The sequence below is a fragment of the Micromonospora sp. WMMD734 genome, from assembly GCF_049178975.1.
GTDB classification, from domain to species: Bacteria; Actinomycetota; Actinomycetes; order Mycobacteriales; family Micromonosporaceae; genus Micromonospora; species Micromonospora wenchangensis.
Genome location: NZ_JBMHMK010000001.1, coordinates 1 through 228090 on the forward strand (window position 1 = coordinate 1; position 228090 = coordinate 228090).

Annotated in this window: 204 protein-coding genes, 3 tRNA genes, 3 pseudogenes and 2 riboswitches (1 of these 212 only partly in view); of the genes and pseudogenes, 127 read left to right on the plus strand and 83 right to left on the minus strand. The window is 73.2% G+C overall.

Features of this window, described 5'->3' with window-relative positions:
* From ACN267_RS00005 to ACN267_RS00050, 10 genes are all read left to right on the plus strand, one after another.
* A partial coding sequence (locus ACN267_RS00005) for a helix-turn-helix domain-containing protein (protein WP_421487612.1) occupies nucleotides 1-213 on the plus strand: 213 nt, incomplete at its 5' end.
* 16 nt (nucleotides 214-229) lie between these two features.
* A complete protein-coding gene (locus ACN267_RS00010; RefSeq protein WP_421487613.1) occupies nucleotides 230-502 on the plus strand; it encodes a hypothetical protein in 273 nt (90 codons plus the stop codon).
* A 19-nt stretch (nucleotides 503-521) separates the two neighbouring features.
* The gene (locus tag ACN267_RS00015) at nucleotides 522-1388 is read left to right on the plus strand and encodes a hypothetical protein (RefSeq protein WP_421487614.1); all 867 of its coding nucleotides are present in this window, start codon (nucleotides 522-524) and stop codon (nucleotides 1386-1388) included.
* Nucleotides 1388-1573, plus strand: coding sequence for a hypothetical protein (locus ACN267_RS00020; protein WP_421487615.1), 186 nt, complete (start codon nucleotides 1388-1390; stop codon nucleotides 1571-1573). The genes ACN267_RS00015 and ACN267_RS00020 overlap by 1 nt, the downstream gene beginning before the upstream one ends.
* Nucleotides 1570-1740, plus strand: a complete 171-nt coding sequence (locus ACN267_RS00025; RefSeq protein WP_421487616.1) for a hypothetical protein — start codon at nucleotides 1570-1572, stop codon at nucleotides 1738-1740. The genes ACN267_RS00020 and ACN267_RS00025 overlap by 4 nt, the downstream gene beginning before the upstream one ends.
* Before the next feature lie 146 nt (nucleotides 1741-1886).
* Nucleotides 1887-2273 (plus strand): hypothetical protein, encoded by a 387-nt coding sequence (locus ACN267_RS00030; RefSeq protein WP_421487617.1) that lies wholly within the window; start codon nucleotides 1887-1889, stop codon nucleotides 2271-2273.
* Between the two features lie 35 nt (nucleotides 2274-2308).
* On the plus strand, nucleotides 2309-2515 hold the full coding sequence (locus tag ACN267_RS00035) for a hypothetical protein (RefSeq protein WP_421487618.1): 207 nt from the start codon (nucleotides 2309-2311) through the stop codon (nucleotides 2513-2515).
* Complete coding sequence (locus ACN267_RS00040; RefSeq protein ID WP_421487619.1) at nucleotides 2512-2772, plus strand: hypothetical protein; 261 nt, start codon at nucleotides 2512-2514, stop codon at nucleotides 2770-2772. Before ACN267_RS00035 ends, ACN267_RS00040 begins: the two co-directional genes overlap by 4 nt.
* A 53-nt stretch (nucleotides 2773-2825) precedes the next feature.
* Complete coding sequence (locus tag ACN267_RS00045) at nucleotides 2826-3029, plus strand: hypothetical protein (RefSeq protein ID WP_421487620.1); 204 nt, start codon at nucleotides 2826-2828, stop codon at nucleotides 3027-3029.
* A 3-nt stretch (nucleotides 3030-3032) separates the two neighbouring features.
* A complete protein-coding gene (locus tag ACN267_RS00050; RefSeq protein ID WP_421487621.1) occupies nucleotides 3033-6257 on the plus strand; it encodes a phage tail tape measure protein in 3225 nt (1074 codons plus the stop codon).
* A gap of 63 nt (nucleotides 6258-6320) precedes the next feature.
* Here ACN267_RS00050 and ACN267_RS00055 read toward each other — a convergent pair whose 3' ends face one another.
* The 12 genes from ACN267_RS00055 to ACN267_RS00110 all read right to left on the minus strand — a co-directional run bounded on the left by ACN267_RS00055 (nucleotide 6321) and on the right by ACN267_RS00110 (nucleotide 12926).
* Entirely contained in the window at nucleotides 6321-6575 is a 255-nt protein-coding gene (locus ACN267_RS00055; protein ID WP_421487622.1) for a hypothetical protein, read from the minus strand.
* Nucleotides 6576-6684: 109 nt separating this feature from the next.
* On the minus strand, nucleotides 6685-8838 hold the full coding sequence (locus tag ACN267_RS00060; RefSeq protein WP_421487623.1) for an FtsK/SpoIIIE domain-containing protein: 2154 nt from the start codon (nucleotides 8836-8838) through the stop codon (nucleotides 6685-6687).
* 62 nt (nucleotides 8839-8900) lie between these two features.
* On the minus strand, nucleotides 8901-9065 hold the full coding sequence (locus ACN267_RS00065) for a hypothetical protein (protein WP_421487624.1): 165 nt from the start codon (nucleotides 9063-9065) through the stop codon (nucleotides 8901-8903).
* Nucleotides 9062-9304, minus strand: a complete 243-nt coding sequence (locus ACN267_RS00070; protein ID WP_421487625.1) for a hypothetical protein — start codon at nucleotides 9302-9304, stop codon at nucleotides 9062-9064. Before ACN267_RS00070 ends, ACN267_RS00065 begins: the two co-directional genes overlap by 4 nt.
* Nucleotides 9305-9392: 88 nt before the next feature.
* Nucleotides 9393-9803 (minus strand): transcriptional regulator, encoded by a 411-nt coding sequence (locus ACN267_RS00075; RefSeq protein WP_421487626.1) that lies wholly within the window; start codon nucleotides 9801-9803, stop codon nucleotides 9393-9395.
* Complete coding sequence (locus ACN267_RS00080; RefSeq protein WP_421487627.1) at nucleotides 9803-9958, minus strand: hypothetical protein; 156 nt, start codon at nucleotides 9956-9958, stop codon at nucleotides 9803-9805. Before ACN267_RS00080 ends, ACN267_RS00075 begins: the two co-directional genes overlap by 1 nt.
* Nucleotides 9955-10815 (minus strand): DUF2637 domain-containing protein, encoded by an 861-nt coding sequence (locus ACN267_RS00085; RefSeq protein WP_421487628.1) that lies wholly within the window; start codon nucleotides 10813-10815, stop codon nucleotides 9955-9957. The genes ACN267_RS00080 and ACN267_RS00085 overlap by 4 nt, the downstream gene beginning before the upstream one ends.
* Nucleotides 10812-11003, minus strand: a complete 192-nt coding sequence (locus ACN267_RS00090) for a hypothetical protein (protein ID WP_421487629.1) — start codon at nucleotides 11001-11003, stop codon at nucleotides 10812-10814. The genes ACN267_RS00085 and ACN267_RS00090 overlap by 4 nt, the downstream gene beginning before the upstream one ends.
* Nucleotides 11000-11350: a hypothetical protein gene (locus ACN267_RS00095; protein WP_421487630.1), complete on the minus strand. Its 351-nt coding sequence runs from the start codon at nucleotides 11348-11350 to the stop codon at nucleotides 11000-11002. The genes ACN267_RS00090 and ACN267_RS00095 overlap by 4 nt, the downstream gene beginning before the upstream one ends.
* Nucleotides 11347-11508 (minus strand): hypothetical protein, encoded by a 162-nt coding sequence (locus ACN267_RS00100; RefSeq protein WP_421487631.1) that lies wholly within the window; start codon nucleotides 11506-11508, stop codon nucleotides 11347-11349. The genes ACN267_RS00095 and ACN267_RS00100 overlap by 4 nt, the downstream gene beginning before the upstream one ends.
* Before the next feature lie 90 nt (nucleotides 11509-11598).
* Entirely contained in the window at nucleotides 11599-11865 is a 267-nt protein-coding gene (locus ACN267_RS00105; RefSeq protein WP_421487632.1) for a hypothetical protein, read from the minus strand.
* A gap of 53 nt (nucleotides 11866-11918) precedes the next feature.
* On the minus strand, nucleotides 11919-12926 hold the full coding sequence (locus tag ACN267_RS00110; RefSeq protein WP_421487633.1) for a hypothetical protein: 1008 nt from the start codon (nucleotides 12924-12926) through the stop codon (nucleotides 11919-11921).
* A gap of 81 nt (nucleotides 12927-13007) precedes the next feature.
* Here ACN267_RS00110 and ACN267_RS00115 point away from each other — a divergent pair.
* The 3 genes and pseudogenes from ACN267_RS00115 to ACN267_RS00125 all read left to right on the plus strand — a co-directional run.
* Nucleotides 13008-14588: pseudogene (locus tag ACN267_RS00115) on the plus strand (ComEC/Rec2 family competence protein); the annotation flags it as partial.
* A 191-nt stretch (nucleotides 14589-14779) separates the two neighbouring features.
* Nucleotides 14780-15760: a DNA polymerase III subunit delta gene (gene holA / locus ACN267_RS00120; protein WP_281894981.1), complete on the plus strand. Its 981-nt coding sequence runs from the start codon at nucleotides 14780-14782 to the stop codon at nucleotides 15758-15760.
* A 92-nt stretch (nucleotides 15761-15852) separates the two neighbouring features.
* On the plus strand, nucleotides 15853-16251 hold the full coding sequence (locus tag ACN267_RS00125; RefSeq protein WP_239485543.1) for a hypothetical protein: 399 nt from the start codon (nucleotides 15853-15855) through the stop codon (nucleotides 16249-16251).
* Nucleotides 16252-16413: 162 nt separating this feature from the next.
* Here ACN267_RS00125 and rpsT read toward each other — a convergent pair whose 3' ends face one another.
* Both rpsT and ACN267_RS00135 read right to left on the minus strand, forming a co-directional pair.
* Nucleotides 16414-16680, minus strand: a complete 267-nt coding sequence (gene rpsT / locus ACN267_RS00130) for a 30S ribosomal protein S20 (RefSeq protein WP_204959572.1) — start codon at nucleotides 16678-16680, stop codon at nucleotides 16414-16416.
* A gap of 177 nt (nucleotides 16681-16857) precedes the next feature.
* Nucleotides 16858-17886, minus strand: a complete 1029-nt coding sequence (locus tag ACN267_RS00135) for a phosphotransferase family protein (RefSeq protein ID WP_421487634.1) — start codon at nucleotides 17884-17886, stop codon at nucleotides 16858-16860.
* Between the two features lie 87 nt (nucleotides 17887-17973).
* On the opposite strand from ACN267_RS00135, the gene ACN267_RS00140 reads away from it, so the two are divergent.
* From ACN267_RS00140 to ACN267_RS00175, 8 genes are all read left to right on the plus strand, one after another.
* A complete protein-coding gene (locus ACN267_RS00140; protein WP_204959571.1) occupies nucleotides 17974-18510 on the plus strand; it encodes a DUF4240 domain-containing protein in 537 nt (178 codons plus the stop codon).
* Nucleotides 18511-18648: 138 nt separating this feature from the next.
* Nucleotides 18649-20526: a translation elongation factor 4 gene (gene lepA / locus ACN267_RS00145; RefSeq protein WP_204959570.1), complete on the plus strand. Its 1878-nt coding sequence runs from the start codon at nucleotides 18649-18651 to the stop codon at nucleotides 20524-20526.
* Nucleotides 20527-20880: 354 nt separating this feature from the next.
* Nucleotides 20881-21168, plus strand: coding sequence for a GlsB/YeaQ/YmgE family stress response membrane protein (locus ACN267_RS00150; protein WP_421487635.1), 288 nt, complete (start codon nucleotides 20881-20883; stop codon nucleotides 21166-21168).
* A gap of 211 nt (nucleotides 21169-21379) precedes the next feature.
* On the plus strand, nucleotides 21380-21667 hold the full coding sequence (locus tag ACN267_RS00155; RefSeq protein ID WP_281894993.1) for a GlsB/YeaQ/YmgE family stress response membrane protein: 288 nt from the start codon (nucleotides 21380-21382) through the stop codon (nucleotides 21665-21667).
* A 300-nt stretch (nucleotides 21668-21967) separates the two neighbouring features.
* The gene (locus ACN267_RS00160) at nucleotides 21968-23257 is read left to right on the plus strand and encodes a sugar ABC transporter substrate-binding protein (protein ID WP_204959567.1); all 1290 of its coding nucleotides are present in this window, start codon (nucleotides 21968-21970) and stop codon (nucleotides 23255-23257) included.
* Nucleotides 23254-24240: a carbohydrate ABC transporter permease gene (locus ACN267_RS00165; RefSeq protein ID WP_204959566.1), complete on the plus strand. Its 987-nt coding sequence runs from the start codon at nucleotides 23254-23256 to the stop codon at nucleotides 24238-24240. The genes ACN267_RS00160 and ACN267_RS00165 overlap by 4 nt, the downstream gene beginning before the upstream one ends.
* Entirely contained in the window at nucleotides 24237-25067 is an 831-nt protein-coding gene (locus ACN267_RS00170; protein WP_281895000.1) for a carbohydrate ABC transporter permease, read from the plus strand. The genes ACN267_RS00165 and ACN267_RS00170 overlap by 4 nt, the downstream gene beginning before the upstream one ends.
* Nucleotides 25068-25109: 42 nt before the next feature.
* Nucleotides 25110-25751, plus strand: coding sequence for an MOSC domain-containing protein (locus tag ACN267_RS00175; RefSeq protein WP_204959564.1), 642 nt, complete (start codon nucleotides 25110-25112; stop codon nucleotides 25749-25751).
* 44 nt (nucleotides 25752-25795) lie between these two features.
* Here the strand turns inward: ACN267_RS00175 and ACN267_RS00180 are convergent, their stop codons facing one another.
* Together ACN267_RS00180 and ACN267_RS00185 are read right to left on the minus strand one after the other, a co-directional pair.
* Nucleotides 25796-26659: a hypothetical protein gene (locus ACN267_RS00180; protein WP_204959680.1), complete on the minus strand. Its 864-nt coding sequence runs from the start codon at nucleotides 26657-26659 to the stop codon at nucleotides 25796-25798.
* A 96-nt stretch (nucleotides 26660-26755) separates the two neighbouring features.
* Nucleotides 26756-27538, minus strand: a complete 783-nt coding sequence (locus ACN267_RS00185) for an enoyl-CoA hydratase-related protein (protein ID WP_421487636.1) — start codon at nucleotides 27536-27538, stop codon at nucleotides 26756-26758.
* A 19-nt stretch (nucleotides 27539-27557) separates the two neighbouring features.
* Between ACN267_RS00185 and hemW the strand changes: the two genes are divergently transcribed.
* A complete protein-coding gene (gene hemW / locus ACN267_RS00190; protein WP_421487637.1) occupies nucleotides 27558-28781 on the plus strand; it encodes a radical SAM family heme chaperone HemW in 1224 nt (407 codons plus the stop codon).
* Between the two features lie 85 nt (nucleotides 28782-28866).
* Here the strand turns inward: hemW and ACN267_RS00195 are convergent, their stop codons facing one another.
* Nucleotides 28867-29493 carry a DUF4870 domain-containing protein gene (locus ACN267_RS00195; RefSeq protein ID WP_204959562.1) on the minus strand — a complete coding sequence of 209 codons (627 nt, stop codon included), beginning with the start codon at nucleotides 29491-29493 and terminating at the stop codon, nucleotides 28867-28869.
* Nucleotides 29494-29722: 229 nt separating this feature from the next.
* On the opposite strand from ACN267_RS00195, the gene hrcA reads away from it, so the two are divergent.
* The 11 genes from hrcA (at nucleotide 29723) to ACN267_RS00250 (ending at nucleotide 40707) form a co-directional block, all read left to right on the plus strand.
* On the plus strand, nucleotides 29723-30745 hold the full coding sequence (hrcA, locus tag ACN267_RS00200) for a heat-inducible transcriptional repressor HrcA (protein WP_204959561.1): 1023 nt from the start codon (nucleotides 29723-29725) through the stop codon (nucleotides 30743-30745).
* A 74-nt stretch (nucleotides 30746-30819) separates the two neighbouring features.
* Nucleotides 30820-31965 (plus strand): molecular chaperone DnaJ, encoded by a 1146-nt coding sequence (dnaJ, locus tag ACN267_RS00205; RefSeq protein WP_204959678.1) that lies wholly within the window; start codon nucleotides 30820-30822, stop codon nucleotides 31963-31965.
* Nucleotides 31966-32119: 154 nt separating this feature from the next.
* Nucleotides 32120-32854 (plus strand): 16S rRNA (uracil(1498)-N(3))-methyltransferase, encoded by a 735-nt coding sequence (locus tag ACN267_RS00210; protein ID WP_421487638.1) that lies wholly within the window; start codon nucleotides 32120-32122, stop codon nucleotides 32852-32854.
* 375 nt (nucleotides 32855-33229) lie between these two features.
* Nucleotides 33230-33589, plus strand: coding sequence for a histidine triad nucleotide-binding protein (locus ACN267_RS00215; RefSeq protein WP_088644388.1), 360 nt, complete (start codon nucleotides 33230-33232; stop codon nucleotides 33587-33589).
* Between the two features lie 86 nt (nucleotides 33590-33675).
* Complete coding sequence (locus ACN267_RS00220; RefSeq protein ID WP_421490361.1) at nucleotides 33676-35016, plus strand: serine hydrolase domain-containing protein; 1341 nt, start codon at nucleotides 33676-33678, stop codon at nucleotides 35014-35016.
* Between the two features lie 278 nt (nucleotides 35017-35294).
* Nucleotides 35295-36350 carry a PhoH family protein gene (locus ACN267_RS00225; RefSeq protein ID WP_204959559.1) on the plus strand — a complete coding sequence of 352 codons (1056 nt, stop codon included), beginning with the start codon at nucleotides 35295-35297 and terminating at the stop codon, nucleotides 36348-36350.
* A 43-nt stretch (nucleotides 36351-36393) separates the two neighbouring features.
* Nucleotides 36394-36867: an rRNA maturation RNase YbeY gene (gene ybeY, locus ACN267_RS00230; RefSeq protein WP_088644390.1), complete on the plus strand. Its 474-nt coding sequence runs from the start codon at nucleotides 36394-36396 to the stop codon at nucleotides 36865-36867.
* The gene (locus ACN267_RS00235; RefSeq protein ID WP_421490362.1) at nucleotides 36843-38222 is read left to right on the plus strand and encodes a hemolysin family protein; all 1380 of its coding nucleotides are present in this window, start codon (nucleotides 36843-36845) and stop codon (nucleotides 38220-38222) included. The genes ybeY and ACN267_RS00235 overlap by 25 nt, the downstream gene beginning before the upstream one ends.
* Nucleotides 38215-38601 carry a cytidine deaminase gene (locus ACN267_RS00240; protein ID WP_204959558.1) on the plus strand — a complete coding sequence of 129 codons (387 nt, stop codon included), beginning with the start codon at nucleotides 38215-38217 and terminating at the stop codon, nucleotides 38599-38601. Before ACN267_RS00235 ends, ACN267_RS00240 begins: the two co-directional genes overlap by 8 nt.
* Nucleotides 38598-39494 (plus strand): GTPase Era, encoded by an 897-nt coding sequence (era, locus tag ACN267_RS00245; RefSeq protein ID WP_145921275.1) that lies wholly within the window; start codon nucleotides 38598-38600, stop codon nucleotides 39492-39494. Before ACN267_RS00240 ends, era begins: the two co-directional genes overlap by 4 nt.
* 130 nt (nucleotides 39495-39624) lie before the next feature.
* A complete protein-coding gene (locus ACN267_RS00250) occupies nucleotides 39625-40707 on the plus strand; it encodes an acyltransferase family protein (RefSeq protein WP_421487639.1) in 1083 nt (360 codons plus the stop codon).
* 16 nt (nucleotides 40708-40723) lie between these two features.
* Here ACN267_RS00250 and ACN267_RS00255 read toward each other — a convergent pair whose 3' ends face one another.
* On the minus strand, nucleotides 40724-41500 hold the full coding sequence (locus ACN267_RS00255; protein ID WP_204959556.1) for a DUF4097 family beta strand repeat-containing protein: 777 nt from the start codon (nucleotides 41498-41500) through the stop codon (nucleotides 40724-40726).
* A gap of 102 nt (nucleotides 41501-41602) precedes the next feature.
* Between ACN267_RS00255 and recO the strand changes: the two genes are divergently transcribed.
* Together recO and ACN267_RS00265 are read left to right on the plus strand one after the other, a co-directional pair.
* A complete protein-coding gene (gene recO, locus ACN267_RS00260) occupies nucleotides 41603-42499 on the plus strand; it encodes a DNA repair protein RecO (RefSeq protein ID WP_204959555.1) in 897 nt (298 codons plus the stop codon).
* A 32-nt stretch (nucleotides 42500-42531) separates the two neighbouring features.
* Nucleotides 42532-43308 carry an isoprenyl transferase gene (locus tag ACN267_RS00265; RefSeq protein WP_204959675.1) on the plus strand — a complete coding sequence of 259 codons (777 nt, stop codon included), beginning with the start codon at nucleotides 42532-42534 and terminating at the stop codon, nucleotides 43306-43308.
* A 221-nt stretch (nucleotides 43309-43529) separates the two neighbouring features.
* Here ACN267_RS00265 and gndA read toward each other — a convergent pair whose 3' ends face one another.
* Entirely contained in the window at nucleotides 43530-44975 is a 1446-nt protein-coding gene (gene gndA, locus ACN267_RS00270; protein ID WP_208570099.1) for an NADP-dependent phosphogluconate dehydrogenase, read from the minus strand.
* 379 nt (nucleotides 44976-45354) lie between these two features.
* Here gndA and ACN267_RS00275 point away from each other — a divergent pair, with 379 nt between their 5' ends.
* The gene (locus tag ACN267_RS00275; RefSeq protein WP_204959553.1) at nucleotides 45355-45606 is read left to right on the plus strand and encodes a hypothetical protein; all 252 of its coding nucleotides are present in this window, start codon (nucleotides 45355-45357) and stop codon (nucleotides 45604-45606) included.
* Between the two features lie 154 nt (nucleotides 45607-45760).
* Here the strand turns inward: ACN267_RS00275 and ACN267_RS00280 are convergent, their stop codons facing one another.
* From ACN267_RS00280 to ACN267_RS00290, 3 genes are read right to left on the minus strand one after another with little or no spacing between them, the layout of a single operon-like run.
* Nucleotides 45761-46561: an energy-coupling factor transporter transmembrane component T family protein gene (locus ACN267_RS00280; RefSeq protein ID WP_204959552.1), complete on the minus strand. Its 801-nt coding sequence runs from the start codon at nucleotides 46559-46561 to the stop codon at nucleotides 45761-45763.
* A 52-nt stretch (nucleotides 46562-46613) separates the two neighbouring features.
* Nucleotides 46614-48041: an ABC transporter ATP-binding protein gene (locus ACN267_RS00285; RefSeq protein WP_421487640.1), complete on the minus strand. Its 1428-nt coding sequence runs from the start codon at nucleotides 48039-48041 to the stop codon at nucleotides 46614-46616.
* 33 nt (nucleotides 48042-48074) lie between these two features.
* On the minus strand, nucleotides 48075-48665 hold the full coding sequence (locus tag ACN267_RS00290) for an ECF transporter S component (RefSeq protein WP_421487641.1): 591 nt from the start codon (nucleotides 48663-48665) through the stop codon (nucleotides 48075-48077).
* 75 nt (nucleotides 48666-48740) lie between these two features.
* Nucleotides 48741-48846, minus strand: a riboswitch (TPP riboswitch).
* A 111-nt stretch (nucleotides 48847-48957) separates the two neighbouring features.
* On the opposite strand from ACN267_RS00290, the gene ACN267_RS00295 reads away from it, so the two are divergent.
* Nucleotides 48958-49788, plus strand: coding sequence for an alpha/beta fold hydrolase (locus ACN267_RS00295; RefSeq protein WP_421487642.1), 831 nt, complete (start codon nucleotides 48958-48960; stop codon nucleotides 49786-49788).
* 126 nt (nucleotides 49789-49914) lie between these two features.
* On the plus strand, nucleotides 49915-50418 hold the full coding sequence (locus tag ACN267_RS00300) for a DUF6328 family protein (RefSeq protein ID WP_145921266.1): 504 nt from the start codon (nucleotides 49915-49917) through the stop codon (nucleotides 50416-50418).
* 99 nt (nucleotides 50419-50517) lie between these two features.
* On the opposite strand, the gene ACN267_RS00305 is transcribed toward ACN267_RS00300, so the two are convergent.
* Complete coding sequence (locus ACN267_RS00305) at nucleotides 50518-50685, minus strand: hypothetical protein (RefSeq protein ID WP_204959548.1); 168 nt, start codon at nucleotides 50683-50685, stop codon at nucleotides 50518-50520.
* 240 nt (nucleotides 50686-50925) lie between these two features.
* Here ACN267_RS00305 and ACN267_RS00310 point away from each other — a divergent pair, with 240 nt between their 5' ends.
* The gene (locus ACN267_RS00310; protein ID WP_421487643.1) at nucleotides 50926-52176 is read left to right on the plus strand and encodes a cellulose binding domain-containing protein; all 1251 of its coding nucleotides are present in this window, start codon (nucleotides 50926-50928) and stop codon (nucleotides 52174-52176) included.
* Nucleotides 52177-52221: 45 nt separating this feature from the next.
* Here the strand turns inward: ACN267_RS00310 and ACN267_RS00315 are convergent, their stop codons facing one another.
* The 7 genes and pseudogenes from ACN267_RS00315 to ACN267_RS00345 all read right to left on the minus strand — a co-directional run bounded on the left by ACN267_RS00315 (nucleotide 52222) and on the right by ACN267_RS00345 (nucleotide 57697).
* Nucleotides 52222-53679 carry a cellulose binding domain-containing protein gene (locus ACN267_RS00315; protein WP_421487644.1) on the minus strand — a complete coding sequence of 486 codons (1458 nt, stop codon included), beginning with the start codon at nucleotides 53677-53679 and terminating at the stop codon, nucleotides 52222-52224.
* A 114-nt stretch (nucleotides 53680-53793) separates the two neighbouring features.
* Complete coding sequence (locus ACN267_RS00320) at nucleotides 53794-54399, minus strand: hypothetical protein (RefSeq protein WP_281895036.1); 606 nt, start codon at nucleotides 54397-54399, stop codon at nucleotides 53794-53796.
* Nucleotides 54400-54478: 79 nt separating this feature from the next.
* Nucleotides 54479-54769 (minus strand): annotated as a pseudogene (locus ACN267_RS00325) (ArsR/SmtB family transcription factor); the annotation flags it as partial.
* Nucleotides 54770-54812: 43 nt separating this feature from the next.
* Nucleotides 54813-55679, minus strand: a complete 867-nt coding sequence (locus ACN267_RS00330; protein WP_204959545.1) for a metal ABC transporter permease — start codon at nucleotides 55677-55679, stop codon at nucleotides 54813-54815.
* Nucleotides 55680-55682: 3 nt separating this feature from the next.
* The gene (locus ACN267_RS00335; protein ID WP_204959544.1) at nucleotides 55683-56444 is read right to left on the minus strand and encodes a metal ABC transporter ATP-binding protein; all 762 of its coding nucleotides are present in this window, start codon (nucleotides 56442-56444) and stop codon (nucleotides 55683-55685) included.
* Nucleotides 56441-57385 carry a metal ABC transporter substrate-binding protein gene (locus ACN267_RS00340; RefSeq protein WP_421487645.1) on the minus strand — a complete coding sequence of 315 codons (945 nt, stop codon included), beginning with the start codon at nucleotides 57383-57385 and terminating at the stop codon, nucleotides 56441-56443. The genes ACN267_RS00335 and ACN267_RS00340 overlap by 4 nt, the downstream gene beginning before the upstream one ends.
* Before the next feature lie 54 nt (nucleotides 57386-57439).
* Nucleotides 57440-57697, minus strand: coding sequence for a DUF6703 family protein (locus ACN267_RS00345; protein WP_204959542.1), 258 nt, complete (start codon nucleotides 57695-57697; stop codon nucleotides 57440-57442).
* Nucleotides 57698-57724: 27 nt separating this feature from the next.
* Here ACN267_RS00345 and ACN267_RS00350 point away from each other — a divergent pair, with 27 nt between their 5' ends.
* The 6 genes from ACN267_RS00350 (at nucleotide 57725) to dusB (ending at nucleotide 64089) form a co-directional block, all read left to right on the plus strand.
* Nucleotides 57725-58066, plus strand: coding sequence for an antibiotic biosynthesis monooxygenase family protein (locus ACN267_RS00350; protein WP_204959541.1), 342 nt, complete (start codon nucleotides 57725-57727; stop codon nucleotides 58064-58066).
* A 144-nt stretch (nucleotides 58067-58210) separates the two neighbouring features.
* Entirely contained in the window at nucleotides 58211-58711 is a 501-nt protein-coding gene (locus ACN267_RS00355) for a hypothetical protein (RefSeq protein WP_204959540.1), read from the plus strand.
* A gap of 116 nt (nucleotides 58712-58827) precedes the next feature.
* A complete protein-coding gene (locus tag ACN267_RS00360; protein ID WP_204926316.1) occupies nucleotides 58828-60207 on the plus strand; it encodes a glycine--tRNA ligase in 1380 nt (459 codons plus the stop codon).
* 152 nt (nucleotides 60208-60359) lie between these two features.
* Nucleotides 60360-62054 (plus strand): hypothetical protein, encoded by a 1695-nt coding sequence (locus ACN267_RS00365; protein WP_421487646.1) that lies wholly within the window; start codon nucleotides 60360-60362, stop codon nucleotides 62052-62054.
* Nucleotides 62055-62076: 22 nt separating this feature from the next.
* Nucleotides 62077-62865: a hypothetical protein gene (locus tag ACN267_RS00370; protein WP_204959538.1), complete on the plus strand. Its 789-nt coding sequence runs from the start codon at nucleotides 62077-62079 to the stop codon at nucleotides 62863-62865.
* Between the two features lie 54 nt (nucleotides 62866-62919).
* On the plus strand, nucleotides 62920-64089 hold the full coding sequence (gene dusB / locus ACN267_RS00375; protein ID WP_421487647.1) for a tRNA dihydrouridine synthase DusB: 1170 nt from the start codon (nucleotides 62920-62922) through the stop codon (nucleotides 64087-64089).
* Between the two features lie 415 nt (nucleotides 64090-64504).
* On the opposite strand, the gene ACN267_RS00380 is transcribed toward dusB, so the two are convergent.
* The gene (locus ACN267_RS00380) at nucleotides 64505-66217 is read right to left on the minus strand and encodes a beta-N-acetylhexosaminidase (protein ID WP_421487648.1); all 1713 of its coding nucleotides are present in this window, start codon (nucleotides 66215-66217) and stop codon (nucleotides 64505-64507) included.
* 314 nt (nucleotides 66218-66531) lie between these two features.
* Here ACN267_RS00380 and ppdK point away from each other — a divergent pair, with 314 nt between their 5' ends.
* From ppdK to ACN267_RS00410, 6 genes are all read left to right on the plus strand, one after another.
* Nucleotides 66532-69234, plus strand: a complete 2703-nt coding sequence (gene ppdK, locus ACN267_RS00385; protein ID WP_421487649.1) for a pyruvate, phosphate dikinase — start codon at nucleotides 66532-66534, stop codon at nucleotides 69232-69234.
* 154 nt (nucleotides 69235-69388) lie between these two features.
* Nucleotides 69389-70690 carry a deoxyguanosinetriphosphate triphosphohydrolase gene (locus tag ACN267_RS00390; RefSeq protein ID WP_421487650.1) on the plus strand — a complete coding sequence of 434 codons (1302 nt, stop codon included), beginning with the start codon at nucleotides 69389-69391 and terminating at the stop codon, nucleotides 70688-70690.
* A 362-nt stretch (nucleotides 70691-71052) separates the two neighbouring features.
* Complete coding sequence (locus tag ACN267_RS00395) at nucleotides 71053-71886, plus strand: siderophore-interacting protein (RefSeq protein WP_421487651.1); 834 nt, start codon at nucleotides 71053-71055, stop codon at nucleotides 71884-71886.
* Nucleotides 71887-72032: 146 nt separating this feature from the next.
* The gene (locus ACN267_RS00400) at nucleotides 72033-73676 is read left to right on the plus strand and encodes a BCCT family transporter (protein ID WP_421487652.1); all 1644 of its coding nucleotides are present in this window, start codon (nucleotides 72033-72035) and stop codon (nucleotides 73674-73676) included.
* Nucleotides 73677-73762: 86 nt separating this feature from the next.
* Nucleotides 73763-75637 (plus strand): DNA primase, encoded by a 1875-nt coding sequence (gene dnaG, locus ACN267_RS00405; protein WP_421487653.1) that lies wholly within the window; start codon nucleotides 73763-73765, stop codon nucleotides 75635-75637.
* Complete coding sequence (locus ACN267_RS00410; RefSeq protein WP_421487654.1) at nucleotides 75637-76275, plus strand: hypothetical protein; 639 nt, start codon at nucleotides 75637-75639, stop codon at nucleotides 76273-76275. Before dnaG ends, ACN267_RS00410 begins: the two co-directional genes overlap by 1 nt.
* Nucleotides 76276-76491: 216 nt before the next feature.
* On the opposite strand, the gene ACN267_RS00415 is transcribed toward ACN267_RS00410, so the two are convergent.
* The gene (locus ACN267_RS00415) at nucleotides 76492-76737 is read right to left on the minus strand and encodes a flavin reductase (protein ID WP_204926328.1); all 246 of its coding nucleotides are present in this window, start codon (nucleotides 76735-76737) and stop codon (nucleotides 76492-76494) included.
* 289 nt (nucleotides 76738-77026) lie between these two features.
* Between ACN267_RS00415 and ACN267_RS00420 the strand changes: the two genes are divergently transcribed.
* The 19 genes and pseudogenes from ACN267_RS00420 (at nucleotide 77027) to ACN267_RS00510 (ending at nucleotide 101095) form a co-directional block, all read left to right on the plus strand.
* On the plus strand, nucleotides 77027-77830 hold the full coding sequence (locus ACN267_RS00420) for a helix-turn-helix domain-containing protein (RefSeq protein WP_281895068.1): 804 nt from the start codon (nucleotides 77027-77029) through the stop codon (nucleotides 77828-77830).
* On the plus strand, nucleotides 77821-78012 hold the full coding sequence (locus ACN267_RS00425; RefSeq protein WP_204959529.1) for a DUF397 domain-containing protein: 192 nt from the start codon (nucleotides 77821-77823) through the stop codon (nucleotides 78010-78012). The genes ACN267_RS00420 and ACN267_RS00425 overlap by 10 nt, the downstream gene beginning before the upstream one ends.
* 148 nt (nucleotides 78013-78160) lie before the next feature.
* Nucleotides 78161-79300 carry a YihY/virulence factor BrkB family protein gene (locus tag ACN267_RS00430; protein WP_421487655.1) on the plus strand — a complete coding sequence of 380 codons (1140 nt, stop codon included), beginning with the start codon at nucleotides 78161-78163 and terminating at the stop codon, nucleotides 79298-79300.
* A gap of 339 nt (nucleotides 79301-79639) precedes the next feature.
* A complete protein-coding gene (locus ACN267_RS00435; protein ID WP_204959527.1) occupies nucleotides 79640-80818 on the plus strand; it encodes an ROK family transcriptional regulator in 1179 nt (392 codons plus the stop codon).
* Nucleotides 80815-82422 (plus strand): sugar ABC transporter ATP-binding protein, encoded by a 1608-nt coding sequence (locus tag ACN267_RS00440; protein ID WP_239485538.1) that lies wholly within the window; start codon nucleotides 80815-80817, stop codon nucleotides 82420-82422. Before ACN267_RS00435 ends, ACN267_RS00440 begins: the two co-directional genes overlap by 4 nt.
* Nucleotides 82423-82453: 31 nt before the next feature.
* On the plus strand, nucleotides 82454-83575 hold the full coding sequence (locus tag ACN267_RS00445; protein WP_204959526.1) for an ABC transporter permease: 1122 nt from the start codon (nucleotides 82454-82456) through the stop codon (nucleotides 83573-83575).
* A 128-nt stretch (nucleotides 83576-83703) separates the two neighbouring features.
* Complete coding sequence (locus ACN267_RS00450; protein WP_204959525.1) at nucleotides 83704-84759, plus strand: substrate-binding domain-containing protein; 1056 nt, start codon at nucleotides 83704-83706, stop codon at nucleotides 84757-84759.
* Nucleotides 84760-84779: 20 nt separating this feature from the next.
* On the plus strand, nucleotides 84780-85988 hold the full coding sequence (locus tag ACN267_RS00455; RefSeq protein ID WP_239485537.1) for a Gfo/Idh/MocA family protein: 1209 nt from the start codon (nucleotides 84780-84782) through the stop codon (nucleotides 85986-85988).
* A gap of 458 nt (nucleotides 85989-86446) precedes the next feature.
* Nucleotides 86447-87595 carry an inositol-3-phosphate synthase gene (locus tag ACN267_RS00460; RefSeq protein WP_204959524.1) on the plus strand — a complete coding sequence of 383 codons (1149 nt, stop codon included), beginning with the start codon at nucleotides 86447-86449 and terminating at the stop codon, nucleotides 87593-87595.
* Complete coding sequence (locus tag ACN267_RS00465) at nucleotides 87592-88506, plus strand: SCO3242 family prenyltransferase (protein WP_204959523.1); 915 nt, start codon at nucleotides 87592-87594, stop codon at nucleotides 88504-88506. Before ACN267_RS00460 ends, ACN267_RS00465 begins: the two co-directional genes overlap by 4 nt.
* Nucleotides 88503-89423, plus strand: a complete 921-nt coding sequence (locus ACN267_RS00470) for a sugar phosphate isomerase/epimerase family protein (protein WP_204959522.1) — start codon at nucleotides 88503-88505, stop codon at nucleotides 89421-89423. Before ACN267_RS00465 ends, ACN267_RS00470 begins: the two co-directional genes overlap by 4 nt.
* Before the next feature lie 37 nt (nucleotides 89424-89460).
* Nucleotides 89461-90063, plus strand: coding sequence for an EboA domain-containing protein (locus ACN267_RS00475; RefSeq protein ID WP_204959521.1), 603 nt, complete (start codon nucleotides 89461-89463; stop codon nucleotides 90061-90063).
* The gene (locus tag ACN267_RS00480) at nucleotides 90064-90918 is read left to right on the plus strand and encodes a TatD family hydrolase (protein WP_204959520.1); all 855 of its coding nucleotides are present in this window, start codon (nucleotides 90064-90066) and stop codon (nucleotides 90916-90918) included. It abuts the gene before it with no gap.
* Nucleotides 90918-92126: a metabolite traffic protein EboE gene (gene eboE, locus ACN267_RS00485; protein ID WP_204959519.1), complete on the plus strand. Its 1209-nt coding sequence runs from the start codon at nucleotides 90918-90920 to the stop codon at nucleotides 92124-92126. Before ACN267_RS00480 ends, eboE begins: the two co-directional genes overlap by 1 nt.
* A 64-nt stretch (nucleotides 92127-92190) precedes the next feature.
* Nucleotides 92191-93633 carry an alkaline phosphatase family protein gene (locus tag ACN267_RS00490; RefSeq protein WP_281895091.1) on the plus strand — a complete coding sequence of 481 codons (1443 nt, stop codon included), beginning with the start codon at nucleotides 92191-92193 and terminating at the stop codon, nucleotides 93631-93633.
* Complete coding sequence (locus ACN267_RS00495) at nucleotides 93630-94697, plus strand: polyprenyl synthetase family protein (RefSeq protein WP_204959517.1); 1068 nt, start codon at nucleotides 93630-93632, stop codon at nucleotides 94695-94697. Before ACN267_RS00490 ends, ACN267_RS00495 begins: the two co-directional genes overlap by 4 nt.
* A gap of 430 nt (nucleotides 94698-95127) precedes the next feature.
* A pseudogene (locus tag ACN267_RS00500) lies at nucleotides 95128-97853 on the plus strand (carbohydrate-binding protein).
* 65 nt (nucleotides 97854-97918) lie between these two features.
* Nucleotides 97919-99631, plus strand: a complete 1713-nt coding sequence (locus tag ACN267_RS00505) for a ThuA domain-containing protein (RefSeq protein ID WP_421487656.1) — start codon at nucleotides 97919-97921, stop codon at nucleotides 99629-99631.
* A 453-nt stretch (nucleotides 99632-100084) separates the two neighbouring features.
* The gene (locus tag ACN267_RS00510; RefSeq protein WP_204959514.1) at nucleotides 100085-101095 is read left to right on the plus strand and encodes a sugar phosphate isomerase/epimerase family protein; all 1011 of its coding nucleotides are present in this window, start codon (nucleotides 100085-100087) and stop codon (nucleotides 101093-101095) included.
* Between the two features lie 54 nt (nucleotides 101096-101149).
* Here the strand turns inward: ACN267_RS00510 and ACN267_RS00515 are convergent, their stop codons facing one another.
* Nucleotides 101150-101533, minus strand: a complete 384-nt coding sequence (locus ACN267_RS00515) for a hypothetical protein (RefSeq protein ID WP_204959513.1) — start codon at nucleotides 101531-101533, stop codon at nucleotides 101150-101152.
* 293 nt (nucleotides 101534-101826) lie between these two features.
* Between ACN267_RS00515 and ACN267_RS00520 the strand changes: the two genes are divergently transcribed.
* From ACN267_RS00520 to ACN267_RS00540, 5 genes are all read left to right on the plus strand, one after another.
* Nucleotides 101827-101899, plus strand: a tRNA-Asn gene (locus ACN267_RS00520).
* Nucleotides 101900-102097: 198 nt separating this feature from the next.
* A complete protein-coding gene (locus ACN267_RS00525; protein WP_421487657.1) occupies nucleotides 102098-104224 on the plus strand; it encodes an MMPL family transporter in 2127 nt (708 codons plus the stop codon).
* Nucleotides 104214-105455 carry an NAD(P)/FAD-dependent oxidoreductase gene (locus ACN267_RS00530; RefSeq protein ID WP_421487658.1) on the plus strand — a complete coding sequence of 414 codons (1242 nt, stop codon included), beginning with the start codon at nucleotides 104214-104216 and terminating at the stop codon, nucleotides 105453-105455. The genes ACN267_RS00525 and ACN267_RS00530 overlap by 11 nt, the downstream gene beginning before the upstream one ends.
* 131 nt (nucleotides 105456-105586) lie before the next feature.
* Nucleotides 105587-105663: transfer RNA gene (locus tag ACN267_RS00535), tRNA-Ile, on the plus strand.
* A gap of 115 nt (nucleotides 105664-105778) precedes the next feature.
* On the plus strand, nucleotides 105779-106633 hold the full coding sequence (locus ACN267_RS00540; protein WP_421487659.1) for a hypothetical protein: 855 nt from the start codon (nucleotides 105779-105781) through the stop codon (nucleotides 106631-106633).
* On the opposite strand, the gene ACN267_RS00545 is transcribed toward ACN267_RS00540, so the two are convergent.
* Nucleotides 106599-107078: a DUF488 family protein gene (locus ACN267_RS00545; RefSeq protein ID WP_239485535.1), complete on the minus strand. Its 480-nt coding sequence runs from the start codon at nucleotides 107076-107078 to the stop codon at nucleotides 106599-106601. The two genes, ACN267_RS00540 and ACN267_RS00545, sit on opposite strands and share 35 nt — an antisense overlap.
* Before the next feature lie 294 nt (nucleotides 107079-107372).
* On the opposite strand from ACN267_RS00545, the gene ACN267_RS00550 reads away from it, so the two are divergent.
* Nucleotides 107373-108998, plus strand: a complete 1626-nt coding sequence (locus ACN267_RS00550; RefSeq protein ID WP_421487660.1) for a LamG domain-containing protein — start codon at nucleotides 107373-107375, stop codon at nucleotides 108996-108998.
* A gap of 110 nt (nucleotides 108999-109108) precedes the next feature.
* Here the strand turns inward: ACN267_RS00550 and ACN267_RS00555 are convergent, their stop codons facing one another.
* Complete coding sequence (locus ACN267_RS00555; protein ID WP_421487661.1) at nucleotides 109109-110167, minus strand: IS110 family transposase; 1059 nt, start codon at nucleotides 110165-110167, stop codon at nucleotides 109109-109111.
* Nucleotides 110168-110419: 252 nt separating this feature from the next.
* Entirely contained in the window at nucleotides 110420-111733 is a 1314-nt protein-coding gene (locus ACN267_RS00560) for an FAD-dependent oxidoreductase (protein ID WP_421487662.1), read from the minus strand.
* A 74-nt stretch (nucleotides 111734-111807) separates the two neighbouring features.
* Here ACN267_RS00560 and ACN267_RS00565 point away from each other — a divergent pair, with 74 nt between their 5' ends.
* On the plus strand, nucleotides 111808-112254 hold the full coding sequence (locus ACN267_RS00565; protein WP_204959508.1) for a MarR family winged helix-turn-helix transcriptional regulator: 447 nt from the start codon (nucleotides 111808-111810) through the stop codon (nucleotides 112252-112254).
* 288 nt (nucleotides 112255-112542) lie between these two features.
* A complete protein-coding gene (gene rox, locus ACN267_RS00570) occupies nucleotides 112543-113976 on the plus strand; it encodes a rifampin monooxygenase (protein WP_421487663.1) in 1434 nt (477 codons plus the stop codon).
* 100 nt (nucleotides 113977-114076) lie between these two features.
* Here rox and ACN267_RS00575 read toward each other — a convergent pair whose 3' ends face one another.
* Entirely contained in the window at nucleotides 114077-115462 is a 1386-nt protein-coding gene (locus ACN267_RS00575; protein WP_421487664.1) for a PHB depolymerase family esterase, read from the minus strand.
* A 298-nt stretch (nucleotides 115463-115760) separates the two neighbouring features.
* Between ACN267_RS00575 and ACN267_RS00580 the strand changes: the two genes are divergently transcribed.
* Nucleotides 115761-116771, plus strand: coding sequence for a PaaX family transcriptional regulator C-terminal domain-containing protein (locus tag ACN267_RS00580; RefSeq protein WP_204959505.1), 1011 nt, complete (start codon nucleotides 115761-115763; stop codon nucleotides 116769-116771).
* 28 nt (nucleotides 116772-116799) lie between these two features.
* Here ACN267_RS00580 and ACN267_RS00585 read toward each other — a convergent pair whose 3' ends face one another.
* From ACN267_RS00585 to ACN267_RS00615, 7 genes are all read right to left on the minus strand, one after another.
* Nucleotides 116800-117399 carry a hypothetical protein gene (locus tag ACN267_RS00585; RefSeq protein ID WP_204959504.1) on the minus strand — a complete coding sequence of 200 codons (600 nt, stop codon included), beginning with the start codon at nucleotides 117397-117399 and terminating at the stop codon, nucleotides 116800-116802.
* Between the two features lie 83 nt (nucleotides 117400-117482).
* A complete protein-coding gene (locus ACN267_RS00590) occupies nucleotides 117483-120731 on the minus strand; it encodes a helicase HerA domain-containing protein (RefSeq protein WP_421487665.1) in 3249 nt (1082 codons plus the stop codon).
* A complete protein-coding gene (locus tag ACN267_RS00595) occupies nucleotides 120728-121378 on the minus strand; it encodes a hypothetical protein (RefSeq protein ID WP_204959502.1) in 651 nt (216 codons plus the stop codon). Before ACN267_RS00595 ends, ACN267_RS00590 begins: the two co-directional genes overlap by 4 nt.
* The gene (locus tag ACN267_RS00600) at nucleotides 121365-122435 is read right to left on the minus strand and encodes an endonuclease domain-containing protein (protein ID WP_421487666.1); all 1071 of its coding nucleotides are present in this window, start codon (nucleotides 122433-122435) and stop codon (nucleotides 121365-121367) included. Before ACN267_RS00600 ends, ACN267_RS00595 begins: the two co-directional genes overlap by 14 nt.
* Nucleotides 122436-122640: 205 nt before the next feature.
* Nucleotides 122641-123609 carry a hypothetical protein gene (locus ACN267_RS00605; RefSeq protein ID WP_421487667.1) on the minus strand — a complete coding sequence of 323 codons (969 nt, stop codon included), beginning with the start codon at nucleotides 123607-123609 and terminating at the stop codon, nucleotides 122641-122643.
* Nucleotides 123606-124964 carry a hypothetical protein gene (locus tag ACN267_RS00610; protein ID WP_421487668.1) on the minus strand — a complete coding sequence of 453 codons (1359 nt, stop codon included), beginning with the start codon at nucleotides 124962-124964 and terminating at the stop codon, nucleotides 123606-123608. Before ACN267_RS00610 ends, ACN267_RS00605 begins: the two co-directional genes overlap by 4 nt.
* Complete coding sequence (locus ACN267_RS00615) at nucleotides 124961-125266, minus strand: DUF6403 family protein (RefSeq protein ID WP_421487669.1); 306 nt, start codon at nucleotides 125264-125266, stop codon at nucleotides 124961-124963. The genes ACN267_RS00610 and ACN267_RS00615 overlap by 4 nt, the downstream gene beginning before the upstream one ends.
* 132 nt (nucleotides 125267-125398) lie before the next feature.
* On the opposite strand from ACN267_RS00615, the gene ACN267_RS00620 reads away from it, so the two are divergent.
* The 3 genes from ACN267_RS00620 to ACN267_RS00630 all read left to right on the plus strand — a co-directional run bounded on the left by ACN267_RS00620 (nucleotide 125399) and on the right by ACN267_RS00630 (nucleotide 127369).
* Nucleotides 125399-125848, plus strand: coding sequence for a hypothetical protein (locus tag ACN267_RS00620; RefSeq protein ID WP_421487670.1), 450 nt, complete (start codon nucleotides 125399-125401; stop codon nucleotides 125846-125848).
* Between the two features lie 214 nt (nucleotides 125849-126062).
* On the plus strand, nucleotides 126063-126332 hold the full coding sequence (locus tag ACN267_RS00625; RefSeq protein ID WP_204959496.1) for a hypothetical protein: 270 nt from the start codon (nucleotides 126063-126065) through the stop codon (nucleotides 126330-126332).
* Nucleotides 126332-127369, plus strand: a complete 1038-nt coding sequence (locus ACN267_RS00630; RefSeq protein WP_204959495.1) for a hypothetical protein — start codon at nucleotides 126332-126334, stop codon at nucleotides 127367-127369. The genes ACN267_RS00625 and ACN267_RS00630 overlap by 1 nt, the downstream gene beginning before the upstream one ends.
* Nucleotides 127370-127381: 12 nt before the next feature.
* On the opposite strand, the gene ACN267_RS00635 is transcribed toward ACN267_RS00630, so the two are convergent.
* Both ACN267_RS00635 and ACN267_RS00640 read right to left on the minus strand, forming a co-directional pair.
* Nucleotides 127382-127912 carry an SRPBCC family protein gene (locus tag ACN267_RS00635; protein ID WP_204959494.1) on the minus strand — a complete coding sequence of 177 codons (531 nt, stop codon included), beginning with the start codon at nucleotides 127910-127912 and terminating at the stop codon, nucleotides 127382-127384.
* A gap of 2 nt (nucleotides 127913-127914) precedes the next feature.
* On the minus strand, nucleotides 127915-128220 hold the full coding sequence (locus ACN267_RS00640) for an ArsR/SmtB family transcription factor (protein ID WP_204959493.1): 306 nt from the start codon (nucleotides 128218-128220) through the stop codon (nucleotides 127915-127917).
* Nucleotides 128221-128316: 96 nt separating this feature from the next.
* Here ACN267_RS00640 and ACN267_RS00645 point away from each other — a divergent pair, with 96 nt between their 5' ends.
* Nucleotides 128317-129246: an LLM class F420-dependent oxidoreductase gene (locus ACN267_RS00645; RefSeq protein WP_204959492.1), complete on the plus strand. Its 930-nt coding sequence runs from the start codon at nucleotides 128317-128319 to the stop codon at nucleotides 129244-129246.
* A 40-nt stretch (nucleotides 129247-129286) separates the two neighbouring features.
* Here the strand turns inward: ACN267_RS00645 and ACN267_RS00650 are convergent, their stop codons facing one another.
* Nucleotides 129287-129643, minus strand: a complete 357-nt coding sequence (locus ACN267_RS00650) for a hypothetical protein (protein ID WP_421487671.1) — start codon at nucleotides 129641-129643, stop codon at nucleotides 129287-129289.
* A 198-nt stretch (nucleotides 129644-129841) separates the two neighbouring features.
* On the opposite strand from ACN267_RS00650, the gene ACN267_RS00655 reads away from it, so the two are divergent.
* Nucleotides 129842-131080 carry an FAD-binding protein gene (locus ACN267_RS00655; protein ID WP_281902908.1) on the plus strand — a complete coding sequence of 413 codons (1239 nt, stop codon included), beginning with the start codon at nucleotides 129842-129844 and terminating at the stop codon, nucleotides 131078-131080.
* A gap of 84 nt (nucleotides 131081-131164) precedes the next feature.
* Nucleotides 131165-132034: an AraC family transcriptional regulator gene (locus tag ACN267_RS00660; RefSeq protein WP_281895143.1), complete on the plus strand. Its 870-nt coding sequence runs from the start codon at nucleotides 131165-131167 to the stop codon at nucleotides 132032-132034.
* A 70-nt stretch (nucleotides 132035-132104) separates the two neighbouring features.
* Here ACN267_RS00660 and ACN267_RS00665 read toward each other — a convergent pair whose 3' ends face one another.
* The gene (locus ACN267_RS00665; RefSeq protein WP_281895146.1) at nucleotides 132105-133238 is read right to left on the minus strand and encodes a site-2 protease family protein; all 1134 of its coding nucleotides are present in this window, start codon (nucleotides 133236-133238) and stop codon (nucleotides 132105-132107) included.
* A gap of 150 nt (nucleotides 133239-133388) precedes the next feature.
* On the opposite strand from ACN267_RS00665, the gene ACN267_RS00670 reads away from it, so the two are divergent.
* Nucleotides 133389-135422, plus strand: a complete 2034-nt coding sequence (locus ACN267_RS00670; RefSeq protein WP_421487672.1) for a prolyl oligopeptidase family serine peptidase — start codon at nucleotides 133389-133391, stop codon at nucleotides 135420-135422.
* A 160-nt stretch (nucleotides 135423-135582) separates the two neighbouring features.
* Nucleotides 135583-136980, plus strand: a complete 1398-nt coding sequence (locus tag ACN267_RS00675; protein ID WP_421487673.1) for a transposase — start codon at nucleotides 135583-135585, stop codon at nucleotides 136978-136980.
* Nucleotides 136981-137049: 69 nt separating this feature from the next.
* On the opposite strand, the gene ACN267_RS00680 is transcribed toward ACN267_RS00675, so the two are convergent.
* Nucleotides 137050-137895, minus strand: coding sequence for an alpha/beta hydrolase (locus ACN267_RS00680; RefSeq protein ID WP_421487674.1), 846 nt, complete (start codon nucleotides 137893-137895; stop codon nucleotides 137050-137052).
* 286 nt (nucleotides 137896-138181) lie between these two features.
* On the opposite strand from ACN267_RS00680, the gene ACN267_RS00685 reads away from it, so the two are divergent.
* Genes ACN267_RS00685 through ACN267_RS00700 form a run of 4 tightly spaced genes read left to right on the plus strand, consistent with a single transcriptional unit; the run spans nucleotide 138182 to nucleotide 141740 of the window.
* Nucleotides 138182-139129: an ABC transporter ATP-binding protein gene (locus tag ACN267_RS00685; RefSeq protein WP_421483644.1), complete on the plus strand. Its 948-nt coding sequence runs from the start codon at nucleotides 138182-138184 to the stop codon at nucleotides 139127-139129.
* A gap of 1 nt (nucleotide 139130) precedes the next feature.
* Nucleotides 139131-139922: an ABC transporter permease gene (locus ACN267_RS00690; RefSeq protein ID WP_421483643.1), complete on the plus strand. Its 792-nt coding sequence runs from the start codon at nucleotides 139131-139133 to the stop codon at nucleotides 139920-139922.
* 58 nt (nucleotides 139923-139980) lie between these two features.
* Nucleotides 139981-141120 (plus strand): sensor histidine kinase, encoded by a 1140-nt coding sequence (locus tag ACN267_RS00695; RefSeq protein ID WP_421487675.1) that lies wholly within the window; start codon nucleotides 139981-139983, stop codon nucleotides 141118-141120.
* Nucleotides 141117-141740 (plus strand): response regulator, encoded by a 624-nt coding sequence (locus ACN267_RS00700; RefSeq protein WP_421487676.1) that lies wholly within the window; start codon nucleotides 141117-141119, stop codon nucleotides 141738-141740. Before ACN267_RS00695 ends, ACN267_RS00700 begins: the two co-directional genes overlap by 4 nt.
* 21 nt (nucleotides 141741-141761) lie before the next feature.
* Here the strand turns inward: ACN267_RS00700 and ACN267_RS00705 are convergent, their stop codons facing one another.
* Nucleotides 141762-142646: a L,D-transpeptidase gene (locus tag ACN267_RS00705; protein WP_281895166.1), complete on the minus strand. Its 885-nt coding sequence runs from the start codon at nucleotides 142644-142646 to the stop codon at nucleotides 141762-141764.
* Nucleotides 142647-142890: 244 nt separating this feature from the next.
* Here ACN267_RS00705 and ACN267_RS00710 point away from each other — a divergent pair, with 244 nt between their 5' ends.
* From ACN267_RS00710 to ACN267_RS00725, 4 genes are read left to right on the plus strand one after another with little or no spacing between them, the layout of a single operon-like run.
* On the plus strand, nucleotides 142891-144750 hold the full coding sequence (locus ACN267_RS00710) for a hypothetical protein (protein WP_421487677.1): 1860 nt from the start codon (nucleotides 142891-142893) through the stop codon (nucleotides 144748-144750).
* Complete coding sequence (locus ACN267_RS00715) at nucleotides 144747-146213, plus strand: NADH-quinone oxidoreductase subunit NuoF family protein (RefSeq protein WP_204959480.1); 1467 nt, start codon at nucleotides 144747-144749, stop codon at nucleotides 146211-146213. Before ACN267_RS00710 ends, ACN267_RS00715 begins: the two co-directional genes overlap by 4 nt.
* Nucleotides 146214-146234: 21 nt before the next feature.
* Nucleotides 146235-146858, plus strand: a complete 624-nt coding sequence (locus tag ACN267_RS00720; RefSeq protein WP_421487678.1) for a TlpA family protein disulfide reductase — start codon at nucleotides 146235-146237, stop codon at nucleotides 146856-146858.
* Complete coding sequence (locus tag ACN267_RS00725; protein ID WP_421487679.1) at nucleotides 146858-147712, plus strand: cytochrome c biogenesis CcdA family protein; 855 nt, start codon at nucleotides 146858-146860, stop codon at nucleotides 147710-147712. Before ACN267_RS00720 ends, ACN267_RS00725 begins: the two co-directional genes overlap by 1 nt.
* Before the next feature lie 49 nt (nucleotides 147713-147761).
* Here the strand turns inward: ACN267_RS00725 and serS are convergent, their stop codons facing one another.
* The 5 genes from serS to ACN267_RS00750 form a co-directional block, all read right to left on the minus strand.
* The gene (gene serS, locus ACN267_RS00730; RefSeq protein ID WP_281895181.1) at nucleotides 147762-149048 is read right to left on the minus strand and encodes a serine--tRNA ligase; all 1287 of its coding nucleotides are present in this window, start codon (nucleotides 149046-149048) and stop codon (nucleotides 147762-147764) included.
* Nucleotides 149049-149647: 599 nt separating this feature from the next.
* On the minus strand, nucleotides 149648-150739 hold the full coding sequence (locus ACN267_RS00735; protein WP_421487680.1) for a MerR family transcriptional regulator: 1092 nt from the start codon (nucleotides 150737-150739) through the stop codon (nucleotides 149648-149650).
* Nucleotides 150740-150810: 71 nt separating this feature from the next.
* On the minus strand, nucleotides 150811-151983 hold the full coding sequence (locus tag ACN267_RS00740; RefSeq protein WP_204959476.1) for a saccharopine dehydrogenase family protein: 1173 nt from the start codon (nucleotides 151981-151983) through the stop codon (nucleotides 150811-150813).
* Nucleotides 151984-152040: 57 nt separating this feature from the next.
* Nucleotides 152041-153213: a zinc-dependent alcohol dehydrogenase gene (locus tag ACN267_RS00745; protein ID WP_421487681.1), complete on the minus strand. Its 1173-nt coding sequence runs from the start codon at nucleotides 153211-153213 to the stop codon at nucleotides 152041-152043.
* On the minus strand, nucleotides 153210-153608 hold the full coding sequence (locus ACN267_RS00750; RefSeq protein WP_421487682.1) for a hypothetical protein: 399 nt from the start codon (nucleotides 153606-153608) through the stop codon (nucleotides 153210-153212). Before ACN267_RS00750 ends, ACN267_RS00745 begins: the two co-directional genes overlap by 4 nt.
* Nucleotides 153609-153785: 177 nt before the next feature.
* Here ACN267_RS00750 and ACN267_RS00755 point away from each other — a divergent pair, with 177 nt between their 5' ends.
* Nucleotides 153786-157103: a LuxR C-terminal-related transcriptional regulator gene (locus ACN267_RS00755; protein WP_421487683.1), complete on the plus strand. Its 3318-nt coding sequence runs from the start codon at nucleotides 153786-153788 to the stop codon at nucleotides 157101-157103.
* A gap of 260 nt (nucleotides 157104-157363) precedes the next feature.
* Here the strand turns inward: ACN267_RS00755 and ACN267_RS00760 are convergent, their stop codons facing one another.
* Both ACN267_RS00760 and ACN267_RS00765 read right to left on the minus strand, forming a co-directional pair.
* The gene (locus ACN267_RS00760) at nucleotides 157364-157909 is read right to left on the minus strand and encodes a DsbA family protein (RefSeq protein ID WP_204959473.1); all 546 of its coding nucleotides are present in this window, start codon (nucleotides 157907-157909) and stop codon (nucleotides 157364-157366) included.
* A complete protein-coding gene (locus ACN267_RS00765) occupies nucleotides 157906-158403 on the minus strand; it encodes a redoxin domain-containing protein (protein WP_421487684.1) in 498 nt (165 codons plus the stop codon). The genes ACN267_RS00760 and ACN267_RS00765 overlap by 4 nt, the downstream gene beginning before the upstream one ends.
* 188 nt (nucleotides 158404-158591) lie before the next feature.
* Between ACN267_RS00765 and ACN267_RS00770 the strand changes: the two genes are divergently transcribed.
* Nucleotides 158592-160694, plus strand: a complete 2103-nt coding sequence (locus tag ACN267_RS00770) for a hypothetical protein (protein ID WP_421487685.1) — start codon at nucleotides 158592-158594, stop codon at nucleotides 160692-160694.
* Between the two features lie 176 nt (nucleotides 160695-160870).
* A complete protein-coding gene (locus tag ACN267_RS00775; protein WP_421487686.1) occupies nucleotides 160871-163606 on the plus strand; it encodes a cellulose binding domain-containing protein in 2736 nt (911 codons plus the stop codon).
* A 266-nt stretch (nucleotides 163607-163872) separates the two neighbouring features.
* Here ACN267_RS00775 and ACN267_RS00780 read toward each other — a convergent pair whose 3' ends face one another.
* Nucleotides 163873-164271 (minus strand): hypothetical protein, encoded by a 399-nt coding sequence (locus ACN267_RS00780; protein WP_421487687.1) that lies wholly within the window; start codon nucleotides 164269-164271, stop codon nucleotides 163873-163875.
* 157 nt (nucleotides 164272-164428) lie between these two features.
* Entirely contained in the window at nucleotides 164429-164572 is a 144-nt protein-coding gene (locus ACN267_RS00785) for a hypothetical protein (protein WP_204959468.1), read from the minus strand.
* 355 nt (nucleotides 164573-164927) lie between these two features.
* Between ACN267_RS00785 and ACN267_RS00790 the strand changes: the two genes are divergently transcribed.
* Nucleotides 164928-165290 carry an STAS domain-containing protein gene (locus ACN267_RS00790; RefSeq protein WP_067309377.1) on the plus strand — a complete coding sequence of 121 codons (363 nt, stop codon included), beginning with the start codon at nucleotides 164928-164930 and terminating at the stop codon, nucleotides 165288-165290.
* A gap of 98 nt (nucleotides 165291-165388) precedes the next feature.
* Nucleotides 165389-165856, plus strand: a complete 468-nt coding sequence (locus ACN267_RS00795; protein ID WP_421487688.1) for an SRPBCC family protein — start codon at nucleotides 165389-165391, stop codon at nucleotides 165854-165856.
* Nucleotides 165857-165976: 120 nt separating this feature from the next.
* Here ACN267_RS00795 and ACN267_RS00800 read toward each other — a convergent pair whose 3' ends face one another.
* The 4 genes from ACN267_RS00800 to ACN267_RS00815 all read right to left on the minus strand — a co-directional run bounded on the left by ACN267_RS00800 (nucleotide 165977) and on the right by ACN267_RS00815 (nucleotide 171642).
* Entirely contained in the window at nucleotides 165977-167035 is a 1059-nt protein-coding gene (locus ACN267_RS00800; protein WP_281895196.1) for a coiled-coil domain-containing protein, read from the minus strand.
* Between the two features lie 4 nt (nucleotides 167036-167039).
* Nucleotides 167040-167171, minus strand: a riboswitch (cyclic di-AMP (ydaO/yuaA leader).
* A 166-nt stretch (nucleotides 167172-167337) separates the two neighbouring features.
* A complete protein-coding gene (locus ACN267_RS00805; protein ID WP_421487689.1) occupies nucleotides 167338-168252 on the minus strand; it encodes a cation diffusion facilitator family transporter in 915 nt (304 codons plus the stop codon).
* Nucleotides 168253-168359: 107 nt separating this feature from the next.
* On the minus strand, nucleotides 168360-170477 hold the full coding sequence (locus ACN267_RS00810) for a HelD family protein (protein ID WP_421487690.1): 2118 nt from the start codon (nucleotides 170475-170477) through the stop codon (nucleotides 168360-168362).
* A gap of 184 nt (nucleotides 170478-170661) precedes the next feature.
* A complete protein-coding gene (locus ACN267_RS00815) occupies nucleotides 170662-171642 on the minus strand; it encodes an alpha/beta fold hydrolase (protein WP_421487691.1) in 981 nt (326 codons plus the stop codon).
* A 145-nt stretch (nucleotides 171643-171787) separates the two neighbouring features.
* On the opposite strand from ACN267_RS00815, the gene ACN267_RS00820 reads away from it, so the two are divergent.
* Entirely contained in the window at nucleotides 171788-172456 is a 669-nt protein-coding gene (locus tag ACN267_RS00820) for a carbonic anhydrase (RefSeq protein ID WP_421487692.1), read from the plus strand.
* A 75-nt stretch (nucleotides 172457-172531) separates the two neighbouring features.
* On the opposite strand, the gene ACN267_RS00825 is transcribed toward ACN267_RS00820, so the two are convergent.
* Entirely contained in the window at nucleotides 172532-172861 is a 330-nt protein-coding gene (locus ACN267_RS00825) for a hypothetical protein (RefSeq protein ID WP_088647745.1), read from the minus strand.
* 372 nt (nucleotides 172862-173233) lie between these two features.
* Between ACN267_RS00825 and ACN267_RS00830 the strand changes: the two genes are divergently transcribed.
* Together ACN267_RS00830 and ACN267_RS00835 are read left to right on the plus strand one after the other, a co-directional pair.
* Complete coding sequence (locus tag ACN267_RS00830) at nucleotides 173234-173722, plus strand: DUF3145 domain-containing protein (RefSeq protein WP_204959461.1); 489 nt, start codon at nucleotides 173234-173236, stop codon at nucleotides 173720-173722.
* Nucleotides 173723-174303: 581 nt separating this feature from the next.
* Complete coding sequence (locus ACN267_RS00835; protein ID WP_421490363.1) at nucleotides 174304-176025, plus strand: glycoside hydrolase family 3 protein; 1722 nt, start codon at nucleotides 174304-174306, stop codon at nucleotides 176023-176025.
* A 67-nt stretch (nucleotides 176026-176092) separates the two neighbouring features.
* On the opposite strand, the gene ACN267_RS00840 is transcribed toward ACN267_RS00835, so the two are convergent.
* Nucleotides 176093-178786, minus strand: coding sequence for a sugar-binding protein (locus tag ACN267_RS00840; protein ID WP_421487693.1), 2694 nt, complete (start codon nucleotides 178784-178786; stop codon nucleotides 176093-176095).
* A 417-nt stretch (nucleotides 178787-179203) separates the two neighbouring features.
* On the opposite strand from ACN267_RS00840, the gene ACN267_RS00845 reads away from it, so the two are divergent.
* From ACN267_RS00845 to ACN267_RS00880, 8 genes are all read left to right on the plus strand, one after another.
* On the plus strand, nucleotides 179204-180367 hold the full coding sequence (locus ACN267_RS00845; RefSeq protein WP_204959459.1) for an ROK family protein: 1164 nt from the start codon (nucleotides 179204-179206) through the stop codon (nucleotides 180365-180367).
* Between the two features lie 42 nt (nucleotides 180368-180409).
* Nucleotides 180410-181453, plus strand: coding sequence for an extracellular solute-binding protein (locus ACN267_RS00850; protein WP_421487694.1), 1044 nt, complete (start codon nucleotides 180410-180412; stop codon nucleotides 181451-181453).
* Nucleotides 181454-181547: 94 nt separating this feature from the next.
* The gene (locus ACN267_RS00855) at nucleotides 181548-182621 is read left to right on the plus strand and encodes an ABC transporter ATP-binding protein (protein ID WP_204959457.1); all 1074 of its coding nucleotides are present in this window, start codon (nucleotides 181548-181550) and stop codon (nucleotides 182619-182621) included.
* Entirely contained in the window at nucleotides 182618-184399 is a 1782-nt protein-coding gene (locus ACN267_RS00860) for an ABC transporter permease (RefSeq protein ID WP_421487695.1), read from the plus strand. The genes ACN267_RS00855 and ACN267_RS00860 overlap by 4 nt, the downstream gene beginning before the upstream one ends.
* Entirely contained in the window at nucleotides 184387-185391 is a 1005-nt protein-coding gene (locus ACN267_RS00865) for a creatininase family protein (RefSeq protein ID WP_421487696.1), read from the plus strand. Before ACN267_RS00860 ends, ACN267_RS00865 begins: the two co-directional genes overlap by 13 nt.
* The gene (locus tag ACN267_RS00870; RefSeq protein WP_421487697.1) at nucleotides 185388-186398 is read left to right on the plus strand and encodes an amidohydrolase family protein; all 1011 of its coding nucleotides are present in this window, start codon (nucleotides 185388-185390) and stop codon (nucleotides 186396-186398) included. The genes ACN267_RS00865 and ACN267_RS00870 overlap by 4 nt, the downstream gene beginning before the upstream one ends.
* 8 nt (nucleotides 186399-186406) lie before the next feature.
* A complete protein-coding gene (locus tag ACN267_RS00875; RefSeq protein ID WP_421487698.1) occupies nucleotides 186407-187858 on the plus strand; it encodes a lyase family protein in 1452 nt (483 codons plus the stop codon).
* 103 nt (nucleotides 187859-187961) lie between these two features.
* Nucleotides 187962-188882 (plus strand): ROK family protein, encoded by a 921-nt coding sequence (locus ACN267_RS00880; RefSeq protein ID WP_421487699.1) that lies wholly within the window; start codon nucleotides 187962-187964, stop codon nucleotides 188880-188882.
* A gap of 97 nt (nucleotides 188883-188979) precedes the next feature.
* Here the strand turns inward: ACN267_RS00880 and ACN267_RS00885 are convergent, their stop codons facing one another.
* The 9 genes from ACN267_RS00885 to ACN267_RS00925 form a co-directional block, all read right to left on the minus strand.
* A complete protein-coding gene (locus tag ACN267_RS00885; RefSeq protein WP_421487700.1) occupies nucleotides 188980-190548 on the minus strand; it encodes an amidohydrolase family protein in 1569 nt (522 codons plus the stop codon).
* A 222-nt stretch (nucleotides 190549-190770) separates the two neighbouring features.
* Nucleotides 190771-191997, minus strand: coding sequence for a beta-ketoacyl-ACP synthase II (gene fabF / locus ACN267_RS00890; protein ID WP_204959452.1), 1227 nt, complete (start codon nucleotides 191995-191997; stop codon nucleotides 190771-190773).
* 1 nt (nucleotide 191998) lies between these two features.
* Nucleotides 191999-192238 (minus strand): acyl carrier protein, encoded by a 240-nt coding sequence (locus ACN267_RS00895; protein ID WP_067313076.1) that lies wholly within the window; start codon nucleotides 192236-192238, stop codon nucleotides 191999-192001.
* A 77-nt stretch (nucleotides 192239-192315) separates the two neighbouring features.
* Nucleotides 192316-193260: a beta-ketoacyl-ACP synthase III gene (locus tag ACN267_RS00900; protein ID WP_145921163.1), complete on the minus strand. Its 945-nt coding sequence runs from the start codon at nucleotides 193258-193260 to the stop codon at nucleotides 192316-192318.
* A complete protein-coding gene (locus tag ACN267_RS00905; RefSeq protein WP_421487701.1) occupies nucleotides 193257-194426 on the minus strand; it encodes an acyltransferase domain-containing protein in 1170 nt (389 codons plus the stop codon). The genes ACN267_RS00900 and ACN267_RS00905 overlap by 4 nt, the downstream gene beginning before the upstream one ends.
* 135 nt (nucleotides 194427-194561) lie before the next feature.
* Nucleotides 194562-195752, minus strand: coding sequence for a PucR family transcriptional regulator (locus ACN267_RS00910; protein ID WP_204959660.1), 1191 nt, complete (start codon nucleotides 195750-195752; stop codon nucleotides 194562-194564).
* A gap of 123 nt (nucleotides 195753-195875) precedes the next feature.
* The gene (locus ACN267_RS00915; RefSeq protein ID WP_421487702.1) at nucleotides 195876-196955 is read right to left on the minus strand and encodes a cellulose binding domain-containing protein; all 1080 of its coding nucleotides are present in this window, start codon (nucleotides 196953-196955) and stop codon (nucleotides 195876-195878) included.
* A 132-nt stretch (nucleotides 196956-197087) separates the two neighbouring features.
* The gene (locus tag ACN267_RS00920) at nucleotides 197088-197753 is read right to left on the minus strand and encodes a response regulator (protein ID WP_421487703.1); all 666 of its coding nucleotides are present in this window, start codon (nucleotides 197751-197753) and stop codon (nucleotides 197088-197090) included.
* Entirely contained in the window at nucleotides 197750-198934 is a 1185-nt protein-coding gene (locus ACN267_RS00925) for a sensor histidine kinase (protein ID WP_421487704.1), read from the minus strand. The genes ACN267_RS00920 and ACN267_RS00925 overlap by 4 nt, the downstream gene beginning before the upstream one ends.
* Before the next feature lie 188 nt (nucleotides 198935-199122).
* Between ACN267_RS00925 and ACN267_RS00930 the strand changes: the two genes are divergently transcribed.
* The 3 genes from ACN267_RS00930 to ACN267_RS00940 all read left to right on the plus strand — a co-directional run bounded on the left by ACN267_RS00930 (nucleotide 199123) and on the right by ACN267_RS00940 (nucleotide 201118).
* On the plus strand, nucleotides 199123-199662 hold the full coding sequence (locus ACN267_RS00930) for a hypothetical protein (protein ID WP_204959447.1): 540 nt from the start codon (nucleotides 199123-199125) through the stop codon (nucleotides 199660-199662).
* Between the two features lie 104 nt (nucleotides 199663-199766).
* Nucleotides 199767-200120, plus strand: a complete 354-nt coding sequence (locus tag ACN267_RS00935; RefSeq protein ID WP_204959446.1) for a hypothetical protein — start codon at nucleotides 199767-199769, stop codon at nucleotides 200118-200120.
* Between the two features lie 35 nt (nucleotides 200121-200155).
* Nucleotides 200156-201118: an NADP-dependent oxidoreductase gene (locus tag ACN267_RS00940; RefSeq protein WP_204959445.1), complete on the plus strand. Its 963-nt coding sequence runs from the start codon at nucleotides 200156-200158 to the stop codon at nucleotides 201116-201118.
* 125 nt (nucleotides 201119-201243) lie between these two features.
* On the opposite strand, the gene ACN267_RS00945 is transcribed toward ACN267_RS00940, so the two are convergent.
* A complete protein-coding gene (locus tag ACN267_RS00945) occupies nucleotides 201244-201909 on the minus strand; it encodes a hypothetical protein (RefSeq protein ID WP_204959444.1) in 666 nt (221 codons plus the stop codon).
* A gap of 223 nt (nucleotides 201910-202132) precedes the next feature.
* Here ACN267_RS00945 and ACN267_RS00950 point away from each other — a divergent pair, with 223 nt between their 5' ends.
* Nucleotides 202133-202741, plus strand: coding sequence for a copper resistance CopC family protein (locus tag ACN267_RS00950; RefSeq protein WP_204959443.1), 609 nt, complete (start codon nucleotides 202133-202135; stop codon nucleotides 202739-202741).
* Between the two features lie 59 nt (nucleotides 202742-202800).
* Here the strand turns inward: ACN267_RS00950 and gltX are convergent, their stop codons facing one another.
* From gltX to ACN267_RS00965, 3 genes are all read right to left on the minus strand, one after another.
* A complete protein-coding gene (gene gltX, locus ACN267_RS00955; protein WP_421487705.1) occupies nucleotides 202801-204210 on the minus strand; it encodes a glutamate--tRNA ligase in 1410 nt (469 codons plus the stop codon).
* Between the two features lie 157 nt (nucleotides 204211-204367).
* On the minus strand, nucleotides 204368-205645 hold the full coding sequence (locus tag ACN267_RS00960) for an MFS transporter (protein ID WP_421487706.1): 1278 nt from the start codon (nucleotides 205643-205645) through the stop codon (nucleotides 204368-204370).
* Nucleotides 205642-206967 carry a GH1 family beta-glucosidase gene (locus tag ACN267_RS00965; RefSeq protein ID WP_204959441.1) on the minus strand — a complete coding sequence of 442 codons (1326 nt, stop codon included), beginning with the start codon at nucleotides 206965-206967 and terminating at the stop codon, nucleotides 205642-205644. Before ACN267_RS00965 ends, ACN267_RS00960 begins: the two co-directional genes overlap by 4 nt.
* A 183-nt stretch (nucleotides 206968-207150) precedes the next feature.
* On the opposite strand from ACN267_RS00965, the gene ACN267_RS00970 reads away from it, so the two are divergent.
* Nucleotides 207151-207597 (plus strand): SRPBCC family protein, encoded by a 447-nt coding sequence (locus ACN267_RS00970; protein ID WP_204959440.1) that lies wholly within the window; start codon nucleotides 207151-207153, stop codon nucleotides 207595-207597.
* A 63-nt stretch (nucleotides 207598-207660) separates the two neighbouring features.
* Here the strand turns inward: ACN267_RS00970 and aceE are convergent, their stop codons facing one another.
* Nucleotides 207661-210399 carry a pyruvate dehydrogenase (acetyl-transferring), homodimeric type gene (gene aceE, locus ACN267_RS00975; protein WP_204959439.1) on the minus strand — a complete coding sequence of 913 codons (2739 nt, stop codon included), beginning with the start codon at nucleotides 210397-210399 and terminating at the stop codon, nucleotides 207661-207663.
* 251 nt (nucleotides 210400-210650) lie between these two features.
* Between aceE and ACN267_RS00980 the strand changes: the two genes are divergently transcribed.
* Nucleotides 210651-211055 carry a YjbQ family protein gene (locus tag ACN267_RS00980; RefSeq protein WP_168222548.1) on the plus strand — a complete coding sequence of 135 codons (405 nt, stop codon included), beginning with the start codon at nucleotides 210651-210653 and terminating at the stop codon, nucleotides 211053-211055.
* 56 nt (nucleotides 211056-211111) lie between these two features.
* Here the strand turns inward: ACN267_RS00980 and ACN267_RS00985 are convergent, their stop codons facing one another.
* A complete protein-coding gene (locus ACN267_RS00985; protein ID WP_421487707.1) occupies nucleotides 211112-212773 on the minus strand; it encodes an alkaline phosphatase D family protein in 1662 nt (553 codons plus the stop codon).
* 295 nt (nucleotides 212774-213068) lie between these two features.
* On the opposite strand from ACN267_RS00985, the gene ACN267_RS00990 reads away from it, so the two are divergent.
* From ACN267_RS00990 to ACN267_RS01010, 5 genes are all read left to right on the plus strand, one after another.
* Nucleotides 213069-216110 carry a thiamine pyrophosphate-dependent enzyme gene (locus tag ACN267_RS00990; protein ID WP_421487708.1) on the plus strand — a complete coding sequence of 1014 codons (3042 nt, stop codon included), beginning with the start codon at nucleotides 213069-213071 and terminating at the stop codon, nucleotides 216108-216110.
* Between the two features lie 113 nt (nucleotides 216111-216223).
* Nucleotides 216224-216661 (plus strand): DUF3052 domain-containing protein, encoded by a 438-nt coding sequence (locus tag ACN267_RS00995; protein ID WP_067315614.1) that lies wholly within the window; start codon nucleotides 216224-216226, stop codon nucleotides 216659-216661.
* Between the two features lie 93 nt (nucleotides 216662-216754).
* The gene (locus ACN267_RS01000; protein ID WP_204959437.1) at nucleotides 216755-217222 is read left to right on the plus strand and encodes a peroxiredoxin; all 468 of its coding nucleotides are present in this window, start codon (nucleotides 216755-216757) and stop codon (nucleotides 217220-217222) included.
* An 83-nt stretch (nucleotides 217223-217305) separates the two neighbouring features.
* Nucleotides 217306-217377: transfer RNA gene (locus tag ACN267_RS01005), tRNA-Val, on the plus strand.
* A 149-nt stretch (nucleotides 217378-217526) separates the two neighbouring features.
* Complete coding sequence (locus ACN267_RS01010; protein WP_421487709.1) at nucleotides 217527-218315, plus strand: alpha/beta fold hydrolase; 789 nt, start codon at nucleotides 217527-217529, stop codon at nucleotides 218313-218315.
* A gap of 207 nt (nucleotides 218316-218522) precedes the next feature.
* Here ACN267_RS01010 and ACN267_RS01015 read toward each other — a convergent pair whose 3' ends face one another.
* Nucleotides 218523-219482, minus strand: a complete 960-nt coding sequence (locus ACN267_RS01015) for a phosphotransferase family protein (RefSeq protein ID WP_421487710.1) — start codon at nucleotides 219480-219482, stop codon at nucleotides 218523-218525.
* Nucleotides 219483-220020: 538 nt separating this feature from the next.
* Here ACN267_RS01015 and ACN267_RS01020 point away from each other — a divergent pair.
* Entirely contained in the window at nucleotides 220021-221169 is a 1149-nt protein-coding gene (locus ACN267_RS01020; protein ID WP_204959434.1) for a polysaccharide pyruvyl transferase family protein, read from the plus strand.
* A 246-nt stretch (nucleotides 221170-221415) separates the two neighbouring features.
* Here ACN267_RS01020 and ACN267_RS01025 read toward each other — a convergent pair whose 3' ends face one another.
* Entirely contained in the window at nucleotides 221416-221613 is a 198-nt protein-coding gene (locus ACN267_RS01025) for a hypothetical protein (RefSeq protein ID WP_088644837.1), read from the minus strand.
* Nucleotides 221614-221715: 102 nt separating this feature from the next.
* Here ACN267_RS01025 and ACN267_RS01030 point away from each other — a divergent pair, with 102 nt between their 5' ends.
* Genes ACN267_RS01030 through ACN267_RS01040 form a run of 3 tightly spaced genes read left to right on the plus strand, consistent with a single transcriptional unit; the run spans nucleotide 221716 to nucleotide 226602 of the window.
* Nucleotides 221716-222237 carry a DinB family protein gene (locus ACN267_RS01030; RefSeq protein WP_281895269.1) on the plus strand — a complete coding sequence of 174 codons (522 nt, stop codon included), beginning with the start codon at nucleotides 221716-221718 and terminating at the stop codon, nucleotides 222235-222237.
* Between the two features lie 58 nt (nucleotides 222238-222295).
* On the plus strand, nucleotides 222296-225652 hold the full coding sequence (locus ACN267_RS01035) for an SNF2-related protein (protein WP_421487711.1): 3357 nt from the start codon (nucleotides 222296-222298) through the stop codon (nucleotides 225650-225652).
* The gene (locus ACN267_RS01040) at nucleotides 225649-226602 is read left to right on the plus strand and encodes a hypothetical protein (protein ID WP_421487712.1); all 954 of its coding nucleotides are present in this window, start codon (nucleotides 225649-225651) and stop codon (nucleotides 226600-226602) included. Before ACN267_RS01035 ends, ACN267_RS01040 begins: the two co-directional genes overlap by 4 nt.
* Nucleotides 226603-226735: 133 nt before the next feature.
* On the opposite strand, the gene ACN267_RS01045 is transcribed toward ACN267_RS01040, so the two are convergent.
* The gene (locus ACN267_RS01045; RefSeq protein ID WP_421487713.1) at nucleotides 226736-226993 is read right to left on the minus strand and encodes a DUF3040 domain-containing protein; all 258 of its coding nucleotides are present in this window, start codon (nucleotides 226991-226993) and stop codon (nucleotides 226736-226738) included.
* A 508-nt stretch (nucleotides 226994-227501) separates the two neighbouring features.
* On the opposite strand from ACN267_RS01045, the gene ACN267_RS01050 reads away from it, so the two are divergent.
* A protein-coding gene (locus ACN267_RS01050) for a DUF1800 domain-containing protein (protein WP_421487714.1) crosses the window boundary here: on the plus strand, nucleotides 227502-228090 show its 5' end (the start). It continues 1388 nt past the right edge of the window; 589 of the gene's 1977 nt are visible here — the first part of the coding sequence; its start codon is at nucleotides 227502-227504; the stop codon falls past the right edge of the window.

Below are 228090 nucleotides of genomic sequence, written 5' to 3' on the forward strand. Positions count from 1 at the left end.
GGTTCCGATCACGGAACTGACCAGCGGAACCGGCCGGAACTCGGGGCATCGTGCGAGCTGTCCACGACGGAAGCGGCTGACCGGATCGGCATCACCGACCGGGGAGTACGCGCCGCCATCGCCGCCGGCAGGCTACCCGCCCACCGCGACGGCGACCGGTGGCGCATCGACCGGGAAGACCTGGAGCACTACCGGGCCGGCCGGGCAGCCTGACCAGCAGGGGAGCGTCATGCCACCCGAACCGCCCAGCCTGGAGCGGGCCCTGTTCGGCCTTCCCGACGGTGCCGGACCGGCCGAGGCGATCAGCTACCGCGACGCCGCCGACCGAGTCGCCGCCATCACCAGCCCCGGCCAGCTCGGGGCACTCATCACCCGGGCCACCGACAGCGGCGACGACATGCTGCGCCGCGCCGCCCTCGCCCACGCCTGCCGGCAGGGCTGGCACGGCCTGGTCGTCGACCACGCCGGCCCCGCCGCCCTCCCGCTGCTCGACGCAGCCTGACCACGAACGGAGAACCACAGTGACCATCGACACCATCACCACGGCCAGCCCGGCAGAAGCCGGTCAGCGGCTCGTCGACCAGCTGCGGCGCATCACCCGCGAGCACGTCGCCGACCGGGCCGCCGCCCAGGCCGCCATCGACGACTTCCTGACCGAGGTCGACGGCGTCGACACGACGGCAGTCGAAGCCGCAGCGTGGAACGTCATCGACCAGCACGAGCGTTCCCGGCAGCACTACGCCGACGCCGGGCCACGCGGGGCAAGTGCCGCCCTGGTCGCACTGATGATCGTCGTGGACACCATGGCGCAACCGCTGGCCCGTGAGGTGGCCGCCGCCGAGCAGACGCTCACCGAGCGGGAGCGGGCCGCCTCCGTCGCGCTCACCGCGTTGGAGCGGGCCATCGGTGGTGGCGACCCGGCCGAAGTGCGGCAGCTGCGCGACCAGGTGGAGGTCGAGCACCCCCGCCGGATCGCCGAAGCGCGTACCGCGCTGCTGGAGCTGCGTGCCACCCAGGCCGCCGCCCGGCTGGAGTGCACCAAGGGGCGGCCGGCGGAAACCGCGCAGCGGGTGGCCGACGCCGGGAAGCGACGTGACGAACTGGTGGCGGAACTCCGGCGGGCCGCCGAAGAGGCGACGCTCGCCGAGGTGGAACAGCAGTGGATGAAGGACGCACGCGCCAGGCAGGAGGCCGAAGCGAACACGGCCCGGCGGGAACTGGCCGACTTCCAGGCCAGCCGCGAGCGGGAGATGCGTGACCGCGTGCGCCGCATCGTCGGCCTGCCCGACCCGACCCCGGCGCCGCAACCGTCGGCCCTGCCGCGCCAGGTCGTCCAGGACTTCTCTCCCACCGAAACCACCTACTACAGCAGCAGCGTGGTCGCCTGATGGCCGTCGACCGCACGACGCTGCGCGACCGCGTCAACGCCCGCCTACGCCGCATGGGCCTGCCCGACACCCAGATGCCGACCACGCCCACCACCGCCGTCGAGCGTGCCGCCGCCCGGCTCCGCCGGCTCGGCCTCATACCCGTCGCCGACCAGCAGACCAACCAGCAGAGGAGTCAGCCGTGAGCAACTGCCCGGACTGCGGCAAGGACACCAGCACCGAACCCGCCGCCCCGGCCGGCACCATCGCCGCCGGCTCGCAGCTCTACCGCACCCGCCGCCAAGGCGTACGCATCGACCGCGGCAGCGACACCGGGACCGACGTCACCCCACGCGGGAGTGATGCAGCGTGACCGGAACGGGGGCGAGCGGACCGGCGGCTCGGAGGGGGTGGGGCTCATCCCCGTCCCCCACCCCCCTGAGCAGGGACCGCCGGGGAGGTGGATTCCTGGCCGGGCACCCTGAAACAAGTCGACCTTGGAACGAATAGGGATCAATCGTGACTAAGGGTGATGACGGGAAGCTGCGTGCGCCGTCCGGGTTGCGTGCTCCGGGCCGCCGGTTGTGGGAGTCGGTGACCGGTGACTACGACCTCGACGAGCACGAGTTGGCGCTTCTGGTGGAGGCGGTCCGCACGGTTGACCTGCTCGACGAGCTGGAGAGGCGCGTCCGGTCGGACGGGGCGGTGATCGACTCGCCGCAGGGGTTGAAGGCGCACCCGGCGGCGGTGGAGGCCAGGCAGCAGCGGATCGCGTTGGCCCGGTTGGTGGCGGCGCTGCGGATGCCGGCCGGCGACGAGGAAGGCGACCAGGTGCAGGGGCGTCGGCCGCAGCGGCGTACAGGCACCCGCGGGGTGTACTCGATCCGGGGCGGGCGGGCGTCGTGAGGCGTCGTGTGGAGCTGCCGGCGGGGGTGGATGGGGTGCCTGCCTGGCTGCGGACGTTCGAGCCGGCCCGGTGGTCGGCGGGGGTGGGTCCGCCGCCGCCCGGGTGGGCGTTCGGGTCGGCCCGCTGGCGGGAGATCCAGGCTCACCGGCGGTGGGCGGACGCCGGCCGGGCCTGGCTGGCCGAGCGGGGCCAGCGGGCCGCCTGGTGGTCGTTGACCCGGCATCGGGCGGTGGCCCGGTGAGGCGACGCGACCTGCTCGCGGCCCACCAGGCGGCACCCGCCGAGGTGCCGGAGCATCTTCGGTCGATGCGCGGGGTGTCGACGTTCCTGCCGCAGGTCGCCGCCGAGCCGGTCCCGGTGTGGGTGCCGCCGGCTGAGGTGTCGATGTGGCGGTCGGTGGGCGCGTTCCGCCTCTGGTTGCAGGCCCGTCGGGAGTGGTGCCGGGTGAACGGCCGGGACTACGCGGCGACGTTCCGCCCGGTGGGGGGTGGCCGGTGAAGCGCAGGAAGCCACCGGAGCCGGACCGCCCTACCCGTGAGGTGCCGTTGTGGGTGCGCAATCTCGGGGTCGGGCTGCGGCACGTGGCCGGCCGGGCTCCTGACGACCCGGTGACCACGGATGACCTGGGGCGCGACCTGGAGGCGTTGCGGGCGGCGCGGGCGGTGTGGTGCGCCGAGAACGGCTGTTACCGGATCGGGAAGACGTGCCGCGAGGCGTACGGCGTGATGCCGCAGCGGTGCCAGGGAGAGGGGTAGGGGATGGCGCTACGAACGGTCGGGGTGCGCCTTCAGGCTGAGGTGTCCGGCTACATGGCGGGGATGCGGCAGGCGAAGGGTGCGACCCGGGACCTGATCGGCGAGATGGACAAGGCCGGCAAGAACCGCCACGCCCTGGACTCGGTGGGTGATGGTGCGGTGGTCGCCGGGGCCGGTCTGCTGGGGCTGGCGGGGGCTGCGGCGAAGTTCACGATGGACTTCGAGAAGCAGATGTCTGAGGTGTCGGCGGTGTCCAACGCCACCGCCGGGGACATGGAACGGTTGCGGTCTGCCGCGTTGCAGGCGGGTGCGGATACGGCGTTCAGCGCGACGGAGGCGGCCAAGGCTGAGGCCGAGCTGGCGAAGGCCGGCCTGTCGACGTCGGCGATCCTGGGCGGCGCCCTAACGGGGTCGCTGTCGCTGGCCGCCGCCGGCACCCTCGACCTGGCCGAGGCCGCCGACATCTCGGCGAAGACCATGAACATGTTCGGGTTGAAGGGTGCCGACGTCGGCCACATCGCCGACGTGTTGGCGGCGGCGGCCAACAAGAGCGCCACCGACGTGCACGAGATGGGCGAGGCGTTGAAACAGGGCGGCCTGGCCGCCGACGCCGCGGATATCGGCCTTGAGGAAACCGTCGGCACGCTGGCCGCGTTCGCCGACCGGGCCCTTGTCGGCTCGGATGCCGGCACCAGCTTGAAGACGATGCTGATGATGTTGCAGGCCCCGACGGACAAGGCCGCCGGGTTGATGGAGGAACTGGGCATCAAGGCGTACGACACCAGCGGGAACTTCGTCGGCACGGTGAAGCTGGCCGGGCAGCTTCAGAAGGCCCTGGGTGGGCTCACCCAGGAGCAGCGCAACGCCGCGTTGGCGCAGATTTTCGGCGCGGACGCGATGCGCGCGGCGAACGTGCTCTACAGCGTGGGCGAGCAGGGCCTACGTGACTACGTGGCGGCGGTCGACGACCAGGGCGCCGCTGCCGACGTGGCGGCGAAGAAGATGGACAACCTGGCCGGGGACGTCGAGAAGCTACGCGGGTCACTGGAGACGATGGCCATCGAGGCGGGATCGGGGGCGAACGACGGGCTGCGGCTGCTGGCGCAGGGCACCGGGGCGTTCGTCGACGAGCTGGCCGAGTTGCCTCCGGCGGTGGGCTCGACGTTGACGGTGGTGGCGGGCTTGTCGGGGGCGGCTCTGCTGCTCGGCTCGGGTTGGGTGCGGGTGCGCCGGTCGACGGCGGACATGCTCGACGAGCTGCGGCAGGTCGGCCCGAACGGGCAGCGGGCCGCCCGGGGGTTGGAGGTGACGACGAAGTGGGCCGGCAGGGCGGCGGTCGCGTTCGTCGCCCTGGAGGCCGCGTCCGCGGTCGTCTCATCGGCCCAGAGTGACCTGAATCCGCAGATCGAAGCGCTGGGTGTTGGCTTGGCGAAGTGGGGCCAGTCGGGTGCTCTCGCGGGCGAGTCGGCGCGTCTGCTGGGCGACGACATGAAGGACCTGGCGGTGGGCTTCAAGTTCCTCGCCGACGCAGACAACGACCGGCGAGGCTCGGCGCGGTGGATTCAGGACCGGCTGGAGAGCATCCCGGTGCTGGGTGAAGCGCTGGAGGGAACGAACACGAGCATGGCGCGGACCCGGGAGCGGGTCGACGCCATGGATCAGGCGTTCGCGCAGCTCGTCCAGGGCGGCAAGGCGGATGAGGCGCGGGCCGCGTTCGACCGGCTGGCGGCGAGCGTGGCGGCCGACGGCGTGTCGGTCGACGAGGTGCGCAAGCAGTTCCCGGCGTACGCGGCGGCCCTGGAAACCACGGCGGCGGCGGCCTCGAAAACGGTGTCCCCGACCAGCTCCCTGACCGGTGCGACGAAGGAATACAAGACGGCCGCCGACGCAGCCGCTTCGGCGGCGACCGGGCAGCGTGAGGCCCTGGTTGCCCTGTCCGAGATGATGCGCGCCGAGGCTGATCCGGTTTTCGGGCTGCTCGATGCCCAGCAGAAGTTGACCGAGGCGCAGAAGGCTGCGGCGAAGGCGGTCAAGGAGCACGGCCGGAACAGCGACGAAGCCCAGGAGGCCACCCGGAAGCTGGCGCTCGCGGCCATCGGCCTCCAGGAACAGGCCGGCGTGCTCAGCGGCACGTTCGACGGGAAGATGACCCCGGCGCTGCGGCAGACCCTGAAGGCGGCCGGGCTGACCGAAAGCCAGATCAAGGATGTCGCCGGCCAGTTCCGCACGGCGAAGAGCGCCGCCGACAAGTACGAGGGCACCTACAAGGCCAACGTGTCGCTCACCGGCTACCCGACGACCATGGACCGCCTGAAGCGGCTGTCGACCTACCAGCAGGCCCTGAAGAAGGGCACCATCCCGGTGGGATTCCAGGGCCCGATCCAGGGCAAGGACTACCACGCGGGCGGCTGGACCGGGCCGGGCGAGAAGTACCAGCCGGCGGGTGTGGTGCACGCCGACGAGTTCGTCATCAAGAAGGAGTCCCGGGGCAAGATCGAGCGCCGGCATCCGGGTCTGCTCGACGAGATGAACGCCACCGGGCAGCTGCCCGGGTACGACGGCGGCGGGCAGGTGTGGCCGTACCGGACCACGACGACGAAGACCCGCATCCCGTCACGGGCGGAGGTCGCCGAGGTGGTGACGCCGGGCATCCCGACGAGCGGCGCGACCGGGCCGGCGATCGTCGCTGCGGTGAAGGCGGCGTTCCCGCACTTGCAGGCGATCAGCACGTACCGGCCGGGTGCCACGACCCTGTCGGGCACCCGGTCGTACCACGCGCTGAACCGGGCCGTCGACTTCCCGCCCAGCCGGGAGCTGGCGGTGTGGTGGAACCGGCACTACATGGCCCGCACCAAGGAGCTGATCAGCCCCTGGAATGACCTGAACATCCACAACGGGCGGCGGCACACCTACACCGGTGCGGTGTGGAACCAGCACAACTGGGCGGGCGGCAACGCTCACGACCACATCGCCATGGCCAATGGCGGGTTGATCGCTGAGCCGGTATTCGGTGTGGGCATCAACTCGGGTCGCACCTACAGCTTCGCCGAGCGGGCACCGGAGTGGGTCACCCCGTGGCAGCCGGGGCCAGCGCGGGCCGGTGGCGGTGCTCAGCAGGTGAGTGTGGTCAACCACTTCACGATCAACGGGGGCACCCGTTCCCCGAGGGAGATCGCCATGGAGGTGTCGCACATCATCGGGCGTCAGGCCGATCTCTACGCGCGGTGAGCCTGACGCGAACACGCCGCTGCCCCCGACCAGCACAGTCGGGGGCAGCGGCGTGTTCAGGGATCAGCGGGTCGCTTCGCGGTGTCGGGCGCGCATCCGGTTCCAGATCCGCCGGCCGATGCGCCACCGCTTGCCGGTGGCCTTGCACCAGCGGCAGGGTCGGGCGATGCGCCGGGGCCGGCCCTGGTCGTCGGTGGGTCGGTGCACGCCGGCGCCCTTGCAGCACCAGCAGTCGCGCAGCGGGTGGAACAGGCAGGACAGCGGATACCAGGCCAGGGCCGCCAGGGTGATAGCGGTAGCCGTCAGTACGCCTCTCACAACGCCTCCAGGGGCCGAAATCGTGGTGTGGTGCCCGGTGGGGGCTAGCGGCTAGTTCCCTGCTCAGTGGTGCTAGCAGGGGGGCTAGCGCTAGCCCCCGGTGGGGCTATCAGGAGTCGACTTCCGCGAGGTCTGTCCCGGCGACCGTCTCGGCGTTGCGGGCGGCGATCCGGGCCTCCAGGGCGGCCAGTCGGACCCCCGCCCGGGTGGCCCGTTTCGTCGAGGTGGCGTCGATGCGCCGGTTCAGCGACTCGGTCTGCACGCCGGCCTTCGCCATCCACGCCCCGAACACCTCGACGGTCAGATCGGCGTACGCCGCCGGGTCGAGGGCCTGGAGGCGGGGCACGATCAGTTCCGACCAGATCGCCTCTTCGCCCTCGAACCAGACCTGCCGGACGTCGGCGAGCAGGTTCCGCAGGGCGACGCGGGGCACCTCGACGGGCTTCTCACCGCGGCGCATCTCCAACGCCCGCGCGACGACCCGCTCGGCGGCCGGGTTGTCGACGTACGCCGACCGGCACGGCCGGGTCGGGCCGGCGCCGGCCCGGTACCCCCACCCGGAGTCCTTCGGGCCGGTGGAGTCGCCCGGCTCGAACTCGGTCGGCCGCGCGCCACGGGCGTAGCTGCCGGTGCCCAACACCAGGTCAGTCTCGGTGTGGGAGGTGACGGCCAGGCAGGTCCGCAACGCGATGTTGCTGCTGATGCCCCGGGGCACGCTTTCCTTGTCGATGCGCTGCGTGGCGAAGATGACGTGAATGCCCAACGCCCGGCCCCGCTTGATGATGGAGGTCAGGAGGAACTTCGCCCGCTTGCCGTGGTTCGGGTCGGTCAGCAGCTCTTGCAGCTCGTCGAGGAACACCACCAGGGGCCGCAACCGGGCGTCGTGTTCGGCCATGGCCCGGTTGACCTTGTTGACGGTGTTCATGCCCTGGGCGGCGTACTTGCGGACCAGCGGCGCGCGTTCGTCGCACTCGGTCAGTAGCCATTCCAGGGCGGCCAGGCCGGCGGCCTTCGTCACTTCGTCGGCACCCGACCCGAACAGCCCATCCGGGCACAGGGGCTGGAAGCAGTCGACGTCGCCGGACCCCTTGAAGTCGAAGACGGCGGTGACGACCAGGGGGTCGAGGATCGCGGCGAGCAGCACCACCCGGGCGGCGAGCGTCTTGCCCGAGCCGGGGATGCCGGCGAACAGGCTGTTCTTCTCCGCGAGGCTGTAGGTGACGGGTCGCATCCGCTCGTCGTGGCCGTAGACGAACGTGCCGGTGAAGTAGTCGAAGGTGCCGCCGTCGAGCAGCGGCCACGCCGGGGCGCGCATGCTGCTGACGGGCTTGTCGGCCACCCAGATCGACAGCACCCCCGGGTGTTCACCCTCGACGGTCGACGGCCACACCTGCGACTTCGGCAGCCGGAACCCCGACGCGAGGCGGTCGCGTTCGTCGATGACGTCGGTGGCGAGCACCCCGGCGGGCAGCAGCACCAGGGCCTCATGCCCGGGGCCGGCCCGGTAGATGTCCCGCATGAACTTGAGGTCACCCGGGTTCTTGATGCCCTTCACGTTGCAGGCCATGATCGCCGCCCGGGTCAGGCCGGCGGTCAACCGGATGAACCGTTCGGCGTTGAACACCCGGTCCAGGATCGGCGCGTCGATCGGCCGGCCGACCCGGGCCAGGATCGGCACCACGAGGGCGGCGGCGAGGGCCTGCGCCCACCAGGGGGCGACGAACACCAGCAGCCCGGCCACCACGACCAGCAACAGAACCACCGGCACGGCCAGCCACACCCGGCCGCCGACGCGCCGGTCACGCTGCCGGGACAGGGCCAGGTAGTCGCCGACGTCGTTACGGCTGGCGGCGTTCTGCCGGATACCGAACCCCTCCAGGTCCAGGCACCAGTGAATGCCCTTCCCGGTGATCCGGGCCAGGCCGATCGGCGCGTACCAGGCCATCTTGGCGGCGTACTTCGGGGAGCGGGTGGCGTGGATGGCCGCCGAGTACGTCACGAACGACACCGCCTCGACCATCAGCGCGTGACGGCCGGCGGCCGACCGCAGCGACGCGGGCACGATCGGCTTGCGGTCACGGGCGTGCCGGGCGGTGATGTCGGCGAACGTGGTCGACGTGCGCGGCGGGTCCACCGGCGGCCCGTCCTCACGGCCACCGATGACGGCGACCTGCTCGCCGCGCGGCTCGTAGGCGCCCTGCTCACCCGCCCGGGGCGCGGGGACAACCTGCTCCAGGTCGTCGGCGTGAATCTGGTCGGTCATGCTGGTGCTCTCCTCCGTGGGGATGCGGTGCCCGGCCGGGCGTGGCCGGGCACCGCGGTGGGTCAGTTCTGCGGGTCGGTGGCGGCGATGCGGTCCAGCTCGGCCGCGAGGTGCGGCAGGCCGGCGTCCCGGATCTGGTCGCGGACCTCCCGGTGCTTCTGCGGGTCGCCCTTCGCGGCGGTCAGGTCCCGCTCCAGGTCACGGATGGTGGGCTTGGGCATGGTCACTTCCCCTTCTTCTTGTCCTTGCGGTAGTCGCCGTCGACGTGGCCGATGACGGTGGCGCCGTTGCCGATCGCGGACTGGCCCTTCGTCTTGACCTTGCCGGTGCTGATCGGGGTGTCGCTCTTGCTGGTCGGGTCGAAGTTCATGTGGCCGTTCTTGCAGGTGGCGAGGGTGCCGGTGTGGTCAACGGCCGTGCTGCGCATCGTCGTGGTGCCGCAGGTGGAGCAGGCGCTGATCGCCATGACGGGCGTCCTTCCGGGGGTTGGGGCGGCCAGGGGTTCTGGCGGCCTCCACCGCCGCCGGGTGATGGGCCGGCGGCGACGGGGGCGGTCAGACCGCGCAGAGCAGGGCCGCGACGAACAGCCATCCGACGTGCCAGGACTGGTCGAGGGCGTACAGGCCACCCCCGCGCTCCAGCCAGTGCGGGTCCTTGCCGAGCAGGTCGGCCAGCCGGCGCAGCGGGGTGCGCCGGTCGGCGGCGTAGTGGCTGACCGCGCTCACCGTCAGGCCGGCGGCGACGGCCAGCAGGTTCGGCCGCCACCCGGTGGCCGCGGCGACGAGGGCCAGGGCCACGACGGCGGTCAGGGTGTAGCTGGCCACGTGCGCGACGCAGGCGATCCGGCCAGCCCAGCCCGGCAGGCCCTTGCGGTCGGCCTGAGGCTGGGTCTGCACCCAGTGGTCGGCGACCTGGTGAGCGGCGTACAGGGCAGCGAACGCGGCGGCGAAGTCGGCGGTGGTCATCAGCTCTGCTCCGCCTTTCGCTGCTGGGCCTGCGACGCCAGCCGCTGCCGGATCGCCTCGGGGGTGAACATCTGCGGGTTGGCCTTCTGCGCTCGCCGGGCCAGCTCGGCGTGCTGCCGGTCGGTGATCGTGTTCGGGACGGTCGGCTTGCTCATCGCTTCACCGCCGACGCGATCCGGCCGCCCAGCTCCACCAGGCAGATGGACGCCACCACCACCAGGCCGTCGACCGACAGCGGCAGCAGGTACTGCGAGCCGTTCGTCTCCCCGTAGCGGGCGGCCACCGCCGCCATGTGCCAGTAGGACACCCACGCGGCGATCCCGGCGATGAGCGCGGTCGCCGCCCACCGGCCGACCGCCAGCCGGCGGGAGTGCACGGGCACCCGGGAGATCAGTTCGATGGTCAGCAGCAGGGCCAGCGGCGACCACGCCGAGATGACCTGACTGATGATCTCGTCGCGGGCGTGGAGCACGTTCCCGGCGATGGAGGCGGCGACACCCAGGGCCAGCACCAGACGCACACCCCACCGGATGCGCACCAGCGACACCCGCTCAGCGGCCCCGGGCGGGGTCGACTTGACGGCCAGCGCGGGTACCTTGACGACCGGGGGCGTACCCGGGTGTCCGTCCACCCGGACCTGCGGCGACACCTCCGGCCGAGGACGGCGGCGGAACCACCTGCGGGAGCCGTCCGCCTCGGCCTGGTCCGGCTCGTCCGCCGGCACGGGCTCGGGTTCGACGGGTGCCGGCAGCGGGTCTGGGCCGATCGGCTCGGCGTACAGCCACGGGTCCGCCGGCTGCTCGTCGACCTCCACACGCTCCCACCTGAGCGGGTCGGCGGCGACCTGGGCGATCAGCCGCTCACGCAGCTCGGTCGCCTTCGGCACACCGATGCGGAACTCCTTCATCAGCCGGTTGCGCGACGGCACCTCGCCGAGCTGGTCGGTGAGGGCGAGGGCACCCGGGTACAGGTCGTCGATGGTGCGGGGGTGGATGCTGGCGGGTGCGGTCATCGGGTCAGCTCCTTCGGGCGGATGGTCGTGGTCGGGCGCTGCGCCGGGGCGGGTGCCGGCTCGGCGTGCTGGGCGCGGATCGCGGCGGCGGTCTGGTCGGCGTGCCGCTCGCACAGGGCGATAGCGACGGCCAGCGGGCCGCCGATGGCGACGGGGCCGCCGAGCAGGATCAGCAGCAGCGGGTTCACCTGGCCACCGCCTCGACGTCGGCCGGGGCCGGGACGGTGACGTACGTCTGCACCGTCACCCGCTGCCGGGTCACCTCGTGGTCGCGGGTCGTGGTCCGGTACGGCTTGAACCAGCGGTGCGCGGACTCGATCGGTCCGTGGCCGGCCAGCACCGGGCGGGGCATGTTCAGCCAGGCGGCCCACCGGTCGGCGTCGGCCTGCCGGTCGTCGCCGAAGTGCAGGGTCAGGTCACCGTGGTTGCAGGTGACGTCACCGACCTCGACGCGGGCGGGAACGGGAAGGCCGGTGGCGACACCGGCGGCGGCCAGGTCGAACGCGACGCGGCGCGGGTCAGGAAGGCTGCTCATCGGGTCATCTCCAGGGAGGTCGAGACGCACATCCCGGCGGCACCCACCGAGGTGGGTGGGCAAGGCTGCGTCGTGTGGTTGGTGTAGGCGGCCAGCCCGGCGAGAACGGCGCAGACCAACACGGTCCGCTTCACCAGGCGGTCAACGAATGCGCCCATGACGGGCACCTCCTCAGGTGAGGGGGAAGACGAGAGGTGAGAGAGGGGGCCCGGCGGGGCCGGGGCGAGGTCGGCCCCGCCGGGGAACGGCTACCGGGGCGGGCCGAGCTCCCGGCCGATCAGGGAGGCGATCGCACCGGCCAGCGACGCGGCCGACGCCAGGTCGAGCACCACCAGGTCGTCGGGTTCCGCGCCGGCCGGCTCGTCGGACGGGCCGAACCGGGCCTGCCAGTGCGACACCGACACGTACGTCTCCTGCCCGTCGGCCGCCTCCAACTGCACGACCGTCCGCGTCAACTCCGTCAGCAACTGCACCGGCTCGGACAGGTGCACGTGCGGCGTCGGCGTGTGGGGCACCCGCACGCACCACGGCGGGCACAGGTCCCGGTCGACGACCGGCCCGGCGGCCATCAGCGGGAGACGCGGGCGGTTGCGGCGGCGGCCAGCAGGGCGGCGGCCAACGCTTCGGCCTGGTCGGGGGTGCCCGCCCAACCCTGGACGCCCTCACCGCCCGCGTAGGCGCCCTCGCTGCCCTCGCACACCGACAGCAGGACCCGGGCCGGCATGGTGACCCGGCCCTGCTCGGTGCACGACTCGACCAGCACCGTCGCCGTGGCCGGGTCGTCCAGCGACACCCCGTCGGCGGCGGTCAGCTCGGCGAGACGCCGCTCGTGGCCGGCACCGATGGAGAACCCGTCGACCTCGGCCAGCTCGCCGGTGTGGTCGGTGGCGCACCACGGCGGGCAGTCCGCCGGCCGGCCCGCCCGGGGCGCGGACGGGGCCGTGCCGAGGTGCTCGGCGGCGACCAGGGCGCGACCGAGCCGGCCCGCCTGGTCGAGCATCAGCGACGCCGACGCGCCCATCTGCCCGTCCGAGCTGACCATCTCGAGGATGGCCAGCGCCGGGTCGACACCGCCGGGCAGTTCCGGGGCCTCGACCTGCTCCAGGTTCAGCCGGATGTTCACCCGCTCGTTGACGACCGCACCGTCACCGGAGAGCAGGTCGAGCAGGGTGCGGGAGTGCAACGGCTCGGCCCCGTCGTGGTGGTCCTGACCCCGGGCCGTGCACCAGGCCGGGCACAGCTCCGGGTCGGCCGGCAGCGACGCGGCGGCGACCCGCCGCTGCTCGGCCGTCCAGTCCGGCTGGCCGGCGATGAAGTTCAGGCAGAGCTGGTGCGCGTCGCCCGGGGTGACGCCCAGCAGAGCGGCGACGGCCGGGAGCGTCGCACCGGGGGCGGTCGCCAAGCCGAACGCCTGCGCCGCCCGGTCCAGGTTGCGGCGGCGGTACGCGGAGTTGATCGGGAACCGGTCCACCTGCTCGGCGGACGGCCGGGGGCGGGGAATCGCGGTCAGGTTGGTGGTGTCAGCGTCGATGATCCTGTCCGTCGAGCGGACAGGGCGGATGGCCGAAATGGTCATGTGACCAGCCCTTCTTGGAGGGTGCCTATGAGGGTTCGCGCTGGAATCGCTCGCCCTCACTTACCTGTTTGCAAGACAACCACAGGGTCCAACGTGGCGATCGTGGTCGGCGCGGTGCTGCTGGCGGCCCGGTGGGCCCGCGCCGGTCCGCGGCTGGCGGTGGTGCTCTGCGGCCTCGCCCTGATCGGCTTCGTCGTCCTGGTCCGTCCCTCGCCCAGCGTGGTGCGGGCGGCCACCATGGGGGCGATCGGGCTGGCCGCGTTGGCGGTCGGGCGGCCCCGGGCCACGCTGCCGGCGTTGGCCGCGGCGGTGACCGTGCTGGTGCTCGTCGATCCGGAGCTGGCCGGTGACGCCGGCTTCGCGCTGTCGGTCCTGGCCACCGGCGGGTTGCTGCTGCTCGCCCCGGGCTGGCGCGACGGGCTGCGGCGGCGGGGCGTGCCGGCCGGGTTGGCGGAGGCGCTCGCCGTCCCGGCGGCGGCCCAACTCGCCTGCGGCCCGGTGGTGGCCGGCATCTCCGGCACGGTGAGCCTGGTGGCGGTGCCGGCCAACCTGCTCGTGGTGCCGGCGATCGCCCCGGCCACGGTGCTGGGGGTGACGGCGGCGGTCGTCTCGCCGGGGTGGCCGGCCGGGGCGGAGTTCGCCGCCTGGCTGGCGAGCTGGCCGGCCTGGTGGCTGGTCACCGTGGCCCGGGTGGGGGCCCGGCTGCCCGCCGGTACCCTGCCCTGGCCGGGCGGGCTGCCGGGCGCGTTACTGCTGGCCGGGCTGACCCTGGGGCTGCTGTTGGCCGTCCGCCGGCCGCTGGTGCGTCGACTGGTGGCGGTCGGCGCGGCGGCGGTGGTGCTGGGCACCCTGCCGGTCCGGCTGGTGGCGAGTGGGTGGCCGCCTGACGGTTGGGTGGTGGTGGCATGCGCGGTCGGGCAGGGGGACGCGGTCGTGCTGCCGGTGGCGGCCGGCCGGGCGGTGGTGGTGGACGCCGGTCCGGAGCCGTCGGCCGTGGACGGTTGCCTGCGGCGGCTCGGGGTACGCGAGGTGCCGCTGCTGGTGGTGAGCCACTTCCACGCCGACCACGTCGGTGGCGTGGCCGGGGTGACCCGGGGCCGGCGGGTGGCCATGGTGCTCACCCCGACCCTGGCCGAGCCGGTGGCGGGGCGGGAACTGGTGACGGCCGCCGTCGGATCGGCGCGCCGGGTGGTGCCGGGGGTCGGCTGGTCGTACCGGTCGCCAGGGGTGGAGGTGGTCGCGCTCGGGCCGCCCTATCCGCTGCGGGGCACCCGGTCCGACCCGAACAACAACTCGCTGGTGCTGCGGGCCACGGTGGCCGGCGTCCGCATCGTGCTGCCCGGGGATGCGGAGACCGAGGAACAGCGGGCTCTGCTGGACCGGGTGCCGTCGCACGCGTTACGGGCCGAGGTGCTCAAGGTGGCCCACCACGGCAGCGCGTACCAGGACCCGGCCTTCCTCGACGCGGTCCGGCCGGCGGTGGCGCTGGTACCGGTGGGGGTCGACAACGACTACGGGCATCCGAGCCCGGTGATCCTCGACCGGCTCGCCCGCTCCGGTGTGCGGGTGCTGCGGACCGACACCGACGGGGACGTGGCGGTGGTGGTCCGTTCCGGCCGGCTCGCGGTGGTCGGCCGGGGCCTGCCGCCGGGCCGTCGGTGACCCGCCGGGCCGAAGGCGCGGTCCGCCGTCCCGGCGGCCGAGGAGGCAGAGACGAGAGATAATCCGGACTGGGAGGGATATTGCGTGCACTGGGTGGCAATCGAGGTAAATGTCTATATTTGCGATGACTGCGGGGTGGGCCGTCGCAGCCGTCGATGAGCAGGCGCGATCCTCCGCCGAGCCGTGCCAAGATGAGCGACGTGACCGGCGTCGACCTTGCTCCTATTCTGCTCGTCCTCGGCGACGAGGAGCTGCTCGCCACGCGCGCGGTGACCGAAGCCGTGGCGAAAGCCCGCAGCGTCGACCCGCAGGTCGACGTCCGGGAGTACCAGGCCGGGGCGTTGGCCGTCGGTGAGATCGCCGAGATGCTCAGCCCGTCGTTGTTCGGTGGGCGGCGGGTACTGGTGCTCCGCTCCGCCCAGGACGCCCGCAAGGACCTGGTCGGCGCGCTGCTCGACTATGCCCGCAATCCCGACCCGGACGTCCAGCTGGTGGTCCTGCACCTGGGTGGCGGCAAGGGCAAGGCGTTCGCTGACGGGCTGCGGGCCGCCGGTGCCACGGTCGTCCCGGCTGCGAAGCTCAAGGGGCACCGCGAGCGGGTCGCGTTCGTCCGCGAGGAGATCCGCCGGGGCGGTGGCAGGTGCACCGACGACGCGGCCGAGGCGTTGATCGCCGCCGTCGGGACCGACCTGCGGGAGCTGGCCGCCGCCTGCTCGCAACTGATCGCCGACACCGACGGGCGGATCGGCGCGGACACTGTCGCCCGCTACTACCGGGGGCGGGTCGAGGTGAGCGGCTTCACCGTCGCCGACGCCACCATGATCGGCGACGTGCCGGCCGCCCTGGAGGCGTTGCGCTGGGCCCTGCACGTCGGGGTCGATCCGGTCCCGATCGCCGACGCCCTCGCCGACGGGATCCGTACGGTGGCCCGGGTCGCCGCCGCCGGCCGGGGCGATCCCTACCAGCTGGCGAGCACCCTCGGCATGCCGGCCTGGAAGATCAAGAACGCCCAGCAGCGGGCCCGGGGCTGGACCCCGGAGGGCCTGGTCGAGGCGATGCGGGTGGCGGCCGAGTGCAACGCGGCGGTCAAGGGCGGTGCCGACGACCGGGGGTACGCCCTGGAGAAGGCGGTCTTCTCGGTTGCCGCAGCCCGGCGGGGCAGCGCCCGGTGACCGGCCCCTCCCGCCCGGTGGTGCGGCACGGTGGGCGGGTGACCGGCCCTCCCCGGCCGGTGGCGGGGCGCGGCCGGCCGGGATGGTCGGTCATGCCGGCCGACGAGCGCCGCTACCGGCCGCTCTACGCCCGGCTGCTCGGTCTGCGCATCGTCAACCCCGGCGGGGTGCTCTGCTTCCTCTTCTTCGAGGGGGCGGTGGCGCTCGCAGTGCTCCTCGCCCTCGCCGAGCTGGTGAGCTGGTGGGCGGTGGCGGTACTGCCGCTGGCGGTGGCGGTCATGGTCAAACTCAACGACGAGGTCGCCGGGCGGGTGGTCCACTCGGCGGCGCTGGTGCCGGAGCAGGAACGCGACAGGTTTCGGCGGGAACTCGAACCGATCGTCGGGCGGGCCCCGGTGTCGTACCCGCTGCCCGGCACGGTGGTCACCGACGTGCCCGCGCCGGGGAGGCCGGCCGGGCCGCCGCTGCGCTCCCGGCGCTACCACGGCTAGCCCGACCACGGTCGTGGTGCCACGACGCCGCCGGGACGAGGCGGGCGGCCGGCGCAGCGGCACCGCCGCCGGGGAGATGCAGCGCGCCGCCGCCAGGGAAACACACAGCCGAGAGCCCCGGGGTGGTGCCCCGGGGCTCTCGGTCAGGTGTGGGTTACTCGGTCAGGCCGAGAACGAGTCGACGCGCTTCGCGATGGCCGACTTCCGGTTGGCCGCCTGGTTGGCGTGGATGACGCCCTTGCTGACGGCCTTGTCGAGCTTGCGGGCGGCGTCACGCATCAGGGTGGTGGCCTTCTCGGTCTCACCAGCCTCCGCAGCCTCGTGGAACTTCCGGATGGCGGTCTTCAGCGACGACTTGACCGACTTGTTACGCAGCCGGCGCTTCTCGTTCTGCCGGTTGCGCTTGATCTGGGACTTGATGTTCGCCACGCGACAGCCTCGTCTTGATAGCTCGGTTTGGTCTGCTAATCCGCGTGTGACGAGCATGCGTCATCGCCACGCGAAAAGCCAGGCTACCAGGTCCGCCGGGACGAGCCAAAACGCCGTACCCCGACCGCACCCGCCCGGGCCACGCCGACGGCCCGGGTCACGGCGTCCCGGGTCGGGTCAGTGCCAGCCCTGCCGGGCGGCGAGCCAACGGAGCGCCTGTTCCCCGCTGAACCGCCGGTGTGCCCCGAGCAGCGCGGACGTGCCCGCCGGGTGTCCCCCGGCAGCAGCCGACCCCGCACCCGGCGTGGGGTTCGCCGTTGCCGGTGGGCCGGCGGCGGTGAGGTAGTAGCCGGCGAGCGCGGCCAGCGTCACGTCCAGGGCGTCGGGCGGGGCGTCGGCCGCTGCCGGATGCGCGGTGAAGACGGCGTCCAGCCCGGCCCCGTCGGCGTACCCGGTGATCAACAGACCGGCCAGGTCGAACCACGCCGGGCCGTGGCAGAGCCAGTTCCAGTCGCAGAACCAGGCCCGGCCGGCGGGGTCCAGCAGCACGTTGTCCACCCGCAGGTCGCCGTGGGCCAGGCCGGACGCGGTCGCCGCGTACCCGGGCAGGCGGGACTCCAGCGCGACGAGTTCGGGCAGCCGGTCGCGGACCGGCGGGATCAGCGGGGGCACCGGCTCCCGTCCGGCGGCCACCTCGTCCCACCACAGGATGTCGGCGCGGGCCAGGTCGGCCAGCCGGGGTAGGCCGAGCGCGGTCAGTCCGGCTGGCGGGTCGGCCAGCGCGGCGGCGACCCCGGCGTATCCGGTGAGCACGGCGGCCAGTTCGGCCGGGTCCCAGGGCAGGCGGGGGGTCCGGCCGTCGACGGCGTCCAGGCCGACCGCGTACCAGCCGGCCGCGTCGAGTGCCCAGTGCGGGCGGGGCACCGGCAGGCCGGCCGGCAGCCGGGCGAGGACGGCCAGTTCCCGGGCGTACCAGTCGGCCAGGTGGCGCTGCCGGAGCAGGTCGGCGGCCTTGACGAAGACCCGTGCGCCGGTGGCCGTGGTGAGCACGGCGGCGAAGCCGCCGGTGAAGCCCGCGGTTGCGGTCCGGGCCGCGACCACCGGTGCGCCGAGCCGGCCGCTGATCGCGTCCCGCAGGCCGTCGGGCAGGTCCCGCCAGTCGGGTCGCACGGCGGTCTCGTGGTACGGCGGCGGCGTCGCGGACACCCCACCATCGTGCCCGGTCCGGCCGGGCGTGGTGACCCCCGGCCGGGTGGGGTCGGGGGCCGGCGCGGGTCTGGGAGACTCCAGGCCATGAGGACCGACGACTTCTGGCAGTTGATCGACCAGGCGCGGGCCGGGGGCGGGGGAGAGGCCGAGGCGGTCGCGGCGCGGGCGGTCGCGCTGCTCGCCGAGCGCACCCCGCAGGACATCGTCGGGTACGCGCACCACCAGCAGCGGGTGCTGGCCGCCTCGTACCGGGTCGATCTGTGGGGTGCGGCGTACCTGATCAACGGGGGTGCCTCCGACGACGGGTTCGAGTACTTCCGGGGCTGGCTGATGACCCAGGGCCGGGCGGTCTTCGCCGCCGCGGTGGCCGACCCGGATTCGCTGGCCGGGCTGCCCCGGGTGCGGTCGGCGGCGCTCAGCGGCGAGGAGTTCGAGTGCGAGGACATGCTGGCGGCGCCGTGGGACGCGTACCGGAAGGCGACCGCGAGTGAGCTGCCGACGCCGCGGGACGCGGTGCCGGTGCCGGACCTGAACGACTTCTGGGACTTCGACGACGAGGCGGAGGCCCGCCGTCGGCTGCCGAAGCTCGCCGCCCTCTTCGTCGAGCCTCCCGAGGAGTGACCCCCGGGAGTGGGCCACCGGTGGTGCCGTCGCCGGGTACCCCAGGAGTGATCGGACCGGTTTCGGAGCGACGTGGGAGCATAGAGGGGGCCGGCGGCGCGTCGGCCCGCTCACGTCAGCCGACCAGAACGGACCGCTGTGCCACCGACGCTCGATCCCGGCGCGAACGCTCCTGGTGCCACCGACCCGGCGCGCATCCGGAACTTCTGCATCATCGCCCACATCGACCACGGGAAGTCGACCCTGGCCGACCGGATGTTGCAGCTCACCGGTGTGGTCGATCCCCGGCAGATGCGCGCGCAGTACCTCGACCGGATGGACATCGAGCGCGAGCGCGGCATCACCATCAAGAGCCAGGCCGTCCGGATGCCGTGGACCATCCGCGACGGCGAGCGGGCCGGTGAGCAGGCCGTCCTGAACATGATCGACACCCCGGGCCACGTGGACTTCACCTATGAGGTGTCCCGGTCGCTCGCCGCCTGCGAGGGTGCGCTGCTGCTGGTCGACGCCGCGCAGGGCATCGAGGCGCAGACGCTGGCGAACCTCTACCTGGCGCTGGAGAACGATCTCAAGATCATTCCGGTGCTCAACAAGATCGACCTGCCGGCCGCCCAGCCCGAGAAGTACGCCGAGGAACTGGCCCACCTGATCGGCGGCGACCCGGCCGACTGCATCCGGGTCTCCGGCAAGACCGGCGACGGGGTGCCGTACCTGCTCGACGAGATCGTCAGGCAGTTCGTCCCGCCGGTCGGTGACGCCGACGCCCCGGCCCGCGCGATGATCTTCGACTCGGTGTACGACGTCTACCGGGGCGTGGTCACCTACGTCCGGGTCATCGACGGCCGGATCAGCGCCCGGGACCGGATCAAGATGATGTCCACCGCCGCCGTGCACGAGCTGCTGGAGATCGGCGTCATCTCACCCGAGATGGTCAAGGCCGACGCGCTCGGCGTCGGCGAGGTGGGCTACCTGATCACCGGGGTGAAGGACGTCCGCCAGTCCCGGGTCGGCGACACCGTCACCATCAACGCCCGGCCGGCCACCGAGGCGCTCGGCGGCTACAAGGACCCGAAGCCGATGGTCTACTCCGGCCTCTACCCGATCGACGGCTCCGACTACCCCAACCTGCGCGAGGCGCTGGACAAGCTCAAGCTCAACGACGCCGCGCTCGACTACGAGCCGGAGACGTCGGGCGCGCTGGGCTTCGGCTTCCGCTGCGGCTTCCTGGGCCTGCTGCACCTGGAGATCATCCGGGAGCGGCTGGAGCGGGAGTACAACCTCGACCTGATCTCCACCGCGCCGAACGTGGTCTACCGGGCGATCACCGACGACGGTGAGGAGATCGTGGTGACCAACCCGAGCGAGTACCCCACCGGCAAGATCGCCGAGGTGTACGAGCCGGTGGTGCGGGCCACCGTGCTCACCCCGAACGACTACGTGGGCGCGGTGATGGAGCTGTGCCAGGGGCGGCGGGGCAGCCTGCTCGGCATGGACTACCTCTCCGCCGACCGGGTGGAGCTGCGCTACACCCTGCCGCTCGCCGAGATCATCTTCGACTTCTTCGACCAGCTCAAGAGCCGTACCAAGGGGTACGCCTCGCTGGACTACGAGCCCTCCGGCGAGCAGGCGTCCGACCTGGTCAAGGTGGACATCCTGCTGCACGGTGAGCCGGTGGACGCGTTCAGCGCGATCGTGCACAAGGACAAGGCATACAACTACGGCACGACGATCGCGGCGAAGCTGCGCAACCTGATCCCGCGCCAGCAGTTCGAGGTGCCGATCCAGGCGGCCATCGGCAGCCGGGTGATCGCCCGGGAGACCATCCGCGCCATCCGCAAGGACGTGCTCGCCAAGTGCTACGGCGGTGACATCAGCCGCAAGCGCAAGCTGCTGGAGAAGCAGAAGGAGGGCAAGAAGCGGATGAAGATGGTGGGCCGGGTCGAGGTCCCCCAGGAGGCCTTCATCGCCGCGCTCTCCTCGGACTCCGCCGACGCCAAGCCGGCCGGCAAGAAGTAGTCGGGCGCGTACGCCCGATCACGTCGGCCGCGCCCGCGCGGCCCAGCCGGTCCCGGTACCCCACGACGGCCGGCGGCCCCGGTGTTCCGACCCGGCCGCCGGCCGTCGGCACGCCCGCCCCCGGTGTCGTACGGAAGAATTTTTCCGCCCCCGTGCCACTGCCGGATCTGCCGGTGCGAGTGTCCTGAGCTGCGTGGACATCGACGGCCGGCAAACCGACGCAGCGGCGTCGGATCGACGTGCGGCGACATGTGGGGTGGTGAGTCGGTTTGGTTTTCCGGCGGGTCGGGAACCTAGCTGTCACGACAGGAACCACACATACCGTGTGACTCAATCTTCAGGAGGAGGGCGACCGTGGAGTTCACCGTCTGGGGCATCATCACCGCGCTCGTTGTTGGTCTCATCGTCGGCGCTCTGGGCCGTCTGGTCGTGCCGGGCCGCCAGAACATGCCGATCTGGCTGCACATGCTGATCGGTGTGGGTGCCGCTCTGCTGGGCACCGTGCTGGCCCGCGCGATGGGCATCGCCACCGAGACCGCCGGCATCGACTGGGCCGAGCTGCTGGTGCAGGTCGTCCTCGCCGCCATCGCGGTGGCCCTGGTGGCCGGCGTGGGTCGCCGCCGCAGCGTCACCCACCGGTAAGTCAAGCGGCACCGCTGAGCGGGCGCCCGACCCCCACGGGGTCGGGCGCCCGCTGGCGTGCGGGGCCGGGTGGCGCGGGCCGTCGCCGGCGGCGGGCGGTCTAGACCAGATCGTTACCGGAGTCGGTTTGGAGATTCTCCGCTTCGGGAACCTATCGATCACCACAGCAACAAACACTCACCAACGACATATCTACTGAAGGAGGACGGCCGTGGAGTTCACCGTCTGGGGCATCATCACCGCGCTCGTCGTCGGTCTCATCGTCGGCGCTCTGGGTCGCCTGGTCGTGCCGGGCCGCCAGAACATGCCGATCTGGCTGCACATGCTGATCGGCGTGGGCGCCGCTCTGCTGGGCACCGTGCTGGCCCGCGCGATGGGCATCGCCACCCAGACCGCCGGCATCGACTGGGCCGAGCTGCTGGTGCAGGTCGTCCTCGCCGCCATCGCGGTGGCCCTGGTGGCCGGCGTGGGCGGGCGTCGGGGGGTCACCCACCGGTGACCCCATCCGCCGGTCGGTGACCGACCGGCACGGACCAACTCAGCGGATGCCCGCCCCCGGACCGGGGGCGGGCATCCGCTTGTCCGGATGGCGACCGTCGATCCCGTCGGGTCGTCGCGGGGCCTGCCCGAGTGGCCCCCGCCTGCGATACGGTCGCCTCGCGCAACGCCCCGCCGTCCGCCGCCGCACCGTCGACGGTCCGCCCGCGCGGGGCGGCACCCACCCCCTGTCGTAAAGGAAATTTTCCTACTAGGGTGCGGCTGAGAAGGTTAATGCCGGACGGCGCGAGGGAGATGTGGCGTGAACAGGTGGAAGCGGCTGACCCCGGTCACCGCCGTCGTGGCCTCGGCCGTGATGGTGCTCGCCGGTTGCGGCGGTTCCGGCGACGACGAAGCCGCCGACGACAGCAAGCTGACGGTCTGGATGATGGGCGAGGGGAGCGACGCCCAGACCGCGTTCCTCGACGGCGTCGAGACCGAGTTCCGGCAGAAGCACCCCGACACCGACGTGGTGGTCCAGTACGTCCCCTGGCTGGAGGCGCCCAAGAAGTTCCAGGCGGCGCTCGCCGGCGGCGAGGGCCCCGACGTCACCGAACTGGGCAACACCGAGACCCAGGGCTGGGCGGCCCAGGAGGCGCTCGCCGACATCTCCGGCCGCTTCGGCGGCTGGGCCGAGGGCAAGGACGTCCTGCCCGACCTGGTGCGCAACGCCCAACTCGACGGCAAGCAGTACGGTGTCCCCTGGTACGCCGGGGTGCGCGCGGTCTACTACCGCACCGACTGGTTCGCCGAGGCCGGCGTGCAGCCGCCGAAGACCTGGGACGAGCTGGTCTCGGTCGCCAAGGCGGTGCAGGCCAAGAAGCCCGGCAGCTACGGCATCGCCCTGCCGGGCAACTCCGAGCTGCCGTTCTACTCCTTCCTCTGGGGTGCCGGCGGCGAGATCGCCACCGAGCAGGGCGGCACCTGGAAGTCCGGTTACACCAGCCCGCAGGCGCAGCAGGCGGTGAAGTTCTGGACCGACCTGGTCACCGTGCACAAGGTGGCCCCGCCCGCCGCCGCCGGGTGGAACGAGATCGACGCCCGTACCCAGTTCGCCACGGGCAAGGCGGCGATGGCCTTCGCCGGCAGTTGGCAGGCCGGCGCGATCAAGAAGGACAACCCCGACATCGAGAAGGTCTGGGGGACCTTCCCCATCCCCGGCCCGGACGGCGGCCCGGCCCCCGCCTTCGCCGGTGGCTCGGACATCGCCCTCTGGCAGGACAGCGAGCGGCAGGACCTGGCCTGGGACTACCTCACCGTGCTGCTGAGCAAGAAGAACGCCAAGACGTTCGCCGGCAGCCTCGGCTTCTTCCCGGTCTACTCCGACCTCGTGCAGGGCGGCGACTACGCCGACGACAAGCTGATGGCGGCGTTCGCCAGCGCCATGCAGCGCACCCGGGTGACCCCGTTGACCCCGAAGTGGGTGGAGGTCAGCCGGACGAAGACGGTCACCCAGGCGATGAACAGCTCGGTCATCAAGGGCCAGAAGTCGGTGCAACAGGCCACCGCCGACGCCGCCGCCGAGATGGAAAGCATCCTCAACGCCAAGTGAGCACCCTGACCGAGCACACCCCGACGGCCGCCGCCCGGGACACCCCCGCCCGGCGGCGGCCCCGGGTGGACCGCCTGCCGTACCTGCTCCTGCTGCCCTGCCTGGTCGTGATCGGGGTGCTGCTGCTCTGGCCGCTGGGCCAGGTGGTGACGATGTCGTTCTTCCGGCTGAACAGCGTCCGGCAGTTGCGCGGGGACCGGGAGTGGCCGTTCGTCGGGTTGGCCAACTACACCCAGATCCTCGGCGACCCGTTCTTCCGTACGGTGCTACGCAACACCGTGCTGTTCGCGGCGGCCAACGTACTGCTGACGATGGTGCTGGGCACCCTGGTCGGGCTGCTGCTGCACCGGCTCGGCCGGAAGATGGCCACCTTCGTCGCCAGCTGCGTGATGCTGGCCTGGGCCACCCCGGCGCTGACCGGCACGATCGTCTGGAAGTGGATCTTCGATGACACCTCCGGCCTGGTCACCTGGGCGTTCAACGCGCTGCCCGACGGGCTGTCGCAGGCGATCTTCGGCCGCACCGACTGGTCGGGCTACGGCTGGTTCAACTCACCACTGTTGTTCTTCGCGATCCTGACCCTGGTGGTGGTCTGGCACTCGTTCCCGTTCATCGCGGTGAGCGTGCTCGCCGGGCTCAAGAGCGTGCCGAGTGAACTGCACGAGGCGGCCCGGGTCGACGGGGCCGGCCCGTGGACGGTGTTCTGGAAGATCACCTTTCCGCTGCTGCGGCCGGTCTTCGGCATCCTGGTGGTGCTCTCCACCATCTGGGACTTCAAGGTCTTCACCCAGCAGTTCGTGCTGGCCGGCGGCACCCAGGACCGGCCCACGTTCATGCTGTCGATCTACTCGTACGCCGAGGCGTTCTCCCCGCCGCCCAAGTACGGCGTGGGCTCGGCCATCGCGGTCATCCTCACGCTGATCCTGCTGGTGGTGACCGGCCTGTACGTCCGGATGGTGCTCAGACAGGAGGACGCGTCGTGAAGAAGGTCGCCCTCAACGGCGCGGGCCTGCTGGTGGCGCTCTTCGCCGCCTTCCCGGTCTACTGGATGATCGCCACCTCGCTGAAGCCGAACCGGGAGATCTTCTCGGCCACCCCCCGGCCGGTCCCGGCCCACCCCACCCTGGAGCACTACCGGGAGATCCTCACCGGCAACCTGATCCCGGGTGTGACCTTCGGCGACTTCCTGCTCAACAGCGTGCTGGTGGCGGTCAGCACGGTCGTGCTCAGCGGCCTGGTGGCGCTGCTGGCCGCGACGGCGGTGGCCCGGTTCCGGTTCCGGCTGCGGACCACCTTCCTGATCATGCTGCTGGTGGTCCAGATGATCCCGCTGGAGGCGCTGGTCATCCCGCTGTTCCTGATGATCCAGCGGCTCGGCCTCTACAACACCCTGCCCAGCCTGATCCTCACCTACCTGGGCTTCTCGCTGCCGTTCGCGGTGTGGATGCTGCGCGGCTTCGTCGCGGCCGTGCCCAAGGAACTGGAGGAGGCCGCCGCCATCGACGGCGCGAGCCGCGCCCAGACCTTCCGCAAGGTCCTCTTCCCGCTGGTCGCGCCCGGCCTGGTGGCCACCAGCATCTTCTCCTTCATCACCGCCTGGAACGAGCTGATCTTCGCGTTGACCTTCGTCAACGACCAGAGCCGCTACACCCTGCCGGTGGCGATGACCTTCTTCTTCGGCCGGGACGACACCGCCTGGGGGTCGGTGATGGCCGCCTCCACCCTGTTCACCCTGCCTGTGATCATCTTCTTCCTGCTGGTGCAGCGCCGGATGGTCTCCGGTCTGGTCGCCGGCGCCGTCAAGGGCTGATCCGGGACGGCGACCGCCCGCGCCCGGCCGTACCCTGGGGCCATGACGGGCAGGGTGGCGGCGGTGAACCTCGGCGTGGTGACGCAGGCGCGGTGGGCGGGTGACGCGAGTGGACGCAGCGGCATCGACAAGCGGCCTGTCGACGGCCCGGTGCTGTTACGCGCCGACGGGGTGGCCGGTGACTTCATCGGCGAGCGGGCCCACCACGGCGGCCCCGAGCAGGCCGTCTACGCCTACGCGCAGGAGGACGCCGGCTGGTGGTCGGCCGAGTTGGGCCGTGACCTCCGCCCCGGCGGCTTCGGCGAAAACCTGACCACCTGGGCGGTCGACGTGACCGGCGCGGTGATCGGCGAACGCTGGGCGGTCGGCTCGGCGTTGCTCCAGGTCACCAAGCCGCGTACCCCGTGTACGACCTTCGCCGGCTTCTGGGGGGTGCCCGACCTGATCAAACGGTTCACCGTCCGGGCCACCCCCGGGGCCTACCTGCGGGTGCTACGCGAGGGCGAGGTGAGCGCGGGTGACCCGGTGGAGGTGGTGGACCGGCCGGCGCACGGCGTCACCATCGGCGAGGTGTTCCGGGCCACCAGCCTGGAGCCGGAGCTGCTGCCCCGACTGCTCGACGTCCCCGAACTGCCCGAATCGACCCGGGCGAAGGTGCGTCGCCGGCTGAACGTCGCCGGCTGACCGGCCCACCGGCCGGCAGCTCGGCCGGGGTCGTCGCCGGCAGGTCAGGCGGGGTCGGCGAAGACCTCGGCCAGCACCCGTGCCCCGGTCGGCCGGCCGTCGGCGACCTTCGCCCACCGGCCGTTGTCGGCGTTCCACTCCAGCCCGTCGAAGCGCACCCGCTTCACCCCGTGGTCGGGGGCGTGCGAGACCAGCCAGTGCGCGTACCGCCAGCCGTCCCGGGCGTCCGCGGCGGGCACCGTCACGTCGGTCAGCTCGGCCACCGCACCGGCGTCGGGCAGGCCCCAGTCGAGGGTCAGGCCACGGGTCAGCTCGGCCGCCGCGGCCTGCCCGCGCATCACCGGGGTACGCCCCACCGTGCAGGCCACCGCGCCGGTCGCCTCGCCGAGCAGGGCCCGCGCCAGCACCTGCGACTCGTCGGCCCACTTCTGGTACGCGTTCGGGTACGCCGACCGCTGCACCGCCTGGGCCGCGTCGGTGACCTCCATCCGCTCCCAGCCGCGTACCTTCTTCAGCGCCTTGTAGAACCGGGCCGCCGCGTACCGCTGGTCGCGGATCTGCTCCGGGGTGCCCCAGCCCTGGCTGGGACGCTGCTGGAACAGGCCGAGCGAGTCGCGGTCACCGTGGGCGAGGTTACGCAGCCCCGACTCCTGGTAGGCGGTGGCGAGGGCGACCACCACGGCCTGTTCGGGCATCTGCCGCTGCATGCCGATCGCGGCGATGGTGGCCGCGTTGGCCATCTGGTCGGCGTCGAGCTTCACGGTGCCGTCAGCCTGGACGGTGCAGCTACGGCCGGCGACGGGAAGCCGGAACTCCCCGTCGAGTTGACGGACCCCCCAGCCCCCGACGATGGCGAACAACGCCACCACGACCCCGGCTGCCACGAATGTCCGCGTCCGCACCCGCACCTCCCGTTTCAACGTTCGCCAAGCGTACGTCGCCAACCGTCGGCCCCGGGTCGGTCGACCGGTTCACGTTCCCGCAGGAAATCAGAAGAAACCAGGTCAATCCCGGGGCACCCAGGCCGCGTCCCGCTTCTGTCGGAACGCCTCCACCCCCTCGCGGCCCTCGGCCGACAGGAAGTAGCCGGTGGACCGGGCGGACAGGTCGGCGACCTCCGCGCGCAGGTCCGTGGCGGCCGGGCGGCGCAGCAGCTCCTTCGTCCCGGCCAGCGCCCCGGGAGCGCCCCGGACCAGCGAGGCGCAGTACCCGGCCACCGCCGCGTCCAGCTCGGCGGCCGGCACGGCGGCGGTCACCAGCCCCACCTCGGCGGCCCGCCGGCCGTCGAAGGTGTCACCGGTCAGGTACAGCTCGGCGGCGGCCCGGGGGTGCAGCCGGGGCAGCACGGTCGCCGAGATCACCGCCGGGATCACCCCGATCCGCACCTCGGTGAAGGCGAACGTCGCCTCGGACGCGCAGACCGCCAGGTCGGCCGCCGCGATCAGGCCCAGGCCGCCGGCCCGGGCCGGCCCGGCCACCCGCGCCAGCACCGGCTTCGGGCACTCCCGCACCGCCACCAGCACGTCACCGAGCATCCCGGCCGGCACCGACCCGCTGGCGTACGCTGCCGCCGTCTCCTTCAGGTCGGCGCCGGAGCAGAACACCGGGCCAGTGTGGTCCAGCACGACCACCCGGACCGCGTCGTCGGCGATCGCCCCGGCGATCCCGGCCAGCAGCTCGGTCATCAGCGGGGTGGACAGCGCGTTGCGGTTGTGCGGGCTGTCCAGGGTGAGGGTGGTCACCCCACGGGCGGTGGCGACCCGCACGAGTCGGTCGGGAGAGGTCATGCCGGGCACACTAGTGGCCATGCCGGGCGTCCTTCCAGATGGTGAGACCGTTCCCGTCGACGGCGCGCTGCCCGCCACCGCTCTGCGGGAGGTCGGCGGGCGCGGCTTCGGCGTCTACCTGCACGTGCCGTTCTGCGCCAGCCGCTGCGGCTACTGCGACTTCAACACCTACACCGCAGCCGAGCTGGGCGGGGGTGCCGACCGCGAGTCGTACGCCGACACCGTGCTCGCCGAGCTGGCGCTCGCCGCCCGGGTGCTCGGCGACACCCCACCGTCCCGGGTCGACACGGTCTTCGTCGGCGGCGGCACGCCGACCCTGCTGCCCGCCGACGACCTGGCCCGGCTGCTGGACGGCATCGACCGCACCTGGGGGCTGGCCGCCGACGCCGAGGTGACCACCGAGGCCAACCCCGAGTCGGTGACCCCGGAGTCGCTGAAGACCCTGCGGGCCGCCGGCTACACCCGGATCTCGCTGGGCATGCAGTCCGCCGCCGCCGGGGTGCTGGCCGTCCTCGACCGCAACCACCGCCCGGGACGCGCCGCCGAGGCCGCCCGGGAGGCCCGTGACGCCGGGTTCGACCACGTCAACCTCGACCTGATCTACGGCACGCCGGGGGAGCGCCCGGAGGACTTCGCCGCCTCGCTGGACCAGGTGGTCGCCGCCGGGGTCGACCACGTCAGCGCGTACGCCCTGATCGTGGAGGACGGCACCCGGCTGGCCGCCCGGATGCGGCGCGGCGAGCTGCCGTACCCCTCCGACGACGTGGCGGCGGACCGTTACCTGGCCGCCGAGGCCGCCCTCGACGCGGCCGGTTTCTCCTGGTACGAGGTCTCCAACTGGGCCCGCAGCGGGGCCGCCCGGTGCCGGCACAACCTGCTGTACTGGACCGGCGGCGACTGGTGGGGCCTCGGCCCGGGGGCGCACAGCCACGTCGGCGGGGTGCGCTGGTGGAACGTCAAACACCCCACGACGTACGCCCAGCGGCTCGCTGCCGGGCACTCACCCGGGCTGGCCCGGGAGATCCTCACCCCGACCGAGACGCACACGGAGGACGTGATGCTGCGCCTGCGGCTCGCCTCCGGGCTGCCGCTGGACGTGCTGGACGACGCGGGCCGGGCCGCCGCCGCGCGGGCGCTGGCCGACGGGTTGCTGGACCCGGTGGCGTACCCGCAGGGGCGGGCGGTGCTCACCCTGCGCGGCCGGCTGCTGGCCGACGCGGTGGTGCGCGACCTGCTGCCCTGAGCACGGTTGCGCCGGCCGCCACCCGCCGGGGTGCGCCGGAGTCGGCGGTGGTGCCCGACCGGCCGGGGGAGCGGCCGGTCGGGACTCACTTGATGAAGCTGGTGGACATCGGATAGCGGTAGGCCTGGCCCTCGTTGGCCTTCATGCCGGCGATGATCCCGAACAGGATCTGGATCACCACGACCGCGATGCTGGGCAGGAAGAACAGGCACCAGCTCACGAACAGCAGCACGAACGCGATGATCGACCAGAGGATCTGGAAGTTCAGCGCGGCCAGGGCCTGCGCCCGGACGGCCGGCGACTGCTGCCCGCGCACCAGGTAGGCGATCAGCGGGGCGACGAAGCCGAGCGGGCCGAAGCTGATCAGCGCACCGGCGGCCCCGCCGAAGTGTGCGACCAGCGTCCAGGTCTTGTCCTCGCTGTTGGCGTAGCCGCCGCCCGGTGCACCGTAGGTGCCGCCGGTCGGATATCCGCCGCCGGGCTGGGGATAACCACCCGCGCCGGGCGGGGGGTAGCCACCCGGCGGGGGGTAGCCACCCGCCGGCGGCTGGTCACCGGTGGGCGGCGGATACCCGCCGGGCGGGGGATACCCGCCCGCCCCCGGAGCGCCGGACAGTGGTGCGGTGGGCGGCTCGTATGGCGAGCCCTGGCCAGCGTTCGGGTCCGGCGGATAGCCGTCCCCCGCGCCGGGCGGGCGAGGTGGTTCAGTCATGCCCGCCACGGTAGGGGCTGCCGGCAAGGGTGCACCAGAGCGACACTGGTGAGGTTGGCCTCGACGCTGCGTCAGCGCCGGGATCCGCCGGGGCGGGCGCACCGACGGTCCGTCCTGATCATCGCGGCGGCGGTACTGCCGACGTAGACTGGCACTCGCTACAGTCGAGTGCCAGAGTGCTTGCCCGGGTGCGCAAGCGCCCGGGGCGACGTGCGTCAGGAGGTGGGAGATGGGTCTCGACGACCGCAAACTCGCCGTGCTGCGGGCGATCGTCGAGGACTACGTCGCCACGCAGGAGCCCGTCGGCAGCAAGACGCTCGTCGAGCGGCACCAGCTCGGGGTCTCCCCGGCGACGGTCCGCAACGACATGGCGGTCCTGGAGGAGGAGGGCTACATCCGGCAGCCGCACACCAGCGCCGGCCGGGTCCCCACCGACCGGGGCTACCGCCTCTTCGTCGACCGGCTCTCCCGGGTCAAGCCGCTCAGCCCGGCCGAACGCCGGGCCATCGAGCGCTTCCTGGTCGGCGCGGTCGACCTCGACGACGTGGTGCACCGCACCGTACGCCTGCTGGCACAGCTCACCCGACAGGTCGCCGTGGTGCAGTACCCGTCGCTGGCCCGCTCGTCGGTGCGCCACCTGGAACTGGTGCCGATCTCCACCACCCGGCTGATGCTGGTCATGATCGCCGACACCGGGCGGGTCGAACAGCGGCTGGTCGAGTTGGCCGCGCCGGTGCCCGCCGACGACGTCCTCGACCTGCGCCGGCTGGTCAACGAGAAACTGGTCGGGAGTCGGTTGTCCGACACTCCGCCGCTGGTGCAGGCGCTCGTCGACGAGAGTGCGCCACACCTGCGCGGCGCGATGACCACCCTGTCCACGGTGCTGCTGGAGACCCTGGTGGAACGCACCGAGGAGCGGCTGGCGCTGGCCGGCACCGCCAACCTCACCCGGGGTGGCCTACTCGACTTCCAGGGCTCGCTGCGACCCATCCTGGAGGCGCTCGAAGAGGAGGTCGTGCTGCTCAAGCTGATCGGCGAGGCGCAGCCGAGCACCACCCGGGTGCTGATCGGCGACGAGAACGAGGTCGACAATCTCCGGGCCGCCTCGGTGGTCAGCACCGGGTACGGCCCGGGCACCACCATCGTCGGTGGGCTGGGCGTGCTCGGCCCGACCCGGATGGACTACCCCGGCACCATCGCCACGGTCAGGGCCGTGGCACGCTACGTGGGCGAGCTGCTGGCCCAGAACTGACCAGTCCGGGCCGGCGGCCGGCTCCGGCCGCCGACCGGCGCAAACGCGAGACGAACATGAGGACACGGAACGCAGTGGCCAGGGACTACTACGGCATTCTCGGGGTGAGCCGGGAAGCCTCCGACGACGAGATCAAGCGCGCCTACCGCAAGCTGGCGCGGCAGTTCCACCCGGACGTCAATCCGGACCCGGAGGCACAGGAGAAGTTCAAGGACATCAACGCCGCGTACGAGGTCCTCTCGGACGACCGGAAGCGGCAGATCGTCGACCTGGGCGGCGACCCGCTCGCCCCGGGCGGCGGGGGCGCCGGCGGCCCGGGCGGCCCCGGCGGGGCGGGCCCGTTCGTCGGCTTCCAGGACATCATGGACGCCTTCTTCGGCGGTGCGGCCGGTGGCTCGCGGGGTCCCCGGCCGCGTACCCGGCCCGGTGCCGACGCGATCCTGCGGCTGGAACTGGACCTGCACGAGACCGCCTTCGGCGTCGAAGCCCCGATCACGGTGGACACCGCCGTGCTCTGCACCACCTGCTCCGGAGCGGGCACCGCGGCCGGCACCCACCTGGCGACCTGCGAGGCGTGCGGCGGCCGGGGCGAGGTGCAGTCGGTGCAGCGCACCTTCCTCGGCCAGGTCGTCTCGGCCCGGCCGTGCACCGTCTGCCAGGGCTACGGCACCACCATCCCGCACCCCTGCCCGACCTGCGCCGGCGACGGCCGGGTGCGGACCCGCCGCTCGCTGACCGTCAAGATCCCGGCCGGGGTGGAGGACGGCATGCGCATCCGGCTCGCCCAGCAGGGCGAGGTCGGCCCGGGTGGCGGCACCGCCGGTGACCTCTACGTCGAGATCCACGAGCGGCCGCACGACGTCTACTCCCGCAAGGGCGACGACCTGCACTGCCGGGTCACCGTCCCGATGACGGCCGCCGCGTTGGGTACCCGGCTCACCATCAAGACGCTGGACAGCGACGAGACCGTCGACGTCAAGGCCGGCACGCAGCCGGGCAGCACGCTGCGGCTGCGCGCCCGGGGCGTACCGCACCTGCGCGGCACCGGCCGGGGCGACCTCTACGTCCACCTCGACGTGCGTACCCCGACCAAGCTCGACGCCGACCAGGAGAAGATGCTGCGGGACTTCGCCAAGACCCGGGGCGAGGAGGTCGCCGAGCTGAGCAAGCAGGGCGGCTTCTTCTCCCGGATGCGCGACGCCTTCAACGGCCACGCGTGACGGGTCGGGCTGACCGGCCGGCCTCCTCCGGTCGGGCTGTTGTGGTCGGGTCCCGTGCGGTTTCGTGCCGGTCGGCTCGTCCCGGTCGGGGCGTCCCGGTCGGCCGGAGTCCCGGGTGGCTCCCCGGCCGGCCGGGCCGGTTAGCCTGATCGGCGTGTCCGCGCCGCTGTTCCTGGTCGAGTCGCTGCCCCCCGCCGACCAGGTCACCCTGGACGGCCCCGAGGGGCACCACGCCGCGACCGTGCAACGGCTGCGCGTCGGCGAGGAACTGCTGCTCGCCGACGGGCGGGGCGGCACCGCCACCGCCGTGGTCACCGCCGTCGGCCGGGGTGCCCTCGACCTCACCGTCACCTCCCGGGGGTACGTCGACGCGGACGTCCCCCGGCTGGTGGTGGTGCAGGGCATCGCCAAGGGTGACCGGGGCGAGTTGGCAGTCCAGGCGATGACCGAGGTCGGAGTGGACGAGATCGTGCCCTGGGCGGCGTCCCGCTCGGTGGCGCAGTGGCGCGGTGACCGGGGCGTACGGGCCCGGGAGAAGTGGGTGACGACGGCCCGGGAGGCGGCCAAACAGGCCCGCCGGGCGTGGCTGCCGGTGGTGGCCGGCTCCCCGGACGAGTCCACCGCCACGGTGGCGCGTCGGATCGCCGGGGCGGGCACGGCGTTCGTCCTGCACGAGGAGGCCGAGGAGCGGCTCACCACGGTCGACCTGCCGAGCGCCGGCGAGATCGTCCTGGTCGTCGGGCCCGAGGGCGGCATCGCCCCGGCCGAGCTGGCCACCTTCACCGATGCGGGTGCCCGCCCGGTACGCCTGGGCCCCTCGGTCCTGCGTACCTCCACCGCCGGCCCCGCCGCCCTGGCCGTCCTCTCCACCCGCCTCGCCCGCTGGTAACACCCCACCCCACCCCACCCCACGCTGCCCTCCCGCCTCGCCCCCCGCCTCGCCCCCGACCTGCCCTGGTGATCAAGAGGTTTGCGTCATCGCCGGGCCGATTCGTGCCGCAAACTTCTTGGTCACCGTCCCATTGGTGCCGTCTGCTGGCGGTGTCTTCGGTGATCAAGAGGTTTGCGTCATCGCCAGCCCCATTCCTGCCCCAAACTTCTTGGTCACCGCGCCCGCACCGCCGCCCCCTGGTGGTGTGCCCCGTGATCAAGAGGTTTGCGTCATCGGCCGGCCGGATTCTGACGCGAACCTCTTGATCACCGGGGCAGGTCGGGGGCGGGGAGGGGCGGGGGAGGGGAGTGGGGTGGTCTTTAGAGTGGGGGGATGGGAGCCGACTGTCTGTTCTGCCGCATCGTCGCCGGGGAGATTCCGGCCACCATAGTCAAGGAGACCGCCACCACCCTGGCCTTCCGTGACATCGGGCCGAAGGCGCCGGTGCACGTGCTGATCATCCCCAAGGAGCACTACGCCGATGTGGCGACGCTCGGCCAGGGTGACCCGGGGCTGGCTGGTGAGGTGCTGGCCACGGCGGCGGCGGTGGCCGAGGACGAGGGGCTGACCGGGGACGGCTTCCGGCTGATGTTCAACACCGGTCCGTACGGCGGCCAGGAGGTCTTCCACGTGCACGCCCACCTGCTCGGCGGCGCGCCGCTGGGCCCGATGCTGGCCCGGGACCTGGTGTGACGTCGACGGTCGACGGGGAAACCGACCCGGGCGGCGACGGGGACCCGAGCGGCGACGGGGCGCGGGTACGGCGTCGGCTGGAACGGATGGTCCGGGGCGCCCAGGCGCAGGCCCGGGTGCCCGCGCTGGCGGTGGCGCTGCACCGGGCCGACGGTCCGCTCTGGAGCTTCGAGGTCGGCGGCACCGGTAACGACACCGTCCTCGGCCCGGCGAGTCGGTTCCGGATCGGCTCGGTCACCAAGACCTTCACCGCCGTGCTGATCATGCAGTGCCGCGACGACGGGCTGCTCGACCTGGACGACCCGCTGGAGCGGCACCTGGACCTGCCCGCGCACGGCGAGCTGACCGTACGCCGGTTGCTGTCGCACACCGCCGGGCTGCAACGCGAGCCGTACGGCGACGTCTGGGACACGCTGCGCGCGCCGCAGGTGGACGAGTTGGTCGCCGACCTGGCCCGGGTCGAGCGGGTGCTGCCCACCGGCCGCCGCTACCACTACTCGAACCTGGGCATGGCGCTGCTCGGCCGGCTGGTCGGCACGTTACGCGGCGGCACCTGGGCCGAGGTGCTCGCCGACCGGGTGCTCACCCCGCTGGGGCTGGCCGACACCTCGGTCGACCCAGGGCCGCAGGCGGTGACCGGCTTCCTGGTCGACGCGTACTCCGATGAGGCGCATCCGGAGCCGCCGACCGACTTCGGGGCGGTCGGGCCGGCCGGCCAACTGTGGAGCACCGCGACGGACATGGCCCGGTGGGCGGCGTTCCTGGCCGATCCGGCCGCGTTGGACCCGACCGGGTCGGTGCTGGCCGCGTCGACGCTGGACGAGATGCGCTGGTCGGTGACCACCACCGACGAGACGACCTGGAGGGCCGGCTTCGGGCTCGGGCTGATCCTGGTCCCGTACCCGGACCGGGTGGTGCACGTGGGGCACGACGGCGCGATGCCTGGCTTCCTGGCGGGCGTCTACGGCCGGCGCGGCGGGGACGGCACCCCCGGCGCGATGGGCTGCGCGGTGCTCGCCTCCTCCGGCACCGCCGCCGAGGTGCTGGAGCTGCCGCACCGGCTGCTCGCCGCCTCGGTCGAGCACGCCCCGGCGGAGATCGTGCCGTGGCAGCCGGGCCCGGGTGCGCCCGGCCCGCTGCGCGGGGTGCTGGGTCGCTGGTGGGGCGAGGGCTTCGAGTACGTCTTCTCCTGGCATGACGGCGCGTTGCGGGCCCGCGGCGCGGACGATCCGGCGGGTCGGCCCCCGGCGGTGTTCGCGCCGACGCCGCAGTCGCCTGACGTGTTCCGGACGGTCTCCGGGCGGGAGGTCGGGGAGTTGCTGCGGCTCACCCGTGACGCCGACGGGACGGTGGTCGCGATGCACTGGGCCACCTACCGCTTCACCCGCCACCAGGAGACCTTCGACCGGTACGACTTCCGGGCCTGACCGGCCGGCCCTCGACCTCGACCGCCAGCCTCCGGCCCGACGCCGGTCAGTCGGGCCGGACCCGCCGGTCAGTCGGGCCGGACCTGCCGGCTCCCGGCCCGGTGCCGGTCGCTGGACGGGCCGGGAGGCCGCTACGACCACCCGGTCCGCCCGGGCGGAAAAAGTGACACGGTGCCGCCGGTGCCGAGCGGATACGATGGGAGTATCGTCCGCACGCCGCGCCAGCAGGGCACGGCGCGAGATGGAAGCAGGTGGCGCAGGGCCCCACGGCCCGACCTATGACCGGCACCTCACCTCCCGGCCCGCCCCGGGTGCAGACCAGGATCACGGTTCCCGACGCCAAGATCATGGTCAACCTGCTCGGCGCGGGCGACGAGATCCTGCGACTCGTCGAACGTTCGGTCACCAGCGACGTGCACGTGCGCGGTAACGAGATCACCATCACCGGTGCGCCCGCGGACAACGCGCTCGCCGAGCGCCTCTTCAGCGAGCTGCTCGAACTGATCGAGAAAGGCGAGACCCTGACCACTGACGCTGTCCGGCGTACCGTCGGCATGCTCGAACAGGGCGGCACCGAGCGGCCCGCCGAGGTGCTCACCCTCAACATCCTCTCCCGGCGCGGGCGCACCATCCGCCCCAAGACGCTGGGCCAGAAGACGTACGTCGACTCGATCGACGCGAACACGATCGTGTTCGGCATCGGCCCGGCCGGCACCGGCAAGACCTACCTGGCGATGGCGAAGGCCGTCCAGGCGCTCCAGGCGAAGCAGGTCAGCCGGATCATCCTGACCCGTCCGGCGGTCGAGGCGGGCGAGCGGCTGGGCTTCCTGCCGGGCACCCTGAACGAGAAGATCGACCCGTACCTGCGCCCGCTCTACGACGCGCTGCACGACATGCTCGACCCGGAGTCCATCCCGAAGCTGATGGCCGCCGGCACCATCGAGGTGGCGCCGCTGGCGTACATGCGGGGTAGGACGTTGAATGACGCGTTCATCATCCTGGACGAGGCGCAGAACACCACGCCCGAGCAGATGAAGATGTTCCTCACCCGGCTGGGCTTCGGTTCCAAGATCGTGGTGACCGGTGACGTCACCCAGGTGGACCTTCCGGGCGGGACGGCCAGCGGGCTGCGGGTGGTCCGGGAGATCCTGGGCCACGTCGAGGACGTGCACTTCGCGCAGCTCTCCAGCGCGGACGTGGTCCGGCACCGGCTGGTCGGTGAGATCGTCGACGCGTACGCCCGCTGGGACGAGCGGGAGAACCAGCAGGCGCAGGCCGTGCACGCCGTGCCGGGGCGGACCGCCCAGGGCGGCCGGGCCGGCCGACGCCGCTAACCAACGGGCCGGCCGACGCCGCCAACCAACCAGAGGAAGACAGTTGTCCATCGAGATCGCCAACGAGTCCGGTGCCGAGGTCGACACCGACGCGGTGCTCGCCGTGGCCCGGCACGCCCTCGACGAGATGGGGGTCAACCCGCTCGCCGAGCTGTCCGTGCTGCTTGTCGACATCGGCTACATGACCGAGCTGAACCATCGTTGGATGGGCGGCGACGGCCCCACCGACGTGCTCGCCTTCCCCATGGACGAGGGCAGCGTCGACCACGGCCCGGGGGAGAGCGCCCCGGCCGGCGGTGAACCGGCCCTGCTCGGCGACATCGTGCTCTGCCCGGAGGTGGCGGCCAAGCAGGCGGCCACCGCCGGGCACAGCGCGGCCGACGAGCTGCACCTGCTCACCGTGCACGGGGTGTTGCACCTGCTCGGCTACGACCACGCCGAGCCGGAGGAGGAGCGGGAGATGTTCGCCCTCCAGGCCCGGCTGCTGGCCAGCTGGCGGTCGACTCGGTCCCGGTGATGGACATAGTCGCGGCCGGTCCGACCGCCGGCCTTCCCGATCTTCAGCTGATCTTCTTCGCGGCCGGGCTGGTGGTGCTCGCCGGGCTGATCGCGATGACCGAGGCCGCGCTGGCCGCGGTCTCCCCGGCCCGCGCCGCGGAGCTGGCCCGCGACGGGGCGCGCGGCGCGCGTACCCTCCAGGCCGTCGCCGGTGACGTGGTCCGCCACCTCAACCTGTTGCTGCTGCTCCGGCTGCTCGCCGAGCTGACCGCCACCACCCTGGTCGCCCTGGTCGCGGTGGACAGCTTCGGCGCGGGCTGGCGGGCGGCGCTGGTGACCGCCGGGGCGATGACCGTGGTCAGCTTCGTGGTGGTGGGGGTGGCCCCGCGCACCCTGGGCCGGCAGCACGCGTACGCGGTGGGCCGGGCGGTGGCGCCGCTGGTGCGCTGGCTGGGTCGGGCGCTGAATCCGCTGGCCTCGCTGCTGATCCTGATCGGCAACGCGGTCACCCCGGGGCGCGGGTTCCGGGAGGGGCCGTTCGCCACCCAGGTCGAGCTGCGGGAGCTGGTCGACCTGGCGGAGCAGCGGGGGGTGGTGGAGCACGGCGAACGCCAGATGATCCATTCGGTCTTCGCGCTCGGCGACACCATCGCCCGGGAGGTGATGGTGCCGCGTACCGAGATGGTGTGGATCGAGGAGGGCAAGACCCTCTCCCAGGCGTTGGCGCTGTTCCTGCGCTCCGGGTTCTCCCGCATCCCGGTGATCGGCGAGAGCGTCGACGACGTGCTCGGCGTGCTCTACCTCAAGGACCTCATCAGGCGTACCCGGGGTGGTGACCTGCGGGCCCACCAGACGCCGGTGGCCGAGCTGATGCGGCCGGCGACGTTCGTGCCGGAGTCCAAGCCGGTCGACGACCTGCTGTCGGAGATGCAGGCTGCCCGCAACCACCTGGTCATCGTCGTCGACGAGTACGGTGGCACCGGCGGCCTGGTCACCATCGAGGACATCCTGGAGGAGATCGTCGGCGAGATCACCGACGAGTACGATGTCGAGCGCCCGCCGGTGGAGCACCTGGCTGACGGCGCGGTGCGGGTCACCGCCCGGCTGCCGGTGGAGAACCTGGGCGAGTTGTTCGACACCGAGCTGCCCACCGACGAGGTGGAGACGGTCGGTGGTCTGCTGGCGCAGGCCCTGGGGCGGGTGCCGATCCCGGGTGCCGACGCCGAGGTGGCCGGCCTCAAACTGGTCGCCGAGGGCACTACCGGCCGACGTAACCGGATAGACACCGTGCTGGTCAGCCGGGTGCCGTCGGACGGTCCCGATTCCCGTGACGGTCAACACAGCACCGAGGAGAGGCAACCCGCCGATGCCTGAGACACCCGTCGAGCCGGCCGCCCGGCCCACCCCGTCCGATCCGGCCGGGTTGAGCGCCGAGGACGGCAAGCTGGTCGTGCTGGCCCGTGGCGCCCGTGCCCGGGTGGCCGCCGTGGAGGGCGCGGCGGTCCGCGACCAGGACGGCCGGACGTACGCGGCGGCGAGTGTCGCGCTGCCCTCGTTGACGGTGACGGCATTGCAGCTCGCGGTGGCGTCGGCGGCGGCGGCCGGGGCGAGCCGGTTGGAGGCGGCGGTGGTGGTGACCGAGGCGTCGACGTTGGACGGGGCGGGTCACGCCGCGGTCCGGGACCTGTCCGCCGACGCGCCGATCCACGTGGCCGCGCCGGACGGCACGGTCCTCGGCACGGTGATCGAGTGACCGGCGTGGAGCAGCGGCCGTACCGGGCGGGGTTCGGGTGTTTCGTCGGGCGGCCGAACGCCGGCAAGTCGACCCTGACCAACGCCATCGTCGGCACCAAGATCGCGATCACCTCCAACAAGCCGCAGACCACCCGGCACGTCATCCGGGCCGTGCTGCACCGGCCGGATTCGCAGTTGGTGCTGGTCGACACCCCGGGCCTGCACCGGCCGCGCACCCTGCTCGGCGAACGCCTCAACGACCTGGTGCGCACCACCTGGACGGAGGTCGACGTGATCGGCCTCTGCATCCCGGCCGACGAGCCGGTGGGCCGGGGCGACCGGTTCATCAGCGGCGAGCTGAGCGAGTTGAAGGCCACCGTGCTCGCCGTGGTCACCAAGACCGACCTGGTGGACAAGCGGCGGCTGGCCGAGCAGTTGCTCGCGGTCAGCGAGCTGGCTGACTTCGCCGCCGTGGTGCCGGTCAGCGCGGTCTCCGGGCACCAGGTGGACACCCTGGTCGACGTGATGACCGGTCACCTGCCGCCGTCGCCGCAGCTGTATCCGGACGACATGCTCACCGACGAGCCGGAGCAGGTGCTGGTCGCCGAGCTGATCCGGGAGGCGGCGCTGGAGGGGGTCCGCGACGAGCTGCCGCACTCGATCGCCGTGGTGGTGGAGGAGATGATCCCCGAGGGGCAGCTCATGAAGATCTACGCCGACGTCTACGTCGAGCGGCCCAGCCAGAAGGCGATCGTGCTGGGTCACCGGGCCAGCCGGCTCAAGGAGGTCGGCACCACCGCCCGTAAGCAGATCGAGGAGCTGCTCGGCACCCGGGTCTATCTGGACCTGCACGTCCGGGTGGCCAAGGAGTGGCAGCGCGATCCGAAGCAGTTGCGCAAGCTCGGGTTCTGATCGCGTGCGGCTGGTGGAATTCGGACCCTGATATGGGAAGTTTCACGTCAGGTACCGATTAGCAGCGGTTTCACAGGTCGGGTGCGCAGGGTAGGGGACGTCCATCCGTCCCCGACATAGATGCAGCCTGATGCGTAACCGATATCTGGATCTGCTCCGGTTCCTGGCCATCGTCCGGGTCGTGGTCTACCACGTCACCGGGCTGGCCTCGCTGACGCTTGTCTTCCCGGCCATGTCGGTCATGTTCGCCCTGGCCGGATCGCTGATGGCCGCGTCGCTGGACCGCTCCGGCGTGCCTGCGGTCGGGCGTCGGCTGCGCCGGCTGCTGCCCTCGCTGTGGGTGGTGGCGGCGGTCTTCGTCCCGGCGATGCTGCTCACCGGCCTGGTGTTCACCCCCCGGGTGGTGCTCTGGCTGTTCCCGGTCGCCGACCCGCCCGCCAACTACTGGGGTGGGCTGGCGCTCAGCCCGATCTGGTACCTGCGGGACTACCTGTGGTTCGTGCTCGTCTCCCCGGTGGCGCTGTGGCTGTTCCGGCGGGTGCCGCTGCCCACCCTGGCCGCCCCCTACCTGCTGCTGATCGCGATCGAGGCGGGTCTGTTCACCACCACCTCGGCGGTGCTGCAGCACTTCGGCCTGTACTTCGGTGCCTGGCTGCTCGGCTTCGCCCACCACGACGGGTTGTTGCGCCGGCTGGCCGGCCGGGTGCTGGTGCCGGCGGCGCTGCTGCTGGCCGGGGTCGGTGCCGGCTGGATCCTCACCCACCCCGGGCCGCGCGGCTACGACCTCAACGACATTCCGCTGGGCAACGCCCTGTGGTCGGCGGCGTTCATCCTGGTGGTCATCGGCCGGGCCCCGGCCACCGCCGCCTGGGTGGACCGCAACCTGATCGTCAGCCGGCTGGTGACGATCGTGAACCGGCGTGCGTTGACCGTCTACCTGTGGCACATGCCCTTCGTGGTGGCGCTCACCCCGCTGGTCGGGCTGGTCGGCTGGTCACCCCGCGACCCGTGGGGGCTGGCCATCCGGGTGGTGCTGGTCTTCCTCCTGGTCGGCGTGGTGACCCTGCTGGTCGGCTGGGTCGAGGACGTGGCGGCCCGCCGCCGCCCCGAGCTGGTCCCCGGCCGGCGGCCGGCCCGACCGGTGCCGGCGACGCCCGTCGTCCCGGCCCCCCGGACACCCGGGGCCGACACCGTCGAGATCAGGGCCCGCTGAGGTACGCCGGGACGCCTCACCGCTGTACGACCGTCACGTTCCCGCTGTCGGCCTCCAGGTCCAGCACCAGCGACGCCGTCGGATCGTTGGTCACCCCGATCTCGGCCTCCCCCGAGTCGACGTTCGACTTCACCCGGTAGCGGCCCGCCGGCACCGTCAGCTCGACGTCCCCGCTGCCGGCGTGGGCCCGGGCCGAGGCCGCGGTGCTCAGCACGAGCGTGATGTTGCCGGAGTCGGTCGTGGCCGAGACGTCGCCGCCGAGCCGGGTACCGGTGACGTCACCCGAGGACGCCCGCAGGTCGACCGGGCCGGCGACGTTGAGCACCTCGATGTTGCCCGAGCCGGTCTCGGCCCGCACCGGGCCGCTGGCGTCGGCGATCCGCAGGTTGCCCGAGCCCAGGGAGAAGTCGACCGACCCGATCTTGGCCAGCTCGACGTCACCGGAGCCGGTCTCGCCCTGCACCCGCACCCCGGGCGGGGCGGTCACCTCGTACGACACCGAGCAGCGGGGGCCGCAGCCGGTGTCCAGCATCAACTCGTCGCCGGTGATCTGGTACGTGGTGTCGGGCTGGTCGCCCTGGTAGCGGAGCACCCGCTTGACGCGTACGCCGGTGGCCGGGCCGGTGGCCCGCACCACGACGTCCCCGGAGCCGGGCCGGACGGTGATCCGGGCGATCGTCGCCGCCTCGGTGGTGTCGAAGTCCAGCCGCCGGAACGCGAGTGTGTCGCACCCGGTGGCGAGGATGAGGGCGGCGGTCGCGCCGAGGGCGACCGCGCTGCGGGGAAGTGCCATGACCAGCAACCTACGACCGTCGTACCCCGGCGCACATCCGGGGCGCAGCGCCGGGCCACCCCGATCCGACCCTGATTTCCCACCCCGAGAGAGAATGACCCGATGGCCGGGTACCGCCGACAGCTCTACCGCGACGACGCGGTGGTGCTGCGTGTGCAGAAGCTGGGCGAGTCCGACCGGATCATCACGCTGCTGACCCGCCGGCACGGCCGGCTGCGCGCGGTGGCCCGGGGGGTACGCCGCACCACCAGCAAGTTCGGTGCCCGGCTGGAACCGTTCGGGCACGTCGACCTCCAGCTCGCCGGGGACCCGAAGGGCAACACCGGCAGTTCGCTGCACAGCGTCAGCCAGGTCGAGGGGATCGACCTGTACGGCAAGCGTTTCCTCGGGGACTACCCCCGGTACACGGCGGCGAGCGCGATCGCGGAGACCGCCGAACGCCTCACCCCGGTCGAGCGGGAGCCGTCGCTGCGGCTGTTCCAGCTCACCCTCGGCGCGCTCAAGGCGCTGTCCCGGGGCGAGCACGCCACCACGCTGGTGCTCGACGCGTACCTGCTGCGCGGGATGAGCCTCGCCGGGTGGGCGCCGGCGTTGACCGCCTGCGCGGTCTGCGGCACCCCGGGGCGGCACCGGGCGTTCTCCGTACCGGCCGGGGGTGCGGTCTGCCCGGACTGCCGGCCGCCCGGCGCGGCCCACCCCGCGCCGGCCACCATCGACCTGATGTCCGCCCTCACCAGCGGCGACTGGCAGGTCGCCGACGCCACGGCCACCGGGGTACGCCGGGAGTGCAGCGGCCTGGTCGCGGCGCACCTGCAGTGGCACCTGGAACGCGCGCTACGCTCGCTGCCGCTGGTCGACCGGGACGGCCCGCCGCACACCGGCCCGGCCGGCGGCGTGCCGGCCGGGGATGACGGCGGTGCGCCGGGTGGCCACCGGGGTGGCCGGGTGCTGCCGCCCCGGGTCGGTGTGGAGGGTGTGGACAGGGAGATGACCGAGTGATCCGATCGTTGAGGTCCGGCCGGCGGGAGCCGGTGCCGCCGACCCCGCACCCGTCGGGGGCACGTCCGCCGGCGCTGCCCGCGGAGGCGTTGCCGAAGCACGTCGCGGTGGTGATGGACGGCAACGGCCGCTGGGCCAAGGAGCGCGGCCTGCCCCGCACCAAGGGCCACGAGCAGGGCGAATACAGCCTCTTCGACACCGTCGAGGGGGCGATCGAGCTGGGCGTGCCCTACCTGTCGGCGTACGCCTTCTCCACCGAGAACTGGCGGCGCTCGCCCGACGAGGTCCGGTTCCTGATGGGCTTCAACCGGGACGTCATCCGCCGCCGCCGCGACCAGCTCGTCGACCTGGGGGTGCGGGTGGTGTGGTCGGGGCGGGCCGGTCGGCTGTGGAAGAGCGTCATCGCCGAGTTGCAGACCGCCGAGGAGATGTCCCGGGGCAACTCGACGCTGACCCTCCAGTTCTGCGTCAACTACGGCGGCCAGGCCGAGATCGCCGACGCCGCCGCCGCGATCGCCCGGGAGGTGGCCGCCGGTCGGCTCGACCCGGACCGGATCACCGAGAAGACCGTGGCGAAGTACCTCTACCACCCGGAGGTCCCCGAGGTGGACCTCTTCCTGCGCCCCTCCGGCGAGGAACGGATCTCCAACTTCATGCTCTGGCAGTCGGCGTACGCGGAGCTGGTGTTCCTGGACACCCTCTGGCCGGACTTCGACCGCCGCCACCTCTGGTACGCCTGCGAGCTGTACGCCAAGCGGGACCGCCGCTTCGGTGGCGCGCTGCCCAACCCGGTCGCCCCGCCGCGCTGACCGGGCCACGGCTGTCGGCGCGCGTGTGCCGCTGACCACCTGTCGGCCCGACCGTCTCCGGTCGACCGACGAGGACACCGGCCCCGATACGTCGGAACGCCCCGCCGGACCGGTGTCGAACCGGTCCGGCGGGGCGTCGACGTGCCGTCGTGGCCCCGGACGGGCGTGCCGCCCGGTGGCCGGTGCGGTGCGGACACCGCACCGGCGTCGAGCAGGTGTGGTCAGCCGGCCACTTCGGAGCGGTCGGCGGTCGCCCACAGGGTGTGGAACGCGCCCTCCCGGTCGACCCGGTGGTAGGTGTGCGCGCCGAAGTTGTCCCGCAGGCCCTGGATCAGGGCCGCCGGCAGCCGCTCCGCGCGCAGCGCGTCGAAGTAGGCCAGCGACGAGGAGAAGGCCGGGGTCGGCACGCCGGCCCGCGCCGAGTCCGCCACCACCCGCCGCCAGCTCGGCACGCCGTCGCTCACCGCATCGGCGAAGTACGGCGCGACCAGCAGCGTCGGCAGCTCCGGCTGCGAGTCGTACGCCTCCCGGATGCGGTCCAGGAAGCGGGCCCGGATGATGCAGCCGCCCCGCCAGATGGTGGCGGTGCCACCCAGGTCGATGTCCCAGTGGTACTCGCGGCTGCCGGCCCGGATCTGGTCGAAGCCCTGCGCGTACGCGACGATCTTGCTGGCCAGCAGCGCCCGGCGGACGTCCTCGACGAACGCGTCCCGGTCCTCGACCTGCCACTTCTCGCCCGCGTCGCCGAAGGTACGGCGGGCCGCCTCACGCTGGCCGGCGTGCCCGGACAGCGACCGGGCGAAGGTCGCCTCGGCGATGCCGGTGATCGGGATGCCCAGGTCGAGGGCGATCTGCACCGTCCAGCGGCCGGTGCCCTTCTGCTCGGCCTGGTCGAGCACCACGTCGACGAACGCCTTGCCGGTGGCGGCGTCGGTGTGCGCCAGCACGTCGGCGGTGATCTCGATGAGGAACGACTCCAGCTCGCCGGTGTTCCACTCCCGGAAGATCTCCGCGATCTCCGCCGGGGTCGCCCCCAGCCCGGCCCGCAGCAGGTCGTACGCCTCGGCGATGAGCTGCATGTCGGCGTACTCGATGCCGTTGTGGACCATCTTGACGAAGTGGCCGGCGCCGTCGGGGCCGACGTGCTGGCAGCACGGGACGCCGTCCACCTGCGCGGCGATCTTCTCGAACATCGGCCCGAGCTTCTGGTAGGACTCCGCCGAGCCGCCCGGCATGATGCTCGGCCCGAGCAGCGCGCCCTCCTCGCCACCGGAGACGCCGGTGCCGACGAAGTGCAGCCCGTGCTCGCGCAGCGTCTCCTCCCGGCGGCGGGTGTCGGCGAAGTGCGCGTTGCCGGCGTCGACGACGATGTCGCCCTCCTCCAGCAGCGGCACCAGCTCGTCGATGACCGCATCGGTGGGGGCACCCGCCTTGACCATGACGATCACCGCGCGGGGCCGCTCCAGCGAGCCGACGAAGTCCGCCAGGGACTCCGACGGCACGAAGGTGCCCTCGTCACCGTGCTCGGCGACCAGGCTGCGGGTGCGCTCCGGGGAGCGGTTGTGCACCGCCACGGTGAACCCGTTCCGGGCCAGGTTGCGGGCCAGGTTGCGACCCATCACCGCCAGCCCGGTCACGCCGATCTGCGCCGTCGCCTGTTGCGTCATCTCGTACCCGCCACCTCTCACGTCACCTGTGTGTTGTGAACCTATCGCGCGCCCGCGAGGGCCGGCAGCCGCCGTCCACCCAGTGTCACAGGGTGGTCGCGTGCGCCCGACCGGGGCCACCGCCGTCGGCCGCGCCGAAAAGCGGGTGCGTCGGGTGCGGGGGTCGGTTAGCGTGATGGCATGCGCATCTGACGCCCTTCTCTCCAGAGCCGACCCGCCGCCGAGGCTGCGGGTCCGCGTGCTCGGGCGTCCGCGTCTCCCACTTCTCCCCGCAGGGGATGACCCGTGGCCGGCCGTCCGGAGCAGATCCCGTCCGTCGACCGCCCGCCCGCCGCCCGTGTGGCAGGGCGGCCCTCCGCACCTCGTCAGGAGGCAGCGTATGCCCGCCAAGCGCAGTCCGAAGAAGTCCCGTCGTCCCGTACCGTCCCCGGTGGAGGTGGACGCGTCGGCGCTCGCGGCACTGACCGTGACGCCCGTGCGCCCGGTTCCCCTCGCCGTCGCGTCGTCCCACCCGGACGCCGCCGCCCGGCCGACGCCGCCCCCACCGCCGTCGCGGTCGGGCCGGTCGGTCCGGGCCGGCTCCACCACCGCCCAGGGCCAGAACCGGCGGTACGCCTTCCGCCGCAGCTGACCCGCCTCGGCCGGGTCCCGCTTCGGCCGGGGTCCCGTCCGGGCCGGCGGCCCGTTACCCAGTGAGCCGAAACAGCGGTATCCGAGGGCTCGGATACCGCTGTTTCGGCTCCATTGCATCGGCGGCCTGCCGTTCGGCGTGCCGTGCGGGCGGGTCAGCCGATCAGGGGGCGGAAGGTGCCGAGGACGACGCTGACCGCGAGGGCACCGCCGGCCAGGACGGCTGCTCCGGCGACGAGCAGCCAGTCGGCCGGGCGGAACACCTGGCGGCGGGCCACCGTACGCGGGGTGCCGGCGTCGAAGCCCCGGGCGTCCATCGCCACCGCCAGCCGGGTGCCGCGCCGGATCGCCCCCACCAGCAGGGCGAACGCCGTGGCGGCGAAGAGCCGCAGCCGGGCCAGCGGGTTACGGCCGGCGTCCACGCCCCGGGCCCGCCGGGCCATGGTCAACATCTGCCACTCCTGGCCGAGCAGCGGCACCAGCCGGAACGCGGCCAGCGCGCCGATCGCGAAACGGGCCGGGGCCTTCGCGTTCTGCACCAGCGCGTCGGCCAGGTCGGTCGGGTCGGTGGTGGCGAACACGATCACCCCGGGCAGCGCGACCGCGAGCATCCGTAACACCAACCCGAGCGCGGTGACCAGCACCCCCGAGGTGACCACCAGCGGCCCGGCGGCCCAGAGCACCGGGCCTGAGCGGTCGGCGGCGAACAGCACCAGGGTGACCAGGATCCCGACGGCACCGGCCAGCAGCGGCCACGCCCGGCGGGCCAGCACCCGGTAGCGGATGCCGAACAGCGGCAGCAGCGCCAGCTCGACGGCGATGGCGACCGCCGGTGCGACCGGGTCGAGGCTGGCGACCAGCACGAACGAGAAGACCAGCCCGGCCGCGAGCTTCGCCACCGGGTTGCGTCGGGCCAGCGGCGCACCGGGCGTCGCGACCGGTTCCAGGCCGATCACGACCGCCCCCACGCCTTCGGGTGGGCGGTGCGGGGGAGCCGGGTGGGGGCGCTCACGGCTGCTCCCGGGCGGGGCGCAGGGTGACCGTCCGGTCGGCGAGCGCGGCGACGAAGTCCGCGTCGTGGGTGACGGTGACCACGCCGTGTCCGGCGTCACGTAGGTCGGCGAAGAGGTCGACCAGCTCACCCCAGGTGCGGCGGTCCTGGCCGAAGGTGGGTTCGTCGCAGATCAGCAGCCGGGGCGCGGTGGCCAGGGCGGTCGCCACGCTGAGCCGCCGGGCCTCCCCACCGGAGAGGGTGTACGGGTTGGCCCCGGCGAGCCGGGTCAGCCGCAGCCGCTCCAGCAACTCGTCCACGGTGGCCCGGACGGCCGGCTCGGGGCGACCCGTGCGGCGCGGACCGAGGGCCAGTTCGTCGCGGACGGTACGGGTGACGAACTGGTGCTCCGGGTCCTGGAAGACCGAACCGATCCGGCCGGCCAGGGCGGGAGCCCGCCACCGGTGCGGGGGCGTGCGGGTGTCCCCGCCGGCCAGGGCGGCGGTGGCGGTCAGCCGGCCGGTCCCGGGGCGGAGCAGGCCGCCGAGCAGCAGCGCGAGGGTGGACTTGCCGGCCCCGTTGGGCCCACGGACGGCGAGCGCCTCGCCGGCGTGTACCACCAGGTCGGTGGGGGCCAGCCGGGGTGGCAGGCCGAGCCGGTCGGCGGTGAGCAACTCCGCGCCGGGCGGGCCGGCGGCCGGCCGGGTCGCGGTGGGGTGGCCGGGCACCCACACCCCCTCGGCGGCGAGCGCGGTCCCGTGCGCGGCGAACACCGCATCCGGTGTCCCGTCGGCCCGGACCCCGCCGCCGGGGGTCAGCACCACCACCCGGTCGACCAGGGGCAGGGCGTCGGCGACCCGGTGTTCGACCAGGACCAGTGTGGTGTCGTGGTCCACCGCGCCGGCCACCGCACCGCGCACCAGCTCGGCCCCGGCCGGGTCGAGGTTGGCGGTCGGCTCGTCGAGCAGCAGCAGCCCCGGCCGCAGCGCCAGCACCCCGGCCAGGGCGAGCCGCTGCTGCTCGCCGCCGGACAGCGCCGCGGTGGGCCGGTCCCGGTGGTACGGGAAACCGACCCGGCGCAGCGCCTCGTCCACCCGGGGCCAGATCTCGTCGCCGGGCACCCCCCGGTTCTCCAGCCCGAACGCGACGTCGTCGCCGCAGCGGGCCATCACCAGCTGGGACTGCGGGTCCTGGAAGACGGTGCCGACCCGTTCGCGGGCCTTGGCCGGGTCGAGGCCGTCGATCTCGACGGTGCCCTCCTGCTCGCCGGAGTCCGCCGGCAGCAGCCCGGCCAGCGCGGCCAGCAGGGTGCTCTTGCCCGCCCCGGACGGCCCCAGCAGCAGCACCCGTTCCCCGTGGTCGATGCGCAGGTCGACCCCGCGTACCGCCCAGGCCCGCCGCCCGGCGTGCCGCCAGCCGAAGCCGACCAGCCGCACCCCGGTCACGCCGGCGACCCCTCCCCGCTCGTCACGGCAGGGTCAGACGAGCGCGCGGTCGCGGGCGGCGGGGAACCTGTCGAGCACCCCGGTCTCGGCCAGCGCCCGGGTCAGGTACCAGCCGCCGACCCCGGCGACGACGGCGGCGCTGAGCACGGTCAGCGCCGCGTACGGTAGGCGGTAGCTGGCCAGGGCGTACTCGGAGTTCCAGACGAAGAAGTCGAACAGGGCGGCGCTCAGCCCGGTCATCGCCCCGGCGAGCACCGCCACCGGCAGCCGGTACGCCCGGTAGCGGAACGCGGCGAAGGCCAACTCCGCGCCGAGACCCTGGATCAGGCCCTGCACGATGGTGATGCCGCCCCACTCCGCGCCGAGCAGCGCGGAGACGGTGGCGGCGACGGCCTCGCAGAACAGGGCCGCCCCGGGCTTGCGGATGACCAGGCCGCCGAGCACGGCCGGGACGAGCCAGACGCCGTACATCACGGCCTGGCTGGCCGGTGCGGCGGCGAACGCCGGGTCGGCGGCCTTCCAGACCAGCCCCCAGGCCCAGAAGATGACGCCGAAGGCGACGGCGATCACGGCGGCGACCACGATGTCGATGGTGCGCCACCGGTTGGTGGTGGTGTGCTGCATGTCGGTGCTCCCAGTCCAGCGATCGAACCAGGAGAAGACGCACGCCGCGCCCGGCGGCAGCCGGACGGCGGCGCGGCTGGAGGTCGACCGAACTCCCTGCGCTGGCATTACCCAGATCAGGTTCGAGGGTCTGCGGGCGGTGCCCGCACTCTCAGCGCTGTGCGCTCCCCTGTCGGATGTGAAGTTGTCTCGGCAGACGCTAGCACCGACCTGCGGCAACGGCCCAGCAGGTCATGGTTCCCGGCATTGCACGCCCGGGCGGGGGCCCGGGCCACTGGGTAGGCTGCCGATCATGCAGGTGAGCGCGCGCGGCCTGACGTTCGACGTACGGGCCGGTGGCCCCGAGGGTGGCGAGGCGGTGCTGCTGCTGCACGGCTTCCCCCAGCACGGTGGGGAGTGGGACGCGGTGACGCCCGCCCTGCACGCCGCCGGGCTGCGCACGTTCGCCCCCGACCAGCGGGGTTACTCGCCCGGGGCCCGTCCCGCCGAGGTGGCCGACTACCGGCTGCCGGAGCTGGTCGCCGACGCGGTGGCGGTGCTGGACGCGCTGGGCGTCGACACCGCGCACGTGGTGGGGCACGACTGGGGCGCGGTCGTCGCCTGGGCGCTGGCGGCGGGGCATCCGCAGCGGGTGCGTACCCTCACCGCGGTCTCGGTGCCGCACCCGGCCGCCTTCGGGTACGCGCTGGCCACCGACCGCCGGCAGCGGGCGCGCTCGGCGTACATGGCGTTGTTCCGCCGGGCGGGCCTGGCGGAGCGGGTGCTGCTGGCCGGGCGGGGGGTGGTGCTGCGCCGGCTGCTGTCCGGCGTCGGCGACCCGGCCCGGGTGGCCGGGTACGCCGGGCCGCTGCGGACGCCCGGCGCGTTGACCGGGGCGCTGAACTGGTACCGGGCGATGTCGGGGCGGGACATGAAGGCGGTCGGCCCGGTGGGCGTGCCGACCAGCTACGTGTGGAGCGACCGGGACGTGGCGATCGGGCGGGCCGCCGCGCAGGCGTGCGTGCGGCACGTCTCGGGGGACTACCGGTTCGTGGTGCTGGGCGGGGTGACCCACTGGATTCCCGACGAGGCGCCGGGCCCGCTGGCCGAGGTGATCCTGGCCCGGGTGCACGGCTCCGCCTGAGGACGCGGCCGACGCGGGCCGATCGGGGTTCGTGAATCGGTTTCGGGCGATCGCGGATCGGGCACAGGCGTTGCTGCCGACGGGGGGTGCCCCCGTCGGTCGTACCGTCTGAACCGGAGGTAACGCGTGTCGAAGGAATCCGAGAAGCAGCGATGGCAACGCAACTTCGCCGACCTGCTCCAGGAGCTGCGGGTCGCCCAGACCGGCGTGCAGATCCTCTTCGCCTTCCTGCTGACCCTGCCGTTCAGTAACGGGTTCACCCGGACCAGCGAGTTCCAGCGGGACGTCTACATCCTGGCCCTGCTGTCCGCCGCCGCGGCCACCGCGATGATCATCTCGCCGGTCGCCTTCCACCGGGCGCTGTTCCGCCAGGGCCGCAAGCCGGAACTGGTCCGCTTCGCGCACCGGATGGCCTCCGGCGGGCTGGCCTTCATGCTGGTCGCGATGGTGAGCGCGGTCCTGCTGATCGCCGACTTCGTGCTCGACACCGGCATCGCCGTGGTGCTCACGGTGATCACCGGCCTGTGGTTCCTGACCTTCTGGGTGATCCTGCCGTTCGCCAGGCGCAACTGGGGTGACGACGACATCGACGACGACGATGACGACCCGGTGGTGCTCAACGGGGACTGATCCCGCCCGTGGGTGGTGGATGCGGTGGGCCGGGGGCCCGTCCGGGCCGACGGTGGCCGGGGCGGGCCCCCGGCCCGTCCGCCGGTCGGGGCCCGCGGGTCAGCGGGCGATGGCCCAGGCCAGCACGGCGGCCAGGATGAGCCCGTTGAGCAGCGCCAGCACCAGGTACGCCTGCGGCGGGATCTTGCGTCCGCGCCGGACGAAGCTGACCAGCACGCCGGCGTACGCCAGCAGCAGCACGGCGATGACGATCAGGAAGTAGAGCACCGCACCACCCTAGACGAGCCGGTTGCGGTGCCCGACGACCGAGCGCGACCACCCGCGGCCCGGTGCGGCGTCGCCCGGCGTGTCGGCCCGACCGGGCGAAGGTGGGAGAGCAGATTAATATCGAGTAACATCGATTTTTGCCTCCTCCCGTCCCGGGTGCGGCCATCGTCGCGGGGCTCGGGCGGCCGTCCAGATGGGGGCGGGCGACGCCGGCCCGGCACCGGCGACTAGGAGCAGATCATGAGAGCAGCACGGCGACGTCTCGCCGGACTGGGCGCGATCACCCTGGCGGTCCTCGCCGGCGGGGTGGCGGTCGCGGCCGGGAACGCCACCGCGGCGGCCACCGGCTGCCGGGTCGACTACAAGGTCACCAGCGAGTGGCAGGGCGGCTTCGGCGCGGACGTGACCATCACCAACCTCGGCGACCCGGTCACCGGCTGGACGCTCACCTGGGCGTTCGCCAGCGGACAACGGGTCAGCCAGGCGTGGAACGCCACCGTCACCCAGAACGGGACGGCGGTCAGCGCCACGGACGTCGGCTACAACGGCACCATCGGGACCGGGGCCGCCGTCAGCTTCGGTTTCAACGGCGCGTGGACCACCGCCAACCCGGTGCCCACCGCGTTCGCGCTCAACGGGGTCTCCTGCACCGGCGCGACCCCGACCGTCACGCCCTGCCCGCCACCGTCCACCCCGCCGACCCCGACGCCCACCCCGACCACGACCCCCACCCCGACCCGCACCCCCAGCCCGACGCCCTCGACGCAGCCGCCGGTCACCGTGTGGCTGGCCGGTGACTCCACCGTCGCCAACCCGTCGTCCAGCGGGGCCTGCCCGGTGGGCTGGGGCAACCAGTTCGGCCAGTACCTCAACGGCAACGCCACCGTGGTCAACAGCGCGGTCGGCGGGCGCAGCATCCAGACCTGGCTGTACGACCCGAACGTCACCACCACGATGAACTCGGCGGGCGAGTGCGTGGTCAACCCGCAGACGTACTCGACCCGCTGGCAGGCGATGCTCAACGCCAACGGTGGGATGAAGGCCGGTGACTACCTATTCATCCAGTTCGGCATCAACGACGGCAGCACCACCTGCAACCGGCACGTCGGCTCGGCCCGCTACAAGGAACTGCTCGGCGTGATGGCCCGCGCGGCCCAGCAGCGCGGCGCGTACCCGGTCTTCCTCACCCCGGCCGCCGCGATCACCTGCTCGGGCAGCACCGCCGTGGGCAACCGGGGCTTCCTCACCGAGACCTTCGACGCGGGCCGGGCCAACAACGTCCCCGTCATCGACCTGCACAAGCTGAGCTACACGCTCTACAACACGCTGAAGCTCTGCCCGAACAACGGCGACTACAACTCGGGCGCGGTGGGCGCGTTCTTCTGCGCCGACCACACCCACTTCGAAACGGCCGGGGCCCGGCAGATCGCCGGCGTGGTCGCCACCGCTCTGCGTAACCAGCAGCTCGGCCTCGCGGCCTACCTGCGCTGACGGTGTGCGGTCGGGCGGCCCCGGACCGGGGCCGCCCGACCGGGGTCAGGACAACGTGCAGGCGGTGCCGTTGAGGATGAAGCCGGCGGGGCGGTTGTTCGTGCCGGTGACGTCGGCCAGGAAACCGAAGCTCGTCGTCGCGCCGGCCGCGATCGTGCCGTTCCAGGCGACGTTGGTCGCGCGGACGGTGCCGCCGCTCTGCGTGTAGCCCGCATTCCACGCCTGGCTGATCCGCTGGCCGTCGGCGAAGCTCCACTGGAGGGTCCAGCCGTCGACCGGGGCGGTGCCGGTGTTGCGGATCGTCACCTCGCCCTGGAAGCCACCCTGCCACTGCCCGGTGACCGCGTACCCGACGGCGCAGCCGGTCCCGCCGGCCGGCGGCGTGGTCACCGGCGGCGCGGTGGTGGTCGGGGGCGCGGTGGTCACCGGCGGCGTGGTGGGCGGTGTGGGGGTGGGTGTCGGCGTGGTGGACAGTTTCGCCGCGATGACCGGGGCGAGCCGGGCCGTGATCGCCCGGTGCCCGGCGTCGTTCGGGTGCACCGAGTCGCTGAGCCCGTCGGCCGGCAGCCAGCCGGTGGTGTCCACGTAGAACACGTTGCGGTCGCCGCCCCCGGTGACCGTGCTGACGGCGGCGGCGGTCTCCGCGGCGTACCGGCCGCTGAAGGTGCGCAGCGCGAAGATCGCCGCGCGCGGGTACTTGCCCCGCACGGTACGGATGAACGTCGCGTACTGGTTCTGGAAGTCCGCGCCGCTCACCCCGTGGCTGCGGTCGTTGGTGCCCAGGTTGATCACCACGGCGTCGGCCTGGTAGCGGCTGAAGTCCCAGGCGGGGCTGTTCGCCGCGTACCCGGTGCGGAGGAACTGGCTGGCCACGCTGACGCAGCCGTCGGCGGTGGCGACCAGGCAGCCCCCGCCGTAACCGAGCTGGGTGTGTTCGGTGCCGAGCTGCTCCCCGGTCAGCCACCCGTACGCGGTCAGCGCCGTCCGCGACGAGGTGGTGCCGAGGGTGATGGAGTCGCCGACGAACTCGATCAGCTGGGGCCGGACCGCCGCCGGCAGGGTACGCGCGCCCGAGTCGAGGGTGAGCCCCTGGAACACCGCGTCCCCGGTGTACGAACCGGCGACCACCCGGTACGACACCACCAGCGTGTGGTTGCCGGCGCGCAGCGGGGTCGGGGTCAGGTTGACCGTGCCGCTGACGTTGGTCAGGTAGCGGAAGTCGGCCCCGTCGATGCTGTAGTAGAGGTCGATGGTGCTGCGCTGCCGCAGCTTGACCGTGGTGCCGGTGAACCCGGTCTTCAGGTAGGCGCCCGCCCAGTTCGGCACGTACGCGCTGCTGTTGCTGCGGTCCCAGCGGCCGACGAACGCGATGTTCGCGTCGGTGGGGGAGCCGTCACCGGTGGCGGCGCTGGCCGGGGGCAGGCCGATGAGGGTGGCGGCCAGCACCGCCACCACCCCGGCGGCTCCCGCCGCGAGGATCGACCGACTGCGGGACACGGGCATGGGGACGCTCCCTCTCCGGGCCGTCCGTGCCGACGCACGCCGACGGCTTGCAGACCTAAGACATTTACCATCATCTAAGCCTGCGGGTCGGGGAGACACAACAGGTGACGGTGCCTAGCGGCCGGCGCGCAGGCCGAGTCGGCGCAGCTCCAGGGCGGCGAGCGCATCGACGGTGGCGTCGTCGCCGCGCCGCCACGCCTGCGCCACGTCCGGGTCGATCCGGGTCAGCCGGCGCAGCGGCTGACTGGTCAGCGCGCGCAGCGCCAGCAGGTCCCGACCGGCCGGCCCGGCGGCGAGGGCCTTCGCCGACGCGGCCCGCCGCATCCAGCGCAGCCGTAGCGGCAGCCAGCCGAACAGCACCAGCCCGAGCGGGAAGACCAGCACCGCGATGCTCAACGCCAACGCGAGCTGACCGACCAGCTCCTGCTGGTCGCGGCCGGCCTCGGCCACCGCGCGGGCGGCGTCGGCGGCCTTGGTGAACGGGCCGGTCAGCTCGTCGCCGACCAGCGGCACCCGACCCACCTTGCCGCCGGCCTCGGCCAGGTTGTCGGCGAGGCCACCGCCGGCCCCCTCCAGCTTCCGCCCGGGTACGGCGAGCTTCTCCACCAGGTCGTACAGCCACATCGCGAAGCGGATCGCCGCGTAGACCCAGGCGACGACGAACAGGTCGGTGAGGAACTGACGGAGGGCGACCGGAAAACGGTCAGCGTAGATCTTCACGGCCGACAGCGTGCCACGACGCGGGCCGCCCGGCACCCCCCGCGCGCCCGGCGGCCGGTGCCCCGGCGGGCGACGGCCCCTCCCCGGCGTGGCTGACCGCGTCGGCGACGATGTGCGCGACGTGCTCGTCGACCAGGGCGTAGGCGATCTCCCGGCCGCGCCGGGAACCCCGCACCACCCCCGCGCCGCGCAGCACCCGCAGGTGCTGGGAGACCAGCGGCTGCGGTGCGCCGAGCTGCTCGACCAGCTCGTGCACGCACCGCTCGCCCTGGGCCAGCTCGCTGACGATCGCCAGCCGGATCGGCGCGGACAGCGCCCGGAGCAGCTCGCCCGCGCCCTCGAAGGCGTCGTAGCCGTGGGTGCCGGTCACTCCGTAACGGTAACCAACACCGGTGACGGTACGCCGGTCGGCGTCACCGCAGCACCACCTCGTGCGGCTCCGGGGTGCTGGCGACGGTCGGGGTCCCCCGGCGGCGCAGCACCCGCCGGGCGGCTGCGGCCAACGCCACCACGAGGAACGACGCGATCGCCAGCAGCACCACCGAGGCGCCGGGGGCGGTGTCGGCGGTGGCCGCCACCCACACCCCCGCCCCGGCGGCGAACAGGCCGAGCGCCATGGCGGCCGTCATGGTGCTGCGGAAACCCCTGGTGACCTGCTGCGCGGTGGCCACCGGCACCACCATCAGCGCGCTGATCAGCAGGACCCCGACGGCCCGCATGGCGATGGTGACGGTGACCGCGGTGGCGACCGCCAACAGCATGTTCAACGCCCGCACGGGCAGCCCGGCGACCCGGGCGTACTCCTCGTCGTGGCAGACCGCGAACAGCGCCGGGCGCAGCGCCAGCATGAGCACCGCGATGCCCGCGCCGAGCACCGCGATGGTGGTCAGGTCGGCGGGGGAGGTGGTGGTGAGCGAGCCGAACAGGTAGGCGTTGAGGTTGGCGCTGCTGGCGTCGGAGAGGCCGACCAGCATCACCCCACCGGCGATGCCGCCGTAGAACAGCAGGGCCAGCGCCAGGTCGCCAGAGGTACGGCCGCGGGCCCGGACCAGCTCGATGGTGACCGCGCCGAGGATCGCCGCGACCACCGCCACCAGCACCGGGGAACGGTTGAGCAGCAGGCCCGCCCCGACGCCGGTGAGCGCGACGTGGCCGATGCCGTCACCGATCAGGGCCAACCGCCGCTGCACCAGGTAGATGCCGAGGGCGGGGGCGGCCAGCCCGATCACCAGGGCGCCGACCAGCGCCCGCTGCATGAAGTCGTACTGGAAGAGGTCCATCGTTCAGCTGCTCCACAGCCCGGCGGGCTCCTCGGGACCGTGCGGGTGCACGTGGTCGTGGTCGGGCTCGGCGTGGTGTCCGGCCGGTTCCGGCACCGGGCCGTCGTGGCAGACGCCGCCCTGGTGCACCACCACCGCCCGGCTGATCAGCGGGCGCAGCGGCCCCAACTCGTGGGCGACCAGCAGCACGGTGCCGCCGGTGCCGACGAAGTCGTGCAGCGCCCCGGCGAACGCCTCCTGGCTGGCCGCGTCGACCCCGGCGGTCGGCTCGTCGAGCACCAGCAGCTCCGGCCCGCCGGCCAGGGCGCGGGCGATCAGGGTGCGCTGCTGCTGGCCGCCGGAGAGGGTGGCCACCGGGTCCCGGGCCCGGTCGGCGAGCCCGACCGCGCGCAGCGCCGCCTCGACCGCGGCCCGGTCGGCCCGACCGGGTGGGCGCAGCACGCCCCGGCGGGCCAGCCGACCCGAGGCCACCACTTCGGCGACGGTGGCCGGCACGCCGCTGCCGGCCCCGAGGCGCTGCGGGACGTAGCCGATCCGGTGCCACTGCCGGAATCGGCGCTGCGGGACGCCGAACAGCTCGACCGTGCCGGCGCCCAGCGGGACCAGCCCGAGCACCGCCCGGATCAGGGTGGACTTGCCGGAGCCGTTGGCCCCGAGCACCGCCACCACCTCGCCGGCGGTGACGGTCAGCGAGACGTCCCGCAGCACCGGCCGGCCGTCGTAGCCGGCGGTGGCGTGCGCGACCTGGATGACGGGAGCGGTCACGAGCACCCCAGGGCGGTGCGGAGCGTGGTCAGGTTGGTGCGCATCACCGAAAGGTAGTCCCCACCCCCGTCAGCGGAGAGCCCTTCGATCGGGTCGAGCACCGCGGTCTTCGCGCCGACCTCGGCGGCGATGGTCTCGGCGACCTTCGGACTGACCAGCGTCTCGAAGAAGATCGTGGTGGCACCGTGCTCGCGGGCCTCGCGGGCGACCTCGGCCAGCCGCTGCGGGGCGGGCTCGGTGTCCGGGGTGAGCCCGGTCAGGCCGATCTGCTCCAGCTGGTAACGCTCGGTGAGGTAGCCGAAGGCGGCGTGGCTGACCACGATCTCCCGACGCTGGCAGGTCTTCAGGCCGGCGGCGTACTCGGTGTCGAGCTTCTCCAGCTCGCCGTGCAGCGTCCGGGCCCGGCCGGTGTAGTCGGCGGCCCGGTCGGGATCGACGCTGCCGAGCCGCTCGGCGAGCTTGTCGGCGACGGTGGCCAGCCGGGTCGGGTCCAGCCAGAGATGCGGGTCCTTGCCGCCGTTCTCCTCCTCGGCGTGACCGTCCTCACCCTCGTGGTCGTGTCCGCCGGCTGTCGCGTCGCGCAGCGGCGCGACGGTCGTCACGTCGAACGCCCGGTCGGCGGCGTTCTGCGCGACGGCCTCGTCCACCGCCGGCTGGAAGCCCTTGAGGTAGAAGACCAGCTCGGCCTCGCTGACCTGGCCGACCTGGCGGGGGTTGAGTTCCAGGTCGTGTGGCTCGGCGCCCGGCTTGGCCAGGTTGGTCACGGTGACCGCGTCCCCGCCGACCCGCTCGGCGACGAACTGGAGGGGGTAGAAGGCGGCGACCACGTCCACCCGGTCCGGGTCGGCCCCGGTGCCCTCGGTCGAGCAGGCGGTGAGACCGGTCAGGGCGAGCAGGGCGGTGGCGGCGGTCAGGGCACGGAACCGGGTGCGGGCGATCATGTCGGCAACTGTCCGTGAAAACGAGAATGATTGTCAAAAACGCATGAGTGCATGTCAGAAGAGCTTGACCAGGGCCACCGCCACCAGCAGCGTCACCATCACCAACCGGATCAGCCGGGTCTGCGACGCCTGCACCGACCAGGTGACAGTCAGCAGGTAGACCAGCCCGGCGGCCAGCGCCAACAGCAGCAGACCACCGACCGGGCCGGGCGCGAAGAGCGCCACCAGCACCAGCGCGAGGGTGGCGAGGAACACCGACGTCGGGTTCGCCCGGGCCAACCGGGCCAGCACGGGGCGCTGCGTAGGCTGCATCCCACAGACTCTACGAGGAGGAACCCGGTGCTGGTCACCAACCGGTTCGTGGTCGCCGTCGAGGCGGCCGACGACTTCACCGCGAGGGCGCACGCCGCGCTGGCCGCGCTCGCCGCCCGCCCCGGCTACCGGCGCGGTGAGCTGCTGCGGGCCCTCGACGACCCCCGGCACTGGTGCCTGCTCACCGAGTGGGAGTCGGTCGGCACGTACCGGCGGGCGCTGGGCGGCTTCGACGTCAAGATCACCGCCGTGCCGCTGCTCGCCGAGTCGGTCGACGAACCCTCGGCGTACGAGACGCTGGCCGGCGCGGCCCCCGACGGCGAGGTGGTGGTGGTCGACAGTGATCGGGCCGCGAGTCCGCACCGTTGAGCCGGGGGGCACTACCCTGCTCCTATGACCGCTCCCGGCCCGGCAGCCCCACCGCCGTACCCCGCGACACCCGGCCCGGCCGGCGCACCGCCGCCCGCCGGCCCGGGGGGCCCGGGGACGCGCCTCCCGCCGGGTGACCCGGGCGTGCCCACCCCGCCGTCGGACCCGGGCGTCCCCCCGCCGCCCCAGGGTCCCGGGGTGGCCCCGCCGTTCGCCGCCCCGCCCACCGAGGGCAGCCGCAAGCGGCTCTGGCTGGGCCTCGGCGTCGGCGCGCTGGCCCTGCTGATCTGCTGCGGCGGTGGCGGTGCGGCGGCCGTCGGACTGGTGGTCAGCAACGTGCAGGCCATCGAGGAACAGGGCCAGGCGGTCACCGACGACTACTACCGTGCCCTGGTCGCCAAGGAGTACGGCAAGGCGTACGACACCCTCTGCGAGGACGCGCGGCGGCGGGAGTCCCGGGGCGAGTTCTCCCGCCGGGTCGCCGAGGAACCGGCCGTGGCCAGCTACCGGGTCGGTGACGTCGACCCGCAGACCCTGACCGTGCCGGTCGACGTCACCTTCAGCGGCGGCGGGCGGGACACCCAGCAGGTCACCCTCGCCGCCGACCAGCAGAGCGGTGGCATGGAGGTCTGCGGGGTCAGCTGAGCCGTCAGCGGTATTCTGCTGGGCCCGGGGCGCTGCTGGTCGTACCGTTGTCCCGGGCCGTCCGGTCCCACCCGTCTTCATGGCCACGCCGACCGCCAGCCGGCGTAGGAGGAAACATGCCAGCCGACCGTATCGACGCCGTCGTCAGTCTCGCCAAGCGCCGAGGCTTCGTCTTTCCCTCCAGCGAGATCTACGGAGGCACCCGGTCGGCGTGGGACTACGGTCCGCTCGGCGTGGAGCTGAAGGAGAACGTCCGCCGGCAGTGGTGGAAGGCGATGGTCCAGCAGCGCGACGACGTCGTCGGCCTCGACTCGGCGGTCATCCTCGCCCGCAAGGTCTGGGAGGCCAGCGGCCACCTCGCCGAGTTCGTCGACCCGCTGACCGAGTGCCAGTCCTGCCACAAGCGGTTCCGCGCCGACCACCTGGAGGAGGCGTACGCCGAGAAGCACGGCAAGCCGCTGACCTCGTTGCAGGAGCTGAACTGCCCCAACTGCGGCAACAAGGGCACCTTCACCGAGCCGAAGATGTTCAACGGCCTGATGAAGACCTACCTCGGCCCGGTGGAGAGCGACGAGGGCCTGCACTACCTGCGTCCGGAGACCGCCCAGGGCATCTTCGTCAACTACAACAACGTGGCGACCGCCGCCCGCAAGAAGCCGCCGTTCGGCATCGCGCAGACCGGCAAGTCGTTCCGCAACGAGATCACCCCGGGCAACTTCATCTTCCGCACCCGCGAGTTCGAGCAGATGGAGATGGAGTTCTTCGTCGAGCCCGGCTCCGACGAGCAGTGGCACGAGTACTGGTTGCAGGAGCGCTGGAACTGGTACCTCGACCTGGGCCTGTCCGAGGAGAACCTGCGCTTCTACGAGCACCCCAAGGAGAAGCTCTCCCACTACTCGAAGCGCACCGTCGACATCGAGTACCGGTTCCGGTTCGGCGGCACCGAGTTCGCCGAGCTGGAGGGCGTGGCGAACCGCACCGACTTCGACCTGGCCACGCACAGCAAGCACTCCGGTGTCGACCTGTCGTACTTCGACCAGACCCGCAACGAGCGCTGGGTGCCGTACGTCATCGAGCCGGCCGCCGGCCTGACCCGCGCGGTGCTGGCCTTCCTGCTGGAGGCGTACGACGAGGACGAGGCCCCGAACACCAAGGGCGGCGTCGACAAGCGCACCGTGATGCGGTTCGACCCCCGGCTGGCCCCGGTCAAGGTGGCGGTGCTGCCGCTGTCCCGCAACGAGGCGCTCTCGCCCAAGGCCAAGGGGCTCGCCGCCCAGCTCCGCAAGCGCTGGGTGGTGGAGTTCGACGACTCGCAGGCGATCGGCCGCCGCTACCGCCGGCAGGACGAGATCGGCACCCCGTTCTGCGTCACCGTCGACTTCGACACCCTCGACGACGACGCGGTGACCGTGCGGAACCGGGACACCATGGCCCAGGAGCGGGTCGCCCTCGACCAGGTCGAGCGCTACCTGATCGAGCGCCTGCCCGGCTGCTGACCGGCGAGCACCGCCGGACGGCCCCGCCCCCGACCGGGGGCGGGGCCGGTCCGTTCTCCGGCATCGGTGGAGAGCCCTGTCCGTCCGGTCCTTGAGCCGGTGGGTGGGTCGTGCCAGCATTCCCCGTGCTGAATGTCGACACGGGGGTGGAAATGACGCACGAGCCGCAACCTGACCATGATCATGTTCCGGAGCGCCGCCGCCTCCTGCGCCGGGCCGCCGCGGTCGCCGCGACCACGGCCGGCGCGGGTGTCGCCGCCACCGTCGGCCTGCCCGGCACCGCCCGCGCCGCCCCGGGCGACCACCTCACCATGGGTACGACCAACGACGCTGGTCCGGCGACCACCACGCTCAGCCTCGGCTACGCGGGGCTCACCCTGAGGAACACCGCAGGTGCGCCGTTGCGACTGGTACCCGGCGAGCAGGTCTACCCGCAGGTGCTGGACTCGCCGACCGGCACCGTCGCGGTGGACCCGCTCGGCGACGTGTTCGTACAGGCCGGCCGGCCCGGCGACGAGGTCAACAGTTGGCTGTGGACGAGCGAGTGGGCGACCACCTCGGTCCCGGTACGGCCGACCCGGGTGCTGGACAGCCGGGACCCGGACCTGCGCCGCACCATCGTCGCGGGCGCCTCGACGCTCGACCCGACGGGACGGCTCACCCCCGGTAACCCCATCGTGCTGAGCCTGGACCACCTGGTCCGCGACGGCTACGCCCTCAAGGGCAACGTGACAGTGGTCGGCATGACCGGTCCGGGCTTCCTGACGGTCTGGGGCAGTGGCACCAGGCCGACCGTGTCGACGGTGAACTGGTCGGCCGCCGGTCAGATCCTGTCGAACTTCCTCTTCGCCGAGCTGGGCACCCTCGGCGGGTACCGCAGCGTGCTGACGGTGCAGGTCTCCGCGCCGACCCACGTGATCGTCGACCTGACCAGCCTGCTGGTCGGCCACCCGAGCCAGGTCGTCGCGGTCGGCGGCGGTGCCGCCCCGGCGAGCGCCGCCGAGGCCGCGCCCCCGGTGGAGCCCGCCCCGGCGGCGGCCGCCCCCGGTGAGCCGGTCGTCCTCGGCCAGCGGAACAGCCCCGGCGTCACCACCGTGACCAGCGCCGCCCCGGACGGTGCCGCCACCCTGGCGCTGCGGAACCCGAACGGGGCGACGCTGGAGCTGACCCACAGCGACCTGCACGTGGCAAGCGATCTCGCCGTGGGCACCCTCGGAGTCGGCGTGTACGGGCTGGAGGTCGGCAACGGCACTTCCGTGGGGCGGATCTCGGACGCGGCGTTCAGCACGTCGAACGCGACCATGCTGGTGTCGGTCCCGCCGACCCGGCTCCTCGACACCCGCAGCGCCGCCGGCCGGGCCCGGCTGCTGGAGGGCGTCGGCCGGATCGACGGCCGGGGGCGGGTGCTGGCCGAGACACTGCTGATCGTGCACCTGCGCGACATCGTCGAGTACGGCGACGGGATGTTGGGCAACATCACCGTGGCCGACACCACCCAGGGCGGCTTCGCCACGGTGTGGGGCACCGGCAGCCTGCCCACCGCCTCCACCATCAACTGGTGGACCGCCGGCCAACTGCTCTCCAACGGGGTGATCACGCAGCTCGGCGGTTACGAGACGGTCGGCGGCGACTACTACCCGGACGTGGTCGCCATCTACCTGCAAAAGAGCGCGGCGGCGGTGATCCTCGACGCGACCGGCCTGCTGGTGCGCCATCCGGATTCCGCGGTCGTCAATGCCCCGACGTCGACCCGTACCGCCGCCGGCTCCGCCGGCCGTCGGGCCCGGGCCCGGGCGATCAGGCAGGCCGCCGAGCGCGGCGACCGGGCGGTGCGGGCCGATGCGTGACCACGGAACCGGGAAGAGGGACATGAGCGCCGACGAGACCCCGTCCACCACCCGCCGTACGGTCATCCGGGCCGGGGTGGCCCTCGGCGTCGGTGTCGGCGCGACCGCGCTGGCCGGCACGCCGGCCGACGCCGCGCCCGGTGCGCCGGTGATCGGCGGGCAGCTCAACGACGCGGGCGAGGCCGGGACGGTGCTGGTCGGTGGCTCGTCGGCGAACCCGACGCTGGCGCTGGCCGGCACCGACCCGATGCTGCGGCTGTTCCCGACGCCGGACGACGCCATCCCGGCGGAGCTGCCGACCGGCTCGCTCGCCGTCACCCCCACCGCCGAGCTGGTGGTCGGCGGTCGGGACGGTCGTCGGGCGTACGTCAACACGTCGCGCTGGTCCAACCGCATCGTCGCCGTCCCGCCGGTGCGGCTGCTGGACACCCGGGCGTTGGCCAGCTATTCCGCCAACGTCCTCGCCGGTGCCGACGGGGTGGTGTCGGGCCGGTTGCAGGCGGGCCGGACGCTGTACCTGACCGTAAGTCGGGTCCCGGCGGGGTCCTACTACGCGCCGGTCGGTGCCTACCTCAACATCACGGTGGCGAACACGGTCTCCGGCGGAGTGCTCACCGCCTTTGCGGCCGGGGCCGCCAGGCCGGACACCTCCTCAGTGAACTGGTGGGGGCCGAACCAGATCCTCTCCAACCTGGTGGAGGTGCCGTTGGGTGCCCACGAGCGTGGTGCGACCGCGTTCGCCCTGCACGTCCGCGCCGCCGCCACGGTGGTGGTGGACGTCTCGGCCCTGATCCTGAGCCTGCCGGGTTAGGACTGCCGCCCACCGCGGTGGGCGGGCCGCCGCCGGCATGGGATTCTGGGGTACGTGACCTCTCCCGCTGCGGTCCTGCGCCCGCTCACCATCGGCCCCCACCAGGTGTGGCCGCCGGTGGTGCTCGCCCCGATGGCCGGCATCACCAACGTCGGTTTCCGGCAACTCTGCCGGGAGCAGGGCGGTGGCATCTACGTCTGCGAGATGATCACAACGGTCGCGCTGGTGCAGCGGAACCCGAAGACCCTGCGCATGATCGCCTTCGGCGCCGACGAGCGGCCACGCAGCCTCCAGCTCTACGGCACCGACCCGGAGATCACCGCCCAGGCGGTGCGGATCGTGGTGGAACGGGACCTCGCCGACCACATCGACCTGAACTTCGGCTGCCCGGTGCCCAAGGTGACCCGCCGGGGCGGCGGGTCGGCCCTGCCCTGGCGGCGGCGGCTGTTCGCCCGGCTGGTGCGGGCCGCGGTGGACGCCGCATCACCGGCCGGGGTGCCGGTCACCGTCAAGATGCGCAAGGGCATCGACGACGACCACCTGACGTACGTCGAGGCGGGGCTTGCCGCCCAGGACGCCGGGGTGGCGGCGGTGGCCCTGCACGGGCGGACGGCCGCGCAGCGGTACTCCGGCACCGCCGACTGGGATGCCATCGCCACCCTCAAGCAGGCGCTCGACGTGCCGGTGCTCGGCAACGGTGACATCTGGGAGGCTGACGACGCGCTGCGGATGGTGGCCCACACCGGGGCGGACGGGGTGGTCGTCGGCCGGGGCTGCCTGGGGCGGCCGTGGCTCTTCGCCGACCTGCAGGCCGCGTTCGAGGGCCGCCCGGAGCGTCGGCTGCCGACCCTCGGCGAGGTGGCCGGGACCATGCGGCGGCACGCCGAGCTGCTGGTGGCGCAGTTCACCGCCGGCTCGCGTACCCCGGCGCGGGGTGAGCGGGACGGCTGCACCGACTTCCGCAAGCACGTCGCCTGGTACCTGAAGGGTTTCCCGGTGGGCAGTGAGCTGCGCCGGGAACTCGCCATGATCGAGAGCCTGGCCCAGCTCGACGACCTGCTCGGCAAGCTCGACGCGACCGAACCGTTCCCGGTGGCCGCCCTGGGGCAGCCGCGCGGCCGGACGAACTCTCCAGGCAAGGTCTTCCTGCCCGAGGGCTGGCTGGCCAGCCGGGACGACGACACCGTCCCCGAGGGCGCCGAGCTGGACGACTCGGGCGGCTGAGCCGGCCCGCCCCGCCGGCGGAACGCATGGCGTGCTCCTCTGAGCCCGATCAATCCGGTCACTCAGCGTGGTATCTCGCCGACCCCACGATGACCCGCCGGCATCCTTTGCTCTGCTGCTCTGCTGCTCTCCGCGCGACGATCACCGTGGGTGTCTGGTGCCTCTGCGGCAGCAGAGCAAAGGTCGTTGAGGGGGTCGGTGGTGGCTGGCGGGGGCTGCCATGAACGGGCAGGTCAGGTCGCTCTTGGCGACGCGGGGGCGGAGGATGGCTGCGATTGCCGCCCGAAATCGATTACTCATCGTGACATAGGGCTGCCTGCGTCGAATGTGACGGATCGTGGTCCTAGAAGCGGTAGCGCAGGGGGAGCGGTAGCCGCCGGCGGCGGCGGGCCGAACAGCGGTCCGCTGGGGTGGGTCACCGGGTGTCCGGCGCGGTGTGGTCCCGGCCGGGCGCGGGCTGGTGGGGGACGGGACCCCGGTGCGGGTCCGCAGCCGGGGTGAGGGCCTGGTCGGCCGGCCCGGCGGGCCAGGGGATCTCCGGGGACGGATGGAACGTGATGCCGGCGGCGTGCCAGCGTGGGCCGTGGCCGGCCAGCCGGGCCCGCAGGCCCGCCCAGCTCCGGGTCGACGGCGCGGACCAGGCCAGCTCGGCCAGGGCGGGCAGGCGGGGAAACAGCAGGAACTCGATCTCGGCCAGTGAGGTGACCGACTCGGTCCAGAGCGGGGCCTCCACGCCCAGCACCGCCTCGGCGGGGACGCCGGTCAGGTGGGTCGCCGGGTCCCAGTGGTACGCGCGGTGCACGTCGATCAGGCCCGCCCAGTCGTGCCCGATGGGGGTGTCCGGGGCGTATTTCATGTCCAGGTAGGCGTGGTTGCCGGGGGAGAGGATCACCCGGGCGCCCCGGCGTACCGCCTCGGCCACCGCCGGGTCGTCGCCGTCGGTGCCCCACCACTGCAGCACCCGCCCGTCGACCTGCCCGGCGGGGGCGATCTGGTGCCAGCCGACCACGGTGCGGCCCAGCCCGGCGACGATCCGCTGGGCCCGCTCCACGAACCCGGTGTACGCCGCCCCCTTGACCTTGTACGCCTCGTCGCCGCCGATGTGCAGCCACGGCCCGGGGGTCAGCGCCGCCAACTCGCCGAGCACGTCGGCGACGAAGTCGTACGTGCGCTCGTTCGTGGGGTCGACGTAGCTGAAGCCGACCTCGGTGCCGGTGTACGGCGGCGGCGCGACCCCGTCCGGGGCCAGCTCGGGGTACGCGACGAGGGCCGCGTTGGTGTGACCGGGCAGGTCCACTTCGGGGACGACGGTGACGTGCCGCCGGGCGGCGTGACCGACGATGCGCCGGTAGTCGGCGGCGGTGTACCAGCCGCCGGGGCCGCCGCCCACCGCGGTACGCCCGCCGACGGTCGCCAGCCGGGGCCAGGAGTCGACCGCGATCCGCCAGCCCTGGTCGTCGGTGAGGTGCAGGTGCAGGTGGTTGAGCTTGTACCGGGCGAGGTGGTCGATCACCCGGCAGACGTCCTCGACGCCGAAGAAGTGCCGTGCCACGTCGAGCATCGCGCCCCGGTAGGGGAAGCGGGGCCGGTCGACGATGCTGCCGCCGGGCACCACCCAGTGCTGCGCCACCGGGGTCCGGCTCTCCACGGCCGCCGGCAGCAGTTGCCGCAGCGTCTGCACGCCGTGGAACAGGCCGGTGGCGGTGCCGGCGGTGATCCGTACCGTGTCGGGGTCGATGTCGAGCCGGTAGCCCTCGGCGTCGCCGGACACCGTCGCCACCGGGCCGTGTGGTGCGGCGGCGGAGAGGGTGAGCTGGAGCGGGCCCGGGGCGGGCGGCAGGTCGGCGACCGGGAGCGGGTAGCCGGTGGCCGGGCGGAGCAGCTCGGCGAGGTGGTCGGCGACCGCCCGGGCGTCCGCGTCGGCGCTGACCCGGATCGCCGCGTCGGCGGCCAGGACGAAGTCGGCGGCCGGTCGCGGCCGGACCGACGCGGGCGCCGGCACCACGTCGCCCAGGCCGATGGTCGGCGGGGTGAGCAGCCGTCCGGCGGCCTGCGTGGCGCTGCGCGCCAGCGCGCCCGCAGCCGGCGTGACGGCGCGCGCGACGCCGGTACGTGGGGTACGCGACACGGGGCGGCTCCAAGGGGTGTATTCGCGAGGGATATGGCAAAGGTCAGGTTTGGCGCAACGGGTGACGTCAAGAGTACGAGGGGGAACCGGAATTGCGTGATCGTGCTCGTGGAAGCGTTCCCAGAAACCCGCGTGAACGCGGATAGTCGGGACGGCTGTGCCTATTGTCACCGAACGGTCCCAGCCCGCCTGATGTTCGCTTAACCTTCGCCCACCGAACGCTGACCAGGCTGGATATCCGGTGGTCGGCCCCGGGGTAAGTCAGAACTGAACCTTCGTTAAGTGTCAATTCCGGCGCGCGTGGGAGGCTTCTGGTGACAGCGCACGAGACGGACAAGTACGTCTACGACTTCGCCGAGGGCAACAAGGATCTCAAGGACCTGCTCGGTGGAAAGGGTGCCAATCTCGCCGAGATGACCAATCTCGGCCTGCCGGTGCCACCGGGCTTCACCATCACCACCCGGGCGTGTCAGGCGTACCTGGCGACCGGGCGGGAACCGGACGGGCTGGCCGGGCAGATCGAGGCCCACCTGGAGGCGCTGGAACGCGCGATGGGCCGCCGCCTCGGCGATCCGCAGGACCCGCTGCTGGTCTCGGTACGCTCCGGGGCCCGGTTCTCGATGCCCGGCATGATGGAGACCGTCCTCAACGTCGGGCTCAACGACCGCAGCGTCGTAGGACTGAGCGACCAGGCAGGGCAGAACGACCGGTTCGCCTGGGACTCCTACCGCCGGCTCATCCAGATGTTCGGCAAGACCGTCTGCGAGGTACCGGGCGAGGAGTTCGAACACGCCCTCGACGAGGCCAAGCGGGCCAAGGGCACGCACGACGACCTCGACCTGGACGCCGACGACCTGCGCGGGCTCGTCGAGACGTACAAGAAGATCTTCGCCAAGCACACCGGACGGGAGTTCCCGCAGGAGCCGCGTGAGCAGCTCGACCTGGCCATCCGGGCGGTCTTCGCGTCGTGGAACGCCGAGCGGGCGATCCTCTACCGCCGCCAGGAGCGCATCCCCGCCGACCTGGGCACCGCCGTCAACGTGGTGGCGATGGTCTTCGGCAACCTCGGGCCCGACTCCGGCACCGGAGTCGCCTTCACCCGCGACCCGGGCAGCGGCGCGCAGGGCATCTACGGCGACTACCTGGCCAACGCCCAGGGCGAGGACGTCGTCGCCGGCATCCGCAACACCGTGCCGTTGCAGGACCTGGAACGGCTCGACAAGACCTCCTACGACCAGCTGCTCGACATCATGGCCCGGCTGGAGGGGCACTACCGGGACCTCTGCGACATCGAGTTCACCATCGAGCGCGGCAAGCTCTGGATGCTCCAGACCCGGGTCGGCAAGCGCACCGCCGCCGCCGCGTTCGTCATCGCCGGTCAGCTCGTCGACGAGGGCCTGATCGACCTCGACGAGGCGCTACACCGGGTCAACGGCGCGCAGCTCGCCCAGCTCATGTTCCCCCGCTTCCAGCTCGACCACGGGATCGAGGCGGTCGCCCGGGGTATCGGGGCCTCCCCGGGTGCCGCGTCCGGCGCGGTGGTCTTCACCTCCGCCCGCGCGGTCGAGCTGGCCGGCGAGGGGAAGTCGGTGATCCTGGTCCGCCGGGAGACCAACCCCGACGACCTCAACGGCATGATCGCCGCCCAGGGCATCCTCACCTCGCGCGGCGGCAAGACCAGCCACGCCGCCGTGGTGGCCCGGGGCATGGGCAAGACCTGCGTCTCCGGGGCCGACGAGATCGAGGTCGACGTGCCGGCCAAGCGGTTCACCGTCGGCGGGCGCACCGTCTCCGAGGGTGACGTCGTCTCCATCGACGGCACCACCGGCAAGGTCTACCTGGGCGAGGTGCCGGTCACGCCGTCGGAGGTGGTGCAGTACTTCGAGGGCACCCTCGACCCGGAGCGGACCGACGACGCGCTGGTCCGGGCCGTACACCGGATCATGACGCACGCCGACGCGCGGCGGCGGCTGGCCGTGCGGACGAACGCCGACACCGGGGCGGACGCGGCCCGGGCCCGGCGCTTCGGCGCCGAGGGCATCGGCCTGTGCCGCACCGAGCACATGTTCCTCGGCGACCGGCGGGAACTGGTCGAACGGCTGATCCTCGCCGCCACCGACGTCGACCGCACCGACGCGCTCGCCGCTCTGCTGCCCCTACAGCGCCAGGACTTCGTGGAGATCTTCCGCGAGATGGCCGGACTGCCCGTCACCGTCCGGTTGATCGACCCGCCGCTGCACGAGTTCCTGCCCCCGCTGGAACAGCTCGCGGTCAACGTCGCCGTCGCCCAGGAACGCGGCGAGGACGTCGCCAAGGAGGAGGCGCTGCTCGCCGCCGTCCGGCGGATGCACGAGGAGAACCCGATGCTCGGCCTGCGCGGCGTGCGCCTCGGCCTGGTCATCCCCGGCCTGTTCGCGATGCAGGTCCGCGCGATCGCCGAGGCCGCCGTCGCGGTCACCCGCGACGGCGGCACGGCCTGCCCGGAGATCATGGTCCCGCTGGTCGGCGCGGTCCAGGAACTGGAGACGGTACGCGCCGAAGCCGAGAAGATCATCGCCGAGGTGGTCGGGGACAGCGGCGTCCAGGTGCTGATCGGCACCATGATCGAGGTACCCCGGGCGGCGCTGACCGCCGGCCAGATCGCCGAGGCGGCGCAGTTCTTCTCCTTCGGCACCAACGACCTCACCCAGATGGGCTGGGGCTTCTCCCGCGACGACGTCGAGGGCGCGTTCTTCTGGCGCTACCTGGAACTGGGCATCTTCGGCATCTCCCCGTTCGAGTCGATCGACCGCGACGGCGTCGGCCGGCTCATCCGGATCGCCGCCGAGGAGGGCCGGGCCGCCCGACCCGGGCTCAAGCTCGGCGTCTGCGGCGAACACGGCGGCGACCCCGACTCGGTGCACTTCTTCCACGAGGTGGGGCTGGACTACGTCTCCTGCTCGCCGTTCCGGGTGCCGGTCGCCCGGCTGGAGGCCGGCCGGGCCGCCATCGAGACCACCGGCTCCGACAGCCGCTGACCGCCCGCGACGCCCACCGGCCCACCGCCGGTGGGCGTCACGCGGCGTCGGTGCCCGGCCGGGTCGCGGGGTTCCCGGTGCGCGCGCCCTGCGGCGCGGCGCGGCGTAACCTGGGCTCCCGCGACCATGGGGTACGACGTGGAGGGGAGGCCGGATGGTGGAACCGCCCACCCGACCACCAGGCGTCGAGGGGAACCCGGCCGACGCGCAGCGGTGGGTCGAGGAGACGCCCAAGGACACCGGCCACGGCCGATCCCCGTACGAGCGGGACCGGGCCCGGGTGCTGCACTCGGCGGCGTTCCGGCGGCTCGCCGCGAAGACCCAGGTGCACGTCGCCGGCACCGACGACTTCCTGCGTACCCGGTTGACCCACTCGCTGGAGGTGGCCCAGATCGCCCGGGAGATGGGGGCCCGGCTCGGCTGCGACCCCGACCTGGTGGACACCGCCGGGCTGGCCCACGACCTCGGGCACCCGCCGTTCGGGCACAACGGCGAGGACACCCTCGACGGGCTCGCCGCATCCTGCGGCGGCTTCGAGGGCAACGCGCAGACCCTGCGGGTGCTCACCCGGCTGGAGGCGAAGGTGCTCGCCCCGGACGGCAGCCCGGCCGGGCTCAACCTCACCCGCGCCGCGCTCGACGCGGTCAGCAAGTACCCGTGGCCCCGCCGCCCCGGGCTGCGCAAGTTCGGCGTGTACGGCGACGACCGCCCGGTCTTCGACTGGCTGCGCGCCGGCAGCCCCGCCCCGGTCCTACCCGGCTCTGGTCAGCCCGGTGACCCGTCCGGCGGGGCCCGCCGCTGCCTGGAGGCGCAGGTGATGGACTGGGCCGACGACGTGGCGTACTCGGTGCACGACGTCGAGGACGGCATCCACGGCGGCTACGTCTCGCTGCGTCCCCTCCTGCACGACCCGGACGAACGCGCCGCGCTCTGCGTCGACGTGGCCGCCGTCTACTCCGGGGAGTCCCCGGACGACCTCGGCGGGGTGCTCGTCGAGTTGCTCGCCGACCCGGTGCTCACCCCGCTTGCCGGGTACGACGGCAGCCACCGCGCCCAGGTCGCGCTCAAGGCCACCACCAGCGTGCTCACCGGCCGGTTCGTGGCGACCGTGGTCGGGGCGACCCGGGACCGCTTCGGCCCCGGCCCACACCACCGCTACGCCGCCGACCTGGTCGTGCCGCGCCGGATCAGGGCGCAGTGCGCCCTGCTCAAGGGCATCGCCTGGCGGTACGTCATGTGCCGCCCGGACGCCCGCGCCCGCTACCAGCGTCAGCGGGAGGTCCTCACCGAACTGGTCACCGTGCTCGCCGACCGCGCCCCGGACGCCCTCGACCCGGTCTTCGCCCCCCTGTGGCGGCAGGCCGGGGACGACCCCGCCCGGCTGCGCGTCGTCATCGACCAGGTCGCCTCCCTCACCGACCCCGCCGCCCTGACCTGGCACACCCACCTCACCTGAACACCGGCTCCCCACTCTCCCCACCCTCCCTGCTCTCCCCGCCTCCCGGCCGCCCTTGACCGGCGCCCCCGTCCCGCCGGGCCGCTCGCACCCGTCCCCGCCGCTCGCTCCCGCCGCTCGCTCCCGCCGCTCGCTCCCGGTGATCAAGAGATTTGCGTCAGTTGATCAAGAGGTTTGCGTCAAAGTTGATCGCTGAATTGACGCAAACCTCTTGATCACCGGGGAGGTTGACGCAAACCTCTTGATCACCGCGGAGCGGAGCGGAGGAGCGGGGGTGGGGGTGAGGGCGCGGACGGGTGAGGAGTGGAGGCTGGTGGGGTGGGGGAGGGAGGGGGGTGGGGAGTTAGGGTAACCTTAGTTTTATGGCGGAGCGCTCCAAGATGGTTACTGCGGCTCGGGTGGTGCGGACCGGACGGCCCACCCCGCACCTGGTCCGGCTCGTTCTCGGTGGGGAGGAGTTGGCCGGGCTGCCGGTGGGGGAGTTCACCGACCACTACGTCAAGCTGGTCTTCCCGCCCGACGGGGTGGAACTGCCGAGGCCGTTGGACCTGACGGCGGTCAAGCGGGAGCTGCCCCGGGAGCAGTGGCCCCGGCTGCGCGCGTACACGGTGCGGGCCTGGGATGCGGCGGCCGGTGAGCTGACCATCGACGTGGTGCACCACGGGGACGAGGGGTTGGCGGGGCCCTGGGCGGCGCGGCTGCGTCCCGGCGACGAGGTGCTGTTCGTCGGCCCGGGTGGAGCGTACGCGCCGGACCCGACGGCCGACTGGCACCTGCTGGTGGGCGACGAGAGCGCCCTGCCGGCGATCGGTGCCGCGCTGGAGCGGCTGCCCGAGGGCGCCCCGGCGGTCGTCCTGGTCGAGATCGCCGACCCGGCCGACGAGCAGGTGTTGCCCAGCCCCGGCGCGGTGGCGCTGACCTGGCTGCACCGGGCCGGCCGACCGGTCGGCGAGGCACTGGTCGCGGCTGTCCGGGAGCTGGAGTTCCCGCCCGGTCGGGTGCACGCGTTCGTGCACGGCGAGGCCACCTTCGTCAAGGAGTTGCGGCGGCTGCTGCGGGTCGAGCGGTCGGTGCCCCGGGAGGCGCTGTCCATCTCCGGCTACTGGCGGCAGGGCATGGACGACGAGGGCTGGCGCTCCACCAAGCCGGACTGGAACCGGCAGGTCGAGGCCGAGGAGGCCGCCGCCGTCGGCTGAGCGGGGTGATCCGGATCGGTCGTCGCCGCGTGCGGGCACGTAACGACGACACCCGGGGCGTGCGGCTAACGACCTCGGCCCTCCACGGGGCGTGGAAATGGGCGTAAACCGCCTGCTGCCGGCCCGCTGGCCGGGACGATACGACCATGGCTGAACGGGCGCGGGACGTCGGTAGGCGGGCGGGTGGCCGGCCCGACCCGGTGGTGCTCGCCCTGGGTGTCGGCGGGGTGCTGGCGGTCGTGCTCTGGGGGGTGTCCGCGCGCGGTTCGCTTGCCGACTTCGGCGAGTCCGGACTGGCCTGGGTGATCGGCACCTTCGGCTGGTTCTTCGTCGTCGCGGCGGACGCCTTCCTGGTGCTCGCGGTGGCCGTCGCGGCCTCCCGGTACGGCCGGATCCGGCTGGGCGCCGACGACGAGCAGCCGGAGTTCAACACGCTGGCCTGGGTCGCCATGATGTTCAGCGCGGGGATGGGCATCGGTCTGGTCTTCTTCGCGGTGGCCGAGCCGATCCAGCACTACGCCACGCCGCCGCCGGCGACCGGAATCGCGGCGCAGACCCCGGCTGCCGGGGCGGCGGCCATGCAGTACACGCTCTTCCACTGGACGCTGCACCCGTGGGGCATCTACGCCGTCACCGCGCTGGCGCTGGCGTACTCGACCTTCCGGCGGGGGCGGGACAACCGGATCTCGGCCGCGTTCCGCCCGCTGCTCGGCGCGCGGGCCGACGGGGTGGCCGGTCGGGCCGTCGACCTGCTCGCCGTCTTCGCCACGGTCTTCGGTTCGGCCACCAGCCTCGGGCTCGGCGCGCTCCAGGTGGCCGCCGGTCTGGACCTGGTGGCCGGCGTACCGGACACCCGGGCGGTGGAACTGACGGTGATCGGCGCGCTCACCCTGGCCTTCGTCGTCTCGGCCTTCTCCGGCCTGCACCGGGGGGTCAAGTGGCTGTCCACCACCAACGTCCTGCTGGCCGTGCTGCTGATGATCTTCGTGTTCGTGGTGGGGCCGACGATCTACACGCTGGAGGTGCTGCCCGCGTCGGTCGGTGACTACCTCAGCCGCCTGGTGTTCATGTCCACCCGTACCGGCGCGTTCTCCGACCCGGCCTGGCTCGGGTCCTGGACGATCTTCTACTGGGCCTGGTGGATCTCCTGGGCGCCGTTCGTCGGCACCTTCATCGCGCGCATCTCGCGCGGGCGGACCGTACGTCAGTTCCTGGTCGGGGTCCTGCTGGTGCCCAGCGGGGCCAGCGCGATCTGGTTCGCGATCATGGGCGGCAGCGCCCTGCGTACCCAGGCCAGCGGCACCCGCGACCTGGTGGCGGACGTCGGGGCGGGCAGCGAGCAGGCGCTGTTCGGGCTGCTGGACGCGCTGCCGCTGGGGACCGTCACCAGCGTGTTGGCCATGGTGCTCATCGCGCTCTACTTCGTGACCAGCGCCGACTCGGCGTCGCTGGTGCTGGGGTCGCTCAGCTCGGGTGGCGCGCTGCGCCCGCACCGCGTACTCGTGGTGCTCTGGGGGGTGCTGATCGGGGCGGTCGCCGCCGCGCTGCTGCTCGCCGGGGGCCTGGCCGCACTGCAACAGGCGACCATCATGGTGGCGCTGCCGTTCGTGGTGGTGATGCTCGGGCTCGCCGTGGCGCTCCTGCGCGACCTGGCCCGGGACCCGACGGTCAACCCGCACCCGGACCGGGACCGCCGGTCCGGGCTGGCCGCCGCCGTGCGGGCCGCCCGGTCGTACGACGAGGAGGACGCGCCTCCGGTCACCCGCTGGCTGCACCGTCCTCCCCGCTGAGCCGGGCGTTCGCCACCCGCCCGTCCCCCGCCCGACGGATCGTCGGTCCGGCAGGGCAGGATGGAGGGCCGAGGGGGTGGCACCGCATGGCTGGGCGGATCCGGGACGAGGACATCGCGTTGGTCCGCGAGCGCACCTCCATCGCCGAGGTGATCTCGGACACGGTGACCCTCAAGTCGGCAGGTGGCGGCAACCTCAAGGGGCTGTGCCCGTTCCACGACGAGAAGAGCCCGTCGTTCAACGTCTCGCCGGCCCGCAACGTCTTCTACTGCTTCGGCTGCGGCGTCGGCGGCGACGCGATCAAGTTCCTGATGGACGCCGAGCATCTCACCTTCGTCGAGTCCGTCGAGCGGCTCGCCGACCGCGCCGGCATCCAGCTCCGGTACGTCGAGAACGACCAGTCGGCCCCCCGGGCCCGCCCGCAGCAGGGGCAGAAGCAGCGGCTGGTCGCCGCGCACGCCGCCGCCGTGGAGTTCTACCAGGCGCAGCTCACCACGGCCGGCGCGCGTCCGGCGCGGGAGTTCCTGGCCCGGCGCGGTTTCGACCGGGCCGCCGCCCAGCGGTACGGCTGCGGCTTCGCCCCGGACGCCTGGGACCTGCTCACCAAGCACCTGCGCCAGCAGGGGTTCACCCACGACGAGCTGGTCACCGGCGGGTTGTCCCGGCCGTCGCGCTCGGGCACCCTGATCGACAGGTTCCGCCGCCGGCTGATGTGGCCGATCCGGGACATCGCCGGTGACGTGATCGGCTTCGGGGCACGGAAACTCTTCGACGACGACGACGGCCCGAAGTACCTGAACACCCCCGAGACGCCGATCTACAAGAAGTCGCACGTGCTCTACGGCATCGACCAGGCCAAACGGGAGATCGCCAAGCAGGGCCGGGTGGTCGTGGTCGAGGGCTACACCGACGTGATGGCCTGCCACCTGGCCGGGGTGCCGACCGCCGTGGCGACCTGCGGCACCGCCTTCGGCGCGGACCACATCGGCGTGCTGCGCCGGCTGCTGCTCGACACCGACGCGGTGGCCGGTGAGGTGATCTTCACGTTCGACGGGGACGCCGCCGGGCAGAAGGCCGCGCTGCGTGCCTTCGAGGACGACCAGCGCTTCGTCGGGCGTACCTTCATCGCGGTCAGCCCGGACAACATGGACCCGTGCGACCTGCGGTTGGCAAAGGGTGACCTGGCGATCCGTGACCTGGTGGCCCGCCGCGAGCCGCTCGTCGACTTCGCCCTCCGGCACGTCATCAACCGCTACGACCTGGACACGGTGGACGGCCGGGTGGAGGCGATGCGCCGGGCCGCGCCCCTGGTTGCCAAGATCAAGGACCTGGAGAAGCGTCCCGAGTACGTCCGCAAGCTCGCCGGTGACCTCGGCATGGAGATCGAGCCGGTGCAGCGTGCGGTGCTGGCCGCCGCCAACTCCCCCGGCGAACGGGAGGGGGCCGCCCCGCCCCGGGGCCGGAGCCGTACCGCCGTGCCCGCCGTGGACAGTCCGGAGTCGATGGTCGAGCGGGAGGCGTTGAAGCTCGCTCTCCAGGAGCCGGTCCTCGCCGGCCCGATGTTCGACGCGGTCGGGGCCGCCGAGTACCGGCACCCGGTGCACGTCGCGGTGCGTACCGCGATCGCGGCGGCGGGCGGGGTGGCCGTCGCGGCCGGCGGCGCGGTGTGGATCGAGGCGGTCCGGGACGCCTGCGCCGACCTGGCCGCCCAGGCACTGGTCGGCGAACTGGCCGTGGAGCCGCTGCGGCTCGACGGCGAGCCCGACCCGAGGTACGTCTCGATCACCATGGCCCGGTTGCAGTGGGGCTCGGTGACCGCCCGGATCAGGGACCTCAAGTCCAAGATCCAGCGGATCAACCCGGTCACCCAGAAGGACGAGTACTTCGCCCTGTTCGGGGAACTGCTCTCGCTGGAACAGCACGCGCGGGCCCTGCGCGAGCAGGCCGCAGGAGGACTCTGATGGGACTGTTCGGCCGCAAGCCCAAGCTGCCGTCCGCCGTCCGCCCGCCCCTGGCCGCCGGTGAACGCGTCCTGGCCTGGGCCGCCACGGGTAACGGCAGCAGTAACGGCGCACCGCCCGCCGACCGGGTGTCCGCCGTCGACGAGGCGTCGCCCGCCGAGGGCACGTCGGCCGGTGCCGGTGCCGGTGCGTCGGTCGGCGCCGGTGGCGGGGTGCTGGTGGCCACGAACCTCGGGCTCTGGCTGCCGGGCCGGGGACAGCGGTTGGGCTGGCACGACATCCTCAAGGCCGTCTGGTCCGGGCGGGAGTTGACGGTCACCCCGGCCGCGACGGTTGCCGAGCGGGACGGCTACCTGGTGGTCGCCGACGGTCCCGCCGAGACGTACCTGCTGCTCGATCCGGGTGACCTGCCGCACCAGGTGCGGGCCCGGGTGACCCGCTCGGTGGCGTACACCCAGCAGCACCCGGTGCCCGGCGGCTCGGGGCGGATCGCGGCCCGGCGGGTGGCCGGGGCCGACGGTCTGACCTGGACGGTCCGCTACGACCCCGGCACCCCGGTCGACGCCGACGACGTACGCGCCGAAACCGACCAGCTCGTCGCCGCCGCCCGCGCCGCCACCGCCCCCGCCGACCTCTGAGCCCTCGGCGTGGTCGTGGGGTGGAGATCGCGCTCAGTCGGCGACATAGCGGTATCACCGCGACCTGATGCCGCTGTATCGACCCCGCTGAGTCGATCATGATTTGCCGCGACGGATCTTGGTGGCAAATGGCCCCCGGGAGGGCCGAAGACCTCCAGATCCCCACGCAACCGTGCGTCAGCGGTCGACGGGGTCAGGTGTGCCGGGGTGGTCGGGTCACCGGGACCGTGCCCAGGTGACGATGCGGTCGGTGAGGCCGGGTGGCGCGACACCGTCGTGCAGGCTGGCGAGGTCGTCCATGGCTTCGCCCAACAGCAGGCCCAGGTAGACCAGCAGGGCGGTGCGATCCTCGCGGTACTCCCCGAGCAGCGCCAGCCGGGCCGGCGAGCACGGCCAGGCCGCCCCGCACACCCGGCAACGCCAGGAGGGGCGGGCGGCCACGTGGGGGCGGTACCGGGGCATCAGCGCCGCCCCGGCCGGCCGGCACGGGGGCCGGGGTGCCCCGGGAATCCGTAGCGCGATCCGAGAACCTGTCGCATGGTCGAGCCTCCGTCGATGCTGGAGGGGAGCGCCCGCCGACGACACCGACGGACGCTCCCGGCCTGGTTCCGCCCACCGTCCGATCCCGGGAGCGGTCCCGCTGGGTGACAGTCTGTTGATGGCCCGGCTACGGTGGGAGGTCCGCCGTGCCGACGACGCAGGCGTGGACCGGTCGAGCCGGGGCGGTCCGACAATGTACGGAGGCTGTCTGGTGGAACGCTCGTCCATGCTGGACCACTTCGCGGAGGAACTGCGGCTCACCCGGGCCGGCCACGGCATGTCCCAGGCGGCGCTGGCCGAGGCGCTGAGCTATTCGGGCGCACTCGTCGCCAAGGTGGAGACCTGCGAACGCCGGCCGAGCCTGGACTTCGCCCGCCGCTGCGACACGGTGTTCACCACCGACGGCCGCTTCGAACGAATCCAACGCCGGATCAGCCGGGAAACCGTGGTGCCCTGGGCACGGGACTGGACGGCAGTGGAAGCGGAGGCGCGGGCGTTCCGTTGGTTCGAGCCGCTCTATGTTCCCGGCCTGCTTCAGACCGAAGAATATGCCCGAGCCATCCTGGTCGGGGCCGGGCTGTTCGGCGTCGACGAAATCGAACAACAGGTGGCCACGCGAATCGAGCGCCAGGTAGTGCTCACCCGGGACCGGCCGCCGCTGCTCACCGCCGTCATCGACGAGTACGTGTTGCGCCGCAATGTCGGTCAGCCGGAGGTCATGTGTCAGCAGTTGCAGCACCTGGTGAAGCTCGGCACGACGTTGCCGCGAGTCCGTATCCAGGTGGTTCCACTGTCCGCCGGTGCCTATCCCGGACTTGACGGCCCTTTCGTCATTGCCACCTCGCCCACTGGTGAGGACGTCGTCTACCTGGAAGGACAGCGCCACGGGCAGGTGGTCGACCGCACCGATTACCTACGCGAGGTGGTTGAGGTATGGGAGTCGATCCGTGGTGAGACACTTTCCCAGCAGCAGTCCATCGAGTTGATAGGGGAGGTGGCGGAAACATGGACCTGAACGGTGTCCGGTGGCGCAAGAGCACCCGTAGCAATGGCGGTGGCGGGGCCTGCGTCGAGGTGGCTGACAACCTATCCGGCGTGGTGATGGTGCGGGATTCCAAGGACCCGGGTGGGCCGGTGCTGGCCTTCGACCCGTACGCCTGGCGGGCATTCGTCGGCGCAACGGCGAGAAGGGCTTAGTGGGCCGGCGGCCCGATCCCGGGTCGTTGCACGCGCGCCCGGCGGCGGGGGAGTGCCTGTCGTCACCTCTGCCGCTGCCCGGTGGTTAGGCGGCGGCTGTGGCGGGGCATGTCGGAGGGCGACATCCGCAGATCCCCGAGGAGGGGCGATGGCCTCCGACGAGACCCACGCCGACCGCGACGACGCGGCCACCGTGACCGCAGCCCGGCACGACCGGGACCGGTCGGGTGACCGGCGCTCCGGTGACCGCCCGTCGGGTGAGCCCGGGTCCGGCGACCGGCAGCGGGGCGACCGGCGGGAGGCCGACGCGCGTACCCGGCCGGTGGGTCCCGACGACGGCCCGGACAGCCCCACGGACCTGCACCGGGCGGACTGGAAGGCGGCGCTCAAGCGCACCGGGCGGGAGTTCCAGGAGGACAGCCTGACCGACTGGGCCGCCGCGCTGACCTACTACGGGGTGCTGTCGATCTTCCCCGGGATGCTGGTGTTGATCTCGATCCTTGGTCTGCTCGGCGAGCGGGCCACCAGCGGGGTCCGGGACACCGTCGGGCAGGTGGTGCCGGAGGAGAACATCCGCACCATCATCGAGACCGCGATCGACCAGGCCGGCCAGTCGGGTGGGTTGGCCAGTATCGCCGCGGTCATCGGTCTGGTCGCCGCGTTCTGGTCGGCCTCCGGCTACGTGGGCGCGTTCATGCGGGCCTCGAACAGCATCTACGACGTGCCGGAGGGGCGGCCGGTGTGGAAGACCCTGCCCATCCGGCTCGGGGTGACCGCCCTGGTGGGGGTGCTGCTGCTCGCCGCCGCAGTGATCGTGGTCTTCACCGGTGGCCTCGCCGAGCAGGCCGGCAGCGCCATCGGGTTGGGCTCGACGGCGGTCACGGTGTGGAACATCGCCAAGTGGCCGGTGCTGCTGGTGCTGGTCAGCCTGATGTTCGCGATCCTCTACTGGGCGTCGCCGAACGCCCGGCACGGCGGGTTCCGCTGGGTCAGCCCGGGTGGTGTGCTGGCGGTGCTGCTCTGGCTGCTGGTCTCCGGCCTGTTCGCCCTCTACGTCGGCAACTTCGGGTCCTACAACAAGACCTACGGGGCGCTGGCCGGGGTGATCATCTTCCTGGTCTGGCTCTGGCTGAGCAACATCGCGATCCTGCTCGGTGCGGAGTTCGACGCCGAGTTGGAGCGGGGTCGGGCGATCGCCGCCGGCCACGACCCGGACGAGGAGCCGTACGTCGAGCTGCGCGACGACCGCAAGCTGCGCAAGAAGCGCAACGCCGCCCCCGGCCGCTGACCCCGCCTCCGGGAGGCCCGCCGGACCCACCGACCCCGCCCCGCCACGATCGAGCTGGCGGGGTGGGGTCTTGTCATGTCCGGGGGTGATCGGGTAGTGCTTCCCCCGCCCGTTCGGGGCCTGCGGGGAGGCGCTAGCCGGGCCCCGGTAGCAGGTCGTTGCGGAGATTTCTCGGTCTGTCAACCTTTTCTTGATCCACTAGTAGCTTTTGTTCGTTCGGACAAAAGTTGCCGGAGGAACGAACGAAGCTATGGACATGCGCCACGGAAGTCTCCTACTGTGTCGACCACAACACAACGGCGTGACGTCAATGTGAACCCTGAGGCGGAGGTGAGTCCCGTGCGGACGGCAGATCCCCTGCACGTGCAGCTGTTGCGGCTGCTCCGTGACGAGGGGCCAGCGTCCCGGGCCGAGCTGGGCGACCGGTTGCAGATGCCCCGGCCCCGGCTCCTCGCCGAGTTGGAACGGCTGGTCGGGCTGGGCCTGGTGGCCGAGGCCGGGCTGGCCGCCTCCCGGGGTGGCCGCCGGTCCACCCTGGTGGAGCTGAACCCGGACCTGCGGTTCGCCGGCATCGACATGGGTGCCAGTTCGATCGACGTCGAGGTGGTCAACGGGCGGCTCGAACCGGTCGCCGCGTACGCCGAGCCGGCCGACATCCGCTCCGGCCCGAAGGCCATCCTGCACCGGGTCAACGACCTGCTGCACAAGGCCCGGGTGGATGGGGCGTACGAGCGGCTCAACGGCGTCGGTATCGGCGTCCCCGGCCCGGTCAGCTTCCGCGACGGGGTGCCGGTCTCGCCGCCGATCATGCCGGGCTGGGACCGCTACCCGGTGCGCGAGCTGATCAGCCGTGAGCACGGGTGCCCGGCGGTGGTCGACAACGACGTGAACATCATGGCGATCGGCGAGCGGCACGGCGGGGTGGCCCACTCGGTCGACGACTTCCTCTTCGTCAAGATCGGCACCGGAATAGGGTGTGGGATCTACCTCAGCGGCGAGGTCTACCGGGGCACCGACGGCTGCGCCGGCGACATCGGACACATTCAGGCCGAGGCCGGCGGACCGGCCTGCACCTGCGGAAACGCCGGTTGTCTGGAGGCCGTGTTCAGCGGCGCGGCACTGGCCCGGGAAGCCGCCGTCGCGGCGCGTACCGGCACCTCGCCGGCGCTGGCCGAGCGGCTCGCCGCCCGGGGTGCGGTCTCCGCCCGCGACGTCGCCGAAGCGGCGATCGAGGGCGACGTCACCTGCATCCAGCTCATCCGCGACGGGGGCCGCCGGGTCGGGCAGGTGCTGGCCGGGCTGGTCAGCTTCACCAACCCGTCGATGATCGTCATCGGCGGCGGGCTGGCCCACCTCGGGCACATCCTGCTCGCCGAGATCCGCAGCGTGGTCTACCGCCGTTCGCTGCCGCTGGCCACCGGCAACCTGCCGGTCGTCCTGTCCGAGCTGGGACCGCGCGCCGGAGTGGCCGGCGCGGCCGTCCTCGCCAGCGACGTCGCCTTCGGGGAGGCATCATGAGCAAGCAACCGACCTCCCCCACCGGGGACAAGGCCGCCGCCGGGGACAAGGCCCCGCTGGTCGAGGCACCCGGCGACACCGTCGCCGGTGAGGTGGTGCTGCGGCTGACCGACGTGGTCAAGACGTTCCCCGGCGTCCGCGCCCTCGACGGTGTGCAGCTGGAGGTACGGGCCGGCGAGGTGCACTGCCTGCTCGGGCAGAACGGCGCCGGCAAGTCCACCCTGATCAAGGTGCTCGCCGGGGTGCACCGGCCCGACTCCGGTCAGGTGGAATGGCGTGGCGAACCGGCGCACTTCGCCAACCCGCAGGCCGCCATGCGTGCCGGCATCGCCACCATCTACCAGGAACTCGACCTGGTCGAGGACCTGTCGGTCGCCGAGAACGCCTTCCTCGGCCACGAGCCGAAGGTCGCCGGGTTCGTCAGGCGCGGGCTGATGGCCCGGCGTACCCGGGAGATCCTCACCCGGCTCGGCCACGGCGAGATCCCGCCCGGCCGGATGGTGCGCGCGCTGCCGGCCGCCGGCAAGCAGGTGGTCAGCATGGCCCGGGCGCTGTCCCACGAGGCCCGGCTGATCATCATGGACGAGCCGAGCGCGGTGCTGGCGCACGACGAGGTGGACAACCTGTTCCGGATCATCCGGGAACTCACCGCCCAGGGCATCGCGGTCATCTACATCTCGCACCGGATGGAGGAGATCCGCGAGATCGGCGACCGGGTCACCGTACTCAAGGACGGCCGGACCACCGCGGCGAACCTGCCGGCCCGGAACACCCCGACCGGCGACCTGGTCGCCCGGATGACCGGCCGGACCATCGAGTACGTCTTCCCGGACCGCCCGACCGCGCCCGCCACCGGCGAGGAGCTGCTCCGCGTCGAGCGGCTGACCCGGACCGGCGAGTTCGCCGACGTCTCGCTCAGCGTCCGTCCCGGCGAGATCGTCGGCATCGCCGGGCTGGTCGGCTCCGGCCGCTCGGAACTGCTGGAGACGATCTACGGGGCCCGGCGTGCCGAGTCCGGCACCATCACGATGGGCGGCCGGACCCTGCGGCCGGGCAGCGTCGGCGCGGCGGTCCGGGCCGGCATGGGCATGGCCCCCGAGGAACGCAAGAGCCAGGCGTTGCTGCTCGGCGAGCCGATCCACCGCAACGTCACCCTGGCGACCTTCACCCGGTACGCCCGCCTCGGCTTCACCAGCGCCGCGCGCGAGCGGGCCGAGGCGGAACGGATCGCCGACGACCTCCAGCTCCGGCCCAACGACGTGCGCCGGGCGGTACGCACCCTTTCCGGCGGCAACCAGCAGAAGGTGGTGGTCGGGCGCTGGCTGCTCGGCGACACCCGGTTGCTGCTGCTCGACGAGCCGACCCGGGGGGTGGACGTGGGCGCCCGTGCCGAGCTGTACCGGGTGATCCGTGGCCTGGCCGCCCAGGGGGTCGGCGTGCTGCTGGTCTCCAGCGAGGTGCCCGAGGTGCTCGGCCTGGCCGATCGGGTGCTGGTGATGCGGGAGGGCCGGATGGTGCGCGAGGCGCCCGCCGGCGAACTGGACGAGAACACCGTGCTCGACCTCGTCATGGCGGGGTCTCTGATGGAAGGCGCGCCGGCATGAGCGAGCGCAGTGGACATAACGAGGTGACGGCATGAGTGAGTCGACCGGGACCGCGACGCCGGACCGGCCGGCGGACCTGCCGGCGCAGTCCCCGCCGGTAGACCCGGCGGTGACGGCGTCGCTCAAGGAGAAGCCCAGGACCGGTGGGTTGTCGTTCTGGGCGGGTGAGGGCGGTGAGGGCGCGAAGCGTAACCTCGGCCTGATCGGCGTGCTGGTGGTGCTGGTGGTGATCGGCGCCGCGACCCGCTGGGATCTCTACTCCAACCCGGACTGGGTGTGGGGCAACACGCTGACCATCCTCAAGCTCGCCTCGGTGGTCGGGGTGGTCACCGTCGGGATGACCTTCGTGATCATCGGCGGCGGCATCGACCTGTCGGTCGGCGCGATCGTCGCCCTCGCCGGGGTGTGGGCGACCACGGTCGCCACCCAGAGCTACGGCGCGGGCGGCATGATCTTCACGGCGGTCGTGGTCGGTGTCGCGGTCGGCCTGGTCAACGGGATCCTCATCTCCTACGGGCGGCTGGTGGCGTTCATCGCCACGCTGGCCATGATGGTCGCCGCCCGGGGTCTGGCCGCCCAGATCTCCGGCAAGCAGACCCAGGTGTCGAACAACTCCTTCATCAACGGCATCGCCAGCACCGACCTGCTGGGCATCCCGCTGCTGGTCTACATCCTCGCCGCCGTGGTCGCCGCCGGGTGGGTGCTGCTCAACCGCACCACCTTCGGCCGGCGTACGGTCGCCGTCGGCGGCAACCCGGAGGCGGCCCGGCTCGCCGGCATCAACGTCAGGCGGCACACCCTGCTGCTCTACGCGCTCTCCGGTCTCTGCTGCGGCATCGCCGCGATCATGCTGACCGCGCAGGCCAACTCCGCCCAGGCGGCCATGGCCAACCTCTACGAGCTGGACGCGATCGCCGCGGCCATCATCGGCGGCACGCTGCTCAGCGGTGGCCGGGGCACCATCATCGGGTCCCTGCTCGGGGTGCTGATCTTCTCCACCATCACCAACCTCTTCGCCATCAACGGCCTGTCCACCGAGGCCCAGAACATGGTCAAGGGCGGCATCATCGTCGGCGCCGTCCTGATCCAGCAGGTGCAGTTCCGCAGCGTCACCCAGTTCCTCAGCCGCAACAAGCTGACCACCCCCGCCTGACCCGGACGCGTCGCCCCACCGGGCGCGTCCCGACCCTCCGCACCATCGCATTCCGGCGGCCACCGACGGTGGCCGGGATCAGCACAACCTTTTTCACCCCCACCATCCGTCATTTCCTGGAGGTCGTCATGACCCAGCCCCGTGACCTGTCCCGTCGCCGGTTGCTCTTCGGCGGCGCGGCGGTCGGCGCCGGTGTGCTCCTCGCCGGTTGCACCAGCAACGAGTCCACACCGACCGCGGCGCAGACCAAGGCGGCCGACAACGCCGACGGCGGCAACGCCGCCCCCGGCAAGAAGGTCACCATCGGTTTCTCCGCCCCCGCCGCCGACCACGGCTGGATCGCCGCCATCACCAACAACGCCAAGGCGCAGGCCGGCGCGTACTCGGACGTGGACTTCAAGACCGTCGAGGCCGGCGCGGACGCGGCGGCCCAGCGGGCGGCGCTGTCCACCCTGGTCGCCCAGAAGCCTGACGTCATCGTGGTGCTGCCGCACGACGGCAAGGAGCTCAACGCGTTCGGCCTGGAGGCGATGAAGGCCGGCATCCCGGTGGTCAACCTGGACCGGGCGTTCCCGGACGCGCTGGCCTACCGGCTGCAGATCATGGGTGACAACTACGGCATGGGCGTGGCCGCCGCGAACTTCATCGTGGCGCAGCTCAAGGCCAAGGGCGTCAGCAACCCGATCATCGGTGAGATCCCCGGCATCGACTCGCTGGAGCTGACCCAGCAGCGGTCCAAGGGCTTCGCCGACACCCTGGCCACGGCCGGGTTCAAGGTGGCCAACCGGCGGCCGGCCGAGTTCACCGCCGACTCCGGCCAGCAGGCGGCCACCGGCCTGTTCCAGGCCCTGCCGAAGATCGACGCGGTCTGGAACCACGACGACGACCAGGGCATCGGTGTCCTGGCCGCGGTCAACCAGGCCAACCGTAAGGAGTTCTTCATGGTCGGCGGCGCCGGCTCGAAGAAGGCCATGGAGGACATCCAGGCCGACAACACGGTGCTCAAGGCGACCGTGACCTACAGCCCGTCGATGGCTTCCTCGGCCATCTCCCTGGCGCGTCTCATCGCCCAGGGCAAGGGCATGTCCGACCTGGTGGAACTCCAGGTGCCCAAGGAGATCGTGCTCGCCTCGGAGACGATCACCAAGGAGAACGCGAGCAACTACCTCAAGCTCGGGTTCTGATACACGGGGGGAGACCCACCTTGTCCACTCACGACAGCGAACTCCGGATCGGCATGATCGGGTACTCGTTCATGGGCGCCGCGCACTCACAGGCGTGGCGCACCGTGAACCGGGTGTACGACCTGCCCGCCCGGGTTCGGATGGCGAAGATCTGCGGCCGGGACGCCGCGAAGGTCGCCGAGGCAGCCGACCGGCTGGGCTGGGACGCGCACACCACCGACTGGCGTGCCCTGGTCAACTCGGACGACATCGACGTGGTCGACATCTGCACACCAGGTGACAGCCACGCCGAGATCGCCCTCGCCGCGCTCGCCGCCGGCAAGCACGTGATCTGCGAGAAACCGCTGGCCAACACGGTGGACGAGGCGCGGGCGATGACCGCCGCCGCAGCCACCGCGGCAGCCGCCGGGGTCCGGTCCATGTGCGGGTTCAACTACCGCCGGGTGCCCGCCGTCGCCCTGATGCGACAGCTCGTCGCCGAAGGACGGCTGGGGACGATCCGACACGTCCGTGCGACGTACCTGCAGGACTGGATCGTCGATCCGCAGTTCCCCCTGGTCTGGAGGCTGGAGAAGGACAAGGCGGGCTCCGGTGCCCTCGGCGACATCGGGGCGCACATCATCGACCTGACCCAGTACGTGACCGGGCAACGGATCACCGGGGTCAGCGCCGTGACCGAGACGTTCGTCAAGGAGCGTCCGCTGCCGGGCGCGTCCAGCGGCCTGGCCGCCGAGGTCGACGGCGACGCCACGGCGACCGGCACGGTCACCGTCGACGACGCCGCGATCTTCGTGGCCCGCCTCGACGACGGGGCACTGGCCACGTACGAGGCGACCCGGTTCGCCACCGGCCGCAAGAACGCCCTCCGGGTGGAGATCAACGGTTCGCTCGGTTCGGTGGTGTTCGACCTGGAACGCCTCAACGAGCTGGAGTTCTACGACGCCACCCGGCCGACGGCCGAGCAGGGGTTCGCCCGCATCCTGGTCACCGAGGCCGAGCACCCGTACATGGCGGCCTGGTGGCCGCCGGGGCACATCATCGGCTACGAGCACTCCTTCACGCACGAGATGCGCGACTTCGTCGAGGCGGTCGCCACCGGCGTCGACCCGACCCCGTCGTTCGCCGACGCGTTGCAGGTACAGCTCGTGCTGGATGCGGTGACCCGTTCGGCGGAGTGCGGTTCCCAGTGGACCGACGTCGAGCCGGCCCTGGCCGCGCTCGCCGTCTGACCAGCCACCTCCGTCGCCGACCGGCGAGGGACCGGCCGCGGTTGCGCCCCGCGGCCGGGCCGGGGTCGGTGCCGGAGGGTGTGCGTCGGGCCGTCGGCCCGGGGCACGCGCACGTCGGCCGTCCGGTGCGGCCGGACCGGGATTCCCCGGTCGCACCGGAGGGCCGCCTGTTAGAACATAGATGAGCGTGATTCGATAAACCGGATCACCGACCACAGTCGTCCGGCCGGAGGCGCGCCGCCGCCGTCGGCCGGATGCGGGGAGGCAGGGCCGAGACGCCGAACCGGCCCTGCCTACCAGCCCCGTCCGCACGCCGTACGGGAACCGGATGCGGAGACGATGCCGCCGACATCGTCGCCGCGCCCGGTGCCATCCCGCACGGCGGGCGGGCGGGGCCACCCCGCGCCCACCCGTACCACTTCACCGACAGAGCGTTTCCACCCGACGGAGGGAGCACCATGAGAACGGGTGTCTGGCTGGTGGGAGCGCGCGGTTCCGTCGCGACCACCGCCATCGTCGGGGGCCTCGCCCTGCGGGCCGGTCTCACCGGTCCCACCGGCTGCGTCACCGAACTGCCCGACCTGCGCGGGCCCGCCCTGCCCACCTTCGCCGACCTGGTCTTCGGCGGTCACGACGTGGCCACCACCCCGCTGACCAAGCGGGCCGAGGCACTCGCCGCCGCCGGGGTGCTGCCCGGCCGGCTGGCCACCGCGCTCACCGCCGACCTGACCGCCGTCGAGGAGGACCTGCGGCCCGCGCCCACCGGCGGCAGCCAGGCCGACCGGGCCGCCGCCATCGCCGCCGAGCTGACCGCGTTCCGCGACCGGCACCGGCTGGACCGGGTGGTGGTGGTCAACGTCTCGGCCACCGAACCCGCCCCCGCCGCGCACCCCGGCCACGCCGACCCGGACGCCCTGCGGGCCGCCCTCGCCGGCCCCGACGAGGTGCTGCCGCCCAGCTCGCTCTACGCGTACGCGGCCGTCGAGGCGGGCTGCCCGTACGTCGACTTCACCCCGTCCACCGGGCTGCGCCTGCCGGCGCTCGCGGCGCTGGCCGCCCAGCGCGGCCTGCCGTACGCCGGGCACGACGGCAAGACCGGGGAGACCCTGGTCAAGTCGGTGCTCGCCCCGATGTTCGCGATGCGGAACCTGGCGGTGCGGTCCTGGTCCGGGGTCAACCTGCTCGGCGGCGGCGACGGGGCGACCCTGGCCGAGCCGGGCGCCAACGCCGCCAAGGTGGACAGCAAGCAGCGGGTCCTCGGCGAGACCCTCGGCTACGTGCCGCAGGGTGGCACCCGCATCGACTACGTCGAGGACCTCGGCGACTTCAAGACCGCCTGGGATCTGATCACCTTCGCCGGGTTCCTCGGCACCGGAATGCGGATGGAGTTCACCTGGCACGGCTGCGACTCCGCGCTGGCCGCCCCGCTGGTGCTCGACCTGGCCCGACTCACCGCCGCCGCGCACGCCGCCGGCCGGGTCGGCCCCCTGCCCGAGCTGGCGTTCTTCTTCAAGGACCCGATCGACTCGCCCACCCACTCGCTGAGCGCGCAGTGGCAGCGGCTCGTCGACTTCGCCAGCGAGCTGCACGCCGGCGGTGCCGGGTGACCAGCCTGGCCGACCTGGCCGAGCTGGTCCGGGCGCCGGCCGCGCTGTCCGTACCGGGTGACCTGGTGGCCGGGGCGGCGGCGGCCGGGGTGCTCGGCCCGCGTACCGCCGGGCTGGCCGGCGCGTCGGTGCTGCTCTACTGGGCCGGGATGGCCGCCAACGACTGGGCCGACCGGGGGCTGGACGCCGAGGAACGCCCGGAACGGCCCATCCCGAGCGGCCGGATCAGCCCGGCCGCCGCCGCCGGGGTCGCCGCCGGGCTCACCGCCGCCGGCCTGGGCCTGGCCGCCGCCGTGGGCGGTCGTCGGGCCGCGGCCGTCGCGCTCCCGCTCGCCGCCACCATCTGGGGGTACGACCTGGCGGCGAAGAACACCGCCGCCGGTCCCGCCGTGATGGCCGCCTGTCGGGGGCTGGACGTGCTGCTCGGCGCGTCCCCCGGCCGGCCGGTGCGGGCGCTGCCGGCGGCGCTCACCGTCGCCGCGCACACCTGGACGGTCACCGCCCTGTCCCGACGTGAGGTCAGCGGCGCCGACGCGGCGCTGCCCCGACGTACCCTCGCCGGCACCGCCCTGGTCGCGCTGGCCGCCACCACCCTGCCCCGCCGCGCCGCCGCCTCCCCGCGCCCCCGGGCCGCCGAGCCGGCCCCGCGTCCCCTGGCCGGGATGGTCGCCGCCGCGCTGCCGGTCGGCCTGGCCGGCTGGTACGTCGCCCGGTACGGCGGCGCGCAGGCCCGGGTCGCCGCCGAGCCCACCGCCGGCCGGGTCCGGGCCGCCGTCGGGGCCGGCATCACCGGGCTGCCCTCGTTGCAGGGCGCGCTCACCGCACGGGCCGGCGCCGGGCTGGTCGGCGCGCTGGTCGCGCTCGCCGCGCCGCTGGGCGGCCGGTTGGCCCGGAAGCTCTCCCCGACATGACCACCCCACCGCCCACCACCACGCCCGGGCAGCGGCTGCGGTTCGGCTACGGCACCAACGGGTTCGCCAACCACCGGCTCGACGACGCCCTGACCGTGCTGGCCGACCTCGGCTACGAGGGGGTCGCGCTGACCCTCGACCACGACCACCTCGACCCGTACGCGCCGGGGCTGGCCCGTCGGGTCGACGCGGTGGCGCACCGGCTGGCCGCGCTGGGCCTCGGCGTGGTGGTCGAGACCGGTGCCCGCTACCTGCTCGACCCGTGGCGCAAGCACGCCCCGACGCTGCTGCACGACGAGGCGGCCGGCCGGATCGACTTCCTGGAGCGGGCGGTGCGGGTCGGCGCGGACCTCGGCGCTGAGGCGGTCTCGTTCTGGGCCGGGGTCCGGCCCGGCCACGTCCCGGTGGAGGTGGCCCGGGACCGGCTGGTCGCCGGCTGCGCCACGGTGGTGGCCGCCGCCGACCGGGCCGGGGTGACCCTGGGCTTCGAACCGGAACCGGGGATGCTGGTCGAGGACATCGCCGGCTGGCGGTGGCTGCACCGGGCCCTCGGCGAGCCGGCCCGCTTCGGCATCACCCTCGACATCGGACACTGCCGCTGCCTGGAGTCGGCGACCGTGCCCGACTGCGTACGCCAGGTGGCCGAGCACCTGGTCAACGTGCAGATCGACGACATGCGCCGGGGCGTGCACGAACACCTGGAGTTCGGCACCGGCGAGATCGACTTCCCGCCGGTGCTGCGGGCCCTGGCCGACGGCGGCTACCGGGGACTCGTCGCCGTGGAGCTGCCCCGGCACTCGCACGCCGCGCCCACCGTGGCCGCCCGGTCGCTGGACTTCCTGCGTACCGCCGCCCGGCAGGCCGGTCTCGCGGTGGACACGCCACCCGTGCCCGCCGGCACCACCGGGGCGGACTGACCACCGCCGACCGAACGTACCTGGGGAGGGAAGACGGATGACACCTGATCGACTGCGGGCCGCGCTGGCGGGCGCACCCGGTCCCGACTGGCTGGACACCGCGCTGCGGCACGTCGCGGCCGAGCCCGACACGGTCGCGCGGTACTTCCCGGCCGCCGCCCGCCGGTGCGGCCGGCACGACCTGCCCGACGCCCCCGGCTGGAGCGCCGACGAGGCGGCCCGCGCGCTGCTGCTGGTCGCGCTGCCCGCCGACCGGGCCGCCGGGCAGGTCGAGCAGGTCTACCGGTACGGCGACGCCGCCGAGAAGCGGGCCGTGCTCAAGGCCCTGCCGCTGCTGCCGATCGACGACGCCGGGGTGCCGCTGCTGCACGACGCGATCCGCACCAACGACACCCGGCTGGTCGCCGCCGCGCTCGGCCCGTACGCCCGGCACCTGGCCGCCGACGCCTGGCGGCAGGCGGTGCTCAAGTGCGTCTTCATCGGGGTCCCGCTGGCCGTCGTCGCCGACCTGGACGACCGGGCCGACGGGGAACTGGCCACCATGCTCGCCGCGCTCGCCGCGGAACGGCACGCCGCCGGCCGGCAGCTCCCCGCCGACGCCACCGCACTGCTCGACCGGCTCACCATCAGGGAGGCGTGAATGCGCATCTTCGACCCCCACATCCACATGACGTCGCGGACCACCGACGACTACGAGCGGATGGCCGCCGCCGGGGTCCGCGCCGTGGTCGAGCCGGCCTTCTGGCTGGGGCAGCCGCGCACCAGCGCCGCCTCGTTCGCCGACTACTTCGACTCGCTGATCGGCTGGGAACCGTTCCGGGCCGGCCAGTTCGGCGTCCGGCACCACGCCACCGTGGCGCTGAACCCGAAGGAGGCCAACGACCCCCGCTGCCGGCCCGTGCTCGACCTGCTGCCCCGCTACCTGGAGAAGGACGCCGTGGTCGCGGTCGGCGAGATCGGCTACGACGACATGACCCCGGCCGAGGACGAGGCGTTCGCCACCCAGCTCGCCCTGGCCGTCGACCACGACCTGCCGGCCCTGGTGCACACCCCGCACCGGGACAAGGCGCGCGGCGTCGAGCGGAGCCTGGCGGTGGTCGCCGAGAGCGGCATCGCGCCGGGCCGGGTGGCCCTGGACCACCTCAACGAGGTGACCGTGAAACTGGCCCGGGACAGCGGCTGCTGGCTGGGCTTCTCCATCTACCCCGACACCAAGATGTCGCCGCCGCGGATGGTGGAGCTGCTGCGCACGTACGGCACCGAGCGGATGCTGGTCAACTCGGCCGCCGACTGGGGCCGCTCCGACCCGCTGCTCACCCGGGCCACCGGCGAGGCGATGCTGGCCGCCGGATTCACCGACGACGACGTCGACCTGGTGCTCTGGCGCAACCCGGTGGAGTTCTACGGGCAATCCGGCCGGCTCGACCTGACCGACCTGGACACCCCGGCCAGCGGCACCTTCGAGGGCAACTCCATCCTGCGCGGCGGCGACTGATGCGGCTGCGGCACGCCGACGGCAGCACCGTCCACCTCGGCTACTGCACCAACGTGCACCCGGCCGAGGACACTGCCGGCATCCTCGCCCAACTCGACACGTACGCCCTGCCGGTGCGGGAGGCGCTCGGCGCGGACCTGCTCGGCCTGGGGCTGTGGTTGGCCGCCCCGGTCGCCGCCGAACTGGCCGCCGACCCGGCCGCCCGTCGCCGGCTGCGCGCCGAGCTGACCCACCGGGGGCTGGAGGTGGTCACCCTCAACGGCTTCCCGTACGCGGCCTTCCAGGCCCCGGTGGTCAAGGGCGCGGTGTACCACCCGGACTGGACCACCGGGCAGCGGCTGCGTTACACCCTCGACCTGGCCCGGATCCTGGCCGACCTGCTCCCCGACGACGCGGCCCGGGGTTCGGTCTCCACCCTGCCGCTGGCCTGGCGACACCCCTGGGACGCGGCGCACGCCGAGGCGTCCCGTCGCCGGCTCGACGCGCTCACGACCGGCCTGGCCGAGGTGGAACGGGACACCGGCCGGGTGGTGCGGGTCGGTTTCGAACCCGAACCGGGTTGCGTGGTGGAGAGCAGCGGGCAGGCCGCCGCGCTCCTGACCGACCTGGACCCGGACCGGCTCGGGATCTGTCTCGACCTGGCCCACCTCGCCTGCGCCTGGGAGGAGCCCGTCGCGGCGCTGGCCCGGCTGCGCGCCGCCGGGCTGCCGGTGGTCAAGGTGCAGGTCTCCGCCGCGCTGGAGTCGGCCGACCCGGTCGCCGACGCCGAGGCGCTGGGCCGCTGGGTGGAGCCGAGGTTCCTGCACCAGACCCGCACCGCAGGCTGCGCCCACGCCGCCGATCCGGCCGATCCGGCGTACGCGGCCGACGACCTGGACGAGGCGCTGGCCGCGCGGCTGCCCGGGGCCTGGCGGGTGCACTACCACGTGCCGCTGCACGCCCCACCCGAGCCGCCGCTGACCTCCACCCTGCCGGTGCTGCGCGCCGCGTTGGCCGCGCTGCTCGCCGGCCCGACGGCCGGTTGCGACCACCTGGACGTCGAGACGTACACGTGGGGGGTGCTGCCGGCGGCGCGGCGGCCCCGCACCGACGCGGAACTGGCCGTGGGCATTGCCGCCGAACTCGCGTTCGCCCGCGACGAACTGGTCACCCTCGGCCTCACCCCGGCCGGGCGAGCCGTCCCGACGACCCTGGGAGTACCACGATGAGCGAGCGCCAGCGACCCGGTACGACGAGGCGCCACCGCCGCGCCGGACGCAGCGGGGTGTCGGCATGAGCCGCCGGCTGGTGGTGCTGGACGTGGTCGGCCTGACCCCCCGGCTGCTGGCCCACATGCCCCGGCTGCGCGCCGTCGCCGAGCAGGGCTTCTCCGCCGGACTGGGCACCGTGCTGCCGGCGGTCACCTGCTCGGCGCAGGCCACCCTGCTGACCGGTGAGCAGCCGTCCGGGCACGGCATCGTCGGCAACGGCTGGTACTTCCGCGACCTCGGTGAGGTGCTGCTGTGGCGGCAGCACCACGCGCTGGTCGGTGGGGAGAAGGTGTGGCAGGCGGCCCGTCGGGTCGAGCCCGGCTACACGGTGGCCAACGTCTGCTGGTGGTACGCGATGGGCGCGGACGTCGACTGGACGGTCACGCCCCGCCCGATCTACTACGCCGACGGGCGCAAGGAACCGGACTGCTGGACCGACCCGCCGGAGCTGCACGACACGCTCACCGACGCGCTGGGCACCTTCCCGCTGTTCACCTACTGGGGGCCGGGTGCCGGGCTGCCGTCGTCCCGGTGGATCTGCCGGGCGGCCGAGCGGATCCTCGCCGACCACGCCCCCGACCTGACCCTGGTCTACGTCCCGCATCTCGACTACGACCTGCAACGCTTCGGCCCGTCCTCGCCCCGGGCCGCCGCCGCCGCGGCGGAGCTGGACGCGGTGCTCGCCCCGCTGCTGGACGCCGCGCGGGCCGCCGACGCGACGGTGGTGGCACTGTCGGAGTACGGCATCACCGACGTCTCCCGCCCGGTGGACGTCAACCGGCTGCTGCGTGCCGAGGGGCTGCTGCGGGTCTACACCCAGGATGGCATGGAGTACCTGGACCCGTGGACGTCGCGGGCGTTCGCCGTGGCCGACCACCAGGTCGCCCACGTCTACGTGAAGGACCCGGCGGACGTGGCGGCGGTGGCGAAGCTCTGCGCCGGGCTGCCCGGGGTGGCCGAGGTGCTCGACGCCGAGGGCAAGGCGGCGGCCGGGCTGGACCACGAGCGGGCCGGTGAGCTGGTGCTGGTGGCCGAGCCGGACTCCTGGTTCACCTACTACTACTGGCTCGACGATGCCCGCGCCCCGGACTTCGCCCGCAACGTCGAGATCCACCGCAAGCCCGGGTACGACCCGGCGGAGCTGTTCTTCGACCCGGCCGCGCCGGGTGCGGCGAAGCGGCGGGCGGGGGTGGCGCTGGCCCGTAAGAAGCTCGGCATGCGCTACCTGATGAGCGTGGTGGGTCTGGACGCCGGGGCGCGGGCGGTGCGCGGTTCGCACGGCCGGTTGCCGGCCGACCCGGCGGACGGCCCGGTGCTGCTCTGCTCCGACCCGTCGCTGGCCCGGGACACCTTCGCCGCGACCGAGGTCAAGGCACTGCTGCTGGAGCTGGCCGGGCTGGGTGCCGGTGCCGACGGGGCGGCCTCGGCCCCGACCGGCCCGCCGGGCGCGGGGGAGCGGCGGTGACGCTCACCGCAGCCCCGACCGACGCCAGTGAGCTGCGTACCCGCTTCGACGCCGAGCTGGTGGCGTTCCTCGACCGGCAGGGCCCGGACTGGCCGGACGGTGCCCCGCGCGGCATCTTCACCGCCCTGCACCGGTTCGTGCTGGCCGGCGGGAAGCGGCTGCGTCCGCTGTTCTGCTACTGGGGCTGGCGGGGGGCCGGGGGCGTGGACGACCGCCCGATCGTGGTGGCGGCGGCGGCGTTGGAGCTGTTCCACGCGTTCGCGCTGATCCACGACGACATCCTCGACGGCAGCGACCACCGCCGGGGTGCGCCGTCGGTGCACCGGGTCTTCGCCGAGCTGCACACCCGCTCGGCGTGGCGCGGCGACCCGGAGACGTACGGCCGCAACACCGCGCTGCTCTGCGGGGACCTCTGCGCGGCCTGGTCGGATCAGATGTTCCACGAGTGCGGGATGACCTCCGCGCAGATCTGGCAGGGCTACCGGGTCTTCGCCCGGATGCGTACCGAGGTGATCGCGGGGGAGTACCTGGACCTGGTCTCCGGGGTCGGGGACGGCTCGGTGGCCAGCGCGCTGACGGTGATCCGGATGAAGGCGGCCCGCTACACGGTGACCCGGCCGTTGCAGATCGGTGCGGCGCTGGCCGGGGCCCCGGCGGAGCTGATCGCGGCGCTCGTCGACTTCGGTGATCCGTTGGGTGACGCGTTCCAGCTCCGCGACGACGTGCTGGGTGTCTTCGGTGATCCGGCGGTGACCGGGAAGTCGATCCTGGACGACCTGCGGGAGGGCAAGCCGACGGTGATGATGGCGATGGCCCGCGACGCCGCCGACCGGGCCCAGGCCGCCCGGCTGCGGGACCTGTTCGGCAATCCGGAGCTGGACGCGGCGGGCGCCGCCGAGCTGCGGACGATCATCGAGGCGACCGGGGCGCGGGAGAAGATCGAGCGGTTGATCCGGGTCCGGGCCGATGCCGCCCGGGTGGCGCTCGGCCAGGTGCCGTTGGCGGAGCCGGCCCGTGCCGCGCTGGCCGCCCTGGCCGACCAGGCCGTGCACCGGCAGCACTGAGCCGTCCCGCCCCGGCCCCTGCGGCGGTGCGGGGTGGGCACCCCGGCGCGGCGGGGCCGGCACGGCGGCCGGTCTTTCATCAGATGTATGTGGGTTCCCGTGCGGGTGTCGGGTGGCCGGGGTGGGGTCTTCATCTGATGAAAACCCACACCGGTGGGCAGAGGGTATGGACATTGATATAGGTCACCATTAATGTTTGTGGCATCACGGGCATGTTTCGTCAAGGTGAACCGGCGGCGCGGTAACCCCTCGGCGAGCGACCTTCCGCTGGGCGGTTCGCGCCCCGGCCGAGGGTTCGGACCGGCCGGGGTGTCCCCGGCCGCCCTGCCTGCCCTGCCACACCCCACCACTCCACCCCACCACCCGGCATCCGGCGCGGCGGCACGCGTCCCGCCCTGGCCGTGATCCGTCAGGAAGGGACAATCCTCCAATGTCCACAAAGGACTACACAGGTCACCGATCCCGACGGTGGCTACCCTCAGCGGCCGTGCTGCTGCTGGCCGTCACCGCCGGCACGGTCGCCGCGACCACCGGCCCACCCGCCCCGGCCGCCGCACACACCATCAACGCCAGCGACTTCCAGCAGGTCGAGCTGGCCCGGGGCGTCAACGAGATGGGCGAGCCGATGTCGCTCGCCGTGCTGCCGGACCGGTCCGTGCTGCACACCGCCCGCAACGGCACCGTGCGTCGTACCGACTCCGCCGGCGTGACCCGGGTGATCGGCACCATCCCCGTCTACACCCACGACGAGGAGGGGTTGCAGAGCCTCGGGGTCGACCCGGACTTCGCCACCAACCGGCACATCTTCCTCTTCTACGCGCCGCCGCTGTCCACCCCCGGCGGCGACGCACCCGCCACCGGCAGCAACTGGTCGGCCTGGCAGGGCGTCAACCGGCTGTCCCGGTTCACCCTGAACGCCGACTTCACCATCAACATGTCCAGCAAGGTCGACGTGCTGGACGTCGGGACCGACCGGGGCATCTGCTGCCACGTCGGCAGCGACATGGACTTCGACGCCGCCGGGAACCTCTACCTGTCCACCGGCGACGACAGCAACCCCTTCGACTCCGCCGGCTACTCGCCGCTTGACGAACGGACCAACCGCAACCCCGCGTACGACTCCCAGCGTGGTGCCGGCAACACCAACGACCTGCGCGGCAAGCTCCTGCGGATCAAGATGAACCCCGACGGGACGGCCCGGACGCCGGCAGCACCAACGCCAACCGGGGCCCCTCCGGCCAGGTCGAGTTCAACCGGGTCACCGGCCCCGGCAACTACGGCTGGCCGTACTGCACCGGCACCAACACCACGTCCGAGACGTACAACGAGTGGAACTTCGCCACCAACTCGACCGGCCCGAAATACAACTGCACCGGCGGGCCGACCAACAACTCGTTCCGCAACACCGGTCTGACCACCCTCCCGCCGGCCAAGCCCTCCTGGATCCGGTACGGCGGCGACGCCGGCAGCCCGGCCGCGTTCGGCAGCGGCTCCGAGTCGCCGGCCGCCGGCCCGGTCTACCGGTACGACCCGAACAACCCCTCGGCGACGAAGTTCCCGCAGAGCTTCGACGGGCAGTTCTTCGCCACCGAGTTCGGTCGGGGCTGGGTCAAGCCGATCCACGTCAACGCCGACGGGTCGCCCGGCACCATCGACAGCTTCCCCTGGGTGGGCAAGCAGGTGATGGACTCCGCGTTCGGCCCCGACGGGGCGTACTACCTGCTCGACTACGGCACCGGCTACTACAACGGTGACGCCAACTCGGCCCTGTACCGCTTCGACTACGTCGGTGTCGGCAACCGGGCGCCGGCCGCCCGGGCGAGCGCCGACCGGACCTCCGGCCCCGCACCGCTGACCGTGAACTTCTCCTCGGCCGGATCCGCCGACCCCGAGGGCGGGGCGCTGACCTACTCGTGGGCGTTCGGCGACGGCACCACCTCCACGGCGGCCAACCCGACGAAGACGTACACCACCGACGGCTCGTACACCGCGACGCTCACCGTGCGGGACCCGCAGGGGGCGACCGGCACGAACAGCGTGACGGTCAACGTCGGCAACACCGCCCCGACGGTCACCATCACCGGTCCGGTCGACGGCTCGCTGTTCTCCTTCGGTGACACCGTGCCGTTCAGCATCACCGTCACCGACCCCGAGGACGGCACCGTCGACTGCACCAAGGTCAGGATGACCTACGTGCTCGGCCACGACCAGCACGGCCACCAGATCTCCTCGGTCAACGGCTGCTCCGGCACGATCACCATCCCGGTCGACGGCGAGCACGACGACGCGGCGAACATCTTCGCGATCTTCGACGCCGAGTACACCGACGCCGGTGGCCTCACCACGCACACCCAGCACACCCTTCAGCCCCGGCACCGGCAGGCCGAGCACTTCAAGACCTCGTCCGGCGTGACCCTCTACGACAAGACCCCCGCCGAGGGCGGCAAGACCGTCGGCAACATCGAGAACGGGGAATGGATCGGGTTCTCCCCGTACCAGATCGGCAACGTCACCTCGTTCACCGCGCGGGTCTCCTCGGCCGGCGCCGGCGGCACCCTCCAGATCCGCGCCGGCTCGCCCACCGGCACCGTGCTCGGACAGGCCAGCGTTCCGGTCACCGGCGGCTGGGAAACCTTCACCACCGTCACCGGCACGGTGTCCGGCGCACCCACCGGCACCACCACGCTCTACCTGACCTTCGCCGGTGGCAGCGGACTGCTCTACGACCTGGACGCGTTCACCCTCAACACCGGCACCGTCCCACCGCCGGCCAACGGCACCGGGCCGATCAAGGGGCTGGGCGGCAAGTGCCTGGACGTGCGTAACGCGGCCACCGCCGACGGCACCCAGGTGCAGATCTTCACCTGCAACGGTGGGGCCGGGCAGACCTGGACGGTCACCCCGAACGGCCCGATCAAGGCGCTGGGCAAGTGCCTGGACGTCAACGGCGGCGGCACCGCCAACGGTACGAAGATCCAGCTGTGGACCTGCACCGGCGGCAGCCCGCAGGTCTGGTCGGCGCAGTCCGACGGGACCCTGCGCAACCCCGCCTCGGGCAAGTGCCTGGACGTCTCCGGGAACAGCTCGGCCGACAGCACCGTGGTCCTGCTGTGGACCTGTAGCGCCGCCGCGAACCAGAAGTGGACCCTGCCCTGACCTGACCTGACGGGCGCGGGACCGGCCCCGTCCGGTCCCGCGCCCCCGGCGTACTGGAGCACGACATGAGACTTTTCCGGCCCCTCCTCGGCGCGGCCACCGCCGTCCTCGCCGCCCTCGCCTGCACCGCCCCGGCCACCCCCGCGACCGCCGCCGACGCCGCCTACGACGTGCTGGTCTTCTCCAAGACCGCAGGCTTCCGGCACGACTCCATCGCGGTCGGCACCCAGGCCATCCGTGACCTGGGCGCGGCCAACAACTTCACCGTCACCGCCACCGAGGACGGTGGCCAGTTCACCGCCGCCAACCTCGCCCGGTTCGAGGCGGTGATCTTCCTCAACACCACGGGCGACGTGCTCAACGCCAGTCAGCAGAGCGCCTTCGAGTCGTACATCGCCGCCGGTGGCGGGTACGTCGGGGTGCACTCCGCCGCCGACACCGAGTACGACTGGCCGTTCTACGGCAACCTGGTCGGGGCGTGGTTCGCCTCCCACCCGGCCATCCAGCAGGCCACCGTCCGGGTGGAGGACCGCGCACACGCGGCCACCGCCCACCTCGGCCCGACCTGGCAGCGCACCGACGAGTGGTACAACTTCCGCACCAACGCCCGCTCCACCGCGCACGTGCTGGCCAACCTCGACGAGTCGTCGTACTCGGGGGGTGGGATGGGGGCCGACCACCCGCACGTGTGGTGCAAGACGTACAACGGCGGCCGGTCGTTCTACACCGGCGCCGGGCACAACCAGTCGGCGTACTCCGAGCCGGCCTTCCGGGCCCACCTGCTCGGCGGCATCCGGTACGCGGCCGGCCGGACGAAGGCCGACTGCCGGCCCGAGACCGGCTACACCGCGCTCTACAACGGCTCCACCAACGGCTGGTCGCAGGCCGGGCCGGGCAGCTTCACCAACGCCAACGCCACCCTCAGCTCCGTCGGTGGGCTGGGCATGCTCTGGTACAGCGCGAAGCAGTTCACCAACTACTCGCTGAAGCTGGACTGGAAGGTGGACGGCGACGACAACTCGGGCGTCCTGATCGGCTTCCCGCCGTCGAGCGACCCGAACTCGGCGATGGACAACGGCTACGAGGTGCAGATCGACGCCACCGACACGGTCGACCGGACCACCGGCTCGGTCTACTCGTTCCAGGCCGCCGACCAGGCGGCCCGGGACGCGGCGCTGAACCCGCCGGGGGAGTGGAACACCTACGAACTGCTGGTCGAGGGGGAACGGCTCCAGGTCTTCCTCAACGGCGCGAAGATCAACGACTTCACCAACACCAACCCGGTCCGCTCGCTCGCCGGTCACATCGGCATCCAGAACCACGGCGACGGTGACGACGCCTCGTTCCGCAACATCCGGATCAAGGAGTTGGGCGGCACCACGCCGACCCCCGGCACCGGCCCGATCAAGGGGCTGGCCGGCAAGTGCCTGGACGTGCGCAACGGCGCCACCGCCGACGGCACCCAGATCCAGATCTTCACCTGCAACGGCAGCGCCCGGCAGACCTGGACGGTGACCCCGAACGGCCCGATCAAGGCGTTGGGCAAGTGCCTGGACGTGTCGGGTGGCGGCACCGCCAACGGTACGAAGATCCAGCTGTGGACCTGCACCGGCGGCAGCCCGCAGGTCTGGTCGTCCCAGTCCGACGGCACCCTGCGCAACCCCGCCTCGGGCAAGTGTCTGGACGTCAACGGCAACAACTCGGCTGACAACACCGTGGTCCTCCTCTGGACCTGCAACTCCTCCGCCCCCAACCAGAAGTGGACCCTCCCCCAGTAACCCCACCCAGCCCTGTCCCACCAGGCCCTGTCCCACCCGGCCGGCGGGCCGCCCACCCGGCGGCCCGCCCGGCCCGCCGGTCGGGCTGAGCATCGGTGATCAAGAGGTTTGCGTCACGCGGGTCGCCCGTCGTGACGCAAACCTCTTGATCGTTCGGGCGTCGGGCGTCGGGCGTCGGGCGGCGTGTGGGCGTGTGGGCGTGTGGGCGGGCTGCGGTGGGCGGTGGGCGAGGGGCGGTGGGTGAGAAGAGGGGTTTCGTGGGGGGTGGGGTGGGCTTAGAGTGGTGGGCGGCGACCTGCGGGTGGCCGGTGACCCGACGGGAGGCGCAACCCGTTGGGCCCAGGTGCGTGTGCACCCACCGGTGACCCGGCACGGCCGTCGACGTACCGGCCCGGCCCGGTCCCCTCGCCCCGGTCAGCTCAGGAATCCCCACCACAACAGGGGAGACAGACGATGGCGCGACCGATCACGCTCTTCACCGGCCAGTGGGCCGACCTGCCGTTCGACGAGGTCTGTCGACTCGCCTCCGAATGGGGCTACGACGGGCTGGAGATCGCCTGCTGGGGCGACCACTTCGAGGTCGACAAGGCGCTCGCCGACGACTCGTACGTCGAACGCAAGAAGGAGACGCTGGCCAAGCACAACCTGAAGGTCTTCACGATCTCCAACCACCTGGTGGGTCAGGCCGTCTGCGACCACCCGATCGACGAGCGGCACCAGGACATCCTGCCCGCCCGGATCTGGGGCGACGGCGAACCCGAAGGGGTACGTCAGCGGGCCGCCGAGGAGATCAAGGACACCGCCCGTGCGGCGGCGAAACTCGGCGTGGACACGGTGGTCGGCTTCACCGGGTCGTCGATCTGGCACACGCTGGCGATGTTCCCACCGGTCCCGCCGGCGATGATCGAGCGCGGCTACCAGGACTTCGCCGACCGGTGGAACCCGATCCTCGACGTCTTCGACGAGGTGGGGGTGCGGTTCGCCCACGAGGTGCACCCCAGCGAGATCGCCTACGACTACTACACCACCAAGCGCACGCTGGAGGCGATCGACCACCGGCCCGCGTTCGGGCTCAACTGGGACCCGTCGCACTTCGTGTGGCAGGAGTTGGACCCGGTGAACTTCATCTTCGACTTCGCCGACCGGATCTACCACGTCGACTGCAAGGACGCGAAGGTGCGCACCGGGGACGGTCGGCGTGGCCGGCTCGCCTCCCACCTGCCCTGGGCCGACCTGCGGCGCGGCTGGGACTTCGTCTCCACCGGCCACGGCGACGTGCCCTGGGAGGACTGCTTCCGGGCGTTGAACGCGATCGGGTACACCGGGCCGATCTCGGTGGAGTGGGAGGACGCCGGGATGGACCGGCTGGTCGGCGCACCGGAGGCGCTGGAGTTCGTCCGCCGGCTGGCGTTCGACGCCCCGACGGCGGCGTTCGACGCGGCGTTCAGCAGCGGCAAGGACTGAGACACCCGTCGGGCCGGTCGCCACGTGGCGACCGGCCCGACGACGTACGGACGGTCAGAGGGTGCTGCCGTTGGTGCCGGTGCCCGGCGCCTTGGGCTTCGGGGTGGTGGTGGTCGAGCTGGTCGGGGTGACGCCCGACTTGGCGCCGACGGTGGCCGGGGTGCCGGCGAAGGCGTCGTCGGCGGGGGTCAGCTCCGGCTTGCCGGTGTTGCCGGTGTGCAGCTTCTCGCCGAGCCTGGACTGGCCGAGCTTGTCCTTGCCCTCGCTGTACAGGCGGGTGGCCTGGGCCTGGGCGACCCCGGCGGCCTCCTGGACGGTCGGGTGGTCGAGCACCTTGCGGCCCCGCACGACCAGCTCCTCGTACTTCTCCCGGCCGGCACGGGCGCCCAGGACGAAGCCCGCAGCCAGCCCGCCAAGAAACATGATCTTTCCGCGCATGGCGGCTCCTTCCGTACCTGACGCTCCCGTCGTTCCCGCCGGTGGTGTCCGGTCGGGACCGACCATCGTCGCGCCCCACAGTTTTCTCGGTCGACAGCTAACTACCCATCCTGCTCCGCGCTCATACCTGGTTGTGCCGGGATGACGAATTGTCCGCATTGTGAGCGTCGATCGTTCCGGGCGGTAGCGCGGCGGTCGAATGCGGTAACCCCCTGGACCGAACCCCCCCGAAGTCCTGTACTCTTGTGCCGTCGCCGAGCGCCGGAGAGATCCGACACGACGCGACGAAGCAGTCCCCCGTAGCTCAATTGGCAGAGCAGCCGGCTGTTAACCGGCAGGTTTTTGGTTCGAGTCCAAACGGGGGAGCCCAGTCCTGCACTCCCGCCCGTCGGCCCCGCCGACGGGCTTTTCCTATCCCGCTGCCGACGTCCTTCTCCGCCGCCCGCGACGAGGGTCGGCTGGGCGGTTTCGGCCCCGGAGGGCGTAACCGGGCGGCAGGATGACTGATGTCGACCTGGACTCCCGCGGCGTCGACGGGCGCGTCGACTAAAGGGGTGGACCGGGATGGCCGGTGGACGGGGCCGGGGCACGGCCACGCTGATCGCCGTGGCGGTCGTCCTGGGCTGGCTGGTCGTCGGCGCAATCGCCGGACCGTACGCCGGCAAGCTGGGCGACGTCGCCACCAACGACAACGCCGCCTTCCTGCCCGCCGACGCCGAGGCGACCCGCGCCCAGGACCTCGCCGCCGGCTTCGTCGCCCGCCCGACCACCCCCGCCCTGGTGGTGTACGCCCGCAGCACCGGCATCACCGGTGCCGACAAGCAACGGGCGGTCGCCGACAGCACCCGGTTCGCCCAGGTCAAGGGGGTGGTCGGCCCGCTGCCCCCACCGATCGCCAGCCAGGACGGCCAGGCCCTACAGGTGGTCGTGCCGATCGACGACGCCGAGGGGGAACAGATCGGCCGGGTGGTCGACGAGTTGCGGAGCATCGCCGGTGGCGACCGGGACGGGCTCACCGTGGACGTCGCCGGCCCGGCCGGCCTGCTCGCCGACCTGATCGAGGTCTTCTCCGCCATCGACGGGCCACTGCTGCTGGTCACCCTGGTCGTGGTGCTGATCATCCTGCTGGTCGTCTACCGCAGCCCGGTGCTGTGGGTCTTCCCGCTGCTGGCGGCGGGGATGTCGTACGCGCTGGCGGCGGTCTTCGTCTACCAGTTGGCCAAGCACGACGTGATCAAGCTGAACGGGCAGGCTCAGGGCATCCTCACCGTGCTCGTCTTCGGTGCCGGCACCGACTACGCGCTGCTGCTGATCGCCCGCTACCGGGAGGAACTGCACCGGCACGAGCGCCCCTGGGACGCGATGCGCGCCGCCTGGCGGGGTGCCGCCCCGGCCATCGCCGCCTCCGGGGCCACCGTCATCGTCAGCCTGCTCTGCCTGCTGCTGTCCAGCCTCAACTCCAACCGGGCGCTCGGTCCGGTGGCCGCCATCGGCATCGCCGCCACCCTGCTGGTGATGCTGACGTTCCTGCCCGCGCTGCTGGTGCTCGGCGGCCGGTGGGCGTTCTGGCCGCGTACCCCCGGGGTGGACCGGGCGGACCCGCAGGCCGAACATGGGCTGTGGGCCCGCATCGCCCGTTTCGTCGCCCGCCGGGCCCGGGTGGTGTGGCTGAGCACCGCCGTGGTGCTGGCGCTGCTCACCCTCGGCCTCACCCAACTCGGGGCCACCACCCTCGGCCAGTCCGAACTGTTCGCCAACCGCACCGACTCCGTCGCCGGGCAGGAGGTGATCGCCAGGCACTACCCGGGCGGCACCGGCAGCCCGGCGACCATCTTCACCCGACAGCAGACCGCCGGGCAGGTCGCCCAGGTCGCGCAGGGCGTGCCCGGGGTGGCCGCCGTACGTCAGGTGACCGGGCGGGACCAGGCCGGCCCGCCCGCCCCGGACGCCCCACCCCTGGTGGTCGACGGGCGGGTGGAACTGGAGGCGACCCTGACCGACCCGCCGGACAGCGACGCCGCCGCCCGGACCATCCGCAACCTGCGCGAGGCGGTGCACCGGGTGCCGGACGCCGACGCCGTGGTCGGCGGGTTCACCGCCATCGACGTGGACACCTCCGACGCCTCCACCCGGGACCGCAACGTCATCATCCCGGTCGTCCTCGTGGTGATCACGGTGATCCTGGCGCTGCTGCTGCGGGCGCTGGTCGCGCCGGTGCTGCTGATCGCGACGGTGGTGCTGTCCTTCCTGGCCACCCTCGGGCTCTGCGCGCTGGTCTTCACCTACCTGCTGGACTTCCCCGGGGTCGACGCGTCGTTCCCGCTGTTCGCCTTCGTGTTCCTGGTCGCGCTGGGCATCGACTACAACATCTTCCTGATGAGCCGGGTCCGTGAGGAGTCCGCCCGGCGGGGCACCCGGGCCGGGGTGCTGGCCGGGCTGACCGTCACCGGCGGGGTGATCACCTCGGCCGGTATCGTGCTCGCCGCCACCTTCTCGGCGCTGGCCGTACTGCCGCTGGTGGTGCTCGTCGAGTTGGGTGTGGCGGTCGCCGTCGGGGTACTGCTGGACACCATCGTGGTCCGCTCACTGCTGGTGCCCGCCCTGGCGTACGACATCGGGCCCACGGTGTGGTGGCCGAGCCGACTGTCCCGGTCGGCGCGCGACGACACGGAGGTGGCACATGGTGGCTGAGACGGACGTGGTGATCGTCGGCGGTGGTCTCGCCGGGCTGGCGGTCGCCCGCCGGCTGCACCGGGCCGGGGTGCCCTGGCGGCTGCTGGAGGCCGGCGACCGGATCGGCGGCCGGGTCGCCACCGACACCGTCGACGGCTACCTGCTCGACCGGGGCTTCCAGGTGCTCAACACCGCCTACCCGAGGCTCGGCAGCCTGCTCGACCTGGGCACCCTCGACCTGGGCTGGTTCACCTCCGGGGTGCTGGTCCGCCGCGGTGACCGGCTCGACCGGCTGGTCCACCCGCTGCGCGAACCCGGCGGCACACCCGCCACCGTGCTCGCCGGCGTCGGCTCACTGCCCGACCGGCTGCGCTTCGCCGCCCTCGCCACCGGCTGCGCCACCCTGCCGGCACACCGGCTGCTCGACGCGCCGGAGACCACCAGCGAGTCCGCCCTGCGCCGGGCCGGGCTGTCCGACACCATCATCGAGGAGCTGATCCGGCCGTTCCTGTCCGGCGTGCTGATCGACCGGGAACTGGAGACCTCCAGCCACGTGCTGGCGATGATCCTGCGGTCCTTCGTCCGGGGCCGGATCGGCCTACCCGCCCGGGGGATGGCCGCGCTGCCGCAGGCCGTCGCCGCCCCCCTGCCGGCCGACCTGATCAGCTGCGACACCCCGGTCACCTCGGTCGCCCCCGGCCGGGTCCGCACCCCGGCCGGTGAGATCACCTGCCGTGCCGTCGTGGTCGCCGCCGACCCGACGGCGGCGACCACGCTGCTGCCCACCCTGCCCCGGGTACGCACCCACAGCTACACCACCTACTACCACAGCGCCCCCGAGCCGCCGCTCGACGAACCGATCCTGCTCGTCGACGGCGACCGGCGGGAACTCGTGGCCAACACGGTGGTGGTCAGCCGGGCCGCGCCGTCGTACGCCCCGCCCGGCCGGCATCTCGTGGCGACCTCCGTGGTCGGCCCCACCGCCCCGCCCGAACCGACGATCCGGGCCGAACTGGACCGGCTCTACGGACGCTCCACAGCGGACTGGGAACACCTGACCACGGTGTCGGTGCCGCACGCCCTGCCCGCCGCGCCACCGCCGCAGGGGCGGCTGCGCAAGCCGGTGGCCCTCGGCGGAGGGCTCTTCGTGGCCGGTGACCACCGGGACAGTCCGTCCATCCAGGGGGCCCTGGCCAGCGGCTGGCGTACCGCCGGTTCGGTGCTCGCACAACTGCGCGCGGCGGGCTGATTCGGGTGCCACCGCAGCCGCTGCTGACTGTTATCCTCGCGTAGCCCATCGTGCCGAACGGTGCCGACGGGTGGCACCGTTGCGGCGGTGGCCGGTGATTCGTCGGGCGGGTTACGATCCGGCGCGGTACGGGGGCGGTAGCTCAGCCGGTTAGAGCAGGGGACTCATAATCCCTCGGTCGCGGGTTCGAACCCCGCCCGCCCCACCAGCGCAGACACTGATCAGTCGATCGGTCGGCCGCCGTCGCCAATCTCTCTATGTCGATCTGTCGATCCGTGAGAACCTGAATCATCGTGTGATCACACGACTACCTACGGCTATTCATGCTGGAGGCGCGCGTGGCGCAGATGTCACTCTTCGGTCCCGGCGAGGCTGGACCCGACCCGAAGCCGGCCGACGACCGCACCGTTCGGCTACAGCTGCTCATTACGGTGAAGGCGGCACCGAACCCGTCAGAGAAGTACGGAGAGACCGTCTGCGTGGCGGGGCTGCGAACGGACGTGTTGCAGCCGACGTGGATTCGCCTCTACCCGATCAACTTCCGGTATCTGCACAGCGACGAGGCGTTCAGGAAGTACGACATCATCTCCGTCGACGCCAAGCCGGCACGGCAGGATCAGCGGCGCGAAAGTTGGAAGCCGATCATGGAGCGGATTTCCAGGGAGCGCCATCTCGACGGCTGGCGGTCTCGACAGCCGTTGCTTGATCCGGCTGTCGAGGATTCGATGTGTCGTCTCAACCGTGCTGCTCAGGAGCGCGCTGACGCGCAATCGCTGGCCCTCGTGCGCCCCAAGGAGGTTCGCGGACTCAAGGTCACGCCGCACCCCGGTTGGGACGAGGACGAGCAACGCAAGATCGAGGCGTACGCGAGTCAGCCGGACCTGTTCAGCGGCCGGAGCAGGTCCCCGCTACAGGCCCCCCGCTTCAAGGCGGCGTACCACTACCGCTGCTACGAGCCCGGGTGCAAGGGGCACAGGCAGCACGTCATCGACTGGGAGTTGGTGGCGCTACAACGCCGGCTCGCTGGCTACTCGGACGCTGCGCTACAGGAAGCTCTGGAGGCCAAGTTTCTGGGAGAGATGTGCGCGCCGAACCGTGACGTCGCCTTCTATGTCGGCAACCAGGCCAAGCGCGTACACGTCTTCAGCGTGCTGGGCGTGTACTGGCCGAAACGATAGGCATCCGGCCTTCGAGTGCGCGCATCACGACCTGGCGGTGACACCGGCTCTCATCCGCCTCGAAACAGAGCAGCGCCACCAGCTCACGTTGTGCCGTCTCGGCGAGGGCGTCGAGCGCTGCCAGCGACTCGGCGTGGTGTAGCCGAGAGGCGTACACCGCCCGTGCGGACCGCAACTCTTCGGGGTTGCCGCCGAACCCGGGGCGGTTCTCCTTCGGGTTGCCAAGCTCCCGGCGATGCTCGTAAGCGATGCCCTGTGCCGCGAGCGCCTGGCTGAGGGCCGACTTGCTGAATCCACGCTTGCGGGAGATCGGCGTCATCCGGACGTCGACCAGGCGCGTGACGCCCAGGTCGGCGAGGCCGGTCACGAACTCATCGATGGAGCGGCCCTCGTAACCGACACCCAGGATGCCGGTCCGGTGACTCACGGTTGAGGTGACGCTCATCGGGACACCCTCTCATGACTCGTCCGCCAAGACCATCCGGACGGCCGAGAAGTGTGCCGCCCGGCCCACCTGCGAACGGAACCGGGTCGCAGGTGGCAACGGGTCGGCTCAAGCGCTTTCGGTGGATTGGGCGGTGAGCTGGGCGCGTGCTTGCGGAGTGCTGCGCAGGGGCCGCCCCGGCGGCATCGGGGGAAAGGGAGGGGCAGCGGCCAACGGGTGATCCTGTGACACTGTGCTGACGGGGCGTGTTCTCGGCCTCGTCCGTCCGCATTGACGATCTTCCGAGAAGGTTTGATGACCAACCACAACGCGGTGTTCCGCCTTGGCCGGGTCGCCCTGACCCTGACCACGATCGCTGCCGTGACGCTGCTTCCCCTCGGCCCGGCGGCCGGGGCGGACCCCGGCCGCAGTGTGACCACGTTCGACCGCCCGGCCCCGGCGACGGCGCGCTGGCGGCTGGAGGCGGTGCCCGGCGTCACCCGGGAGCAGGCACTTGCCGACGGGCAGCCGGCGTTGGGCGGCGACACCCCGCTGACCGGCACGGGCATCAGTTGGCAGGAGGACGCCCGGTTGCTCGGTGCCCCGGCGGTCGGCTTCGACGGCACCTCGTCCTACCTGTCCGCGACGCCGTCGACCCTGGACACCTCCGCGACGTTCTCTCTCGCCACCTGGGTACGGCTGACCGACACCTCGGTCAGCCGGGTCTTCGCCAGCAAGGCCGGCAGCCACCGGGCCACCTTCTCGGTCGGCTACGACAAGGCGAGCAACCGGTGGCAGGTGCAGATGCCCTCGAAGCTCGGCAAGCGCGGCACCATTGCCGTCGCCCAGTCGACGTCGACGCCGGCGGTCGGGCTCTGGACCCATCTGGCGGTGGTGTACGACGCCACCGCGCACACTCTCACCCTGCGGGTCGACGGGGTGGCTGAAGCCGTGGTGGGCAATGTGACAGGCGTCAACGATCCGGCCGGCGAGTTCCGCCTGGGTCGCGGCGACAGCACCTGGTGGCAGGGCAACATGGCCGATGCCCGGCTGTACGCCCGAGCGCTAGTGGGGCAGGATTTCACCGGCTGGCTCGCGTCCGATCCCGGCTCCGGCGGGTTTTCGGAGCCCGGGCTGTTGCGGGCGCCGCTCGCCGGAGCCTGGCGTTTCGAGAGCGGTGTCCCGTGCTACGAGGAGGACATCGATCCGACTCTGTGCTCCGTGTCGGACGGCAGCTCCTTCGGACGCCAGCTCACCCTGACCAAGGGCAGTTTCATCACCGACTCGGCCCGTGGCATGGTGCTGGAGCTCGACGACCGGCACTGGATCGATGATCCGTCCGATCCCCACTTCGGCGAGGCGACCCGGGAGTACGCGCGTACCCAGATCAACCCCGGAGACCCGCGGAATCCGGTCTGGCAGGACGGATCGGTGCTCCGCACCGACCAGTCGTTCGCGGTTTCGGTCTGGGCGCGGCTCGACCCGGCGCGGGGTGCGCAGGCGGTCGTCTCCCAGGACGACGGCGACCGCAGCATGTTCCGGTTGGGGTACGAACCGACCGGCGGCGGGCGGTGGGAGTTCCAGGTGCGCGCCGGGGCCGACGACTCCGCGACCACCACGGCGACCGCGTCGGCTGCCGGCCCCGGCCAGTGGCATCATCTCGCCGCGGTTCTCGATGCCCGGCATCGGCAGGTGCGGCTGTACGTCGACGGGGTGCCGACGGGCGCGGCGGGGCTGCACCCCGCCTGGCAGCCCGGACAGGCGACCGGTTCCCTGCTGGTCGGCCGGTCCACCACCCCGACGGGGCCGGACGGTTGGCTCTACGGGCAGGTCAGCGATCTCGCTGTCTACCAGGGCATCGTCAGCGACGCGGACGTCCAGCGCATCTACTCCGAACAGCTGGTGACGGCGCTGAGCCGGGGAACCGGCAGAGGTAACTGACCAGCCGGCAGCTGACCGCTACCAACCCCCGGGTCGGGAGCGGTCAGCTGCCGGCCCACCGGGGCGGATCCTCAGCCGGCGGGCGCCGGGCCGTGGAAGGGCAGACGCTCCTATGCCGCGTCAAGTGGGTGGGATGGGTTTTCGAGGCGTCGGTAGAGGTCTCGGGCGACGTAGCGTTTGAGGCAGCGTGTGATCTCTCGGTCGGTTTTGCCTTGGGCGCGGCGGCGTTCGGCGTAGGCGCGGGTGGTCTGGTCGCGTTGGAGGCGGGTCAGGACGATGGTGTGCAGGGCGCGGTTGAGTTGGCGGTCGCCTGAGCGGTTGAGCCGGTAGCGGGTGGTCTTGCCCGACGATGCGGGGATGGGGGCGGTGCCGGCGAGCATGGCGAACGCGGCGTCGTTGCGGCAGCGGCCGGGGTGGGACCAGGCGGTGAGTATGGTCGCGGCGACGATCGGTCCGACGCCGGTGAGGTCGAGCAGGTCGGGTCGCCAGGAACGCACGATCGTCCGGATCGCCTTTTCGTGTTCCAGGGCTTCGGCTTCGAGGAAGCGGACGCGGCGGGCGAGGTCTCGTAGGACGGTCAAGCTCGTGAACACGTCCACCTCTGCGCTGGTGGTGGGACGTAGTCGGGTGGCGGTGGTGAGCATGAGGCGGGTGCTCTGGCCGCGGAAACGGGCCCGCACGGCCTCGGGTGAGGTGATCACCAACGCGTGCAACTGCCGCTGGGCGTCGGCGCTGGCTTCCACGGCCGCTCGGCGGGCGGTCAGCCGCACCTGCAGCGCTGCCCGCTGCGCACCGGTCTTCGGCTGAGCCAGCCGCGTGCGGGCCAGGGCATCACGAGCGGCGCGCTCGGCGTCGATCGGGTCGGACTTCGCCCCGCCACGACGCGCCGGGCGGACCGGACGGTCCAGTTCCACGACCAGCTCACCGGCATCGGCCAGGTGCCGGGCCAAGCCGGCGCCGTAACCACCGGAGCCCTCCAGGGCCCACGCCCGCAGCCCTGAATGCTGCTCGGCCAGAGCCACCAACTCGGCATAGCCATCCGGGTCGGTGTTCACCGTGGCCCTGGCCAGAACACCGCCAGTGCGGGTGTCGAGCACGGCGGCGGTGTGGGTGTCTTTGTGGGTGTCGACGCCGATGACGACCTCGACCAGATCTGCCAGCATGGACATGCGTTCTCTCCAAACCGTGGGGACGCGAGGGTCCGGTCCGGTGCGGAGATGGCAGGACTGTGATGAGACACGCCAGCCGCTAACTGGCGGTCAAGCTCCTGATCAGGCCAAACGTCTCCCGCCGGGCCGGGCGCCGGCAGCAGTGGGTGGACAAGTCCGGCCGAAGGCACGAAGCCAGTCAGTCCAAGAGTCACACCCACCGCTGCCAGCTATCAGCTCACCACTGCTGAACCGACCCCGCCATGCTCACAGTCAGTCCTGGCCGCCGCGGTACTCGTACAGGCCGTCGATCATCCTGCGTTTGAGCGCCGGGACCCGGTCGACCACGCGCAGGTAGCCGCGCATGCCGGCCAGCGCGACGCGCCCCAGCACCGGCTTGTGCACCAGGGCGTCGGCGGTCATCTGCTCCCGGGAGTCCCGGACGGCCTGGAAGCCGTACTCGATCATCCTGGTCTCGTAGTCGTGGACGGCCTCGACCAGCCCCTTGCGCCCGTCACGGACGAGCGTCAGCTCGTCGGTCAGCCGCTGCGCGTCCCGCAGCGCGGTGTTCGCGCCGACGCCCCGACCCGGCGTCATGGTGTGGATGGCGTCGCCGAGCAGGGTGACGTTCGTGCTGGGCCACGCCGGGATCGGCACCGAGGTGCGGATGGTGATGGCGAACGCGGTGCTCGGGTCGCCGAGGGTGAACAGTTCGCGCAGCCGGGGGCTCCACGTCGGGGTCATCCGCAGGGCGAGCCGGATCAGGTCGTCGCCGCCGTAGCCCGTGACGTCGGCGGGGAACTTGTCGGCCGCCGCCGCGATGCCCCAGTTGAGGTAGTCGCGGGTGTTGTCGAACAGCAGGCCGGGCCACTGTGCCAGCAGTTCGTCGTCGTTCCTCGGTCGGCCCTGCCGGTCCCAGGGGAACTCCATCCAGTGCAGGATGCAGGACTTGCCGCCGGGCGCGAGGACCATCCCGATGCCGGGGAAGTACCGCGTCGGCAGCAGCGCCGTGCTCCGGGGCGTCATCGGCACCTTCGCGGTGATCGCGATGATGCCGGTGTCCTCGGTGCGGGCGTGCGGGAGGTACTGCCGGCGTACCGCCGAGTTGACGCCGTCCGCCGCCACCAGCAGGTCTCCGGTCGCGGTGGTCCCGTCGGCGAAGATGGCGGTGACGCGACCGTCGGCCTGGTGCCGGTAGCCGACGAAGGTCTTGTCGAAGTGGATGACGTCCTGCATGCCGGTGAAGAGCAGCTGGCGCAGGGTCATCCGGCTCACCGACTTCTCGCTGTCGACGTCGTCGGTGGGTGGGCGCAGGGGTAGCGCCAGCGTCGGCCGCAGCTGCTCGTCGAAGAACACGAAGTGTTCCGGCGCGCGGGCGCAGGTCGCCACGAACGTGCGGTAGAGCTGGTCGGGCAGGCACGCCTTGAGTGCCCTGCTGCCGTGCGGGTCGATGCCGACCCGGTAGCCGTGCAGGCCGTCGCTGCGGGTGCGGTCCCGCTCGTAGACGGCGACGTTGATGCCGGCTTGCCGCAGGCCGTGGGCCAGGCACATCCCGCCGGTCCCGGCGCCGATCACGAGTACGTCCATGCCACCGCTCCTCTAGAAACTCTGATTACTAGATTTTCTAGATACTGTACGACGGTTCGCTAGAATTTCCCACCATGGGTCTGGCGGAGCAGCTCGGCGAGGCGATGCAGGCGTACCAGCGCGCGGTCGACGTGCTCGACCAGCGTGCCGCCGACCTGCTCGGCCTGAACCGCACCGACATGCGCTGCCTTGAGCTGCTGTTCGCGCCGGAGCCGCCGAGCCCCGGCGAGCTGGCCGCCGCGGCCGGGATGACGACCGGGGGTGTCACCACCGCGATCGACCGGCTGGAACGCGCCGGGTACGCGACCCGGGAACGCGACAGCGCCGACCGCCGTCGGGTGACCGTCCGCCCGACGGAGCTGGCCAACCGGATGGTCGGCACGATCTACGGGCCGATCGTGACCGACGGACAAGCGTTCCTGCGGCGCTACGACGACGAGACGCTGGCGCACATCCTCGAATTCGTCACGCACGCCACGCAGAGCTGTCACGAGCACGCCGAACGGCTGGGCCGGGGCTGAGTCTGCCCACCGTGGCGCTCGGCGTCGCGGGCGTCGTGCGTCTCACCGGAGCCGGCACGGGCCGGGACGCAGCAAAGATGGGTCACGCCAGAGGCGGGATACGGCAAAGGCAGGGGGCCACTGCCTCCCTGCCACTTCTAACTTATATCGCACCCCGGGCCTTGCGGCAAGACCCCGGTGCCGGTGCAGAATCTCCACTCGACGCCAGAACCTGGCGAAATCCGAGATTCGCGAAGCATGCGCCGGTATCGACGCATCAGGCGGCGCGAGCAGTCGAACGGGGACTCCATGATCGACGTGACCATCGTGGGTGGCGGGCCGACCGGTCTGATGCTGGCCACCGAGCTGCGGCTACACGACGTACGGGTGGTGGTGCTGGAACGCGACGCCGAGCCGACCAGCGTGGTGCGTTCGCTCGGCATGCACGTACGCAGCATCGAACTGCTGGACCAGCGGGGCCTGCTGGAGCGGTTCCTCGCACACGGCAGGCAGTTCCAGGTCGGCGGCTACTTCGCCGGCATCGTCAAGGAGTGGCCGTCGCAGCTGGACACCGCGCACGGCTACATCCTCGGCATCCCGCAGCCGGTCACCGAGCGGTTGCTGACCGAGCACGCTACGGCGGTCGGCGTCGAGATCCGGCGGGGCAGCGAACTGGTCGGGCTGAGCCAGGACGGGGACGCGGTGACCGCCGAGCTGGCCGACGGCACCCGCCTGCGTACCCGCTACCTGGTGGGCTGCGACGGCGGCCGCAGCACGGTGCGCAAGCTGCTGGGTGTGGGCTTTCCCGGTGAGCCCACCAGGAACGAGACGCTGCTGGGCGTGATGGAGCTGACCGCGTCGCTCGACGAGGTCGTCGCGGTGATGACCCGGGTGCGCCGGACGCAGCTGCGGTTCGGGGTCGGCCCGGTCGGCGACGGTGAGGGGTTGTACCGCGTCGTCGTACCGGCCGCCGGGGTGAGTGAGGACCGGACGGTGGCACCGACCATCGAGGACTTCCGGCAGCAGTTGTGGGCGACCGCCGGCACGGACTTCGGGGTGCATTCGCCCCGCTGGCTGTCCCGCTTCGGCGACGCCACCCGGCTGGCCGAGCGGTACCGGGTCGACCGGGTGCTGCTGGCCGGCGACGCGGCGCACGTGCATCCGCCGCTGGGCGGGCAGGGGCTCAACCTCGGTCTCCAGGACGCGTTCAACCTGGGCTGGAAGCTGGCCGCGCAGGTCGCCGGCTGGGCGCCGGCGGGCCTGCTGGACACCTACCAGGCGGAGCGCCGGCCGGTGGCTGCGGACGTGCTGGACAACACCCGGGCGCAGACGGAGCTGATGTCGCTGGAGGCCGGCCCGCAGGCGGTGCGTCGGCTGCTGACCGAGCTGATGGACTTCGAGCAGGTGAACCGGTACCTGATCGAGAAGATCACCGCGATCTCGGTCCGCTACGACCTCGGTGCCGACCACGACCTGGTCGGCCGGCGGCTGCGGGACGTGGAGCTGAAGCGGGGACGCCTCTACGGGCTGATGCACCGGGGTCGGGGGCTGTTGCTGGACCAGACCGGGGAACTGTCGGTGGCGGGCTGGGCCGACCGGGTCGACCACGTCGTCGACGGCGGCGGGGAACTGGAGGCGCCCGCGCTGCTGCTGCGGCCCGACGGGCACGTCGCGTGGGTCGGTGACGACCAGCAGGAGCTGCGCGACCGGCTGTCCCGGTGGTTCGGCGTCGCCGCCGCGTGACCAGGGCTGTGCCCCCGGGGTGGGCCGGGGCGCGGTGTGCCGACGCCGTGCCCGGCCACCCCGAACGGGGCGGCCGGGCACGGACGGTGGAGCGGGTCGGTCAGGCGACCGTGCAGGCCGCGCCGTTGAGGGTGAACGAGGAGGGCTTGGCGGTGTTGCCGGTGTGGTTGGCCTGGAAGCCGATGTCGATCGAGCCACCGGCCGGGATGGTGCCGTTGTAGCTGGCGTTGCGCGCCGTCACCTGCCCCGACGAGGGGGAGTAGGTGGCGTTCCAGCCGGAGGTGATGCTCTGCCCGCCGGGCAGCGTGAACACCAGGGACCAGCCGTTCACGGCGCTGGAACCGGTGTTGGTGATGGTCAGGTTCTCGGTCAGGCCGCTGTTCCAGGCGTTGACGCTGGCGGTGACCCGGCAGGCCCCGGAGCTGGGCGGCGGGGTGGTGGTCGGCGGGGGCGTGGTGGGCGGCGGGGTGGTCGGCGGAGGCGTGGTGGGCGGGGGCGTGGTGGGCGGTGGGGTGGTGGGCGGCGTGGTCGGGGTCGGGCTGGTCAGGCCGAAGAACTGGAGGGCGACGGCGGCCATCCCGCCGGCGGGCAGGCTGTGCCCCGCCCCCTGGATGCTGTACGCCTCGACGAGCACGTTGCCGCTGGCGTCGGCGTAGCGGCGGCGGTTCCAGCCGGACTGCGGGGTGTCGGTGGAGGTGGGCGTCTGGCTGAGCCCGAACACGTTCGTCCACTGCTCGATGGTCTCCTGGAGCAGCGAGTACGGCACCAGGGTGTCGGCGGTGCCGTGCCACAGCTGCACCTTCGGCCGGGGCCCGGTGTACCCGGGGTACGCCTGCTGGCGTACCGCGTCGCCCCACTGCTGCGGGGTGCGGTTCATGTTCCCGCCGGTGCACTGGCTGGCGCCGGGCGGGTAGTCGGCCGCGTTGGCGAAGCAGTTGTAGGGCACCCCCATGAAGGCGGCCCCGGCGGCGAACACGTCCGGGTAGACCGCCAGCATGTGGTTGGTCATCATGCCGCCCGACGAGCTGCCGGTGGCGAACACCCGGCGGGGGTCGCCGCCGTACTGCCGCTCGGTGTAGTTGATCATCGAGACGATCGACACGGGGTCGCTGCCGCCGCCCCGGCGCTTCGCGGCGTCCGACCAGGTGTCGAAGCAGTTGCCGAAGCCGGCCTGCTGGGTCGCCGACGGGTAGATCACGATGTAGCCGTACCGGTCGGCGAGCGAGGCGAACTCGCTGCTGGAGTAGAAGCCGGGGCCGGTGCCGCCGCAGCCGTGCATGGCCACCACGATCGCCGGGTTGGTCGGGCGGGTGTTCGGCACGTAGATGTGCATCCGCATCCGACCGGGGTTGTCGCCGAAGTTGGTCACCTCGACCAGCGACGCGGCGTACGCCGGCTGGAGTGTCGGGACCACCAGGGCGGCTGCCGCCACGGTGGCGACCAGCGGCGCCGCCAGGGCGAGCAGCAGTTTCCGTCTGATTCTCATGGGCGTGACTCCCTCACAGATTGAGATCGGCCGCGCGACCGTGCGGCACGGGTACGCCCGGATGCCCGTGTCGTCCGCGCCGGCCCACTACGTCCGGCATGCCCTGCCCCGGCCCCAGGGCATTGCATGGCACTTAGTGTTCTCCTCGGTCCGACAAGTGTCAATCGAATGACCTCGATACACTTGACGGTCACCGGTTCCGCCCCCGGGTCCACCCCGGACCGCGTTCGGTAGGCGGGCACCGGTGCGCCGTCTACAGTCGGTGCCACCGTCGCCCAGCCGAGCCCGGAGCGTCCCAGTGCCACACCCGTTCGACATCGAGGAGATCTTCCCCGACGACGGGGACCACCCGGTGCGGCTGCCCCGACGGCAGGCCGGCAACTCGCCCCAGGGCGTCGCGGTGACCCTGCTGGCCGACTACACGCTGCGGACCCGGGCGTGGCTGCCGTCCGCCGCGATCGTCGCGCTGCTGGCCGAGTCCGACGTCAGCCTCGCCGGCGCGCGGACCGTGATCAGCCGGCTGGCCCGCCGGGGCGTACTGGAGGGGAGCCGGCAGGGCCGGCGCAGCTCGTACCGGCTCAGCCGGTCCGCCGCCGTCAGCCTCTCCGTCGGTGGCAGCTGGGTGATGGCCGCGACCACCACCACCCAACCGTGGGACGAGTGCTGGACCCTCGTCGCGTTCTCCCTGCCCCAGGAGCGCAGCGCGCAACGACGCGCCCTGCGCGGCCAACTCCGGTGGCTGGGCTACGCGCCGTTGTACGACGGACTGTGGATCTCGCCGCACGAGCTGACCCCGAAGGCACGGGCCCAGCTCACCCAGCTCCACCTCGGCGCGGTCACCGTGTTCCGGGGCCGCCGGGTCGACCTCGACGCGGTCGCCGGCCGCGACCCGCTCGACGCCTGGGACGTCGCGGCGGTCGCCGAACAGTACGAGAGCTTCCTGCGGCGCTGGCGGCCCCTGCTGCCACGGATCGCCGCCGGCCGGGTCGACGGCGCGGAGGCGGTCCGGGCCCGGACCGAGGTGATGGACACCTTCCGGCGGTTCCCCACCCTCGATCCGCAGCTACCGCTGCGGCTGCTGCCCGCCGGCTGGCTGCGCGGCCCCGCCCGGGAGACCTTCGCCGCCGTCTACGACGGGCTCGCCGACACCGCCGAGCGGCACGTCCGGGCCGTCGTCGCCCGGTTCGCCGACGGTACGCAGGCCGACGTGCGGGCGCACACCACCGCCGACCTGCTGGCCGGCGTATGCGCCACCGAAACCCGGCACGCCGCCCCACCGGACCTGGCGCAGTCGTCCCCCGCGCACTGACCCGTCAACCGCCGGCCCCACGGCCCGCTCAGAGTTTCAGCCCCTCGACGGTGCCCAGGTCGTACCAGGTGAGGGAGAAGGGGTCGTCGCCGGACGGCACGACCGGGAACACGCCCCAGCTCTCCAGGACCGCACCGGGCCGCAGGGTGAAATCCGTGCCGGGCCGCTGCGACGCGCAGTACGTGTCGACCGGGAAGACCTCCCGCCCGTCGGCCAGCGTCAGATGCGACGACTGGAGATCCGCCGTCCGGGCCGGGCAGCTGAGCACCCAGCCGCCGGGGGACCGGGTCGCATAGCGCAGCTGCACCCGCAACGTCCCCGCCGTGACCTCCAGACCCGTGACGGTCGCCGTGTTCTGCCCGTCGTCGTACAGGAGGCGACTCATCTGCCGTGGGCCGGCCTCCGGCGACGCCGAAGCGACCGCGCCGGGCACGGTGGTCGACGGGGCGGGGCTGCCGGGGGTCGGCTGCGTGGGCCCGGAGGTGGTCACCCCGGCCGGTGCCGCCGCGTCCGGCCCCGGCCCGGTCGACTCCGGCCCGTCGGGCGTGAGCCAGACCACGGCGGCGGCCCCCAGCGACACGATGACGACGACGCCGACGATCAACCCGATCAGATGCTTGCGCAACATCGATGATCCTTACTGCCGGTGAACAGGCTCCTTCCACGCTAGATCGCGGTGGCAAGATCCGCAGGGTGGAGGGTTCGTCGAGCTCACCTGCGGCGGGCCCGCTCCAGCACCTCCTCGGCGGTGAGCGGACTACGCGGATGATGGCTGAGCGACAGCGGGGTCCTGATCTTCACCGGTGCGGCCCCCTCGGCGGCGAGGTAGAACTCGCCGGTGCCGAGCCGGGCGACGTCGACGATGTCGCCACCCTTCGCCTTGGCCATCTCCCGGGCGGCCTCGATCTGGATCGGGCTGTTCAACCGGCCGTAGAGCTGGGTCGCCGCGTTGCCCGGGATCCGGTTGTGCAACCCCTTGGGCGCCTGGGTGGCGAAGACCAGCCCCAGGCCGTACTTGCGGGCCTGCGCTGCCAGCGCCAGCGTGCTCTGGGTGCACGGCGTCATCGCGCCGGACGGGGCGAACGTCTGTGCCTCGTCCATCACCAGCAGCCCGAGCAGCGGCCTGTCGTTCGCCGGGTGCTTCCTGATCCAGGCGAACAACGCCATCTGCAACTGGTTGACGAAGCCCTGCCGGGCCTCGTCGGACTGCAACCCGACGAGGCTGACCACGGAGATCCGGGCCCGCGCGCCGGGGGCGGGGGTGAGCAGCAGCCCCGGGTCCATCGGGCTGCCCTCGCCGCCGAACAGCGGATCGTTGACCATCGCCGCGGCCAGCGACTGCGCGATCCCCACCCCGATCTTGTCCGCCCCGTCGATGTCCAGCAGCCCGTCCGGCAGATCGGCCAGGGTGTCGATCAGCCCCTGCACCCGGCTGCCGCCCCGCCGGCCGTAGTGCTCGACGGCCTTACGCAGCACGGCGAGCCCCAGGTGGACCTTGTTGGTCCGACCGGTCAGCTGGGCGCGCGGCGCGAGCGACGCGACAGCCGCCTCCACGGCCTCGTGGAACTCGTCGGGGTCGTCGCGCACGCCCCGGAAGTCCGGCAGCGGTTGGAAGCTCAACGGGCGGCCCGACGACCGGCGCGGCGTCCACACCACCACGTCGGTCCCGGCGAGGTAGTCGTCGGCCTTCTCCGCGTCCCCGGCGCGCCAGTCCGGCGGCGGCTCCGGCCACCCGTCACCGAGCCGGGCCAGGTCGTTGTTGGGGTCGAGGACGATGGCGGAGACCCCGGCGAGGGCACACTCCTCCAGGACGCGCCGGATCAGCACGGTCTTGCCCGACCCGGAGCCGGCGAAGATGGTGGTGTGCTTGCGGAGGGCTTCGAGCGGGAGGGACACGGGTTCGTCGGTGCGGTGGTCGTACCCCACGGTGAGGCACGGACCCGACTTCTCACCGCCGGCCGGTGGTGGGTCGACGTCCCCCGAGCCGGGCCTCCCGCCGGCTGTCCCCGCGTCGACCGATTCCACCTCGGTCGGTGTCGTCTCGGTCGGTCCTGCGGTGACCGGTCCGGTGTGGTTCGGGCGTACCGCTGAACCGGCTTTGTGGTCGCCGGCAGCATCGGAGAGCCAGTCATCGGCGGAAGCGAGGGCCTGCCGCAACACGGAGATGTCCCGGGTCGGTTGACGGGTGGTCAACCAGCCCCGGATGTCGGCGGGGGACTCGGCCAGCATGACCCGCAGCGCCCCGAGGATGCGGAGGTCCTCGTGGTCCAGCGGCAGGATCGTCCCGCCGGCCTGGGTGAAGGCCGTGACCGCCTGCCGGGTCTTGGCCCCGCTCGACCAGGCCCCGTTGCGGAGCAGGAAGAGCTTGCGGCGGGCCACCCGGGCGTCGAGCCCCGCCACCGTGCACGCCTTCCGCAGCCGGGCCAGCGCGGCGATGGCGTGGTGTTCCTCGCTGATCGCCCGGAAACACCAGTGGACCTGGTCCTCGGTGGCCTCGTCGAGGGTGAGCCGGAGCCGGGCGTGCAGCGGCGGCTGGGCGCTCGGGGGCGGGTCCACGCTGAACGATCCGCCGCCCTCGCCGCGCGCCATCACCCAGGCGGTCAGCCCCGCCGCGAGCAACGCCGGGACGGTGCCGTCCTCGCTGTCGCGGGCCAGCGGGGCGGAAACGTCGACCTCGCTCTTGAGCTGGGCGAATCTCGCGTCGAAGCGATCGAGGTCCGCGACGGGGGGCAGGTCCGGGCCGTGGGGTTGCGGCTGCGCCGCGGCACCGAGCCGGTCGAGCTCCCGCACCTCGCCGGCCACGACGCAGGCCCGGACGTGCCGGTCGATGTCGATCAGCAACTGCCTGGGGGTCATCCCCTCGGCCTGCGCGAAGGCTTCCGGCCGCACCGGCCACGACGGATACGGGGGTACGAAGCCGCGCTCGGCGAACCGGGCGGCGAACCGCCGTTCGACGATCTGCCGGGCCAGGGCGGCGTCGTGGATGGTGGTGAGCCGGGGCGCCACCCGGAACCTGTCGCTCACCGTCCCCACCGTCCGGCTCCTGATGATCGTCCACGAGGTCGGCAGGCAGGCCACCAGGGTGAGCGTGCGGCGGGTGAGCTGGCGCAGCGACATCAGGCCGTCGGCGATCCGGGCGTGCACCGCGGCCTGCTCCGGGTCGTCCTGCGCGCCGGGCCGGGCGTGCAGGGCGTCACCGCTGGCCACGGACTGCGCGATCAGGGTGTCGATCTGGTCGACGGCGATCACGGACGGGCCGGTGAGGGCCAGCAGCCAGGAGAGTTCCTGGACGATCTGCTGCGCGGTGCGGGGGGCCCGCCGCATGCCCCAGGCACCGCGTTCGCCCGGTTCCCCCTCCTCGCCCGAGGTGAAGTAGTTCTCCGCGATGTCCCGGTGGGTGCCGTCCTCCGAGACGCTCAGCGCGAGCGCCCGCGCCGTCTCCCGGCAGGCACGGGCCACGTGCGGCGCGTACCCGACGAGCCCTTCGACGAACGCGTCCAGGGCCGGCCGGGTCAGTTCGGTGTCGCCCATCACCGCCCGGCGGGCCGACCGGGGTGCCCCGACCATCGAGGAGAGCCGGCGCAGCAGCAGCCGGAGCTGGCTCTCCCCGTCGGGCACCGGCCGGGCGAGCCCGTCGAGCATGGCGGTGAGCACGCTGTCCCAGAAGCCGCGCGCGTCGAGCAGGCCGACCAGGAAGAAGTAGCCGTCCTGCTGCTGCACCTGCTGGCGGATCCAGCCCAGCAGGTGGGTCTTGCCCGAGCCGCGCTGACCCTGGAGCACCAACCCGATCGGGCTGCTGTCGGCGCTGTTCCGGGCGTCGGCCACCCCGTCGAGGACGTCGCGGACCACGGCGGTGTGCAGGCCCTCCACGTGGAACGGCGAGGGCCGCCAGACGTCGTCGGGCACCGGTGCCCAGTCGAGCCTGAGCGCCGCCAGGGCCGCCTGTTCCGCCACGGTCATCCCACCCCGATCGCCAGCAGGTGCTTGTCCTGGCCGCCGAGCCGCAGGGCCGCCGCCACGTCCGCCGGGGTCAGCAGCTTCTGGTTCTCTTCCGGGACGATGTCGACGTCCGGCTCGCGTTCCAGGTCCCGCAGCGCCCCGTCGAGGTCGGCGGGGTCGACGTCGCCGAAGAACGGCCGCAGCCGGGTCAGGCTGACCCAGGCCCCCGGTTCGGCGGCCAATGCCGCATAGGCGTGCCGGACGCGGAGCCCGAGGGTACGCCGCTGGTCCGGTTGCCCCGTGCCGGCCCGTACGTCGGTCAACGCGAACATCTCACCGAACGTGCGGTAGTCGCTGCGGCCCATCACCCGGTCCCGCAGGTTCACCTGCAACGCCGTCAGCGCCCCGCCGAGGATGCGGCCCTGCGCCGACTGGAAGTTGAGGTCCTCCTGCACCCGGACCCACCCTTTGTCGGCGAGCTGGTGCAGGAAGGTGTTGCCGTCGCGGCGGCTGTCCAGGAAGCCGAGCCGGTTGAGCTTGTCCCGGTACGACTTGCGGACGTCGACGCCGTAGCGCTTGCGCAACTCGGTGTTGGGCACCTCCCGGGCCTCGGCCATCAACACGATCAGGATCGCGCTCTCGGAGGGGGTGAGGTCATCGCGGGGCATGGAACGTTCCTTCCGCCATGTCGCGTCGTCGGGCCCGGATGACGGTGCCGATCTGGTGCACCACCGCCCCGACGTCGTGGTTGATTCGGGCATTGGTGAAGCGCAGGACGGCGTAACCGTCCATCTGCAACCGCACGTCGCGCTGCCGGTCCGCCTCGAACCGGTCCGGCCGGCAGTGCTCCGGGCCGTCGACCTCGACGACACAGCGTTCCGCGGGCCAGAGCAGGTCGGGGCAGACCGGGGGCGCGAGGGGATGCGACTGGTGGTAGCGGTTCCAGACCCGGCCCGCCGCCCAGCCCTCGGCGGCCAGTGCCGCCTCCAGTGCCGCCTCGGTGGCGCTGCCGGGATGGGGACGCCCGAGCACCGTCGGTGGCGTGGCTGGGACCGGCCGGGGTGGCGTCGCCGGGACCGGCCGGGGTGGCGTGGCCGGGACCGGCCCCGGCGGCGTCGCCGCCGGGGTGAGCACGACGTCGACCACCCGGTCCTCGTGCCGCAACGGCGTCCCGGTCAGCCACACGGCGGCCCGGCCGTGGTGGCACAGCCACTCCGCGCCCGCCACGACGGCCCGTTCCCCGGCCGGGTCGAGACCGGCGGGCACCTCGACCAGCAGGCTCAGCCGGGGCCGGTCGAAGCCGTCCGCCACCACCCGGGTCAACCCGGGACAGCGGACCTCCGGGGGGAACGGGTCGGTCGGTGGCCGCCGCCCGGACACCGCCACACCGGCGAGGTACGCCAGGAACGGCGCGGAGTGCGCGGAGCCCCGCGCCCGCCGGCCGGCTGCGGCCCGGACGGCGGCCAGGCCGAACGGGTCGGCGCGGGCCACGTGCGCGGCCTCGGGAAGCCAGCCGGGCAGCAGCGCCACCGCCACCCGTTCGAGGTCGTCCAGGACGGCACGGACGAAGGAACCGGGGGTACGGGTCGGGCCGGGTCGCAGCACGACGGCGACCGGGCCGGCCGCGTCCCCGGTGGTGGCCGCCGCGACCGTGTCGGTGGGTACGCCGCGCAGCTGCACGACGCGGTCCGCCGGTAACCCGGCGAGCTGCTGGAGGAGACTCATGGCAGGTCACCGGCGTGGACCGCGACCGCCGTTTCCCGGGGGAGGTCGGATCGGGCGGAACTCAGCGGTCTTCATCCTCCCGTGTGGCTGTCGGCCGAACCCGCACACACTACGAAGCGGTTCACCGGAAGCGCCAGAGCCGTCCCCGGTCAGTCGTGCTTCGGACAGCTGGACGCACGGTGGCCGGCCCGGCCGGTGTGACGGGTCACGGGGACGGGTGGGGTTTCCGGTCGGTGAGGGACTGTGCCCGGCGGCTCAGCGACTCGACCCGGTCGGTCAGTGCCCGTACCGCCTCCTCGTCGGCGTCGTCCAGGGTCGACAGCCGGTCGAGCAGGGCGGCATGGTCGGAGGTCAACTGCCGGTAGCGCTTGACGAAGGTGCTGTCGTCGCCGCCGCGCCGGCTGCTCAGCAGGGCGTACGTCGGGTCGAGGTCGATGATCTGCTGGGCCAGGCCGGCGGTGGCGGCGCTGAGCATGCTGCGGCTGTCGGTGCGTTCGTCGCGGCGGACCCGTCGGGCCGCCGCGAGCCGCCCGGCCCGCCGGCCACCGAAGTAGAGCCCGGATGCTCCGGCGACGACCCCGGTGACCGCCGCGGCGGCGAGCAGGAACCGGGGCAGCGACGGGCTGATCCTCCGCGCGCCGTCGGGCACGGTGCCGGCCTTGACCAGCCGGTCGTAGTTGACGGCGATGACCTTCACGGCCTCCAGTGGGCGGTCGACGAACGTGTCGATGCCCCGCCCGATGATCATCTCGGCCGCGGCGGCCTTGCCCAGGTTCTTCTTCTCGTACCCGGGCACCAGGGCGCAGCCGTAGGTGTCGTAGTCGTCGCCGTCGCGGCTGAGCACCAGCACGATGGTCCCGTCGGCGGCTCGGTGCACCTGCTTGCAGGTGTCCCGCAGGTCGGCCCCGGGGGAGCGTAGGATCACCACCAGCCGGCGGTTGCCGATGATCCGTTCCGCCTCGGCCCGGTCCACGTCGAGCCCCGGGTCGGCATAGAACGACGTGGTGCGCACGTGCCTGGCGATCGCGCCGTCCAGCGCCCCACCGCTCCACACCGCCCAGCCGGCCAGCACCAGGCAGGCCAGGACGGCCAGGCCGAACGGGGTGCCGAGCAGGCCGGCGACGCGTCCCTGCCACGAGCGGGCGGCGGTCTGCGGGGATACGGAACGTGTCATGACAGCCTGCCCCGCAGGTAGTTGTCCGGGCGGTAACTGGCGATGCCGACCTGGCGCGCGGTGTCGTCCAGCTCGGCCGCCGCCTCGTCGAGCAGGGTGCGGACGTGCCGGGCGGGCAGCTTCTCCTCCCACGCCGACCGGGCGGCCTGGAGTGTGACGATGCCCCGGGTCAGCGCCGGGTTGCTGCGGGCGTCGGTCAGCAGCGACACCTCGACGGCCAGCGCGGTCAACCCGGCCAGCCGGGTCGGCGTGGTGTCCCGCCGGCTGCCCAGCCGCCGGCCGGGCCGGCGCAACGACCGGGCCGACAGCACCATGAACGCCGCCACGCAGCCCGCGAAGAGCCACGGCAGCGCCGGCAGCGCCACCCGCAGCGGGTCGGCCGGCCGGTACGGCAGGGGCCGCTCGAACAGGCCCGCGTAGCGGATGTCGGTCACCCGGTTGAGGTAGACACCCAGCACGTTGCGCTGCGGATAGTCGGAGCGGCTGAGCACGCCGGCGAACTGGCCGTAGAAGCTCGCCCCGGCCAGCTCCGCGAAGTCCGCCGCGCCCGGCCCGTGGTATTCGATCCAGAGCCCGTACATCACCACGATCGGCCGGTCGGGGAACCGGGCGCTCAGGGCGGGGCCGTACCGGGGCAGGGGTTCGCCGTAGCGCTGCACGGGCAGCGCTACGTACCAGGCGCCGTCGGGGAAGGCGTTGCGGGCGGCGGCCTCGGGCACGTCGGTGAGGGTCGCGCCGGGCGCGATGTGCCGGCTGGTGGCCCGCAGGTCGGTCAGGACGGTGGTCAGCTCCGGCCCGCTCGGCTCGCGCCAGCGCAGCTCGTCCCGGTCGGCCGGGGTGGACTCCTTGCGTAGCGCGGTGATCAGGGCGATCAGCAGGTCGGTGACGTCCCCGGTGGCGAACTGTGCCCGCCAGGCGGGCAGCCGGTCGGAGCTGGCCTGGTAGAAACCGCCGCTGACCTCGGTGCCGATCACCCGGATCGTGGCGTTCTCCACGTCCCGGACCCGCTCCCGTTCGTCTTTGTCCAGGCCGGGCGGGGCGACCAGGATCCGGGTGTCGCCGGCCACCTCCCGCACCCGCTGCTCGTTCCAGTACGCCACCGAGCCGGGCAGGCGGACCACCGGCGCGGCGGCGACCAGCGCGGTCATCTCGTCCACCGACGGCACGGTGGCCCGGTCGGAGGTGCCGGCGCCGTCCGTGTCGACCCCGGCCGTCGACGCCGGTGACCGGCCGTAGCTGACGTCGATGCCCTGCTGCCGCTGGGCGACCAGGAAGACCACCAGGACGAGCACGGCGAGCCCGAGCAGCGTCCAACGCAGCGGCTCGGCCAGGCGGCGGTATCCGCGGGCGGTCACCGGTGCTCCCGCCACAGCCGGTCGGCCTGCCGGGCGTGCTCGGCCGCCGCCCGCGCCGCGTCGACCCCGCCGCGTGCACCCGCGAGCGACTCGGCGCGGGTCAGCAGCCGTTCCGCCTCGGGCACCGGGCCCGGGGCCGCGTCCCGGCTGACGGCCGCGCTGTCGATCGCCGCGCGCGCGGCCGACCAGGCGGTCCGCCGCTGCTCCGCGTGGGCCCGCCGGTGCGGCAGCAGGCTGGTCGCCACGCCCGCGGTCACCAGCAGCACCGCGCCGGCCAGCCAGAACAGGGAGGGGTCTGCCATGGGCTCCAACCGTTCGCCGGGGTCCGGGGGACGGCCCCCGGGGGTGGTTCCGACCGAGTCTCGCCGATCGGGGCAACCCGCGCCACACGGCCCCCGACCAGGGCGGTTACCGCTGCGAAGGGTGGTGTGCCGGTGATCGTGAGTACGGGTGCTCATCCGGTGGCCGGCCCCGCCGACGATGATCGGGGCGTGCAGATGACGCGTACCCGAACCCTTCTCGGCGGTGTGCTGCTGGCGGCCGCGACGATCGGCACCTGGGCGGCCTGGCTGGGGTGGGAGAGCGGCTACTCGACGGATCCCCGCACCGGCGCGACCTCCGGTCCGTACGCGGTCTGGCAGGTGGTCGGCGCGGTGCTCACCCTGGTCGTGGTCGCCGCCGTCGCCGGCTGGCTGCTCAGCCCGGTGCTGGTGGCGCCGGTGATGACGGTGGCGTTCACGGCCGCCTGGTCGGGGCACGCGGCGGCGACCGACGACTCCGGGCTGTGGGTGGTGGGGGCGGTGCTGGTGTTCCTCGGCACCGGCCTCGGCAGCACCCTGGTCAGCCTCGGTGCCCACCTGTTCCGCCGACGCCGCACCCGGTGACCTGGCGGATTGCCGACAGGACGCCCGGGGCTCGCAGGGGGCACTGTTGACGCAGGTGGATGGCGGTGTGGCCGGGGAGGCGCGGCGCACCGGTCCGGCCGGCCGGCGGTGACCGTGCCCGGTCGCCACCGCCCGGTCCGGACAACGACGTCACCATCTCCGGCCGGCGGGCGTCGCGCCCGTCGACCGGGCCAGCAAGGAAGGAGGGGCCGCCATGGCCGCTCCCACCGTGACCGCCAGCCTCGACGCCTCGACCTACGCCCCGGGTGAGCCGATGACGCTCACCGTCGACTACGCCGACCCGGACACCCGGCCGGTGACCGTCACCATCGTGCTGACCGACCCGGACGGCAACAGCAGCGCCCCGGTGCGGGTCACCGCGGTCATCGACCCGCTCGGCGTCGAGATCGCCGACGACTCCGGCCGGGCCTGGACGATGGTCTCGGACACCGGGACGACCGCCGTGTACCGGGCGGTGGCCTGATGCCCCGGGTCACCGTGACCGTGCGTGACCAGGGCGGACGCACCGCCAGCGCGGCGGCCGACTACGCTCTGGCACCACCGGTGTGGGGTGGCTACTACCTGGCCGGCAACGCCGACCCGACGGGGGACATGGTGGGCGGGAACTTCCGTTCGCTGACCCAGTACCGCAGCCTCGCCGACGGCTACGTCTTCCCCGGCTACGGCATGACCTGGCTGCGCGACCTCGGGCGGGCCGGGGTCGCGGCGAACATGGTGCTGGAGCTGAAGCACTACGGCGCGGGCAGCCCCGGCGCGCAGACGTTCACCGTCGACGGGGTGACCTGGACCGTTCCCGCGCCGGCGATGACCATCCAGCAGCGTCCGGGCACCACCTGGCCCCGGGCGTACGGGTACGGGCAGGTGCTCGCCGGTCAGTGCGACGGGCTGCTCGCCCGCGCCCTGTCGCAGTACCGGACGCTGGGGTTCCCGGTGAACCTGCAACTCGCCTCGGAGCTGGACACCGACCACGAGTTCGGCACCACCGAGGCGGGTGTGTCGTTCACCTGGGCCGAGTCGGACGCCCGCGCGGTGCAGGCGCTGACCTACGTGGTGAACTGGTTGCGGGCCCGGGGCCTGCCCACCGGCACCACCTTCTCGGTCGGTTCGGGCGGCTTCGACCGGGCGGCCTTCCGGCGTACCCATCCGGAGGCGCTGATGTCCCGGGTGGATTTCCTCCAGTGGAACGTCTACGCGACCGACCCGGCGCACACCGCGTCGGGCCGGTTCCGCCGGACGCGGGACTGGGCGGTGACCGACCTCGGGCCGGTGGCGCTCTCCCGACCGGTGATCATCGCGGAGTGGGGGGTGCAGGTGTCCGCCTTCCCCGACCAGGCGGCCTGGATCGCCACCGTGCCGGCGGCCCTGGCCCGGCTCAACGCCGAGCGGGGGCCCCGGATCGTGCGGGCGAACTACTTCAACTCCGGCTGGGGCACCCTGACGCCGAAGCAGCCGGGCCTGGCCGCCCTGCGTGCCGCGTACGCGACCAGGCCGTTCGGCTGAGGCGCGGGCGTCTCAGCCGTCGCCGAGTTCGTGGGCGTACGCGTCGCGTAGTTGCGCCCAGCCGTGGTCGAGGGCGGCGCGGCCCCGGACCGGGCCGACCGGGTCGCCGGCGAGCAGCCGGTCGGCGACGTCGACGCAGAGGTGCCAGCCGGCGGCCACCATCGGCAGCGTGCCCCGGTCGGCGACGGTGTGCCACAGGGTGAGCCGGGTGCCGTCGGCGGTCGGGGTCAGCTCCCAGCGGAGCAGGTCCCCGCCCCAGGTGTGTTCCAGCAGGCGCGGTGCCTCGGCCCGGCGGACGGTGGCCGGCTGCGCGTCGGTCGTGTCGCCGTCGACCAGGGTGAGCACCACGTCGCCGGGGGTGCCGAGGTCGCGGTCGGCCAGGAACGGCGCCCACCCGGCCAACTGGGCCGGGTCGGTCAGCGCCGCCCAGACCCGCTGCGGTGGGTGCCGCAGTTCGCGGACGAAGCGCAGGGTCCACCGGCCGTCGGCGGGGACGGCGGTGACCTCGGCCGGTGGGCCGGGGCGCAACGGGGCAGGATCCATGGTCACTCCTTGTCGAGGTGACGCTCCAGGGCGTCGAGGTGGGTCTCCCACATCCGCCGGTACGGGGCCAGCCAGTCGTCCACCGCCCGCAGCCGACGCGGGTCGAGGCGGTAGATGCGGTGCTGGGCGACCGCGCGGCAGGAGACGAAGCCGGCTTCGCGGAGCACCCGCAGGTGTTTGGAGACGGCCGGCTGGCTCAGCTCCAGCGTGTCGACCAGCTCGCCGACGCTGCACTCGGCCCGGCGGAGCGTGTCGAGGATGCGGCGGCGGCTCGGCTCGGCCAGGACGGCGAAGGCGTCAACGGACACGCAGGCAATATGCCTGCACCGGCATATTGCTGTCAAGGCATATAGCTGGTCGGCGGGGCCCGAGCGGGTGCCCGCCCGGCTCCCTATGCTCGGAGCATGGAACTGCGGATCTTCACCGAGCCCCAGCAGGGCGCCACCTACGACCAACTGCTCACGGTGGCCCGCGCCGCCGAGGACGCCGGCTACGGCGCGTTCTTCCGCTCCGACCACTACCTGGCGATGGGGTCCTCCACCGGCGAACCCGGCCCGACCGACGCCTGGACCACCCTGGCCGGGCTGGCCCGGGACACCTCCCGGATCCGGCTCGGCACGCTGGTCACGGCGGCCACCTTCCGGCTGCCCGGCCCGCTGGCGATCACCGTCGCCCAGGTCGACCAGATGAGCGGCGGCCGGGTCGAGTTGGGCCTCGGCGCCGGCTGGTTCGCCGAGGAACACACCGCCTACGGCATCCCGTTCCCGCCGCTGGGCGAACGCTTCGACCGGCTGGAGGAGCAACTCGCCGTCATCACCGGGCTGTGGGAGACCCCGGCCGGCGAACGGTTCGACCACGCCGGCCGGTACTACCCGGTCGAGAACTCCCCGGCACTGCCCAAGCCGGTGCAGCAGCCCCGCCCGCCGATCCTGCTCGGCGGCAAGGGACCCAAGCGCACCCCGCGCCTGGCCGCCCGCTACGCCGACGAGTTCAACCTGCCCTTCGTCTCGGTCGACGAGACGGTCGCCCAGTTCGGCCGGGTCCGCGCGGCCTGCGCCGAGGCGGGCCGCGACCCGGGCACCCTGCGCTGGTCCAACGCGCTGGTGCTCTGCTGCGGCCGGGACGACGCCGAGGTGGCCCGCCGGGCCGCCGTCATCGGCCGGGAACCGGCCGAACTGCGGCAGAACGGGGTCGCCGGCACCCCCGCCGAGGTGGTCGACACGATCGGCCGCTACGCCGAGGCCGGCAGCGAGCGGATCTACCTCCAGGTGCTCGACCTGGCCGACCTGGACCAGCTGGAACTGGTCGCCGCCGAGGTCATGCCCCAGCTGTGACCCCGGCGGCCACTGCGCCGGTGGCGGGCGGCCGGGCCGGTCAGCGGTGGCGGGCGTCCGGCTCGCGCACCACCGTGTCCAACCGGCCGTCCCGGTCGCTGTCCAGGTAGGTGATGTCCGGTACGCCGTCGCCGTCCAGGTCGACCTGGACCACGTCGGCGATCCCGTCACCGTCCAGGTCGGTCACCACCTGCGTCGAGCCGTCCAGGTGGTGGGTGACGATCGAGTGCGCCTCGTTCCGCGCCACCCGGGGGCCGGGCGTCGTGGTCGGCGCCGTCCGGTCCGGGTACGCCGACGGCGGGGCGCTCGCCGGCTCCAGGCCGACCCCGGTCGGGTCGATCTCCTCCTCGGACGGGTAGACGTCGCCGTGCAGGATCGGGTCGCGGTAGCTGCTCATCGCGCCATGGTTCCCCGCGGACCCCGCCGACAACCGTGCCGGACGGTGCACCGGACCACGCGGGTACAGTTCCGACGTGGTCGACACACTGGTGGGACACGCCCGCGCGGCACTCGACTCGGACGACCCGACCCGGCGTCGGGCGGCCCGCGACGGGCTGGCCGTCGAACCCGCCCCCGGGGTCGCCAGGTGAGCGGGGTGCCCCGGCACAACTGGGCCGGCAACGTCCACTACGCCGCCCGTGCCTTCCACGAGCCGACCACCCTCGACGAGCTGCGCCGGCTGGTCGCCGGCAGTGACCGGGTGCGGGCGGTCGGCAGCGGCCACTCGTTCAACCGGATCGGCGACACCACAGGCGACCTGGTCTCGCTGGCCGGGTTGCCACCCACCGTCGAGGTCGACCGGGAACGCGGCACCGTCACCGTCGCCGCCGGCCTGCGCTACGGCGACGTGGCCACCCGGCTGCACGAGCAGGGGCTGGCCCTGGCCAACCTCGCCTCGCTGCCGCACATCTCGGTGGCCGGCGCGGTCGCCACCGGCACCCACGGCTCCGGCGACGGCAACCGCAACCTGGCCGCCGCCGTGGCCGGCCTGGAACTGGTCACCGCCGACGGGGACGTGCTCACCGTGGACCGCTCCGCCGGTGACCGGTTCGCCGGCATGGTCGTGTCCCTCGGCGCGCTGGGCGTGGTCACCCGGGTCACCCTGGACGTGTTGCCCACCTTCACCGTCCGCCAGTACGTCCGCGAGGGCCTGCCCGTCGACGCGCTGGACGCGGCACTCGCCTCGGCGTACAGCGTCAGCGGGTTCACCACCTGGCGGTCGACCGACATCGACCAGGTCTGGCGCAAGCAGCTCGCCGACGCCCCGCCGCCGGAGCCGGACTGGCTCGGCACCACCCCCGCCGAGGGGCCGGCGCACCCGGTGCCCGGGATGGACCCGGTCAGCTGCACCCCGCAGTTCGGCGAGCCCGGCCCGTGGCACGAGCGGCTGCCGCACTTCCGGCTCGGCTTCCTGCCCAGCAGCGGCGACGAACTCCAGTCCGAGTACCACCTGCCCCGCTCGGCCGGGGCCGGGGCGCTGGCCGCGCTGGCCGGGATGCGGGAGCGGATCGCACCCGTGTTGCAGATCTGCGAGCTGCGCACCGTCGCCGCCGACGAACTGTGGCTGAGCCCCAACCAGGGGCGCGACACGCTGGCCGTGCACTTCACCTGGGTCGACGACGCGGCGGCGGTGCAGCCGGTGCTGGCCGAGGTCGAGGCCCGGCTCGCCCCGTTCGACCCCCGGCCGCACTGGGGCAAGGTCTTCACCCTCGACCCGGCCGTGGTCGCCGCCACCTTCCCCCGGTACGCCGACTTCGCCGCCCTGCTCACCGAGCTGGACCCGGCCGGGGTGTTCCGCACCGACCTGCTCGACCACTACTTCCCCCGCGCCTGACCACCCGACCGCAGCGGGCACCGGAAGTCGGGTCCGGTCGTTCCCGGCTGCCTGGCGTGGATCACGTGAGCGCAAGGAGAACAGATGCTGGAGCGGCTGAACGAGGCCCTGGCGTACGTGGAACGGCACCTCGACGAACCGATCGAGGTGGCTGACCTGGCACGGATCACCCTCACCTCGGAGTACCACTTCCGGCGGATGTTCTCGGCGCTGGCCGGGATGCCCCTGTCGGAGTACGTCCGCAGGCGGCGGCTCACCGTCGCGGCGGCCGAGGTGCTGGCCGGTGAGCGGACGTTGCTCGACGTCGCGGTCCGCCACGGGTACGGCTCGACCGAGGCGTTCACCAGGGCGTTCCGGGCGATGCACGGCATCGGGCCGGGTGAGGCGCGGCGTACCGGGGCCGTACTGCACTCCCAGCAGCGGTTGTCCTTCCGGCTCGTCGTCGAGGGCAGTGGCAGCATGCGGTACCGGGTGGTGGAGAAGCCGGCGTTGCGGCTGGTGGGCCGGCGGGCCCGGGTGCCCCTGGTGCACGAGGGGATGAACCCGGCGATCGTGGCGTTCATCAGGGGGATCCCGGCGGGGACGACGGCCCGGATCGAGGCCCTGTCCGACCAGGAGCCGGCGGGCATCGTCAACGTCAGCGACCTGCTCGGCGAGGACCGCTCCGAGGGCGTCGAACTGGATTACTGGTACGGCGTGGTGACCGGCGCGGACGTGCCGGACGACCTGGAGTCGCTCGACGTGCCGGCGGGGACCTGGGCGGTCTTCGCGTCCTCCGGGGAGTTCCCGGCGGCCGTGCAGCACCTGTGGCGGGACGTGTTCACCCAGTGGTTCCCGTCGAACCCCTACCGGAGCCGGCCGGGCCCGGAGATCTCCAGGGTCCGCATCGCGGCCGGCGGCACCCACGCCGACGCCGAGCTGTGGATTCCGGTGGAGCGGGCCGGCACCGCCTGACCGGGGCCGACGTCGCGGGGTCCGCGCGCTGCGGAGACCGCCTGCCTCGCCCCCGCCGCGCGCCCGGCCCTCAGCCGGCCGGGTGGGGCCGCAGGGTGCTGCGCTGCACGGCGCGGCTGATGTCGCTGGGGGAGACGATGCCGACGAGCCGGTCGCCCGTCACCACCAGGGCACGGCCGTCGGAGCACTCGCCAAGGCGGGGGAGCAGGTCGTTGAGCTGCTCCTCCGGCCGGGCCAGCACCAGGTCGTCGGCCCGGCAGGCGACCTCGGCCAGCGTGGTGGCGGCCCGGCGGTCGGGTGGCACGCCACGGACCCGGTCCAGGGTGACCAGGCCGACGGGCCGACCGTCCTCGGTCAACGGCAGCGCCGTGTGCCGGTAGGCGAACAGGTAGTGGTCGACGAAGTCGGCGACGGTCATCTCCGCCGACGCGGTCTGCGGCTGCGGGGTCATCACCTCACCGACCCGGACGCCGGTCAGCGCGCTGCCCAGCCGCGCCTGGCGCTCCTCCGTACCCGCCGCGCCGATCAGGAACCAGCCGATCAGGGCCAGCCAGAGCCCGCCCACCCCGTACCCGGCCAGGAACTGCCAGATGCCCAGGCCGATCAGCAGCACGCCGAGCACCCAGCCGGCGCGGGCGGCCACCACCGACGCCCTGGCCCGGTCGCCGGTGGCCTTCCACACGGCGGCACGCAGCAGCCGGCCCCCGTCGAGCGGGGCGGCCGGCAGGACGTTGAACACCGCCAGCAGCACGTTGATCCCGGCCAGCCAGGACACCGAGCCGAGCAGCAGCCCCTCCTGCCCGGCCAGCGCCAGCAGCACCGCGACCGCCCCGAAGAACACCCCGACGAGCAGGCTGACCAGCGGGCCGACCCCGGAGATGCGTAGCTCCGCGCCCGGGTCGGAGGGCTCGCCACGCAGCTCGGCGACGCCGCCGAACAGCCACAGCGTGATCCCCTCCACCTGGAGGCCGTTGCGTTTCGCCACCACCGCGTGCGACACCTCGTGGGCCAGCAGGCCGACGAAGAAGACCACCGCCGCCGCGAGCCCGGCCAGCAGGTACGCCCAACCGGGCCGGTCGGGGTACGAACGGGGAAACTGGTTGGCCGACAGCACCCACGCGATCAGCACGAAGATGACCAGGACGCTCCAGTTGACCCCGACGGGTACCCCCGCGATCCGGCCAAGCCGGAAGCTCGCCCTCATGCCCCGCTCATACCCGGCGTCGCCGCGCCCATGCCAGGACGGCTGCCGTCGCGTCGGGTGCCGGCGTCCGGGCCCGGTCAGCTCGGGGCGCCCCAGATGGTGGCTGCCGTGGTGAAGGAGCGGGTTGACCGATCGGGAATAGTGGAAGGGGTGACGCTGATCGATGAGGGTGACGACCCGTACCGCTGGCTGGAGCAACTCGACGCGGAGCCGGCAGCCGCCTGGGTCCGCGAGCGCAACGCGGCGACCGTCGCGGCGCTGACCGGCGACGACGCGTTCGCGGCGGCGCAGGCCGAGATCCGGCAGGTGCTCGACGCCGACGACCGCATCCCGTACCCCGGCTGGCGCGGCGACGGGTTCTACTACGGCTTCTGGCGGGACGCGGCGCACCCCCGGGGGCTGTGGCGGCGTACCACGCTGGCGGAGTACCGGCGGCCCGAGCCGGCCTGGGACGTGCTGCTCGACCTGGACGCGCTGGCCGCCGCCGAGGACGAGAACTGGGTCTGGGGCGGGGTGACGGTGCTGCGGCCCGGCCACCGGCGCTGCCTGGTCAGCCTGTCGCGGGGCGGCAAGGACGCGGTGGTGGTCCGCGAGTACGACCTCGACACCCGCAGCTTCGTGCCCGACGGGTTCACCCTCGCCGAGGCCAAGAGCGACGTCACCTGGATCGACGTCGACCGGATCTACGTCGGCACCGACCTCGGCCCCGGCTCGCTGACCGTTTCCGGCTACCCGAGGGTGATCCGCCGGTGGCGGCGGGGCACCCCGTTGGGTGCGGCCGAGATCGTCTACGAGGGGCAGGCCGAGGACGTCTCCGCGTACGCCTCGCACGATCCGACACCCGGGTACGAACGGGACTTCGTCGGCCGCAGCCTGGACTTCTACCGGACCCGCAGTTTCCTGCTGACCCCCGACGGCGACCGGATCCCCGTCCCGGTGCCCGAGGACGCCCAGTGGGACGTGCACCGGCAGTGGCTGGTGATCCGGTTGCGGACCCCGTGGGAGGTCGCCGGGGTCACCCATCCGGCGGGGGCGCTGCTGGTGGCCCGGTTCGACGACTTCCTCGCCGGGGGCCGCGACCTCACCGTGCTGTTCGAGCCCGACGAGCGGACCGCGCTGAGCTACCACGTCTGGACCCGTAACCACCTGATCCTGGCCACCCTGGTCGACGTACGGCGGCGGTTGGAGGTGCTCACCCCCGACGGGTCGGGCTGGCGGCGGACGCCGTTGGCCGGGGTGTCGGCCGACGACGACACCTGGATCGTGGACACCGATCCGGACCTCGGCGACGACTACCTGATCGCCTCCACCGGCTACCTGCGGCCGCCGACGCTGCGGCTGGGCCGGGTCGGCGGGCCGGTCGAGACCCTCAAACGGGAGCCGGCGTTCTTCGACACCACCGGGCTGACCGTGCGCCAGTTCTTCGCCACCTCGGCCGACGGGACCCGGGTGCCCTACACCGTGGTCGGCCCCCCGACGGCGTCCGCCGGGCCGACCCTGCTCACCGGGTACGGCGGGTTCGAGATCTCGCTGACGCCGCACTACGACGGGGTGATCGGCCGGGGTTGGCTGGCCCGGGGCGGCAGCTACGTGGTGGCGAACATCCGGGGCGGCGGGGAGTACGGCCCGCGCTGGCACCGGGCGGCGCTGCGCGAGAACCGCCCCCGGGCGTACGAGGACTTCGCCGCCGTCGCCGCCGACCTGGTGGCCCGGGGGATCACCACCGCGCCGCAGCTCGGCGTCGAGGGCGGCAGCAACGGCGGGCTGCTGATGGGGGCGATGCTGACCCGTTGTCCGACGCTGGTCGGCGCGGTGGTGGCGAACGTGCCGCTGCTGGACATGCGCCGCTACCACCTGCTGCTCGCCGGGGCGTCCTGGACGGCCGAGTACGGCGACCCGGACGACCCGGACGACTGGGCGTTCCTGCGGGAGTACTCGCCGTACCACAACGTGCGGGCCGGGGTGACGTACCCGCCGGTCCTGTTCGTCACCTCGACCCGGGACGACCGGGTGCACCCGGGGCACGCCCGGAAGATGGCCGCGCTGCTGGCCGGGCACGGCCACGACGTGTCGTACTACGAGAACGTGGAGGGTGGGCACGGCGCGGCGAGCAACAACGAGCAGCGGGCGTTCCTGTCGGCGCTGACGTTGCGTTTTCTGTGGCGGCGACTGGGCGGTCGGTGAAGGCACGCCGGGCCCGGGGTGTCCCGGTCTCTCCCGGGGACGAAGGCGGCTGCCCGCAGGGGCAACCCGGACTGCCCGCAGGACCGGCCGGCGACCGGGGGACGGACCGGCAGATCCGGTGCACGCTGGTGCGGACCCGCCCACCGACCGGGAGACAGGCGTGTATCCGCATCAGGACGTCCAGCCGGCGCCGTGGCAACACACGTTCGCCACCACCTTCGCCTGGCTCGCCGAGCACGAGCCGGCGTACTTCCAGCGCCTCACCTGGGCCGAGACCCAGCAGAACCCCACCTGCCTGGCGATGTTCCATGCCTGGGCCGACGAGCAGGCCGCCCACACCGGCGTCGACCAGCTGCGCCGTAGCCTGGCCACGATCACGCTGCTCCAGCAGCACGCCAGTGGGCAGCTGGACCGGGACCACCTCGTCGTCGCGTTGGTGGAGACCGTCCGGCCGCCGTGGGTCGACCACCCCCTGGCGACGGCGTTCGGGGAGGTCGATCCGACGCTCGTCGCGGAGTTCGCCCAGCTCGACGACATGTTCGCGCTGGTCGCCCGGTTGACGCAGGTGTTCGAGGCAGACACCGGGTTCGCGTTCGCCCTCTGGTCGGTGGCCGCCGAGGCCCTCGCCGGCGAGGTCGCCGGGGCGTACCTGCCGTACTTCGCCGCAGCGTGCGACGAGCACCTGCGGCAGTGGTATCTGACCGCCACCGTCGCGCAACCGGACCTGCCCGGTCAGCTTGGGGGCCCGGCACCTGACGGCGGCGACCAGCCGGCGACCCGGTGGCTGGACTACCTGGACCCCGACCAGTTCCCGCAGGTGCTGGCGGACTGCCCGGACCTCGCCGCCGACATCGCCGACTACAACACGCAGGTGTACGCGTTCAATCTGGCCGGGCCGTACCAGGAGGAGTACCGGTCGTCGGTGCACGGTGCCATGGCCCGCGTGCTGGCCTGGTACGCCCACCGGCAACCGGTGATCCTGGGTCGCCTCCAGGCGTTCGTCGGGCCGCAGGGGCAGCCCGACGATCCGGCGACCGCCCATCTGCTGGCCCTCGCCCCGCAGTGGGAGCAGCTCCGCCAGACCTGCGGGCTTCTCACCGCCGCCCTCGAACCCGACTTCACCGGATATCCGCCGGCCCAGCCGTTGCCGGTCCGGGAACAGATCGCGGCGGCGGCGCGGGCCCGGCTGGCGGCCAGGGAGAGCCAACCGGGCGGTGCGGAACCGCCGGGACCGGTCGGGGTGCCGAGAGCCGTCGAGGTGCCGCGTCCACCATCGCGCCGGCCCGAACGGGACGAGCAGGGCGAACGGCCGGCTCCGGGTGGCATCACCGACGAGCAGTGGCGGCAGATCGCGGCGATCCTGCCGGGCGGCAACTCGCAGCGGAGCCGGCGGTACGACCTCCGGCTGATCGTGGAAGGGATCCACCACCACAAACGCACCGGCTGCGCCTGGTTGAACATGCCGGGGCACTATCCACCCGCGCGGACCCTCACCAAGTACCAGTCGACCTGGGAGGGTGACGGCACCATGCGCCTGATCGAGGCGATCCTGGGCTAGCTGGACGGCAGGTGCTCCCGGCGGCACGGGTGGCGGTGAGGGTGCGTCGCCCGGCGGGGCGGTGCCGGGTCAGCGGCGGGACGGGGTGCCCGCCGTCGCCGGGGCCTGCGCCATCCGGGTCGCCCAGTCCAGGGCGTAGTCGGCGACCGCCTCCCAGCCCGGCTCACCCACCGTGAAGTGCGAGCGGCCGGGGAACTCGTGGTACGCGGTGACCGCCCGCGACTTCTGGTAGAGCCCGGCGTTCGCCTTGACCAGCGACGGCGGGGCCACGTGGTCCTGGCCGCCGGCGATCAGCAGCAGCGGCGGCCGGTCGTCGCGGCCGGTGTCGACCGTCGCGGCGGAGTGCGGGTCGAGGTTGGCGAACGCCCCCTCGAACAGCACGTGTCCGGCGGCCGGGACGGCGTAGCGCCGCCAGGCCCGGTCGGAGTCGTCCGGTTGGAGCGTGTTGCCGAAGGCGTACCGGAACTCGTCCGGGCTGATCTGCACCCCCCGGTGCCGGTTGACCGGGCTGCGCAGCACCGGGTACGACGCCCGCAGCGTGCTGATCGGCAGCCGGAGCACCCCCTTGACCGGGGCGGACGCGACCGCCACGACGGCCGCGCCGAGCTGCCGGTCGGCGAGCACCTGGGCGACCAGCCCGCCGAACGAGTGGCCGATCACGATCGGTGCGCCGGGCAGCTCGCGGATCACCGTCGCGTAGTGGTCGATGATCTGGCGCAGGGTGGTGCCGGCGATGGTGCCGGGGTCGGCGCGTAGTGCGGTCACCTCCCGGTCGAAGCCGGGCCAGGCGGGGGCGAGCACCCGGAACCCGCGTGCTTCGTACCGCTCCGCCCAGCCCTCCCAACTGCGTGGTGTCATCCACAGCCCGTGCACGAACACCACCGTGTCGACCCGCCCCTCCGACGCGTTCCCCATGCGGTCCTCCCCGACCTCGCCCCGACCGCGGCGGCATACCCACCTTCCACCGCCCGATGCCCCGCGCCGGGACCCGCCTGTCCGCCCGGGATGAGGGGCGAACGGTGCCGGGTGCGGGACGCCGGATGGTGGGAGACCGACATTCCTGTCAGGCATAAAAATGCCCAGCAGGCATACGACTCCGGCGCGGAACGGACACCGGGTGCGACACCGCTGACATTTGTCACGGGTGGAAGGTGACGGGCGGGCCGGGAAGGAGCCGGCCGGCGGGCGCACGCTCGGTGGCATGAGAAGTGAGTGTCCGGCCGTCGAGTTGAGCGGCCTGCGGAAGAGCTTCGGGCCGGTGACCGCCGTCGACGGGCTCGACCTGACCATCCACCCGGGCGAGGTGGTGGCCTTTCTCGGCCCCAACGGCGCCGGCAAGACCACCACGATCGACATGCTGCTCGGCCTGGCCCGTCCCGACGCCGGGGAGGTCCGGCTGCTCGGCGGCACCCCCGCCGAGGCCGTCCGCCACGGCCGGGTCGCCGCCGTCATGCAGAGCGGCGGCCTGCTCAAGGATCTCACCGTCGCCGAGACGGTACGGATGACCGCGTCCTTCTTCGGCCGGACCCGGCCGGTCACCGAGGTGCTGACCCGGGCCGGGATCGCCGACCTGGCCGACCGGCTCGTCGGGAAGTGTTCCGGGGGCCAGCAGCAGCGGCTGCGGTTCGCGTTGGCCCTGCTCTCCGATCCGGACGTGATGGTCCTCGACGAGCCGACCACCGGCATGGACGTCGAGGGACGACGCGACTTCTGGCAGGCGATCCGGGCCGACGCCCGGTCCGGCCGGACGATCATCTTCGCCACCCACTACCTCGACGAGGCCGACGCGTACGCCGACCGGATCGTGCTGGTCCGGCAGGGCCGGGTGGTCGCCGACGGCACCACCGCCGAGATCAAGAACCTGGCCGCCGGCCGGATCGTCCGGGCCACCCTGCCCGACGCCGACCAGTCCGGCCTGGCCGCGCTGCCCGGCGTGGAGGCCGTCGAGGTACGCGGCGACGCCGTGCTGATCCGTACCGGCGACTCGGACGCCGTCGCCCGGCACCTGCTCACCCGCACCGCCGCCCGGGACCTGGAGATCACCTCCCGCAACCTGGAGGACGCCTTCCTGGCCCTGACCGCCACCGACGCCACCCCGCCCGACACCAACCCCGCCGAAGCCGTCCCCACCGCGACCGTTGGAGCCTGAGATGACCACCTCCGCCCTGACCACCCCCACCGCGGACCGCCGGCCGCCGGCCCTCGGCGGGTTCTCCCCGACGGTGCTGCTGATCGAGATGCGCCGGGTGCTGCGCAACCGGCGGACCCTGCTGTTCACGATGGTCATGCCGGCGGTGTTCTTCCTGCTGTTCGGGCTGCCGCAGCGCGGCGAGACACTGCCCAACGGCCGGCAGGTGCTCGCCTGGATCATGGTCAGCCTCGCCGTCTACGGGGCGATGGTGGCCACCACCAGCGCGGGCGCGGCGGTCGCCACGGAACGGGCCCTGGGCTGGAGCCGTCAGCTCCGGCTCACCCCGCTGCACCCGGCCGCGTACGTCGCCACGAAGGTCGCCACGGCGATGGTGCTCGGGCTGGTCGCGGTCGTGATCGAGTTCGCGGTCGGGGCCGCCGCCGGGGTCCGGCTGCCGGTGTCCGTCTGGCTGCTGGCCGGGTCGGCGGCCTGGCTCGGCTCGCTGGTCTTCGCCGCGCTGGGCCTGCTCATCGGCTACCTCGGCCCGGCCGAGAACGTCATGCAGTTCATGGGGCCGGTGCTCGCCCTGCTCGCCATGTTCGGCGGCCTGTTCCTGCCGGTGGAGATGCTGCCCGACGTGATGCAGCGGATCGCCCAGTTCACCCCCGTGTGGGGGGTGGGTCAACTGGCCCGCGCGCCGCTGACCGGTGACCCGGTGAGCGTCGGGGTGCTCGTCAACCTGCTCGGCTGGACGGCGGGCTTCGCCCTCGGCGCGGCCCGGCTGTTCCGCCGCGACACCCGGCGGGTCTGAGCGGTGGCCCGGCACCGGTGGGCCCGGACACCGGCCGGCGGGGACTAGCGTGGACCCGATGGACCTCCCGTTCGACCGGCCGTCGCCGGTGACCCGCCGCTGGCGGGTCACCGGCTGGCTGCTCGCCGGGGTGTGGCTGTTCTTCCTCAACATCCCGCTGTTCACCGCCGTACACCAGGCGCAACCCTGGCGGCGGGCGGTGGGGGTGGGCACCCTGGTCGTCTTCGGCGTGCTCTACGTGCTGATCTTCCAGTGGGCGCGCGGCCTGCGTCAGGCGCACCGGCCGATCCCGGTCGGTCGGGCGCGGGCGTCGGTGGGGCTGCTGCTCGCGTTCGGCCTGGCCGGCATCCCCGGCACCGCGGGGGACTGGCTGACCACCCTGGTCTTCGTCGCGGCGGCGGCGGTGTTCCTGCTGCCCCCGGTGGACGCCCTGGTGGTGGTCGTGCTGTGCGCGCTGACCCCACCTGTCGCCGCCGCGCTGGTGCCCGGCTGGGAGGCGGAGAGCACCGTCGTCTTCGCGGTGCTGCTCGCCTCGTTCGCCATGTTCGGGGTGAGCCGGCTGGCGCAGCGCAACGGCGAACTGCGGGCCGCCCAGGCCGAGATCCGCCGGCTCGCGGTCGCCGAGGAACGCGCCCGCACCGCCCGCGACCTGCACGACATCCTCGGGCACTCGCTGACCGTGGTGGCGGTCAAGGCGGAGCTGGCCGGGCGGCTGCTGGAGCTGGACCCGGCCCGCGCCGGCACCGAGATCGCCGACGTCGAGCGGCTGGCCCGGCAGGCGCTGGCCGACGTGCGACGTACCGTCGGGGCGTACCGGGAGATCAGCCTGAGCGGCGAGCTGGCCGGCGCCCGGACGGCGCTGGCGGCAGCGGGCATCGTCGGTGACCTGCCGGACGACCTGCCGGCGCTGCCGGCGGCGCGGGAGGAACTGTTCGGCTGGGCGGTCCGGGAGGGAGTGACGAACGTGGTGCGGCACAGCGGCGCACGGCGGTGCGTGATCCGGGTCCACCCGGACCGGGTGGAGATCGCCGACGACGGGCGCGGGCCGGCCGGGCCGCAGCCGCCCGGCGACGGCGGGCACGGGCTGCTCGGCCTGCGGGAACGCAGCCGGCGGCTCGACGGCACCGTGACGGTCGGCCGACGGCCGGACGGCACCGGGTTCCTGCTGCGGGTCACCGTGCCGGTGGAGCAGCGGTGAACGAACCGATCCGGCTGCTGCTCGCCGACGACCAGGCGCTGGTCCGGGGCGCACTGGCCGCGCTGCTGTCGCTCGAACCGGATCTGGACGTGGTGGCCGAGGTGGGTCGGGGTGACGAGGTGGTGGACGCGGCCCGCCGCACCCGTCCGGACGTGGCGCTGCTCGACGTGGAGATGCCGGGGCTGGACGGCATCGCCGCGACCGCCACGCTGCGGGCCGCGCTGCCCGGCTGCCGGGTGCTGGTGGTCACCACCTTCGGTCGGCCCGGCTACCTGCGGCGGGCGATGGAGGCCGGGGCGGGCGGCTTCGTGGTCAAGGACACCCCGGCCCGGCAACTCGCCGACGCGGTCCGCCGGGTGCACGCCGGGCTGCGGGTGGTCGACCCGGCGCTGGCGGCGGAGACCCTCGCGGCCGGGACGAGCCCGCTGACCGAACGGGAGACGGCGGTGCTGCGGGCGGCCCGGGGCGGTGGCACGGTGGCCGACCTGGCGGCGGCGCTGCACCTGTCCGAGGGGACGGTCCGCAACCACCTGTCGGCGGCGATCGGCAAGACCGGCGCCCGCAACCGGGCCACCGCCGTCCGGCTCGCCGAACAGAACGGCTGGCTGCTCGGCGACTGAACCGGGGTGAGACGGCCGGGCTCAGGACGTGGTCAGGGCGTCGACGACGACCAGTTCGGTGCCGGGGCGGACCTCGTCGAGGAGGGTCTGCTGGGCGGTGCGGGTCAGCCGGATGCAGCCGTTGGTGACGTCCTCGCCGAGGGTGTCGTCGTCCTGCCAGGTGTGCAGGCCGATGTGCGCGCCCCGCAGCCCGGTGGGCACCGCCTCCGGGTCGTCGGGGACGGCACCGAGGGCGAAGACGTCCACCCCGCCGTAGACCGGTTCGGGGGGCGGCGTGGTGCCGAGGATGAAGGTGCGGCCGAGGGGAGTCTCCTGGCCGGGCTGGCCGAGGCTGACCGACCAGGTGTGCACCGGTTGGCCGTGCCGGTACCAGGTGAGGCGGTGGGTGCGCCGCTGCACCACGATCTGGTCCCGCAGCACGACGGAACTCCAGCCCCCCTCGGGTAGCCAGGCCAGTCGACGGTTCGCCGAGGGCAGCAGGACCGCCGTCCAGCCGGTGCGCCGTTGCACCACCGGCATGGTCAGCTCCACCCCGCTGATGCTGGGGGCGAGCAGGGCGCGGGGGCGTCCGCCCGGTGCGTCGTACGCGGCGATGTTCCGGGTCGGGGTGACGCCCTCGGTCAACGGGGTGACGTCCAGCGGGTGCGGGTCGGCCGGGAAACCGGCGGGGGCCGGGTCGTAGTCGATCACGGGCAGTCCGGGCGGGGCCGGCGCGGCGGGCGGCACGGTCTCGTCCTCCTGCGGGACGGCCACGGTCGGTGGCGGGGCCGCCCGACGGGTCGGGGTGGGCGCGTCGTAGCGCAGCGCCACCCCGACGAGCAGGGCCAGCACCAGCAACGCCGGTACGCAGGCGACGGCGACGAGCGGCCCCCGGCCCCACCGTTCGATCATCCGGTCAAAAGCCACGAAACAACTCTAAAGGGTAGGTAGCTCCGCCCGGCGTGAATCGTCCGGACGGGCCGTCGGTCCCCGACCCGCCCCCGCCGGGACGCCGTACGCCGGGCCCTACACGCGCCCCGGACCGGGGTGGTTCGACAATCCACCGAGAATTTTCACCACCCGCACTGATCCGTACGCGCCGGAGGTCCGTACTGGAGGTGGGAGCAGGGTCGGCCGGTGGTGGCGCCGCCGTTAGACGATCGAGGAGCAGATGGCCCGGGCAAAGCAGAACGAGAAGGCGGCGACCGTCCGGACCTCCACCAGCAGCCGTGGTGTCCGGACAGTGTCGAAGGGCACGATGGCGCTGATGGTGGCGTCCGCGCTGGGGCTGTTCTGGGCCGGGGTCGAGATGACCGGCAACGGCACGGCGATGTACGCGTACGGGTTCTTCTTCACCGAGTTCTTCGCCGGGGTGGTCGCCCTGGTGTCGCTCAGCCTCACCGTGATGATGGGCCTGCTCGCCACCGACCGGCTGGTCCTCATGATCCGCCACCGGGTGCTCCTGCAGTCCGCGCACCGGGCCACCGGCATCCTCGGCGTCGCCGGCCTGGTCTTCCACGTCATCACCAAGATCGCCATCGGTCGGGCCGGACCCACCGACGCCGTGGTGCCGTTCATCGGCGGCAGCGGGCTCTACGTCGGGCTCGGCACCGTGGCCGCCTTCCTCATGGTGAGCGTGCTGTGGACCGGCCTCATCCGGGTCCGCTTCGCCGGGGTCGGACCCAAGTGGTTCTGGCGCAGCCTGCACTCCCTGGCGTACCTGTCCTGGCCGTTCGCCCTGTTCCACGGCCTCAACGCCGGCCGGGCCGCCAAGTCCTGGGTGGTGCTCAGCTACCTGGCCTGCGTCCTGCTGGTGGTGGTGGCGCTACTGGTGCGGATGTCGGTCTACCTCGGCAAGCGCAGCCGCGAGCAGCAGCAGGCCGTCGCGTTGAACAAGGCCATGACGGGCAAGGGCGTCGACGAGGGCAAGGGCCGCACGCTGCTCACCGGGCTCGGCCGCAAGAAGGAGGAGGAGAAGGAGAGCCGGAGCAGCTGGGCCGAGACCGCCCTCGCCCCGTCCTGGAACGCGCCGACCGGCAGCGCCCGGCGTCGCGACCCCGAGCGGTTCACCGTCCCCGTCGTCCCCGAACCGGGCACCCTGCGCGAACCCGTGCGGGGCGGCCGGGGCCGTACCACCCAGGAGAGCGAGCCGGCCCCCCGCCGCGAGCGCGACCTGGAACCGGCCGCGCGCCGACGGACCGTCGAGCGGGACGACCGTGACGAGCGACCCCGCCGCCGCGACGAGGACGTCGCCCCGGTCTCCGGTGCCCGCCGTTCCCGCTACGACGAGGACGTGGCCCCGGTCTCCGGCGGCCGTCGCTCCCGCTACGAGGAGGAGGCGGCCCCCGTCTCGGGCAGCCGTCGCTCCCGCTATGAGGAGGAGGTGGCCCCGGTCTCCGGCAGCCGTCGCTCCCGCTACGACGAGGACGTCGCCCCGGTCTCCGGCAGCCGTCGCCGCGACCGCGACCGCGACGAGGACGTCGCACCGGTCTCCGGCGCCCGGCGTTCCCGCTACGAGGAGGACGTGGCCCCGGTCTCCGGTGGTCGTCGCTCCCGGTACGAGGAGGAGGTGGCCCCGGTCTCTGGCAGCCGTCGCTCCCGCTACGAGGAGGACATCGCCCCCGTCTCCACCGGCCGCCGGGCCCGACGGGACGACGACGACCGGGCCGCCCGCTACTCGGCCCCGCCCCGGCGGCGCACCGAGGAGCCGGAGGAGCCGTGGGACAGCCCGCGCCGCTGGGAGGGGTCCGACCGGCCCGTCTCGGCCGAACCGATCTCCGCCGCCCCGCGTAGCGGCTCCGGCCGGCACAGCGTCGAGCCGGACGTGCCGGAGGAGCCGGACTACTGGCGTCCGCCGGCCCGCTACGTCGCCGACGACATCCCCGTCGACGACACCCCGACCCTGGTCGACCTGGCCTCCCGGCGGGCCCGCAAGGCCACCGGCGACAGCCGCAGCCGGCGCAAGGGCAAGGCCAACGCGGACGCCGTCGACGGGGCGTACTGGGCCGGGCTGCGCGGTGAGGCCAAGTGATGCGGACCAAGGTGCCACCGGTCGCCTGCATCGGCGAGCCCCGGCTCACCGCCGGCTTCGCCGAGTTCGGCCGGCTGGACCTGATGGCACACGAGATGGAGCACGGGCCGATCGGCCCGATGGAACCGGCCAACCTGCTCCGGTTGGCCGAAGCCATCCAGCTCAAGGGCAAGGGCGGGGCGGGTTTCCCGTTCTACCGCAAGTTCAAGGCGGTGCTGGAGTCCTGCGAGCGGCAGGACCTGCCCGCCGTGGTGGTGGTCAACGCCACCGAGGGGGAACCGGCGAGTTGGAAGGACAAGGTGCTGCTCACCCGGGCCCCGCACCTCATCCTCGACGGTGCCGCCCTGGCCGCGTACGCGCTGGACGCCGAGGAGATCGTGCTCTGTGTCGCCGACGACCTGATCGGCCGGGACTCGCTCACCGAGGCCCTCGCCGAACGCCGGATGCCGGTGCCCACCACCATCGTCACCGTGCCGCACCGGTTCATCTCCGGTGAGGGCGGCGCACTGGTCAACGGGATCAACGGCCTGCCGCACATCCCGCCGGGCACCAAGAAGCGGTCCAGCGACTCGGGCGTGCGCAACCTACCCACCCTGCTGTCCAACGCCGAGACGTACGCCCAGGTGGCGATCGCCGCCCGGCTCGGCCCGTACGAGTATGCCGCGCTCGGCACCGACGACGAGCCCGGCACCGTGCTGCTCACCGTGACCGGCCAGGCCAAGCGCGCCGCCGTGGTGGAGTGCGCCGCCGGCACCCCGCTGCGGGACATCCTCGACCTGTGCGAGGTGCCGGAGGGGCCGGGCATCCTGATGGGCGGCTACCACGGCCGCTGGATCACCTGGGAGGCGGCGCAGCGGGCCGAGATCACCCGCAAGAGTCTCACCAGCGTCGGCGGCACCCTGGGCGCGGGCATCATCATCCCGCTCGGCCGGGACACCTGCCCGCTCGGCGAGGCCGCCCAGGTGGTCCGCTACCTGGCCGGGGAGTCCGCCGGGCAGTGCGGGCCGTGCAAGCGTGGCCTGCCCGACCTGGCCCGCGCCGTCGACCTGGCGGTCTCCGGCAGCGCCCCGGTGGAGGTGGTCCGGGCCGCCGCCGGTGACGTGAAGGGCCGGGGCGCGTGCAGCCACCCCGACGGCACCTCCCGCTTCGCCCTCTCCGCGATGGAGGTGTTCGCCGACGACCTGCGGCAGCACACCACCGGTGAGGGGTGCGGCAAGCGGGTCAAGGGCGTGATGGGGCTGCCCGGCGCGCCCGACGCCAACCCCCGCAAGCTCACCCTGGACTGGTCCCGCTGTGACGGGCACGGGCTGTGCGCCCACGTCGTACCGGACTTCATCCGGCTCGACGGCAACGGATACCCCGCCTTCCCGTCCACCCCTGTGCCGACCTGGCTGAAGGAAGGTGCGATGAAGGCGGTCAAGGTCTGCCCCGAACTCGCGCTGCGGCTGGTCGAGGCCGAGTAGCACCACCGAGAGGAGCACCGGATGCGGTCGTCGTCACCCAGCAACGGGCCGGAGGGCCGCCCGGCCGCCCGGTTCACCGTCGCCGCCACCCTCGCCGGCACCCTGCTGGCCGCCTCGGCCTGCGCCGTGGGGCCGACGGCGGCGCAGCCGGCCGCCGAGGTCGCCGTCCCGGTCGCCACCGCGCCGAACTCCGCCGCGCCGTCGTCCGCCGCGCCCGCCCCGACCGGCGCACCCGCCGTGGTGCCCGACGCGCTGCGCTTCACCGCCAGGACCCTCGACGGTACGGCGTTCTCCGCCGCTGCCCTGGCCGGCCGCCCGGTGGTGCTGTGGTTCTGGGCGCCGTGGTGCGCCACCTGCGCCAGCCAGGCGTGGACGGTCGCCGAGATCGCCCCGAAGTACCGGGACACCGTGCCGATCGTCGGGGTCGCCGGCCTCGGCGAGCAGAAGGCGATGCGCAGCTTCGTCACCGAGTTCGAACTCGGCGGCACCACCCAGATCGACGACCGGGCCGGCGCGCTGTGGCGGCGCTTCGAGATCGTCGAACAGAGCACCTTCCTGATCATCGACCGGGAGGGGAAGGTCGTCCACCAGGGCTTCCTCGACGGCGAGGACCTCACCCGCCGGGTCGCCGCCCTGGCCGGCTGATGACCGGCCCGCTGCTGCTCGCACTGACCGCCGGGATGCTCGGCGCGGTCAACCCGTGCGGCTTCGCGATGCTGCCGGCGTACCTGTCGCTGCTGGTCGCCGGGCCGGCGGACGGCCGGGGCGCGATCGGCCGGGCACTGACCGCGGCGGCCGGCCTGACCTGCGGGTACGTGGTGGTGTTCGGGGCCTTCGGGCTGGCCGTCGCACCGTTGGCGGACTGGCTGCGCCCCCGGCTGCCCTGGCTGACCGTGACCCTCGGGTTGGGCCTGCTGGCGCTCGGGTTGTGGCTGCTCGCCGGTCGCCGGCTGCCCACCCCGCGTCCGTCGGCCCGCGCCCCCCGGCTGACCCGTTCGCTGCCGTCCATGGCGCTGTTCGGCATGGCGTACGCGCTGGCGTCGCTGAGCTGCTCCATCGCCCCGTTCCTGGCGATCGTGGTGACCAGCCTCCAGGCCGGCTCGACCCTGCGCGGGCTGGCGCTGTTCGTCGCGTACGCGGTCGGAATGGGGTTGGTGGTGGCGGTGGCGGCGCTCGGCGTGGCGCTGCTGCGCGGCCGGGTGGTGCGTGGGCTGCGCGGCGTCGGCGCGTGGGTGTCCCGGCTCAGCGGCCTGGTGCTGCTCGTCGCCGGCGGCTACGTCGCCTGGTACGGCTGGTACGAGGTCCGCCTCGCCCAGGGTCGACACGACGCCTTCGGTGACCCGGTGGTGGTCGGCGCGGCCCGGGTGCAACGGATGCTGGTGACGGCGCTGGACACGGCCGGCCCGGCGGTGCTCGCCGGGTTGCTGGTCGTACTGCTCGGGGTGGCGGCGCTGCGGCACCGTGGCCGAACCCGCACCGCGGACGCCGAACGGACGTGAGGACGGTGGGCGGCGGGTGCCCGCAGGACCCCGCCGCCCACCGGACGCCTCAGCGCAGCGGGGTGAGCCGGTCGGTGCCGAGCCGGTCGCGCAGCACCTCGGGCACCAGCACCGAGCCGTCGGGCTGCTGGAACTGCTCCAGGATGGCCGGGAAGAGCCGGCTGGTGGCCAGCGCCGACCCGTTGAGCGTGTGCACGAAGCGGGTCTGCTTGCCGCCCGGCTCGCGGTACCGGATGGCGGCCCGGCGGGCCTGGTAGTCGCCGGCCCAGGAGACCGACGACACCTCCTTGTACTTGCCGGTGCTCGGCATCCACACCTCGATGTCGAGGGTCTTCTTCATCGAGGCGCTGGCGTCACCGGCGGACAGCAGGCTGCGCTGGTAGTGCAGGCCCAGCTTCTCGACCAGGCTCTCCGCGTGGCCGAGCATCTCCTCCAGCGCCGCGTCGGCCTGCTCGGGCAGGGTGAACTGGAAGATCTCCACCTTGTTGAACTGGTGCCCGCGTACGGTGCCGCGCTCGTCGGAGTGCGAACCGGCCGCCTCCCGCCGGTAGCAGGGGGTGTAGGCGAACGCCTTCAGCGGCAGCTTGGAGGTCTCCAGGATCTCGTCCTGGTAGGCGCCGAGGATCGCCGTCTCCGAGGTGGGCAGCAGGAACTGCCCGCGTGGGGCGGACTCCCGGTCCAGGTGGTAGACGTCGTCGTAGAACTTGGGGAACTGCCCGGCGGCGAAACCGGCGGTGTCGAGCAGCAGGTGCGGCGGGAGCAGGAACTCGTAGCCGGCCCGCACGTGCTCGTCGATGAACCAGTTGATCAGCGCCCACTCCAGCCGGGCGCCCAGGCCGGTGTACATCCAGAAGCCCGAACCGCCGAGCTTGACGCCCCGCTCGTGGTCGACCAGGCCGAGTGCCCGGCTCAGCTCCACGTGGTCGCGGATCTTCTCGATGACCGGGGGCTCACCGAAGGTCTTCACCACCCGGTTGGCCTCCTTGCCGCCGGGCACCACGTCGTCGGCGGGCAGGTTGGGCAGCTCGCTCATCGTGCCGCGCAGCCGGGACTGCACCTCGTCGAGCTGGGACTCCAGCTCGGCGAGCTGCTTACGCTCGACCTCCGGCGCGACGGACTCCGGCGTGGTGCCGGCCCGCTTCGCCTGCGCGTACGCCCGGGCGTCGGCCTTGCGGCGCTGCCGCTCGGCATCGATCTCCGTGATCAGGGCGCGGCGTTCCTGGTCGAGTCGCTGGATGTCGTCCAGGACCCGGTTGACCTCGGCGGGATCCAGTCGCTTCGCGAGCGCGGTCGCCACCGCCTCGCGATCCTTCCGGATCAACTCCATGTCGAGCATGCTGCTCCGTGCTCCGTCCAGGCGGTCAGGGTGGGACCCACCGATGCTACCGTCGCGCCCGCCGCCACCCGGCCCCGGCCGGAGCCCCGCCTCCACGGCGCTGCCCGCCCGACCGCCGCCTGCGGCCGGTCGTGTCCGCGCTGGCGGGACCGCCGGCCGGCGGTGCCGCAGACGCCCGTCGTCGTCCGATCCCGACAGCTGCCGCCGTCGACCCGACCGGTGACCCACGGTGATCGGTCGACGTCGGCCTCCCTGTATCACTGAGCGTTACTGCCGGAGGGTCGCTTTACCGTGCCCTGCTGGGCCCTCAGCGGGAGAACCCCATTCGAGCTGCTCAAACTTGGCATCACCCCGCCACCCCCCACCACCCCCCTCTCGACGCTTTGCTCTGCTGCCGTTGGCGCGACGGTTACCCGCCGTGCCGGTCGCGTCGGTGGCAGCAGAGCAAAGCGGGCGCAGGGGAGGAGGCGGGGCGGGGTCGGTGCTACTTTCCGTAATCGGATGTGGACGTCGTTGTCCGTCGGTGGCGCACCGGCAGGCCCGGTGCCGACGCCGGGCCCCCCGACGACCGCCGGCTGTGCTGCCGCCGGCCGCGACCGTCAGAGCCGGATCGGCATCAGGATCGAGAAGGTGTCCTCGTCGTCGGGGCGGCGGACAGCCAACGGGGCGATCGGACCGTCGAGTTCCAGCACCAGCTGCGGGCCACCGGCGGCGTCCAGCGCCTCGAGCAGGAAGTCCCCGTTCACCCCGACCAACAGGTCGGTCGGGTCCGGCCCGGCCAGTTCGGCCGCACCGACCAGCCGCAGCCCGTCACGGTCGTCCACCCCCAGCACCGTCACCGGCAGCGCCACCCCCTCGTGTTCCCGGGTGACAGCGGGGGTGCCGGCACGCAGGGCGGCACGCAGGGTCGCCACGTCGACCGGGACCTGCCGGGCCGGTGCGCCCGCCGGTCGGTGCAGCAGCCGCCGGTAGTCGGTGAACTCGTAGGGCAGCACCGACGCACCGGCCTCGGCGTCGGCGACGGTGACGCTGACCCGGCCGGCGGCGATCGTCAGGTACGCCTGCTCCTGCCCGCCGGTGTCCAGCAGCGCCCGGAACTCGTCGACGGCCGCCGCCGGCAACAACGCCCGTACCGGCGGGCCGTCCACCCGGCCGCCGGCCCGGGCCAGCGCCATCCGGTACCTGTCGGTCGCCACCAACCGGACGCCGTCGGACTCCACGTCCAGCAGCACACCGCCGAGCACCGGCAGGTCGGGGTCGGTGCCGACGGCGAACCGGACGGCGTCGACGGCGGCGGCCAGGGCGGCGGGGGACAGGGTGATTCGGGTGGTCATCCAAGACTCCTCAGGATCGATCAGGGCACGGACCCGGGAGAGTTCGCGGCGGGCGTCGGCGAGACCGTCCTCCAACCGGCGCAGGTGCGCGTCGAGCAGCCGTCCGACCCGCGCCGGATCGTCCCGCAGCCGCAGGGCGGCGGTGATCCCGGCCAGCGGCATGCCGACCCGGCGCAGGCCGGCCACCAGCCGGGCCGGCGTCACCTGCGCGGCGGTGTACCAGCGGTAACCGTTCACCGGGTCGACGAGCGTCGGGGTCAGCACCCCGCACCGGTCGTAGAACCGCAGCGCGCTGACCGTCAGGCCACTGGCCCGGGCCAGCTCGCCGATACTCAGCAGCTCGCTCTCCACGCCCATGATGCTGTCGCCTCAACCAGCTCGAGGGTCAAGCCCGCACCGGTCGTCACCGTGATCCGGCGGTCGTCCCGTTACGGGAGCACCCGGAACGTGATCCCCGCCCGCACCAGCCGGTCCAGCAGCGCATCCCCCATCGCCGCCACCGGGGTGAGCTGTCCGCAGCTGACGGGCAGCTCGTCGTACGCCAGGCAGAGGGCCGACTCGGCGAGCATCTTGGCGGTCTCGTCGTAGCCGGGGTCACCGCCGCTGACCTCGGTGCGGACGGTCCGGCCGCCGCCCTCGCCGACGAACCGCACCCGGAACCACGACCGGGCCCGCTGCGCCGCGCTCGGCCCCTGCCCGGACGCGAGCCGGCCGAGCAGCCAACGCCTGGTCGGGGGCAGCTTCACCAGCCCGATCACCCCGGCCATCCCCGCCCCCGCCACCAGCACCGTCGGCAGCCGCCTGACGGCGGCGAAGTGCCGGTAGCGGAAGTCCGGACCGTACTCCGGGCGGGCGGCGGCGGACCGGCGCACCACCTGCGGGTCGATGGTGGGCAGTGGCACCGCCCACATGCCGGTCGCCGCCGAGCGGCCCAGCTTCCCGGCCACCGCGCGGACCCGGCGTCCGTCCGGCCGGGGCTCGACCGCCCGGCGGGCCCGCGCCGCCCGCTTCGTCTGCGCGGTACGGGAGAACGCGGTGAGCGCCGAATGGTACGTCCCGCCGGACAACCTCCCGCCGGCCCGGACGAACCCGTCGACGCTGATCGGCCCGTCCGCCGGCAACTGCCGGACCGTGTACCAGACGCCCAGGTCGTGTGGGACCGAGTCGAAACCGCAGGCGTGCACCAGCCGGGCCCCGGTGCGGACCGCCTCGGCGTGGTGCCGCACGTACATCAGGTCGACGAACTCCGGCTCGCCGGTGATGTCGAGATAGTCGGTGCCGGCGGCGGAACACGCGGCGACCAGCGGCTCCCCGTGGTGCACGTACGGCCCGACGGTGGTGGCGAGCACCCGGGTGCCCTCCGCCACCGCCCGCAGCGACCCGGCGTCGGTGACGTCGGCGGTCAGCAGCGGCAGCGTGACCAGGGCCGGGTCGACGGCGGCGAGCCGGTCCCGTACGGCCGCCAGCTTCGCCGGGTCACGGCCGGCCAGCGCCCACCGCAGCCCCGCCGGGGCGTGCCGGGCGAGGTACTCGGCGGTCAGCCCGCCGGTGAAGCCGGTCGCGCCGAACAGGACGATGTCGTACGGGCGGTCGGGGCGCATCCGCCGAGTGTGCCACCCGCGCCCGACCCGCACCGGCTGGGCGGGCCACCCGGCGGCTCAGCCGTGCGGGGTGAACACCGCCCGGACGCAGCCGTCGGCCCGGTCCCGGAACAGCGCGTACCCGGCCGGGCCCTCGTCCAGGTCGAACCGGTGCGTCGCCAGGTGCTCGGTCCGCAACTCGTCACGGGCCATCCGGTCCAGCAGCATCGGAATCCACCGTTGACCGTGCTGCCGGGCGCTGCGCACGGTGAGCCCCTTGTGCATCACCGCGCCCAGCGGGAAGGCGTCCACGAAACCGGTGAAGGTGCCCGAGACGAAGACCGTGCCGCCCTTACGACAGGCGTGCACCGCCTCCCGCACCGCCAACGGGTCCTCGACCGGGCCGCTCCGGCCGGTGAACCGGTCGGCCAGCGACAGCGGACGGCCACCGCCGTCGGCCACCCCGACCGCCTCCACGCACACGTCGGGACCCCGGCCACCACTGCGTTCCCGCAGTTCGGCGGGGACATCCGTGTGCTCGTAGTGCAGCGTCTCGGCACCGGTGTGCCGTTCGGCCATCCGCAGCCGCTCCGGATACCTGTCGATCACGATCACCCGGTCCGCACCGAGCACCGTCGCCGCCTGCGCGGTGAGCTGACCGACCGCGCCCGCCCCCCACACCGCCACCACGTCACCGGGGCGGACCGCACCCAGCTCGGCACCCATCCACCCGGCGGGGGCGGCGTCCGAGGCGAACACCGCCCGGTCGTCGCTGACCGGGTCGGGCACGGTGAACGCCCCCACGTCGGCGTACGGCACCCGGACGTACTCGGCGTGGCTGCCGGCGAACCCGCCCGCCGTACGGGGATGGCCGTAACAGCCGCCCGTGGGTTGCCCCCAGGCCGCCTCGGTGACCGCCGTGGCCGGCGCGCCGTTGTCGCAGCAGGAGTACAGCCCCTGCCGGCAGTACCAGCAGTTCCCGCAGGCCACGGCGGCGCAGACCACCACCCGGTCGCCGATGCGGTGCCGGCGCACCGCCGGGCCGACCTCGGCCACCTCGCCCAGGAACTCGTGTCCGAGCACGTCACCGGCGGCCAGGCCCGGCACCCGGCCGGCGAGCAACGGCAGGTCGGTCCCGCAGGTGGCGCTGCGCCGTACCCGCACGATCATGTCGTGGGCGTTGCGCAGCTCCGGGTCCGGCACCTGGCGTACTGCGAGCCGGTCGACGCCCTCCCAGCACAGCGCCCTCATCCGGGCACCGCCGGCCGGTCGGGGGCGGACCGCTCGACGGCCGGCCGGTCGGCACGCAGCACCTCACCGGTCTCGACGAGCTGCCGCACCGCGCGCAACACCTGCCGCAGGTAGCCGTCGGGGTCGTCACCGACCAGGTGGGCGGCCATCCCGGGCAGCGCGGCGCGCCCGCCGAGCGTCCGGACGGCCAGTTCGGCGCCGCGCCCGCCGGGGGCCGGCCGCAGATCCAGCTCCACGGCACCGGCCAGCGGTCGCAGCGGCTCCGGCCACCGCCCGTCGGGCAGCAGCTCCGCCGCCGGTACCCCGACCGTCACCACCTGCCAACGCCCCGCCCCGGCCGCCGCGCCGAACGCCGTGGCGGCGAGGATGACCGCTCCCCGGGTCAGCCGTCTCATCCGTACCACCCGCCTCTCCCGCCGGGACGTGCCCGCGCCGTCGGTACGGAGCCGTCCGGTGCGCCAATCGTCGGCGCGGCCCGGGTGAACCGGGCTCGTCCCGAAGGGGTGAACCGGGCCGTGCCGGGTAACCGCCGCCGACCGGGGGAGGAACGCGCCGAGTGGGGGTGGGACGCAATGCCGCAGCAGCCCGTACCGGCGGTCGACCCGACACCCCACCCCGGCGACGCCGCGACCACCCGGGAGTCCGGGCCGCCGCTGCTGGCCTCCCGGCTCACCCCGCCCGCCGCGCCCGAGCCGATGCTGCTGCGGCCCCGGCTGCTGGCCCGCCTCGACGACGGGGCCGCCGGCATCCTCACCGTGGTCCGCGCGCCCGCCGGTTGGGGCAAGACGACACTGCTCACCGCCGGTACGCAGGCGGCGGAACCGACAGGCAACCCGGTGGCCTGGGTGCAGGTCGAGGCCGGCGACAGCGGGCAGCGCCTGTGGGCGTACCTCACCCGGGCCCTGCGCGGTGCGTTGCGGGCCGGACCGGACGAACTGCCGCCGGCCCCCACAAGTCCGTGGCGGCCCGACGGGCTGGAGGCGCTGGCCGCCGCACTGGCCGCCCGGGAACACCCCGTCCGGCTGGTCCTCGACGACCTGCACCGGGCGACCGCTCCCGACGTCCTCACCGGGCTGGAGTTCCTGCTCCGGCACGCCGACGGGCGGCTACGCCTCGTCGCCGCCGGCCGGACCGGCCTGCCGCCGGCCCTGCACCGGCTGCGGCTGGCCGGCGAACCGACCGAGATCGGCCCCGACGACCTGGCCTTCACCACCGACGAGGTGGCCGACCTGCTGGTGGCGCACGGGGTGCCGCTGCCGGCGGCGGCGGTCGCCCGGCTCCGGGAAAGCACCGGCGGCTGGCCGGCGGGCCTGCGCTTCGCCGCGCTGGCCGCCCGCAGCCAGGCCGACCCGCAACGCTGGGTACGACGGTTCGGCGGCGACCACCCGGACGTCGCCGCCTACCTGCGCGCCGAAGTGCTCACCCCACTACCGGGGCCGGCCCGGGAGGTGCTGCGCCGCTGCGCCGTCGGCGGGGCGGTCCGCGCCGACCTGGCCGACGCGTTGACCGGACGTGCCGACGCCGGTCAGCTCCTGGCCGGGCTGGCCCGCGACGGCGGATTCCTGCACCGCGACGACAGCGACCCACCCTGGTACCGGCCGCACCCCATGCTGGCCGACCTGCTGCGTGAGGAACTCGCCGGCCTCGACGGGCAGGAACGCGGCGAACTGCACCGGCGGGCCGCCGACTGGTACGCCGACCACGACCGGCCCGCCGACGCGCTGCACCACGCCCTGACCGCCGCGCAGTGGGACCGGGCCACCGAACTGCTGCTGGCCCACTGGCCGGAGCTGGTCCCGTACGAGCAGGAGCCGCCACACCTGCCGCCACCTCCGCCGCCACCCGCCGGGGCGGTGCGCCGGGACCCGGAGTTGGCGCTGGCCGCCGGTACCGAGCGGGCGTACGCGGGGGACGTGCCGGCGGCGACCGCCCGGCTGCGGGACGCGGTGCAGGCCGCCCGCACGCTGCCGGCCCCCCGCCGGGACCGGTTCCGGCGGCTGGCCGTGGCGCTGGAACTCACCCTGGCCCGGCTGGCCGGCGACCCCGCGACGGTACGCGATGCCGCCGCCCGCCTGCTCGCCACCGCTTCGGGGCTGCCTGCCGGTTCGGCGCGGCCCAGCGGGTCGGCGTTGTCCGCCGGTGCGGCTTCCGTCGTTCCGGTTCCTGCTGGTCCGTGCGCCGGCACCGATGTGCTCGGCCAGTCCGCCGGTGTCGACGTGCTCGGCCAGCCGGCCGGTGCCGATCTCCGGACCGGCGACGATGTGGCGACCGATGGTGGTCCTGTGAGCGACGGTGGTCCTGTGAACGACGGTGGTCCCGTGAACGACGGTGGCGCTGTGAACAACGGTGGTTTTGTGAACGACGGTGGTGCGGTGAACGACGGTGATCCCCGGGCCGGGGCGGACGACGCGGACGTCCGGGCGGTGGCCGGCACCGCGCTCGGCCTGACCGATCTGGCCGGGGGTGAACTGGGACGGGCCGCAGCGTGGTTCCGGGCTGCGCTGGCGGCGGCCCGGCGGGCCGGCCGCCCCCGGACCGAGCTGGTCGGCGCGAGCCGGGCAGCCCTGCTGCTCGCCCTCGCCGGTGAGCTGACGCCGGCCGAGGAGACCGCACGGATGGCCCTGGCCATGCCCTGCTGCCAGGGATGGTCCGGTCAGGTCGACTGCGGCTACGCACACCTGGCACTGGCACTGGTGGCGGTCTACCGGGACCAGCCCGCCGAGGCTACCGCCGAGCTGGCTGCGGCCGGTGCCGTGACCGGGCCGCCCCTGGCCGGGGCGGTGACGGCGCTGTGCCGGGCCGCTCTGCTTCGCGACGCGGGCGAGCCGGCGGCGGCCATGGCGGCGGTGCTACGCGCCCGCGACGAACTGACCGCCAGCATGTCGACGTCACCCGGTGACCCGGCGTTGCCCGGCGGTGCGGATGTCTCCAGAGCTGCGGAAGTCTCCGGCGGCGTCGGGGTGTCCGGCGGTGTCGGGATCACCGGTGGTGCGAGGGTGCCCGGCGGTGCGGCGCTGCCCGATGGGGCTGAGGTGGGCGGGGTGACCGGCGGTGCGGTGCGGCGCGGCGGCGCTGAGGTGGGCGGGGTGACCGGCGGTGCGGTGCGGCGCGGCGGCGCTGAGGTGGCCGGTGGTGCCGGGGCGGCTTCTGCGGTGGCGGCCAGCAGCGCGGGAGCGTTGGTTGACCGGTTGCTGGCCCTGGAGGCGGACCTGCGCGGCGAGCAGGGTGACGTGGACACGGCCCGACGGCTGCTCGGCGAACGGGCCCCCGGACCGGACCCGGTGCCGGTGCTGGCGTTGGCGCTGGCCCGGGTGGAGTTGCGGGCCGGTGACCTCCGTGCCGCCCGGCACGCCCTACCCGACTGGGACGCCCCGGGCGCGGCCGACTGGCCGTTGCCGGTACGGCTCGCCGCCGGGGTCCTGGACGCGTTGCTGACCCGGCGGGCCGGTGACGAGCGCCGGGCCGGGCGGCTGCTGGAACGGGTGCTGGACCTGGCCGGGCGGCACGGCCACCGTCGGGTCTTCACCCGGGCCGAACCGGAGGTCCGGGAACTGCTCGCGGCCCACCTGGACTCCGGTACGGCGTACTGGCCGCAGGTCAGTGACCTGGTACGGGACGCCGTCCCGCCGCCCGGCCAGGGGGGCACCCGGCGAGGGCCTGCCGATTCCCGACCGGGCGACCCGGAGCGCCCCCTCGACGAGCCCCTCACCGAGCGGGAGTTGACCATCCTGCGGTACCTACAGAGCATCCTGTCCAACGTGGAGATCGCCAGTGAACTGTCCCTGTCGGTCAACACCGTCAAGACCCATGTCCGCAACATCTACCGCAAGCTCGACGCCACCCGCCGCCGCGAAGCCGTCCGCCGAGCCCGCGACCTCCACCTCCTCTGACAGCCCCACCCTTACCCCCACCCCACCCCCGCTCTGCCCACCCCACCCCCGGTCCGCCCCAACCCCGGTCCGCCCACCCCAGCCCACCCCGGTGATCAAGAGGTTTGCGTCAAATTTGATCTTCGAATTGACGCAAACCTCTTGATCAACTGACGCAAACCTCTTGATCACCGGAGCGGGGCAGGACGGGGCAGGACGGGGTAGGGCAGAGCGGGGCAGGGTGGGGCGCGGTCGCGCGGTCGCGCGGTTGGGTGGCGGGGTCAGGGGGTGGCGGAGTCGACGGTGGTGAGGAGGGTGGCCAGGTCGAGTGGGCCGTCGTGGCGGTGGTCGCCGACGAAGAGCGTGGGTGTGCCGTTGACGCCGCTGCGGATGCCGCCGGTGAAGTCGTGCCGTACCCGGTCGGCGTGCGCGTGCCGGTCGACCTCGGCGTCGATCTCGTCCGGCGGGAGCCCCACCTGCGCCACGCCGAGCGACAGGTGCACCGGGTCCAGTTGGTCCTGGTGTTCGTAGAGCCAGTCGTGCATCTCCCAGAACCGGTCCCGGCGGCCGGCCGCCTCGGCCGCCTCGGCGGCCCGCTCGGCGTACGGGTGCAGGTTGGTGATCGGGAAGTGCCGGTAGACCAGCCGGACGGTGTCCCGCCGCTGCCGCAGCAGCTCGGCCAGGTTCGGGTACGCCGCCCCGCAGTACGGGCACTGGAAGTCGCCGTACTGCACGAGGGTGACCGGGGCGTCCAGTGGCCCACGGACATGGTCGGTCTCGGTCACCGGCACCCGGAGTCGGGCGGTGACCTGCAACGGGGTGCTCATCGGGTCGTCACCTGCCGTTCGGTGCCGAGGTGTTCCAACGCGTCGAGGATGCCGTCGGCGCCGGGGTTGACCTCGGCGGGGGACAGGTAGCTCCAGGCCACCGTCCCGGCCGGGTCGAGCACCACCAGGGCCCGGCGGGCCTGCCCCTGCGGCGTGTACGCCCCGTAGCCCCGGGCCACCTCGCCCTTGGGTTCGAAGTCGGACAGCAGCGGGAACCGGACGCCCCGGGCCTCGGCGAACGCCCGGTGCGACCAGAGGCTGTCCACCGAGATGCCCAGCACCACCGCGTCGTACCGCTCGAACTCCGGCATCGCGGCCTGGTAGAGCGCCATCTGGTCGCCGCAGACCGGGGACCAGTCGGCGGGGTAGAAGGCGAGCACCACCGGCCGGCCCCGGAACTGCGCGGGTCCGGTCCGTCGCCCGTCCGGGGTGGCCGGCAGGGTGAATTCGGGGGCCGGTGTCCCGGGTCGGATCAGCCCGTCGGATCCAGTCATGCCGCCCACCGTCCCGCCGGGCCGGGTGAGGGCGGCTCACCCGACCCGGGTGGTCTCGCCGCACGACGCCGTCAGATCGGATTCGGACCGCCGGAGGGGAGCCGGTGGCGAAATTCGGGCGGTTCGTGGTGTCGACAACCGGATCGGACTCGGGCAGTCTGACGGACGGCGAAGGACGGGGTGGAAAGATGGACGTCGATCAGATGCGGGTCTTCGGTCGCCGGTTGGCGGGCGTGTCGTGGCGGGTGGCCCGGCACGAGTGGACCCTGGCGGCGCTCGCCGCGCTGCTGCTGGCCGTGGTGCTGACCTGGCCGACCCTGCGCGATCCGGCGAGCACGATCCCGCAGGACACCGGCGACCCGACGTTGCAGGCGTGGCAGGTGGCCTGGGGCGGGCACGCCCTGCTCACCAACCCGTTGCAGGTCTGGCACTCCAACACGTTCTATCCCGAGCCGTACACCTACGCCTATTCCGACACCCTGCTCGGGTACGCCCCGTTCGGCATGATCGGGGACGGTCCGGTGGCCGCCGTGATCCGCTACAACCTGCTCTACCTGCTGACCCACGCCCTCGCCCTGTTCGGGGCGTACGCGCTGGCCCGGCAGGTGGGGGCCGGGCGGGCCGGTGCGGCGGTGGCCGGGGTGTCCTTCGCGTACGCCCCGTGGAAGCTCGCCCAGGCCGGGCACCTGCACGTGCTCAGCATCGGCGGGATCGCCCTCGCGCTTGCCATGCTGGCCCGGGGGCACGGCTGGTCGCTGCGGCACGGCCACCGCCCCGACCGGGTCCGTCCCGGCTGGGTGGTCGCCGGGTGGGCGGTCGCCGCCTGGCAGGTCACCCTCGGTTTCGGTATCGGCCTGCCCTTCGCGTACGTGCTGGGTCTGCTCTGCCTCGGCGCGGTGGTCACGTACGGCGTGGTGTGGTTGCGGCGGCGGACGAGGCCGGTGGTGCCGCGCCGCCTGCTCCTGGCCGACCTGGCCGGCGGGATCGGGTTCGCCGGGGTGACCCTGGCGATGGCGGCGCCGTACTTCGAGGTGGTGGCCCGCAACCCGTCCGGCCGGCGGACGGTGGCCCAGATCGAGATGTTCTCCCCGCCGTGGCGGGGGTTCGTCACCGCGCCGCCGGAGTCCTGGCTGTGGGGGGAGCGGCACGAGGCCGCCCGCGCCACGCTCGGGTTCCCGGGCGAGATGACCCTGCTGCCCGGGGTGGTGCTGCTGTCGCTGGCGGTGGCGGGGCTGTTCTTCTCCGCGTGGCGGCTGCGGCACCGGCTGATGCTGGCCGGTGCGGCGCTGGTCAGCGTGGCGCTCGCGGCGGGCACCACGTTCGGCGGTGACGGTAACCCCGGGTACGTGACGCTTGTCGAGCACGCCCCGGGCTGGGACGGGGTGCGCACCCCGGGCCGGCTGGTGCTGTGGACGACGCTGCTGCTCGGCCTGCTCGCCGCCGGGGCGTTGACGGTGCGTGAGCCGGCGCGGGAGACCGCCCCCGGCGCGGAGCCGGCCCCGGGACCGGAGCCGGCCCCGGGACCGGAACCGGCGGGGGAACGGCCACCGGGATCGGAGCCGGCGAGGGCGTCACAGCCGGGTCCGGAGCCGACCGGGGAGCAACCGGGATCGGAGCCGACCGGGGCGCAGCCGTCGGGGCCGGAGCGGGCCGGGGAGCAACCGCCGGATCCGGAGCGTGGGGCGGAGCCGGCCGTGCCGACGCTGCGACCGGCGGGAGCACCCGTGCTGGTGGAGGCGTTCGCTGCGGTGGAGGCGGCACCGGGACCACGGCCGGCGCTGCGGTCGGCGGCGTGGTCCGGGTCGGCAGCCGAGCAGGCGGCCCCCCGGAAGCCGGCCCCGAAGCGGGACGGTGGGCAGTGGCGGCTGGCCCGGCTGGCGCTGCTGGTGCCGCTGCTGCTGGTGCTGGTGGAGGGGATCAACCGCACCCCGCACGTGCCCGCGCCGGAGCAGCCGGCCGTGCTGCGGGGGCTGACCGGCCCGGCGCTGGTGCTGCCCAGCGACGGCATCCGGGAGTTGCACGTGATGCTCTGGTCCACCGACGGGTTCCCCAAGGTGGTCAACGGGCTCGCCTCGTTCACCCCGCAGTCCCAGGAGCGGATCAGGGCGGCAAGCATGACCTTCCCGGACGCCACCTCGGTGGCGTACCTGCGGCAAATGGGGTTGCGCACGGTGGTGCTGCTGCCCGGTTGGGCGGCCGGCACACCGTGGGCGGACGTGGCCGCCCGACCGGTGGACGGGCTCGGCATCAGTCGCGAAATGGTCGGTGAGGACGTCATCTACCGGCTCTGATGGCCGAGTTAGTTGGGAGCGCTTCCTAATTCGGCGGCGTACCGGTTACTGTTGGGTTCTTCTTCGGCAGCGGGAGCCAAGCGTGCCGGCGGGGAGCCAGGGCAGCTCTTCGCACCCGTCGACGTCCCTAACGGGGCCGTCGCACCCTGACCCTGGCATCCCGAGAGGAACCGCAGATGCGGAGAAGTCTCGTCGGCGCGGTCACCACCGTGCTGGCCGCCGCGACGGCCGTCGTGGCCGTACAGTTCACCGTCGCACCCTCCACACCGGCCGCCGCGGCGGCGGCCGAGCCGTACAGCTGGAAGAACGTCCGGATCGACGGCGGTGGCTTCGTTCCCGGCATCATCTTCAACCAGACCGAGAAGAACCTGATCTACGCGCGTACCGACATCGGCGGCGCGTACCGGTGGGAGCAGGCCAGCCAGTCCTGGACGCCGCTGCTCGACTGGGTCGGCGCGGACAAGTGGGGCTACAACGGCGTGGTCAGCCTGGCCACCGACCCGGTGCAGACCAACCGGGTGTACGCGGCGGTCGGCATGTACACCAACGACTGGGACCCGAACAACGGGGCGATCCTGCGCTCGTCGGACAAGGGCGCCACCTGGCAGGCCACCGCGCTGCCGTTCAAGAACGGCGGCAACATGCCCGGCCGGGGCATGGGGGAGCGGCTCGCCGTCGACCCCAACAAGAACAGCATCCTCTACTACGGCGCCGAGGGCGGCAACGGCCTGTGGCGCAGCACCGACTTCGGGGTCACCTGGGCCAAGGTGGCGAACTTCCCCAACGTCGGCAACTACCGGGCCGACCCCAACGACACCACCGGCTACCAGAGCCAGAACCAGGGCCTGACCTGGGTCACCTTCGACAAGAGCACCGGTACGGCGGGCAACGCCACGCAGACCATCTACGTCGGTGTGGCGGACAAGGCCAACCCGGTGTACCGCTCGACGAACGGCGGCACGAGCTGGGAGCGGATCGCCGGCCAGCCCACCGGTTACCTGGCCCACAAGGGCGTGGTGGACCCGGTCGGCGGCTTCCTCTACATCGCCACCAGCGACACCGGCGGCCCGTACGACGGCGGCAAGGGTGACGTGTGGAAGTTCAACCGGGCCACCGGCGCGTGGACGCAGATCAGCCCGATCCCGTCGTCCAGCAGCGACGCCTACTTCGGCTACTCGGGGCTGACCATCGACCGGCAGAAGCCGAACACCCTGATGGTCGCCACCCAGATCTCCTGGTGGCCGGACGCGATCTTCTTCCGTAGCACCGACGGCGGCGCGACCTGGAGCCGGATCTGGGAGTTCGGCAGCTACCCGGAGCGCACCAAGAAGTTCACGATGGACATCAGTTCGGTGCCGTGGCTGACCTTCGGGGCCAACCCGGCCCCGCCGGAGGAGTCCCCGAAGCTGGGTTGGATGAACGAGTCGGTGGAGATCGACCCGTTCGACTCGAACCGCTTCATGTACGGCACCGGCGCGACCATCTACGGCAGCACCGACCTCACCAAGTGGGACACCGGCGGCAAGCTCACCATCAAGCCGATGGTCAAGGGCCTGGAGGAGACCGCCGTACAGGACCTGATCAGCCCGCCCACCGGGGCGCCGCTGATCAGCGGGCTCGGTGACATCGGCGGGTTCCGGCACGCCGACCTCGACGCGGTACCGCCGATGCTGTTCACCCAGCCGGTCTTCACCACCACCACCAGCCTCGACTACGCCGAGGCGAACCCGGCGACGATGGTCCGGGCGGGTAACTTCACCGACGCCGACCGCCCCAACGACAGCCACGTCGCGTTCTCCACCGACGGCGGGGCGAACTGGTTCCAGGGCAGCGAGCCGGGCGGGGTCAACAACGGCGGCACGGTCGCCGCCGCCGCCGACGGCAGCCAGTTCGTCTGGGCTCCCGGTGACCCCGGGCAGCAGGTGATCCGTTCGGTCGGCTTCGGCAACTCGTGGACCGCCGCCACCGGCATCCCGGCCAACGCCGTGGTCGAGTCCGACCGGGTCAACAAGAACAAGTTCTACGGCTTCAGCGCCGGCAAGTTCTACGTCAGCACCAACGGCGGGGCCAGCTTCACCGCCTCCGCCGCCACCGGCCTGCCGGCCACCGGGAACGTCAAGTTCAAGGCGGTGCCCGGCAAGGAGGGCGACATCTGGCTGGCCGGTGAGGGCGGGCTGTGGCGCTCCACCGACTCCGGGGCCAGCTTCACCAAGCTGGCCGGGGTCACTGCGGCGGTGAACGTCGGCTTCGGCAAGGCCGCCCCCGGGCAGACGTACCCGGCGGTGTTCACCTTCGGCACCGTCGACGGCAAGGCCGGCGTCTACCGTTCCGACAACACCGGTGCGGCCTGGGTGCGGATCAACGACGACCAGCACCAGTACGGCAACGCGGGCGAGGCGCTGACCGGCGACCCCCGGGTCTACGGCCGGGTCTACCTGGGCACCAACGGCCGGGGCATCCTGGTCGCCGACCGGCTCGGCGGCACCCCCACCCCGACGCCGACCACCCCCGGCCCGACCACGCCTCCGCCGACGACCCCGCCGCCGACGACCCCGCCCCCCACGACGCCTCCGCCGACCACGCCGCCGCCGACGACTCCGCCGCCCACCGGCGGGTGTGCGGCGACGTACAAGGTGACCGGGTCGTGGCCGGGTGGCTTCCAGGGTGAGGTGACGGTCCGCAACGCCGGCACCAGCGCGATCGCCGGCTGGACGCTCAACTGGACGTTCGCCAACGGTCAGACGGTCAACTCGCTCTGGGGCGGCACCTTCACCCAGACCGGGGCGAACGTCTCGGTCCGGGACGCCGGGTGGAACGGCGCACTCGGTGGCGGGGCGAGCACCAGCATCGGCTTCACCGCCAACGTCACCGGCACCAACGCCGTCCCGACGGTGACCTGCACCAGCCGCTGACAACTATCAACTATCCGACACCTGCCGGCTCCCCCGATCCTGTCGGGGGAGCCGGTGCGTGTCCGGCTCGGGAGCTGCCCGGTCCGTGGGTGATCGGCTCGATCGGGTGATCGACTCAGTGCGGCGAGGTTGTGGCATCAACCCCGTGTCTTTACCGCAACATCGCCCCAATGGAGTGGATTGAGAGCGACGTAGGCCCCGGTCGACGCTGAGGAGCGTGACCGGGGCCTGTGTGTGTCGTGGAACGGTTGCGTGCCGTGGAGCAGTCAGTCGTCCAGCCCGACGGGGGAGTTCGGCCGGTCCACGTCGACGAACTCGATGTCGTCGGCGGCCCGGTCACCCCGGCTGCCGGCGGCCCGTGCGGCGGTGCCGGCCGCCCAGCCGATCGCCGCGCCGACCAGCGCCGCGCCGATCAGCAGGGTCCAGGGCAGGGCCGGCCGTCGGCCGGCGAGCGCGTCGAAGGCGAGCGTCGCCCGACGGCGCGCCTCGTCGGCGGTCGAGCCGACCAGGTCACCGGCGTCGGCCAGCCCCGAGTCCCGGACCGACCGGGCGGCGTCCCGGACGCTGTCACCGGCGGAGTCCACCGCCGAGAGCAGGTGGTTCCAGGCCTGGTCGGCGATCCGCTCGGGCTTGCTGCGGCGCTCCAGAAGGTTGCTGCCGATCATCGTGTTACCTCCTCGAATGCCGAAGTCTGCGGCCACTTCGGACGTCGTCTCCGTGCCGCGGGACGGTCCTCGCACGGACCGGACGACCGGCCCGTGTCCGAGCAGTGCCCCGCCCGGCCGGGTCGCAAACCCGGTACGCAGGGGTGACCGGCACGACTCAGCGGACCATGACCACGGACGTGGCGCGGGCGAAATCGTCGTCGTCGTCATCGTCGTCGTCCCCGCCGCCGCCGAAGCCGCAGGCCAGGACGAGAGCGAGCAGCGCGCCGACCCCGGCCAGCCCGAGTAGTCTCTTGAGCATCGATCCGTCTCCTCGATCGTGGTGACCCATCTCTCGCCCACGGTAGGCACCTGTCACAACCTGCGCCGGGGGAGTCGGCACGCCGTGCCGGGGTGTCGACGGGGCTCGCCCGGCCCACCGCATCCGGTTACCACTGGACCGGGGCCGCTACTCTGGGACGGTTGGAACGGCCGAGCTGTGCCGTTCGTCGGAAGAGAACAGGACCAGCAACGGTGTGGAGAGGGACGGTCCGGTCCGTCGGGATCCGCGAATTGCTCATCCCGAGGGGTGGCGACCGAGGCCATCGGAGGAATACTCTCGGTCGCGGCCCGCGTACTGATGAGGCGCCCGGGGACGGGCGAGTGGAGGTGCTCGCGTGAGCCTGTCGATCGTGAAGTCGGTCCTGCCGGCCGGTGTCATCGAGATCGCCCCCCGTGGTGAGATCGACGTCGACACCGCCTACGAGGTACGTGAGGCGATCGCCGAGGTGCTGGCCAAGGGCCGGCCCGCGCGGATCGAGCTGAACATGCGACTCGTCACCTTCATCGACTCCGTCGGGATCAGCGCCATGGTCGCCGGCTTCCAGACCGCCGAGGTCAGCGGCGTCAAACTGATCGTCACCGAACCGAGCCGGTTCGTGCACCGGCAGCTCTGGGTGACCGGCCTGCTCGGTCTCTTCGGCGCTCCGGAGCCGTACTTCGCCGGTGCCGCCACCCCGGAGGTGCTGCCCGGCGCCTGACCGGGCCACGGGCGGCGTCCATGCCGTCCGACCAGTGACGTTGCCAGTCCGTCTCCGGTACGGCACGATCGTGCGACCGACGACGGTCAGGAGGCCCGGTGGTCCGGCGGGAGAGCTTCAGCTACACGGTGCAGGCGCGCTGCTCACCGGCGGACGCGACGGCGCTGCTGAGCGACCTGTCCCGGCAGGAGGAGCTGCATCCGCTGATCGTCCGGGTACGCCGGCTGCCCGCCCGGCCGGGTGCCCTGGCCAGCTATGCGATCACCGACCGGCTGGAGCTGGGGCCGCTGCGGTTCCCCGTCACCTACCAGGCCGACGTGCTGCTGGCCGGCGACGACGAGATCGTGACGGTGGCCCGCCAGCAGCCCGGCACCACCGTACGCAACCACACCCGGCTGCGGATGGAGGGTGACCTGCTGCGGATCGACGTAGAGATCACCCTCGCCGCACCGGCGCCGTTGTTCGGCTACGCCTTCCGGCAGGCCCGCGCCGCCCACCTGGGGCTGGCCAGCCGCCTCGGTGCCGTTCTGGACTCCCGGGCCGGCGACCCGCCTCCGGTGGGCTGACCACCGCCGGCACCCGGGCTGCCCGACCCGGTCGCGGCGTGGCGGCACCCGACCTGACCTACCGTTGCGGCCGGCCGTGGTCCGGTGGCCCGCCCGGGTCGGACGGGCCACCGGGTCGGCTCAGATCATCGACAGGTGCACGTGGTTGGTGTGGTCGCTGGACGGGTCCCCGTTGCCCCCGCTGTACGCCTTCCACCCGCTGCTCGGCAGCCAGATCCGCTTGAACCAGATCACGTAGAGCACACCGAGCCGGTCGGCGTTGCGGATGAAGTACGCGGCGAGGTTGTTGCCGTACGTCCGGTCGCCGCCACTGGCCACCCCGCCGAAGCCACCCTTCTGGGCGGCGAAGTCGCACGCCCGGCCCTTGGGGTGTTCCCCGGAGCCGCTGGGCCGGTAGCAGGAGACGTACCTGGTGAAACCGGCCGCCTTGGCCTGGTTGAGGGCGTTGAGCGTACGCGGGGTGATGCAGCCGTTGGCCGGCGTCGGGTCGTTGACGCTGCACGACTCGGACGGCCAGGAGCCGTCGGAGTTGCGGGGCGCCCCCTTGGCGTTGCTGGTGGACGTGCCGTCCGAGCTGCCGGAGTCGCGGGAGGTGGGGGCCGGCTTGTCGGCGGCGGCCACCGCCAACGCCCGCTCGGCCTGTTCCTTGCGTTTGCCCATGGTGGCGACCTGCTTGCGCTGTTCGGTGATCTCCCGGGTGACCGCGGCCCGGGTCCGGGTGGCCTGGTCCCGGGTCTCGATCATCGTGCGCAGTTCCTGGTCCTCCCGGGTGGCGACCGTCTCCAGCGCCGCCGCGCGGTCCAGGAAGCCGGTCGGGGTGTTGCTGTTGAGCAGGGCGGACATCGGTCCGAGCCGGCCGGTGCGGTAGGCCGCGCCGGCGATCTCGCCGACCTTGGCGGTCTGCGTGACCAGTTGCCCCTCGATGGTCTTGAGCTGCCCGTCGAGTTCCTTTTGGCGTTTGGTGGAGCGCTCCAGGGCGGCCTTGGCCTCCAGCCAGCCCTTGCTGGCCGCGTCGAGCTGGTCGCGCAGCGCCGGGGTGCCGCCCTCGTCGTCGTCGCCCGGGGCGGCGAGCCGGGTGGTGGGCGCGGCGACGGCCGGGGTGAAGGGCGCGGCCGACACGCCCAGGGCCAGCGCCGTGACGACTGCGGCCAGCAGCCGCGTGGTGGTGCGTACGTGCATGCGGATGTCCTTCCGTCAGCCGCCGACCGGGTTAGCTGACGGGTTCGGGACGGAAGATCCCTACCGCTTGCGCGGATGCACCCCAGGAACGTGGTTCCCCGGTTCGCCCGGGCGGGCGATTAGGCGGCGGCCTCCGCCTGGCGGAGACCGGGGCCGAGCCTACCGGTACGCGTGTGACGCCTGCCTACCTCGTGACTGAGGGTACGAGAGTGAATACCCTCAAAAGGGGCAAACAGCGCAGATTTCCGTGATCTCTGTGCGGGAGTACCCGCCGGGGCTGACCGTCCGGCCCGGGGTGGGGGTCACCAGTGGGCGGGTCCGCACGCCCCCGGGGTCGCCCCGGGCTCGATCTGGAGGGTGGCGTGCTCGATGTGGAAGTCCTCCCGCAGGGCGCCCCGGGCGGCGGCCAGCACCGTGCCGACCTCGGCGTCGCCGGCCAGGGTGAGGTGGGCCGAGGCGACGTCCATGCCCGAGGTGAGCGTCCAGACGTGCAGGTCGTGCACCTCGGCGACGCCGGGCACGGCGGTGAGCCGGTCGTGCACGGCGGTCACCGGCAGGTGCTCCGGGGCGGCCTGCACCAGGATGCGTACCGCCGCCCGGCCGAGTCGCCAGGTGCGGGGCAGGATGAACACGCCGATCGCCACGGCGACCAGCGGGTCGGCCCACCACCAACCGGTGCCGGCGATCAGCAGCGCCGCCACGATCACGCCGACCGAGCCGAGCAGGTCGCCCAGCACCTCCAGGTACGCCCCACGCAGGTTGATGCTCTCCTTGGCGCCCTCCCGCAGCAGGCCGAACGCGACGATGTTGGCGAGCAGGCCGAGCACCGCCACCACCAGCATCGGGCCGGCCAGCACCTCGGGCGGCTCGCCGAACCGGCGGACCGCCTCGATCAGCACGTAGACCGCGACCCCGCTGAGCAGGACGGCGTTGGCCAGGGCGGCGAGCACCTCCAGCCGGTAGAGGCCGAAGGTGCGCTGCGGGTCCCGGGCGGCCCGCCGGGTGGCGGTGATCGCGGCCAGCGCCATCCCGATGCCGAGCACGTCGGTGAACATGTGCCCCGCGTCGGAGAGCAGGGCCAGCGAGCCGGTGCCGAAGGCGGCTACCGCCTCGACCACCATGAGCACGGCGAGCAGCCCGAACGCCGCCCAGAGCCGCCCCCGGTGCCGGTGCGCGGCGTTGCTGACCGTCGCGCTGTGGTCATGACCTGCGCCCACGTCCACACCTTCCGTCGCCGCTGCGGACCGGCTCCAATCTATGCTCACATCGCTATGTATGCAAGTGATGGTCGGTCGTCCGGCCAGGTGGGACGGGTTCCGGGCGGTCAGCCGGTCGGTTCGACGGTGGTGAGGCGCTGGGTCGCCCGGGACAACGCCACGTAGAGCGTCCGTACCCCGGAGCCCGGATCGGCCCGGATCTCGCCGGGGCAGACCAGCACCACCCCGTCGTACTCCATGCCCTTGGCCTGGAGGCTGGTCACCACCTGCAACCGCGCCCCGCCCCGGTCGCCCAACCAGCCGGCCACCTCGTCGCGGCGGGGCACCGGGGTGATCACGCCGACCGTCCCGGCCACCTCCGCCAGCAGCGCGTCCACCGCGTCGGCCGTCGCGCGGGCCAGCTCCGCCGCCGGCACCTGCAACGCCACCGGGTCCACCCCGGTGGACCGCACCGCGCTCGGCAACTCCAGGTCGGGATAGAGCCGGCGAATCTCCGCCGCCGCCACCGCGAAGATCTCCGCCGAGTTGCGGTAGTTGGTGGAGAGCGTGAACCGGTGCCGCCGCCGCCGACCCAGCGCCTGGTCCCGGGCCCGGTCCAGCTCCGCCTGGTCACCCGTCCAGGCGGTCTGCGCCGGATCACCCACCACCGTCCAGGAGGCGAGCCGGCCGCGCCGGCCGATCATCCGCCACTGCATCGGCGAGACGTCCTGCGACTCGTCGACCACCACGTGCGCGTAGTCCCGGTAGTCCTCGGGCCGCTCCCGCGCCGCCGCCCGCGCGGCCCGCTGCCGCTCCCCGAAGGTGCTCAGCTCCCGGACGCCGCCGGCGAGCTGGAACGGGTCCCGGCGGGCCTTCTTCGGGCGGACCGGCTGACCCAGCAGCGCGTCCAGCTCGTCGAGCAGGGCGATGTCGGCCACCGTCAGCCCCTCGGTGTCCAGCGACCGGTACGCCTCCACCAGCAACCCGACCTCCGCCCGGGACAGGACGCCGGCCGCGTACCGGTGCAGCCGCTCCGGCCGGGCCAGCCAGCCCAGCACGTGCCGGGGATGCAGCCGGGGCCACCACGCCTTGAGGAACTCCCGGAACTCCGGCCGCTCGATGATCTCGTCCTCGAAGGCCGGCTGCTCGGGCAGACCGGCGACGGCCAACCGTCGGGCCTGCGCGTACAACGCGGCGAGCACCCCGTCGAAGCCGACCCGACGGACCTCGTTACGGCGGGCCCCCCGGTGCAGCGCCCGGTCCCGGACGCCGTCCAGCTCGCGCCCCTCCAGACGCAGCAACGCACCCCGGTAGAGCAGCCGCAGCTCCTGCGGGCCGTCCGGCACCGCGTCCCGGGCCGCCCGCTCCAGCACCCGACGCATCCGCAGCGAACCCTTCACCGCCGCCACCTCGGGACCGTCCGTGCGGGTCGCCGACAGACCGGGGAACAACGAACCCAGCGAGTGCAGGGTGGCGGTCTCCTCACCCAGCGACGGCAGCACGGAGGCGATGTACTCCACGAAGACCGCCGACGGGCCGACCACCAGGATGCCGCCGCCGGCGTACCGGCTGCGGTCGGCATAGAGCAGGTACGCCGCCCGGTGCAGGGCCACCGCCGTCTTCCCGGTGCCCGGCCCGCCGGAGACGATCGTGACCCCCGAACCGGGGGACCGGATCGCCTCGTCCTGCTCCCGCTGGATGGTCGCGATGATGTCCCGCATCCCCCGGCCGGTCGCCCGGGACAGGGTCGCCAGCAGCGCCCCGTCACCCACCACCGGCATGTCCGGCGGGGCGGCCTCCGGGTCGAGCAGGTCGTCCTCGATCCGGGTGACCTTCTCGTCCGACGAGCTGATCGTGCGCCGTCGCACCACCCCCAGCGGCTCCGCCGGGGTGGCCCGGTAGAAGGCGGCGGCGGCCGGGGCCCGCCAGTCGACCACCAGCGTCTCGGCGTCGTCGTCGCGCACGCCGAGCCGGCCGACGTGCAGCACCTGCCGGTCGCGCAGGTCCAGCCGGCCGAAGACCAGCCCCTCGTGTTCGGCGTCGAGCAGGTGCCGGCGCTGGGCGGCATGGAAGACCATCGCGTCCCGCTCCACCAGCGCGCCGAAGTTGCCGACCTTGGCCAGCCGGTAGCCGTCCCGCTCGGCGCGGGCGGCCGAGCGGCGCAGTTCGGCGAGCCGGGCGTACACCCGGTCGAGATGCCGTTGCTCGGCGGCGATCTCCTGCTCCAGGGTGCTCTGGTCGGTCAACGTACCGCTCCTGTGCGACGGCGACGCCGGGCGCGGGTGCACGCCAGGCGGAATGAGGGTACGGGCAGCCGCCGACGCCGCGGCGGGCCGATACCCGTACCGCGACCTCCACCACCTCCGCGTGACCGGCCGCCCCGGCGGCGACGCACCGGGACGGTACGGCGGCCCCACGTGGCGGGACGGCTCAGCGCGTCGCCCGGCCGGTGGCGGCCCGCGCGCCCGGGGCGTCGGCGGGACGGCGGGGCCCCGGCGGTGGACCCACCCCGGCGGCGGACAGCACCCGGTCGAGCACCCCGGCGACGGCGGCGTTCACCTCGTCCGGGCGCTCCATCATCAGCATGTGGCCGGCACCGGGGCAGACGGTCAGCTCGGTGGCCGGCAGCGCCGCCGCGATCGACTCCGCACACGGCGGCGGGGTCAGCCGGTCCCGGTCCCCGACCAGCGCCGCCGCCGGCAGGTGCGCCAACGCGGCGAGCGTCGCCAACCGGTGCTGGGCCCCGATCGAGGCGCGGAACCCACCTATCGAGCGCAGCGAGGCGCGGGCCACCGCCGAGGTGACCAGCCGGATGTCGGCACCGGAGCAGCGGTCGCCGAAGAGCATCCACCTGATGCTCGGGGCCAGGGCGCGCAGCAGCGGACGGGGTGGCCGCCAGGAGCCGCACCGGGCCAGCACCCCCGCGCCGGTGGTCTCGGCGAGCCGGATCAGCCGGGCGATCCGTGGCGACAACCCGTACACGGTGTGGGTGTGCCCCTCGGCGGTGGTGGAGACGAAGACCAGTCCGGCCGTACGGGCGGCGAAGTGGGCGGGATGCCGGTGGGCGTACTCCATCACGGTCATCCCGCCCATCGAGTGCCCGACCAGCACCACCGGCCCGGTCGGGGCGAGCTCGTCCAGCACCGCCGCGAGGTCGTCGCCGAGCTGGGCCAGGGTCGCCGTCCGCAACGCCATGCAACTGGACCGGCCGTGGCCCCGGGCGTCGTAGGTGACCACCCGGACCCGGTCGCCGAAGCGGCCACGCAGGTCGGTGAGCTGCCGGTGCCAGGCCCGGCCGTCGAGCGTCCAGCCGTGCAGCAGGACCACCGTCGCCTCGGCCTCGGCCGGGCCGGTCACCTCGACGTGCAGGCGTACCCCGTCGGGCAGCCGCAACTCCCGCTGATCCGGCATCGCCACCTCCCAGGCACCCGGGACACATTCACCGGCGTAACCCGGCGGTAACACCGGCTACCCGACATCAGACCACGCCAACCGTGCCGGTGAGAAGATTCCTGACCGGCCTGCGCACGGTCGGACCGGCGGTCAGGCTGGAGCAATGCCGCCTCCGCCCACCGGGGCCGCCCGGCCCTCCGGCCCGCCGCCCGTCGCCGCCGGACCGCCCCGGGCCGCCCGCACCCCCCGGGCGGCGCTGGCCGAGCTGCTCGCCGGCAACCGGCGCTTCGTCAGCGGCCGGCCGGTCCACGGGCACGACGTGACCGCCGCCGCGGCCGTGGCCTCCGGCGACCAGCAGCCGTACGCGGTGCTGCTCGGCTGCATCGACTCACGGGTGCCGCTGGAGGCGATCTTCGACCAGACCTTCGGGTCGATCTGCGTCATCCGCACCGGGGGGCACGTGCTCGACCGGGCCGTGCGGGGCTCGATCGAGTACGTGGTGGCGCAGCTCGGGGTGACCCTGGTGATGGTGTTGGGGCACGAACGGTGCGGCGCGGTCGCCGCGACGGTGGACAGCGTGCGGACGGGCCGCCGTCCGGGCGGTGACCTGGGCTACCTGGTCGAGCGGATCACCCCGGCCGTGACCGAGGCGGGTCCGCACGACCCGGCCGTGCACCCGCTGGCCGTACGCCGGCACGTGCGCCGTACGGTGCGGGCGCTGCGCGCCGACGACATGCTGGCCGGCCCGGTGGCGGCGGGTGGGGTGGACGTCGTCGGTGCCCTGTACGACCTGGACACCGGCGAGGTCACCCTGCTCGACGACGCGGCCTGACCCGGCGGGACGCAGACATGCAACCGCCCGCCGGGGTGACCCGACGGGCGGTTGCGGATGTGCTCGGGGGAGGGCTCAGCCCTCGAAGACGCCGGCCTCGACGAGACGCTTCTCGGTCTTGTCCCACCCGTGGTCGGGGTGGGTGGCGGCGAGGTTGCTGATCTCGGCGCGGATCTTGGCGGCGTGACCGGCGGTGGCCAGCGTCCGGATCTCCTCGACGAAGGCGTCGGAGTCGGTGCGCAGGTGCGCGGTCTTGCCGTTGGTCAGGTTCCGCACGTAGGCGTGCTTGCCGCCGTTGAGCGGGATGAGGTACTTGAACTCGCCCAGCACGCTGAGGGCGCCACCCTGGCCAGCCTGGCCGGCCCGGACTGACGCGCGCGCGGTCTTCGAGGTGTTGCTCGCCACGGAGATGCTCCTTGCAAGACGTACGGGAGGACGGGGACCGTCCGGGGGCTGTAGCGGGTGACGCCCGGTGGTCGTCTGACCCCCGGTAGTCGTCTGACGCTCGGTGGTCGTCGAACGGCCGGGTGGTCGTCGGCCCGCGAAGTGGTGCGACGGCACAGAACCGCCCAGAGAAATATACACGACCACGGTGCCTGGCAGCTCACCGTGCCCGTCGGAGTGCACAACCCGGGTCACCGGTCCGGGTATTTCCCGCCGGCGAATTTTCCGATTCCCTGGCGCATCATCCGTCACAGCAGTCATCATGTGTGGACAACAGCCACTCGGGTGTCGAGGTCGTAGGGGAAGACGCACCTCGCCCTCCGGGAGGTCACCGTGCCAACGCGTGGCGTCGTATACGTCCACTCGACCCCGCTCGCCGTGTGCTCACACGTCGAGTGGGCGATCGCGCGCGTCCTCGCCGCGCCGGTCAACCTGCACTGGACGGCCCAGCCCGTCGATCCCGGCGCCCGCCGGGCCGAGTGCGGATGGACCGGTCGGCCGGGGACGGGTGCCGAGCTGGCTGCTGCCCTGAGACAGTGGCCCATGATCCGTTTCGAGGTGACCGAGGAACCCAGCACCGGCGCGGACGGCGAACGCTTCATGCACGTGCCCGGCCGGGGCCTGTTCCGGGGCGCGGTGGGCGCGGCCGGCGACATCCAGCTCGGCGAGGACCGGCTGCGCAGCATCATGGCGTCGGTACGCCCGGAGGCCCTGGCGCACGCCCTGGACAAGGCGATGGGCACCGCCTGGGACGCCGAACTGGAGCCCTACCGCTACGCCGGGGACGGCGCTCCGGTGACCCTGCTGACCCGGGTCGGCTGACAGTCACCCGCCCGCTGTCCCGTTCCCATGCGGTCGCCCGGCGCCACCGGCCCGTCTCCCCGGATGCCGGTACGGTCGGCGCGCTTCTCCGCGTGCCGGCACCTGTCGGCCTGGCTCCGCACGCCCCCGTGCCCGCCGGTCTCACCTCCCGGCACCCGATGACAACCGGCTGACCGCGCCAACGACGATCTTCATGCCGGCTGTGCCGCCCGCAGCGATGTCGCCGCGGAGAGCACTATGCCTGTGGGTCATAAATATGACCCACAGGCATAGTGCTCTCCAGGAGGTCGTCCCCGCATCGAGCGGCCCAGTGACCGTGTCCGGTCCGGGCGGGACGTCCGCCGTACGAGCGGCCGGAGGGGGCACCCCGGACGCGGGGTGGGTGCCCTGGATCACCGGCCCGCGCGAGGGGCAGCCGCCGACCGAGCGGCCGGTCCGGGTGAATCCGCTCACCCGAACCGACCGCGTCCCGCCCGGGACCCGCCGGGTAGCCGGACACCCGGTCGGGGACGGGCACGCCGCACCCGCTGCCTGACCTGGTCGGGTTGCCGCTGATCTCCGGCGCGGGTTGGATGGGCCGGGTGCCGATCTCCCCGCGACGTACCGGCGTCGCCGTCGCCGCCCTGACCGCGCTGCTCACCTCCGCATGTGCGGGGCAGGGGCAGGCCCCCGCGCCGGTTCGCCCCGAAGCCACCCCGACGGCCACCACGACCGTCGCCCCCTCCGCCACCGACGACCCGGCCGGCCGGGCCGCCGCGCTGGCCGGCACGCTCGCCGACGAGGACCTGGTGGGCCAGGTGCTGATGCCGTACGCCTACGGCAGCTCGGCGACGACGGTGACCCCCGGCTCGGCCGCCGGCAACCAGGCCCTCGCCGGGGTCGACACCCCGGCCGAGATGATCGCGAAGTACCGGCTGGGCGGGCTGATCCTGGTCGGGTTCAGCGCCGACGATCCCACCTCGGGCAACCAGTCGACCACCAACGTCGACAACCCGGCCCAGGTGCAGAAGCTGACCGCCGGGCTGCGCGCGGCGGCCGGGAAACTGGCCGCCGGCCCGGCCCCGTTCCTGGTCGGCACCGACCAGGAGTACGGCGTGGTCACCCGGATCACCGACGGGGTGACCACGCTGCCCAGCGCGCTGGCCGCCGGTGCGGCCGACGACCCGGCCCGCACCGAGGCCGCCTGGAAGGCCGCCGGCACCGAACTGGCCGCGATGGGGGTGAACCTGGACTTCGCCCCGGTCGCCGACGTCCTGGCCACCCGCAGCACGGTCATCGGTTCGCGGTCCTTCGGCGCCGACCCGAAGCGGGCCGCCGCGCAGGTCGCAGGCGCGGTCCAGGGGTTGCAGAGCGCCGGGGTTGCGGCCAGCGTCAAGCACTTCCCCGGGCACGGGCTCAGCGCCGCCGACTCGCACCAGGAGGTCCCGGTGGTCGGCCAGCCCCGGGCCGAGCTGGAGGCCACCGCCTTCCCGCCGTTCCGGGCCGGCATCGACGCCGGGGCGATGGCGGTGATGTCGGCGCACCTCGACGTCACCGCCGTGGACCCGGGCACCCCGGCGACCTTCTCCCGCAAGCTGCTCACCGACGTGCTGCGCGGCGAACTGGGCTTCCAGGGGGTGGTGATCACCGACGGGATGAACATGCCGCCGGCCAAGCGCTACCCGCCGGGCGAGGCGGCGGTGAAGGCCCTGCTCGCCGGCAACGACCTGATTCTGATGACCCCGAACGTCGGCCAGGCGTACGACGGGCTGCTGGCCGCGTTGCGTGACGGCACGCTGCCCCGGGACCGGTTGGTGGCGTCGGTCACCCGGGTGTTGACCATGAAGTTCCGGCTCGCCGACCGGCCGACCCCGGCGATGTCCACGCTCGACAGCGCCCCGCACCGGGCCGCCGCCGCCGCGTTGGCCGCTGCGGCGGTCACCCAGCTGCGGGGGAAGTGCGGTGTCGCGGTGTCCGGCCCGGTCACCGTCACCACCTCCGACGGGCGGGACAAGACCCGGGCGGCGCTCACCGCGGCGCTGACCGCCGCGGGCGTACGGGTGGTGCCCAAGGGCGGCACCCGGGTGCACCTGGTCGGTTACGGCGACGGCCCGAAGGATCTTGCCGCCGACGCGGCGGTCACCGTGGCGATGGACACCCCCTACGTGTTGGAGAAGGCGACCTCGCCGACCCTGCTGGCGACCTATTCGTCCAGCCGGGCCTCGATGACCGCGCTCGCCGGGGTGCTGGCCGGCAAGGCCCGCCCGACCGGACGTTCCCCGGTGCCGCTGACCGGTCTGCCCGCCACCAGCTGCACCGGCTGACCCCGGACACCGACGTGGCCGGCCGCCGACGGAGTCGACGACCGGCCACGGGTCACGCGGTGGTGGATCAGTTCAGCGGGACCTGCTGTGCCACCGCCGCACCACCGGCCTCGAAGGCGGCCAGCAGCGACGTCGGGGTGCCCCCGCTGACCGGGACCGTCACGGTGACCCGGTCACCGGCGGCCAGCCGTACGGTGTGCTCGCCCCGGGCCGTGTCGCCGTCCCAGGCGTACAGGTAGGCGGTGCCGGCCCGGTCGGCGCGCAGGGTGACCTGCACGCCGTCGGTGACCCGGTGGGCCGAGGTCAGCCGCAGCGCCGAGTTCTTCAGCCTCGGCACGGCGGCCGGGGCCACCCCGTCGACGGCCGACTGGGCGATGGTCTGCGGGCTGTGCACGCTGCGCGCCGAGGTGTCCGGGAACACCGGCGTGCTGGGCTGCCGGGCCGCCGGCTGGTAGCCGGGCAGGGTGGTCAGACCGTAGCGGTACGGGTCGGCCCGGACACCGGTGAAGGTGGACCAGCCCAGCCGGGACTGCGAGCTGAGGTCCTGGGTGTCCGAGTCGTAGACCAGCACGTTGAAGCCCATCCGGGCCGGGTCCACCGCGTCGGGCAGCACCGCGAACGGGATCATCGTCTCGATGGTGTAACCGGTGTACGGGGAGCTGACCTTGCTGACCACGGTCATCCCGGGCGCGGTGGTCGCCCCCGGGCCCTGCCGGTTGTCGGCGTCGCGCTGCCAGCAGGGCGGGTCGCCGTTGGCCGGGTCGTCGGTGACCGGGAAGATGCCGGCCTTGAACACGGTGGAGGTGTCCGTCGAGTTCCCCTTCGGGTCGACGATGATCTCCACGCTGTCGGTGCGGCGCTGCCGCTTGCAGTCCTGCGGCACCACCTTCTTGCCCAGCACGTCGTCGGTGACCTGGACGATCACCTTAAGCCCGTCGGCGGTCCAGGCGATCCGGCCGGTCGCCGAGGCGTCCTGCGGCGTGGTGGCCTGTCCCTCCCAGATGCGGGAGAAGTCCAGCTCCGGGCCGGGGTACTCGCCGGGCGAGGCGACCCCGTCGACGGTGCCGTCACCGGCGCGCGGGACCTCGGTGGTCGGCACGATCTCCAGTGCGCCGGTCTCCACGGTGCTCCCGGCGGCGCTGGTGGTGGTGATGGTGATGCCGTAGTCCCCGTCCGTGCCGCCCTCGTTGGCGGTCGGCAGGGTGGCGTCGGTGTTGGTGACGGTGAAGGTGACCGAGCCGGTCGCGCCGGGGGCCAGCGCGGGGTAGCTCTTGGTGGCCGCGTCGGCGGTGAAGCCGGCCGGCAGGCCGAGGGTGACGGTGCCGTCGCGGTTGACCCGGCCGTGGTTGCGCAGGTCGATGCGAACGGTGCGCTGCTGGCCGGAACCGATGGTGAGCACCGGCTTGATCAGCGTGTCCAGCTGCGGGTATCCGCCGTCGCCGGCCCAGTCGCGGAAGATGCCGACCTCGGGCAGCGGCTCCAGCGTGCCACGGACGTCGGCGACCACCCGGACGGCCCGGTCGGTGCGCCCGACACCCTGGCGGGTGGTCAGGGTGGCCCCGATGAGCTGCTGCTGGTTGGTGTCAGCGTCGGCCGGGACGGTGACGGTGAACGTGCGGGTCCGCTCCTTGCCCGAGGGCACGTCGTTGTTGAGCACGCCGGAGCCCTTGGCCTTCCAGCCCGCCGGCAGGCGCAGGTCGATCCGGGGCTTGACCAGCGCGCGGTTCTGCGGGGCGCGCAGGTGTGCGGTGACCTCGACGGTCGCGCCGGGGGCCAGGTCGAACCGGTCGGTGGTGAGGTACAGCTCGGTGCCCTTGGGCAGGCCACCGGTCACCGGCGGCAGCACCGAGCCGCGCAGGATCGCCTCCGGGGAGGTGTCCGCCGGGTCGTACGGGACGCGGCTGTCGATCAGTGTGTAGAAGTCACAGCGGATCTTCGTCGGGTCGGTGGGGGCGGCGGCGGTGCCGGCCCAGCCCTGGGTGACGTACTCCCGGCGGGCGTCGACCTCGATCTCGGCCCAGGTCTTCCCGCTGGCACTCGGCGTGCCCTCCCAGACGCCGAACACCTGGTCGGTCGGGACGGTGGGGGTGAAGCTGGTCGCGCACTGCGGGCCGGCGGCGGAGCTACCGGTGCCACCGGTGCGCAGGAACTTCGCGGCCCGGAACGGGGTGAGGCCCTCGGTGCTGAGCTGCTCGGGGAAGGCGTTCGGGTCGGCGGCGGCGGTGAACGCCTCGGCGGCGAACCGGGCGGCCTGCTGGTGGTTGCCATGGTTGCCGGGGGTCGGCGACGGGTTCATCGTCATGATGATCTCGGGCCGGGTGGTCCGGATGACCCGGACGATCTGGCCCAGGGTGTCGTCGTGACCCCAGATCTGCTCGGACAGCGGGGCGGAGGCGGTGTACCAGAAGTCGACCCGGTCGAGGTTGTAGAGGTTCTCCACGCCGGCCTTGCCGATCGCGGTGCGTTCCTCGCGTTCCCGGATGATGCCCAGCGGCGGCCCCTCCTCCAGACCGACGGCGTTGCCGCCGCCCTCACCACGGGTGATGGTGACGACGCCGGCCTTGGCGCCGTACTTCTCCTTCCACTGGCCGAGGGTGGCGAGGCTGCCGGCCTCGTCGTCGGGGTGGGCGCTGACGAAGAGCACGTCGAGGTCGACGGCCTTGGCGGGGCGTACGTCGGCCGGGGCGGCGACGGCGGTGGCGGGCGCCCCGGCCACGGCCAGGGCGAGTGCGGTGGGTAGCAGGAAACCCTTGATGCGCATGCGGATCCTTCCGGGACCACGGTGTCCGGGCAGCGACCGTCCTCGTCGGACGCAGGGCGTCGGACGCGGGGTCGCCAACGGACGGTGAGGCGGTGGGAACGGGGACCGGTGGGCGTCGTCGGACGCGGTGCACCGGGTACGGCAGCGGTACGGGTTCCGTACACACTGGAAGGCCTTCGTCCGGTGACGCTAGGGACCGGCGCGTCGGTACGTCAATCCTTTGGAAGGTATTTCTTCCTTTGCAGAAGAAATAAAGTGGGCCCTGCCCGGGATGTCCAGTCCTGTACCACCGCGGCCGTCCCCGTCCCGGACGTTGGCCCCATCGCGGCCGTTCTCGCTGCTCCGACGCGGTGGGGTGGGTTGGTCGAGACGGACTTGTTACTTGACTCTTTAATTCGTTCGCCGTAGGAAGGAAGTGTGACAGACGTGGTGACGCCACCAACGAGCCCGGTGAGCCGGGAGCGGTCGAAGGAGATCAAGCGGCTTTCCGTGATCTCCACCGCCCGCCAGGTCCGGGTGCTCTCCCGGGCCGAGCTGACCGAGCTCACCGGCCTGAGCCCTGCCACGCTCACCCCGCTGGTGCGGGACCTGATCGCCGAGGGATACCTGATCGAGCGCGGTCCGGGGACCTCCCGCGCCGGCCGGCCCCGGGCGATGCTGGAGTTCAACCCGCGCGCCGAACTGGTCGCCGCCGTCTCGCTGGAGCCGTCCCGGATCAGCTGCGAGATCGCCGACAGCGACGGCGCGGTGGTCGCCCACCGCACGGTCCGGCTGACCGGCGACATCGTCGACACCATCTGCCGCTCGGTGCCCGAACTGGCCGGCGACGGCCTGCCGGCACTGCGCGGGGTGGCCATCGCCGCGCCCGGCGTCATCTCCGGCGGCGCGGTCCGGCTCGCCCCCTCGGTCGGCCAGATCGAGGGCCGCCCGATAGGGGAGTCGGTCCAGCGGACCCTCGGCGTGCCCGTGGTGGTGGACAACGACGTCAACCTGATGGCGGCCGGCGAACACGCCGCAGGTGCCGGCACCGACGTCGCCGACCTGCTGCTGCTGCACGTCGCCGATGGCATCGGCGCGGGCCTGGTGCTCGACGGTCAGGTCCGCCGCGGTGCCCGGGGCGCGGCCGGTGAGGTCGGTTTCCTGCCGCTGGACCCGGCCGGCCGGGGACACGACGGGATCGGCCCGTTCGAGGCCCGTTGGTCGGAGAACGCGATCGCCGAACGGATGGTCGCGCTGGCCCCCGGCCGCCGCCCCGAATCGCCGGTACGTGCGCTGGTCGAGCTGGCCGCCGCCGACCCACGCGCCGCCGGCTACCTCGACGAACTGCTGCACGCCTGGTCCCGGCTGATCGTCTCCTGCGTCTGCGTGATCGACCCGGGGCGGGTGCTGCTCAGCGGTGCCGCCGCCGAACTCGACGACGCCGCCGTCGGCCGGCTCCAGGACCTGGTCACCGCCGCCGCGCCCAGCACCACCGAGGTACGCCGGGCCGTGCTCGGCGACCGGGCGGTGTTGCACGGCGCGGTCAGTTACGCCCTCTCGGCTGCCGCCGCCGGCCTGCCCACCCTGTTACCGGCCCTTTGACCTGCCCTGCCTCAGTTCTTCCCAACCCCTCGGAGGTACCCCATGAGACGTCGACTTCTGCTCGCCGGAGCGCTCGCCACCGTCCTCGCCGCCGGCAGCGCCTGCGCCGGCGGCTCGGACGACACCGCGGCCGGCGAAACCGAGAAGCTGACGATCTACACCGCCCGCGACAAGAAGGTCTCCACCTTCGTCGTGGACAAGTTCACCGCCAAGTACCCCGAGTACAAGGGGAAGGTGGAGATCCTCAACCTGGGCGCGCAGGAGATCCTGGAGCGGGTCCGGGCCGAGAAGGCCAACCCGCAGGCCGACGTCTGGTGGGGTGGCACCCAGCAGGGGCTGGCCGCCGGTGCCGGCGAGGACCTGCTGACCGCCTGGCAGCCCGCGTTCGCCGGCAAGATGGACGCCAAATACAAGGACGCCGAGGGCCGCTGGTTCGGGGAGATCCTGCTGCCCGAGGTCATCATGTACAACAACAAGGCGCTCACCCCGGAGCAGGCCCCCAAGGACTGGGACGACCTGCTGAAGCCGGAGTGGAAGGACAAGATCGTCATCCGCGACGTGGCCGCCTCGGGCACCATGCGGTCGATCTACGCCGCGATGATCATGCGGCAGTCGCCGGACGGCAGCAACCCGCAGCCCGGCTACGACTGGCTCAAGAAGCTCGACGCCAACACCGGCTCGTACGCGGCCAACCCGGCCGACCTCTACCTCAAGCTCTCCCGCCAGCAGGGCACCCTGAGCGCCTGGAACCTCCAGGACATCCTGCTCCAGGCCAACCAGTCCAACATGCCGTTCGGCTACGTGATGCCGGCCTCCGGCGCCCCGGTGCTGGTCGACGGGCTGGCCGCGGTCAAGGGCGGCAACAGCACCGGCGCGCAGAAGTTCATCGAGTTCCTCTTCGACGACACGCTCCGCGCCGACCTGGCCAAGGACTACTACCAGATCCCGGCCGTGGAGATCGCCCAGCAGCCGGAGTGGCTGGCCCAGCTCAACCTCAAGCCGCTCGACGTCAACTGGGACATCATCGGCAAGAACGAGACCGAGTGGATCAACCACTGGAACAGCCAGATCAAGAACAAGGGCTGACCCGTACGGGTGCCGGGGGCCGTCCCGCCCCCGGCACCGCCCGTCCCGCCAGCCCGCCCGGCCAGGTCCGGTACCGCATGAAGGAGAAGACATCATGATCGATGTCACGCTGGAGTCGGTGAGCAAGCGCTTCGCGCGTGCCGGCGACACCGCTGCCGTCGACGACGTCGACATCAGCATCGCCGCCGGGGAGTTCTTCACCCTGCTCGGGCCGAGCGGCTGCGGCAAGACCACCACCCTGCGGATGGTGGCCGGGTTCTACTTCCCCACCTCGGGGCGGATCAGGTTCGGCACGGAGGACGTCACCCACCGGCCGCCGAACAAGCGCGACACCGGCATGGTGTTCCAGAACTACGCCCTCTTCCCGCACATGTCCGTCGCGCAGAACGTCGCGTACGGGCTGAAGATCCGCAAGGTGGGGCGGGCCGAGTCGGCCCGGCGGATCGAGGAGGCACTCGGCCAGGTGCACCTCGCCGGCTACGGCGACCGCCGGATCGACCAGCTCTCCGGCGGCCAGCAGCAGCGGGTGGCGCTGGCCCGCGCCCTGGTCATCCGGCCGCGTACCCTGCTGCTCGACGAGCCGCTGTCCAACCTCGACGCCAAGCTGCGCGAGGAGACCCGGGTGGAGATCCGGCGCATCCAGCAGGAGGCCGGCACCACCGCCATCTACGTCACCCACGACCAGTCCGAGGCGATGGCGATGTCCGACCGGATCGCCGTGATGGAGTCCGGCCGGGTCCGGCAGATCGGCGCCCCGCAGGAGATCTACCACCGGCCGGCGACCGCCTTCGTGGCCCGGTTCATCGGCCGCAGCAACGTGCTCAGCCTGCCGGTGGTCACCGCCGCCGCCGACACGGTCACCGTGGGCCTGCCCGACGGCAGCGAGACCGCCGTCGCCGCCCCCGCCGACCACGGCCTGCGCGCCGGGGACACCGCCCTGGTCTCGGTACGCCCCGAGCACCTGGGCCTCACCTCGGCCACCGAGCCCGGCGCGCTCACCGGCCGGGTGACCGAGGTGGAGTTCACCGGCATGGCCACCAACCTCGTGGTCGAGGTGGCCGGCGAGCCGGTGCAGGTCGCCGCGATCGACGTCCCGGCCGGCATCGCGGCCGGCGACCAGGTCGGCCTGCGGCTCAACCGGGACCGCATGTGGGTGGTCACCCCATGAGCACCATTCCCGCCGCGCCGAGTGCGGCGACCGTGCCGTCGGTCACCCAGGATCCCGTCCCGCCGAAGGCCGACCGGCCCCGGCGCGGCCTCAACGCCAACTCGCCGTGGTTCCCGTACCTGCTGGTCTTCCCGCTGGCACTGATCCTTTTCGGCTACGTGGTGCAGCCGATGTTCGCCACCTTCGCCGAGAGCGTCGGGGTGGACGGGGTGGCCAACTACACCGAGTTCGTCACCGGCACCGGGGTGGCCCGGTCGGCGCTGCTCACCTCGTTGATGATCTCGGCGGCCAGCGTGCTGCTCTGCGGGATCGTCGGGGTGGCGATGGCGTTCCTGCTCAAGCGCTTCTCGTTTCCCGGGCGGCGGCTGATCGAGGCGATCATCCTGGTGCCGGCGGCGCTGCCGCCGCTGATCGGGGCGATCTCGTTCCAGCTGCTCTACAGCGAGACCGGCATCCTGCCGCGCGGGCTGCAACAACTGCTCGGCACCGAGAACCCGGTGCTGCCGTTCACCGGCATCGCCGGGGTGCTGGTGGTGCACACCTTCACCATGTACCCGTTCTTCTACCTCGCCGCGTCCGCCGCCCTGGTCGGGATGGACCCGTCGGTGGAGGAGGCGGCCTACAACCTGGGCGCGAGCCGGGTCCGGGTCTGGCGCACGGTGCTGCTGCCGATGCTCACCCCGGCGCTGGTCTCGGCGTCGCTGCTGGTCTTCATGACGTCGCTGGCGTCGTACACCGCGCCGTTGCTGTTCGGGGTGGACCGGACGATGACCATGCAGATCTACATCAACCGCACCAACGGCGACCTGCCGATGGCCTCCACCTACGCGTCGGTGCTGGCGGTGTCCTCGGTGCTGTTCCTGCTCGGGATGCGCTGGTACGAGGGGCGGCGCAGCTACCGCTCCCAGTCCAAGGGCGTCGCCTCGCACCGCCGGGAGATCACCAACCCGTTCGGCAAGTGGCTGGCGCTGCTGGCCTCGGTGCTGGCGACCATGGTGCTGCTCGCCCCGGTGGCGACGATCGCCCTGGTCGCCTTCTCCCGGGACGGCTCGTGGACCACCGAGGTGATCCCCGCGGAGTACACCATGCAGAACTTCGTGACGATCTTCTCGGACCCGGGGGCGTACCGGCCGATCCTCAACTCGTTGCAGATGAGCCTGCTCGCCACCGTCGGCTGCGTGGTGGTCGGCGTGCTGATCGCGTACGCGGTGCGCCGGCTCGACTTCCGGGGCCGGGGGCTGCTCGACGTGGCGGTCATGCTGGCCTGGGCGCTGCCCGGCACGGTGGTGGCGATCAACCTGATCTCGGCGTTCAGCACGGGCAACGCGTTCAGCTTCGGGCAGGTGCTGATCGGCACCTTCTGGATCATGCCGTTGGCGTACTTCGTGCGGTTCCTGCCGCTGGTGTTCCGGTCGAGTTCGGCGACACTGGCCCAGATCGACCCGTCGCTGGAGGAGGCGGCCCGTAACCTCGGCGCGCCCTGGTGGCGGGCGTTCGGCACGGTCACCCTGCGGCTGATGCTGCCCGGTGTGCTGGCCGGCGCGCTGCTCGCGTTCGTCAACGGGGTGGGCGAGTTCGTCGCCTCGGTGCTGATCTACACCTCGGAGACGGCACCCATCTCGGTCGAGATCAACAACCGGATGTACTCGTTCGAGGTCGGCACCGCCGCCGCGTACGGCATGCTCCAGGTGGTGTTGATCTTCATCGTGATGGTGTTCTCCGGTCGCCTTCAGAACGGCGGCCGGGCCACCCGGGAGGCGGCGAAGTGGACGGCGTGACCTGGCCGGCCGGGGGTGGGCTGCTGCCCGCCACCCGGATCCCCGGCGGTGAGCTGGCCGCCGTCGCGGCGGCGGCGGACTACGCGGTGCTGCCCGTCGGCGCCGTCGAGTGGCACGGCCCGCACCTGCCGCTCGGCACCGACCTGATCCTCGCCGAGGGCTTCGCCGCCGAAGCCGGCGGCGCAGGTGGCCCGGCCGCCGGGGCCGGTGGCTCGTCCAGCCCGGCCGCCGGGGCGGGTGGCGCTGTCGCGTCGGCTGCCGGGTCCGCGTCGGCCGCCAGGTCCTCGGGGGATACGACCACCGGCTTCCCCGGGCCGCGCGGGGTGCTCTTCCCGGCGGTGCCGTACGCGGCCTGCCCGGGGCAGACCCGGCCCTGGCCGGGGACGGTGTCGATCCGGCCGGAGATCGCCGTCGGCTACCTCGCCGACGTGATCGAGGGGATCGTCGCCGCTGGTTTCCCCCGGCTGCTGATCGTCAACGGCCACGACGCCAACATGTCCACCGTGCGGGCCGCGATGGAGTGGGTCTCCGGCCGGCGTACCGCCAGCCTGCTGCTGGTCAACTGGTTCCAGCTGGTCACCTCGGCGGAGACCACCGACCTGTACGGGCCGCTGACCGCCCGGGGGCACGGCGGCGCGTACGAGACCTCCGGGGTGCTCGGGTTCGACCCCGGCGCGGTCCGCCTCGACGCGGTGACCGACCTGCCGCCGAAGCCGAAGCTGCCGGTCGGCCACCCGTACGTGCTGGTCGAATCCCGACCCGACCCGTGGCAGGGCTGGTCCGGGCACATCTCGCTGGCCTCCGAGGCGGCCGGTCGACAGGTCCGCGCCACGGCCGGCGCGCGGCTGCGGGAGATCGTCGCCGCCTGGGTGGCCGCCCCACCGCCCGCCCCGCCCACCGCCGACCCGCTGCCTGACCCGGCGACCGGCAGCCCGGCCCCGACGGCCGGTGACCCGACGGCGGCGGACGGGGCGACCGGGGGAGACCGGTGAGCGTGGACCGGGGACTCGACATCGTCGACTTCCACCTGCACTTCCGGATCGGCACCGACGAGACGATCCACGCCTGCGAGGACGCCGCCGGGATGCACCCCGGCGGGGAACACGAGCGGGCCGTGCGGGCCGCCGGCTCCGCCCCGTACGCGAAGGCGTGGCGGCAGGCGTGGAGCTTCCCCGACCCCGAGCCGCCCGCGCCGCGCTGGCAGGACGAGGCCGACCGGTGGGCCGACGAGCTGCGCGCGGTACGGGTACGCCGGGCCGTCTTCGTCACCGGCGGCGGCAACGACACCGTCGCCGACGTGGTCGACAGGCACCCGGACCTGCTGCTCGGCTTCGCCCACCACGACCCGTACTCGCCGGGGGCCGCCGCCGAACTGGAGCGTGCGGTGACCGGACGGGGCCTGCGCGGGCTGAAGCTGTTCGCCCCGCTGCTGCGCGGCCCGTTGGACCACGCCGACCTGGACCCGCTCTGGTCTACCGCCCAGCGCCTCGGGGTGCCGGTGCTGATCCACATCGGCCACTACGGCAGCGCCGGTGGCCTGTCCTTCGGCAGGTACGGCGGCCCCGACGAGCTGGCCCGGATGGCCCGCCGCTTCCCCGAGCTGGCCGTGGTGGTGCCGCACTTCGGCGTCCAGCACGTGCAGGACCTGCTCTTCGCCGCCTGGGGCTGCCCCAACATCCACGTCGACACGTCCGGCTCCAACCAGTGGGTGCGCTGGATGCCGTACAAGCTGACGTTGGAGGACCTGTTCCGCCGCTGCTACGAGACGATCGGCCCGCAGCGCATCGTGTACGGCAGCGACTCGTCGTGGTTTCCGCGCGGCTACGTCACCCGCTACCTCGACGACCAGTTGCGGGTCTGCCGCGAGCTGGGAATGCCCGACGACCACCTCCGCGCGATCTTCGCCGGTAACGCCGAACGGCTGCTGGGCCTGACCGACCGGCCAGCCGAGAACCCGGGAACCGGCCCCAGCGCCGCGTCCCGGCCCGGAAGGAAGTAAGGAACGCCATGAGCGAGCTGACCACCTACCAGCGGTACCACCTGGCCCCGACCTACCACCACCACGTCGGGCACCTGTACCCGGCGATGGTGCGTGCCAGCCAGGCGCACGTGGTGATGCTGACCGAGCAGGGCCTCATCCCGGCCGAGCGGGGGGCCCGGCTGCTGCGCGGGCTGGCCGCGCTGCGCGCCGACGACAGCCCCGCCCCGGCGTTCGACGGCAGCTTCGAGGACACCTACTACCTGCTGGAGTCCACCCTCGCGCAGGCGTGCGGCCTGCCCGCGTCCGAACTGGACGTGCAGATGGCGCGCAGCCGCAACGACCTGGACGCCGGGGTGTTCCGGATGCTGCTGCGCGACCAGCTGCTCGGGGTGCTGGAGAGGGTGCTGGTCACCGGCGTGACCGCGCTGGACGTCGCCGACCGGTACGCCGACGTGGTGATCACCGGATACACCCACCGCCGGCCGGCCCAGCCCACCACCATCGGGCACGCGCTGGCCGGCTACGCCGAGGCGCTGGCCGGTGAGGCCGCCGCGTACGCCGACGTGATCGACCAGCTCAACGTCTCGCCGCTGGGATCCTGCGCGTTCGCCGGCACCGACCTGGACATCGCCCCGGCCCGGGTGGCCGAGCTGCTCGGCTTCGACGGCCTGGTGACCAACTCCTACGAGGCGGTCGCCGGGGCCGACCACCTGGTGCGGGTCGGCACCCTCAACGCGCAGGCCCTGGCCACCGGTGCCCGGCTGGCCCGCACCCTGATGGACTGGCTGACCTGGCAGTGGGTGGCCACCCCCGGCGACTTCACCCAGGGCAGCAGCATCATGCCGCAGAAGCGCAACCCGGTGGTGCTGGAGCACCTGGTGTCGATGGCCGGCGCGAGCGCCGCCGACGCCGCCTCGGTGCTCAACAACGTCGGGGCGGCCTGGTGGGAGGACTCCAACAACGCCACCACCGACGTGCAGGTCCGGCTCTGGGACAGCAACGACCGGGCGGACCGGTTCTTCGCCCTGGTCGGCGGCTTCCTCGCCGAGCTGGAGCCGCTGCACCCGCCGACCCGGGAGGAGATCGTCGCGTCCGGGGCCACCACCACCGCGGCAGCCGACGCGTTGACCCGGCACGGGGTGCCGTTCCGGGCCGCCCACTCGGTCGTCGGCCGGCTGGTCCGCGCCGGTGCGCCGGGCACCTGGACCGCCGACGGCGTCCGGGCCGCCGCCGACGGGCTGGTCGACGGGCTCACCGACGACGCCGTGGCCGACCTGATCGCCGCCGCCGTCGACCCCGACCTGGTACTGGACCGGGCCCAGGTGGACGGGCCGGGTGCCGCCGCGGTGCGCGCCCAGGTGGCGACGCTGCGGGTCGCGTTCACCGGCGTCGCCGACCGGCTCGCCGCGACCCGCGACCGGCTGGCCCGCGCCGACGAGGCGCTGGACGCCGTGGCCGCCGAGGTGGCCGGCCGGTGAGCGCACCGATCGGGCGACCCGGTTCCCGTCCACTCGCGGGTCCGGGCGGCACACCGTCGTGGAGACGACCGGCGGACACGGCGGTGACGGGGCGGTGGACCAGGTGAGCGTACGGCTGGCCGGCCGGGCCGCCGCCGGCACCCGGACCGGCGAACTGCTGCTCGGCATCGACTTCGGCGGGACCAAGATGGCGGTCGGGGTGGCCGACGACACCGGTCGGCTGCTGGCCCACCGGCGGATCGCCACGCACGCCGAACAGGGTGCCCCGCAGGCGTTGGACCGGGCCCTGGAATTGGCCGCCGCGCTGGTCGCCGAGGTCGGCGGGCCGCTCGTGGCGGCCGGGGTGGCCTCGCCCGGGGTGGTCCGCCCCGACGGCATCGACCTGGCCCCGAACGTGCCCGGCTGGGAACGGTTGCGCCTGGCCGACGCCGTCTCCGCCGCCCTCGGGGTGACCCGGGTGGCGGTGGACAACGACCTCAACGCCGCGGCCCTGGCCGAGCTGCGGCTCGGTGCGCTGCGCGACGCCGACCCCGGCCTGGTGGTCGGGATCGGCACCGGCGTGGCGGCGGCCGTCACCGTCGGCGGCCGGGTCCTCGCCGGGCACCGGGGCGCGGCCGGCGAGATCGGGTACGCGGTGGCCGGCGGCCCGTGGCCCGGCACCATGCTGGAGCTGGACTTCTCCGGCCGGGCCCTGGACCGGTTGGCCGACGAGCTGGGGGTGGCCGGGCAGGCGGCCGGGCTGGCCGCCGCCGCCGAGCTGCCCGGCGCGGCCCGCGACGCCCTCACCGCCCGGGTCGACGAGCTGGCCCGGCACCTGGTCACCTGCTGCCTGCTGCTCGATCCGCAGCGGGTGGTGCTGGTCGGCGGGGTGGCCGGCAGCGCGTTGATCCGGGGGCTGCTCGTCGACCGGCTGGCCGAGGTGCTTCCGCACCGCCCCGACGTGGTGCTGTCCCGGTTCGCCGACGACGCGGCGTTGCTGGGCGCGGTCACCCTCGCCCGGGAAGCGGTGCCCGCTCCCCGCTGACCTGGCGATCCGTGCGTCCGGGCCGTGAGGGGTGGACCGGTCGGACCGGGTGTCCGGCCCGCGAAGGGGGCGGGCCGGACAGCCGGTGCGGGGCGGGTCAGAACGTGGGCGGGGTGGGGCTGGTCGGCGTGAGCACGCCACCGGCCCGGGTGCGGACGGCGTGTGCCGCCGCCGCCGCGTTGCGGACCACCTTGGCGGTGTCGTGGCTGATCATGGTCCGGTTCTGCTTCACGATCCGGCCGTCGATGAGCACGGTGTCGATGTTGGCGGGGGTGGCCGAGCGGACCAGTGTCGACTCCAGGTCCCCGATGGGGGCGATGTTCAGGTCGTCCGCCCGGATCAGGACGATGTCGGCCCGCTTGCCGGGGGTGATCGAGCCGGTCACGTCGGCGAGACCCAGCGCCTTCGCGCCGTTGATGGTGGCCATCTCGATCGCCTGCCGGAACACCACGGGCGGCAGCGTCTCAGTGTCCGTGCCCAGCCACGGGATGCCCAGGTTCCAGGCGACGTTCATCGACTCGAACATGTTGATCGGGGCGAGCGAGCTGGCGTCGAAGGACAACGAGACGGTGATCCCGGCGGCCAGCATCCGCAGCAGTTGCCCATGGAAACCGCCGGCCGTGCCGAGGCGCAGTTCGGAGTGGACCGAGAAGCTGACCGGGGCGTGGGTGCGGACCATCGCCTGCCGGTCCGCCTCGTCGAACGGCAGGGCGTGGCAGAGCAGGAAGTCCGGCCCGAGGAAGCCCATCCGCTCCAGGTCGGCGGCGTGCACGGCCGTCGTCGGGCCCTGCCCGGAGTGCACCGAGACCGGCAGCTTCCGCCTCCTGACCTCGGCCATCTCGGTCAGGAAGGTGGGCAGTTGGCCGGGCCCGCGCAGGTTCACCCCGAGGTGCACCAGCCCGTCGAACGGTGACTTCTTGCCGAACCAGGTGGACGCGACCCGGTCGATGTCGGCGAAGTCGATCGGCTGGGTGGCCGGCTGGCCGTCCCGGTGGCCGTACGAGTAGCGCGCCCGGACCAGGCCGTCGGCGTGCGCGTGCAACTCCGCGTCGGCGTACTCCGGCCCGCGTACGTTGTGCGCCCAGTTGTTGACGGTGGTGATGCCGGCGCTCGCACACTCGACCAGACCGAGCAGCACGCTGTGGTAGAAGTCGTCAGGCTGGTAGGCGGCGACGGTTGCCGACTTCGCCGCGAAGTACTCGAATCCGGTGGAGACGAAGTTGCGGCCCAGCGCGCTCCACATGTGGTAGTGCGTCTCCACGAAGCCGGGCATCGCGATCATCTTCGCGGCGTTGATGACCTGGGCACCCCGGGCCCGCAGGCCCGGGCCGACCTGGACGATCCGTCCGTCGAGCACCTCGATGTCGGCCCGTGCCTGGTTGCCGATCACGGGGTCGACGGAGACCAGCGCCGCGTTCCTGATCAGGTAGTGGCCCCGCTCCGGACGCCAGCCCGGGGCGCGGCCCGGCCGGTGCGGCCCGGGGGAGGCGGCGCGGGCCGGCGTGGGGAGGGCCAGTGGCGACACGGCGGCGGCCCCGGCGGCGGCGAGCAGGGCGCGTCGGCCGAGCAGCGGCGCGGGAGCGGGCCTGCCGCATTCGTCGAAGAGTGTCGTTGTGTGGTCGTCGCCGTTCTCCGGCGTCGCAGCTGTGTCCGGGGTGTGAGGCATGCGGGCAAGCTAGGAAGACGCGATTTCCGCGAAATTTCCGACCGGCTAGTATCCGGTGAACGCGCTGGTCGCGGCCGGATGCTGGGAAGATCGCCGGTCGCCCGCTACCCGCCGACGGGCCCCGCTCGCCGACCGTCACCCCGCCGGTGCCGGCCGGCGAGGCGGTCGGGCTGGCCGACGGCCCGGCACCGCAGGGTGCCGGGCCGTGGGTCGCCGGTGCCGTCAGGGGCGGGTGAAGACCAGGGCGACGTTGTGGCCGCCGAAGCCGAACGAGTTGTTCAGCGCGGCGGGCACGTCCAGGTGGCGGACCTTGTTCGCGGCCACGTCCATGTCCAGACCGTCGTCCGGATCGTCCAGGTTGATCGTCGGCGGGATGACACCGTCGCGGATGGTCAGGATGGTGGCGATCGACTCCAACGCACCGGCCGCGCCGAGCAGGTGCCCGGTCATCGACTTGGTGGCGGTCAGCACCGGGTGGTCACCGAGCGCCCGGTGCAGCGCCTTGATCTCGGCGAGGTCGCCCACCGGGGTCGAGGTGGCGTGCGCGTTGACGTGCACGATGTCGGCCTTCGCCACGTCGGCGTCGGCGATCGCCTTGGCGATGGCCCGGATCGCCCCGGCCCCCTCGGGGTGCGGCTGGACGATGTCGTACCCGTCGGAGGTGATGCCCGCACCGGCGAGCCGGGCGTAGACGTGCGCGCCCCGGGCGGCGGCGTGATCGGCCCGCTCCAGCACCAGGATCCCGGAGCCCTCGCCGAGGACGAAGCCGTCGCGGCCCTTGTCCCACGGGCGGGAGGCCTGCTCCGGTTCGTCGTTGCGGGTCGACATGGCCCGCATGGAGCTGAACCCGGCGATCGGCAGCGGGTGGATGACCGCCTCGGTGCCGCCGGCCACCACCACGTCGGCCCGGCCGGAGCGGATCATGTCCAGGCCGAGCGCGATCGCCTCCGCACCCGTCGCGCAGGCGCTCGCCACGGAGTGCACCCCGGCCTGTGCGCCCAGCTCCAACCCCACCCAGGCGGCGGGACCGTTGGGCATCAGCATCGGGATGGTGTGCGGGGAGACCCGGCGCGGGCCGGACGCCTCCAGGATGTCGTCCTGCGCGAGCAGGGTCAGGGCACCGCCGATGCCCGAGCCCACGCTGGCACCCAACCGTTCCGGGTCCAGCCCCGAGTCGGCGAGCCCGGAGTCTGCCCAGGCCTGCTGCGCCGCGATCAGCGCGATCGCCTCCGAACGGTCCAGCCGGCGCAGCTTCACCCGGTCCAGCACCTCGGTCGGCTCCACCGCCAGCTGGGCGGCGATCCGGACCGGGAGCTGGCCGGCCCACTCCTGGGTGAGCGAACTCACCCCGGAGCGGCCGGCGAGCATGGCGTCCCAGGTCGACGCGACGTCCCCGCCCAGCGGGGTGGTCGCGCCGAGCCCGGTGACGACGACGTCGACGCGACTCATCTCAGGACTGCGCCTCGATGAAGCTGACGGCGTCCCCGACGGTCTTCAGGTTCTGCACCTCGTTGTCCGGGATCTTGACGCCGAACTTCTCCTCGGCGGCGACCACGACCTCCACCATGGAGAGGGAGTCGACGTCGAGGTCGTCGGTGAAGGACTTCCCCTCGGCCACGTCGTCCGGGTTCACCCCGGCGACCTCTTCGAGGATCTCGGCGAGGCCGGAGGTGATCTCGTCACGGGTCATTACGGTGGGTTCCTCTCATCGGGGTTTTGTTCTCCGCCGGATGGCGGCGCGCCGCGGTCGCCGACCGCGTCGGGTCTTCAGGGGCAGCGGACGACCTGACCGGCGTAGGTCAGCCCGCCGCCGAAGCCGAACAGCAGCACCGGCGCGCCCGAGGGCACCTCCCGCCGCTCGACCAGCTTGGACAGGGCCAGCGGCACGCTCGCCGCCGAGGTGTTGCCGGACTCGACGATGTCCTTGGCGATGATCGCCTGCGGGATGTTCAGCCGCTTGGCGATGCCGTCGATGATCCGCGAGTTGGCCTGGTGCGGCACGAACGCGGCCAGCTCGGACGGGTCGACGCCGGCCTTCTCGCACGCCTGGAGCGCCAGCGGGGCCAGCGCGGTGGTGGCCCAGCGGAACACCGACTGCCCCTCCTGCGCGATGTACGGCCGCCAGCCCTCGATGCGTACCGCGTCGCTCTTGTCCGGCGCGGAGCCCCACACCACCGGACCGATCCCGCTCGGCTCGTCGCCGGTGGTGGCGGTGACCACCGCCGCGCCCGCGCCGTCGGCGAAGATGATGCAGGTCGAACGGTCGGTCCAGTCGGTGAAGTCGGAGAGCTTCTCGGCCCCGATGACCAGCGCGTTGCGGGACGCGCCGGCGCGGATCGCGTGGTCGACGGTGCCCAGCGCGTACGCGAAGCCGGAGCAGGCGGTGTTCAGGTCGAACGCGCCGGGGGCGGTGATGCCCAGCTTGGCGGCGACCCGGCAGGCCACGTTCGGGCTGCGGTCGATCGAGGTGCAGGTGGCGACGACGACCAGGTCGATGTCGGCGGCGGTGAGGCCCGAGTTGGCCAGCGCCTTGTCGGCGGCGGCGGTGGCCATGTCGGCGACCGTCTCGCCGTCGGCGATGCGCCGGCTGACGATGCCGACCCGGTCCCTGATCCACTCGTCGTTGGTGTCGACGAACTGGGCGATGTCGTTGTTGGTCACCACCCGGGAGGGCTGGTAGTGCCCGAGGGCGACGATCCGACTGCCGCTCATGCCTGGCCTCCGATGCGGGCGATGGGTTGGCCCGGCGCGACCGGGTCGGCGGGGTGGGCGAGCCACTCGGTGAGCGGGCCGCTGTCGTGGGCGGTGACCTCGACCGGCCCCTGCCGGGTGGTCACCTGGCCGAGCACCTGGCCGGCGCTCAGCCCGGTGCCCTCGGCGAGGCCCTCGGCCGGTGCGAAGGTGCCGACGGCGGGGGCGACGACCACCCGGGCGCGGGGGGTCGGGCGGTGACCGGGCGGGCCGCTGTGCCGGGCGATCAGGTCCCGGGCGGCGGGCAGGTCGGCGGGGGTGTTCAGGGTGACGATCTCGGGCACCCCGGTGGCCTTGAGCTCCCGCTTGACCAGCCCGGCGAGGGTGCCGGCCGGGGGCAGTTCGAGCACGCCGGTGACCCCCAGGTCGGCCAGCGTCCGCATGCACAGGTCCCAGCGCACCGGCGCGGTGACCTGCCGGACCAGCCGGTGCACCAGCTCCCGGCCGTGCGCGACGGGAGTGCCGTCGAGGTCGGAGAGCAGGAGCCGGGCCGGGCTCGACGGGGTGATCCCGGCGGCGACGGCGGCCAGCGCCTGCTCGGCGGGGCCCATGTACGGGGTGTGGAACGCCCCGGCGACCTTGAGCCGGACGATCCGGGCCCTGGCCGGGGGTTCGGCGGCGAGCTTGTCCAGGGCGTCGAGCGTGCCGGCGGCGACCACCTGCCCGCCGCCGTTGCGGTTGGCCGGATGCAGGCCGTGGGTGGCCAGGGCGGCGAGCACCTCGTCGGGGTCGCCGCCGAGCACGGCGGCCATCCCGGTCGGGGCCAGGGCGCAGGCGGCGGCCATCTCCCGGCCGCGCACCCCGGCGAGGGTGACCGCGGTCTCGGCGGAGAACACCCCGGCCAGCGCGGCGGCGGCCAGCTCGCCGACGCTGTGCCCGGCGACCAGGTTCACGTCGTGCAGGGGGAGCTGCTCGGCCGCGACCAACGCCGAGGCCACCAGCAGCGGCTGGGTGCGGGCGGTGTCCACGATCTCGTCGGCGTCGGCCTCGGTGCCGAGGTGGATCAGGTCGACCCCGGCCGACACCGACCACCAGCGCAGCCGTGACTCGACGCCACGCAGGGCGAGCCAGGGCGTCAGGAAGCCGGGCTTCTGGGAACCCTGGCCGGGAGAGAGGACGGCGAGCACGTCTATGACTCTTCCCGATACTCCGGGGTAAGCGCTGTGCGGGCTGACACCAAACCGCACTAGAACTCTTGGAGGGTTCCTACAAAAATCGGCAGAGATCGTCACCTGACGGCCCTGCTCACCGGTCACCCGGTGTCATTTCTGGTTCGGACCGGGTGCGCCCGCCGGGACGATCGGGTCCAGCCGGCCGACCGTCAGCGCCACCTGGAGTGCGAACGCGTCCCGGGGGGTCAGTGGGGAGAACCCGGTGACCTCGGCGATCCGGCGCAGTCGGTAACGCACCGTGTTGGGATGGACGAAAAGGGCACGGGCCGCGCTCTCCAACGTCCCGCCGGCGGCGAAGAAGGCGTCCAACGTCTCCAGCAGTTCCCCGCCGGCACGCACCAGGGCGGCGTACACGTCGTGGCGCAGCCGGCGGCGGGCCTCGGCGTCACCGGCGAGGGCCCGCTCGGGCAGCAGGTCGGCCGCCGGAACCGGCCGGGGCGCGGTGGGCCAGGCCGGCGCCGCCCGGTAGCCGGCCAGCGCGGCCCGCGCCGAGTCCGTCGCCTCGTCCAGACTGGGTACGGCGGGACCGACCACCACCGGGCCGTCGCCGAATCCGGGGAGCAGCTTCTCGGTGGCGGCCATCGGGTCGGCCGCGCCACCGAGCACGATGACCAGCCGGTCGCCGTGCACGCCGCCGATCACCTCCACCCCGATCCGGCGGGCGTACCGGTAGACGGTGTGCAGCACGGCGGACACCTCCCCGCCGGGGGACCGGCCCACCGCCACCGCCACCGGTGGGGCGTCCGCCCAGCCCAGGGCGGCGGCCCGGCTGGCCAGCACGTCGGGGGAGTCCCCGCGCAGCAGGGCGTCGACCAGCAGCGCCTGCAACCGGGCGTCCCAGGAGCCCCGGGACTCGGCGGCACGGGCGTACACCCGGGCGGCGGCGAAGGCGATCTCCCGGGAGAACCGCAGCACCGCCTCGCGCAACTGCTGCTCCTCGCCGGGCGCGGCCAGGTGCGACACCTGCTCCTCGACCACGTCGATGGTCACCTTGATCAGCGCGACCGTCTGCTGGAGGCTGATCGAGCGGGCCAGGGCCAGCGGCGCGGTGGCGAAGACCTCGTCGGAGACCTCCTGGGTGCTGTCGGTGGTGCCGCCGCCGGAACCCAGCCACTCGACCAGCGACCGGGCGCCGGCCTGCGCCACCAGCATCACCCAGGAACGCTGCTCGGCCGGCAGCTCGCGGAACCAGGGCAGGCTCTCGTCCATCCGCACCACGCTGGCCGTGGCCAGCGCCCCCGCCGCCCGCTCGATCCGGCGCAGGGTGGCCGTCAGTTCCATCCCGTCCGGCTCGTTCACCGCTCCAGCGTGACATGCCGTGAGCAGGGACTCGACGTCGGCTCCGGGGCGGCCCGCCGGGTGACGGGCCGCCGGGCGTCGAGGCGCAGGTCGGCGGTGGGGCGGTCAGTTGGTGACGGTGACGTGCACCACCCAGCGCACCTGCGGGGACGGGCAGGGGGTCGGCGCGTGCCGGCAGAGGTTGTCGGTGATGGTGGAGACGTCGACCTGGCCGGGTGCGGTCGCCACGTAGCGGGCGATCAGCGGTTGGCCGCTCGGGTAGCCGCCGGTCACCTCGCCGGGCACGACGACCCCGGCGGGGGTGAGCGTCGGGGGCAGGTAGTTGCTGGGCAGGCTCACCACGAGCGTGTCACCGACGCGCAGCGTGAGGTCACGCTGGTTGTCGGGGGCGGAGACGACGACGGTCTGCCCGGCGTCGGTCGGTGGCAGCGCGATGACCGCGACGTGCAGCGCCCACAGCACGGTCGGCAGGGTGCACGGCGGGGTGGTGTGCTGGCAGGCGTGGTCGGTGCGGGTGGTCAGCTCGGCGGTGCCCGGGGACACGGCCCGCAGCGTCGCCACGAGCGGCTGCCCGGTCGGGAAGCCGCCGCTGGTCGACACCGGGGTCAGGGCGTTCCCGGTGGTGCTGACCGGCAGGTAGTCGGCCGCCAGGGTCACGCCCAGCGTCTGCCCGACGTACAGGGTGACGGTGCGCTGGTTGTCGGCCTCGCGGACGGTGACGTCGGCCCCGGCCGGCGGGCTGGCGGTGGTCGGCGGGACGGCGTCGTTGGTGCAGCTCGGGGTGGGTGCGGTGGTGGGGCCGGCGAGCTGGACGCCGAAGGTGGTCGACGCGCCAGGTGTCAGCACCCCGTTGTACGGCGCGTTGGTCGCGGTCGCGGTGCCGCCCGCCGCGCTGACCGAGGTGTTCCAGGACGACACGATCCGTTGGCCGTCGGTGAGCGGCCAGGTGACCGCCCACCGGGTGGCGGTCGCCGACGCGGTGTTGGCGACGGTGAAGGTGACGATCTGGCCGCCGCTGGCGCCGCTGCCCCAGCGCGAGTCGACCCGGACCGTGGCGGTGCAGCCGCCGGCCGGGGTGGCCGTGGCGGGTGCGCCACCGGCGACCGTGGTCATGCCGAGGGCGGCGACGGTGGTGGCGGCGAGGATGCCGCCGGCCGTCAGGACGGACCGCCTGGAAGCGATCATGATGATTCCTCCGATCCCCGTCGGAGCTCCTGCCGGGGCGGCGTCGGGCCGGCCGCCGGCCGGGAAGCCCATGGTGCCGTCCGCACCCTACGACCATCCGGTGGTCGCCGTCAATATAGACATATATCTATGTTATGGTGGTGGCGCGGGCAGCCCCAGCTCCTGCGCCAGGATCGCCGCCTGCACCCGGCTGCGCAGCGCCAACTTCGCCAGCACCCGGCTCACGTGGGTCTTCGCGGTGCTCTCCGCCACCGCCAGCCGGTCGGCGATCTCCCGGTTGGACAGGCCGACGCCCAGGCAGGCCAGCACGTCACGCTCCCGGGGGGTCAGCCCGGCCACGGCGGCGCGGTCCGCCGCGTCGACGCCCGGCGCGGTCGCCGCGAACGCCGCGATCAGCCGCCGGGTCACCGTCGGGGCGATCACCCCCTCGCCCCGGGCCACCGTCCGGACCGCCGCCACCAGACCGGCCGCATCGGTGTCCTTGAGCAGGAAACCGGCCGCCCCGGCACGCAGCGCGCCGAAGACGTACTCGTCCAGGTCGAAGGTGGTCAGTACCAGCACCTCGGCGGTGCCGGCGGCGACGATCTCCCGGGTCGCCGACACCCCGTCCAGCCGGGGCATCCGGATGTCCAGCACCGCCACGTCGGGACGCAACTCCCGGCAGAGCCGCACCGCCGCCTCCCCGTCGGCCGCCTCGCCCACCACCTCGATCTCCGGCGCGCCGGCCAGGATCAGCACCAGACCGGCCCGGACCGCCGCCTGGTCGTCGGCCAGCACGACCCGGACCGGGGCGGTCACGGCTGCTCCCCGGCCGGCAGCGTTGCCCGCACCCGCCAGCAGCCGTCCCGGGGGCCGGCGGTGAACTCGCCGTCGAGCAGGGCGGCCCGCTCCCGCATCCCGATCAGGCCCGCACCCCCGGCCGGCAGCCCCGCGCCGGTGCCGGGCCCGCCGGAGCGGACCGGATTCTCCACCGTCACCGTCACCTCCGTCGACAGGTACGCCACGGTCAGCTCCGCCGTACCCGTGCCGTGGCGCAACGCGTTGGTCAACGACTCCTGCACGATCCGGTACGCCGCCAGGTCGACCCCGACCGGCAGCGCCCGGGGCCGCCCCCGCACCGTCGAGCGGACCCGCAGGCCGGCATCGGCCATCCGGGCCAGCAGCCGGTCCAACTCGTCCAGCCGGACCCGGGTGGCCTCCTGCACCGGGTCCACGGACGGCTCCCGCAGCAGCCCGACGAGTTGCCGCATCTCGGCCATGCCCTGCACGCTGCTGTCCCGGATCACCCGCAGCGCCGCGTCGATGCGGGGCCTGTCCAGCCCGGGGGCGGCGAGTACGGCGGTGGCGTGCAGGGCCACCGCGCTGAGCTGGTTCGCCACCACGTCGTGCAACTCCCGCGCCATCCGGGCCCGTTCGGCCAGCACCGCCTGCCGCCGGTCCAGCTCGACCAGCCGGGCGGTCTGCTCGGCGCGGGCCCGCTCGGTCGCCGCCTGGTCCCGGTACTGCCGCACGCTGACCCCGGTGACCACCGGCAACACCCCGAGCAGCGCGAACGGCATCCCGACGGCGGCACCCCGCCAGCCCCAGCAGAGCAGGCCCAGCACCACGCCGCCGACGCTGAGCCCGACGGTGACCCGCAGCAGCCAGCGCCACCACCGGGGCGGGCCGTACACGCACGTGTCGTACAACACCTGGGTGAAGATCACCGTGACGCCCACCGACACGCCGAGCGCGGCGTCGGCGAGCACCGCCACCGTGCCCACCGCCAGGCCGGTCCGGGTGGCCACCCGCCGCAGCCCGACCGCCACGCTCACCGCCAGCAGCGGCAGCAGGAAGGACACCCGTGGCACGTCCGGCGCCCAGGGGAACTGGGGTTGCAGGCCGACGCCGTAGGCCGCCAGGCCGCCGACCAGGGACACCCCGGCCAGGGCCAGGTCGCGTCCCGGCCGGCCGGAGCCGACCCAGCCCGGCACCCGCATGGTCCCGATCCCACCACATCCCGGGTCGGCACCCCTCCCACCTGCGGAGGAGGCCGCCCGGTCGGCCGTCCGCCGAAGGGGGTACGCCGGGCCGCCGCTCCGCCAAAGGAGGGACCCGCAACTCGTCCCCGCCGGTGAGGTGACCACCTCCCCGCCCCGGCACGCTGGACCGGGACGGGGAGGTGGACATGCTGCTGGCGGTCATCGTCGGGTGTGAGATCGGGTTCTGGGTGCTGCTCGTGGCCGGGCTGGTCGCCCGCTACCCGCTGCGCCGGCCCCGGCTGGGGGCGGCGCTGCTGGTCTGCGTACCCCTGGTCGACCTGGTGCTGCTGGGTGCGGCGGCGGTGGACCTGCGCCGGGGGGCCACCGCGGACGCCACCCACGGGCTGGCCGCCGTCTACCTCGGGTTCTCGGTGGCGTTCGGGCACTCCCTGGTCCGCTGGGCCGACCAGCGCTTCGCGCACCGTTTCGCGGGCGGCCCGCCGCCGGTGAAACCACCCAGGTACGGCTGGGCGCGGGCCCGCCACGAGTGGCGGGAGTGGGGTAAGGCACTGCTCGGCTGGGCGGTCGCCTGCGCCCTGCTGGCCGCCGCGATCGTCGTCGTCGGGGACGCCGAACGCACCCGGGAGCTGGCCGGCTGGATCCGCAACCTCACCGTCGGACTGCTGATCTGGCTGGTCGCGTTCCCGGTCTGGGAGACGATCTTCCCGCGTCGCCCGAGGTCCTGACACCGGGGGTACGCGCTGCACGGCGCGTCGGTGCCGGCCAGTACGGTGGCACTGCCGCGCCGGGGTGTCGTCCCGGCGGGCGACGCGAGTGTGAGGAGACCTGGATGGCGCACGGCGAGGCCGACCACGGCTGCGCCCAGGGCGAGCCCTGCCGACCGGGCCACCCCGACCAGCCGCCGGCGGGCCGACCGCACCGCCGGATGGTCACGGAGCAGGTCTGCCGGGCGGCCGAACGGGTCGACGACGAGCTGATCCTGCCCCGCCAGCGCGGCACCGAGACCGTCGACGGCGCGGCGTGCCGACCGGCGGCGGAGCCCGGCCCGACCGGTCAACCGGACACCTCGGCCGGAGCCTGCCGCAGCGACCTGGCCGGGTGGGCCGGCGCGCACCGGCACGGCCCGGTCCGCCCCGGCCGGCGTCGGCAGCGGGTCCAACGCCCGCCACACCGCTGGTGCTGATCACCCGGCGGCCCGTCGGCCGTTAGCGTGGTGACGTGCAGGCGATCGCGATCGACGGGTGGGGTACGGCCGACCGGCTGACCCCACGGGAACTGCCCGACCCCCCGGTGGGGCCGGACACGGTGCTGGTGCGGGTCCGCGCCGCCGGGGTGAACCCGGTCGACGCGAAGGTCCGCGCCGGGCAGCTCGCCGGGGCGATCCCCGCGCACTTCCCGCTGGTCCCCGGCTGGGACGCGGCGGGCGTGGTGGTGGCGGCCGGTCCGGCGGTCACCGGGTTCGCCGTCGGCGACGAGGTGATCGGGTACGTCCGCCGCGACCACCTCCAGTACGGCACCTACGCCGAACTGGTCCCCGCCCCGCAACGCTGCCTGGCGATCAGGCCGGCGCGGGCGTCCTGGGCCGAGGCGGCCGGCCTGCCGCTGGCCGGGCTGACCGCCTACCAGGCGTTGCGGCGGGCCGGCACCGGCGCGGGGGACACCGTGCTGGTGCACGGCGCGTCGGGCGGGGTGGGGCATCTCGCGGTGCAGGTGGCGCGGGCGCTGGGGGCGACCCGGGTGATCGGCACGGCGGGCCCGGCCAACCACGACTTCGTCAGGTCGTTGGGCGCCGAACCGGTCGCCCACGGCGACGGCCTGGCCGACCGGATCCGCACGCTCGCGCCCGACGGGGTGGACGTGGTGCTCGACCTGTTCGGCGGTGCGGCGCTGGACGCGTCCGCGGTGCTGCTGTCCAGCCCGGCCCGGCTGGTCTCCGTCGCCGATCCGGAACACGTCACCCGGCTCGGCGGCAGCTACCTGTTCGTGCAGCCGTCCTCGGCGGACCTGGGGCTGCTGGCCGCGCTCGTCGACGCGGGCCGGCTCACCGTCCACATCGAACGGGTGCTCCCGCTGGCGCAGGCCGCGGACGCGCACCGGCTGGTCGAGGCCGGGCACGTCCGGGGCAAGGTGGTGCTGGCGGTGTGGTCGGCGGCGGGTACGGCTGCCGACCGGCCGACCTGACCGGCACCGGGCGCGGTGCACCCGGCGGGCCGGCGAGGCTGTCGGGCCCGGTGGCCTCGCCGGGCCCGGTGGCGGTTGGCCGGCCCGTGCTCGTGGTCGGCCGGTGGTCGCCGGCCGGCCGGTGGTCAGCGGGTGCGGCGGCGGACCAGCAGGGCGATGCCCGCCAGGCCGAGCGTGATCACCAGCATCACGCCCACGTTGAGCAGCAGCAACCGCTGGAGCTCGGCGATCGCGTCGTCGATGTCCCGGCCCGGGTTGAGGGCGTCGTCGGCAAGGGCCCGCTCGCCGCCACCCACGCCGCCGCTGACCGTGTCGAACTGCCGCTCCAGCGGCACCCCGGCGGCGCGCAGCGTCTCGGACATGGTGAGCCGGCCGAGGAACCAGCCGGCGGTGGTCTTGTGCTGGTCGGGCTGCTTGGCCGGTCGGAAGGCCCGCGGACCGCCCTTGGCCAGCGGATAGAGGTCGAACGTCTGCTTGGGGGTGTCCCCGGCGAGCACCACGATGGTGTACTTCGGACCGAGGTCGGCGGCCTTGGGCCCCTTGGCCTCACCGGTGCGGCCGAACCAGCTGACCTGGTCGATGACCGCGACCACGTGGGTCGGGGCGGTGTCGGTGCGCAGACGCAGCGGTTCGGTCAGCCCGACCCCGGTGATGTCCACTCCGGCGGGTGGCGTCTTCGGCGCCGCCCGCTGTGCTCCGGCCGCCTGCGCGGCCGGCCCGGTGCCGAGCAGCACCACCGCCGCCACGCCCACGGCGACCGCTGCCAGCAGCCGCCTCACCCTGTCGACCATCGCCGCCTCCTCGCCCCGTTCGATGGATGGCTGTGCTGCGGGTCACGCGCGGGTCGGTCGGCATCGGCGCGTGACCGGGCAGCGCCGGCCACACCGCACAGACTTCCTGGAACATCGCTCGGATGCAGCTCTGGGAACAATATGTGGAACTATCTGCGATCCTGGAACGACCAATGCTCAGCCGCGTGATCAGCGGGCGGATCGTACCTTTGCGGAGGACTTCATGGGGGGCAGGGTCCCACGGCTGGTGCGGGCGGTGCCAGTGCTGGTCGGCGTGGCGCTCGGCGTGGCGTTGTTACCGGCGTCGCCGGCGCTGGCACACAACTCGCTGACCGGGAGCAATCCGGCCAACGGGGCCAAGGTCGCCGCCGCGCCGGCCGCCGTCGAGCTGCGTTTCCTGGCCAAACTCGATCCGGGCAGGACGAAGATCACAGTGACCGGGCCGGACAACGTCCCGGCCGCCGGTGGCGAGCCGACCTTCTCCGGCAGCCGGGTCAGGGTGCCGTTCGCCCCGGGCGCGGCCGGTCTCTATATCGTCGACTATCAATTGCCTTCCAGTGACGGGCACCCGGTCAAGGGGGAGGTGCGGTTCACCCTCACCACCGGCACTGCCGCCGCGCCCCCGTCGCCGTCGGTCACCCCGTCGGCCAGCCCCACCCCGTCACCGACGCCGAGCAGCGCGGCACCCGCCTCCCCGTCGACCACCCCGGTCGCCGCCGCCGGCACCGACGACGCCGGCCGGGGCTGGCTCTGGGCGGCCGGTGGCCTGGTGCTGCTCGCCGCGCTCGCCGCCGGGCTGTTCCTGCGCCGCCGCCGGGCCAGCCGGACCTGACCCGACACCGAAGCGGGGCCCACCGGTCACCGGTGGGCCCCGCTTCGGTGTCGTGGCGGCTAGACCAGGCGGAGCCGGGCGGCGCGCAGCCGGGCCAGGGTGCGCTCCCGACCGAGCACCTCAAGCGACTCGAACAGCGGCAGCCCGACGGTACGGCCGGTGACCGCCACCCGGACCGGGGCCTGCGCCTTGCCCAGCTTGAGACCGCGTTCCGCGCCGACCGCCTCCAGCGTCGACTTCAGCGACTCCGCGTCCCAGGACTCCAGTGCCGTGTAGCCGGCGACGGCCGCGTCGAGCAGCTCGGCCGCCCCCTCCTTCATCGCCTTGGCCCAGGCCGCCTCGTCGATCAGCGGGTCGGCGAGGAAGAGGAAGTCGACGTTGGGCACGATCTCGCTGAGCACCGCGATCCGGGTCTGCGCCAGCGGCGCCACCGCGGCGAACGCGTCGGCGTCGAACTCCTCCGGCTGCCACGGTGGCGGCGCGATGGTGCCGGTGCCGGTCAGCCACGGCCGGCAGGCGGCCACGAACTCGTCGACCGGCAGCGCGCGGATGTACTCGCCGTTGAACGCGCGCAGCTTCTTCTCGTCGAAGAAGGCGGGGGAGGGGTTGACCTCGGCCAACCGGAACTCCTCCTCGATCACCGACCAGGGCACGATCTCCCGGTCGCCCGAGGGCGCCCAGCCGAGCAGCATCAGGTAGTTGCGCATCGCGGCGGCGAGGTAACCCTCGTCCCGGTACGCCTCCAGGGCCACCTTGTCGCGGCGCTTGGAGAGCTTCTGCCGCTTCTCGTTGACCACCACCGGCACGTGCGCCCAGACCGGCGGCTTCACCCCGAGCGCGTCCCAGAGGAGCTGCTGCTTCGGGGTGTTCGGCAGGTGCTCCTCGGCCCGGATCACGTGGGTGATCCCCATCGTCATGTCGTCCACGACGTTGGCGAGCAGGAACACCGGGGAGCCGTCGCCCCGGGCGATGACGAAGTCCTCGATCAGCTTGTTCTCGAACGTCGGCTCGCCCCGGATCAGGTCGACCACCACGGTCGTGCCCTCGTCGGGGGTACGGAAGCGCAGCGCCCGACCCTCGCCCGGGGGCAGGCCCCGGTCCCGGCAGAAGCCGTCGTAGCCCTGGTACTGCGAGCCGGTACGGGCCTGCACCGCCTCCCGGGTGCAGTCGCAGTAGTAGGCCCGGCCGGCGTCGTACAGCCGCCCGGCGGCGGCCCGGTGCTCACCGGCGTACGCCGACTGGAAGTAGGGGCCCTCGTAGGTGTCGCGGGCGATGCCGATCCACTCCAGCGCGGACAGGATGCCCTCGGTCCACTCGGGCTTGTTGCGGGCGGCGTCGGTGTCCTCGACGCGCAGCACGAACACCCCACCCTGCTGCTTGGCGAAGATCCAGTTCTGTAGCGCCGAGCGGGCGCCGCCGACGTGGAACATACCGGTCGGGGAGGGGGCGAAGCGCACACGTACCGTCACGCCGTCCAGCCTACGGCCGGCCGCGACCGGGTTTCGCCAGGGGGCCGGGACGCCGCCGCCGGACGTTGTCGACCCTTGGACGGCGACGGCGACGGCGACGACGACGGCGACGGCGACGGCGGCGGCCCGACCCGCCCGGCCGGGTCGCCGCCGGGGGTCAGCGCACTCCCCGGATCTTGAGGACCAGGGCGCTGCCGAGCAGGGTCACCACGGCGGTCACCGCGTACAGCGTCGGGTAGCCGCCCAGGTGGACCACGATCGGGGCGGAGAGCGCCGGGCCGAGCACCTGGGGTGCCGAGTTCGCGATGTTGATCACCCCGAGGTCCTTGGCCCGGTCGGTGGCGCGCGGCAGCACCTCGGTGATCAGCGCCGCGTCGACCGACAGGTAGACGCCGTAGCCGGCACCGAGCAGCACGGCCGCGACCAGAGCCATCGGCCAGGTCGGCGCGACCGCCAGCAGCAGCGCGGCCACCGCCATCACCACCCCGGACACGATCACGTAGACCTTGCGCCGGCCGGACCGGTCGGACAGCATCCCGGCGACCACGGCGGTGAGCATCATGCCGAGGGTGTAAAGCAGGATCAGCACCAGCAGCCCGCCCTCGGGGTCGGGGTAGCGCACCCCGTCGGTGAGGAAGTACAGCAGGTAGAGGGTGCCCAGGGCATTGCCGATCTGCACCAGGAACCGGGTGATCCAGGCCCAGGCGAAGTCCGGGTGCCGGCGCGGGTCGATCCACATCGAGGCGACCAGCGCGCGCAGCCGCAGCGGCGGGCGGTGCTGCCGGGGCAGCGGGTCGTCGGGGGTGAAGAACGCGAACGGCAGCGACAGCAGCAGCACCGCCAACGCCATCGCGGTGTAGCCGGGCACGGTGCCGCTGACCAGGGCGGTGACCAGTACCGCGCCGAGCACCAGGCCGAGCGCCTGTGGGATGCCCACCCAGCCGGAGACGCCACCGCGCTGCACGACCGGCACCCGGTCGGGGATGCCGGCGGTGAGGCTGGCCAGCATCGCGTTGAAGCAGACCTGGGCGGCCACCCAGCCCAGCGCCACCCCGGCGATGGTCTGCTGCCGGGCCAGCAGCACCAGCGCCAGCGCGCCGAGCACCGCGCCGCCGGCCGTCCAGACGTGCCGCCGGCCGAACTCCCGTCCGCCGACGCGCAGACAGGTGCGGTCCGACAGCGCCCCGGCGAGCGGGTTGGCCAGCACCGCCGCGAGCGCGCCCAACCCGGTGACGACGGCCAGCATCGCCTCCTTGTCGGCCGGGGCGATCCGCTCCACCTGCTGGGGCAGCAGCACCTGGATCGGGGTGAAGAAGGCCATCCACACGCCGAGGTTGGCCGCGAAGATCAACGCGATCCAGCTCCGCCGGACCGGGACGACCGGGTCGGCGAGCGCCGCCGGTAGCGAGGCCGGCGTCGGGTCGACGGTGGTCACCCCCGGCCGACCTGGGACCGGTACCAGGCGTACGAGGACTTGGGCGTGCGGGTGCCGGTGGCGAAGTCGACGTGCACCAGGCCGAAGCGCTTGGTGAAGCCCTCGGCCCACTCCCAGTTGTCCAGCAGCGACCAGACGAAGTACCCGGTCACGTCGACGCCCTCGTCGATGGCGGCCCGCAGGGCGCGCAGGTGCCCGTCGAGGTAGGCGATCCGGTCCGGGTCGGGCACCAGACCGTCGGCGTCCGGGACGTCGTCGTAGGCGCAGCCGCCCTCGGTGATCTGGATCGGCGGCAGCGCGTCGCCGTACCTGTCGCGCAGGCCGACGAGCAGGGTACGCAGCCCGTCGGGCACCACCGGCCAGTCGAACGCGGTCAGCGGGTAGCCCTCCAGCGGGACCAGCTCGAACGGCAGCGGGGAGCCCTCCTCGGGGGCGCGTACCCCGGTCGGGTTGTAGTAGTTGACGCCGAGCACGTCCAGCGGCGCGGCGATCACCGCGAGGTCGCCGTCGCGGACCACGCCCGGGTCGAAACCGTCGGGGTAGCCCCGGCCCAGCAGCGGGTCGGTGAACAGGTGGTTGTGCAGGGCGTCGTACGCCGCCGCGGCGGCCCGGTCGGCGTCGGTGTCGCCGTGGCGGATGACAGGTGAGTAGTTGTTGGCGATGGCCACCGGCGCGGTGCTGTGCGCGCGCAGCGCGGCGACAGCCAGTCCGTGCCCGAGCAGTTGGTGGTGGGCGGCGGGGAAGGAGTCGAACAGCAGGGTCTGGCCGGGGGCGTGCTCGCCGGTGCCGTGGCCGAGGCTCAGGTGGATGAACGGTTCGTTGAGGGTGATCCAGAGCTTCACCCGGTCGCCGAGGCGGGCGGCGGTCACGTCGGCGTACTCGGCGAAGTGGGCGGCGGTGTCCCGGTTGAGCCAGCCGCCGGCGTCCTGGAGGGGCTGTGGCAGGTCCCAGTGGAACAGGGTGGCGACCGGGTCGATGCCGGCGGCCAGCAGGTCGTCCACGAGCCGGTCGTAGAAGTCCAGGCCGGCGGCGTTGACCGGGCCGGTGCCGCCGGGGCGTACCCGGGGCCAGGCGATCGAGAACCGGTACGCCGAGACCCCGAGCCCGGCCAGCAGCGCGACGTCCTCCCGGTGCCGGTGGTAGTGGTCGCAGGCCACGTCGCCGGTGCTGCCGTCGATGATCCGGCCGGGGGTGTGCGCGAAGGTGTCCCAGATGGACGGTCCCCGGCCGTCGGCGTCGGCACCCCCCTCGATCTGGTACGCCGAGGTGGACACCCCCCAACGGAAACCGGCGGGGAAACCGGGGATCGGTGCGGTCGTCATCCACCCTCCCAGAACGCGAAACGTGTTCGCACTCTAGGGCGCGAAGTCCGCGAGCGCCATAGGTGCGAGGCAATGCGGGCGCAAGGGCTGTCGGCGTGTCTTTTTCCGAACACGTCCCAGTAAGTCCGATTTAGCGCATAGAGTGCGGAATATCGCGGATGTCCTCAGTGGGGGAAGAACAGAATGATCCTCGTCGAACGCAGTGCGCACGTGATGGCGCCGGTGGAAGCGGTCTGGGAAGTCGTCCAGCGGGCCGAGCAGTTGCCCGCCTGGCTGGCCGGGGTCCGGGCCGCCGAGGTCCTTTCGGGGGAGGGCTTCGGTCGCCGCCAACTCGTCCAGGCCGGGCGCGGCTCGGCGCACGAGGCCGAGGTGATCGCCTACCAGGAACCCACCCTGATCGGCTGGCGGGAACGCGCCCGGGGGGCCGGGGCCCGCGCCGAGGCGCGTACCGAGATCTACGTGCAGCTCACCGCCGACGAGGAGGAGGGCGGCACGATCGTCCGGCTGATCGTGGTGCGCTGGCCGGCCGGCCCGGTCAAGGGTGCCCTGCTGCGCCTCGGGCTGCGCCGGGTCGGTGCCGACCTGGAGGAGTCGCTGGCCCGGCTCACCGACCTGGCCGCCGTCGGCTGACCCGACCAGGCGACGCGGAAGGGCCCGGCGCGGTGCGCCGGGCCCTGCGTCGTACCTCGGGGACTAGCTGTCCCCGCCGGTCTCGCCGACCGGGGCGGCGTTGACGTCGTCGATCGCGTACTTCTTGGCGGCCTCGGCCGGGACACCGGCCGGCACCGTGCCGCGCAGGGCGAGCTGCCGCAGCGTCGCCACCGCCACCGACTCGGCGTCGACGTGGAAGTGCCGCCGCAGCGCGTGCCGGGTGTCCGACATGCCGAAGCCGTCGGTGCCGAGCGAGGTGTAGTCGCCAGGTACCCAACGGGCGATCAGGTCCGGTACCGCGCGCATCCAGTCGCTGACCGCGACCTTCGGCCCGTCGGCGTCGGCCAGCTTCTGCGCGATGTACGGCACCCGCTGCTCCGCGCCCGGGTTGAGCAGGTTGTGCTCCTCGCAGAGCACCGCGTCCCGGCGCAGCTCCGTCCAGGAGGTCACCGACCAGACGTCGGCGGCCACCCCCCAGTCCTGGGCGAGCAGCTGCTGCGCCTTGAGCGCCCACTGCATGCCGGTGCCGGAGGCCAGGATGTTCGCCTTCGGGCCGTCGACCTGCGGGGCCGGCGCGTAGCGGTAGATGCCCTTGAGCAGCCCGTCGACGTCCACGTCGGCCGGCTCCACCGGCTGGTGGATGGGCTCGTTGTAGATGGTGAGGTAGTAGAAGATGTTCTCCTGCTCCTCGCCGTACATCCGGTGCAGGCCGTTCTCGACGATGTGGGCCAGCTCGAAGGCGAACGCCGCGTCGTAGGCGACCACCGCCGGGTTGGTGGCGGCCAGCAGCAGCGAGTGGCCGTCCTCGTGCTGGAGACCCTCACCGTTGAGCGTGGTCCGCCCGGCCGTCGCGCCGAGGACGAAGCCCCGGGCCATCTGGTCGGCCGCCGCCCAGAAGCCGTCACCGGTGCGCTGGAACCCGAACATCGAATAGAAGATGTACATCGGGATCATCGGCTCGTCGTGGGTGGCGTACGCGGTGCCGGCGGCGGTGAACGAGGCGACCGAGCCGGCCTCGTTGATCCCCTCGTGCAGGATCTGCCCGGTGGTCGACTCCTTGTAGGACAGGAACAGGTCCCGGTCGACCGAGGTGTACCGCTGGCCGTGCGGCGAGTAGATCTTCGCGGTCGGGAAGATCGAGTCGAGGCCGAAGGTGCGCGCCTCGTCCGGGATGATCGGCACCCAGCGCTTGCCGAACTCCTTGTCCTTCATGATGTCCTTGAGCAGGCGGACGAAGGCCATCGTGGTGGCCACCTTCTGCTTGCCCGAACCGCGCTTGACGTCGGCGAACCGCTCCGGCCCCGGGATCGCCAGCTTCTTGTGGCTGGTCCGCCGCGACGGCAGGAAACCGCCGAGCTGCTCGCGCCGCTCCCGCAGGTAGGCCAGCTCGTCGGAGGACTCGCCAGGGGTGTAGTACGGCGGCAGGTACGGGTTCTCCTCCAGCACCTTGTCCGGGATGTCCAGATAGAGGCGGTCGCGGAACAGCTTGAGGTCGTCAAGCGTCAGCTTCTTCATCTGGTGCGTGGCGTTACGGCCCTCGAAGTGCGAGCCCAGCGTCCAACCCTTGATGGTCTTGGCCAGGATGACGGTCGGCTGCCCGGTGTGCTCGGTGGCCGCCTTGTAGGCCGCGTAGAGCTTGCGGTAGTCGTGCCCGCCCCGCTTGAGGTTCCAGATCTCGTCGTCGGACAGGTGCTCGACCATCCTGCGGGTCCGCTGGTCGCGGCCGAAGAAGTGCTCCCGCACGTACGCCCCGGACTCCGCCTTGTAGGTCTGGTAGTCGCCGTCGGGGGTGGTGTTCATCAGGTTGACCAGCGCGCCGTCGGTGTCCGCGGCGAGCAGCGGGTCCCACTCCCGGCCCCAGACCACCTTGATCACGTTCCAGCCGGCGCCCCGGAAGAACGCCTCCAGCTCCTGCATCACCTTGCCGTTGCCCCGGACCGGGCCGTCCAGCCGCTGGAGGTTGCAGTTGATCACGAAGGTGAGGTTGTCCAGCTCCTCGCGGGCGGCCACGCCGATCGCGCCGAGCGACTCCACCTCGTCCATCTCGCCGTCGCCGAGGAACGCCCAGACGTGCTGCTGGGAGGTGTCCTTGATGCCCCGGTGGTGCAGGTAGCGGTTGAACCGGGCCTGGTAGATCGCGTTCAGCGGGCCCAGGCCCATGGACACCGTGGGGAACTCCCAGAAGTCCGGCATCAGCCGCGGGTGCGGGTACGACGGCAGCCCGCCGCCCGGGTGCGACAGCTCCTGCCGGAACCCGTCGAGCTGGTCCTCCGAGAGCCGGCCCTCCAGGAACGCCCGCCCGTACATGCCGGGAGAGGCGTGGCCCTGGTAGAAGATGTGGTCCCCGCCGCCCGGGTGGTTCTTGCCCCGGAAGAAGTGGTTGAAGCCCACCTCGTAGAGGGAGGCGGAGCTGGCGAAGGTGGAGATGTGCCCGCCGACGCCGATCTCCGGCCGCTGCGCCCGGTGCACCAGCATCGCCGCGTTCCACCTGACGTACGCCCGGATCCGTCGCTCGATGTGCTCGTCACCCGGGAACCAGGGTTCCTGCTCCGGGGCGATCGTGTTGATGTAGTCGGTGGTGGTCAGGGACGGAACCCCGACCTGCCGCTCGCGGGCCCGCTCCAGCAGGCTCAGCATGACGTACCGGGCGCGCTTGGTTCCGCGCTCGTCGATGACACCGTCGAGCGACTCGACCCATTCGCCGGTCTCTTCAGGGTCGATGTCCGGAAGCTGGCTCGGCAGACCAGCGGTGATCACCGGGCGCTTGCGTTCCGTAGCCACAGGCGTTCCCTCGGTTGTGTGTGGGATAGGTCTCTAGCGCCATCCTGCCCTCTGGTGGCACCCGGCGTCACCTGTAGCTCCCTCAGACGCGACGCTGAACACAGGTACCCGTCGGTAACTTTGCGTGGACGGCCGCGCCGTCGCCGGGGACCGCCAGCGCCCCCGGGCGGGCGGCGATAGCGCCCCCGGACGGCGGCGGCAGCGCCCCCGGGCGGCGGCGGCAGTGCGACGCATGCGGCAGAATCCGCCCTATGCGCAGTGAGGTGATCACCGTCCGGACCGGTTCCCGTCCCACCGTCGCCGACATCACGGCCGAGGCCGAACGGTTCGTCGCCGGGCAGGGCGACGGCCTGCTGCACGTCTTCGTGCCGCACGCCACCGCCGGGGTGGCGATCATCGAGACCGGCGCCGGCTCCGACGACGACCTGCTGCGGGCCCTGGACGACCTGCTGCCCACCGACGACCGTTGGCGGCACCGGCACGGCTCGCCCGGCCACGGCCGCGACCACGTGCTGCCCGCCTTCGTCCCGCCGTACGCGACGCTGCCGGTGCTCGGCGGCCGGCTCCAACTCGGCACCTGGCAGTCGGTCTGCCTGGTCGACCCCAACGGCGACAACCCGTCGCGCCAGGTCCGCTTCTCCTTCCTCCCCGGCTGACCCGCCCCGGCCCCGGCCGACGCCCGGCCGGCGCCCAGGGCCCCGACCGGCCGCGATCAGCGCAGCCCGGTCTCCGTCTCGACCGTGTAGCGGTCCCGGTCCACCGGCCGGACGCGGGCGGTGGACGGCGGCCGGTCGTACGTCTGGTGCAGGCCGGGCACCCGGTCCTCGACCACGAACGACGCCCGGGGGTACGCCGGCGCACCCGCCCGGCTCACGTACGGCAGCACCATGAAGTCCGCACTGAGCTGCGCGGGGGTGATCGTGGTCCGGACGAAACCGCGCAGGTCGTTCTGGAACCGCAGGTGCGGGTTGGTCCGCAGCCACGGGTGCGAGCCGCTGGCCGAGTCGAAACCGTCCCCGCCCGAGGTGACCGAGGAACAGACCAGCTCGGTGCCGACCGTCCGCGCCGCCGGGTCGAGGTAGTCCAGCTTCAGGTCGGCCGCCCAGTGCGCGTGCACGTCGCCGGTGAGCACCACCGGGTTGCGGACCCCGGCGGCCACCCAGCCCCTGGTGATCCGGTCCCGGGAGGCCAGGTAGCCGTCCCAGGCGTCCATGCTGGCCAGCCGGGTCGGCCCGGGGTCACGGTCGCGGGCGGCGAAGAACACCTGCTGGGCGAGCAGGTCCCAGCGGGTGTCGGAGCGGCGGAACCCGTCCAGCAGCCACTGCTCCTGCGCCGTCCCGGTGATGGTGCGACCCGGGTCGGCCGCCGCCGGGCAGTCCCGGTAGCCGTCCCCGCACGCCTGGTCGTCCCGGTACTGCCGGGTGTCGAGCAGGTGGAAGGTGGCCAGCCGACCCCAGCGCAACCGCCGGTACAGCGCGATGTCCGGACCGCGCGGCACCGAGGACCGCCGCAACGGCATGTTCTCGTGGTACGCCTGGAAGGCGGCGGCCCGCCGGGCCAGGAAGTCCGGGTCCGGCTCCTCCGGCACCGCGCCGGCCCAGTTGTTCTCCACCTCATGATCGTCGAAGACCACCGCCCAGGGGGCCACCGCGTGCGCCGCCTGCAGATCCGGATCGGTCTTGTACTGGGCGTGCCGCTGCCGGTAGTTGGCCAGCGTCCGGGTCTCCGGCCCCTCGTGCCCGCGCGGCCGGTCCGGGCCGTACTCCCGGGCGTACTCGTACTGGTAGTCGCCGAGGTGCAGGATCAGCTCCGGCGCGCTCTCGGCCAGCCGCCGGTACGCGGTGAAGTACCCCTGCTCGTAGTGGGAGCAGGAGACGAAACCCATCGCCAGCGCGGTGGGCAGGGACGCCGGGTCGGGCGCGGTCCGGGTGCGCGCGGTGGGGGAGAGGTGCCCCTCGGCCCGGAACCGGTAGAAGTACTCCCGTCCCGGCAGCAGCCCGGTCAGCTCGACGTGCACGCTGTGCGCCGCCTCGGGCCGGGCGGTCTGGGTACCCCGCTGGACGACGTGCCGGAACAGTGCGTCGGCGGCGACCTCCCACTGCACCTCGACCGTCCGGCCGGGCATGCCGCCCAGGCCGTCCTCGGCCAACGGCTGCGGCGCCAGCCGGGTCCACAGCACCACCCCCTGGTGGTCGGGGTCACCGGAGGCCACCCCGAGGGTGAACGGCCAGACCAGCGGCCGGTGCCGGGCCGGCACCGCCGGCCGGGCGGGACGGCCGTCGGCGGCGTCGGCGGGCGTGGACCGGCCGCCGGTCGCGCCGACCGCGCCGAGCGCCGCGCCGGAGAGCAGGACGGTACGTCGGGACAGTGCCATGGGAGCCTCCCCAGGGTCCGGTGCGTTCCTGACCCCGGCAGCGTCGCGACCCACGGTGGCCGTCAGGTGACGATCGGAGACCGGCACCGTCTCCGGCAGCCGAACAGCGTCCGGCGGACCGGGTGCCCGCCGCGCCGGCCCGTCGCCCGACCAGCGGGCAGGCTGTCCACACTGCGGAAACGGGGCGGGACGGTGCCCCACGGGACCGTCCACAGCGGGGTGCGGCCCGGCGTCGTGGCCCGGTCGGGTCGTGTCTGACTGGGCGACCGTGGCCTCCGTCGGTAATGCTGATCGCGTGACCACCCCGCAAGATCTCGACGACCGGTTCCGGGAGACCCTGGGCGCGTTGCCCGAGCCCGAGCGGCGGCGTGACCCCGGGCAACCCGTCCGGCCCGGTGCCGCGCTGACCGGGCGACAGGTGCTCGCCCTGTTCGACGCGCAGGTGACCAGCCGCCAGCTCGACCTGGCCGCGCGGTGGCTGCGCAGCTTCGACGAGGGCTTCTACACGATCGGCTCGGCCGGGCACGAGGCCAACGCGGCGGTGGCCGCCGCGCTGCGCCCCACCGACCCCGCCCTGCTGCACTACCGCTCCGGCGCGTTCTACTGCCTACGCGCCGCCCAGGCCGCCGGCGACTTCCCCGGCGGCGACGCCGGGACCGGCGGGGATCTCGCGGCGGCGACCGGTGACCCGGACGCCGACGACCAGCCGACGACCGGAGACCCCGACGGCGTCCATGAGCCGACCGACACCCCCGACGGCGTCCATGAGCCGACCGACACCCCCGACGGCGGCAGTCGGCCGGCCGACGTCCCCACCGACGGCGGCCACCCGGCGGTCGACGACGTCCCCGCGCCCGCCGGAGCGCACCACACCGGCCCGCCCGCCGCAGGTCCGGACGCCGGCTCCCGGCCCGGTCACCCGGACGCGCCCGGTTCCCCGGCGGTCACCGGGGCGTCGCACGCCGTCGCCGCGCCGCCCGGAGCCCCGGACGCCGCCGGCCCGTCGACCGGTCTGCCGGACGCCGTTGCCGCGTCGTCGGGAACCCCTGACGCCGGCCCGCCGGACGCGGACGCGGTCGACGGCCTCGCCGTGCCGCCGTCCCCGGCCGGAGCGGTCGCCTACCGGGTGGGTGCCGACGGCACCGCCGAGCCGGTGCCCCGCCAGCGGACCGCCACCCCGGTAGCAGCCGTCCCCACCGGTCAGACCGTCACGTCCGCCGGTTCCGCTCAGACCGTCATGTCCGCCGGTTCCGCCGCCGACCCGCCCGGCCCGGCGGGAGACCCGGCCGACGTCGGGCCCGGAACCTCCGTCGCCACCGGCCCTCGCCCCGAGCCGGCGGTGGCCGACCCGGCGGGCGGCCCGGACCGGGACGGATGGCAGGAGGCGTACGCCGGGGCGGCCCGGGACGTGCTGCGCGGCATGGTCGCCTCGACCCGGGACCCGATCGCCGGGGGCCGGCACAAGGTCTTCGGCCGCGCCGACCTGGCCGTGGTGCCGACCACCTCCACCATCGCCTCGCACCTGCCCCGGGCGGTCGGGTTGGGGCTGGCCGTGGAGCGGCTACGCCGGATGGACACCGCCGGCCGGCGCGACGACCCGGACGGCCCGCCGCGCTCGCCGTGGCCCCGGGACGCCATCGTCGTCTGTTCGTTCGGCGACGCCTCGGTCAACCACGCCAGCGCCACCGCCGCCTTCAACACCGCCGGCTGGTACGACCACACCGGCCTGCGGATCCCGGTGCTCTTCGTCTGCGAGGACAACGGCCTGGGCATCAGCGTCCGGTCACCGGAGGGCTGGGTGGAGCGGACCCTGCGGGCCCGGCCGGGGGTGCGGTACTTCACCGCCGACGGCACTGATCCGGTGGCCGTGCACGCGGTGGCCGCCGAGGCCGCCGGCTGGGTGCGGCGGCACCGTCGCCCGGCGGTGCTGCACCTGCGTACCGTGCGGTTGCTGGGCCACGCCGGTGCCGACGCCGAGCAGGCGTACCGCAGCACCGCCGAGATCGCCGCCGACGAGGCGCGCGACCCGGTGCTGGCCACCGCCCGGCTGCTCGTCGAGGCCGGGGTGGCCACCGGGGAGGAGTTGCTGGCCCGCTACGACGAGCGGGGCTGGCAGGTGCGACGGACCGCCGAGGAGGTGCTCGACGAGCCGAAGCTGGCCGCGGTGGCCGAGGTGGTGGCCCCGCTGTCGCCGCGCCGGCCGTCGCGGGTCGCCGCCGCCGTGGCGCAGGCCGCCCAGCGGGCGGCCGGACCGGACGCGGCCGGCCGGGCGGAGGCGTTCGGCGGCAAGCCGCCGGAACTGGCCGGCCCGTTGACCCTCGCGCAGAGCATCAACGCGGCCCTCGCCGACGGGATGCTCAGCCATCCGCAGTTGGCGGTCTTCGGCGAGGACGTCGCCGCCAAGGGCGGGGTGTACGGGGTGACCAAGGGGCTGCGGGAGCGGTTCGGGGCGGCCCGGGTCTTCGACACCCTGCTGGACGAGACGTCGGTGCTGGGGCTGGGGCTGGGCGCCGGGCTGGCCGGGATGCTGCCGGTGCCGGAGATCCAGTACCTGGCGTACCTGCACAACGCCGAGGACCAGTTGCGGGGCGAGGCGGCCACGTTGCAGTTCTTCTCGCAGGGGGCGTTCCGCAACCCGATGGTGGTGCGGGTGCCGGGGCTGGCGTACCAGGAGGGGTTCGGGGGGCACTTCCACAACGACAACTCGGTGGCCGTACTGCGGGACGTGCCCGGTCTGGTGGTCGCGGTGCCGGCGCGGCCGGACGAGGCCGGGCCGCTGCTGCGGACCTGCCTGGCCGCCGCGGTGGTGGACGGCACGGTCTCGGTGTTCCTGGAGCCGATCGCCCTCTACCACACTCGGGATCTGTACGAGGCTGGTGACGGTGAGTGGCTGGGCGCCTACGCTGAGCCGTCCGCCTGGGCTGCCGGTCACGCCCCGATCGGCCGGGCCCGGGTGTACGGCGTCGGCTCCGCCGAGGACGTCACCATCGTCACGTTCGGTAACGGGGTGCGGATGTCGCTGCGGGCGGCGTCGACCCTGGCCGACGAGGGGATCGGCTGCCGGGTGGTGGACCTGCGGTGGCTGGCTCCGCTGCCGGTGGCGGACCTGATCCGGGAGGCGTCGGTGACCGGGCGGGTGCTGGTGGTGGACGAGACGCGGCGCTCCGGCGGGGTGGGCGAGGGCATTCTCGCGGCGCTGGTCGACGCGGGATACGTGGGGGCGGCGCGGCGGGTGGCGGCAGTTGACTCGTTTGTACCATTAGGTCCGGCTGCCCGTCAGGTCCTGGTCTCCGAGGATGCCATTACCCAGGGTGCCCGTACGCTGCTGGCACGGTAAATTCCGTTCCACCCGGTGCGCCACTTGCGCGACGGACCACAACTGTGTGGACTCTGCCTGACGGCGTCACCGCGACGCCGCCGGGCAGGGACGAGATGAGGAGGCACGCGACAGTGAGCGCGACCGCTGGTCAGGCCGCCGACGGGGTACGTCTCCTGGCGGACCGGTTCGGGATCGAACCGGGCATGGTCGTCATGGAGATGGGGTACGACGAGGACGTCGACCAGGATCTCCGGGACGCCCTGACCGACCGCTGTGGAGAACTGGTCGACGAGGACACCGACGAGGTGGTCGACGCGGTGCTCGTCTGGTACCGCGACGGTGACGGTGACCTCTTCGAGCTCCTCGTCGACGCCCTCGGTCCGCTGGCCGACGCCGGAGTCGTGTGGCTGCTGACCCCGAAGGCCGGCCGGGACGGGCACGTCGAGCCGAGCGAGGTCGCCGAGTCGGCGCAGACCGCGGGGCTCCAGCAGACCTCGACCCTCAACGCCGGCAAGGACTGGAGCGGTGCCCGGCTCGTGCTGCGCCGCGGATCCAAGGGCCGCAAGTAGTAGGCCGTACGCGACTGAGCAATCCCGCACCCGGGGCATCGCCCACGGGTGTGGCAGGCTGGACCCACCTCAGACTCGACCCAAGGAGTTCGCATGCCGATCGAGGTTGGTGCCGAGGCACCCGACTTCCTGCTGAAGGACCAGAACAACCAGGAGGTACGGCTCTCGGACTACCGGGGCAACCGCACCGTGCTGCTGGTCTTCTACCCGCTCGCCTTCACCGGCATCTGCCAGGGCGAGCTGTGCGAGGTGCGGGACAACCTCAACGACTACGTCAACGACGACGTGCAGGTGCTCACCGTCAGCGTCGACTCGATCTACGCGCACAAGATCTGGGCCGAGAAGGAGGGCTACCAGTTCCCGCTGCTGGCCGACTTCTGGCCGCACGGGGCGGTCGCCCAGGCGTACGGCGTCTTCAACGACCTCGCCGGCATCGCCAACCGGGGCACCTTCGTCATCGACAAGGCCGGCATCGTCCGGTTCGCCGAGATGAACATGCCGGGTGAGGCGCGCGACCAGCAGAGCTGGCGCAAGGCCCTCGCCGACACGGTCGCCGCCTGACCGGTCTCCGGGCATACCGTTGCGACGGGCCGGCGGCCGGCAGGTAAGCTTGCCAGCCACCGGCCCGCCCGCACGGGCGTTCCGGGCGCGTAGCTCAGTGGGAGAGCACCCGCCTTACAAGCGGGGGGTCGCAGGTTCGAAACCTGCCGCGCCCACCCCGCACCACCGCGAACCCGCAGGTCACCGGCCCTGCCGACGCGCCCGTACCCCTCCCACCCCGCGCCCGTCCCGCCGCAGGTCCGCGGGGTCGCCGTCAGGGCGTCCCGGCCGGCCCGAGGCCCGGAGCAGGTCGGAGGAGACCCCGGTGAGCTATGCCGACGTCAACGGGCTGCGGCTCTGGTACGACGAACACGGTGACGGACCCCCGCTGGTGCTGCTGCACGGCGGCTACGGCGCGGCGGAGATGTTCGCCCCGATCCTGCCGGCGCTGGCCCACCGCCGTCGGGTGATCGCGGTCGACCTTCAGGGGCACGGTCGGACCGCCGACGTGGACCGTCCACTGCGCTACGAGACGATGGCCGACGACGTCGCCGCGCTGCTGCGGCACCTCGGCCTGCCCGGGGCGCAGCTGCTCGGCTACTCCCTGGGCGGCGGGGTGGCGCTGCGGACCGCCGTCCAGCATCCGGACCTGGTACGCCGGCTGGTGCTGGTCTCCACCCCGTTCCGGCGGCGGGGTTGGTATCCCGGGGTGCTGGCCGCCATGTCCGGCCAGGACGAGCGGGCCGGCGAACGGATGCGCGGCACGCCCCCGCACCAGCTCTACACGCGGATCGCCCCCCGGCCGCAGGACTGGCCGGTGCTCTGGGCCAAGACCGGTGACCTGCTCCGCCGCGAGTACGACTGGACACCGCAGGTGGCGGCGCTGGCCGTACCGACCCTGCTGGTCTTCGCCGACGCGGACGCGATCCCGGTCGCCCACATGGCCGAGTTCTACGGGCTGCTCGGCGGTGGGCACCGTGACCCGGGCGGCGACGGCACCTCGCGTCCGACCTCCCGCCTCGCGATCCTCCCCGGCCTCACCCACCAGGACATCCCCACCACCCCCCTGCTACCCCACCTCGTTCTCCCCTTCCTCACCCACCAACTCCACTGACCCCCGGCCTCTCTCCCCCCGCCCGCGCCCCTTCCACCGCCCGCCCGTCCGCGCCCTGCCTTCCACCGCCCGCCCGCGCCCTGCCTTCCATCGCCCATCCGCGCGCTGCCTTCCGTCGCCCGTCCGCGCGCTGCCTTCCGTCGCCCGTCCGCGTTGATCAAGAGGTTTGCGTCACGGAATCCGCTGGCGGTGACGCGAACCTCTTGATCAGCCAGCATTCTGCGGGCGGGAGAGGCGGTGGCGCAGCCAGGGCAGCAGAGCGTCGGCCTGGGCCTGCTGGAAGGCGCGGACGGTGGGAATGTTGGGCGGCGGCGGGCGGCGCGCGCTGTCGGTGAAGAAGCCGGCCAGCCCGGCGTAGAAACCGGTCAGGGCGGCCGGGTCGGCCCCGGCGGTGAGCGGCAGCCGGCGCAGCAGCGCCTCGGTGTCGTGCCCGCCGTGCAACCGTACGTTGACCAGCAGCAACGCCGTGTCCAGCCAGGCGGGGCCCCGGCAGGCCCACGGCCAGTCCACCACGGTGACCGTGCCGTCCGGGCCGATCAACAGGTTGTCGGCCCGCACGTCCAGATGGCACAGGGTGTCCCCGGTCAGCCCGGTCAGCCCCCGGTCGGCCGCCGCGCACAACTCGTCGAGGTGCCCGGCGACCCACGGGTCGAGCCGGGGCGGCGGGTCGGCGACGATCCGCCGCCAGCCGCCGAAATCGTGGGCCAGCCGTTCGGCGGCGGTCGGCGTGTCCGGCACCGGGTTCGGCGTGAGCGTCCCGGCCAGGGTTTCCAGCGTACGCAGCGTCAAGTCGAGTTCGGCGTCCCGCCAGGGGGTGTACGGGTGTCGTCCGTCCACGTCGGTCAACACGAGCGCCACCCACTCGCCGTCGTCGTGACACCCGAGCAGCCGGGGCGTCGGCGCGGCCGGGGGCAGCGCTGCGGTGTGCCGGGCCTCGGCGCGGTGCATCCGTGGGCTGTCCGGGTTCTGCGCCGGGCTGACCGCCTTGACGAACGCCCGTCGACCACCGGCGGTCCGCACCCGGTCGGCGGTGCCCGGGGAGTAGCCGCCAGGCTGGGAGACCGCCTCGACCACCCGGTCACCGATGATCCGCTCCACCGCGTGCCGGACATGCCCGGGCAGCTCATCCCACCCGATCCTGCCCCCGCCCGTACCCATACCCGCCATCCCCCCACCCTGGCGAGCACCCCCACCCCCAGCAACCCGATTACCCCACCCCCCCCACCCGCCCCCGGCCCAGCTCCCGCTCCCACCTCAGCCTCTGCTCCTCGCCCCGGCCCCCTCCGTGATCAAGAGCTTTACGTCAACAGCCCGTCCCGAACCGACGCAAACCTCTTGATCACCCCTCCGCCGTCGTCGATGTCTCCGTTGATCAAGAGGTTTGCGTCAGTCAAGCGGTACAGGTTGACGCAAACCTCTTGGTCAACCGCTGACTCCCTTGTTGTCCCTGTTGATCAAGAGGTTTGGGTCGGCCGGGCGGTGCAGGTTGACGCAAACCTCTTGGTCATCCGTCCACTCCCTCGTTGTCGCCGGCTGATCAAGAGGTTTGGGGCGGAAACAGCGGATGGGTTGACGCAAACCTCTTGATCGCCGGGGCCAGGGGTGGGGCCGGGGTGGGAGCCGGAGCGGTAGGGGAGCGGGGTCGGGGCATGGGTGGGGTGGGAGGGGGAATGCGCGGCGGGACGGTCCTGGGGAGGAGTGACGGATGAGGGGTCCCACCGGCTTGACCATCGGTGTGCTCGGCTCGTACGGCGGTCGGAACCTGGGGGACGAGGCGATCCTCACCGGTCTGCTGGCCGATCTGCGGGAGCAGGAGCCGAATGCGCGGATCATCGTGTTCTCCCGTAACCCGGCGCACACCGCGCTGGCCCATCCCGACGTCGAGGCGGTGCCCTGGGAGGGTGTCAGCCGGGTCGACTCGGCCGAGGTGCTCGGCCAACTCGACCTGCTGATTCTCGGCGGCGGCGGCATCCTGTACGACAAGGAAGCCCGCCGTTACCTGCGGGTGGTCCGGGTCGCCCAGGAACGCGGTCTGCCCCTGCTGACGTACGCGGTGGGTGTCGGTCCGCTCAACGACGGGGTGGACACCGGCATGGTCCGGGAGACGCTGGCCGGGGCGACCGAGGTGACCGTCCGCGACCAGGAGTCCCGGATGGTGCTGGAGGAGGCGGGACTGCTCAATCCGATCACCGTCACCGCCGACCCGGCGTTCCTGCTGGAGCCGGAGGACTTCCCCGCCCGGCTGCTGCGCGAGGAAGGGGTTCCCGCCGGAAAGCGGCTGGTCGGGCTGAGTGTCCGGGAGCCGGGGCGGGCGGCCGAACGACTGGACGTCGACGGGTACCATCGGTTGCTCGCCCAGATCGGCGACTTCCTGGTGCAGCGGATCGACGCGCACGTGCTGTTCGTCCCGATGGAACGCGACGACATCCGGCACTCGCACGGGGTGCTGTCCCACATGATCGCCGCCGACCGGGGGCGCATCCTGCACGGCGACTATTCGCCCCGGCAGGTGCTCGGCCTGATGAAGCACTTCGACCTGGCGGTCGGCATGCGGCTGCACTTCCTGATCTTCGCGGCGATGGTCGGTACCCCGTTCCTGCCCCTGCCGTACGCGGGGAAGGTCTTCGATCTTGCCCAGCGGCTCGGGGTGCCGGCGCTGCGCGGCGTGGAACGCGAGGTGGAGGGTCCGCTGCTGGCGGAGGTCGACAGGCTCTGGGACGAACGGGACGCCCGCCGCGAGGCCACCGCCCGCCGGGTCGCCGAGGTGTGCGACCAGGCCCGGGGTACCTCCCAGGTCACCCGTGCCGTACTGGACGGCCTGCGCTCGCGCACCCTGGCCCGGATGGCCGCCTGACCGGCGACCCCCGGATGGCCGCCTGACCGGCGACCCCAACGAAACGGACCGCCGTCACACTGGCGGACCTGACGGTCGGGACCGCCTTCACCGGCGGCCCCGACCGTCCGGTCCGCCCGACACCGGTGACCGGCACGACCAGGGCCGGCTCCGGCACGACCGGCACGACCAAGGCTGAGAAACCGGCACGATCAAGGCTGAGAACCGGCACGACCGGCACCGTCGGGGGCGGTCGTACCGGTCGGGTCAGACGGCCGGGCCGCGCCAGCGGTAGCGCCACTGGTCGCCAGCGGACTCCAACTCGTAGATCTGGGCGTCGACCAGACCCTGCGGGCCGAGGTGGTGGTGGGTCAGCGGGGGACGCTCGTTGCTGTCCAGCTCGACGTCGACCGCCTCGCCGTCAGCCGGGCCGTCCGCCAGGGGAATCCGTACCGTCGCAGCCATGCGCCCATCCTGCCAAGCCGGCCGCCGGCCCGCAGGGTTTGCCGGGGACGGCGGGTTCGCCGGGGGACAGCGGGACGGCACGGCCACCGCTATCGTCCGCTGATGACGGAAATCCAGATCGATCCGACGCTCGCCCCGGTGCTGGCCCGCACCGGCGACGAGCGGGCGGTGCTCGACGCGTTCCTCGATTTCCACCGGGCGATCGTGCTGCGCAAGGCACGGGGCCTGAGCGACGCCGAGGCGGCCCGCCGGCTGGTGCCGTCGGCCACCACCCTGGCCGGCATCCTGCAGCATCTCACCCTGGTCGAGCGGAACTGGTTCCCGTTCCTGCTCGATCCGGCCCCCGGCGACGTCTTCCCGACCTCCGAGGAGGACGCGGCGGCCAGTTTCGCCCTGGCCGAGGGGGAAACCCTCGACCAGCTCGCCGACGCCTATGAGCGGGCCTGCGCCCGGTCCCGTGAGCTGGCCGCCCGGTTCCCGCTGGACCATGTCGTGGCGCAGCCGCAGCTCGGCGAGGTGTCCCTACGTTGGATCATGGTGCACATGATCGAGGAAACCGCCCGGCACGCCGGCCACGCCGACATCCTCCGTGAGCTGACCGACGGCAGCACCGGCGCGGTCTGAGCGACGGTGACCGGCCCTCGCCCTATCCTGACCCCCGGGCGTCGACGAGGGGGAACGAGTGCTGGTCGTCCACGGGGTGTGGCTGGTCGGGGCCGGTCTGGCGGTGTGGGCGGAGGACTCGACCCGGCCGACCCGGGTGCCGCGCCGCCCCGGCCGGGCCCCGCGTGAGCGCCCCCACCCCTTCGCCGCCGACCCGGGCACCCTGACCGCGCTGCTCGGTGACCACCCACCCGGCACCGTGCCGCTCACCCTCCCCACCCGGGCGGGCGCACCGCTGCACTCGCCGGAGCTGGTCCCGGCCACCGTCGCGGAACCGGCCCGTGGCCCGGTCACCCTCGCCGCCTGGCGCACCCCCGTCCTCCGGTACGCCCCGGACGACGCGTTCGACCTGCTGCGTACCCTCGACGGGCTCGACGCCGTGGTGGGGGCCGACCTGCGGCACCTCGCCGAGCTGGCGGGTTTCGCGGTCGACCTGGTGGCCCGGGGCCGGCTGCTGCCCGGCGTGGCCGACCGCCCGCCCGGGGACGCGACAGCGGACCGGCGCTCGACCGTCCGTCGGGACTCCGACGGGCCGGTGGACCGGAGACCGGAAAAACGCGGTCTGGGGGACCGGACGCCGGACAGTGACGGGCCGGTGGACCGGCGGGCGGGCGGCCGGTCGACGGGGAAGGCGGTCGGGTGGGCGGTGTGGCGGCCCCTGCTCACCGGCGCGGACGCGGCCTGGGCCCGGTCGCTGGCCCTCGCCCTGCCCCCGGCGGTCCGTGCCGCCGTCGACCCCGGATGGCCCCCCGCCCGCCCGCGTCCCGATGCCGGGAGGCGGACGGGCCCCGAGGGGGTGCCCGCCTCGGCGCAGCGCGGGGCAGACGCACCGCCCGCCGGTGCCGGCCCGGCCGGTCGACCCGGCGTGCCCACCGGTGCCAGCGGCGTCGACGGGGCCGGTGGGCTGGTCGCGGACGCGCTGGATCTGCTCACCGATGCCGCCGCCCGCCGGGCGCTGGCCGACGTCGACCTGCTCCGGGGTGGGCGGCGCGACGGGGTGACGGCCGGGTGGCTGGCGGCACTGACCGGCCCGCAGCGACGGTTCACCGCCGAACCCGACGGGCTGGGCACCCTCCGCACCGAACTGGACGCCTGGCAGCGCGACGCCGTCGGCGGCCCGGTCCGGGCGAGTTTCCGGCTGGTGGAGCCGGCCGACGACGAGATCGTCGACACGCTGACCGTGGTGCCGGCCGACCCGTCGGCGGTCGTCGGGCAGGGGGGACGGTGGCGTATCGAGTTCGGTCTCCAGGCCGCCGACGAGCCGGGTCTGCACGTCGCCGCCGGTGATGTCTGGCGGCACCCGGAACGGCTGCCGGCGCTGGCCGGCCGCTGCGGCGATCCGCAGGAGACCCTGCTGGCCGAGTTGGGCCGGGCCGGGCGGCTCTGGCCGGAGCTGGACGGGGCCCTGCGCATCCCCGCCCCGGAACAGCTAGAGCTGGACGTCGAGGGGGCGCACCGGTTCCTGCGCGACGGCGCGCCGGTGCTGCACGCCGCCGGCTTCGGGGTGCTGCTGCCGTCCTGGTGGCGGCGGCCGGCGGCCCGGCTCGGTGCCCGGTTGCAGGCCCGCAGCCGCACCGCCCCGGGTACGGTCGCCACGGCCGGGGCGCTCGGGCTGGACGCGCTCGTCGACTACCGCTGGGAGGTGGCGCTCGGCGACGAGACGGTCGACGCCGACGAGTTGGCCGCGCTGGCCGCCCTGAAGACCCCGCTGGTGCGGTTGCGCGGCCGGTGGGTGGAGCTGGACCCGAAGCGGCTGGCCGCCGGCCTGCGGCTGCTGCGGTCCTCCGGCGAGCTGACAGTGGCCGACCTGCTGCGGATGGGGCTGGCCGGGGCGGACCGCCCGGAGGCCCTGCCGGTGCTCGAGGTGACCGCCGACGGCCCGCTCGGTGACCTGCTGGCGGGGCAGGCCGAACGGCGGCTCGTCCCGTTGGACCCGCCGCCGGCCTTCAAGGGCACCCTGCGGCCGTACCAGCGGCGCGGCCTGGCCTGGCTGGTGTTCCTCCAGTCGCTCGGGCTCGGCGGGGTGCTCGCCGACGACATGGGGTTGGGCAAGACGGTGCAGTTGCTGGCCCTGCTCGCCGGGGACCCGCCGGACGCCGGGCCGACCCTGCTGGTCTGTCCGATGTCGCTGGTCGGCAACTGGCAGCGGGAGGCGGCCCGGTTCACCCCCGGGTTGCGGGTGCACGTGCACCACGGCGCGGACCGGGCCCGGGACGACTCGTTCACCTCGGCGGTGCACGCCGCCGACCTGGTGCTCACCACCTACGCGGTGGCGGCGCGGGACGCGGTGGCGCTGGCGTCGGTCGGCTGGCACCGGGTGGTGGTCGACGAGGCCCAGGCGATCAAGAACGCGGCCACCCGGCAGGCCGAGGCGGTCCGGGCGCTGCCCGCCCGGCACCGGATCGCCGTCACCGGCACGCCTGTGGAGAACCGGCTGGCCGACCTGTGGTCGATCATGCAGTTCGCCAACCCCGGCCTGCTCGGCCCGGCCAGTAGTTTCCGCCAGTCGTACGCGGTGCCGATCGAGCGGCACGGCGACGCCGAGGCGGCGGCCCGGCTGCGCCGGGTCACCGGCCCGTTCGTGCTACGGCGGCTCAAGACCGACTCCTCGATCATCAGTGACCTGCCGGAGAAGCTGGAGATGGAGGTGGTCTGCAACCTCACCGCCGAGCAGGCGTCGCTCTACCGGGCGGTCGTCGACGAGATGCTGGCCAGGATCGAGTCGAGCGACGGGATGGAACGCCGGGGCCTGGTGCTGGCCACGATGACCCGGCTCAAGCAGGTCTGCAACCATCCGGCCCAGCTGCTGCACGACGGCTCGCCGCTGGCCGGGCGTTCGGGCAAGCTGCAACGGTTGGAGGAGATCGTCGACGAGGTGCTCGCGGCCGGCGAGAAGGCCCTACTGTTCACCCAGTACGCCGAGTTCGGCGCGCTGCTGCGCGGCCACCTGTCGGCCCGCTTCGGCCGGGAGGTGCTCTACCTGCACGGCGGGGTCGGCAAGGCCGAGCGGGACGACCTGGTCACCCGGTTCCAGTCCCCGGACGGCCCGGCCCTGTTCGTGCTCTCCCTGAAGGCCGGCGGCACCGGGCTGACCCTGACCGCCGCCAACCACGTGGTGCACGTCGACAGGTGGTGGAACCCGGCGGTGGAGGACCAGGCCACCGACCGGGCGTTCCGGATCGGCCAGCGACGGCGGGTGCAGGTCCGCAAGTTCGTCTGCGCCGGCACCGTCGAGGAGAAGGTGGCCGCGATGATCGCCGACAAGCGGGGGCTGGCCGCGTCGGTGGTGGGCAGCGGCGAACAGTGGGTCACCGAGTTGTCCACCGGGCAACTGCGGGAGCTGTTCACGCTCGACGCCGGGGCGGTGGTCGAATGACCCCCCGACCGGCCGGCACCGGGCCGGACGACCCGACGCCGACGGGCCGGTACGCCGACTTCGGTCCGGCCCTGCGGGTCGACGGCGGGCTGCGGGCACGTAGCACCCGGGGCGCGATCGGGGTCTCCTGGTGGTCCCGACGCTTCCTGGAGGTGCTGGAGTCGTTCGCGTTGGGCACCCGGCTCACCCGGGGCCGGGCGTACGCGCGCCGGGGGCAGGTGCTGCGGCTCGACGTGTCACCCGGGCGGGTCGAGGCGAGCGTGCAGGGTTCCCGGCCCCGGCCGTACCCGGTGACGATCGCCCTGCCACCGTTTCCGGACGCGCTCTGGGACCGGGTCGAACGGGAGCTGGCCGGGCAGGCGTTCTTCAGCGCCCGGCTGCTCGCCGGTGACCTGCCGGCCGAGCTGGAGGAGGTGTTCGCCGCTGCGGGCGCGCCCCTGTTCCCCCGGTCGGTGGGGGAGCTGACCCAGCGCTGCGGCTGCCCCGACGTGGCGGTGCCGTGCAAGCATCTGGCGGCGACGTTCTACCTGCTCGCCGAGGCGTTCGACGCCGACCCGTTCCAGTTGCTGCACTGGCGGGGCCGCAGCCGCGACGCGTTGCTGGGCCGGCTGCGTACCCTCCGGGCCGACGCGGTCGGGTCGGCCGCGCCCACCGGGCGGGACGCCGGCATGCCCGGCCCGACGCCGTCGGTGGTGGACGGTGCGCCGGGCGGGCCGCCGGCTGCGGTGGCGGGGGCGGCCCGGGTGCTCGCCGACATGCCCGACGCGCCGCCCACCGAGGCGATGGACCGGTTCTGGGTGTCGCCGGTGCCGCTGCCGGACCGGCCGCCCATCCTGGCCACCGGCCCGGAGCTGCTGCTGCGGCAGCTCGGCGCGCCCGCTGCGGCGATCGGCGGCCCCGGCCTGCTGGAACGTCTGCGCCGGGCCTACCAGGCCCTCGACCCGGGCTGACCCGGCGCGGTCATGATCGACACCAGTGGGGCGATGTCGGGGTGTCCCGTCGCCTGCGATCCCGCATCATCGCGCCCCTGGTGTCGATCATGGCGTGGGCCGGTGCCGGCGGTGGTGCCGATCATGGCGCGGGTCAGCGCCAGCGGTGCCGGAAGTGCCACATCAGGCCGGTGTTGGCCGCCAGGACGACGACGCACGCCGCACCCGCCGTCCGTCCGGCCAGGACGGTCATCGCGGGCAGCGACGCCCACAGGACGACCGTCAGCAGCATCAGCCAGCGCCCGCGTCGGGCCCGGATCCGATGGTCGAGTCGTGCGAAGAACCTCGGATCGCTCTCCCGCAACTGCCGGGTGATCTGTTCGAACCTGCGCTGATCCTCTTTGCTGAGCATGGCGGTGCCTTCCCCTCAGGCTTCAGCGGTTCGGCGGCTTACCCGCTGCGGCGGCCGGTCACGCCCTGCTGCTGCTACTTTCCCGCCCCGGACACCCTCGGCGGGCGGGCCGACCCTCGCCGGGGACGGGCCGTCCGAAACCGGGCCGGCGGGCCGCCCGCAACCGGGTCGGCGGGTGCGGAGCACCTCAATACCGGCTTACCGGCGGCTTAAGTTTCGCTGTGCCGGTGAACGCCACGTCCCGTGACACGTACCGCCAAAACGGTACGGCGGGGCCGCGGCCGGACACGTCGTCCCTGCTCGGGACGGTGCGGTCCGGCCGGGGTGGAACCACCCGGCCGGCACCCTCGCACAGCGGCACCTTAAGTGCCCCCGCCGACGGCCCTGACCAGCCTTGTCGGCAGCTCAGCCCTTGACTACCTTCCCGTGGCAACTCCTCCGGCAGCCGCCGCCGCACCCGCCCCCGGTCGCAGCGGTACGGCGCATCGAAAGAAAACGGGACCGGTACATGGCCGACCAGAACGTGCCACCGCATCGACCGCACACCCCCGGCGGGCACACCCCGGCGTACGAGGTCACGGCCGCGCCGTACGGGCCGCCGCCGGTGTCCCGGGGCCCGCAGTGGGTGGGGCCCGAGGGGTTGGGCCGGCAGGCGTTCCACCAGCCGGCCGGTACCGGACTGCCCCATCTGGACGACGACGGCGACGACCGCGACCGGGTCGGCCGGCGGCGCGCCCTGGTCGCGTTGGGCGGCACCGCCGCCGTGGTGGCCGGTGGCGCGGCGCTGGCGCTGAGTCCCCAGGTGCGGGGCCTGTTCGGCGACGACGCCGCCGGTGACGCCACCGGCGCGACCACCACCGACGGCACGCCGGCCCGCCCGAGCGGCCAGCAGCCCAGCACGGTACGCACCTACACCGAGCAGAACGAGAGCTACATGGGCTCCCGGGCCGGTGCGGCGCTGAAGCGGAACTCGCCCAGCGGTGGCCGGACCTTCTCCGGCCCGGCCGACGCGGCGGCGCATACCCCGGTGACGGTGAAGACGGTGCTGGCCAAGGACCCGGTCCGGCACCTGGCCAGCCGGGCCACCTTCGGGGCCA

Excerpts from the sequence above, each read along its gene's own strand:
- ACN267_RS00010 (WP_421487613.1), top strand. The coding sequence starts at position 230 with ATGCCACCCGAACCGCCCAGCCTGGAGCGGGCCCTGTTCGGCCTTCCC.
- ACN267_RS00020 (WP_421487615.1), top strand. The coding sequence starts at position 1,388 with ATGGCCGTCGACCGCACGACGCTGCGCGACCGCGTCAACGCCCGCCTA.
- ACN267_RS00050 (WP_421487621.1), top strand. The coding sequence starts at position 3,033 with ATGGCGCTACGAACGGTCGGGGTGCGCCTTCAGGCTGAGGTGTCCGGC.
- ACN267_RS00060 (WP_421487623.1), bottom strand. The coding sequence starts at position 8,838 with ATGACCGACCAGATTCACGCCGACGACCTGGAGCAGGTTGTCCCCGCG.
- ACN267_RS00070 (WP_421487625.1), bottom strand. The coding sequence starts at position 9,304 with ATGGCGATCAGCGCCTGCTCCACCTGCGGCACCACGACGATGCGCAGC.
- ACN267_RS00075 (WP_421487626.1), bottom strand. The coding sequence starts at position 9,803 with ATGACCACCGCCGACTTCGCCGCCGCGTTCGCTGCCCTGTACGCCGCT.
- ACN267_RS00080 (WP_421487627.1), bottom strand. The coding sequence starts at position 9,958 with ATGAGCAAGCCGACCGTCCCGAACACGATCACCGACCGGCAGCACGCC.
- ACN267_RS00085 (WP_421487628.1), bottom strand. The coding sequence starts at position 10,815 with ATGACCGCACCCGCCAGCATCCACCCCCGCACCATCGACGACCTGTAC.
- ACN267_RS00095 (WP_421487630.1), bottom strand. The coding sequence starts at position 11,350 with ATGAGCAGCCTTCCTGACCCGCGCCGCGTCGCGTTCGACCTGGCCGCC.
- ACN267_RS00100 (WP_421487631.1), bottom strand. The coding sequence starts at position 11,508 with ATGGGCGCATTCGTTGACCGCCTGGTGAAGCGGACCGTGTTGGTCTGC.
- ACN267_RS00110 (WP_421487633.1), bottom strand. The coding sequence starts at position 12,926 with ATGACCATTTCGGCCATCCGCCCTGTCCGCTCGACGGACAGGATCATC.
- holA (WP_281894981.1), top strand. The coding sequence starts at position 14,780 with ATGAGCGACGTGACCGGCGTCGACCTTGCTCCTATTCTGCTCGTCCTC.
- ACN267_RS00125 (WP_239485543.1), top strand. The coding sequence starts at position 15,853 with ATGCCGGCCGACGAGCGCCGCTACCGGCCGCTCTACGCCCGGCTGCTC.
- ACN267_RS00140 (WP_204959571.1), top strand. The coding sequence starts at position 17,974 with ATGAGGACCGACGACTTCTGGCAGTTGATCGACCAGGCGCGGGCCGGG.
- ACN267_RS00175 (WP_204959564.1), top strand. The coding sequence starts at position 25,110 with ATGACGGGCAGGGTGGCGGCGGTGAACCTCGGCGTGGTGACGCAGGCG.
- ACN267_RS00185 (WP_421487636.1), bottom strand. The coding sequence starts at position 27,538 with ATGACCTCTCCCGACCGACTCGTGCGGGTCGCCACCGCCCGTGGGGTG.
- hemW (WP_421487637.1), top strand. The coding sequence starts at position 27,558 with ATGCCGGGCGTCCTTCCAGATGGTGAGACCGTTCCCGTCGACGGCGCG.
- ACN267_RS00195 (WP_204959562.1), bottom strand. The coding sequence starts at position 29,493 with ATGACTGAACCACCTCGCCCGCCCGGCGCGGGGGACGGCTATCCGCCG.
- hrcA (WP_204959561.1), top strand. The coding sequence starts at position 29,723 with ATGGGTCTCGACGACCGCAAACTCGCCGTGCTGCGGGCGATCGTCGAG.
- ACN267_RS00215 (WP_088644388.1), top strand. The coding sequence starts at position 33,230 with ATGGGAGCCGACTGTCTGTTCTGCCGCATCGTCGCCGGGGAGATTCCG.
- ACN267_RS00220 (WP_421490361.1), top strand. The coding sequence starts at position 33,676 with ATGGTCCGGGGCGCCCAGGCGCAGGCCCGGGTGCCCGCGCTGGCGGTG.
- ACN267_RS00225 (WP_204959559.1), top strand. The coding sequence starts at position 35,295 with ATGACCGGCACCTCACCTCCCGGCCCGCCCCGGGTGCAGACCAGGATC.
- ACN267_RS00240 (WP_204959558.1), top strand. The coding sequence starts at position 38,215 with ATGCCTGAGACACCCGTCGAGCCGGCCGCCCGGCCCACCCCGTCCGAT.
- ACN267_RS00250 (WP_421487639.1), top strand. The coding sequence starts at position 39,625 with ATGCGTAACCGATATCTGGATCTGCTCCGGTTCCTGGCCATCGTCCGG.
- ACN267_RS00255 (WP_204959556.1), bottom strand. The coding sequence starts at position 41,500 with ATGGCACTTCCCCGCAGCGCGGTCGCCCTCGGCGCGACCGCCGCCCTC.
- recO (WP_204959555.1), top strand. The coding sequence starts at position 41,603 with ATGGCCGGGTACCGCCGACAGCTCTACCGCGACGACGCGGTGGTGCTG.
- gndA (WP_208570099.1), bottom strand. The coding sequence starts at position 44,975 with ATGACGCAACAGGCGACGGCGCAGATCGGCGTGACCGGGCTGGCGGTG.
- ACN267_RS00275 (WP_204959553.1), top strand. The coding sequence starts at position 45,355 with ATGCCCGCCAAGCGCAGTCCGAAGAAGTCCCGTCGTCCCGTACCGTCC.
- ACN267_RS00290 (WP_421487641.1), bottom strand. The coding sequence starts at position 48,665 with ATGCAGCACACCACCACCAACCGGTGGCGCACCATCGACATCGTGGTC.
- ACN267_RS00295 (WP_421487642.1), top strand. The coding sequence starts at position 48,958 with ATGCAGGTGAGCGCGCGCGGCCTGACGTTCGACGTACGGGCCGGTGGC.
- ACN267_RS00310 (WP_421487643.1), top strand. The coding sequence starts at position 50,926 with ATGAGAGCAGCACGGCGACGTCTCGCCGGACTGGGCGCGATCACCCTG.
- ACN267_RS00315 (WP_421487644.1), bottom strand. The coding sequence starts at position 53,679 with ATGCCCGTGTCCCGCAGTCGGTCGATCCTCGCGGCGGGAGCCGCCGGG.
- ACN267_RS00330 (WP_204959545.1), bottom strand. The coding sequence starts at position 55,679 with ATGGACCTCTTCCAGTACGACTTCATGCAGCGGGCGCTGGTCGGCGCC.
- ACN267_RS00340 (WP_421487645.1), bottom strand. The coding sequence starts at position 57,385 with ATGATCGCCCGCACCCGGTTCCGTGCCCTGACCGCCGCCACCGCCCTG.
- ACN267_RS00345 (WP_204959542.1), bottom strand. The coding sequence starts at position 57,697 with ATGCAGCCTACGCAGCGCCCCGTGCTGGCCCGGTTGGCCCGGGCGAAC.
- ACN267_RS00360 (WP_204926316.1), top strand. The coding sequence starts at position 58,828 with ATGCCAGCCGACCGTATCGACGCCGTCGTCAGTCTCGCCAAGCGCCGA.
- ACN267_RS00365 (WP_421487646.1), top strand. The coding sequence starts at position 60,360 with ATGACGCACGAGCCGCAACCTGACCATGATCATGTTCCGGAGCGCCGC.
- ACN267_RS00370 (WP_204959538.1), top strand. The coding sequence starts at position 62,077 with ATGAGCGCCGACGAGACCCCGTCCACCACCCGCCGTACGGTCATCCGG.
- ACN267_RS00390 (WP_421487650.1), top strand. The coding sequence starts at position 69,389 with ATGGTGGAACCGCCCACCCGACCACCAGGCGTCGAGGGGAACCCGGCC.
- ACN267_RS00395 (WP_421487651.1), top strand. The coding sequence starts at position 71,053 with ATGGCGGAGCGCTCCAAGATGGTTACTGCGGCTCGGGTGGTGCGGACC.
- ACN267_RS00400 (WP_421487652.1), top strand. The coding sequence starts at position 72,033 with ATGGCTGAACGGGCGCGGGACGTCGGTAGGCGGGCGGGTGGCCGGCCC.
- dnaG (WP_421487653.1), top strand. The coding sequence starts at position 73,763 with ATGGCTGGGCGGATCCGGGACGAGGACATCGCGTTGGTCCGCGAGCGC.
- ACN267_RS00410 (WP_421487654.1), top strand. The coding sequence starts at position 75,637 with ATGGGACTGTTCGGCCGCAAGCCCAAGCTGCCGTCCGCCGTCCGCCCG.
- ACN267_RS00415 (WP_204926328.1), bottom strand. The coding sequence starts at position 76,737 with ATGCCCCGGTACCGCCCCCACGTGGCCGCCCGCCCCTCCTGGCGTTGC.
- ACN267_RS00425 (WP_204959529.1), top strand. The coding sequence starts at position 77,821 with ATGGACCTGAACGGTGTCCGGTGGCGCAAGAGCACCCGTAGCAATGGC.
- ACN267_RS00430 (WP_421487655.1), top strand. The coding sequence starts at position 78,161 with ATGGCCTCCGACGAGACCCACGCCGACCGCGACGACGCGGCCACCGTG.
- ACN267_RS00440 (WP_239485538.1), top strand. The coding sequence starts at position 80,815 with ATGAGCAAGCAACCGACCTCCCCCACCGGGGACAAGGCCGCCGCCGGG.
- ACN267_RS00445 (WP_204959526.1), top strand. The coding sequence starts at position 82,454 with ATGAGTGAGTCGACCGGGACCGCGACGCCGGACCGGCCGGCGGACCTG.
- ACN267_RS00450 (WP_204959525.1), top strand. The coding sequence starts at position 83,704 with ATGACCCAGCCCCGTGACCTGTCCCGTCGCCGGTTGCTCTTCGGCGGC.
- ACN267_RS00460 (WP_204959524.1), top strand. The coding sequence starts at position 86,447 with ATGAGAACGGGTGTCTGGCTGGTGGGAGCGCGCGGTTCCGTCGCGACC.
- ACN267_RS00470 (WP_204959522.1), top strand. The coding sequence starts at position 88,503 with ATGACCACCCCACCGCCCACCACCACGCCCGGGCAGCGGCTGCGGTTC.
- ACN267_RS00475 (WP_204959521.1), top strand. The coding sequence starts at position 89,461 with ATGACACCTGATCGACTGCGGGCCGCGCTGGCGGGCGCACCCGGTCCC.
- ACN267_RS00480 (WP_204959520.1), top strand. The coding sequence starts at position 90,064 with ATGCGCATCTTCGACCCCCACATCCACATGACGTCGCGGACCACCGAC.
- eboE (WP_204959519.1), top strand. The coding sequence starts at position 90,918 with ATGCGGCTGCGGCACGCCGACGGCAGCACCGTCCACCTCGGCTACTGC.
- ACN267_RS00490 (WP_281895091.1), top strand. The coding sequence starts at position 92,191 with ATGAGCCGCCGGCTGGTGGTGCTGGACGTGGTCGGCCTGACCCCCCGG.
- ACN267_RS00505 (WP_421487656.1), top strand. The coding sequence starts at position 97,919 with ATGAGACTTTTCCGGCCCCTCCTCGGCGCGGCCACCGCCGTCCTCGCC.
- ACN267_RS00510 (WP_204959514.1), top strand. The coding sequence starts at position 100,085 with ATGGCGCGACCGATCACGCTCTTCACCGGCCAGTGGGCCGACCTGCCG.
- ACN267_RS00515 (WP_204959513.1), bottom strand. The coding sequence starts at position 101,533 with ATGCGCGGAAAGATCATGTTTCTTGGCGGGCTGGCTGCGGGCTTCGTC.
- ACN267_RS00525 (WP_421487657.1), top strand. The coding sequence starts at position 102,098 with ATGGCCGGTGGACGGGGCCGGGGCACGGCCACGCTGATCGCCGTGGCG.
- ACN267_RS00530 (WP_421487658.1), top strand. The coding sequence starts at position 104,214 with ATGGTGGCTGAGACGGACGTGGTGATCGTCGGCGGTGGTCTCGCCGGG.
- ACN267_RS00540 (WP_421487659.1), top strand. The coding sequence starts at position 105,779 with ATGCTGGAGGCGCGCGTGGCGCAGATGTCACTCTTCGGTCCCGGCGAG.
- ACN267_RS00545 (WP_239485535.1), bottom strand. The coding sequence starts at position 107,078 with ATGAGCGTCACCTCAACCGTGAGTCACCGGACCGGCATCCTGGGTGTC.
- ACN267_RS00550 (WP_421487660.1), top strand. The coding sequence starts at position 107,373 with ATGACCAACCACAACGCGGTGTTCCGCCTTGGCCGGGTCGCCCTGACC.
- ACN267_RS00555 (WP_421487661.1), bottom strand. The coding sequence starts at position 110,167 with ATGTCCATGCTGGCAGATCTGGTCGAGGTCGTCATCGGCGTCGACACC.
- ACN267_RS00560 (WP_421487662.1), bottom strand. The coding sequence starts at position 111,733 with ATGGACGTACTCGTGATCGGCGCCGGGACCGGCGGGATGTGCCTGGCC.
- ACN267_RS00565 (WP_204959508.1), top strand. The coding sequence starts at position 111,808 with ATGGGTCTGGCGGAGCAGCTCGGCGAGGCGATGCAGGCGTACCAGCGC.
- rox (WP_421487663.1), top strand. The coding sequence starts at position 112,543 with ATGATCGACGTGACCATCGTGGGTGGCGGGCCGACCGGTCTGATGCTG.
- ACN267_RS00575 (WP_421487664.1), bottom strand. The coding sequence starts at position 115,462 with ATGAGAATCAGACGGAAACTGCTGCTCGCCCTGGCGGCGCCGCTGGTC.
- ACN267_RS00585 (WP_204959504.1), bottom strand. The coding sequence starts at position 117,399 with ATGTTGCGCAAGCATCTGATCGGGTTGATCGTCGGCGTCGTCGTCATC.
- ACN267_RS00590 (WP_421487665.1), bottom strand. The coding sequence starts at position 120,731 with ATGACCGTGGCGGAACAGGCGGCCCTGGCGGCGCTCAGGCTCGACTGG.
- ACN267_RS00595 (WP_204959502.1), bottom strand. The coding sequence starts at position 121,378 with ATGCCCCGCGATGACCTCACCCCCTCCGAGAGCGCGATCCTGATCGTG.
- ACN267_RS00600 (WP_421487666.1), bottom strand. The coding sequence starts at position 122,435 with ATGAGTCTCCTCCAGCAGCTCGCCGGGTTACCGGCGGACCGCGTCGTG.
- ACN267_RS00605 (WP_421487667.1), bottom strand. The coding sequence starts at position 123,609 with ATGACACGTTCCGTATCCCCGCAGACCGCCGCCCGCTCGTGGCAGGGA.
- ACN267_RS00615 (WP_421487669.1), bottom strand. The coding sequence starts at position 125,266 with ATGGCAGACCCCTCCCTGTTCTGGCTGGCCGGCGCGGTGCTGCTGGTG.
- ACN267_RS00625 (WP_204959496.1), top strand. The coding sequence starts at position 126,063 with ATGGCCGCTCCCACCGTGACCGCCAGCCTCGACGCCTCGACCTACGCC.
- ACN267_RS00630 (WP_204959495.1), top strand. The coding sequence starts at position 126,332 with ATGCCCCGGGTCACCGTGACCGTGCGTGACCAGGGCGGACGCACCGCC.
- ACN267_RS00635 (WP_204959494.1), bottom strand. The coding sequence starts at position 127,912 with ATGGATCCTGCCCCGTTGCGCCCCGGCCCACCGGCCGAGGTCACCGCC.
- ACN267_RS00645 (WP_204959492.1), top strand. The coding sequence starts at position 128,317 with ATGGAACTGCGGATCTTCACCGAGCCCCAGCAGGGCGCCACCTACGAC.
- ACN267_RS00650 (WP_421487671.1), bottom strand. The coding sequence starts at position 129,643 with ATGAGCAGCTACCGCGACCCGATCCTGCACGGCGACGTCTACCCGTCC.
- ACN267_RS00660 (WP_281895143.1), top strand. The coding sequence starts at position 131,165 with ATGCTGGAGCGGCTGAACGAGGCCCTGGCGTACGTGGAACGGCACCTC.
- ACN267_RS00665 (WP_281895146.1), bottom strand. The coding sequence starts at position 133,238 with ATGAGGGCGAGCTTCCGGCTTGGCCGGATCGCGGGGGTACCCGTCGGG.
- ACN267_RS00680 (WP_421487674.1), bottom strand. The coding sequence starts at position 137,895 with ATGGGGAACGCGTCGGAGGGGCGGGTCGACACGGTGGTGTTCGTGCAC.
- ACN267_RS00685 (WP_421483644.1), top strand. The coding sequence starts at position 138,182 with ATGAGAAGTGAGTGTCCGGCCGTCGAGTTGAGCGGCCTGCGGAAGAGC.
- ACN267_RS00690 (WP_421483643.1), top strand. The coding sequence starts at position 139,131 with ATGACCACCTCCGCCCTGACCACCCCCACCGCGGACCGCCGGCCGCCG.
- ACN267_RS00695 (WP_421487675.1), top strand. The coding sequence starts at position 139,981 with ATGGACCTCCCGTTCGACCGGCCGTCGCCGGTGACCCGCCGCTGGCGG.
- ACN267_RS00710 (WP_421487677.1), top strand. The coding sequence starts at position 142,891 with ATGGCCCGGGCAAAGCAGAACGAGAAGGCGGCGACCGTCCGGACCTCC.
- ACN267_RS00720 (WP_421487678.1), top strand. The coding sequence starts at position 146,235 with ATGCGGTCGTCGTCACCCAGCAACGGGCCGGAGGGCCGCCCGGCCGCC.
- ACN267_RS00725 (WP_421487679.1), top strand. The coding sequence starts at position 146,858 with ATGACCGGCCCGCTGCTGCTCGCACTGACCGCCGGGATGCTCGGCGCG.
- serS (WP_281895181.1), bottom strand. The coding sequence starts at position 149,048 with ATGCTCGACATGGAGTTGATCCGGAAGGATCGCGAGGCGGTGGCGACC.
- ACN267_RS00735 (WP_421487680.1), bottom strand. The coding sequence starts at position 150,739 with ATGGGCGTGGAGAGCGAGCTGCTGAGTATCGGCGAGCTGGCCCGGGCC.
- ACN267_RS00740 (WP_204959476.1), bottom strand. The coding sequence starts at position 151,983 with ATGCGCCCCGACCGCCCGTACGACATCGTCCTGTTCGGCGCGACCGGC.
- ACN267_RS00745 (WP_421487681.1), bottom strand. The coding sequence starts at position 153,213 with ATGAGGGCGCTGTGCTGGGAGGGCGTCGACCGGCTCGCAGTACGCCAG.
- ACN267_RS00750 (WP_421487682.1), bottom strand. The coding sequence starts at position 153,608 with ATGAGACGGCTGACCCGGGGAGCGGTCATCCTCGCCGCCACGGCGTTC.
- ACN267_RS00755 (WP_421487683.1), top strand. The coding sequence starts at position 153,786 with ATGCCGCAGCAGCCCGTACCGGCGGTCGACCCGACACCCCACCCCGGC.
- ACN267_RS00760 (WP_204959473.1), bottom strand. The coding sequence starts at position 157,909 with ATGAGCACCCCGTTGCAGGTCACCGCCCGACTCCGGGTGCCGGTGACC.
- ACN267_RS00765 (WP_421487684.1), bottom strand. The coding sequence starts at position 158,403 with ATGACTGGATCCGACGGGCTGATCCGACCCGGGACACCGGCCCCCGAA.
- ACN267_RS00770 (WP_421487685.1), top strand. The coding sequence starts at position 158,592 with ATGGACGTCGATCAGATGCGGGTCTTCGGTCGCCGGTTGGCGGGCGTG.
- ACN267_RS00775 (WP_421487686.1), top strand. The coding sequence starts at position 160,871 with ATGCGGAGAAGTCTCGTCGGCGCGGTCACCACCGTGCTGGCCGCCGCG.
- ACN267_RS00780 (WP_421487687.1), bottom strand. The coding sequence starts at position 164,271 with ATGATCGGCAGCAACCTTCTGGAGCGCCGCAGCAAGCCCGAGCGGATC.
- ACN267_RS00785 (WP_204959468.1), bottom strand. The coding sequence starts at position 164,572 with ATGCTCAAGAGACTACTCGGGCTGGCCGGGGTCGGCGCGCTGCTCGCT.
- ACN267_RS00800 (WP_281895196.1), bottom strand. The coding sequence starts at position 167,035 with ATGCACGTACGCACCACCACGCGGCTGCTGGCCGCAGTCGTCACGGCG.
- ACN267_RS00815 (WP_421487691.1), bottom strand. The coding sequence starts at position 171,642 with ATGCCGGATCAGCGGGAGTTGCGGCTGCCCGACGGGGTACGCCTGCAC.
- ACN267_RS00820 (WP_421487692.1), top strand. The coding sequence starts at position 171,788 with ATGCCGCCTCCGCCCACCGGGGCCGCCCGGCCCTCCGGCCCGCCGCCC.
- ACN267_RS00840 (WP_421487693.1), bottom strand. The coding sequence starts at position 178,786 with ATGCGCATCAAGGGTTTCCTGCTACCCACCGCACTCGCCCTGGCCGTG.
- ACN267_RS00850 (WP_421487694.1), top strand. The coding sequence starts at position 180,410 with ATGAGACGTCGACTTCTGCTCGCCGGAGCGCTCGCCACCGTCCTCGCC.
- ACN267_RS00855 (WP_204959457.1), top strand. The coding sequence starts at position 181,548 with ATGATCGATGTCACGCTGGAGTCGGTGAGCAAGCGCTTCGCGCGTGCC.
- ACN267_RS00860 (WP_421487695.1), top strand. The coding sequence starts at position 182,618 with ATGAGCACCATTCCCGCCGCGCCGAGTGCGGCGACCGTGCCGTCGGTC.
- ACN267_RS00875 (WP_421487698.1), top strand. The coding sequence starts at position 186,407 with ATGAGCGAGCTGACCACCTACCAGCGGTACCACCTGGCCCCGACCTAC.
- ACN267_RS00885 (WP_421487700.1), bottom strand. The coding sequence starts at position 190,548 with ATGCCTCACACCCCGGACACAGCTGCGACGCCGGAGAACGGCGACGAC.
- fabF (WP_204959452.1), bottom strand. The coding sequence starts at position 191,997 with ATGAGTCGCGTCGACGTCGTCGTCACCGGGCTCGGCGCGACCACCCCG.
- ACN267_RS00895 (WP_067313076.1), bottom strand. The coding sequence starts at position 192,238 with ATGACCCGTGACGAGATCACCTCCGGCCTCGCCGAGATCCTCGAAGAG.
- ACN267_RS00900 (WP_145921163.1), bottom strand. The coding sequence starts at position 193,260 with ATGAGCGGCAGTCGGATCGTCGCCCTCGGGCACTACCAGCCCTCCCGG.
- ACN267_RS00910 (WP_204959660.1), bottom strand. The coding sequence starts at position 195,752 with ATGGAACTGACGGCCACCCTGCGCCGGATCGAGCGGGCGGCGGGGGCG.
- ACN267_RS00915 (WP_421487702.1), bottom strand. The coding sequence starts at position 196,955 with ATGATCGCTTCCAGGCGGTCCGTCCTGACGGCCGGCGGCATCCTCGCC.
- ACN267_RS00925 (WP_421487704.1), bottom strand. The coding sequence starts at position 198,934 with ATGCGGGTGCCGGGCTGGGTCGGCTCCGGCCGGCCGGGACGCGACCTG.
- ACN267_RS00930 (WP_204959447.1), top strand. The coding sequence starts at position 199,123 with ATGCTGCTGGCGGTCATCGTCGGGTGTGAGATCGGGTTCTGGGTGCTG.
- ACN267_RS00935 (WP_204959446.1), top strand. The coding sequence starts at position 199,767 with ATGGCGCACGGCGAGGCCGACCACGGCTGCGCCCAGGGCGAGCCCTGC.
- ACN267_RS00945 (WP_204959444.1), bottom strand. The coding sequence starts at position 201,909 with ATGGTCGACAGGGTGAGGCGGCTGCTGGCAGCGGTCGCCGTGGGCGTG.
- ACN267_RS00950 (WP_204959443.1), top strand. The coding sequence starts at position 202,133 with ATGGGGGGCAGGGTCCCACGGCTGGTGCGGGCGGTGCCAGTGCTGGTC.
- ACN267_RS00965 (WP_204959441.1), bottom strand. The coding sequence starts at position 206,967 with ATGACGACCGCACCGATCCCCGGTTTCCCCGCCGGTTTCCGTTGGGGG.
- ACN267_RS00970 (WP_204959440.1), top strand. The coding sequence starts at position 207,151 with ATGATCCTCGTCGAACGCAGTGCGCACGTGATGGCGCCGGTGGAAGCG.
- ACN267_RS00980 (WP_168222548.1), top strand. The coding sequence starts at position 210,651 with ATGCGCAGTGAGGTGATCACCGTCCGGACCGGTTCCCGTCCCACCGTC.
- ACN267_RS00985 (WP_421487707.1), bottom strand. The coding sequence starts at position 212,773 with ATGGCACTGTCCCGACGTACCGTCCTGCTCTCCGGCGCGGCGCTCGGC.
- ACN267_RS01000 (WP_204959437.1), top strand. The coding sequence starts at position 216,755 with ATGCCGATCGAGGTTGGTGCCGAGGCACCCGACTTCCTGCTGAAGGAC.
- ACN267_RS01015 (WP_421487710.1), bottom strand. The coding sequence starts at position 219,482 with ATGGCGGGTATGGGTACGGGCGGGGGCAGGATCGGGTGGGATGAGCTG.
- ACN267_RS01020 (WP_204959434.1), top strand. The coding sequence starts at position 220,021 with ATGAGGGGTCCCACCGGCTTGACCATCGGTGTGCTCGGCTCGTACGGC.
- ACN267_RS01025 (WP_088644837.1), bottom strand. The coding sequence starts at position 221,613 with ATGGCTGCGACGGTACGGATTCCCCTGGCGGACGGCCCGGCTGACGGC.
- ACN267_RS01030 (WP_281895269.1), top strand. The coding sequence starts at position 221,716 with ATGACGGAAATCCAGATCGATCCGACGCTCGCCCCGGTGCTGGCCCGC.
- ACN267_RS01040 (WP_421487712.1), top strand. The coding sequence starts at position 225,649 with ATGACCCCCCGACCGGCCGGCACCGGGCCGGACGACCCGACGCCGACG.
- ACN267_RS01045 (WP_421487713.1), bottom strand. The coding sequence starts at position 226,993 with ATGCTCAGCAAAGAGGATCAGCGCAGGTTCGAACAGATCACCCGGCAG.